This window comes from Lactobacillus sp. WILCCON 0059, from assembly GCF_057197985.1.
In genome coordinates this window covers 2,061,321-2,292,006 of sequence record NZ_JBUBHN010000001.1, presented here as the reverse complement: position 1 = coordinate 2,292,006, position 230,686 = coordinate 2,061,321, and the positions used below count along the sequence as shown (strand labels likewise).

Below are 230,686 nucleotides of genomic sequence, written 5' to 3'. Positions count from 1 at the left end.
AATTTGGCCGGCTGGGCGGCGGAGGACTTAACCAGTTGTACGATAGACTGGTATTCAGAGTCCTTGGCCAGTTTCTTGACTTCCATGGTTACGGCAGTTTCACCATTAAGTGAGCCGGACATCAGGTCATCGCCGACCGTTTTGTCAACTGGCACTGATTCACCAGTTAAGGATGACTGGTCAAAAGCAGAGCTGCCTTCGATGATAGTCCCATCAACTGGCACCTGCTGGCCCGGCTTGATCAAAACATGGTCGCCGATCTGCAGGTCGTCAACCTTTACTTCAACCACCTTGCCGTCAACCAATTTGCCAGCTACCCGCGGGTTCTTGTCCAAAAGGGCCCGCAGTTCACGGTCGGCTTGGCCGGTCGCGTAGTCTTCCAGGCTTTCGCCACCAGTAGACATGACCAGGATCATCCATTCAGCCCAGTAGTCCCGGGTAATCATCATGGAAATGACCGCGATCAGGGCCAGGACGTCGATGCCCCAGTGTCCTTCTTTCAAGTCATTAAACATTTCCTTGGCTAAGGAGAAGCTGACGTAGGCACCAGCAATGTCGAACAGAACTTCCGCGATTCCTGGAATGTGCAGGACATTGTCAGTGATCAGCCCAATCGCCCCGAGAACCAGGACGACAATGAATTTCCATTGGCGTTTCATGATTTATTCCTCCCATTAAAAGTAAGGAGTGTGAACACACACACTTTTTTATCTTAAAAGACAATATATCTTATTAGATATATTTTAACACAAATTGGATGTCTTACACTGGAAATGCTTATGATTGTATTGTTAATTTTCTGCTTCAAGCTTGAGGACCTGCTTTTTGTCAATCGTGACATAGTGGTCGTCAAAAGTATGGGCCAGGTAGTTGAAGGCCTTAAACCATTCCCGCCGGGTGATCATCCCTTGAAAGACTCCCTGGTCGTCGACGACAGGGAGGAAGTTGTTGTCAACCAGCAGGTGAAGCTGGGTCTCCATGTCTTTTTCCGTAAAGTTGACGGAAACGAAGTCGGTTTCCATGACGTCCTTGACCTTGTACTTGTTTAAGGCCTTGACAGAAATGCCATCCAGGTCCAGCATCTTGTCGGTGATCATGGCCAGGCTCAAAAGGCCGGTGATCTGGCCTTTCTTGTTCAAGACGGGAATTTTGGCGTACTTGACCTTGGTTAAGATCAAGAAGGCATGGTAAAGGGGATTGTCTTCTTCAACGATGGCAATCTTGCTGGCCGGAATCAAAAAGGAACCGGACTTTTCCGCGATAACGCGTTGAATAGCTGCTGAAATCATCAACCTAATTCCTTATATTTTTTCTATGCTAAAAAACGTTTTGACATAATTTAAGTATAAGACTATTTGGGAAAAGAAAAAAGAAAAAGGCCTGCTCGCGCAGGCCTAATTGGTTTTCATCTACTTTGGAGGAGTAAGAATGAATGAAATAAAAAAGTGGGAGTATTTGTAACGAGTTCTACCAGCTCGTTACATTGTTTATCATACAGGGTAATTCTCAATAAAGGGTTTGGAATTCCTTAACAAAGAGTAAAGAATTGCTTGCGGATCTATAAAGAACGAAAAAGGCCTGTCAAGGCAACAAAAAAGCTCACGCAACGCACGTGAGCCGAAAGGGATAGATATGAATCGACTATGGAGTCAGTCGATATTTTTCATTTACTTTGGAGGAGTATGAATGAAAAACAAAAAGTTGAGTGTAGTAACAAGCTCTCGCTTGTTACAGCTATTATATTATACTGGAAATGTGAACAAAGTATGACGTTTGGCAAAAAAGTTCAAAAAAAGCCAAAAAAATTGCTTCGCCCCTGGCCAGGCTTGTTAAGATAGAGGGGAATTTTCTTTTTTAGTGGAAAAACTTGCAGAAAAGAGGCTGAAAGGAGGGCCAATGGGTAAAAAAGACAGAAAAAGCGGAAAAAAACTAGTCAGCCGGAAGAAGCATCACTTCCGCCGGAAGCTGCGCCTGCTGATTTTTAACCTTATCCTGCTGGCTGGTCTGGCGGCCTGGGGCTACTACTGGGCCTACCCGACTTACAGCAAGTGGCAGATGAAGCAGGCCATGCTGGCGGCCCGACCCAAGGTGACCAAGGCTAAGGACGGGACCAGCACCAGTCCGGCCTGGCACAAGCTGAGGGCCTACCGAAAGGCGATTAGGGACAATTACAGCTTTGTCTACCAGGCCGCCTACCAGACCCCGAAAAGGACGACGGTGGGCCAGGACGTGGTCATTCCAGGTTTGATCTCGACGCGGAGTTATGACTACCAGACTAAAAAGATCAGCGCGACTAACGCCATGACTCCCCAGGGGATCGCCGTGGTCTACAAGTATCTGCTGATCACGGCCTATGACGGCCAGCACCGGCATGCCTCGGTCATTTATGTTTTGGACAAAAAGACGGGGAAGTTTTTGAAAACGGTCCGCTTGCCCGGCCGCCAGCACTTGGGCGGGATTGCCTACGACCCTAAAGGGATGCAGATCTGGCTGACCGGGTCAAAGGACGGGCAGTCGGCCTTGATGTCTTTTTCCTTGGCCAAATTGATTGAATACGTGGCCAGCGCCAAGACCAGCGATCAACTTGTTTATGACCATGAGATTCCGATCAACTCAATCGCCAAGGCTTCAGCTCTGACTTATTACGATGACCAGCTCTTTGTCGGCTACTTCAATGAAAATGGCCACGGCAAGGTTGCCAGCTACAAGCTTGCCCGGTCCGGCCAGTACAAAAACACCATCACCACCAGCGAGATTTCCAGCATCAACGAGTCCGTTTCCTGGTCTGACCCGGACGGGACGGCCAGCATGAACAAGCAGATCCAGGGCCTGGCCATCTACGGGGATAAGATCTTCCTCAGCCAGTCATATGGCCGCAAGGATTCCAAGCTCTACATCTTCCCGATCACGGCCGTGAACAACCTGGACGAGTCAAACGCCGAGCAGGTGGTCAGGATGCCGCCATACTTAGAGCAGATCACGGTCTACAAGGGCCAGCTGCTCTGCCTTTTTGAATCGGCATCCAGCAAGTACGCCCGCCAGGATATCACGGTCATGGACCGGACCTTGTCGGTCAATATCGACGCCCTGCTGGACAATAATTAACAGACAGCAAATACAAATAAAGGAGACAATATTATACATGGATAGTAAACTTGCCAAAAAAATCATCATCGACGTGCGGATTTCCGGCTGGTCCTGCTTGCTTCCGGCAAGCGGCCTGCTCTACCTCTACCAGGTCACCCACTACGCCAGCTTCTTGTGGGGCCTGGCCCTGGTCGTTTTGTACGCGGCTTACGTGCTGGCGACCGCCAAGCTGGACAAGTGGCATTCGCCAAGCTACGTCTTGCGGATGAGCTTGATTGCCATGTTCTTCGTTGGCTTTCTGCCTTCGATTCCGCTGTTGTTTTGCTACAGCCAGGAGCGCAAGGCCGGGCTTAAATAGCTTTTTGCAAAAAAATAACGGGAAAATGTTGCTTTTTGTATTTTTTAATACTTTAAGAAATGGTAAAATGTCAGAAGACTGTGAACGAAATATGAATAATGTGTTACAGTTTACTGTAATCACGTAAGTGAGTTGTGTTGTTTCATTCTGTTGGGATAGCAGACCTGGTGAAAAAGAAGAGGAGATGAGCTTGATGGAAAACAAGACACCAGCCAGCCGGGGGAAGATCATCCGGTCCTTTATTCTGCGAACCTTGCTTTACAGCCTCATTTTATTAGGCTTGGTTTATCTGTATGAATATTGTGGCTTGGGTTCAACCGGCTTTATTTACAATGAATTTTAGGAAAGTTGAGTGGAAATGGAAATGAGAAATATTGTCAAGACGATCGATGAGATCGCGCAAAGAGAACCAGACCGGGTAGTTTACGACTACCTGGGTCAAAAGAACACCTACGCTGACTTGCTCAAGCGGGCTAACGCCTGGGCCGCCTTGTTAAAGGAAAAGGCAGCGGCCAAGGTACCCGTCATGATTTGGGGCGGGCAGACTTTTGACATGCTGGCTTGCTTTTTAGGTTGTGTAAAGAGCGGGCACTGCTACGTGCCAATCGCTGACTATTCAAACGCTGAAAGAATCGACCTGGTCAGAGAAGTCTCTGCTTCCCCGGTCTTGATCGCCATCAGCGAATTGCCAGAAGTTGACTTGGGCGACTTGACCCTGCTGACGCCAGACGACGTTCCAGAAGAAGGGCAAGCTGACGAAGCAGACTACGTCAAGGGCGACGAAAACTTCTACATCATTTGTACTTCCGGGACGACCGGTAAGCCCAAGGGGGTTCAGATCAGCCACGACAACCTGGTCAGCTTCGTTGACTGGGAACTGAAGGACTTTGACCTGCCAGAGCATCCGCGCTTCTTGGCCCAGGCCCCTTACTCCTTTGACCTGTCAGTCATGAGCATCTACCCGGCCCTGTTGAGTGGCGGGGAACTGGTCGTTTTGCCGCACGAAGTGACGGAAAACTTTGCCCAGCTCTTCAAAGCCCTGCCGGAAACCGACGTAAACGTCTGGGTATCAACTCCGTCCTTTGCTCAAATGTGCTTCCTGGACCGGACTTTTGCTTCCAGCCACCACGCCGGCCTCAGCCACTTCCTCTTCTGCGGGGAAGAACTGCCCCGCAAGGAAGTTGAAATGCTCAAGAAGCGGTTCCCGGACAGCCGGATTTTTAACACCTACGGGCCAACTGAAGCCACCGTGGCGGTCACCCAAGTGGAGATCACCCCGGAAATTCTGGAAAAATACGACCGCCTGCCAATCGGCTACGTCAAGGAAGACACGGAAATCACTATTGACCTCAAACAGGGTGATGACGGCAAGAGCGGGGAAATGATCATTGCCGGTCCGTCAGTCTCCAAGGCCTACATCAACAACCCGGAAAAGACTGAAGAAGCCTTCTACCAGGAAAACGGCGTGCAGCACTACCGGACCGGGGACGTGGGCTACTTTGATGGGAACCTGCTCTTCTACAAGGGCCGGATCGGTTTCCAGATCAAGTTCAACGGCTACCGGATCGAACTGGAAGAAATCAACTTCTACATGAACCAGAACCCTTTGGTCCGCCACGCGGTTGCCGCCCCGATCTACAAGCCTGACCACACGATCAAGCAATTGGTGGCCGTGATCGAATTAAACGACGGGGTCAGCCGCAAGTACGATGAAGGGGAAATCACCAAGCAGATCAGAGACGGCCTGACCAAGGACGTAATGCCGTACATGATCCCGCAGCGCTACCTTTACCAAGAGGCCCTGCCGATCTCCCAGAACGGGAAGGTCGACATCAAGGCGGTCATCAAGGAGGTTAACCAGGCGTGATAAATCTGCAACCATATGAAAACCCGCAGTACTTTGTCTACCTGCTGGTCGCGCTTTTGCCTCTGATCATCGGCCTTTACTTCGGCAAGCGCTACAAGTGGTACGAAGCTCTGGTGTCTTTGGCTTTCATCTTCCTCATCTTCGACGCGGACAAGTGGCAGCAGGGGGTAACCTTGATCTGCTACATCGTCTACCAGTTCCTGGTGACTTTTGCCTACCAGCACTACAGGCAGAAGACGGGGAAGGCCAACAAGACCTGGGTCTTCTGCCTGGCCGTGATCCTGGCCATCCTGCCTTTGGCGGCGGTCAAAATCTGGCCGGTTGTTCCTCACAAGCAGGGGATTGACCTCGGCTTCTTAGGGATTTCCTATCTGACCTTTAAGACGGTCCAGGTGGTCATGGAGCTGCGCGACGGGACGATTAAGCAGGTGGATCCGGTAATGTACGCCCGCTTCCTCCTGTTCTTCCCGACCATCTCCAGCGGCCCGATCGACCGCTACCGCCGCTTCGTCAAGGACTATGACAAGGCGCCGAGCCGGGAAGACTACATCAAGGATCTGTCCTACGCGGTCAGATACCTCTTCCAGGGCTTCTTGTACAAGTTCCTTTTGGGCTGGTTCTTCGGGACCTACTGCCTGCCATACCTTGAGCAGCAGGCCATCCTAGCCGGGCGGATGCATCCCCTGCACCTGTCCTGGTGGCTCTTAGGGGTCATGTACTGCTACTCAATGTACCTGTTCTTTGACTTCGCGGGCTACTCCCTCTTCGCCGTGTCGATTTCCTACTTTATGGGCATCCACACGCCGATGAACTTCAACAAGCCTTTCGCGGCCCACAACATCAAGGAATTCTGGAACCGCTGGCACATGACTCTGTCCTTCTGGTTCAGAGACTTCATCTTCATGCGCTTCACCTTCTTCGCGATGAAGAAGCGCTTGATCAAGAACCGGAACCGGCTTTCCCAGGTGGCCTACCTGGTCAACTTCATGGTGATGGCGGTCTGGCATGGTCTGACCTGGTACTACATCGTCTACGGTCTTTACCACGCCCTGGCCATCATCATCAATGACATCTGGCTCCGCTTCAAGAAGAAGCACAAGCTGGTCAAGCACAACAAGTTCACTGAAGCAGTGGCGATTTTCGTGACCTTCCACGTGGTCTGCCTCAGCTTCTTGATCTTCTCAGGCTTTTTGAACAACCTGTGGTTCAATGTGCCGCTGGGCAAGTAATTTTTTAAAAAATCAACAGAAAACAAAACAGAAAAAGAAACAGATCTAGAGAAATAGATTGAAAAAGAAAGAGGAAAATCATGGATATTCAAAAGCAAATCGTTGACATTTTAGCTGAAGCAACTGGTGAAGACTTCTCAGACAACATGGACCAAGAACTCTACGAGAGCGGGATCATGGACTCCATGTCCACTGTGCAGATGCTCTTGACTCTGCAGGAAACCTTCGACATCACCGTTCCGGTTTCTGAATTCAACCGCGACGACTGGAACACCCCAAACAAGCTGGTTGAACAGGTGAAGAAACTGCAAGATGAAGAATAAGACAAAACTTTGGCTGATCTTTGGGCCAGTCATCTGCGCGGCACTCTTGCTGATCGGGATCTTCTCCCTGCCTTGGGAGCGGACCTTTTCAGCGGGCAGCCTCTTCCAGGCAGCCGCTTCGCAGACCACGACGGTCTTCAAGGGCAAGGCCATGCGGCAGAAGGCCTATAAGCAGGGCTACGTGCCTTTCTATGGGTCAAGTGAATTGTCGCGTTTTGACAACATGCACCCGACTGTCCTGGCCACCAAGTACAAGCGCTCCTACACGCCTTTCCTGCTTGGGGGAGCGGGCAGCCAGTCTCTGGCCCAGTACTTGGGGATGCAGGACGCGCCAAGCAAGAAAGCCGTGGTGATTATTTCGCCGCAGTGGTTTACTGCCCAGGGGCAGAACCCGGACGCCTTCGGTCTTTACTACTCGCCTCTGCACGCCAGCGACTTTATTTTGAACGCCAAGGACACGGAAGCTGACCGCTACGCGGCCCGCCGTCTGTTGCAGATGCCGAGCGTGAAGAGCGAGCACGTGATCAACCACGCCCTTTTGGAAATCGCGGCTGGGGTAGGGATCTCTAAGAATGAGCGCTACTACCTCCGCTGGCGGCGGCGGATGTATTCCAATGAAGACAGCTTTTTCACTTCCCTGCAATTGCGCGACCGCTTGCCAAAGATCGAGCAGCAGGGGAAGAAGTTGCCGGATACTTACTCTTACGCGGGCTTGAAGAAGGCCTCAGAGAAGGAAGCCAAGAAGAATACCAAGGGCAATCCTTTTGGCATCCGGACCGGTTTTTACAAAAAGCGCCTGAACGCCAAGCTGCTCAAGAAACTGAAGGGGAGCCAGAAGAAGTTCAACTATGTTGAATCTCCGGAATACTCCGACTTCGAGCTGCTTTTAAACCAGTTCGCCAAGGACAAGACCCAGGTCCTCTTCATTATTCCGCCGGTTAACGCCAAGTGGCAGAAGTACACTGGCTTGTCACAGAAGATGTACAACACGGCCACGACTAAGATCAAGCACCAGCTGATCAGTCAGGGCTTTGACAACATCTACGACCTGTCCAAGGACGGCAAGAAGAAGTACTTCATGGAAGACACCATCCACCTGGGCTGGAACGGCTGGCTGGCCGTTGACCAGGCTGTCAAGCCGTTTATGGAGCAGAAGTACACGGAACCTGAGTACGCGATCAACGACTACTACTTGACCCAGGCCTGGCGGAAAAAGAAAAAGCTGCCGACGGTGGCTTTAACTAACAAAGACGTCCTGGCAAAACTAAAAAAATAAGCTTTCGGGCTGAAAAGATTGTCCGAAAGCCAGTTTGAGTATATAATCTATCTTGTGTCAAATGCTTAGGCTGTTTTCTCCGGTAGCGAAAGCAGCCCTTAATATGTGGTTTGCTTTGGCACGCACTGTGTGAGCCTGATTCCAATGTTGGTGGAATTGGGCTTTTTTGTTTGCTATTCAAGCCAGTCGTAGCGGCTGAAGAACTGTTCCAGCTGGTAGTCGCTGCCGTTTTCGCTGTCCTTGAGCAGCTGGGCGATCCGTTTTTTACCCAGCTTTTTGACCAGCAGATTCTTGATGGCCTGGTTGATGATGGCGTCCTTGTCTGTCCCGCTTTCCTCCTGGTAGGATTCAAGCAGGATGGCCAGGTCGTCGTCCAGGTTGAATTTGACTTTAGTCATGTGGCTTACCTCCTCACTGCTTTTAGGCAAATTATAACATTCTTAAGCATTTTCCCGCCTTTTTGGCAAAGAAAATTGACCTGGATCAATTTTTGCTGAGAAAAAACTTGCTATACTTAAACTATCAAAAAATAAGTGAGTTCGATGGGGAGGTAACAAATATGGTTAAAATGACTTTTAGCCCGGAAGCTGGGGAATTTTTGCAAAAGAAGCGGGGAGACAAGACAGTCTTGCTCCTGGCCTTGAATGACGGGTCAAACAAGTACTCGCTGCAAGGCGGGACTTGCACGATCGGGGCCAACTTCCAGTTCGTCGCTTTGGACCAGGCTGACCCGGACTACCAAATCAAGATCGACAACGCTTTGGGTTTGGACCTGTACACGGGCCAGGCGGAAATGGGCTTCTTAGATGACAGCTTGAGCGTTGGCGAACAGTACGGGATGCTGTCCTTGAGCGACGGCAGCGGCCTGATCGACAGCGCGGTCGGCGTCAACGTTTACGTGCCAAGTGAACTTACCGCTGAACAGATTCAAAACGGCGCCAGCTGCTAAAGAACGTTAAAAAACATGACTTCGGAACTTGCCGGGGTCATGTTTTTTGATTTGGTCAGATTAATTTTTTCTAGGCAGGTTGGTGTCGTTTTCGGCTTCCTTGATGGCGATTTCGTTGGCGCGGAGAATTTTGATCCGCTTCTCCAAAGTTTCCCTGGTGTAGTCAATTACCAGTTTGGTGAAGGGGGCTTCGTTGCCGTTTTCCTGGTAGTCGCTTAAGGCTAGCATGTACTGCTCCCGGGAATTAGCGTCGGGCTGGATGTTGATTACCGGGTAGCCGCTCTCTGTCAAAGCAAAGTTCATCAAAAGGCGGGCGGTCCGGCCATTGCCATCTGAGAAGGGATGAATGCTGACAAATTTCCGGTGCAGGTCAGCCGCGTACTGGACGGGATGCTCTGCTTTTATCGCGGTTCGGGCCCAGTCGATCAGGTCAGCCATGGCTTTATCTTTTTCCAAAGTAGCTAGCCGGTTCAAGTCTCTGACTACGGCCTGGGTCAAGGGTTCCTTTTGCGTAGCCAAGTCGATCATGTAGTCGTAGGCTTGGCTCAAATTTACGGCTTCAAGGGTTTCGGTCAAAGATTTGCCATGGATGGTAATGCCGGCATTGATGATGGAGTCGGTCTCATACCTGGTAAGCGTGCTGCCTTCAAGAGCGTTTGAGGTCCAGACGTGTTCCAAGCGGATGTCTTGGTTCAGCAGGTCAACTTGTTCTTTGCTCAAGGGCCGGTATTTGGCCATGTCATTTTTTAAAGCTGTCAGCTCAGCCAGTTCTTTAGGAAAAAGTTCAGTCATGCTTGTCCCCTTCTGTTTTTACTGGAATTAAGTCATTCTACCATCATTTTAACCGAAATACGGGGTCATGTTTTTTGTTTTTGCTTGACAGAAGCTGGGAGAGGGATTATTATGACAACATGTCATATGACAAGTTGTCATATTTTTGCATAAGGAGACGGATAGATGACTGTTCTTGAATTAAAAGACGTCAAAAAGTACTACAAGATGCCGGGCGGGGGCCAGTACGAGGCCCTGCGCGGGGTCAATGCGAAATTTGACGCCGGGGAAATGGTCGCCATCGTCGGGGAATCAGGGTCAGGCAAGTCAACCTTGATGAACACGATCGGGGGCCTGGACTCTGACTTTGAAGGGGCCATTTTATACGAAGGGAAGAACCTGCGGGATTTTTCCCAGAAGGAAATGGTCAACTACCATAAGAAATCAATCGGTTTTATTTTTCAAAACTTTAACTTGATCCCTCACCTGGACTTGATCGACAACGTGTCAATCGCCATGACCCTGTCCAACGCGGATGAAAAAACGCGGCGCGACCGGGCAGAAGAACTTTTAACCCAGGTGGGCTTGAAGGATCACATGCACAAGAAGCCAGACCAACTGTCCGGCGGGCAGAAGCAGCGGGTGGCCATTGCCCGGGCTTTGGCCAATGACCCGGACGTGATCATCGCTGATGAACCGACTGGGGCGCTGGACGCGGACACGACTGACGTGATCTTAAACATGATCAGAGACATCGCGGCTTCGGGCAAGCTGGTCTTGATGGTGACCCACTCAGACAAGGTGGCCAGCCACTGCAGCCGGGTTCTGCGGATCGACCAGGGGCAGATCGTCAGTGACCAGGAGCAAAAGCCACTTGACCACCACCTGGAGCAGAGAACTGAAGTCAAGATCCAGCAGATGAGCCTCTTTAAGGCGATCTCTTTGGCTTTTAAGAACATGAAGGCCAAGTTCGGCCGCAACGCCCTGGTTTCAACCGGGATGGGGATTGGGATCATGTCCGTGATTCTCATGCTCAGCCTGGGCAAAGGGGTTACCTCTTACGTCAGCGGGCAGATGAACACCTACTCTAACCCTTTGGTGGCGGAAATCCAGAAGACTTCCAGCCAGAAGATGCGCCAGCAGGGGATGCAGGCCCAGCAGACAGGGGACAAGGCAGCTTTGGCCAAGCAGCAGCAAAATAATATGGCCTCTTTGTCCGGGACCAGCAGCGCTTCGGCTTTTAGCAAGAAGGATTTGAAGAAGCTGGAGAAGATTTCTCATGTCAAAAAGCTGCAGAAGGGCTACAGCGCGATTTCCTTGGGGACTAACCAGCTGAAATATGGCAAGAAGACGGCCAGCATGATCTACCTCAAGACGGTCAATGACGGGATCGCCAAGTCAGAGATCAAGAAGGGCCGCCTGCCTAAGGCTGGAAAGAACGAAGTCATGATCGACAGCGGCAGCGCCGACAACTTGAGCAAGAAGATTTTAGGCAAGAAGGTCAAGGCGACTTTGCAGATCGGGACCAAGACCATCACCAAGACGGTCAAGGTAGTCGGGATCTATGAAGCTTCCGGCTCCGGCCAGGTCAGCACCCTGCTTTTGCCTTACAGTGATCTGAAGAAGATTTTCAAAGACAATGGCTTGACCTTGAAGCCAAACGTGGTCTACTTGACGGCAACTGACAAGCAGTACACTTCTTCCATCAAGCAGGCAGCCAAGGACAAGGGCTTTGCCGGCTCAATGCAGGAGCAGATGACGGAAATGTTTGACAGCATCTTGAGCGTTTTGACTTATGTTCTGACGGCTATCGCGGCAGTTTCTTTGCTGGTTTCAGCTATCATGATTCTGGTTGTCTTGAACATCTCTGTAGTCGAACGGACCCAGGAAATCGGGGTCATGAAGGCCCTGGGTGCCCGGCGCAAGGACATCCGGCGGATCTTCTCCAGCGAAGCCTTTTTGCTGGGCCTGGCTTCCGGGATTGTCGGCATTGCTTTGACCTGGCTTTTGGCCCAAGGGATCAACAGCTTCACCCAGTCAGCCTTTAAGGCGGCCGTGGTCAGCTTGACTCCGCAATACGCCTTGACTGGTTTGATCATCAGCATCGTCATCAGCATGATCGCCGGGATCCTGCCAGCCAACCACGCTTCCAAGCTGGATCCCGTTGAAGCTTTGCGGAAGGAGTAAAAAATGCCCAGCCAGACTTTTTTCAACCTGCCTAAGGAAAAGCAGGACCGGATTATGGCAGCGGCCCGGGAGGAATTTTTCACCCACAGCTTCGATGAAGCTTCAATCAACCGCTTGATCAAGGCGGCGGGGATTCCCCGGGGGAGCTTTTACCAGTATTTTGACGACAAGGAAGACGTGTACTTTTACCTGGGTGACCAGATTCAGCGGAAAATGCTGGCGGAAAGCCACCAGCAGCTGAAGGATTATGATTATGACCCGATAAAAATGGCCCGGGAAGTCCTGCCTTTGTGGCTTAAGGAAATTTTTTACGGGGAAAACAAGATGTTTTTCTACCGGCGGATTGACTTGCTCTACCAGCAGCATCTGCCGCATCCGCAGGCAGGAAATCATCCTATGGACCCGCTTGACTGTCTCAGCGAGGAAGAACTGGAGAAGATGGCGGAAAAAGTCAATCTGCAGGACCAAGGGGATTTGAAGTTCCTCCTGCACGCCCTGCTTTTAACGATGATCAGCTGTATTACTGAAGGAGCAGCGGATTACAAGGCCGGCAGGAAGGTTGACTTAGACAAATTGAAGCAGCAGCTTGACCGCCGGATCAGCTATCTGGAAAATGGCTTTAAGAAGAAAGCAGATTAAAATAAGAGCAAGAACTAAGAACCGTGGATTTAATCCGCGGTTTTTCTTTTTTACCAGGAAATAACATTTTTTTGAAAAAGTTTTCTGGTAAAAATGACCTAAAAGCGAACTAAGAAGCAGCTTTTGCTGGTATAACCAAGATAAAATTAAACAAAAGCAAAAAGAAAGAAAAAACAAAAATGACAACGAAGCCGTGTGTTCACATAATAAACCGAATAAACTAGCCGATTTGACGAAAGGATAAAAAGAAGGTAAAGTATTATTTGTCTTGAAACGAGCCAAGTGCTTGAAGCAAGACAAAAAATAAATATCAAAAGCTTGTTGACAAGAATCAAACAAGCGAGTAAGATATAAAACGTTGCGTCACTTGACGCAAGTTGGTACTTTGAAAACTGAACAAAGTTTCGCAGTGTGCGGGTCAAACATTGTTTGATCCAAGCAAATAAGCGAAGTCAATTCGCAAGCAAATAATCTGGAGCAGATTAAAAAGAGCTCAATTTTCAAATTGAGAGTTTGATCCTGGCTCAGGACGAACGCTGGCGGCGTGCCTAATACATGCAAGTCGAGCGAGCTGAATTCAAAGATTCCTTCGGGATGATTTGTTGGACGCTAGCGGCGGATGGGTGAGTAACACGTGGGCAATCTGCCCTAAAGACTGGGATACCACTTGGAAACAGGTGCTAATACCGGATAACAACATGAATCGCATGATTCAAGTTTGAAAGGCGGCTTTTAGCTGTCACTTTAGGATGAGCCCGCGGCGCATTAGCTAGTTGGTGGGGTAAAGGCCTACCAAGGCAATGATGCGTAGCCGAGTTGAGAGACTGATCGGCCACATTGGGACTGAGACACGGCCCAAACTCCTACGGGAGGCAGCAGTAGGGAATCTTCCACAATGGACGCAAGTCTGATGGAGCAACGCCGCGTGAGTGAAGAAGGTTTTCGGATCGTAAAGCTCTGTTGTTGGTGAAGAAGGATAGAGGCAGTAACTGGTCTTTATTTGACGGTAATCAACCAGAAAGTCACGGCTAACTACGTGCCAGCAGCCGCGGTAATACGTAGGTGGCAAGCGTTGTCCGGATTTATTGGGCGTAAAGCGAGCGCAGGCGGAATGATAAGTCTGATGTGAAAGCCCACGGCTCAACCGTGGAACTGCATCGGAAACTGTCATTCTTGAGTGCAGAAGAGGAGAGTGGAACTCCATGTGTAGCGGTGGAATGCGTAGATATATGGAAGAACACCAGTGGCGAAGGCGGCTCTCTGGTCTGCAACTGACGCTGAGGCTCGAAAGCATGGGTAGCGAACAGGATTAGATACCCTGGTAGTCCATGCCGTAAACGATGAGCGCTAGGTGTTGGGGACTTTCCGGTTCTCAGTGCCGCAGCAAACGCATTAAGCGCTCCGCCTGGGGAGTACGACCGCAAGGTTGAAACTCAAAGGAATTGACGGGGGCCCGCACAAGCGGTGGAGCATGTGGTTTAATTCGAAGCAACGCGAAGAACCTTACCAGGTCTTGACATCCTGTGCAAAACTTAGAGATAAGTCTTTCCCTTCGGGGACGCAGAGACAGGTGGTGCATGGCTGTCGTCAGCTCGTGTCGTGAGATGTTGGGTTAAGTCCCGCAACGAGCGCAACCCTTGTCTTTAGTTGCCATCATTAAGTTGGGCACTCTAGAGAGACTGCCGGTGACAAACCGGAGGAAGGTGGGGATGACGTCAAGTCATCATGCCCCTTATGACCTGGGCTACACACGTGCTACAATGGGCAGTACAACGAGAAGCGAACCTGTGAAGGCAAGCGGATCTCTTAAAGCTGTTCTCAGTTCGGACTGCAGGCTGCAACTCGCCTGCACGAAGCTGGAATCGCTAGTAATCGCGGATCAGCACGCCGCGGTGAATACGTTCCCGGGCCTTGTACACACCGCCCGTCACACCATGGAAGTCTGCAATGCCCAAAGTCGGTGGGATAACCATTAGGAGTCAGCCGCCTAAGGCAGGGCAGATGACTGGGGTGAAGTCGTAACAAGGTAGCCGTAGGAGAACCTGCGGCTGGATCACCTCCTTTCTAAGGAAAACAGATGGATGGAGAGCAGAAATGCTAAGAGAAATCCATCAGTTACGGAAGCACACTGCAAAAGAAACTTTGTTCAGTTTTGAGAGTACCAACAATAAGAACTTGGGCCTGTAGCTCAGCTGGTTAGAGCGCACGCTTGATAAGCGTGAGGTCGATGGTTCAAGTCCATCCAGGCCCATTGAAATGCAAAGAAAAGTCTTTACATTTCGGCCAAGATGGAGTAACATCTTAAAAGTTGATATTTACGGGGGCATAGCTCAGCTGGGAGAGCACCTGCTTTGCAAGCAGGAGGTCATCGGTTCGATCCCGTTTGCCTCCATTGGCCGCAAGGCCAAGTTTGTACGTTGAAAACTGAATATCTTAATTCCAAGAAAAAACCGAGAATCATTGAGATCAATGAAAACATTGCAAAGCGACCGAGAGAGTTCGAAAGAACAAACTTGCAAGGTCAAGTGAAGAAGGGCGCACGGTGAATGCCTTGGCACTGGAAGCCGATGAAGGACGCGACTAACCGCGAAAGTCTTCGGGGAGCCGTAAGTAGGCTTTGATCCGGAGGTCTCCGAATGGGGGAACCCAGCATGTGCAGACATGCTATTCTTGTGTGAATACATAGCACAAGAAAGGAACACGCAGTGAACTGAAACATCTAAGTAGCTGCAGGAAGAGAAAGAAATATCGATTTCCCAAGTAGCGGCGAGCGAACAGGAAAGAGCCCAAACCGGCAGATTTATCTGCCGGGGTTGTAGGACTGAAACATGGCACTTCAGAGGATAGCAGAAGCGTTTGGGAAGACGCGCCAGAGAGGGTGAGAGCCCCGTAAGCGAAATCCAAAGAAGGCCTATCAGTATCCTGAGTAGGGCGGGACACGTGAAATCCCGTTTGAATCCGCGAGGACCATCTCGCAAGGCTAAATACTAACCAGTGACCGATAGTGAACCAGTACCGTGAGGGAAAGGTGAAAAGAACCCCGGGAGGGGAGTGAAAGAGAACCTGAAACCGTGTGCCTACAAGTAGTCAAAGCCCATTAACGGGTAATGGCGTGCCTTTTGTAGAATGAACCGGCGAGTTGCGTTAGTCAGCAAGGTTAAGTCAGAAAAGACGGAGCCGCAGCGAAAGCGAGTCTGAAGAGGGCGAGCAGTTGGCTGACGCAGACCCGAAACCAAGTGACCTACCCATGACCAGGTTGAAGGCGCGGTAAAACGCGCTGGAGGACCGAACCCACGTAAGTTGAAAATTGCGGGGATGAGTTGTGGGTAGCGGTGAAATTCCAAACGAACTTGGAGATAGCTGGTTCTCTCCGAAATAGCTTTAGGGCTAGCCTCGCAAAGAGGATGCTGGAGGTAGAGCTCTGTTTGGACTAGGGGCCCGTCAAGGGTTACTGAATTCAGATAAACTGCGAATTCCAGACATTTATGTGCGGGAGTCAGACTGCGAGTGATAAGATCCGTAGTCGAAAGGGAAACAGCCCAGATCACCAGTTAAGGTCCCAAAATTCATGCTAAGTGGAAAAGGATGTGGAGTTGCGCAGACAACTAGGACGTTGGCTCAGAAGCAGCCATCATTCAAAGAGTGCGTAATAGCTCACTAGTCGAGTGACGCCGCGCCGAAAATTTACCGGGGCTAAGCATGATACCGAAACTGTGGATGTGCGCAAGCACGTGGTAGGAGAGCGTTCTAGCGGCGGTGAAGCATGATCGAGAGGACATGTGGAGCTTCTAGAAGTGAGAATGCCGGTATGAGTAACGAAAGACAGGTGAGAATCCTGTCCGCCGCAAGACTAAGGTTTCCTGGGGCAGGCTCGTCCGCCCAGGGTAAGTCGGGACCTAAGGCGAGGCCGAGAGGCGTAGTCGATGGACAACAGGTTGAGATTCCTGTACTGCACCGAATCGTTATGAGCGATGGAGGGACGCAGGAGGCTAGCAGCGCGTGGTGCTGGATACCACGTTCAAGCGTCAAGTCTGAGAGCGAGTCAAATGCTTGCTCTCATAAGGACAAGGCGTGATGAGGAGCGAAATTAAAGTAGCGAAGGCTGCGACGTCACACTGCCGAGAAAAGCTTCTAGCCAGAGACGGTGCACCCGTACCGCAAACCGACACAGGTAGTCGAGGAGAGTATCCTCAGGTGAGCGAGAGAACTCTCGTTAAGGAACTCGGCAAAATGGCCCCGTAACTTCGGGAGAAGGGGCGCTGGTCGCAAGATCAGCCGCAGTGAAAAGGCCCAAGCAACTGTTTATCAAAAACACAGGCATCTGCAAAATCGTAAGATGAAGTATAGGTGCTGACACCTGCCCGGTGCTGGAAGGTTAAGAGGAGAGCTTAGCGCAAGCGAAGGTTTGAATTGAAGCCCCAGTAAACGGCGGCCGTAACTATAACGGTCCTAAGGTAGCGAAATTCCTTGTCGGGTAAGTTCCGACCTGCACGAAAGGTGTAATGATTTGGGCACTGTCTCAACGAGAGACTCGGTGAAATTATAATACCCGTGAAGATGCGGGTTACCCGCGACAGGACGGAAAGACCCCATGGAGCTTTACTGCAGTTTAATATTGGGTATCTGTCAAGCATGTACAGGATAGGTAGGAGCCGGAGAAGATAGGACGCCAGTCTTATCTGAGGCGCTGTTGGGATACTACCCTTGCTTGACGGATGCTCTAACTCAGGTCTGTAATCCAGGCCGAGGACAGTGTTTGACGGGCAGTTTGACTGGGGCGGTCGCCTCCTAAAGTGTAACGGAGGCGCCCAAAGGTTCCCTCAGAATGGTTGGAAATCATTCGCAGAGTGTAAAGGTAAAAGGGAGCTTGACTGCGAGAGAGACAACTCGAGCAGGTACGAAAGTAGGGCTTAGTGATCTGGTGGTACCGCATGGAAGGGCCATCACTCAACGGATAAAAGCTACCCTGGGGATAACAGGCTTATCTCCCCCAAGAGTTCACATCGACGGGGAGGTTTGGCACCTCGATGTCGGCTCGTCGCATCCTGGGGCTGAAGTCGGTCCCAAGGGTTGGGCTGTTCGCCCATTAAAGCGGCACGCGAGCTGGGTTCAGAACGTCGTGAGACAGTTCGGTCCCTATCCGTCGTGGGCGCAGGAAATTTGAGAGGAGCTGTCCTTAGTACGAGAGGACCGGGATGGACGCACCGCTGGTGTACCAGTTGTCTTGCCAAAGGCATCGCTGGGTAGCTATGTGCGGACGGGATAAGCGCTGAAAGCATCTAAGTGCGAAGCCCCCCTCAAGATGAGATTTCCCATTTCTTCAAGAAAGTAAGACACCTCAGAGACGATGAGGTAGATAGGCCGGGAGTGGAAGAAGCGTGAGCTTTGGAGCGGACCGGTACTAATCAGTCGAGGACTTGACCAAAAGAGCGAAGCAATGAAGGTTTTGACTAGGAAGAGATATTCAGTTTTGAGCGTGCAAGCTCAAAGAGAGTGCGGTGGCAATGGCAAGAAGGATACACCTGTTCCCATGCCGAACACAGCAGTTAAGCTTCTTAACGCCGAAAGTAGTTGGTGGGAAACTGCCTGCGAGGATAGGAAGCTGCCGCGCGAGACAAGAGTCAGACGGAAGTCTGGCTCTTTTTGTTTGAAAGTAGGCAGTTACCATGGGTAGTCAGCAGCTGTAAAAATATATAGTCAAAAATAGCAATTAAAGACTACTAATGCTTATTTGTAGTCTTTTCTATTCTAGGTCATGTTATCAATGTATTTGGACGAATTTCTGTGATATAATACGGTTAGACGCGAACGTAAGATCGTAAAAAGAAAGTCGTTTCTAAAAATGACCAGAAAAAAGAGAAGAATCCAAACTAAGACAGTCAGAGCTTATACCGTAAAGTTAAATGGTGACGAACTAAAAGAATTGGATGAGCTGTTCACTGCTTACGGCAAATGTAGAGACTTCCTTTATTCACAGTTGTGCGGCATCAACCACATGACTGATGTTGCTAACTGGTATGGCCCTCGAGATAAAATCCGCGAGCATGACGGTGAAATCAAGAAAGCCCGCAAAGCGGTCAAAGATTGGAAAATGGCCTATAAGAAGAATAAAGCTCAAGGATTGAAGTTTCCCGATTCAAGAACGGTCAGACTCTCAAAGCAAAAGCTTCTAAGCGAGCAATTTGGAATTCAAGGCCGGCATGTAACAGAAGCGGTTAAAGATGTGTGCATGAATCTCAACTCCATGTGGTCAAATCTTGGCTTGAAACTGAAAAGGATGGTTCAAGCTAACGATGCATTGTCTAATGCTGAGCGCCATTATCTCAATTACGTCTTCACTTCTCCGTATTACTGGCAGCTCATTCTACAGAGACGTGAGAATGAAGCACAGCCAAATGAAGAAATGAGCCAGTATCCTGCACTAAGAGTCGCTTTATCCGAGAAGCAGCTTCGGCACTGCTTTGGATATATCAGACGTCTCACCAGAAAACATAAACCCTACCCTCATTCAACAGCAGCACGATGCATGCTCTGTGACGAAATGATGTGGAGAGTTGTTGAAAAAGATGGCTCAAGCTACCTAGAAATCATGACGGCAAAATGCAGAAAGAAAAAGCAGTTTAAGCTGACAGGACCATACTGCTATGCCAATAAGAAGAAACGCGGCGATATCCAGCTCATTCTTGATCGAGACAAGAAGCGGCTGGAAGTTCATCGTGCTATTAAAGCTGTTGCTCATGAGATCCGCAAGCCACGGAAGAAACTGGGTATGGACAAAGGATTGGCAACACTCATTTCATGTAGCAGTGGTCAAGAATATGGAGCAGATTTCAGCAAGCTGGTAGGCGCTGAAGTTGAGCGGTGCAATGACCGCAATACAAATCGCAATGAATACATCCAGTCAGCCAAGGAATTAAGAGAAGAAAAGTCCGCTTTGCAGGAAAAGTTAGCCAAGGATTATTCAGCTAAGACAAAGAAACGTATCAGACACCGCATTGGAAGTCTTGAGCGCCAAATTGCTCGTCTTGAAGAACACCATCTTGGCAGCAAACTTTACCACCGCCAACATGAAAGAAAGCAACGCAACATGGAGCGGGTGATAAACACAAGCATTAGACAGATGCTTGTGGCAGAAGATCCAGATGTTCTTGTCAAGGAAGATCTGACTTTTGCTAAGGAAAAGTTGCCTAAAGCATCAAACCGCTATGAAGCAAAAGTGAGACGGAAGTTATCGTCATGGACTAAAGGAAGACTGGATAAGCGTATCGAATATTTATGTATTGGTCTGGGAATTCAAACCATTGACGTTAATCCAGCATATACGTCTCAGTTCTGTCCAAGATGTGGTGCGCATTTCAGTGAAAGAAAAGGTGCACATCATGAAACAGCCGTCTGCCCAAACTGTGGAGAAATGAACGCAAATACAGCAGCAGCGGTAAATATTTTGCAAAGAGCGGATGACAAAGAAATAACGAAATATATGCCATACAAGAATGTTAAGTTGATTCTTGAAGACCGTTACGCAAACAAACAGTTGGTGATGGCATAGTCTATCAATCAAAGCGTCACAAGCGTGGGTTCGTCCCTGCTTCAAGTCATGGACTGGGCGCTGCCCTAGAGCCTCGGCACTAGGGAAACTTAGGATATATTCCTGCCCGTTTTGTGAGACTGAGTCTTCGGGCTTTGTTAAGCAAAATATGGCGAACTCTTTGACTGTGCGTATGATAAAAGTATCAGAAGCTAAGGGAAACTTTAGTGGAGGTACATACAACTGAGCGCACAAGGCATTTCCCTGTGAAAAAGCCTAAAAAAATCCTCTAGCTTCAGCCAGAGGACAAGAATATGTTCATTAGTGTTCACTTGAATATTAATGGATATGTTTTTGAATTCGGCTTACTGACACTCATCATCGGTTTGGTAATGCTGGTTAACCCCACATTGGCAACTGAGACAGCTAACAGTGTTGAATAAATACATTTCTTTTGTTACTTTTTTAAACCGGGCGTAAGCACCCAATAGCAGAGTATATTAAAATCCCATCCTAGCAATGCTAAGATGGGATTAATCAGTTTATGGGACTTTACTTGCAGTGGAGCTGAACATTCTCAGCCCATGGTAAATAGGCTTCCAGACGTTGATTGTCTAATAACGACAGCTCATTGGGCAGCTTGTCTAGAAGATAGTTGATATATTTGAATTGATCCAAGCCATTTTGCTTGGCAGTTTCGAGTATGCTCATAATGATAGCCATGGACTTGGCGCCGGAACTGCTCTGTGAAAAGAGCCAGTTCTTGCGTCCCATGACGATCTCTTTGACTGCTCGTTCTGCTCTGTTGTTGGACAGTTCAAGGCGACCATCTTTTAGAACGTTCATGAACTTGTCCATGTGCTTTATGCAATACTGGAAGGCCGTCCCCAGCTTGCCGGAAGGCAACACGGAGATTGATTTCTTGGAGCACCAGTCGGAAAACTTCTCTAGCAGAGGCTTTAATTCAGACTGACGCTTCTCGTATCTCTCTTCAGCGGAAAGATCTTCCCAAGCGTGCTCCAGGCTAAACATTTGATTACAGTAGTGGATCCCTTGATTAGCCACTGAAGTTGCGTCTGATTCTCTAGCCTTGTCTTTAGGCAAGGAATCATGGAATTTGCGTCTTGCATGAGCCATACAGCCTACAAGAGTCACATCCTGTTGGCTTAATCGTAAATAGCCAGGATATTGATCACAATGAAGGTATCCGCTGAAGCCTGTGAGGAAATCCCACGCTTCGGCACCTTTTCGTGATCCATGGTGATACAGGACAATCGGCTTCTCGGCATGCTTGCCTGATAAGAAGGTCCAGACGTAGTCTTTAGCTCTTTCGCTGTCTAAGACTCGATATGGCGTCTCATCTGCGTGAATGACATCCAGCTTTAGCAGCTCTTTTCTCAAGAGCTCGTAAAGGCTGGAGAGGTAGTACTCGCAGACTTTGATATGCCAATTCGAAACCGTCTTGTGATCAAGCGGAAGGCCCATGCGCCGCAAGTCTTTCTCCTGTCGGTAGGCAGGAACCTTGAGAACATACTTCTGATAGATCGTATCAGCGATCAAAGAAGCTGAGCCAAGACTGTTGGTTAACGGTGCCTTGGGTACAGGAGCTTTGATAATCTTGTCAGCCGGTGCCTCATCACTGCAGTGCTGGCACTTGTAAGAGTGTTGGATGTGATCGATTCTCTTAACTTGGGCTGGAATGTACAGCAGCTCTTGTCTAGCACAGAAGCTGCCGATCTCTTTCAGTTCGTGCTGGCAGTCTGGACAGGTAAGATCATCCAAACGATGATGAACTTCCTCGCCCGGCAGAGAATCTAAGATATCTTTCTTTCTGCCGACTTGCTTGCGTCTCTTATAGGTAATAGTTTCGGTAACGCGAGGGTAAGTCCTCGTCATCTTGAGAGGCGTTGTCTTCCTCAAAAAGGCTCAGCTGATCTGGGTTGACAGCTCTCTTCTCGGAGGACTTGCCATAAAGCTTATTAGTCAAATAAGCAACTTGTTCAGTAAGAAGGGCAACCTGCTTGAGCAATTCTTCGTTATTTGCTTTGAGCGCTTCGATATTAGCTTTAAGCGTTTCAATTAAAGCTAAAGTTTCTTTTTCGGTCATGATCGCTGTCCCTCCTTGATTCATAATCATAAGAATACCAGAAAAGCTCGTGAAATCAATAGAATTCACGAGCTCTTGCGGTATTAATTTTAGGATCAATGGTAAAGCCTTGCATCAAGCGCATGACTTGTTCATCAGACAACTCTCGAACTTCGTCTTCATTGTTTGGCCAGGCCAGCTTCCCGTTCTCAAAGCGTTTATAGAGCAGCCAGAATCCCTGGCCGTCCCAATAAAGTGCTTTGAAGCGATCTCTTCGGCTGCCGCAGAAGAGAAAGACACTTCCAGAGAAGGGATCGAGATGGAAGCTCTTCTTAACTATGTAAGCAAGCGAATCGATTCCCCGGCGCATGTCGGTCTTACCGCAAACAATGAACACTCGACCTAATTCAGCCAGATTAATCATGGCTCAAGAACCTGCCCACGACTTCGAGCATAAGCTCGTTAGTGGCATCACTGTAAAATGACAGCTCAACTCCATTGGACTTCAGATTGAGAACGAGCCTGTTCTTTGGAAGCTTATTCCTAGGTCTGGGTTTGCCCTTCGGCAGCTCGAGCGGTACGATTGGATGTTCAGTCATAATATCGTGTTCCTCCGTATTCAATTGTTAAGAACAGTATATGACTATTGCCCGGGGGTTGATAGATACCGCGCTATTGGGTGCTTACAACCGGGCCAGGAATTGGTCCGGTTTTTGTTGTGAAAATAGCAAAGAAAAATTTGCTCATTCGTGATTTGAATTTGTATAATTAAAGTAGTTTTTGTGGGGGGAAGAGTAAATGGACAAATTAGCTAAGTGGTGCATTTGGCTGCGCCGCCGCTCCTTTTTCAGAGTGGCTCAGCGGACTTTTGCTGTTCTAATGCCGATCGCGACGGTCGGGGCCTTTTTCCAGGTTTTGCAGGACAGCGTTTTTGCGCCGGAAAGTTTTATCTACAATTTATTTGATTTTGACAAAATCATGAGCGACCGTTTCTGGGACATCGGGACCAGCCTGTCGCAGTCCGTGGTTGAAGTTATCTTCGGCCTTTTTTGCCTGTTCACGGTTTATTTCTCAGCATCTTTTACGGCCAAAATTTACCGTAAAGATGCCACGATGGCCGGGATCAGTGCGACAACTAGTCTCTTAGTCATGGTCTACCTCTTTCAGCTGGGCCTGACTGGGCGGATTTCCTTGCTCTCTGGGGGCTATTTAGGCTTCCAGTACGCCTTCTTTGCCCTCTTGCTGGGTTATGGGGTAGGGCAGGTCTTTCACTGGCTGGGAGCCGATTATGAGTCTGTCAACTATGAACACACCAAATTAGTTCAGGACCGGGCGATCAAGGCCTTGAAGCCGACTCTGGTCACTGTAATTGGCGGCGTCATTGTCGGTGGGATCCTCTATGCCGTCATCAGCAAGGTTAAGGCTAACTTCAGCTTGAGTGCCATGACTTCAACCGTTGAAAATTCCAACAACCTGCTTATGACCGTACCATCGACTGCTCTGGCCTCCTTCCTCAGCTGGCTGGGCATCGAAGAGCCGATTCTCCGCCTCAGCAATGTTGAAAATTCCGCCGCGGCAACCGCCAACTTGACTTATGTCATGCGGCGTGGCTCAATCTGGAAGATCCCGTACCCATATCTGGGCGGATCCTTGATCTCGACTTATGGGGTCATGGGCGGCTGCGGGGCCATTCTGGCTTTAGCCGTAGCCATCTTGATCTGGGGAAGACGCAAAGAACCGGAAACTGTAGCCAAGATGAACCTCTGGCCGCTTTTGTTCAGCTCTCCCCGGGGCTTTCTGGTCGGTTTGCCGGTAATCCTCAACCCGATCTACGTCATTCAACTGGTCTTCGTGCCAGTCGTAAACGTGCTGATCGCGGCTTTGGCAATTTCCTTGCACATCGTGCCAACGCCGGTTTACCCGATTTTGACCGGGACGCCGGGGCCCTTGGTGCCATTTTTTGCTACTAACGGCAACTGGCCAACCTTGATTTTCAGCATCTTCCTCTTCTGTCTGGACGTCGTCTTGATGATTCCAGCCGTTAAACTGGACAACCGGACCAAGGCCCTGCTGAAGGACTATGAAATGGAGGATGACCGTCATGTTTAAGAGCCGCAACTGGAAACTGATCGTCATTGCCTTGACGATCATCATTTTATTGGCCATTCCAGGCTATTCCTGGATGAAAAAGACCAACAAGGAACACGCTGAACGGCAAAGGTCCCAGCTGTCGCCTTTAATCATGGTTCCCGGCTCAAGTGCCACCGTCAACCGTTTCAACGAACTGGTTGACCTGCTTAACGAGAACACTCCTTACAAGCACAGCCTGCTCAAGGTCGAAATTAGTGAAGACGGGACCTTGACTTACTCTGGCTCAATTAAAAAAGGGGACAATGAACCCTTTATCGTGGTCGGCTTCCAAAACAACCATGACGGCTACAGCAACATCAAGAAGCAGGCCGGCTGGCTGGACGATGCCTTTTACGAGATTGCCAAGACTTACAAGTTTAACAACTTCAAGGCTTTTGGCCACTCAAACGGGGGCCTCATCTGGACCTACTGGCTGGAACACTACTATAGCGACTATTCAGACGAAATTACCATCAAGCGTTTGATGACCCTGGGCTCGCCATACAACTTCAGTGAAAAGAGTACCAAGTACAAGACGCAAATGCTGACGGACTTTATCAAGTACCGCAAGCGCCTGCCGAAAAATCTGATCGTCTACTCCCTGTCTGGCGGGGAAAACTACGAATCTGACGGGATCGTGCCGGAAAGCAGCGTGGAAGCCGGCAAGTACATCTTCCAAAACCAGGTCAAAGGCTACACCATGATGACCGTCACCGGGGCTGAAGCCCAGCACTCCAGCTTGCCGCAGAACAAGCAGGTGGTGAAGATGATCCAGCAGTACCTGCTCAAGCAGCAGACTAAGCCGGGCCCAAGCAACAGCCAAAACACCAAGCACAAGTCAACTAGTGCAAGTGACTAGGAGGCAGCCGCTTTTTGCCGTAAAATAGTAGCAAAGATGAAAGGAAACATGCATGAAGATTAAATTGATCGCGGTGGACCTGGACGGGACTCTGCTGACTTCCAGAAAGAAGGTCAGCCCTAAGACCCTGGCGACCTTGAAAAAGGCCCGGGAAAAGGGAATTTACGTGGTGCCCCTGTCCGGCCGGCCCCTGCCTGGCGTCTTGAAGGTCTTTGAACCCTTCAAGCTGGACCCGGCAGACAACTTTGCTATTTGCTACAACGGCGGCCTGGTCCAGCGGATGGACGGGGAAGTCTTGAGCGCCAGCCCCTTGACTGACGAAAACGTCAAGCACCTGCTTAGCTTGAAGCAAAAGGGGATTTTTGGCCCTTACTTCATGGACACGGAGGACTTTTACGTGGCGCCCGGCGCCAGCACCTTCATCGTTGGCTTTACCGCCCGGGCCCGGAACATGGGGGTCAAGCGGCTTGAACCTGGCAAGCACTACGAATTCATCAAGGGTGAGTTCGTTTCCCTGCCAAGCAAGATGAAGAAGTTCAAGGCCAGCTTCAGTCCAGAAATTGAGCGGGAGTTCGAAATCTCTGCTTCCGGCGGCCAGTGCCTGGAATTCAACACACCTGGTACCTCCAAGGGCAAGGCACTGACTAGCTTGCTGGACCTTTTGAACATCAAGCCGGAAGAAGCCATGATTTTTGGCGACAACAACAACGACCTCTCCGGTTTCCAGCTGCCTGGGGTCTTTAAGGTGGCCATGGGCAACGCGATCGACGAGATCAAGGCCGCGGCTGACTACGTCACGGCCAGCAACAACCAGGACGGTATCGCCTTGGCGGTGGAGAAGTTTGTAGACATGGGAGAATAAAAAATGGCAAAAGCAGTTATCGGAATCTCTGGTTCAGAAGTCACGATCCAGGCTGGTCCCTTCATGGGCGAGCCCCGGACCTATGTCAATGCCGCCTACGTGGACTCAGTCCTCAAGAACGGCGGGATTCCCCTGGTAATTCCATTTACCGCTGGCGGGAGCGAGATGGCCTTTCAGCAGCTGGATCTGGTTGACGGTTTGATTCTGTCCGGCGGCCATGACGTTGACCCTCACCTGTACGGTGAAGAAGTTGACCAAAAGAGCGGGGAAACCTGGCCGGACCGGGATGCCTTCGATATGGCCCTGTTAAAGCGGGCAGAAGAGACCGGCAAGCCAGTCCTGGGCATCTGCCGGGGCGCTCAGATCATCAACGTGGCCCACGGCGGCAGCATGTGGCAGGACCTGTCCTTGCGGCCAGGCTATACTTTAAAGCACATGCAGGCCACCCGGCCAGACGTGGGCACCCATGTGGTCAAGATCAAGAGCGGAACCACCCTGGAAAAAATCATGGGCGAAAGCAGCCTCATGACCAATTCCTTCCACCACCAGCTGATCAAGGAAGTGGCCCCGGACTTGACTGAATCAGCCAGCGCCAGCGACGGGGTGCCGGAAGCCTTGGAAAGCACTGACGGCAAAATCATCGCCGTTCAGTGGCACCCGGAAGAAATGCACGCTAACCCGGCCCCGGAAGCAGCCATCATGAACCGCCTCTTCAAGTACTTAATCGATAGGGCAGAAGAAGAGAAGAAGTAGCAGAAATAAACTCAAGCAGCGTTTTCGCTGCTTTTTCTTTTGCCTTTTTTAGAAAGAGACTAACAAAAATCTCATAAAGCTGTCATAATGTAAAAGGATCTGTCTTTTTCAGACAGAAATGGAATGTTACACGTGAAACGATGACGGTGAAGAAGATGAAAGACAAGCATTTGGGAATCCTGTTGGCAGTTATTGGTGCTTCCTTGTGGGGAACCTCGGGGACCGCGGCGGAAATGCTCTACCAAAACCCCAACATCAATACCTTCTGGCTGGTTGACGTCCGGTCCTGGCTGGCTGGGGCAAGCCTCTTGCTCATCTCCTTGGTTCACAAGGGGAAGGGGACTTTTGCCATTTTCAAAAATCCCCGCGACCTGGTTTACGCGGCCGTGTTCTCCATATTGGGCATTACCGGGGCCCAGTTCACCTACTTCTATACGGTGGCGGCCTCAAACGCGCCGACAGCCACCGTCCTGGTCTTCCTGGCCCCGGTCTTGATCATCTGCTTTATGGCGGCTAAGACCCGGCAAATGCCCCGGAGAATCGATTTGATCGCGGTCTTGCTGGCAGTGGTTGGGACGGTGATTTTGGTGACCAATGGCAATTTATCTCATTTGGCCGTTACCCCCAAGACCCTGGTCTGGGGCTTCTTCAGTGCCTTGACCCAGGCGCTAGCGATTGCCATGCCGGCCAAGCTTTTCAAAAAGTACGGGACCATCACCATTCTGGCCTGGGGGATGCTGCTGGGCGGGATTATCCTCAGCCCGTCTTTGGCCCTCATGCCGGCCAAGGGCGTTACGGTTAAGGAGTGGAGCCTGGTGATCTACATCGTGATTGCCGGTACGGTTTTCGCTTACTCGCTCTATTTGTCCAGCGTCATGTACATCTCAGCCGGCCTGGCCAGCATGCTGGAAGCCTTTGAACCACTAGTAGCGACGATTTTATCGGTTTCTCTTTTAGGCAGCGACTTCGGCATCATGAAGATGATTGGCGGGCTATTGATCATCTTGGCCACCTGCCTGCAGGTCGTGCCCAGTCCCTGCCGGGGCAAATTGCAAAGAAATCTTTAGAACTTTTTATGCATATTGCCGAAAAAGCCCGTCAGCTCAAGGGAAACTGTGTTAAAATCAAAGCAATGATTTGATCATTAACATGGGGGAAAAACAATTGAACAATGTATTAGACGCCAAAACCGGGGTCAAGGATACCCTGCCGACCGTGCTCGGCTACGTGGGGATCGGGACCGCTTTTGGCATTATCGCGCATACCAACGGCTTTAGTCCCTTGGAGACTTTTGTCATGTCCTTGCTGGTGTACACGGCTTCGGGCGAGTTCGCCCTGGTCAGCATGCTTCCAGCCGGCAGCAGCCTGTTTTCAATCTTCGCGGCCACCAATTTGATGAGTGCCCGGATGCTTTTGATGACCATGACTTTGGCACCGAAATTCAAGGACGAGAAACTGGTCAAAAATCTCTGGCTGGGCAGCCTGGTAACTGATGAAACTTTTGCTTTGGCAATCACCAAGCTCAACTACACTAAGGGTAAGCTGAATTACGAATGGCTGAACGCGGCCAATATCGTGGCTTATGCCGCCTGGTGCCTGTCCAGCCTATTTGGGGCTTTGATCGGCAGCGTGATCACCGATACCAAGGCCCTGGGCCTGGACTACGCGGTGGTCGCCATGTTCCTGGGGCTGCTCTATCTGCAGCTGATCACCGACCAGTCGGTCAAGATTGAGCTGCAGCTGGTCATGATCGGGGTAACGATGGTTCTGACCTACTTAGGTCTGATCTTCCTGCCGGCCAGCGTGGCCACGATTGTGGTGACGGTAGTCGGTTGTTTAGTGGGGATGGTGATCAAGCATGTCTTTTTCGAGTAAATTACTGATAACTTTTCTGGTCTGCGGGGGCGGGGTAACTCTCTTGCGAATCCTGCCTTTCTTGATTTTGAAAAAATTCTGCCTGCCCAAGTGGATGGTGGAATTCCTGCAGTTCGTGCCGATCGTCATCATGACCACCTTGTGGTTCGGCAGCCTTTTTACGGCCAGGCAGGGGCATTTGCCCAAGGTCGACTGGCAGTATCTGACCGCGACTCTGCCGACACTTGTCGTGGCCTATTTCACCAAGAGCTTGATGTGGATCGTGGTCACCGGGGTGGCCAGCGTGGCCCTTTTGCGGCTGATTTAAAATTTTTTGGACAAAAAGCTTGCATTTAGCTGAGAAAAGTATTAGATTATAAACAAGTTAAAAAACGAGTTGAAACACTGAAAAGAGCAGAGTAGCCCTGGACATAAGTCTCACAGAGAGCCGCGGTCAGCTGGGAAAGCGGCAGACGGGTCCAAGGCGAAAGTAGGCTCTGAGTGGTTGGCGCGACGTCTTTGCGAAGTGTCAAATGGGTTCGCCCTTTACAGCGACAACGTCTTGGCCGACGGGCCAGCACGGGGTAAGGCCGTTTTGGCGACAAAGCGGTGAAGCAAAGGTGGTAACACGCGCAAGCGTCCTTGTAGAAACAATCGTTTCTGCAAGGACTTTTTTTTACTCGTTTTTTAGCAACTCGAGATTAGCGCTGATCTCCGGATATCATTAGTGATTGCAAGGAGATTCATCATGAAAAAGTTAACTAGCAAACAGTATTTGATCATCGCCTCTTTGATTTTTGGCATGTTTTTCGGGGCCGGGAACCTGATCTTCCCGGTTCACCTGGGGCAAATGGCCGGCAAAAACTGGCTTCCCGCCGCCATCGGCTTCATCATTTCCGGGACCTTGATCCCCCTGGCCGCCTTATTGGCCCTGGCCGTTACCCGGGCTGATGGGATCTTCGGTTTAGCCCGGCCGCTGGGGAAAAAGTTCGCCCTGGCCTTTTTGATCTTGGTTCACCTGACCCTGGGGCCGCTCTTCGCGACTCCGCGGACGGCAACTGTGCCTTTCTCCATGTTTTCTGACCACTTCTCAAAGGGGATGCAGCCTTGGGCTCTTTTGATCTACTCAGCCATCTTCTTCGGCATCGTTTACTACTGCTCTTTGAGCGAAGGGAAGATCACCGACCGGGTTGGCAAAATCCTTAACCCAGCCTTCCTGGCCCTGCTTTTCATCATCTTTTTGATCGCCATCTTTAAGCCAATGGGGGCTGCCAGCAGCACCCAGGCAAGTGCCGACTACCTTACTGCTCCTTTGACCAACGGCTTCCTGCAGGGCTACAACACCTTGGACGCTTTAGCTGCTTTGGCTTTTGGGATTACGGTCGTTACGGCCATCAAGGGCTTCAAGCTCAAGGAAGGCAAGGAAACTTCCCTGGCCCTGGCCAAGACTGGTGCCATCGGCTTTGCTGGCATCGCCATCATCTACCTTATCTTGATTGCCCTGGGCGCCAGCAGCCTGCACTACTTCAAATTGTCTGAAAACGGCGGGATTGCTTTTGCCCAAATCGCCCGCCACTACCTGGGCACTTTCGGGGAAGCCCTCCTGGCTACTTTAGCCACCATCACCTGCATGTCCACGGCCATCGGCCTGGTAGTTGCCTTCGCCCAGGACTTCCATAAGCGTTTTCCAAAAATTTCCTACCGGACTTTCCTGACCTTCAACTGCCTGCTCTCATTTGCCATTGCCAATGTTGGCCTGACCACCATCATCGCCTGGTCAACTCCGGTTTTGATGTTCCTCTACCCGCTGGCCATCGCCTTGATTTTCTGCGGCTTGACCAGCAAGCTTTTCAACAATGATCCGGCAGTTTACAAGTTTGCGGTTTACTTCACCATCATCCCGGCCCTCTTTGACGGCTTGAACGCGGCCCCAAGCGTAATTTCCACTACTGCTTTTGCCAAGGCCGCCCTGGCCTTTGCCGGCCACTACCTGCCCTTCTTCTCACTCGGGCTGGGCTGGCTGACTTTTGGCATTGCCGGCTACCTGCTGGGCCTGGGTATCCACCTGTACAAAAGCAAGGCCAGCAGCCGGGCAGTCGAATTAGCCGACTAAAATAAAGTATTTCCTTGCAAAAAAACAACAGATAAAAATACAGCGTGAAAGCAAATTAAGCTTACACGCTGTTTCTTTTTGTTAATAATAAGCAGGCTTGTATGGACTGCCGCAGCTGCCCTTGCGGCCGTTTTTCTTAACCTGGTAAAGGTTGTGGTCGGCCAGGCGGATCATGCTCTTGATTTCATCGCTGTTGTGGGCGATCCCGTAGGTATAGCCGGCAGAGACGGTGATGTTCATGTAGAGGTCCAGGATCTGCACATGCTCCAGTTCGATCCGCAGCTGCCGGTCTTGCTCTTTAACCGTGTCAATATCGGTAAAGTCGCGCAGAATCAAGAATTCATCGCCCCCATACCGGTAGCAGTGGCCGATTCCGTAGATCTTGAGCAAAAGCTGGCTGAGTTTCTTCAAGACCTCGTCGCCATAGCGGTGGCCAAAATTGTCGTTGAACTTCTTGAAGTGGTCGACGTCCAGCATCATGACCAGGATCGGCTTGCCGGTAAGGTAGTTGAAGTCGCGGGCAAAATTGTGCCGGTTTTTCAAGCTGGTCAAGTCGTCTCTGGCGGCTTCATGTTCCAGCTGGTTGATCCGCTTGCTGGTGTTGGTCACGTCCGTAAAGAAGCCAAGCAGGCCGACGATCTGTCCCTTGTCATAAACAGGCGCTTTAAAGACCAGGATTTCCCTGACCCTTCCCCGGGCCAGGGTCTTGCCCAGTTCTCTGATTGGGACCCCGTCACGCAAAAGCTGCTCTTCGCTTTCCTGGAAGTTTTCCGGGTGGATGTTGAGGCCCAGCTCATTATCATTATGGCCGATTACTTCAGGCAAGGACAAGCCATAGTAGTTTAAAAAGTGCTGGTTGGCCCCCATGAAATTGCGCTCTTTGTCCTTCCAGAAAAGGCCGAGCTTGATCTGTTGGGTGATAGCGTCCCAAAGGTTGTCCGTCTTGATTTTTCCTTTGTCCTTGTCCAAAAAGACTGGATTACGGACTGGCTGCCCATCCATGGTTGAGAGGAAGGCCTTGGTCATGCCGTTTTCCGCCACCAACTGCAGGAGAATCCGGTAGTGGAAGTGTGGCCCCGTTAAGACGTAAGAAGAGCTGTCGCCGATTTCCGTGCAGCTTTTGACCGCGTCCCAGAAGCGAAGGCTATTGCTGTCTTGACCCAGCTCCAGTTCATTGACATAGTCTTTTTCCGTCCCATTGACCTTGGCCACCCAGTCCTGGGCGGGCGGGTTGAGATAGGCCAGGCGGACCTGGTTGCCATCAATCAAGTAGACGGCCACGGGAACGGAGCTGCCCAGGCCAGGCTTCTTATGGTCAAAGAAGCGGTAGGCTGGATCTAGCAAGTCGATTTGGTTTATCTCTTGATAGAAGGTCTGCTCCTCATGGCCTTGAGCTGAATATCCCTTTTGCCCGAGCAGCTTCAAGCTGTCCTTGAAAGGCGTGGCTGGGAAGAGGCAGTTGCCTTGGACCAAGACCGCGCCGATGGACTTGAGGAAGTCCAGCTGGAGCTTGTTTTCCACATTTTTAAAAATCGGCCGGATTCCCAGCTGCTTGCAGGCGCTGACCAGGTTGGACAGAACCGCGGCTTCCTTGGAGCGGACCGGGTTCAGCGAAAGCAGGTCAAACTTCATGAACTCAAAAGAGTAGTGGGTCAAAAAGTTCGTGGTCGGGTAGCTGCTGCTGGCGCAGTCAAAGGCACAGGCGTAGTGATTGTCTTCCAAAGCGGCTAAAAGCTGCTTGATCGTTTCCGGCTTGCAGGAGCTGGAAACGGCCAGGTCAAAGATCAGCTGGCTGTGGGGCAGCTGGTATTTCTGCATCAGCCGGTTGACTTCTTTAAGGAAAAGCTCGTTTTCCAGGTCATCGGTGGACAAATTGATCACGAGGGGGACGATCTGCAGATCTTGTTTCCGGCGACAGGCGTAGATTTTGCAGGCTTCTTCCAAAACATGCAGGTCCAGCAGGTGGGAGAGCTGGCTTTCTTCCAGCACCGGCAGAAAGTCTTCTGGATACATGATCCCGTAAACCGGATCCTTCCACCGGGCAAGGAGTTCAAAGGCCGCGATCTTGTGATTCATCAAGTTGATGACTGGCTGCACGTCAGAGTTGATCCAGCCCTTCTGCAGGGCTTCAGTAAAGTGGCCCAGGATGTAGTCGCGCTTATTTACTTTTTCCTGGACCTTGGCCGTGTAGTAGTTGCAGACCCGGTTTGAATTGCGGGAGGCAAACAGGGCAAAGCGGGCCTTGTCAACGGCGGCCAGGGCCAGCTCCTTGTCTTCATCTGCCAGGTAGATCCCGCAGTGAATAGTGGCCAGGTGGCCTTCAGAAAGTGCCTTGACCTTCAGATTCAGCTTGACCAGCTGGTTGTCAATCTGGCTGGAGTCAGTAATGATGACAAACTGGTCTTGGAAGTAGCGGGCCAGGTGGGCATCCGGGAATTCCTTTTTCAGCAGCGTGGCCAATTGGCAAAGGAAGGCGTCACCCTTGAGGTAGCCAAAGCGGTTGTTGTAGACGTGCATGTTGTTGACGTCCAGAATAACCACGGCTGCCTGGCCGCGGTCCTTGATGATCTCGCGCAGGTAATGGCCGCCGCTTTCGTTGAAGTTGGTCATATTGGCCAGGCCGGTCAGCCCGTCGATCAAGTCATGCTTTTTAGGAGCTTTGAGATAGGGATCCAGGCTGTCGATTAAGTCACTGCCGCCTGTCGTCAGATCAAAATAATGGACGACCAAGAGCTTTTGACCAGTTTTAGTTATTTGTGATTTGCAATAAGCTAAAAGCTGGTGATAATGACCGCCGATCGACAAGCGGTAGGTCATCTGTCCGCTGGCTTGCTGGCCCATTTTTCTAGAATAGGCCAGCAGCCGGTTCCGGTCATCCGGGTGGATCCGGTTGAAGCTGCGTTGGTTGAGATAGTCCAGCATTGATTCCCGGTCTGACTGGACCATCTGGCAGTAGCCATCTGATAAGAGAATGACTTTGTATTGCCCGCCAATCAGTTGGTAGATTAGGATGGGAAAAGGAGAGCGTTCGTAAGTTTCCCGCGCGTCTTCACTAAAATCGTACAAATTATCTGGCATATAGCAACCTTCCGTAAGCGTTCTTATATTACCTATTGATTATAATACAAAGATCTGAACAAAAGCAAAAAAGGCAGTCAAAAGACTGCCTTTTTTATGATTATGCAAATTGGTTAAAGAAATGAATTACTTGTCTTCACTGATTTCAAGAGCCCCGTCGACCATGTCAGCCTTCAGCTTCTTGACATCCAAGTGGTCCAGGTAGTAGTCGGTGACTTTGTCACGGATTTCCTGCTCGATGACTCTTCTCAGTGGCCGTGCGCCCATAGCTTCGTCGTAGCCTTGTTCAATCAAGTAGTCCTTGGCGCTTTCACTGACAGTCAAGCTGATGCCCTTCTTGGCCAGAGTCTTGTTTACGTCAGCCAGCATCAAGTTGACGATTTCCTTTAAGTCTTCCTTGGTCAGGTGGCTGAATTCGATGACCGCGTTGAAGCGGTTGAGGAATTCCGGTCTGAAGTAAGGAGCCAGCCGGTCCATCAGCTTTTCGTCCTTCTTAGCGTTGCCCATCAGCTTTTCATTGCCAAAGCCGGCGTTAGAGGTAGCGATAATGATGGTGTTCTTGAAGTTGACCGTATTGCCTTGCCCGTCAGTTAAGCGGCCGTCATCAAGCACTTGCAAGAGCAGAGTGATGACCTGCGGGTCAGCCTTTTCAATTTCGTCCAAAAGGATGATTGAGTAAGGGTTGCGGCGAACTTTTTCAGTCAAGGTGTTGGAGTTGTCATCGTAGCCCACGTAGCCGGCGGTGGTCCCGATCAGCTTGGAAACGGCCGTCCGGTCGGAGTATTCAGACATGTCCAGGCGGATGATGGCATCCTTAGAGCCAAACATGTCCAAGGCCAGCTGCTTGGCCAGTTCCGTCTTGCCGACCCCGGTCGGGCCGACGAAGAGGAAGGAGCCAATTGGCCGGTTGCCGTCGTCAAAGCCGGCCCGGTTGCGGCGGATAGCCTTGGCTACAGCTTCAACGGCTTCGTCCTGGCCGATGACCTTGCCCTTTAAGCGGCTGCTGAGCCCCTTCAGGCGTTCGATGTCGCTGGCGCCCATCTTGGAAACCGGAATCCCGGTCAAGCGTTCAACGGCAGCGGCCACGTCAGCTGGAGTAGCCACGGTCTTTCTTTCTTCGTGGTTTTCACTCAGCTGCTTTTCCAGCTTTTCAGCCTTGGTCTTGTGTTCCAAGGCGGCTTCGTAGTCTTCCTTTTCAGCGGCCTTTTCCTGGGCCTGCTTTTCTTCCTTGATCTGCTTTTCGATGGTCTTGGCATCGGTCACCGGGTGCTGGGCAGCCAGGTGAGCGGCGGTCATGTCCAAAAGGTCGATGGCCTTGTCAGGCAGGGACCGCTGCGGAATGTACTGGACTGAGTAGTCGATGGCGGCCTTCAAGACGTCGTCTGGCAGTTCCACATTGTGGTGCTTTTCATAGAGGGACCGGATCCCCATCAAGATCTTGAAGGTGTCAGCCGGACTTGGTGCGTTGACCGTTACTTCATTGAAACGGCGGGCCAAAGCGGCGTCCTTCATGATGGTGTTCCGGTATTCGTCTTGGGTGGTGGCCCCGATTACGGTGATTTCACCTCTGGACAAGGCCGGCTTCAAGATGTCGCTCATCCCCTTGGAGCCATTGCCGTCGCCCATGCCGCCGGCGCCGAGGATCTGGTGGATTTCGTCAAAGAAGAGGATGACATTGCCTCTGTCCTTGACCTCCTTGACCAGGTCCTGGATGTTCTGCTCAAAGGAGCCCCGGTACTGAGTCCCGGCTTCCAGGCTGGAGATGTCGATGGAAATAATTTCCTTGTTCTTGATTGCTTCTGGCACGTCCCCATGGACAATCGCCTGGGCTAAGCCTTCAACGACCGCGGTCTTGCCGACCCCGGCGTCCCCGACCAGAACTGGGTTGTTCTTGGTCCGGCGGGAGAGGATTTCCGCCGTTTCCTGGATTTCCTTGTTCCGGCCGATGACCGGGTCGAGCTTGCCTTCCCGGGCTTCAGCGGTCAAGTTCCGGCCTAATTTTTCCAAAATGCCGTTGGCCTTCTTTTGCTTGCCCTGGACATTCTTAGCTTGTCCTTGCCCTGGGAGTTGCCCGGTCTTTTGGTATTCAGCGAATTCTTCCGGAGTTACCTGCCGGCCGTTGATCAAGTAGCGGCGGTTTTCGGAATTGAAGCCGCCCATGCCGTTCATTAAGTCTCTAAAAAGATCATCCATATCGTTAAAGTTGTCGTAAGCCATGATTTTACCTCTTTCTGAGTAAAATAAGGTGCTGGTTTTAGGCTAACTAAAAAGCCCTTCTGCATCAATCGAAATCAACACAATAGGACTTGCTCAGCGGTTAAACCAACCTTCGTATTTAGTTTAGTCATCATCGTCATCGCTGAGATAATCATTCTCCAGCTCACGCAGAACCTGCCACATCGCCACGTGCTGGGCCCGGGCGATCGCGTCGAGATCGCGCAAGTTGATTGACGTCGCATTTGATTGCTGCTTGTTAAATGACTTGTGAAGGGTAGTGTAGCCATAGCCCGACTCTTTCGCCACCCGGTAAATGGTCAGGTGCTTGTCGTCGAGGTATCGAATAATATCGATCTTCATCGTTCTCACTTCCCTACGACAATTATTATACCACATCTGTGGTATAGCACAAGTGTGAAATAGTAAATTTTTTTAAAAAATCGCGAAAAAAAGACCAGCTCCTAAAAAAGCTGGTCAAAAAGCTGTCTTATTGGGCCACGCGGGCAGCATGCCGGTCTAAAATCATGTCCACCAGGGCGCTGGCGACATTCTCATTCTTAAGCATCGGGCCGTGGGACCAAGAGCCGATGAAGTTCTTGTAGCGGACCCCGTCTTCCTTTTCCTCATGGTTGTTGCCGTAGCCTTCAACCACCTTGGCGAAAGGCTTGAGCATTTCCCGGTCGTCCAGGAAGGTCTGGCCGGAGTGGTTTTCAAAGCCGATGGTCGGGCCCCATTCAGTTTCGTACTTGGTGTCGCCGATCATCCGCTTCTCCGGGTCAAATTCCGTGTGCAGGGGCAGGATCCCCAGGCCCTTGATCTTGGTTCCGGAAATGGTGTTGTAGTAGGTCCCCATCAGTTCGTAGCCCCCGCAGATGGCCAGCATGGGGTTGCCGGCCTGGATGTAGTCGTTTAGGGTTTCCTTGAAGCGTTGCAGGTCCTTGGCCACAATGCTTTGTTCATAGTCCTGGCCGCCGCCGAAGAAGACAAAGTCATAGTCAGCCGCGTTGAACTGGCTGCCCAGGGAAATGTTGTCGATTTGGGTCTGGTAGCCTTTTTTATGCAAAAAGTAGCGGAGGATCTTGACGTCACCAGAGTCCCCGTAGGTGTTCATCAAGTCTTCGTAGAGGTAGGCAATGCGAATCAAATTATCAGCCATAGTCAAATTCTTCCTTATCGTAATCAATTACACTGATTATAAACTAAAAGGGAGAAAAATAATAATCTAAAGACAGGTCCTTTTAGCTTGCATTTTTCACAAACTGGCTTAGACTTAAATGGTAAGCGTTTTCGCAAAAAGACGGCGAAAAAGCAGTAAGTAAAGCAAAAAATGATAAGTTTAAAAGGAAGAAAACATGAGCGAACAATACATTTTGGCAATCGACGAGGGGACGACCTCAACCAGGGCAATCATCTTCAACCATGCCGGCCAGCAGGTGGCCAGCGTGGCCCGGGAATTCACCCAGTACTTCCCCAAGCCCGGCTGGGTAGAGCACCAGGCTGAAGAAATCTGGAACGCGGTCCAGATCACGACTTCAACGGCCTTGATCAATTCAAGCATCCGGCCGGATCAGCTGGCGGCCATCGGGATCACCAACCAAAGAGAAACCACGGTGGTCTGGGACAAGGAGACTGGCCGGCCAATCTACCCGGCTATCGTCTGGCAGTCCCGGCAGACCAGCGAGATCGCGGAGAAGCTGGTTAAAGACGGCTATAGCGATATGATCCGGCAAAAGACGGGACTGGTGATCGACCCTTACTTTTCCGCCACGAAGATCCGCTGGATTTTAGACCATGTGGAAGGAGCCCAGGAGCGGGCAGAAAAAGGGGAGCTCCTTTTTGGCACGATCGACACCTGGCTGGTCTGGAAACTGACCCGGGGGCGGGTCCATGTAACTGACTGCACCAATGCCAGCCGGACCATGCTCTTTAACATTCATGACTTGACCTGGGACCAGGAGATCTTGGATTTGCTGAAGATTCCGCGGGTCATGCTGCCGGAAGTTAAATCAAATTCTGAAGTTTACGGGGAAACCGACCCTTACCAGTTCTTCGGGGGCAGAGTGCCGATTGCCGGGATGGCCGGGGACCAGCAGGCTGCCTTGTTTGGCCAATTGGCCCTCAAGCCGGGGATGGTCAAGAACACCTACGGGACCGGGTCCTTCATCGTGATGAACACGGGGGAGGAACCGATCGAATCCAAGAACAATTTGCTGACGACGATTGGCTACAAGCTGGGCGAGCAAGTAAACTATGCTTTGGAAGGGTCCGTCTTCGTGGCCGGGTCAGCCATTCAGTGGCTGAGAGATTCAGTCAAGCTGCTGAACTCAGCCCCAGAATCTGAGCAGGCAGCCCTGGAATCAAAAGATGCCAATGAAGTCTACGTGGTTCCTGCCTTTACCGGTTTGGGGGCACCATACTGGGACAGTGAAGCCCGGGGGGCGATTTTTGGCCTGACCAGAGGCAGTAGTGACAAGGACTTGATCAAGGCGACCCTGCAATCATTGGCCTACCAGACCAGGGATGTGGTCGATACCATGCAGAAGGACTCGGGGATTGAAATTCCAGTTCTCAGAGTCGACGGCGGGGCTTCAAACAACAACTACCTCCTCCAGTTCCAGGCTGACCTTTTAGGCAAGAAGATTGAGCGGGCAGCGGATTTGGAAACCACTGGCCTGGGGGCAGCCTTTTTGGCTGGTTTAGCCGTCGGCTACTGGGAAGATGTAAGCAGCTTGAAGGAGATTGCCAAGACCGGGGCCGCCTTTGAACCGAAGATGGAAGCAGAGGAAAGAGATCGGCTCTATGCGGGTTGGCAGCGGGCGGTTCTGGCCACCCGGGTCTTTGCCCACGGGAAAGATTTTTAGTTTTTGACAGGATGAAGGGATAAAAATGCCAAAGCGGATCGTAAAATTGGAAGCCGGCTACAACTGCCGGGATTTGGGCGGCTACAAGAGCCAGGACGGCCGGACTGTCAAGTGGGGCCGGCTCTACCGGTCGGGTTCCTTGAGCTACTTGACCAAGGCTGACCAAGCTGAACTGGCCCGGCGGAAGATTGTGGTGGACTGCGATCTGCGCTCCCGGCATGAGCAGGACAACTTCCCTGACAAGCTCTGGCCAGGGGCAAAACTGATCGACGCCCACTTTTACAGCGAGAGCGGGGATGAAGAGGAAGAAGCTGAGGCGGCCTGGGAGAAGTATTCCAGCAAGCTGCCCAAATTGTCCTACCTGGCCATGATCTACCAGCAGAATCTTGTCGCTCCCAGAACGGGCCTGGTGATGCGGGAGATTTTTAAGGAGATGCTGGCTCTGGAAGATGACGATGCCTTGCTCTACCACTGCTCCATGGGCAAGGACCGGACCGGGATGGTATCGGTGATCGTCTTGATGGCCTTAGGCCTGGATGACCGGGAGATCCTGCGGGACTACCTGCTCAGCCGGGAATACAGCCGAGACTGGGATGAGGCGGATGAAAATGACCGCTTGGGCAAGCAGATTGCCAAGATGAACCAGACCCAGGTCAGCCAGACGGCTTTTTACGGGATTACGGAAACGATCCGGCAGACCTGGGGCGGCTTTGACCGCTACTTTGCCAGCCTGGGCTTTGGCCAAGGAGACTTGGACCGGCTTAGGGACAAGTTTTTGGAATAGAATTTTTTACCGCTCCGCCTTTGGCTGGGGCGGTTTTTTTGCCAAAAAATTACGGGAAAACTAAAATGGAAGGGAGAAGAAATTTTCGCGTTTTTTGGAAAAGAGGGATGCAGGATGGAGATGCAAAGGGTGATTGAGCTGGACATGCCGGTCAACTTCCGTGACCTGGGCGGCTATCAAGGCTTGGACGGCCGCCGGGTCAAGTGGCGGAAGATCTACCGGTCGGCGGCTTTAAACGAGCTGTCGACCAAGGACCGGGTGATTCTGGCCAACCTGCACATTACGGTGGACTGCGACCTGCGGTCCAGCCGGGAGCAAAAAGGGTATCCGGACCAGACCTGGCCGGGGGTCCGTTTTGTGAATATTGGCCTTTACGCTGAAGGTGACCGCTTCAACCAGGCCCATCCTTTCTTGCGCTTTTTCCACCATCTGCCGGAATTTGACGACTACCTGCCCAAGATCTACCAGCAGGTTTTGTTGAATGAGCACTCAGAAGAGGGGATCAAGCGGGTCTTTGAGGAGCTGCTGAAATTGCCAAAGGACCAGGCCCTGGTCTACCACTGCGCGGCTGGGAAGGACCGGACGGGGATCATCAGTATTTTGATCTTGATGGCCCTGGGCGTGGACGACAAGACGATCGCGGAGGACTATTTGCTGACGGATGAGCTGTACGATTTTTCCATTGAGAAGCAGCATCCGACTAATGAGAAGCTGTCGCAGGTGATCGCGAAGATGAACGTGACCCGGGGTGAAGGACCGGCGGTTAAAGGAATCACGGAGACTATCCGGCAGGGCTGGGGCAGTTTTGACAAATTTTTTACCAGAAAACTGGGCTTCAAGCAGGCTGATCTGGAAAAGTTCCGGGAAATGTACTTAGAGGAGGGCGAAGAGGACTAATGAATTTGGAAATCTGGCAAGGAGATATCACGACTTTGAAGGTGGACGCGATCGTCAACGCGGCTAACCGGGAACTGCGGGGCGGTGGCGGCGTCGACGGGGCCATCCACCGGGCAGCGGGACAAAAATTGAATGAGGCCTGCCGGGCCCTGGGCAGCTGCGAGACGGGTGAGGCCAAGATCACGCCAGGCTTTAACCTGCCGGCCAAGTACATCATCCATACGGTAGGGCCGGTTTACTCGGGTTCGCATAGCGATCCTCTGCTTTTGGCGGCCTGCTACAGAAACAGCCTGCGGGTGGCCAAGGAAAACGGCCTGCACTCGGTCGCTTTTTCCGCGATTTCAACCGGGGTCTACGGCTATCCGCTGGACGCGGCCAGCAAGGTGGCCTTCGGTGAGGTCCGCAAGTGGCTGAGAGAACACAAGGATTACGAAATGCGGGTAATCATGGTGGCCTACGATGCCCGGACTTACGCCTTGTACCAGAAATTGCTGGGGTAGGAAAATGGAGATTTAGAATCAAGCAAAAAAGCTTCAGTAAAGCAATACTGAAGCTTTTTTCATTGCTATTCAAATTCATCTCGTTTGATCTCCCGGTAGATAGCCAGGACGAGGACAAAGACGGCGGAGATGATGGCCGGGTAGACCATGCTGCCGACCTGGACAGCCTTTTCCGCTGCTGCCTGGCTCATCTGATTTTCCACGGCGTATGAGATGACCCAACGGTTCATCAGAGTTGGCGTCAAGGCAAAGGAGATGGTGGAGATCAAGGAGGCCACCGTCATCACGTGCCGGGAGTAAGGCTCTCTGAAGAACTGGGACAAAACGCAGAAGGCTGGGGCGATCATCAAGAGGAAGATCCAGAGGATGATCATGGTGCCGGCAGTGGAGTTCATCATCTGCGAGCTGTTGGTGGCGTAGCGGTAAGTCCCCCATAAAGAGCCCCCGGTCAGCTGGTTGAAGAGGTTCAAAAAATAGGACCCTTGCTGGCCGAAAGTCCCCTGACTGGAGAGCATGTTCTGTACGACGGTCAAACTGTCGGTTGTCCCGGCGCTGGTGAAGTCAACGCTGACGATCTGCCGCATGTAGGCGGCCAGGAACATGATGGTTGAACCCAGAAGCTGCAGGGCCTTAATCATGCTCAGCTTGCGGGAGGCCTTGAGCTTGAATTCCAGACTGAGAACCCGGTTAGGGTGATGGGAGCGGCCGATCACGAAGATGCCGGCGATGGTCAAGACGATGATGATGGCCAGGCCGATCCACCACTTGGCCAGGATGCAGAAGATGGCCAGGCTGATCATGATGACCGTGACGTAAGGGCGGTCAGCGAAGATCTGCCAGAAGTTGAGCCGGACCTTCTGCTCGCTTCTTGAAGCCCCGTCAGTGTCCAGTCGGGGAACGGAATTAAAGCTTGTCTGCCGCGTCTGCTTTTGCGCGGTTTGTTCTTGTCTTTCTTGGTACTGTCTGCGCGACATTCTTGCCATGATAAAAAACTTCCTTTCGCAATCACAAGCCTAGCACAAGTTGGCCTGTAAAGGCTCTTTTTTCAGACGGTTTAACTTAAATTATAAGCTAATTACAGATCCTTTGGGCGAAAATAGTTTAGCAGCTTTATTGCATTTTGATGATATTTTTGTCTTTCTAATAGATAAAAGAATCTTTATTTTTCCGATGCTTCCCGCTTTTCCGGGGATATCTCCATCCTTTATAATTAAATATATATGTGATTTTACTATTTAAGAGCGAAAAGGGGAAAAAACATGAAAGCGAGAAGCGAGACCCGGATCAAGCAGATGGCGGCAGTTGCGGCTGCTGGTATTGGGGCAGTCAGCCTAGGGGCGGTAAACTTACCGCAGCCAGTCAGCGCGGCCACTAATGACGTGCAGGCTAGTTCCAGCCAGGATGACTTGAAGACGGCGCAAGAGAATGTTAAGACGGCTGAAGCAGAAAATACGCAGGCTCAACAGGCAGCAGACCAAGCGCAAAGCGCGGTTGCTGACCAGGAAAGTGCCGTCAATGAGGCGCAAAAGGCCAATGAAGCTGCCCAGGCAGATTTGACCGCGGCTCAAGACGTGCAAGCAGAAGCTGCTAAAACTGCAGAGGCAAACAAGGCCACTCAAGCTGCTGATCAAGCCAATTTAGACCAGGCAAAAGAAGCGCAAACTAAGGCAGGGCAAGCCCTCCAGGACGCGCGGAATAATTCAGCTGCTGCCAGCCAAGCGGCCAGCGAGCAGGCAAAAGAGGTCAGCCAAAAGGAAGAGGCAGCAAAGCAAGCTAAAGAACAGGCAGCTTCCGCCACTCAAGCTCAAGAATCGGCCAAAAGCCAGGCGGTGCAAAAGTCCGCGGTTAAAGACAAGGCTGCTGCTAATCTTAAAAACGCGCAAGACGGCTTAGCTAAGGCGACTGACCAAGCAAACTCAACAAATACTGCTGTAGCGAAGAACGAACAAGATTTGCAAAACGCGAGCGAAGAAGCAAGTACATCTCAAAAGGCCAATGATGATGCGGTAAAGGCCCAGGAAACGGCCAAGGCAGCAGAAGAAGAGGCCCAAAAAGCAGCTGATCAAGCTCAAACTGTCTACGATTCAGCCAAGGCCAATGCTGACCAAAAGACAGCCAACCAAGAAGCAGCTCAAAAGGCTTACGATGATGCCCAAACCGCCAAGACTGCGGCAGAGGCAGAGCAGACCGCGGCCGTCAATGACGAAGCCAAGGCCAAGTCTGCCGTAGACACTGAAGTGGCAACTGAAGTTTTATACAGTGGCGATGTTCTGGATTTAGAGAAGAAGGCCAAGACCGCGCAAGCAGCTTATAACTACCACAAGAATTTGACAGAAGAGCGGCAGAATACTTTTGAGAATACTTATCAAAAGGCTGTAACTGACGCGGAAGCCAATCTTCAAGCCACTAAGACGGCAGAAGGTGACGTCAACAAGATTGTTTTGCCAGACGGCTTTTTAGAGGCGGCTAAGGAATACTATGCTGCTGACGAAAACAGCAAGGCGGCAGCGGCCCAGAAGCTGTACGAAGTTGGGCAAAAGGGCCTGCCAGGCTTCACCTACAACAACCGCTATATTTCCGCGGCCGCTGATGAAGGCCGGAAGGTGGAATTTGTCGACGGTCAGGTGATGAACGCGGATGACGCTAAGGAACTGACTTTGTACGCGGCTTCCCTGATCAATCCGCTGCGCGAGGCCAATGGCCGCCAGGCTTACAAGGTCAGCCAGAATTCAGTGCAATATTCCAGTGACGTAGCAAAAGAATATGATGCCGACCACTGGCTGCTGGGGACTAGAGGCCACGACGTGCTGGCATTAAACAGAGTAGCAATGGACTACAGCAGCCGCGGCATCTATAGCAACAGCGAATCAGAGAATGCGACCAACGGTTTTGTCTGGCTGAATTACACGCAAGATGAAAAGACCAAGAATCTTGCTGAATACACGGCAGTCAGAAACGCAACTACAAATATGCAGGCCTACACTGGCACGATCAGTATGAACAAGCTTAAGCAGGCGATCTATGAGTCAATCTTGGGGTGCCTGGTTGACGACTCCGGGTCAAATTGGGGGCACATGAAGGCGTTCCTTTTTGCCAACCCAACCAGAACGGAATACTTGGGCGTGTCGATCGATCACTACCTGCAGATCCACTTTAACTCAGTCAGCTTCACTAATGACCATTCAACCGAATATGAAGTTCCGGCATTGGGGACAGGGGACCGGCAGAAGGTGATTGACGCAATAACTGATCTGTCTAAAAAAGAAGGCGCGCGGGATCAATACCAGTACATTTACCTGGAACCAGAAAAGAATTATCTAGCTACCGCGACTAGCAATCTAGAGACGGCTAATAGTAATCTGCAGGCGGCAAAAGATAAAGTGGCCGCGGCAGATAAAGCTGTAAAGAAGGCACAAGAAGCCTACGCTGCTGCCCAGGAAACGACGGCAGCTAAGACGGAGGCTTTGACCAAGGCGCAAGATCTGGCTACTAAGGCAGAGACTGCTTTGAACGCGGCCAAGGCAGAAACGGCAGCTGCACAAACGGCATTGACCAGCGCCCAGACCGCTTTGACGGAAAAGCAGGCAGCTTTAAAGGAAAAGACTGAAGCGGCAAGTACGGCAGAAGCAGCAGTAAAGAACACGGCAGAGGCTTTGCAGGCAGCAGAAAGCAAGGTAACGGATTTAACCGCCAAGCTGGAGGCTGCTAAGGCAGAGGCTGAAGAGAGCGCAAAGAATCTGCAAAGCGCGCAAGCTAGTGTTGCCGCGGCTGAAACGGCAGTCGGGGATGCAGAAAAAGCTGCAGCTGACGCAAATGCCGCGGTAGAAGATGCTACGGCAAAAGTGGCCACTGCTAATGCGGCCAGTCAGAAGGCTGAATCTGAATTGGCAACTGCTAAGCAAAAGCTGGCTGACCTGCAGGCAGCAAAGGTTCAAGCAGAGACTGCAGAAACTGCGGCTGCAGAGGCAAAGGCAAATGCTGATGCTCAAGTCAGTGAACTTGCTCTTAAGGCAGAAGAAAGTGCCAAGCTGTCAACTTCCACGGAAAAGGAAGACCAGGCAGTTGAAGACGCTAAGGCTAATGCGGCAAGCGCGCAAGCTGCTTTGACCGCGGCAGAAGCTGATTTGGCGGATAAGAAGGAAACGTTGACGAAAGCCAAGGCAAGAGTGGCCGCAACTCTGCACGCTTTGAACCTGGCAAAGGCCCGCCTGGCTGCTTTGGAAGCAACACAGCCGACGGAACCAACAACTCCAACGGAACCGACGACTCCAACGAAGCCAACGACCCCAACGGAGCCGACTAAGCCAACCGAACCGACGACTCCAACCGAACCAACTCAGCCGACGGAACCGACAACTCCGACAGAACCGACGACCCCAACAGAGCCGACAAAGCCGACTGAACCGACGAGTCCAACGGAGCCAAGCAAGCCGACAGAGCCAACGACTCCGACTGAGCCGACTGAACCGACGAAGCCAACGAGTCCAACGGAACCGACTAAGCCGACGGAACCAACAACTCCAACGGAACCGACTAAGCCAACAGAAGACCCGACTCAGCCAAGTACAGAACCGTCTACTGAGCCAACGACAGAACCGACTACCGAGCCGTCCGAAGAACCATCTACTGAACCAACTGATACTGAAGAACCAGCTGATACAGATGAAGATACCGACGACAGTGACGTTGTAACTGTAGTGAACGCGGATGAAGAGCCAGCAACTAAGTCTGCTGTTAAGACTCCAGCTCCTGTGACTAAGTCAGCTGCTAAGGTACCAGCTGCCCAACCTGTTGCTAAGTCTGCTTCTGCCGCAAAGACTCCAGCCGCGGCTGCAGCTCAGCTCCCGCAAACCGGTGAGAAGGAAGCTAAGCCTGGCATCTTGGCAGGTATCCTGTCTCTGCTGGCCGGAGTTTCTCTCTTTGGCCTTAGCTTTAAGAAAAGAAAGCAAGAAAAGTAAGTCCTGATTTCCTAAAAATCAGTCCATAAACAAAGAGCTCTAGAAGCGTTTAGCAACTTCTGGAGCTCTTTTTTCCCTTGTATTTTTGTTTTTGTACCGGGGGATGTATGACTGAAAAAATCTGCTTTTTCCGCTATGCTCATTTTGCGCATTCTTCTTAAGAGCAATGAAAGCGTATTATTATAAGAAGGAACTGTCTAAATCACTTTTAGCAAATGAACATTTCACAAGTTACATTTTTCATTAACTCCCTGTAAAAAATAGGCCAAAAAATTTTCCCTACGTCAAATTAAATTGCGAAATACTTCTAGCAACCGCTTACTTCAGCTTGAAAACTTTTGCATTTTAAGAATTTTGCCAAAAAATTGTTCAAATTTCAAAAAATAGACAGTCCTTGAAATTCTTTAAAAAACAACAAAAAGTTGTGTCATTTTTAACAAAATTCAAAAAAGCCGTTATATAATGCAAGTAGTTAAGCAAGATTTTTGTAAAAGTTTATTGTAAGGAGATTTGTAAGATGGCAGAACAAGAATACCGTATTGAATCAGACACGATCGGTGAAGTTAAGATTCCTAAGGAAGCTCTCTGGGGCCCGCAAACTGAAAGAAGCCGCAACAACTTCCCATCCGGCGAATTGATGCCATTGGCTATCATCCGTGCTTTCCTGCACTTGAAGAAGGCTGCTGCTGAATCAAACGTTGAAGTTGGCGATGAACCAGCTGAAAAGGGACAAGCAATCGAAGAAGCTATCGACCAATTGCTGGCTCTCAGCGACGAAGACTTGCGCAAGGACTTCCCACTTCACGTATTGCAAACTGGTTCAGGTACTCAAACCAACATGAACGTCAACGAAGTTGTTGCCAACCTGGCCAACAAGCTTCACCCAGGCTTGAACATCCTGCCAAACGATGACGTCAACCGTGGCCAAAGCTCAAACGACACTTACCCAACTGCAATGAACATCGTTGCCGTTGAAGCTGTCGACAAGCTGGAACCAGCTATTCAACACTTGATTGACGAACTTAAGGTAAAGCAAGACAAGTACTGGAAGACTGTCAAGGTTGGCCGCACCCACCTGCAAGACGCTACTCCTTTGACTTTCGGCCAAGAAGTTTCCGGCTACATCTCAGCCTTGAAGCATGACCTGGCCTACATCCAAGAATTGAAGCCAAGCCTTTACGAATTGGCTATCGGTGGTACTGCCGTAGGTACTGGCTTAAACGCAGCACCAGGCATGACTGAAGCAATCGCTGGCAAGCTGTCAGAAGTTTACGGCCACGAATTCAAGGTTGACACCAACAAGTTCTGGGGCCTGGCTCACCACTCAGCTTTGAGCGTAATGCACGGCGCCTTCAAGACTTTGGCCAACGACATGTTCAAGATTGCCCAAGACATCCGCTTCCTGGCTTCTGGCCCACGTGCCGGCTACGGTGAACTGAACATTCCTGCCAACGAACCGGGCTCATCAATCATGCCAGGCAAGGTTAACCCAACCCAAGCTGAAGCCGTAACCATGGCTGTAGCCCGCGTATTGGGCAACGACGTAACCATCAACTTCGCTGCCAGCCAAGGCAACTTCGAAATGAACGTCTTCAAGACTGTCATGATTGCTGCCTTCCTGGAATCAGCTGAAATCCTGGCCGGCACTATCACTGGCTTCGCTGACAAGATGATCCACGGTTTGACTGTCAACGAACAAAGAATGGACGACCTGCTGGAAAACTCCTTGATGACTGTTACTGCTCTGTCACCAAAGATCGGCTACCACGAAGCTGCCGTAATCGCGCAAACTGCTCAACGCGAAGGCACTACCTTGAAGGAAGCTGCCCTCAAGAGCGGCAAGGTGACCGAAGAACAATACGATGAATGGATGGACTACATGGCTATGACCAACATCGACCGGACTAAGCCAGAAGAATAGTCTTTTTCAAAAAGCGGGAGAAAAAATGTTAGCAAAAGTTAATTACAAAGGCTTCATCTGGCCTTTGATCATCGGGATTGGGCTCTTCCTGCTCACTCCTTTGCGTCCGGCAACCATCACCGTTGCCGGCTGGCACATGTTCGCCATCTTCCTTGCGACGATCATTGCCTGCATCACCAAGCCTCTGCCAATCGCCGGGGTATCTATCATCGCCTACGTCATCATCATTGGCCTGGGCCTGGTCCAAATGAAGCCAGCCCTGTCAGCCTTCGCTGACTCAACTCCATGGACCATCGCCATGGCCTACATGATTGCCCGGGGCTTTACCAAGACTGGCTTGGGCCGGCGGATCGCCTTGATCTTTGTCCGGGCCTTCGGTAAAAAGACTTTGGGTCTGGCTTACTCCTTGTCCATGATCGACCTGGTCGTTTCACCAGCCACCCCAAGTAACACTGCCCGGTCTGGTGGGATCGTCCTGCCAATCATTGAATCCTTGTCCGACACCTTCGGTTCCAAGGTTTCTGATGGTACGGAAGACAAGATCGGTTCTTACCTGGTCTTCAACGAATTCCACGCCAACACGATCTCATCCAGCCTCTTCATGACCGCCTCAGCTCCTAACGTGGCCGCGGTTGGTCTGGCAGCAGCTAACGGGGTCAAGATTTCCTGGTTCGGCTGGGTAGCAGCAGCTATCGTGCCAGCCTTGATCTCCTTCATCTTAGTGCCAATCATCATCTACAAGATGTACCCGCCTAAGATCAAGGAAACTCCTAACGCTAAGGAATGGGCTGACGGCCAATTGAAGGAAATGGGCGCCATGAAGGCCTCTGAAAAGGTTATGATGGCTGTCTTCATCCTGGCTCTTGTCTTGTGGATGCTGTCCAGCTTCATCGGCCTGGACGCTACCTGGGTAGCCTTCCTGGCAACCGCGCTTCTGCTGGTAACCGGGGTTTTGACTACCAAGGACATGCTGAGCGAAACTGGTGCCTGGAACGTTGTCGTTTGGTTCTCAATCCTGATCTTTATGGCCAACCAACTGAGCCTTAAGGGTGGCGTGATTCCGTGGCTGCAGGCTTCAATCAAGTCTGTTATCGGCGGTATGTCACCAGTTCTGGTCATGGCTATCCTGGTTCTGGTTTACTTCTACAGCCACTACCTCTTTGCCTCCGGCACGGCTCACGTTGTTGCCATGTACGCTCCGCTGCTCTTGATTGCCAAGAGTGCCGGCGTACCGGTAATGTTCGCGGCTATCATGCTGGGGATGACTGGGGCGATCTTCCAGTCAACCACCCACTACTCATGTGGGCCGGCAACCGCCCTCTTTGCCCCAGGCTATGTCAAGCAGACTGACTGGTGGAAGATGTGCTTCGTTTTGGGTCTCTTCTACCTGGTAGTCTACGGCGGCATCGGCGGCTTGTGGATGAAGCTGATCGGCCTGTGGTAAAAGTTTAAAAGCAAGTTTGAAAAGTACTTGTAAGTAAAGTAAAAGTTTGTAAGTGAAAAGGCAGCTCCAGAATGGAGCTGCCTTTTTCGTGCGGTTTAAAATATCGATGTTGCTATTTTTACTTGTTAAAATGCTTCTTGTTTACAGTTACTATGGAGATTACGGCAATAAAATTACTTGTTGAAAGTGAGCCTGGACTTGGTCATTGGCGCCAGCTTGTTGGAGTGGACGATCAGGCTCTTGTTCATGGTCTGCCACTTGCCTTGCGCGTAGTCAGCGTTCTTCTGGTTCTGTTCAGTCAAGTAGGCCGTCAGCTTGTCACCGGACAAAGTCTTGGCTGTCTTGTCGCTTTGGGCCAGGTTGGCCGCCAGCTGTTTAGTTACGGCCTTCTTGGTTGGATTAACGTCCTTGTAGATCAGGTCCGTCTTCTTGCCAGTTGCGCTGTCGATAAACTTCTTGTGCTTGTAAGCTTCAACCACCATGGCCGTGGTCTTGTAAGTCCAGTAGGCAGACTTGGTATTAGTCGGGTCTTGGTAGTCGCCATCAACCTTGTACTGGCTTGGCGTGTCGCTGATGTTGGTGTAGAAAGGCAGGTAGACGCTGGTCGCCGGGGAGGCCATGGCCAGCCACTGGATAGCAGCGTATTCCTTAGGTACATTGTTTCTGATCTGCAGGATATGGGATTCCACGTCAGTTGGCACGTTGATCGGCCGGTAACCGCCCTTCCACTTGCCGTAGCTGGAGTACTTGGTTCCCGTAAAGTGGGAGGAAAGTACCTGGCCAACCTTGCCTGGGCTGACCTTCTTGTCCGGCTTAAGGAAGAGGGTGTAGGACTTCTTGGTAATTGACTGCTTCTTGCTTGGGGTCAAGATTCTCTGCCCGTCCCACATTCTCGGCCGGTTGTAGACGGCATCGGTCTTGTCGTTGGTACCAAAAGCCTTGGCGTAGTTGACCGTGCCTTTTGCATAGCCGGCCAGCTTGATCTTCTTGTTCTTGGACCAGGCCTTGACCTTCTTGACCAGGTTGCTTGAAGCCATGTAGTTCTTAGAGTCCTTGAGGTTGAGCTTGCCAATCACCATTTGGTTAGGGATGACCGCGTACTTGTTGTCTGGAACTCTGACGGCTGCCCAGGTGTGGCCGGAGCCAATTTCCATGTACCAGATTTCATTCTTGTCGCTGAAGATGACCCCGTTGTTTTCGGCGCTGCCTTGCTTTTCAACGATCTGGCCCAGGCGCTGGACGCCTTCCTTAGCAGAGTGGATGTAAGGCAGGACCACGTCCAGCATGGAGGCTTCGGAGATCCCGTTCTTGACCAGTTTGTCAGCTTTCAGCCCCTTCTTGTTGGTCGTAGCTGATTCCGTAGCACTCATGGCCACGTTTTCGCTGTTGATCCCGCTCTCGCCAAAAATCCACTGGCCATTTTCCTGCTCGCCGTCTGGCGTGCTGGTATAGCGCAGGGCCGTCTTTGGCAGGCTGGTCTTGAAGCCGTTGTCTTCAGAAACATAAGTGGTCGGGCCATTGCTGGTTGCCTGGTGAACATAGAAGTGCTTGGACCAGGCGCCCACGTCTTCATTGCGGGCGACCAGGGTTGATCCGTCGGTCGTGGCCTTCTTGCCAACTACTACAGTCGTGCAGGCCTTGACAGGCGAGGCGGTAAAAGCAGCTGCCAGGCCCAGGGCACCAGCAGCCAAAATAAACTTACGCATGATATTTCCCCCTATCAAACATAATCCTATCAATCACACAGCAGCGCTTGTTAGCGCTTACCAAAAGAAATCATAAGCCTTTTGCCATTAAATTACAACCCTATACGAAAAGCTAAGCTGCTTTATTAAGAAGCAACTGGGCAGGAAATTATTAGAAAATGAGAAAGACTTTTACATGCAAAATAGGGGACAGCTAGATTATACCGGTTGAAAAAAGGACCGGCTCTTTTTCGGAGCTGGTCCTTTTGCCTGCTAAGCAGTGGAAATAATTAATTTTTTACCGGCTGCCTTCTTCTTGCAGCTGCAGGACCCGGTCAGCGATGCTTTCGCTGGTGACCAGGTGGGTGATGATGCCGGACTTGAGGGCGCCCAGGAGGGCTTCAGACTTGAAGCGGTCGTTGACCACGACGAAGCGGACGGGGGTCTTGACGATCTGCTGGTCGGAAATGCCGATGATCTTGTCAGTAATTGAGCTGAAGAAGTGGCCATCATGGTCGTATGGCCGGCCGAAGATCATGCCGGAAATGTTCTTTTGGTGGATGTTCTTAAAGAGGAGGCTTTCGTATTTTTCATGCAGGAAGCTTTCTTCTTCAAAAGCCTGCAAGGTGCCCAGGCTGGCCACCAGGAGGTCCATATTGTCATAGAGCTCATCCAGCTTCTCGTAAAAAGGCTCCTTCTTGATCAAGTTGACCAGATCGGGATTGGAGGAGTAAAGGGGAGCTGGCAGGGCGCGGAAGTGGCCCCCGCATTGGGCAGCAGCGACGCTTTCCAGCGGATTCTTGCGCCCGCTGCCCTGGAGGGGATAGCCAACCAGCTGGACGAAAGTCAGGTCATCATTTTTGACATCCGTAAAGGAGTTGATGATGTCGAGCATGGTCGTCCCCCAGGTGATGCCGACGTTTTTGCTGGACTGCATGTAGCTCTGGATCTGTTCAGCCGCGAAGCTGACGATCTTTTCGCTGTCCTGGTTCTTGGTCTCCAGCTTCTTTAAGATAAAGGCTTCCTTGAGGCCAAACTGTTGGCGAAAGGTCTTTTCCAGGCCGGGATTCCGCTTGGCTCCTTCCTTGATATTGATCTGGACGATGCCGGTCTTTTCCGCGTCGTTCAAAGCTTTGTCAATAAGGTAGCGGGACAGGTTGTACTTGGCGGAAATTTCGGCGATGTTGAGTTTGCTGATGTAGTAGTCGTGTGCGATGTTTGCAAGCTGGTCGTTGCTGAGCTGCATGATTTCCTCCCAATTTTAGACATTTCAAAGACTATTTAAATATTGTAAAGCAAAAGGTCACTTTTGTAAAATAAGTAAAAAGGTATCACTTTTTGAAAAAGACAAAAAGCTAAAAAAGAGCAAAAAAGAAGGGGGAATCAAGCGATTCCTCCTTCGTCATTGTCTGATTTTAGTACCAGTTGTGAGCCAGCCAGAATCTCTTGGCGTTGACCCATGAGCCGTAACGGCCGTATACGTAGCGGTCAGCAGTCCGTTCTTGATTTGCCTTGGACAGGTTGCCGCCCAGGTAGGAGATCAAGAGTTGGTAGCGGCCGTAACAGTTGCCGTTTCTGGCAGTGTAGGAACCGCCTGATTCCCGCATAGCGATCCAGTACTTGGCTGCCTTTTCAGCTGACTTCTTAGCAGCCTTCTTCTTTGCGGCAGCTTTCTTCTTGGCAGCGGCCTTTCTCTTAGCGGCGGCTTTCTTAGCAGCAGCCTTTTTAGCAGCAGCAGCTTTCTTGGCAGCCTTCTTAGCGGCAGCAGCGGCCTTCTTGGCAGCAGCTTCAGCAGCCTTCTTAGCCGCGTCGTCTTGCTGGTCAGTTGAGCTTTGGCTTGAAGCTGAACTTTGGTCAGAGGCTTGGCTTTGGTCAGCGCTGGCAGTTACAGCTGCGGTAGCAGACTTAGTGGTCTTCTTGGCAGCCTTCTTAGCTTTCTTAGTTGCCTTCTTCTTAGTAGTCTTCTTAGCAACCTTCTTGGTAGACTTCTTCTTTGAAGTCTTCTTGGTCTTCTTAACAGCCTTCTTCTTGCTCTTCTTAGTAGTCTTCTTGGCCTTCTTAGTGGTCTTCTTGGCCTTCTTAGTGGTCTTCTTTACCGTGTTAGTAGAAGTAGAAGTGCTTGAGCTGGTTGAGCTTGCTGAAGCAGCAGTAGCTGAGCTTTGATTGGCAGCGCTAGACTGGCTTGCGGCCTGGTCTTGGCTGGCTTGCTTGTCTTGACTAGTTGCAGTTGCTGACTGTTGGGTAGAATTTGCGTCATTGGTTGCCGCTGAAACGTTAGCGGCGGGAGCAACCACGAGGGCAGCTGCAAAAGCAGTTGCTGATAAAACTTTCTTGAAATTACGTTTGAACTTCATATGGTAGAAACTCCTCACTTGCTTCTCTTAAAAACTAAGTCTATGCTACTAAAGGAATATTACAGGAACGTTACAAAACGACCACAGCTCGTTAACAATCCGGTAAAATGAACAATTTTTTGGCAAAAATGTCATAAAAAAGCAGAAAAGAGGGCCAAAATTATCATTTTAAGCGCTTTAAATTAGTTGAACGAATAAGTAACATTAGTAACAATTGTCAAGAGAATGACATAAAGTGGAATTTACTTCAAACTATTATTTCAAAAATGGAATTAATTGTTAGGGCAAAATCCAGATATTTTGCATTAAAGCGGCTTTATTTCGGCTTTTTTGCTAGAATAGAGAAGTGTGAATACAAAATATCGCGGGAAAATCTGCCGCGGATTATAGGAGGAAACAATGGCTGTTAAGCGCTTTTACGAAACATTCCATCCAGATCACTACGATCTGTACATCGACGTTGACCGGGCAGCAAGATCTTTCTCAGGGACTTCCACCATCCATGGTGAAATCCAGGAAGAAACTGTCTTGGTCCACCAAAAGTACATGACCATCAGCAAGGTCACGGTTGACGGCAAGGAAGTGCCGTTCACCTTCGGCGACGACTTTGAAGGCATCAAGATCGAAGCCGGCAAGACCGGGGAAGCGGTCATTGCGATCGACTACTCAGCTCCATTGACTGACACCATGATGGGGATCTACCCGTCCTACTACCAAGTTGACGGCGTCAAGAAGGAACTGATCGGGACCCAGTTTGAAACTACTTTTGCCCGGGAAGCCTTCCCATGTGTCGACGAACCAGAAGCTAAGGCAACCTTCTCCCTGGCCCTTAAGTTCGACGAACACGAAGGCGAAACTGTTTTGGCCAACATGCCGGAAGACCGGGTAGAAAACGGCGTTCACTACTTTAAGGAAACTGTCCGCATGTCCAGCTACCTGGTTGCTTTTGCCTTTGGTGAAATGCGGTCATTGACCACCCACACCAAGAGCGGGGTTTTGATCGGGGTTTACTCAACTCAAGCCCACACTGAAAAGGAACTGACCTTCTCATTGGACATTGCCAAGCGGGCAATTGAATTTTACGAAGACTTTTACCAAACTCCATATCCGTTGCCGCAATCACTGCAGCTGGCCCTGCCTGACTTCTCAGCCGGCGCCATGGAAAACTGGGGTCTGGTAACCTACCGGGAAGCCTACCTGCTTTTGGACCCAGACAACACCACTTTGGAAATGAAGAAGCTGGTTGCGACTGTGGTGACCCACGAACTGGCCCACCAATGGTTCGGCGACCTGGTAACCATGGAATGGTGGGACAACCTCTGGCTGAACGAAAGTTTCGCCAACATGATGGAATACCTGTCAGTTGACCACCTGGAACCTAACTGGCACATCTGGGAAATGTTCCAGACTTCTGAAGCAGCGGCTGCCTTGACCCGGGATGCGACCGACGGGGTACAGTCAGTGCACGTGGAAGTCAACGACCCGGCTGAAATCGACGCGCTCTTTGACGGGGCGATCGTTTACGCCAAGGGTTCAAGAATGCTGGTCATGGTCCGGTCACTTTTGGGCGACGAAGCTTTGAGAAAGGGCCTTAAGCGCTACTTTGACGAGCACAAGTTTGGCAACGCGGCAGGTGACGACCTCTGGGATGCCTTGTCAACGGCTACTGACTTGAACATTGGGGAAATCATGCACACTTGGCTGGACCAGCCAGGCTACCCAGTGGTGAATGCTTTTGTTGAGGACGGCCACTTGAAGCTGACTCAGAAGCAATTCTTCATCGGCGAAGGCAAGGAGGTCGGCCGCAAGTGGGAAATTCCGCTTAACGCCAACTTCAAGGCACCAAAGATCATGTCCGATGTTGAACTTGACCTGGGCGACTACCAAGCTCTTCGTGCAGAAGCCGGTCACGCTCTGCGCTTGAACGTGGGCAACAACTCTCACTTCATCGTGAAGTACGACCAGACTTTGATGGACGACATCATGAAGGAAGCCAAGGACTTGGGCCCAGTTTCCCAATTGCAATTGCTGCAAGACCTGCGGCTTTTGGCAGAAGGCAAGCAGGCTTCATATGCTGACGTGGTACCAGTTCTGGAACTCTTCAAGAACTCAGAAAGCCACATTGTTAACGACGCCTTGTACACGACTGCTGCTAAGCTGCGGCAATTTGCCCCAGCCGGCAGCGAAGCTGACAAGAACCTGCGGGCTTTGTACAACGACTTGTCCAAGGACCAAGTTGCCCGTTTGGGCTGGCTGCCTAAGGCAGGGGAAAGCGATGAAGACATCCAGACCCGGCCATACGTTTTGTCCGCAAGTCTTTACGGCCGCAACGCTGATTCAGAAAAGCAAGCCCACGAAATCTACGTGGAATACGCTGATAAGCTGGCAGAATTGTCCGCAGACATCCGGGCTTACGTTTTGATCAACGAAGTTGAAAACTACGGGTCAAGCGAATTGACTGACAAGCTGATTGGTTTGTACCAAGCAACCAGCGACCCATCATTCAAGATGGACCTGGAAGCCGCAATCGTGAAGAGCAAGGACGAAGGCGAACTGAAGAAGATTGTTTCCTGGTTCGAAAATGCTGAAATCGTTAAGCCGCAGGACCTGCGCGGCTGGTTTAACGGCGTCTTGTCCAACCCGGCAGGTGAACAGCTGGCTTGGAACTGGATCAGAGACGAATGGGCATGGATGGAAAAGACGGTCGGCGGCGACATGGAATTCGCTACCTTCATCACTGTCATCTCCCGCGTCTTCAAGACTCAGGAACGTTACGACGAATACAACGCCTTCTTTACTGACAAGGAAAGCGACATGCTGCTGAACCGGGAAATCAAGATGGACCGGAAGGTCATCGCTACTCGGGTAGACTTGATTGCCAGTGAACAAGCTGACGTCAACGCCGCGGTTGCTGCTGCTTTGCAAAAGTAATTAAATAGAGCATAGAAAAACTGTTTCCGGTGAGAGCTGGAAACAGTTTTTGTATGTATTGTTTTGACAAACTTGTCTTTTTTTGTGTTATCCTGAAAGCGATAAATCTATTTTGGCAAAAAAGCTAGGGGTTTAGTTATGCCTAATAATAGGGGAAAACGCTGGACGGAAGAAGAGACAACGCTGGCGTATGCTTTATATTGTGAGATACCATTTGGTCAGATAACTGGCAGGAATCCAAAAGTTATTAAGCTTGCACAGCTGCTTGGAAGAACGCCAGGCTCAGTGGGGATGAAAATGTGTAATCTTGCCCGTTTTGACCCAGAGTTACAAAAAAGGAATGTTGGCGGTTTAAAAAACGGCAGCAAGATGGATGAGATTGTGTATAGGAAGTATGAATCAAATCTTGAAGAACTTGCTTATCAAGTCCAGTTGATCAAAGAAAGTCTTTCAACTGGGGAAATACACGAACCAAAGTACTACAATCAAGAACCAGTCAACATGCCAGAGGGAAGGGACAAAGTACGGGAAGTAAAGACCAGAGTTGGCCAGGATGCTTTTCGGAGAGTTGTTCTTAGCTCTTATCATAACAAGTGTTGCATAACCGGCATTAACAACTCAGAATTGCTTGTAGCCAGTCACATTAAACCATGGAGCGTAAGTGATGCCGCAACTGAGAAAACTAATCCCAGAAATGGCTTATGCTTAAATTCATTGCATGATAAGGCCTTTGACTGCGGACTGATTACTATTGACAAAGGACTTCATGTGATAATTTCTGATAATCTCGCAAAAACTGACATGGATAACAATACTCGCGAGTGGTTGAAGAGTTACGATCATCGTCAAATAGCTCTTCCAGAGAAATTTATTCCTTCAGTAGAATTTATCGAATACCACAACGACGTTATATTCCAAGGATAGCAAGTTGGACATGGAAAAAGACTACAGTTCTCGTAAAGGAGCTGTAGTCTTTTAGCTTCTATTTGAATGAAAGGTGTTTGTAATCAGGAGTAGATTTATTTTTGTATTGCTTAGCTAAGGCCTTAGTAGGATAGTAGTTTGCCCAAGTATAGACGTTGGTAAACACTAAAATATTAACCTTCTTGCCATTAATTTTCCGAGTGATGTGTCTAAATGATGGAAAATTTTCGCCAAGTCCATACCAGCCTGACAAGCATAAGTAAGTTCCGTTAGTATGGTTTTTGATGATAAGGCCACGTTTTGCCCACTCACCTGCGACCCAATGCTTAGATGCTTTTTCGATGGCTCTGTTCTCATTTTTTTGTTTCTTTGTGAGCTTATCACCATAGTGGTAGTTAGGGTAGCCTTTACGAGCATAAATGCGCATATTAGTACCCAAGCTACCAGAATAGGTATATTTGGTAAAGACAACTGGCTTTTTTCCATCACGGCCAACATCATAACTATACCATTTGCCTCGTAGGTTCTTAGGTACAACGATCTGTTTTCCTCGACCGTATTTTGCAGCAGAAACGGCTTGGTTATTGAAACTGATAACGGCAATCAGTCCTAGCATAGCGACTAAAATCGCTAATGCTTTTTGGAATTTCTTCATTCTCTTTTACCTCATAATTGCGTGAAAACTATGTTCACTGATTATGATACAACTATATGTTAGGAGAAAGAAGAGATTTTTTGATCATCTTGAACAATAATTCATTCATCACTGCGAGTGTACAACATGATCAATTCTGCGTAGTATTCTGGATTTTTGAGCACTTGTTTGGACCAAAACCGCAATACGGTCCATCCCATTTCTTTGAGCTTTGCATTGACTTCTTGGTCCCGTTTCATGTTGCGCTCAATTTTAGGAATCCAGTAGTCACGATTGCTCTTTATATGCTTTTTGTAGTTTTCCCAATCATAGCCATGCCAGAATTCGCCATCGATAAATACTGCGACTTTATATTTGGTAAGTGCAATGTCTGGCTTTCCCGGAAGATCTTTATAGTTCTTTCGATAATGAATGCCATTCTTCCAAAGAATTTTGCGAATAATAACTTCGTCCTTGCCTTCGGTAGAATGAACCTTTGACATTCGTTTGCTGGTCCTAGGGTTGGTCTTAAATTCATACGCCATAGGCTATACCTGCCCCATTCTTGAGAAACTAGTCAATCATATAAATGTTGCTAGTGCCAGGAAGTTTGATGTTTGGCACCCAGAGCTTCTTACCTTCAGGCCAATTCAATTCGGGATTGTCGCCATTTACTTGATAGAGCGTTAAGACAAACTTGTCGGTAAATGCATTTGTAGCAGCCCAGTCATTTGGTGACAGTAAGGCCCGCATGCCATAGGTAATGTTACGGTCTCGTCGTACCATAAGCATGCCTGTAGCAAGTGGAGTTTTGTGCATTTCAGATTGAATCATGCTCTTGTATCCAGCAAAATTGAAGTTGTCATCTTCAAATTTGTCTAAAATCTTGATAATCAGCTGAAGAGGAACTGCTTGAGGTGCTTCAGTTCCATCAAACTTTTCCACCATTTTGGAAATCTCATCAAAAGTATTGTTGTGAGGATTTGATGGGAAGTGGTTACTGTTACCTGGAAGAATGTTAAGCAAAGATTTGTCTAACACATTTTCACGTGTTGGATTTAATCCGTCAGGATAGCTGATAGTAATTTTTTCTCCTTTGCGGGCTTGCTCAACGATTGCGTTGTTTGTCTCATTGATTTCAGAGAACAGGTTGTACAGCTCATGAGTAATAAAGAGACTGATAAGCCCCTTATCGCGATCATACCCAAACATTCTGTTGTGTTGCCACATTGTGTCTGCTTGTGGGTGTTTGCTCGTGCGTGCGTAATAGAAAGTATGTAGCTGACTAAACGTTACGCCACGACCAAGATTGGTACCACCAACTACGAAATTACACCCGCGTTCATAGTCTTCACTTGTATCAGCGCTTGAACCGTTTAATTTAACAATATTGAATTCCTTCTTGCTCAAGATTTTTTGAACGAGCTGATAGATATCTTCAAAAGACTGCTTTGGATCTTTTACAGGAGCAAGCGTGTCATATTCCTTCTTCATCTCATCCTTTAGCTTAGGATCATCGGATGATTCAGAAAGCTCGTCAAGTACATTGCTGATTTCCCTTGCCGTTCTGTTGTGTTCTGACTGCAAGCGGCTTGTATGAATTAAGCAATTAGACACTTCATGACCTGTTAGGAAGAGTTGTGCCGTTACAACTAAATGTCGAATGACTACATCACGAGCTAAGTTTGAAGTAGATTCGCTGTTAATGAAGCGCACAAAATCTGGTGTTTTGTCTTTCGGAAAGAAGAAGTTGCCGCCAAGATAAGCATCTCCTGGTTCGAAGTAGTCTACGAAAAGGGGGTGCCAGCCGGAGATGCTTGATTGCAATAACAAGGATTGAGGAGTACCAGTCATTTGCAAGTAGATGCTACTTTGAGCTGTATCAATAATATCTTGGAGATATTTATTGATAGATGACACTTTGTCTTGGTTGACCTTGGTGTTCAAAGATGCTGCGTCTGCTTCATCGTCAATGATAAATAGCGGATTCCCTAAAAGCATGTTTGTATTTCTGAATCTATTTGCCCATGCTTTAAGAACTCGGTAATTCTTTTTAACAACAACTACTACGGGTTTATCACCGTGGTTCCTAAATTTTTGTTCTTCATTTTCGTTGCATACTACGAAATCCGTCAGGTCGTTCTTTGCACGGTCATAGGTTTGCTCTTGAAGAGTAGTATTGTCAGTAGTCAGAAACAGAAAGAAGGGAAATCCGAGGTCAACGGCTTCACACATTACGCCAAAAACATGTCCAGTCTTCCCAGATTGAATGTTGCCAAATAGGAGTCCCATTTGATGTGACGCATAGTCAAATTGTGACAGTCGTTTTTCTCCTACTTGCTTTGCGGTCTTTTCAATCGAATCAGCAAAGCCAGTCTTTCCTTCATTTTTGATTTTATCTATATAGTTATCTAAGTAGCCCATCAATTACTTCCTTAAGCTAATCACAAAAGTGGATCGTCCAAACATCTAACGGCTCTTCTATCCAGTGTTTCTTATCCAGGCGGTTATTTTCATTTCGTTTGAAGACTTTGCCAAGTCTTTTCTCATTGGTCTTGTGCAATTCGAGTGTCGTCATGTGAGATTGTTTGAGCATCTCCTCAGTTACCATACCAAGTCGATCTGGATCGTCATCTTTATTGTCAAAAGGCGTTAGTAATCCAGATGCAACTAAGCGACCTTTGATCCATCTCCCAAAGATACGGTCATTGCCGTATGCCGTCAACTGTTTGTTATTTTGAGCAGTGGTATGTGCTTCAAACATGTATCCATCATCAGTTACCAAGAAAAACGGCTTGTCCTTTGGGTAATCAGGTTCACGGGTAATATTTACGCTAACAGTAATTTGGGTTTCGAACCAGTTTCGTGGAGTAACTTTACCGTTCTTGCCTTTTCTGCCGTTTCCGTAGCACACATTGATATTTGAACTTGCGAAGTCTTTTCTATCCGTACTGAAGCGATTTGCATACTTTGGAGCCTTGATTGGGATGTGAAACGAAATATCGTTCTCTTTCTCGTTGAAGTGTTGAACTGATGATTCAGTTAATTCAGATACATCTTCGATATTAGTCAATAAGTCGTTTCTTTCGTGAACAGTCTTGATCTCATCAATTTTCTCTACAGTGATACAACATTTCTCTAGCAAATTGGCAATAAACTCAGATAGCTCTTGATTCTCTGCGATGTCTTCATTTGTTTTGGAGAGTTCATATTGACGTAAGGTACGGCCGGTTGGATTTAAGGCACCTAAGTTTGCAGATCCTAGAATACTGAGAAACGGTTTGCCATCTTTCCAGAAGATGTACAGCTTGCCGTGATATTCCATACTTCTGACAATGTATAAGTCACCAATTCCACTGGCTTGCCACTTTTTGTGAAGACGAATTATTTCATTGCGAATGCTGCTGGGCATTCCATCAACGGAATACATTCCGCAAATCAGCTTAACGTCTTTAATATTATATTTTTCTACAAGTTCATCGACTTTTTGGAGCCCTTTTACAGAAACATAACCTACTGCAATCTCAAGCTTATCAGATTGTGCAAGAGATTCTTCAAATTGTTCTGATATTACCTTCTTGCCACTCGGTATTATCAACGGACGAACATCAGTATACAAAATTGACATCATTTATACCTCATTTCTAAGAAATCGAAACTATATTCCTATTAGTTTCTTGTTTAATTAAATTCTATCAGCTAAAAAATAGTTTGTCAGAATTATGTGGTGCGCGTATTATTTGGCTGTATTACAGCGAAAATAGAGGTACGGTACATTATTATTGCCAGCTGCGTTCAAAAAAGGTAAAATGTTAGCATAGTCATATGCCAAAACGCATGTTTTGGTAGATATGATTTTTGTAGCAAGAAAACTGATTACTGAGGAGCTCAAATATGATTTTTAGGACTGCAGAACTTTTTGCTGGCCCAGGTGGCGGTGCATATGCTGCCAAGCAAAGCCATTTCGTAGACAAGAACGGCGTAGAATGGGGATTTACCCACGCTTGGGCTAATGAATATGATCCCGACACTGTTGAAACCTATAAGCTGAACATTCTTAATGATCCAGATGCAAAGACTGTCTACTGTGAAGATGTTCGCAAGTTTAATCTAGATGACGATGAGAAGCTTGGAAACATTGATGCTTTAATTTTCGGTTTTCCATGTAATGACTACTCAGTGGTGGGGAAGCATAAAGGTCTTGAAGGGACTTATGGTCCACTTTATAGCTATGGCGTACACGTTTTGAAGAGATATCAGCCTAAAGTTTTTGTGGCTGAAAACGTTGGTGGGCTGACTTCGGCAAACCAGGGTGAAGCCTTCATTCAAATTTTAAAGGCATTGCAAGAAGCTGGTTACACTCTGACACCAAACTTTTACAAGTTTGAACAGTATGGTGTTCCTCAGATGCGACACCGTATCATTATTGTTGGGATCAGAAACGATTTAGCAGAAAAGGGAATCAAGTTCCATGTCCCTGCACCGACTACGCCAAATCCATCTGACTACAAGACGGCGGGTGAAGCATTGACTAATCCACCAATTCCAGCTGATGCACCAAACAATGAAATGACACATCACAACAAACGTACTGTTGATATGCTTAATTATATCCCCGAAGGCGGCAATGCATGGTCGTTGTCTATTCCAGAAGAATTGCGTTTGCATGTTAAAGGGGCAAAACTCTCCAACATTTATAAGCGTTTGACCTTCAATAAACCGTCTTATACGGTAACTGGTTCTGGCGGTGGTGGCACTCATATGTATCACTGGAGTGAAAATCGCGCTCTAACAAATAGAGAGCGTGCGCGTTTACAGACTTTCCCAGATGATTATGTATTTGTTGGCGGGAAAGAAAGCGTTCGTCGCCAAATCGGTATGGCGATTCCGCCAGAGGGGATGAAGCATATTTTGATGGCCGTGCTTAAGACGTTTGCAGGCGTAGATTATCCGAGTGTTGAACCTACTGAACGCTTACAGCCTGATATTTTGTTTAACGTCAGCGGTAGCGAAGTTGCAAACTTGGTTAAGCATTAATTGAAAATAAAATGACTGTTTCTAGCATGAGCTGGAAACAGTTTTTGTATGTATTCAATCTGACTGCAATCGGTTACAATGTAAGTGTAAATACAATCTTCCATTCTTTGAGGTAAACACAATGAACAACGATTTTAAAGACATCATGCAAAACAGAAAGTCTATCCGACACTATGATTCTAGCGTTAAGATTTCCCGTGACGAATTGCTGGAAATCATTAATGAGTCCATCTCTGCCCCAAGTGCCTGCAACCTGCAGTCCTGGCACTTTGTTATCGTTGACACGCCAGAAGGCAAAGAAAAGCTTCACGATTTCTTGATGCCGTTCAACTACCAGCAGGTTGACACTGCTCCAGCCACGATCATGGTCTTCGGCAACACCAAGTCATATCTGAAGTACCGTGATTTGTGGAACGGCATGGTTGAAGCCAAGAAGGTCACCCCGGAAGCCCGTGACGCCGCGGTTAACACCTTCCTTCCGCTTTACGAGAAAGCTGACCGGCAGATGCTGGTGGCAGACGCAATGGTTGATGCCTCACTTGTCTCCATGCAACTGATGCTGGTTGCCCGTGAACATGGCTACGAAACCAATCCAATGGCTGGCTATGATGCAAGCAAGGCAGCCGCAGAATTTGGCCTGGACCCAGAACAATACATTCCAGTGATGGCCATCTCCATTGGTAAGCCAGATCCAAGTGAAGTCGTTCCAGATACTGTCCGTTATGATGTAAAAGACGTGACTGAATTCGCCTAAGTTGTTATTTTTGCCGCTGAGAAAGCGCTATAATATAGATGGTAAGAAATGGTCAGAGATGTGTGAGAAATAAGGTGAGCAAAATGAAGATGAAACATGCTAAGAGAATCGCCCTTTTGCTGGCTTTAGGCTACGCTGGTGGCCAGGCTTTGAAGCGGTCAGCCCCATTCTTGAAGGGCGTGCAAGCAGGGATCCTCATGGAGAAGGGCAAGAGAAAGCTCAAGGAGAGCGAACCTGTCCAAAAACTGAAGGAATTAGCTGATAAATAGAAAATAATGTACGCGTGGTTCTAGTTGGAACATATCTCCATTCTTATACTAGTGCCACGAGTATTTTGTGGAATGTAATTGAGGATTAGGAATATGAAAATGAAACTTAGTCGTATTCTGACGCTTATAGTAGCGTTAGTTTTATTAGGTAGTGCTGTTGAAACGGTGCCTAGTTCAGTACAGCCAGCTGAAGTTGCAGCGGCTCAAAAGAAGACTGCTAAGAAGAAAAAAAAGACAAAGAAATCTAGTTCAAAATCTAAGAAGAAGTCGATAAAGAAGGCAACTTCAAAGTCGAAGAAGAAGACAGTAAAGAAGACTACTTCAAAGCCAAAGAAGAAGTCGGTAAAGAAGGCAACTTCAAAGTCGAAGAAGAAGCCGGTAAAGAAGGCTACTTTAAAATCGAAGAAGCCGGTAAAGAAGACTACTTCAAAGTCAAAGAAGAAGCCGGTAAAGAAGACTACTTCAAAGTCAAAGAAGTCAGTAAAGAAGAGCACTTCAAAACCGAAGAAGACGGTTAAGAAACCAACATCAAAGTCAACGACAAATGCAAAGGTTAATCAACCGTCAACAAAGCCATCAACTAATCAACCTTCTACGAAGCCGTCGACAGATCAGCCAGCCAACAAGCCATCAACTGACCAACCTTCTACGAAGCCGTCGACGGATCAGCCAGCCAACAAGCCATCAACTGATCAACCTTCTACGAAGCCATCGACAGAACAACCAGCCAACAAGCCGTCAACTGACCAACCTTCTACGAAGCCGTCGACAGAACAACCAGCCGACAAGCCAGAACCTGTTAAAACAATGGCTGATTTATATACTCCTTTAGCCAAAGACTATGAAACAGACTTCGGTAAACAAGTTTCCAGTAGTGATTTGATAACTAATTTGTACTCTCTTCCAGAGGGAGTGACATTCAAATTTAGTAAAGAGCCCGATTATCAGAAGGCAGGATCATATACCACAGACATTATTGTTTATTACCCAGATGGTTCTAAGAACTCTACAAATTCAATTACTGTCACAGTTAAGCCTGCAACTGATGCTGATATTTACGAAGCAACAGTCAAAGATGGAGAATACTATGATGGAGATCCCTTTGACGCAAGAAATTATGTAACAAACATAGATAAGCTTCCTGAAGGAACAGAATTTTACGATGATTATCAAGGCGATGATCCTGATGATAAGAACACAAATCTGTTTTCTATCCGTGTTTGTTATCCAGATGGCTCAGTAGAAAATACTAAGCCTATTAAGATAAAATGGATTGTTGGAAAAGACACTTCTAAAGTTGAAGCTACTAGAGGACGGCTTTCACCCAATAGTGTATATCTGCTGTTGAAGGTTACAAATACTTCCGATAAAACGATGAACTTCAGAGCAAGTAGGGAAGTAGTTGACGGACATGGTAAAGATCTTTGTGGCGTATTTGGTGAAAGTGAAGGTCCAGTTGCGCCTAATCAAACTGTTGTATTTTGGAGCGTATTTTATGATCCAAAACCATACTACTATGATCATGTCAATTATAATGTTTATGCTTGTGGTACCGATCAAAAATCAGCGAATGATGATTTAAAGCTTGAACTGATTAAAAAAGATAGCGAGAACTTTGACATTAAAGCGACGAATATTGGCTCCAAGAAAATTTATTATCCAAAAGCCTATGCAATTATTCATAAAGATGGAAAAGTCACTAATGTAATTGATACTTTGGTGGAACCGGACGATGCTGATGGCTTACAACCAGGTGAATCAGTCACTAAGACTATTTATGCTCCGGGTTATAATGATGTAGAACTATCAAGTACCTCATCTTACAGTAAATAGTTTTCTAACAAGCATTACACGAATAACACACCAAAAAAAGGATCTAGCTTCCAAAGAGAAGATAGATCCTTTTTCATATGTAATTTACGTTTTAGTAAACGATCACAGGCATGTGAACCGTAACCGCGTTCCAAACGGACTTGATTTCACTAGGCCGGATGTTGACGCAGCCGTGTGACCCGCCTTCCAGGTAGGCCGTGCTTGACCAGTCGGTCCGCCATGACGCGTCGTGCAACCCGCAGCCGCTCAAAGTAAATGGCATCCAGTAGCTGACCTTGGAAGCGTAGTTCGACCCGTCGTCGTTCTGCCCCTTCAAAGTAGCGTCCTGTTGCTTGTACATGATGTACCAAACCCCAGTAGGCGTAGCGTTGTCGCCCTTGTTGGCCGTCCCCGTAACCACGTCAGATACAGTTACGACCACCTTGCCGTTGACAACCACCCACATGTCCTGGCTGGCGATTGATACAACCACATAGCTGTTGCCCAGCCCGTTGTTGCTCTTGCCATAGCCCAAACCTTGCGTGGTGTAGCCTTCGCCATAGATGTGGTTCTTCCCGTCAATGGTCTTCTTGCCGCTCTCATAAGCTGCCAGAACCGCCTTCTTAGCGCTGGCCGTCCAGATCCCCCAGCCGTAGCTCTGGTTGGTAACGGTGATGGTTGACCCGGCAGGAGTCTTGAACTTGTAGCTCTTGCCCAAAGTCTTGACTTCCTTGTCCATGGCGTTAAGCTTGCTCGTCAGCTTGCTGGTGTCGTCATAGTGAACAGCGCCGTTGTAGTAGCTGACTTGGGTCAAATAAGTCTTGGCCGCCAGGGTAAAAGTCTTCCCAGCTACAGAGTAGTCCACGCTGGCCGAGGTAATATCCTTCAGCTTGCTCTTGCCCTTCTTCAGAGCCGTGTTTTCGTAAGTGTAGCTCTTGTTGGTCGGCAGTTGGGTGTACTGCTTGTCAAAGTACTTCTGGACCTTTTCCTTGCTGATGGTGGTCAGCTTGCTGTCTCTGACAGCACTGATCTTACCATCCTTGTAGACCAGCTTGTTGACGGCCTTGGCCTGGATCTTCTTGACCGCTTGGTCAACCGTCAGCTTGCCTACCTTGACGCCATAAATGGTGACGTTGGCGTTGAAGTGCTTCTTGTTGTATGCCACCTGCTTCTTGTTCTCCGCCAGAACCGTTGCCTGGTGCTGCTGGTAGGCATTGTGTCCCCAAATGCCCGCGCAGGCTAAGGCGATAACCGCCACGCCCGCGATAATCAGGTATTTGCTGCCTTGAGTGTTTTTCTTCCGGTAGTCTTTGCGAGAAGTCATTAATAACTCCAATCTGTTCATTCAAAAGATTGTGTTCAGTATAACACGAATCGCTTAGCGATTAAAATGTACGGAGGAATTTTTTAATATGAATTTAAAATTTTGTCTCTGCGATATCATCCTCTGGCCGGTGGCCCTGAATCCGGACCAGCTGCCAGGCAAAAGGACTTTCCTGCTTCTTTAGCTGAACTGTCAAGACGCCTGCTTCAAAAACAAAAGCACATTCTTCCCGGCCGTCAATCCATTCAATCCGGTTTGGCTCTTCAGTCAAGCCAGTCACCTTGACCTCTGCAGGATAAGGGGCCTTTAAGAAAAGGTAGACTTGATATGGCGCGTGCCGGTTGGTCAAGACGAAAGCCTCTTCCGCATCAGCTGATAATTCGCTGGCTTGCCCTTCATTAACCGCGTGGCCAAACTTGTGCATCCAGCTGTTTAAGGCCTCTAAAGTAGTCTGGTCAGCTTCGTCTGCGGCATCCACGTCAATCACCAGTGCCTGGCCGTTCTTTCTTGCAGCTACCAGGGCGTCCACGACTTCATCTGCCTTGTAGTGTCTGCCGCTTTGCTCTGGCAGGTAGGCGATGGTGTACTTTTCGCAGGCTGCCTGTAATTCTTCCGGGCCGCTGACGGCGCGGGCACCGATGTCTCTTGCCCGGCGGACCAGAGCATCCGCGTTTACATTTTCCCCACTTGGGTTAAAATTTAAGATAATCGCAAAATCAGGGTTGATCATTGCTTGCTCCTCCTTATTGTTAAACACATGTTTTATTTTACTAAATTATTGTAAGGATGTAAAAAATGAAGATCATAATTTCCCCCGCTAAAAAAATGCAGACGGATGGCGGCTTTTTGCCGCAGACCAAACCCGTCTTTCTTGATCAAGCCCAGGAGCTTTGGTCCTATTTGAATTCTTTAAACCAAGCTGACTTGGAAAAAGTCTGGCGGGCCAATGCCAAAATCACTGAAGAAGCCCGGCAGATGCTGGCCGCTGACTTGAATCAAGGGCAAGTTCCAGCTCTGTTTGCCTACAGCGGCCTGCAGTACCAGTACCTGGCCGCTGATGTCTTAGACCAGGCCGGACTGGACTACCTGGACCAGCATCTGCGCGTTCTGTCCGGCCTTTACGGCAGCCTGCGGCCTTTTGACGGGATCGTGCCTTACCGCTTGGAAATGAAGAGCCCCCTGCCTAACTTCAAGTATAAGAGCCTTTATGAATTCTGGGGAGAAAAAGTCTACCAAGAGCTCTACCAAGATGATTCAGTCGTCCTCAATCTGGCTTCTAAGGAATACAGCCGCCTGTTGGCTCCCTATCTTAAAGATGGCGACCGCTTGCTTGAAGTTGTCTTTCAGGAAGAGAAAAACGGCAAATGGCGGACCCAGGCAACTCATGCCAAGATGGCCCGGGGCCGTCTGGTCCGCTGGCTGGCTGAAGGGGGCCGGGACCTGTCTGACCTGCCGGACTTCACGGGCTTTGGCTATGCCTTTGCCCCAGACCAAAGCGGGGAAGACCAGCTTGTTTTTCGTAAAAAGGCATGACGATTTTTCACAAAGTACGAAAAAAGAAAAATTTTTTACACTTTTAAAAGGCTAGGAAGCGCTTGCTGACCGGCCTTTTTTCTTTTGTGCAAGAATTCATAAAATTGACAACGCTTTCAAATGTGATTTAATAGAAACAGAGATTGAAACACAAAAAAGAAAACTGTAAGGTGAGCTAGAATGGAATATCATAAGTTAACTGCTGAAGACATTGAAAACTTGCGGCCAATGATTGCCGACCCAGAACGTTTTATTACTGAAGTAACTGAACACTGGGATCACGACCAATTCAAGACTGTCCGGGCCATGCCTGACCTGGTAATTCAACCGGTTACGGCTGAAGAAGTAGCCAGCGTCTTGAAGTACGCCAGCGACCACGAAATTGCCTTGACTCCACGGGGCAACTCAACTGGCTTGATGGGGGCCAACTTGACTGTGCATGGCGGGATCTCCCTGGACATGGTTAAGATGAACAAGGTCATTGACTATGACCCAGCCAACTTGACCATCACTGTTCAACCAGGCATCCGTCTGAACCAGCTGGAAGAATTTTTGGCAGACAAGCCATTTACCTACATGCCAGCACCAGCCATGCACTGGGCTACTGTAGCCGGCAACATCAGCACCAACGCCGGCGGCTTGAAGGCCATCAAGTACGGGGTAACCCGTGAACACATCCGGGAAGTCAAGGTTGCCTTGACTGACGGCAAGGTCTACAAGTTCGGCTCTAAGTCAGTCAAGTCCTCATCAGGCTACTCACTGAAGGACTTGATCATCGGCTCAGAAGGGACTTTGGGCGTCATCACTGAAGCTGTTCTGCGTCTTTACCCAAGACCAAAGCACGCTTTGAACGCCATCATTCCTTTCCCAACTTTGGACGATGCCATCGAATCAGTGCCAGCCATCCTGGCTTCCGGCGTTGTGCCAACCACTGTTGAATACATGGGCCGCAAGGTCTTGAACCTGTGGGAAAAGTACTACGACGCTACTTTCCCAATCAAGGAAGGCGACGGCTTCATCATCCTGGGCATCGACTCCTTCACGGCCAGCGACGCTGAAGCGCAACTGGCTCAAGCTTTGGAAGCGGTCAAGCCATTCCACGCTTTGAAGGAAACTGTCTTGAACGCTGAATCTGAAGAAGCCAAGACCATCTGGGACGCCCGGGAAAAGCTGCTTTTGGCCATCCAGAAGTCAACTCCAAAGATGGACGAAGTCGACGTTTCAGTGCCGATCAGCAAGATTCCGCTGGTTCTGCACCGGATCGAAGAACTGGAAAAAGAAGAAAACATGCGGATTCCTAACTTCGGCCACGCCGGTGACGGTAACCTGCACATCTACCTTTGCTCAGACGACATGACTGACGAAGAATTCGCCAAGAAGGGCGACACCGTTATCTCCGAACTCTACAAGACCGCCAAGTCAGTGGACGGCAACATGTCCGGTGAACACGGGGTCGGCTACGCCCGTCAGAACTACTACGAAGACTTCTATGGCAAGGATTACACCAACTTGCTCAGAAAGGTCAAGGCTCTGTTCGATCCTAAGGGTATCCTTAACCCAGACAAGATCTTCCCGTTAGACTAAAGCACGGCTCCCTCCGCGCGGCAACCTTTAAAAATCCGAATCAAAAACTAATCAAGAACTAATCAAGAACTAATCAACTAAGCAAATCAAGAATTAACCAAAAACCGAAAAGATCAAGTACCTAGCAATAAGTACATAAAAACAATAGCAAAACAACATTTTAATTTTTAAGCTTCACAAATTAATTATCACAGGGAAGGGCTGCTCCGGCAGCCCTTTTTTGTGCAAGAAAAATGACATCGCGTCACTTTTTATGTTGACACGATGTCACTTTGGTCTTATACTAGAAAACAGTTAAAGGTGACATGGTGTCACGGAGGTAAAAAATGGTCAAGGCAACTTTTGAGAATTTAAGCAAAGACAAGCAGGATCGGGTTACAGCCGCCCTGCTCAAAGAATTCAGCGCCCATACTTTGGCCAGCGCCCAGGTGGCGCGGATCGTCAAGGAAGCCGGCATTGCCCGGGGGGCCTTTTACAAGTACTTTGAGGATCTGATGGATGCTTACCAATACCTGTTCAAGCTGGCCATGCGGGACCTGCACACGGGTCTGACCGGCCGGATGGGGGCAGACGAGCTCTACCAGATGACCAAGGACTTTGTGACCAAGGCCACTGGCAGCCAGTACTATGACTTGATCCGCCTGCACTACGCGGCTAACGAGGCGCTTTTGCCAAGCAGCAGGCCCAAGCAAATGCCGGCTTGTGCCTGGGCTGCGATGGCCCTGTCGCATGAGGCGATCAAGGAAGCCTTGCTGGACCCGGATAACGCTGATTTTTACTTAGACCGGGAGCGCGAGGCTTTAGAGAAGCTCTTTAGCGGCCACGAATAGGGTAAAAGAGGATATAAGAAAGGAAGAAAGCAGAAAAAATGTTTTTAGCACTAAAAGAGATCAAGCATGAAAAGAAGCGGTACGGCTTGATCGTCTTCATGATTTTTCTGATCGCGTACATGATTTTGGCAACCTGGGGCCTGGCATACGGCCTGGCCCGGGAAAACACGGTGGCTTTGGAAAGCTGGCAGACCAAGAGCGTGGTCTTGAACAAGAACGCCAACCTGTCCATGAACAGCTCTATTTTGACCAAGGACGACTTGAAAAAGATCGACTTGACTGACAAGGAAGCCGTGGTCGGCGAATTGCAGGTAGTGGCCAAGAAGAAGGGACAAAGCGGGATCAACGCCCAGTACATGGGGGTCAAGAAGGGTGAGTTCATCTACAAGGACCAGGACTTGATCGCTGGCCGCCTGGCTAAGAGCAAGTACGAAGTTACAGCTGACAGCCGCTTTAAGGACAAGGGCTACAAGCTGGGCGACAAGGTGACCTTGAACGGGTCAGATCACAAGTACAAGATCGTCGGCTTCGTCAAGGATGCCAAGATCAATATTGAGCCGATCATGTATGGCTTTTTGCCGGCATGGAAAGAATTGAAGAACGTGGCACCGGGGATTGAAGCTTCCGGGATCATTTCCCAGCGGAAATTGTCCGTTAAGGGGAAGAATTTCAAGACTTACGGGGTTAAGGAATTTACGCAAAAACTGCCGGGCTACTCCGAACAGAACTTGACTTTTGAATTGATGATTGCTTTCATGTTCATCATTTCCCTGGTCATCGTAGCCGTCTTCTTGTACATTTTGACCATCCAGAAGCTGCCGAACTACGCGGTATTGCGGGCACAAGGCGTGCCGGCCAAGACTTTGATCTGGGCTACGGTCAGCCAGAGTCTGCTTTTGGTAACTAGCGCTTTGGTCTTGGCCCTTTTGGCAATCTGGGGCACGGCGGCCGCGATGCCGGCATCTGCTCCGATGGCCTTTACGCCAGAGATTTTTGTATTCGCGATCGGCGGGATGCTTTTGATGGGTCTATTGGGCGGATTAAACCCAGTCAGAACGATTTTGAAGATTGACCCGGTACAGGCAATTGGAGGATAAAATGGCAGCGATTGAAATCAAGAACGTGAAAAAAGTTTACGGGCAGGGGGATGCAGCGACGGTTGCCCTCAAGGGGGTCGACTTCAGCGCGGACACTGGCAACGTGGTTCTGTTGATGGGACCAAGCGGGGCCGGGAAGAGCACCCTGCTGACGATTATGGGCGCCTTGCAAAGTGCAACGAGCGGGCAGGTGAAAATCGACGGCCAGGATATCAGCCAGTTGAAGGAGAAGGACCGCAGCCGCCTGCGTTTGAACAAATTGGGCTTTGTTTTGCAGGCCTACAACCTGGTGCCTTACTTGACGGTTAAGGAACAGTTTCAGCTGGTAGACAAGGTGAAGAAGACCGGCAACTTGAGCCAGGAAGAATTAAAGGATCTTTTGGCTGACCTGGGGATTGAGGGCCTGGTCAAGAAGTATCCGGAAAACTTGTCAGGTGGGCAGAAGCAGCGGGTGGCAATCGCCCGGGCCATGTACGCCAACCCGAAGATTCTGCTGGCTGATGAGCCAACGGCATCACTGGACAGTGAACGGGTGGAAGAAGTCGGCCGCTTGTTTAAGAAGCTGGCCAAGGACCACGGGAAGGCGATCATTTTGGTCACCCACGACCCGCGGCTGGAAAAATATGCTGATCACATCTATGACATGATGGACGGGCAGCTGACGCAAAGAAAATAAGATCAAAAAGGCTCCGCTCAGGCGGGGCCTTTTTTGACCGGATACGAGGAAAAACGACCGGATTTGAATTTTTGGCAGAAAAAATCTGGAAAAAGAGTATGCTTAAATAAGAAAACGAGTAAGAAATGTGAGGTCGTTAGGGATGGAAAAATTATACGAAATCTACACAGACGCTGCCGAAGACAGTTTTGAAGTTGGTCGCCTCTTGTTTGAAGAAAACGACTGGCAGCTCTACTTGACTTTGGATGAGCTGGGCCGGGATGATTCGCTGCTCTTGATCAGAAAGTCAGCGGTCACGCGGCTGCTGGATCAATCGGATTATTTGGCAGAGATCCAGCGCCGGCGGAAGCTGCTGACGCAAAAAGGCCTGGCAGATCCTTTCAAGCTGGAAGACAAAGCTAGCATGATCAAGTCAGTTGAAAGCTTTATGGACTTATTGCCCGGGCAGGTTGTGTATTTTGGCCTGGAAGGCGAAGATTACCAGCAATGGGGATATATCGATGAAATTTCTGCCGGTCATGTTAATTTTGCGGCATATCCTTCTGGCAAATACCAGCCATTTGCAGGAAAAGTTGCTGTCAGTCAACTCCGGCGGTTAGCCGCTTTCTCCGGTGAATGGCTGCTGGACAATCCTAAGACGCGGGATACTGAAGGTACAACTGTAGATGATTTGCGTGAAGTTCATCTGAAAGAAGATCCAGCTTCATTCGCGGTTGGCCGGCTCTTGTGTGCTGATGACGACTTCAGCTTGTATTTGACTGTTGACGAAATTGGCCGGGATGACTCATTGCTGCTGGTTAAGAAGACGGCAGTTGACAGAGTAATTGATAAGTCATTGTATTTGCAAGATATCAGCCGCTGCCGGCGCCAGCTTAAGGAAAGAGGATTAGAAGATCCATTTGAAGTTCAAGGCAAAGCAGCAAACATCAAGCAAATGCTGGACTTCTGGCAATTAGCTGCCGGGCAAGTCGTATCCTTTGTTATGAAGGATGAGGAAGAAGCAGAATATGGCGTCTTGCAGAGCAAGGAAGGGGATGCCTTAAGCTTTGAGCAATACCCGTCTGGCAAGTACGAGACTTTTGCTGGCCAGATCAACCTGGCTGAAGTTGGCCGCTTGGAAGCCTTTGGCGGAGAATTGACTTTGGAAAATGGCAATTGTTAGCGGGAACATGTAGTAAATCTACCATCAAAATGATAAACTAGACAGTGATGATTGCGCTTACATATTTTAGTCTGAATATCATTTTGAGGTTGATTTATGTTTAGAATTTTTGATTTGCTAAAGAGCAGGGCCCGGCTGAGCAAGGTTCTGGCTCCGGTCCAGGGCAGGCTGTTCCCGCTCGAGGACGTCAACGATGAGATTTTTGCCAGCAAGGGACTGGGCGAGGGATTCGCGGTTCAGCCGTCCAGCGACTTGATCTACGCTCCCTTGAACGGCACGGTTACTTCCTTGTTTCCGACCAACCATGAGATCGGCATCCGGACCAAGGAAGGGCTGGATCTCTTGATCCACCTGGGCTTGAACACGGTAGAGCTGGGCGGGGGCGGCTGCGACATTTTAGTTGAAGCCGGCCAGGAAGTTAAAAAGGGGCAGCTATTGGCGACCATGAACCGCAAGCTGCTCCGCGGGCTTGGCTATGATGACACGGTGATCGTGACTTATACCAACGACCAGATCCTCAAAGGTGTCTCGGCACCGGTTTTCTTTAGGAAGATCAATGCCAAAAGAGCGGTCCAGACGATCAGCTACCATTAATTTAGATGAAAAAAGGCGTGAACGCTGCAGGGATGCGGGTTCACGCCTGTTTTGTTTAGTGCTTGTATCTGGTTATCTTACTGTTGGGTATAAGAAAAAGGTAATTGCTATCTAAATAAAAACTTAACTTGTAAACAAAAAGTGACTGAATTATAATTTTCATTGACTATTAATTGCTCAATATGGAGGAGGTTGATTGTGTATATTAGAGAGCGACTAAAGTCGCCGAAAGTGTATGTAGGGATAGCGATAGGCACGATAATTGTGCTTTTTCATTTTATTTCTGACTATTACGTAATTAAGCCACAACTAGATGGAAACGTTGCATTTTTTACACCGTATACACGGTGGATTGGCTATGATGTTGGTGCTATGACAACTTTTTATTATACTTTGTTGCCGTTGTTAGCCTGCTTGACAGCCAACCAGCTTTTCTATCAAGACCTAAAAAGTGGCTTTATCAAGCATGCGGTGAAGGAACAAGGGGTTGTAAAGTACAGCTTTTCCCACTTGGGGATCAGTTTCTTGGCAGGCTTTTTGACAGTATCTTTGCCACTGCTTTTGGATTTTGTCTTGTTTTACTGCACCTTGCCTAATATGAAGCCAGATCCTCTTCTGAATATGAGCGCGGGTGTTACGTCAGATTTAACCTATCTTGCTGGTTTGTACTATTCAAATCCCTTGCTGCACGTGGCTTTTTACCTATTCCTGGCAGGACTTGCCGGGGGCTTGGCCGGCTACCATCTCTTTGGCTGTGACGTGCTTTATTAGCAACTATTTTGCTGATGTAGCTGCTGCTCTCTTAGTCACATTGATCTTCAATGTTTTTTCCGTCGCGACAGATAAAGCTTTTCTTTCGCCAAACCTCTTTGTCATACCGGTTTGCCCGCTTTATATTCCTTCGTTGACGGCAGCCCTGTCAGAACTCCTCTTAGGGGCGCTTTTGTTCAGCTTAATCTATTTCTACGGGGTAAGACGCCATGCCTTTAGTTAACTATTTGCGGCAAAAGAGCGGGGCCTGGCTGGCGATAAAAAGCATCTCGTTTGTGATAATTTGGGTTTTGGTTTATACTGCTTTGTTTTTGATGCATAACAAGATCGTTGCCCCTGGCACGCCGGCCTTGAGCAATGTCCGCCTAACTGTTACCAACCTCCACAATCAGCTCTACTTCATCGCCCCTTTGCTGATAGTCAGCAGCCTGCTTTTCTTCAGCCGCCCTCAAAGCGTTGAATTTTTCTATTTAGCTTTAAGAAAACGGCTGCGCCAGTACTTGCTGATCTATACCCTTTTTGAAATGTTTTTGCTCATCATCAGTTTATTGATCGGCAGCTTGATTTCTGCTTTCGTGACGAAAGCACCAATAGCTCCGCAGGTTGATTCAGAAATAATCATATTGCTGGCCCACTTCTTGGGTGTCTTTGTCTTGATTCTCTCTTTAAACACTCTGGTCTTCTTGATCGATAAACTAAAGGCAGGGGCTGCAGTTGAAGTTTTGCTCTTACTGGATACCCTTTGCATAGCTAAGCTGGGCTGGTCCCTCTTCTTGGCTCACGGCTTGGTAAATCTGATCGATAATACATTCTTTGTGTTTGACCCGCTGATTTATCTGATTTATGGCTTTCTGCTTTATTGTTGTTTGGGTAGCCGGGCTTTTTACCAGATGGTTCAATATGCCTAACGATAATATCGATTTTTCTTTGGAGTAAAAAATGACGAAAATTATAGAAGTTGACCATGTCACCAAGCGCTTTAAAAACAAACTTGCCCTTGATGACGTTTCCTTCAGCATTGATGCTGGCAAAATCTATGGCTTCAGAGGCCCCAACGGGTCAGGCAAGTCCGTGACCTTCAAAACCATCCTCGGCTTTATCCTGCCAAACTCCGGGACTGTCAAAGTTTTGGGCAAAAAAATCCGCCAGGACGTCATCTTTGCCCCAGACACCGGCTTCGCGATTTCTGAATACGGCCTGTTAGAAGACAAAACCGGCCTGGAAAACCTTAACCTGCTCAAAGTCCTAAATGATGACCGAAGCAGCCGGGCGGAAGCAATCTTGCAGCGGGTAGGCCTGGATCCAGCCAATCCCTTGAAACTGAAAGAGTATTCTCTGGGCATGCGGCAGCGGCTTTTGATCGCCGCCGCCCTCCTAGGCGACAAGCAGATCCTCCTTTTCGATGAGCCAACCAATGCCCTCGATGAAGACGGGCAGGATTTTTTGGCCCGGCTCCTGCTGGAATTGAAGGACCAGGACAAGACCATCCTCGTCTCCAGTCACGACAAAGACTTCCTTAACCGGGTCGCCGACCACATCTTCGTCTACAGCGAAGGCAAGATTGTCAAAGAATTGGAGCAAAACCATGAAGCTGAAGCATAAAGGAATCTGGTTCTCTGCAATCTTGCTCTTGTGCCTGCTGGGCCTTTTTCTAAGCAAAAAGCATATCGACCAAGTCTATCGGAACTTGCAGGTCTCTCAAATTGAAGTCAGTCAGACTGCCTATAGCGAGATCAGCCAAAATCTGGCTGTCAAAAGCGGGCAGGGCAAGACTGAAGGCGATAGCTACCTGGCAACTATCTACGTCAAGGCCAAGACCGGGCAGAAGCTGTCCAGAAATGATTTCTACCTTTATCAAGGACTGAAAGAGGGAACGACCATGATCGACTCTTTAAAAATCAATGGGCAAGCAACTAGCCACCTGCGATCCGGCGTAAACAAGGTCCAGGTTAAAGCCTCGAAAAACGGCAATGAGCAATATCTCTACCTGCTCGTTAACCCGAAAAAAGGCAAGTACGTCAAATATCATTTCAATCTACAGAAATAGGAAATAGAAGCTAGAACGGCAAAACAGGCGTGAACGCTGCAATGGTGCACTTTCACGCCTGTTTTAATATGCTTTTTTACAAGTTCGGATCCATCTGGAAGCTGAGCGGGGAATCGCCCGTCTGCTGGGTAATCAAGCTGCTGATCAGCTTGTTGTAAATATCCGTCACCGTCTTGGCCATCTTGGCATTGGCCTCATCCGCGATCGCTGTGGCCTGGCTTGGGTCAGCATGCAGCTTCTGGTCGTATTCATACCGCAAGCGCAGGACCTTTTCCTTGGCTTCAGTCTGGGCATTAGCCAGTTCCTTGCCGTACTTGCCCCAGTCCCGGTCAACCAAGACTCCGGCCAACTTGAAGATCCAGTAGGCAGAGTTCGGGCTGTAGTCGACCTTGCCGTTGCCCCACATGTAAGGCACCTTGGTCCCCTGCGGGAAGAAGGGAATGTAGACGCTCTGCGCCGTAACCCCCATGGCCAGCCAGTGGTACATGTCCTCGCCCTTAAGCTGCAAGAGGTGGGATTCCTGGGTCGTTGCCACCCCAATCGGCCGGAAGGTCGCCTGGCCCTCGTTCTTTGGGTTGGTCAAGTCGTAATCCGTGTCGCTGTAGTGGCTGGCCAGCACCGCCTGGGCGTCCTGGATACTCAGCGGCCGGTCCGCCTTTTGAATAAATGGTAAGTCAAAAGATTGCGGCTCTTGCTTAACTGATGGGGTCAGCAGCTTCTGCCCGTACCAAACCCGCGGGGTGTTGTAGTGCAGGTCGCTCTCGCTTCTCGTGCCAAAAATCTCCCGCCAATTGAACTTGGCTTCCCGTGGCCAAAGCTGGTGGTCATAAACGAACTCCTGCAGACCGGCTGAATAAAGGAAGTTGGCTGGATCGTTAAAGTCGATCTCCTGAATTGACAGCTGGTTGGCCACTACCGTGTAGGAGTCATCCGGAATTCTCTGGGCAACCCAGTGGTGGCCTGACCCGATTTCCAAGTACCAGGCCTCGTCTCTGTCCGCAAACAGAATCCCGTTTGATTCAGCAGCCCCGTACTTTTCCACGATCTCGCCCAAGCGCTTGACCCCTTCTTGCGCCGTCTTGACGTAAGGCAAAACGATGGTTACCATGGCTTCTTCCAAAAGGCCCTTTTCGGTATCAAAGGGGTCGATGGCCAGAACCCGTTCGTTGGCATAAGCACTTTCCGTAGCACTCATCGCCACATGGAATTCATTGATTCCGTCTTCTTCAAAAAGCCCGTACTTTTTCGTCCATTCTGGCGTGGATGAATATGCAAAGGCTTCCTCCGGCAAGTCAATTGTGAACTTGTTATCATGTGACTTGAAAGTCTGGGCTCCTTCTTGCCGCTGGTGGAAGGCCAGGTGCTTAGGCCAGGCCGTCCGTGAGTCCTCGTTGCGGCCGATAATCACGCTGCCGTCAAGGCTGGCCTTTTTCCCGATCAAGATTGAAGTACAGGATGAACGTCCGTGTGTAGTCATAAATTGTCCTCTTTTCTCCATTTGCTTTTGTTTAAATTTTACCTTATTTTGCCTTCCCCGGCAGACAAGCCGCCTCATCTTCTTAACTTTTCCCTAAAAATACGCCTGCCCCTAAATATTGTGCTAATATATAAATTGGTACGAATAAACGTTTTTTATAGGCTGGGTAGTCTTGATTCATTAGCTTAGTCTAATAAAGTCCAGTGTAAAAACCGTTTTTTGTTAGGAATGAAGTATTAAAAGTGTTAGCAGAATATGATGAAATTAGGTGGAGTAAATGATGGCCAGAAGGAAAGAAATTAATCGCGAGCGAATATTGGACATCGCCTACAAGAAGGCCTTGACCAACGGGATCGAGAACCTGACCGCCCGCAGCATTGCCCAAACTGGCCACTTTTCAACCCAGCCGATCTATTTGGAATTCAAGAACATGGATGGCCTGCGCAAGGAAGTGCTTAAGCGCGTCTCCTACACCTTGCGCGATGAAATCCTGCAGAAGAAATTTATTGATGAGCCCTTATATGATGTCGACTTGTCCTATTTGCAGTTTGCCCGCGACCACCGGAACCTGTTCTCAACGATTTTCGTCAATGGTGAATTCGGCGATGACTTGATCCGCGACATCTTGATGGATTTGGGCCGCAGCAAGCTGCATGAGCAGTACCAGCGCGATTTTGACTCTGACTTGGAGAAGCGCGTGATTGCCCTCAACTGGATCATCACCAACGGCCTGGCTGTAATGCTGGTCGATGGCTTGATTGACTACGACCAGGACAACTTTGTCCGGATTATCAGGCGGCAGCTGGAGACCCTTTTTTGACCGCTAATCCATTAAAAAAATCCTTCTATCGATTGGCTCTTTCTATCCTTGTAATTTTTTCACAAAAAGCCTGCTGAAATCCCTTTAATTTGGGTATAATAAGGGGAGTAATGGAAAATCTGAAAGGTGGTTTTTATGAAAGTTTTAGCTCTTAACGGATCTAACGCTGACAAGTCTTACAACGAAATGCTGCTGAAGTTCATTGCCAAGCACTTCGCTGATAAGTATGATTTTGAATTCGCGACCGTGAAGGGGTTGCCGATGTTTAAGGAAGGCCAGGAAGACCCGGCCGACGTGGCCAAATTGAGTGAGCAAGTTGCCGCCGCTGACCTGGTTTTGATCGGGTCACCGGAACAACAGCACTCAGTAACCAGTGCTCTGAAGAGTGCCCTGGAATGGCTGTCAACCAACTCCCACCCGTTTAATGGCAAGCCGGTTGTTGTTGTGTCAACTTCACCGCTGGCCCAAGGGGCTGCCCGGTCACAGACCAAGCTGAAGACGATTTTGGCTTCCCCAGGCCTGCACCCAGTTGTCTTCAACGACGACGAATTCATGATGGGCGGGGCAGCTTCTGCCTTTGACGAAAATGGCGATTTGAAGATTTCCGGCACCGTTGACTTCCTGGAACACTTCTTTGACGAAGTCGACGCCTGGTACGCACAAATCACGAAGTAAGTGGGGGGATTGCCAAATGAAATTATTAGCTATTGTCGGAACTAATGCCGATTTTTCTTTCAACCGTCTGCTCTGCCAGTTCATCGCCAAGCGCTTTGGCGATAAGGCGGAAATCGAAGTCGCTGAAATTGGCGACCTGCCAGCCTTCTACAAGGAAGGGCAAGCTGACGCCAGAGTTTCTGCTTGGCGGGAAAAGGTTGACCAGGCTGACGGCTTGATCATCGCTACTCCAGAATACGACCACGGTATCCCAGCCGCTTTGAAGAGTGCTTTGGAATGGCTGGGCAGCCACGCTGGCAGCAAGGTCATGGCCTACAAGCCAGTTTGCGTTGTCGGCGTGTCCTTGGGCGGCCAAGGCGCTTCCCGCGCCCAGGAAGATGCTCGGGAAATCCTGCTGTCACCAGACATGACGGCCAACGTTTTGCCAGGCAACGAATTGCTGATCGGCCGGGCTTACAGCAGCTTTGACAAGGAAAGCGGCGACCTGGTTGACGAAGCTTCAATCGCCCAACTGGACAAGGTCATGGAAGCCTTCTTTGCTTTCGTAGAACAAGCTAAGAAGTAAGGACGAAAAAGCAAAAATCTAAAAACAAGGCGGTGGCTTGGCGCTTCCGCCTTGTTTTGGTTTAAAATTGTAGGGAGAAAGTGAAGGAGGAGAAAAAGATGGCAATGGAGCTTTTACCCTTGAAAACGGTCCGCAATCCGCGGGACCTTGGCGGCTATACCGGCTTTGCCGGCAGGAGGATCAAGGCCGGACTTTTGCTGCGGACCGGGATGGTCGCGGCGATCAGCGAGGAGGATGCTGACTATTTGCGGGCCCGCGGGGTCAAAACCATCATCGACCTCCGTTCTCCCCAAGAGTGCCGCAAGCGGCCGGACAAGCAGCTGGCCGGCATCCAGAACGTCAATATTCCCGTCAACAGCCGGGACCAGACCAAGGCAGCGGCCAGCCTGGCGGAATTAGCCAAGCAGTATAGCTTAGACCCCTTGGCGGGCTTCCGTCACATGGTGGAGAGCTACCGGCTGATGGTGACGGAAAAGCACGCCCAGGCGGCCTTTGGCCAAGTGCTGGCTTATCTTGCTGAAGCAGAAGGCGGGACCATCTACCACTGCTCAGAAGGCAAGGACAGGACGGGCCTGGCGACCGTCTTTTTGCTGACAGTCTTAGGGGTTGACCAGGAAACCATCCGCCAGGACTATCTTTTATCCGCTCCCTGCCTTAACGGCTACCGGGCCAAAAGGGACAAGGAAGCCCGGGAAAACGGGGAAAGCCTGGTTCAGCGGGCCAACCTCCGGTCACTGGGCACGGTGAACAATGAGTACTTAGACAGCGCCTTGATCACCATCAACCAGGAGTACGGCGGCATGGAAGCCTTTTTGACCCGGCAATTGGGCGTCAGCTCGGCCCTCCGGGACCAGCTCCGGGCCAAGTATCTAGAAGAGTAAGGATTTTTAAAAATGGAAATCATCAAATACATATCAACTGACCAAGTCATGGCCCAACACAGGGCCATGGGGACCCACATCAGCCTGCAGATCTACGGGGCAAGGGAAGACCCGGAAAAGATCCTGGACCAGACCAAGGCCTTGATCGACCACTTTGAAGACCTGCTGACGGTCAACCGCAAACCGGATGACCCCCGCTACGGCCTTTCAGAAGTCACCAGGGTCAATGATCAAGCAGGCAAGGAGCCTGTCCAGGTCTCCAGCAGCGTTTACGGCTTGATTAAGCTGGCCGTTGAGACCAGCCGGGAAAACTTCGGCTTTAACGCCTTGATTGGCCCGCTCGTCAAGCTCTGGTCCATCGGCTTTAAGGACGCCCGCGTGCCAAGTGACGCGGAAATCAAAGAGAAAATGAAGCTGATCGATCCTTGGCAAGTCGAATTAAACGACGATGACCACACGGTCTTTTTGAAGCAGGAAGGCATGGAGCTGGACTTGGGCGGGATCGCCAAGGGCTGGACGGCCGACCGGATCCGGGACCTCTGGCGGGCCTACGGGGTCGAAGCCGGCATCATCAACTTAGGCGGCAACGTCCTCTTCGTCAACCCTTGTCCAAAGCGGGCCAACGGGATGTGGACGGTAGGCGTCCAGGATCCATTGAAGCCGCGGGGAGAAAACATCACGGCCATGATGATCCCGGAATGCTCCGTGGTCACCAGCGGGACTTATGAGCGCTTCTTGGAAGTGGATGGCCACAAGTACCACCACTTGATCGACTCCCGGACCGGCTACCCGGTGGAAACCAACATTGCCGGGGTGACGACCTTCACCAAGAATTCCGTTGACGCGGAAATTGAGTGCAAGCGCTGCTTCTTTGCCGGTCAGCCAATTGCTGGCTGGGTCAACCGCCGCCGCTTAGGCGCCGTTTACGTTTATAACGATGAACGGGTAGAAAAAGTCGGCCTGGATTACTAAAAGAAAACGAAAAGCAGCCTCACCTTCTGGTGAAGCTGCTTTTTTTAGGCAGTAGTTCGGCTGACGCTGAAGAGAGTCTTGAAGACCCCGGTTGACAGACCTGGCGTGTCGTTGACGATGAAACTGAGCAGCTGGGAATCGCTGATCATCTGGCTCAGCTGACTGACGCCGACTGAGTTGAGGATGGACAGGACCACATACATGAAGAAGTAGGAGGCCACGAAAGAAACGATGGCCCCGGCGATGTGGTCCAAAGTGGCCGTGAAACCAGTCTTGGTCTCTTGATCTGGCAGCCAGGCCTTGAAGATCTTGGCGACCTGCTTGAGGATGAAGAAGAGGGCGAAGAAGGCCCCGAAGCGGCAGGCCTGCAAGACCATGCTGGAGTCCCCCGCCTGTCCTTGGACGAACTGGGTGTAGATCAGATTGCCGATTGGGTTTTGCAGCATAATGGCCAGCATGAAGACCAGACCGGCGAAGATCAGGTTGACGATCCGCTTGGAGAAACCTACGTGGTAGCCCTTGTAGGTCTGCCAGGCGATATAGAGAATGACGAAAATAACTAAGAGCATCTTTTTATCCTTTGTTTTTAGCTGTAATTTTCCAAGGATTATTTTTGACCTTCAAGCAAAAATAATCCATAATTGTTAAGATAGTTTGTGTAACATTTTTTTGCGCAAGATTGCTTTTTGCGTTACATTTAAGGGTGTGAAACACAGTTTCACAGGTGAAAGAATGAATCCTGAACTTTTTGCAGAAACATTGTCAAAATCTAATTTTAAGTTGTCTCCTGTCCAAGAGCAACAATTTAAAACATATTTTAAGGAATTGGTCCGGGTCAACGAACATGTCAACCTTACCCGGATCACGGACGAAGACGAGGTCTACCTCAAGCACTTCTACGACAGCGTGACCCCGCTTTTGCTCTGGCCAGAGGTCTTTAGCGAAGGGGCCAAGCTCTGCGATGTCGGGGCCGGGGCCGGCTTTCCGTCACTGCCGATCAAGATTCTCCGCCCGGACCTGGAAGTCACCATCGTTGACTCTTTAGGCAAGCGGCTGAACTTCTTGTCCGACTTGCTGGAGAAACTTGGCATCGAAGGCGTGAACTTGGTGCACGGCCGAGCCGAAGATGTAGGGCAGAACCCGGACTACCGGGAAAAGTTTGACCTGGTAACCGCCCGGGCCGTGGCCAGAATGAGCGTTTTAAGCGAATACTGCCTACCCCTGGCCAAAGTCGGCGGCAAGTTCCTGGCTTTAAAGGGCCCGCGGGCTGACGAAGAGCTGGAAGACGCCAAGAATGCCCTGAAGAAACTGGGCGGCGAAGCTGTCTTCAGCCGGGTCTTCACCTTGCCGGGCAGCGATGAAGAAAGGACCCTCGTCCTGATTGACAAGGTCAAGGCAACTCCGGGCAAGTACCCGCGCCAGGCAGGCACGCCGAACCGGAAACCCTTGTAGTTTTTTGGAGGTTCCCAAATGGCTTTTGGTTTTTTCCATCGAAATGAAATTCCCCAAAACAAGCAGGTCCAGGACCTGCCTTTAGCGGAAATCCATCCGAACCGCTACCAGCCAAGAAGGACTTTTAGCGACGATTCCATCCAGCAATTGGCCCAGACCTTGCAAGAAGAAGGGCTCTTGCAGCCGATCATTGTCCGCCAGGACCAGGGCGGCTACGAAATCATCGCCGGCGAGCGCCGCTTCCGGGCGGCTAAGAGCCTGGGCTGGGAAAAGATCCCGGCCATCGTGAACAATCTCGATGACCAGCAGACCGCTTCTTTGGCCTTGATTGAAAACCTGCAAAGGGAAAACCTGAACCCAATCGATGAGGCCCAGGCTTATGAGCAATTGATGGAGCTCAACGACTTGACCCAGACCCAGCTGGCCCAGGACATAGGCAAGTCCCAGTCTTACGTGGCCAATAAGCTCCGCCTGCTCAAGCTGGCCGAACCCGTGCAAGAACTTTTGGCCAAAGGCGACCTTAGCGCCCGCCACGGCCGGGCCATCTTGGGCTTAAGCGAGGAAGACCAGGTGAAATTGGCCAAGGAGGTCACCGAGCAGGGCCTCAGCGTGAAAGAGACGGAAGAGCGGGCGGTTAAGCTGGCCAATCCTAAGCCGGTTGTTAAAAAGAAGCCGGTGGTCCGCTATGATCGGGACATGCAGCTGCAGATCAACACGATCAAGCAGGCGGTCAAACTGGCCAAGGAATCCGGCGTGAAAGTCAAAATCACCGAGGCCAAGAGCCCGGATGAATACCAGATCACCATTGTGATGAAGAATCAGAGAAAGAAAAAGGAGGACTAGCATGGGCAGCGTCATTGCAGTCGCCAACCAGAAGGGCGGCGTTGGCAAAACCACGACGACCATCAATTTGGCCGCCTCCATTGCTAAGAGAGGCTACAAGGTATTGATTGTCGACATTGACCCGCAGGGCAATGCCACCTCAGGCTTGGGGATTGAGAAGTCAACCATCGAGTACGACATCTATAATGTCTTAATCGATGAAATCCCGATTGCCTCAGCCATCAAGCCGACCAGCAGCAAGAAGCTGGACATCGTGCCGGCCACGATCAATTTGGCCGGGGCCGAAACTGAGCTGATCAGCATGATGGCCCGGGAAACCCGCTTGAAGGGGGCCATTGAAGACTTGGGCGACAAGTATGACTTCGTCTTTATCGACTGTCCTCCTTCTTTGGGGCAATTGTCCATCAACGCCTTTACGGCCAGCCAGTCGATTTTGATTCCGGTCCAAAGCGAATACTACGCTATGGAAGGGCTGAGCCAGCTGCTCAACACCATCCGCTTAGTCCAGAAGCACTTCAACAAGGACCTGGGCGTGGAAGGGGTCCTTTTGACCATGCTGGATGCCCGGACCAACCTGGGGGCTGACGTGGTCCAGCAGGTCAAGGAATATTTCGGCGACCGGGTCTACAAGACGATCATCCCGCGCATTACCAAGCTGGCCGAAGCGCCAAGCTATGGGGAGGCAATCACGGAATACGCGCCAAGTTCGCGCGGGGCCAAGGTTTATGATGACTTAGCAAAAGAGGTGCTGAAGGCTCATGGCAAGAGACTCAAGAAATAAGAAACAGGAAAAGAAGAAGGGCGGCCTGGGCCGGGGCTTGGGGGCGCTTTTTGAAGAAGAGCCCCAGGTAAAGCCGGCCGAGGAAATCGAAGACCTGCCTCTGGCAGAAGTCCGGCCCAACCCTTACCAGCCGCGGAAGAACTTCGACGAAAAGAAGCTGGCCGAACTGGCCGAATCCATCAAGGAAAACGGGGTTCTGCAGCCGATCATCGTCCGCCGGTCAGTCGGCGGCTACGAAATCATCGCCGGTGAGCGCCGCTGCCGGGCTTCCGAATTAGCCGGCCAGGCTACCATCCCGGCCATCATCCGCCAGTTTGACGAAAGCCAGATGATGGAAGTGGCCATCCTGGAAAATCTGCAGCGGGAAGACCTGACTCCTTTGGAAGAAGCCCAGGCTTATGAAATGCTGCAAAAGAACCTGGGCCTGACCCAGGAAGAGGTTTCCAAGAAGATGGGCAAGTCCCGTCCTTACATCACCAACTACCTCCGCCTGCTTACCCTGCCGCAGAAGACCAAGGGCCTTTTGCAAAGAGGGGAATTGTCCATGGGCCAGGCCAGAACCCTCCTGGGCTTGAAGGACAAGGACAGAATCGATGAACTGGCCAAGCGGGTGGTCAAGGAAGGGATGCCGGTCCGCAAGGTTGAGGCGCTGGTGGCCAAGATGAACGAGCGCGGGCAGAAGCAGAAGAAAAAGAATGCCGGCAAGTCGGCCTTTGTCCGGGCCAGCGAAAGCCAATTGGCGGCCAAGTTCGGCTCGCCGGTAAGCATTACTGAAAACAAGACGGGGAAGGGGCACTTGTCAATTGACTTTGCTTCCCCGGATGAATTGAACCGGATTCTGGATTTGTTAGGTGTGAATCTCGATGACTAAAAATTTTACTTTTGACTTGGCGGACACGGTTGAAATGAAGAAGCCCCACGCTTGCCAGACCAACAACTGGGAGGTCCTGCGCCTGGGCGCCGACATCCGCCTCAAATGCATGGGCTGCGGGCATGTGGTCATGATGCCGCGGGCTGACTTCAACAAGAAGGTCAAGAAGCTCTTAGCCAAGAGCAATGATCCCGTCAACCTGAAGAGCGATTTTTACGTGCCAAAGGAAGACATCGCCCGGCCAAATTTCGGCTAGGCATTGACTAATCTGGCCAAAAGGCCAAGAATTAAACACGCAAGCAAGAAAAAACAAGAAAGAGGAATTACAAAATATGGCTTTAACTGCTGGTATCGTCGGTTTGCCAAACGTCGGCAAGTCAACTCTGTTTAACGCAATTACCAAGGCGGGCGCGGAAATGGCCAACTACCCATTCGCGACTATTGAACCAAACGTGGGGATGGTTGAAGTGCCGGACAAGCGCCTGGCCAGAATCCAGGAACTGATCCCGGCCAAGAAGGTCGTCCACACGACTTTTGAATTCACCGACATCGCCGGCTTGGTCAAGGGGGCTTCCAAGGGTGAAGGCCTGGGCAACAAGTTCCTGGAAAACATCCGCCAAACCGACGCCATCGTGCACGTGGTCCGGGCTTTTGACGATGAAAACATCACTTCCGTCTCCGGCAAGGTTGACCCGGAAGAAGACATCGACACCATCAACCTGGAACTGATCTACGCTGACCTGGACTCAGTTGACCGCCGGATCGGCAAGGTGCAGAAGATGGCCCAGCAAAAGGACAAGGAAGCCATGGCTGAATACAATGTCCTGCAAAAGATCAAGCCAGTTCTGGAAGCCGGCGACCCGGTCCGGTCCATCAAGTTCAATGACGACGAAGCCAAGATCGTCAAGGGCCTCTTCCTCTTGACTTCCAAGCCAGTCATTTACGTGGCCAACATCGCTGAAGAATCCATGGCTGATCCGGAAAGCGACAAGTACTACCAAATCGTCAAGGCCCACGCCGACAAGGAAGGCGCTGGCTGCCTGGGCATCTCCGCGGCCATCGAAGAAGAAATCGCCGGCCTGGACGATGAAGAAAAGGCAGAAATGCTGGCAGCTGAAGGGGTGGAAGAATCCGGTTTGGACCGTTTGATCCGGGCTGCCTACCACCTGCTGGGTCTTAGAACCTTCTTTACGGCCGGGGGCAAGGAAACCCGGGCCTGGACCTTCCACCAGGGCATGAAGGCGCCGCAAGTCGCCGGGGTCATCCACTCCGACTTTGAACGGGGCTTCATCCGGGCCGAAGTCGTTTCCTTCGAAGACCTGGACAAGTACGAAAGCATGCAGAAGATCAAGGAAGCTGGCAGAGTCCGCCTGGAAGGCAAGGACTACGAAGTCCAGGACGGCGACATCATCGAATTCAGATTTAACGTATAAGACAGGAGACAGAAGTGAGCGAAGAAAAGCAAGTTAAGAACGCTTCTCAAGCCAAGCTGCAAAAGCAGGGGCAGGCAGAAGCCAAGACGGAAAGCATCAAGCAGGAGAACCCGGAAGAACTCCGGGGGAAATTGTCCAACAAGAACAAGGACTACATCTACCGCTTGAAGAAGGAACTGGTTGCCGGGGGCTTGAGCGAAGGCGACGCTGACGGCAAGATCGACAGCCTTTTGCCGGAAATCTACGACGCCCAGATCAAGGGGCAGCCGGCCAACGTTTTGTTTGGCGCGGCGCCAAAGCTGAAGGCCAGCCAGATCCTGCACCCGGTCGTTAAGCCGGAAAAGGTGCCAGACAAGCTGGTTGCCCTGGACGGTGCCCTCTTCTACACGGCTATGCTGACGGTTTTGTTTGGGGTCTTGCAATTGTTCACGGACAACAGCAAGTCCACATCCTCTGGTTCCGGGATCGTGACCTTGATCGTGATGGGTCTGGCCATGGGCTGGTACTTCACCAAATACAACTCCTGGATGCAGCCTGACCCGAAGACCGGCAAGCCGGCCTGGGGCAAGGTGATCTGGGGCCTTCTGGGGTCACTTTTGATCATCATGCTGATCGTCTTTGTCCTCTCAATTCCGGCCTTGTCCGTCATCAACCCGGTTCTGCCAGGCTGGGCTGACATCCTGGTGGCCGCTGTTGCTTACGGGATCCGCTGGCTGCTTCGCCGCCACTACGGGATTGAAGGGACCTCTCTCAGCCCGGATAAGCTGACCATGAAGAAAAAGTAAATCAATAGCGTGCTTTTTATTCTCAATGGGTGTAAAATAAATAGCTGATAATTAAAGAACAAATAGATGCTGAGCATCTATTTGTTTTTGTTTGACGATTTTTTATAAAAAGCAATGAAAAAGGAGGTCATCAATGCTTAAGACTTTATTGAAGTCCGTCCGCCAGTACAAAAAAGAGACGCTCTTGTCTCCTTTGTGCGTTATTGGCGAGGTCTTCATTGAAATGTATATCCCGTATATCATGGGACTCTTGATTGACAACGGGATCAACAAGGGTGACATGGACTATGTGCGCAAGATGGGTTTGTTTACCATCCTGCTGACCCTGGTCTCCCTGGTTCTGGGGGCCAGTGCCAGCTACTTTTCAGCCCACGCGGCAGCCGGCTTTACCGCCAACCTCCGCCAGGACATGTTCTACCACATGCAGGACTTCTCATTTGAAAACATTGACAAGTTCTCCAGCGCCAGTCTGGTGACCCGGCTGACGACCGACACCAACAACATCCAGCAGGCTTACCAGATGAGCATCAGAATGGCCGTCCGGGCACCGTTTATGATGATCATTTCGCTTGTCATGGCAGCGACGATCAGCTGGAAATTGACCCTGGTCTTCCTTGTGGCCGTTCCTGTTTTGGCTTTTGCCATGATCTTGATCATCAAGAATGCCCGGCCGTACTTCCCGAGAATCTTCCGGGCTTATGATGAACTGAACCGGAAGGTCCGGGAAAACATCCGCGGGGTCCGGGAAGTCAAGACCTACGTCCATGAAGAAGAGCAGATTGAGAACTTTGAAAAGTCCACTAGCAAGATCTACAAGCTCTTCAGCCGGGCCATGTTCATCATGGCCTTCAACGGCCCGGTCATGACTTTAATGATCGATGCCGTCATGCTGGCCCTGTCCTGGTTTGGGGCAAAACTGATCGTGGGCCACGAACTGGCAACTGGCCAGCTGGTTTCCATGTTCTCTTACACCATGTCCATCTTGATGTCTTTGATGATCCTGTCCATGATCTTCACCCAGCTGATGATGGCCCAGTCAAGCGGGCACCGGGTAGCTGACGTTTTGACGGCTAAGCCGACCATCGTCAACCCGGCCAAGTCGCCTTTGACCAGCGTTACCAACGGGGAAATCGTTTTTGACCACGTTGACTTCAAGTACGACAAGGAAGACGCCCACTACGCCTTAAAGGACATCGACCTGCGGATCAAGTCCGGGGAAACCCTGGGGATCATCGGGGAAACCGGATCCTCCAAGTCAACCTTGATCTCCATGATTCCCCGTCTTTACGACGTGACCGGCGGGGCAGTCAGAGTCGGCGGCCACAACGTGCGCTCTTACGACCTCAAGACTTTGCGTGACAACGTGGCGGTCGTTTTGCAAAAGAACGTCCTTTTCTCCGGCACTATCAAGGACAACCTCAAGTGGGGCAATGAAAACGCCAGTGACGAGGAAATCGTCCAAGCAGCCAAGATTGCCCACGCTGACGGCTTTATCCGGGAAATGCCAGATGGCTACGACACCATGGTCGAACAAGGCGGCAACAACGTTTCCGGGGGGCAAAAGCAGCGGATCACCATTGCCCGGGCTCTTTTGAAGAAGCCAAAGATCTTGATCTTGGATGACTCTACCAGTGCCGTTGACACTAAGACCGAGCGGGAAATCCGGGAAGCCTTGAAGCGGGACCTGCCGGAAACGACCAAGATCATCATTTCCCAGCGGATCGTGTCCATCAAGGATGCTGACCGGATCGTGGTCATGAACTACGGGCAGATCGAAGACGTCGGAACTCACGATGAATTGATCAAGCGCAACGACTTGTACTCATCCATCGCCAAGTTCCAGGAAGAAAACAGCAAGTAGGTGATAATCGATGACTAAAAAACAAGCTCAGCAACCATCACAAATGCAGACCTTGAACCGCCTGCTGAAGTACGTCTACCGGGTTAGTCCGGCATCTTTGATCATTTCCCTGGTCTCCGTGATCATCAGCGCGGCAGCTTCTGTCGTCGGCTCCTTGTTCATTGAACAGGTTATCGACCGCTATATTACGCCCATGCTTAAGCAAAAGAGCCCGGACTTCGGCCCTCTGGCTCATGCAGTTTTGCTCATGGCCGGCATTTACGCCATCGGGCTGGTGGCCAACTACCTTTTCACCTTGCTGATGATGGTTTTGTCCCAGCAGGTGCAAAAGCAGATCAGAAATGAAATGTTTAGCCACATGCAGCGGCTGCCGATCGCCTTTTTCGACCAAAACGAATACGGCGACATCATGTCCCGCTACACCAACGACATCGACACCTTGATGCAGATGATTTCTCAAGCCCTGCCGATGTTCGCCAACTCGGTCTTTTCCGTGGTCTTTGTTTTGGCGGGGATGTTCTACCTCAGCTGGCAATTGACCCTGGTTTCTTTGGCAGTGGTCCTCCTGTCTTTGGGAGTTGTCCGCTACCTGACCAAGAAGTCCAGCTACTACTTTGACCAGCAGCAAAAGACTGTGGGGCTGGTCAACGGCTACAACGAAGAAATGCTCAACGGCTTAAAGGTCATCAAGGTCTTCTCCCATGAGCCAGAAGCCAAGGCGGACTTTGACAAATACAACGAACAGCTGCGGGTTGCCTCAGGCAAGGCCAACACCTATGCTACCATCTTGTTCCCGATCATGGGCAACATCGGCAACCTGCTCTACGTTTTGATTGCCTTGATCGGCGGGGCGGCTATCTTAGCCGGCAATATTCCGCTGACCTTGGGGGCACTGGCTTCCTTCATGCAGCTGTCCAAGGCCTTCATCATGCCAATCGCACAGATTTCCCAGCAGCTGAACGCTATCGTTTTAGCCATTGCCGGGGCCCGGCGGATTTTCCAGGTTCTGGATGAAAAAGTTGAAGTCGACGATGGCCAGGTCACTATTGAAGAAAAGCCAGGCGTCAAGAATGCCTGGCAGTGGAAGGTCCCAACTGAAAACGGCTTTAAGTACGTCCCAGTCAAGGGGCACATCGTCTTTGACCACGTCAACTTCGGCTACGTGCCAGGCAAGCAGATCCTGCATGACATCTCCCTTGATGCCAAGCCAGGCATGAAGGTGGCCTTGGTCGGGGAAACCGGGGCCGGGAAGACCACCATCTCCAGCATGATCAACCGCTTCTATGAAATCAATTCCGGCACGATCACTTACGACGGCATCGATATCATGGATATCAAAAAAGATGACCTCCGCAAGTCCGTCTCCATCGTTTTGCAGGAAACCCACATGTTTACCGGCAACGTTATGGAAAACATCCGCTTCGGCCGGCCTGACGCCTCGGATGACGACGTCTACCAGGCAGCCCGCCTGGCCCGGGCCGACGAATTCATTCATGACCTGGATGACGGCTATGAAACGGTCATTGACGGGGGCGGCGGCGACCTTTCCCAAGGGCAGCTGCAGCTGCTCTCCATTGCCCGGGCCATGATCGCTGACAAGCCGGTCATGATCCTGGACGAAGCCACCAGTTCCATCGACACCCGGACTGAGCGCCTGGTGCAAGCCGGGATGGACAACCTTTTGGCTGGCCGGACCAGCTTTGTTATCGCCCACCGTTTGTCCACCATCGTCAACTCCGACTTGATCATGGTGCTGGACCACGGCCGGGTCCTGGAAGCCGGCAACCACGACCAGCTTCTGGCCAAGCAGGGCTACTACTACGAGCTCTACACCGGCAAAAAAGAAATCCAATAAGGGCGAATCTTATTTTTTGCTAAAATCCAAGTTTGAGCGTACGTCAAAGTACGCTCTTTTTGGTATATTGGTTAAAATAAAGGTTACAATATAGGTTAGATAAGTTTGGAATAGAAGAGGTTTAGCAGATGAAAATTCTCGTTGTCGACGATGACCACGAAATCGTGGAACTCTTAAGCATTTATTTGAAGAATGAAGGCTATGAGCCAATTGCCGCATATAATGGCAAGGAAGCCCTGACCAAGCTCTCGACCACGCCGGATATTGCCTTGATGATTCTGGATGTGATGATGCCGAACATGTCAGGGATCGATGTGGTCAAGGAAGTCCGCAAAGATTCCGATATTCCGATCATCATCGTCAGCGCCAAGACCGGCGACATGGACAAGATCCAGGGGCTCATCACCGGGGCTGATGACTACGTGTCCAAGCCGTTCAATCCCCTGGAAGTAATGGCCCGGGTCCGGTCCCTTTTGCGCCGCAGCCAGAAGCAGGTCAAGGAAGAAGAACCTGACGTTCTGGAAGTTGGTCCCTTGATCATCAACAAGGACTCCCATGAGGTCAAGACGGTCGAAGGCAAGGAAATTCAGCTGACGGCCCTGGAATTCGGCATTCTCTACCTTTTGGCCAGCCACCCCAACCGGGTCTTCTCAGCTGATGAGATCTTCGAGCGGGTCTGGCAGCAAGAGTCCATCGTTAGCGCCAAGACGGTCATGGTTCATGTTTCCCACTTGCGGGACAAGATCCAGAAGGCCACCGATGGCGAGGAAGTCATCAAGACTGTATGGGGTGTAGGTTACAAGGTTGAAGCCTAAGCAAGATAAAAAAGAACAGCAAGTCGTCCAGGGCAAGCGGCCCCGGGTCAAGCTGACCGCGGCTGAAAAGAGCGAGCTTTTCGCGGAAGGCGTGGTGACAATCATCATCATGCTGCTCTTGAACATGTCCGTCATCATCCTTTACCATTTGGCGGTCCTGCAGGACAAGAGCTTGGTCAACGGCATCTATTTTTTGAAAAGAACAATGACGATCGGGCCAGGCTACCATATCTGGTCCTGGGAAAGAATCGGGATCATCATGATGGGAATCGCCGACGTCGTCGTCTTATACTGGCGCTTGATCCGCCGCTACCACCAGATGCAGTTGCGGCACATCATTTCTGAATTGCACTATATCGCCAACGGTCACTTTGACCACCGGATTTCCTTTAGCGTCAATACTGACATGCAGAAGGTGATCGACTCCATCAACTCCCTGGTTGACTCAACTGTGGGGGCGATCAATGAAGAAAAGGCGATCGAACAGTCAAAAGACGAATTGATCACCAATGTTTCCCACGACATCCGGACTCCTTTAACCAGCATCATCGGCTACCTGGGCCTGCTTAAGAACGGGGCAGTGACCAGCCAGGAGGACATGCTCAAGTACATCAATATCGCCTATGACAAGGCTGAGCAGATGAAGTCCCTGGCCAATGACCTTTTTGAGTACACCACCTTGAAGTCGACAAAGACCAAGCTGAACGTGACCCCAATCAATATCAAGGGCATGATGGAGCAGGTGGCGGCCGGCTTTGAACTGGAAGCTGAAAAGAAGGGCATTGCCTTTAACGTTAAAGCCCGGCCGGACGACTTGATCGTCAACGCCGACGTGGAAAAGCTGGTCCGGGTCTACAACAACTTGATCTCCAATGCCTTGAAGTACGCGGCTGGGGCCAGCCGGATCAACCTGGTGGCCAACCTGATCAACCATGAGCAGGTTGAGCTGCGGGTGGAGAACAACGGGGAACCGATTCCCAAGGATAAATTGAAGAAGATTTTTGACCGCTTCTACCGGGTGGAAAGCTCGCGCAACACCAAGACCGGCGGTACGGGCTTAGGCCTGTCCATCGTCCAGGGGGTCGTTGAATTGCACGGGGGAACGATCCGCTGTGAATCAAACAAGGATTGGACCAGTTTTATCATTCTCTTGCCCCGGGATCCCCAGGCCAATAACTTCGCTCATAGACCTGTGGTATAATTTGAACTGAATCTTAATTGACAGTGAGGAGTAAAAATGAGCATCTCATTAAACACCTGTATTTTAATCTTGAAAGAACACCACCTGCTCAAGTCCAGTGCCGTCCAGGACACTGTCCAGAGCCGGATGGAGGCTGTTTCTTATGACTCACGCGACGTCCAGAACAACAGCCTCTTCTTCTGCAAGGGGGCGGGCTTTCGGCCAACCTACCTGACCATGGCCAAGGAAAACGGGGCAATTGCCTACGTGGCTGAGCAGCCATACCCGGAAGGCACGGGGATGCATGCCTTGATCGTCCGCAACGTGTCCAAGGCGATGGCTCTTTTGTCAGCTGCCTTCTACCGCTTCCCGCAAGACGACCTCTTCCTGGTCGGCTTTACCGGGACCAAGGGCAAGACCACTTCCGCCTACTTCTTAAAGGGGATGCTGGACCAGCTCAACGGCGGCCGGACCGCTCTTTTGTCCTCAGTCAACAACATCCTCGGGCCAGCTCCGGAAGACACCTTTAAGTCCAGCTTGACCACGCCGGAATCACTGGACTTGTTCAGAGACATGCGGCGGGCAGTGGACAACGGCATGACCCACATGGTTATGGAAGTGTCATCCCAAGCCTACAAGAAGAGCCGGGTCTTTGGCCTGACTTACGACCTGGGCTTCTTCTTGAACATCAGCCCGGACCATATCGGGGTCAACGAGCACCCGGACTTTGAGGACTACCTTCACTGCAAGCTGCAGCTTTTGGTCAACTCCCGCAAGTGCATCATCAACGCGGAAACTGACCGCTTCGCCGATGTCTACGCGGCAGCAACGACCACGACCAACCCGGACAGCATCTACCTGTTTGCCCGGGACGGCTTTGAAAACCCGGATCTGAAGAAGCCGATCGACTTCCGCTACAAGTCTGTGGAAACTGACCTGGCTGAAACCAAGTTCACCTTGACCACAGCTTCAAGCAAGGCCCGCAAGCTGCCGATCTCTGGTGAATACACCCTGCAGATGATCGGGGACTTCAACGAAACCAACGCTACCGGTGCTATCATCGGGGCTGGTTTAGCCGGGATGAGCTACGAAGACTGCGCTAAAGGTATCCGGCACGTGACCATCCCAGGCCGGATGGAAACCGTCACTACCCAAAAGCACGGTTTGATCGTGGTGGACTATGCCCACAACAAGGCCTCCATGCTGGCTTTGATGCGCTTCATGCGCCGGGAATTCACCAACCCGCGGGTCATCGTCGTTGTCGGCGCGCCTGGGGACAAGGGGATTTCCCGCCGGCTGGGCTTCAGCGAAAGCTTGACGGCTGAAGCTGACAAGGCCTACCTAACTACGGACGACCCTGGCTTTGAAAGTGCCCAGGACATCTGTGAGGAAATCGATGCCGGGATCGACCACTCCAAGTGTGAAACGGTTATCGAACTGGACCGGGAAAAGGCCATCAAGGAAGCTATTTCCGAAGCTGGCCCAGACGACGTGGTCCTGCTCTGCGGCAAGGGGGCTGACGCCTTCCAGAAGGTCCGCGGGGTAGACACCCCATATGCCGGCGACATTGTTATCGCCCGGCAGGTGGTCCAGGAATTAGAAAAGTAAGGATTGATATTATTTGAAGCATTTCTTCAGCATTATCGGCGGGATGGGGACCATCGCGACCGAAAGCTATGTCCGCTTGATCAACCACCGGGTCAAGATCAGCAAGGACCAGGACTACTTGAACTACATCCTGGTCAACGATGCCCAGGTGCCAGACCGGACGGCCTACATCAAGGACCACAGCCAGCCGAATTTTTTCAATGCGCTTAAAGAAGATGTTTTAGGCCAGGCCAAGCTGGGGCCGGACTTCATGGTCATGCCCTGCAACACGGCCCACTACTTTTACGACGACCTGGCGGCCTTGACCGACATTCCCTTCCTGCACATGATGCGGATTGCCGTGCACAAGTATGCTGACCAGTACCCGGACAGCCCGAAGATCGGCTTGATCGCGACTGAAGGGTCAATTTACGACCACCTTTATGAAGACGAGATCCACCGGATCGGCCGGGAAGTCGAATTCGGCGGTCCCGAGATCCAGCCGATGGTGACGGAACTGATCTACCGGGACATCAAGGAGAAGGGGATCGTCGACAAGGAGCTCTACCATGAGATCCTCCGCAAGATGCACGACGACTATGGCTGCGACGTGATCCTGCTGGGCTGCACGGAACTTTCCTTAGCCCAGGAGCAGGCGCCGGACCACCCTTACCAGGTGATCGACCCCCAGTCGATCATCGCTGACGTGACGATCGAACTGGCTCTGGCGATCAGAAACGGGCAAGATCCCCGCCAGGCCTGCCAGAAATATCTATATGATTAAATAAAAGACCAGGAAGCCCTGGTCTTTTTTGCTTGGCTTTTTTGTGTTCAGTCAAAAACAGTCAAATTTTTAGAAAAAGCGCTCATTTTTGACGGAAAATGATTGCTTTTGACCGAGAAAGCCTTTACAATATATATCGAGGTGAGATAAAGATGCTGACGGAAGAACGGCAACAAATGATTGCCCATTATGTAGACGAACATCAGATTTGCCGCGTAACGGAACTTTGCCGCTTGACCTCGACATCTGAGTCGACGATCAGACGCGATCTGAGTGAAATGGAAGACCGGGGCCTGCTTAAACGGGTCCACGGCGGAGCACAGAGCCTGCAGGCCTTTGGCCAGGACGTGGCTCAGCAGATCCGCTTCAATCTGAACAAGGAAGACAAGCTGGCCATTGCCAGGCTGGCCGCCAAGAAGGTGCACCCGCACGACTATCTCTTTTTGGACGCGGGGACGACCATTTATGAAATGGTTCCCTTCTTAAAAGAGATCAGCGGCCTGCATGTGGTAACCAACGGGCTGGAAACAGCCCTGGCCCTGACTGACGCGGGAATTGACTGCTGCCTTTTAGGCGGGCACGTCAAGCGTCAGACCCACGCGGCCATTGGCGCGACCACTGTCTCCCGCCTGCAGGAACTGAACTTCAACGCGGCTTTCATCGGGGCCAACGCCTTGAGCCCGGCCGGCTTTTTGACCACGCCGGACACTGAGGAAGCTGCCGTGAAGAGGACAGCTATCCAGCAAAGTCAGCAGGCTTTCGTTTTAATCGACCGCAGCAAATTTAACGCGGTAACTTTTGCCGAATTCGCCAAGACCGACCAGGTGACCATTATCAGCCGTCTGGAAGCAGGTGACCGGGAGAAATTGCCAGTAAATATTCAACTTGAGGAGGCTGAATAATGATTTACACCGTGACTGTCAACCCAGCTTTGGACTATGTTCTGCAACTGCCAGAAGTCAAGGACGGGGAGACCAACCGGTCAAGCGACACCCAGTTCCTGGCTGGGGGCAAGGGGATCAACGTTTCCCAGATTCTTAACCAATTAGGCGTGGACAACACCGCCTGGGGCTTTGTCGGCGGCTTTACCGGCGAAGAACTGATCCGCCAATTGAACGTCAAGAAGATCAACAGCGACTTCGTAAGAATCAGCGACGACACCCGGGTGAACGTTAAGATCCACGCCCAGGTGGAAACTGAAATCAACGCGGCTGGTCCGAACATTACCGACCAGGAAGTCGCAGCCTTCAAGTCCCGCCTGGACGACCTGGAAGCAGGTGATGTCGTTGTTTTGAGCGGCAGCCTGGCACCAAGCCTGCCAACTGACTTCTACGAAAGCCTTTTGCCTTTGATTCGGGAAAAGGGAGCGGAATTCGTTGTTGACACGACTGGTGAAGCTTTGCTTCGGACTTTGAAGTTCAACCCATTGGTCATCAAGCCAAACCACCACGAACTGGCTGACCTCTTTGACACTAGCTTCTCATCAACTGCCGACATGCTGGAAGCAGCCAAGAAGCTGCAGAAGATGGGTGCCCAAAACGTCATGATCTCCATGGCTGGCGAAGGTGCTTACCTGGTAACTGCTGACCACGTCTACCACGCTAACGCGGCCAAGGGTACGGCGGTCAACTCCGTTGGTGCCGGGGACTCCATGATTGCCGGTTTCGTCGGCACTTGGTTTGAAAAGCACGACGCTGCTGAAGGCCTCCGGGTCGGCAGTGCCTGCGGCGGGGCTACGGCCTTCACTGAAGACATCGCGGTCAAGAGCCAAATCGACGCCGTTTTGCCGCAAATCAAGATCGACGTCGTTGAATAAAGGGAATAAAAAGTAACAGAGTATTTTTAGTAACTGAGGAAATAAAGATGCGGATTAAAGATATTTTGAGCCCAGAGTCCATGATTATGGACTTAAAGGCCACCACCAAGGACGACGCCATCAATGAAATGGCCGACTTGGAAGTAGCTACGGGCATCGTCAACAACAAGGAAAAGTTCGTTGAATCCATCTGGGCCCGGGAAAAGGAATCTACTACCGGGATCGGTGGCGGGATTGCCATGCCTCACGCCAGAAACGAATACATCAACAAGGCTCGGGTGCTTTTTGCCAAGAGCGAAAAGGGCGTGGACTTCGACTCATTAGACCAGCAGCCAGTCCACCTCTTCTTCATGATCACTGCCCCAGCTGGTGCTGACAACACCCACTTGCAAGCCCTGGCTAAGCTGAGCAGCCTTTTGATCAACCCTGACCTGGTTGAAAAGCTGAAGGCAGCCAAGACTCCTGACGAAGTTATCGACCTCTTCAGCCAGGCAGAAGCTGACAAGGACAAGGAAGACGCTGAACGTGAAGCCAAGCTGGCCGCTAAGAAGGAAGCAGAAGCCAAGAAGGCTGAAAGTGAAGACGAAAAGCCATTGATCGTTGGCGTTACTGCCTGCATCAACGGGATCGCCCACACTTACATGGCTGAAGAAGCCTTGATCAAGGCCGGTGAAAAGCGCGGCGTTGAAGTCCGGATTGAAACCAACGGTTCAGAAGGCGTTAAGCACGAACTGACTGCTGACGAAATCAAGCGGGCTAAGGGTGTTATCATTGCTTCCGACAAGCAGGTCAAGATGGCCCGCTTTGACGGCAAGGAACTGGTTAAGCACCCAGTTGTTGACGGGATCAATAAGCCGGACCAACTGGTTGACGACATCCTGTCCGGCAAGGGCAGCGTTTACCACGCTGAAGCCGGTGAAGCAAACGAAAGCACTTCAGCAAGCAACGGCGGCGTATGGTCAACCATCTACCGGCACTTGATGAGCGGGATTTCCCACATGCTTCCGTTCGTTATCGGCGGTGGTATCTTGATGGCCATCTCCTTCTTGGTTGAACAATACATGGGTGGTGCCAAGAGCCCGGCCTTCATCTTCTTGAACAGTGCTGGTAACCTGGCCTTCGCCTTCATGGTTCCAGTTCTGGCCGGCTACATCGCTGAATCAATCGGTGACCTGCCAGCCTTGATGCCAGGTTTCGTCGGTGGCTTCATGGCCTCAATCACCAACTCATCCTTGGGTGGTTCTTACGCTGTTAACGTTAACGCCAAGGCCGCTTCACCAGCCGGCTTTTTGGGCGGGATTGCCATCGGTTTCATCGCCGGTTACTTGATCCTGGGCCTCAAGAAGCTCTTCGCTAAGCTGCCAAAGAGCGTTGAAGGTATGAAGCCAATGCTTCTCTACCCAATCTTCGGCCTGCTCCTGGTTGCCTTGATTATGTACTACATCGTCAACCCAATTTTCGGTGCCTTGAACGCGGTTATTACCAACTTCTTGAACGGCATGGGCACTGGCAACCTGGTTCTCTTGACCACTGTCTTGGCCGGCATGATGAGTATCGACATGGGTGGTCCTTTCAACAAGGCCGCTTACGTCTTCGCTTCAGGTGCCTTCGCCAACGACCCGACTTCCAAGACTTCAGCTATCTTGATGGCTGCTGTTATGGTCGGTGGTATGGTAGCCCCATTCGCGACTGCGATCGCTACTACTTTCTTCAAGGACAAGTTTACTGAAGACGAACGCCGGGCCGGCGTTTCCAACTGGATCCTGGGCTTCTCCTTCATCACTGAAGGGGCCATCCCATTCGCCAGTGCTGACCCGCTGCACGTTATCGTTTCATCAATCATCGGCAGTGCTGTCGGTGGGGCCCTGGTAGGTCTGTGGCATGTCGGCGTGCCTGCACCTCACGGTGGTTTCTGGGTTATCGCTCTGTCAACCAACTGGCTTGGCTACCTGGGCGCCGTAGCTATCGGCTCAATCGTTGCTGCTTTGATCTTGGGCTTCTGGAAGAAACCAATTGACCAAAAGAACTAATTTTCTACTCTAAGTCAAGTGTTATCAACGATTTTAGGCAATTTTATTTTGAAATAAGGGCCTAATCGGGAAATGGCTCCTGGAGAATCAAGTCAAATATCTGATTTAGGGCATGGTAAATACAGCCACCTTCTGTAATTTCGAAAAAGAGGCTGTTATAATATCTATTGGATCAATTTTTATGACAAAAGTCTTTGGTTATGTTTGGCTACGTCATAGCTATACAATTGATCATTCTTAATTAAAGCGAAGATCGTCCGTAATAATTTATGGATCGATGCGATAGCGGCCTTCTTGTGACTTGCAGTCTCAGAAGACCGTTTTCGTTTTATTTTAGGTAAAAATCGCTTCTTTCGTGTAATAGTCAGTAGAGAGACTAAGCAAAGGAGCGATCTTATGGAACGAATGTGGACAAATTGGTACCTGGCCAGTGAAGAAGTTGAAAATGACGCCGTCGTGCAATCGGCCCAGGCAGCTGAGCAGCTGATCAATCCGGACTATGACCACACCCGGCAGCTGTCTGATCAGAATTTGGCTGGGGTGCGCGAGCTGAACGGCTTGCTGGTCAGCTATAACCAGCTGGGGGCGGACCAGGCAGCGACTTTGACGCAAGAGCAGTTGGTGAATGCGGAAAATCTATTAGCGGGCGCGGCGGGTGAGTGGCTAGTCGATCAGGCGGTCAAGTCCGTCGCGGCGGCAGTTTTTCATAATGTGATTCTGCCCTGCAAATATGATAGAAATCGGCCAGTTGGCGATAACCAAATTGATAATTTGGTGATTACCAGTACCGGCATTTATTGTATTGAAGTCAAGGTGCGCAAAATTGTGGGGAAGCTTTTCGACTTTAACCGGCTGGGCCGGGGCATTTATGATCAGATTAGCTACCACAAGGAGGCGCTGGCGCAAGTCCTGCAGCCAATAGGGATCAGTCCCAATTTTATTAAGACGATTGTGGTGGTGATCAACCGGCTGGGGAATGATGACTTCAAGCTGAAGAACCAGGAGGATCTGCAGCGGGCTGGTTCGCAGGTGGTCAAGCTGTCGGTCTTGAATCTGTTTTTGAGCAATGACGGGTTCGCCTCGCTGAATCAGCAGCAGATCCAGGCAATTGAGCAGGCGATTCAAAGCCAGCGCCTGCCTGATCGGCGGACCTATCCAGCCAATGTCCGTTTTAAGTTGACGCAGGCGCATCTGGATAAAGCCAGACAGATCAGCCAGGCTGTCAGGCTTGGAATTCCGCTTGCGCAGAACGTGACGTATCATGGGCGGTTAAATGATTATCCGCTCACAGGCTTGACCGGAAAGCAGCAGAATATGTTGTGGCTGATCGTGGGCCGGCTTTATGGTTTCGGGTGCGGCACGCTCCAGCTGACCCGAAGTGAGTTGCGGACTGGGGCTGGCTATGGTGGGCGTGATTTTTTGCGGCTTGATCAGCAGTTAAGCGAATTGGCTGAGTTCATGCAACAGAGCAAGCTTTTTCAAAAGGCTAAGTATGAAGACAAGAAATTGACGGTCAGCGTTAGCAAGAAGTACTCGTTCCTGTTTAACGGCTGCACGAAGGACTTCACCTGCTGGAATTATCAATTGCTGCGCCGAATCAGCCTAAACAACGCCAAGACTTTGTTCCGCAAGCTGCTGCAAGCTTCAGCAGCCGGCTGCTACCAGGTGTCCTTTGAGCAGATTCGGGAAATTCTGGCGGTGCCGGATAGCTATTCGAATTATGAGGTAATGAGGAATAAGATTAAGCCCGCTGTACTTCAACTGATACCATTTTTTGGCAATTTGAGCTACGAAGTGGTCAAGAGCGGCAAAGCGAATAAAATTGTTGGGATAACTTTCACTTTTGATAAGTTTTCGCCGGAGGAACTGTTGACCTTAAGAGAATGGCACAAATATTCAACCAATATTTCTGCTAATTCGCATTTATCTCTAACCGAGCAAGTGAAAGCTGAGGAAATTTTAGAAAAGAATTTCGGAGATTGTTTGAAGTAGGTGTTCTATTTTTTTAGGTTCATGTGGCTCAGTAAAAACTGGGGTTAAAATTATTGAAAAAGGCCGTGGCTCAGTAAAAAGCGGGGCTAAAATTATTGAAAAAGACCGTGGCTCAGTAAAAAGCGGGGCTAAAATTATTGAAAAAGACCGTGGCTCAGTAAAAAGCGGGGCTCAAATTATTGAAAAAGGCCGTGGTACAGTAAAAAGCGGGGCTAAAATTATTGAAAAAGGCCGTGGTTCAGTAAAAAGCGGGGCTAAAATTATTGGAAAAGGTCGTGGCCCAGTAAAAAGCGGGGCTAAAATTTTTGAAAAAGGCTGTGGCTCAGTAAAAAGCGGGGCTCGAAGCGATGAACTATCCCCGTTTTTACCGCAGCCACGTCCAAATTACACAAAACTATCCCCGTTTTTACCGCAGCCACGTCCAAATCCCGCAAAACTATCCCCATTTTTACCGTAGCCAGGGCCAAATTTCGCAAAACTATCCCCGTTTTTACCGTAGCCACATCCAAATTACACAAAACTATCCCCATTTTTACCGCAGCCACGTCCAAATCCTGCAAAACTATCCCCGTTTTTACCGTAGCCACGTCCAAATCCCGCAAACTCATCCCCGTTTTTACCGCAGCCACGTCCAAATCCCGCAAACTCATCCCCGTTTTTACCGTAGCCACGTCCAAATCCCGCAAACTCATCCCCGTTTTTACCGTAGCCACATCCAAATCCCGCAAACTCATCCCCGCTTTTACCGTAGCCACGTCCAAATCCCGCAAAACTATCCCCGTTTTTACCGTAGCCACGTCCAAATCCCGCAAAACTGTCCCCGTTTTTACCGTAGCCACGTCCAAATCCCGCAAAACTGTCCCCGCTTTTACCGTAGCCACGTCCAAATCTCGCAAAACTCATCCCCGTTTTTACCGTAGCCACAGCCAAACTCCCGCACCGCCCCCCGTGAGCCCCTAATTTTGCAAGGAGGGCGAAATTTTGGTATTCTATAACGTTAAAGATCTTTTAGCGAAAAAGCAGTTAGAAAGGAAGAAAAAATGATTAAATTGCTTGCAACCGACATGGATGGAACTTGGCTGACTTCCAAGAAAACCTACGACCTGGACAAGTTCGCGCAAATCATGGACCTGGCCAAGGAAAAGGGGGTCAAGTTCGTCATCGCCAGCGGCAACCAGTATGAAAACCTGGTGACCCGTTTCCCGAAAGAATACCTCAGCCAGCTCTATTTTGTGGCTGAAAACGGGGCTTATGTCCTCAAAGGCCGGGAAATCCTCAACATCGTGGACTTAAACAGCGATGAACTGGCTACGATCCGCCAGATCAAGGAAAAGTACGGCCAGGACCACCCGACTGTCTTGGCCGGGGTGAATAGCGCCTACACCTTGAAGAGTTATGGGGAAGAATTTTGCAACTACCTCCACCTTTTTTACCAGGAACTGAAAGTGGTGGATGACTACGAAAGCGTCAAGGACCGGATCTTCAAGTTTACTGTGGCGACCGAGGAAGGGGAGTCATCAGCCTTTGCCCAGCAGCTCAAGCGGGAATTCCCGAACTTGGACATGGTGGCCGGCAGCGACTCAGCCGTTGACATCAGCAAGCTGGGCATGAACAAGGCGGTGGGTCTCAAGCTTTTGGGCCAGCGCTACAATATCCCGGCTGACGAAATGGTCGCTTTCGGCGACGGGGGCAACGACGTGGCCATGCTGCAATATGTAGGCCAGAGCTACGCGACAGCTACTGCTTTGCCGGAAGCCAAGCGGGCGGCTAACGGGATCATCGGCTCAAGCGATGAAAGTGCCGTCCAGGACAAGATGCTGGACTTGCTGAAGAAGCAATAGAGAAACTAGAGGTAAGTAAATGAGTAAAGCTTTGCGGGTCGTGGACTTGAGCATGAAGTTCGACGACCAGGAGATTTTTAAAAAGCTTAATTTCAGCCTGGAGACCGGGTCCATGACGGCTCTGTTAGGCCCTAACGGGGCCGGGAAGACCACCCTGGTCAGGATACTGATGGGGATGCTGAGCCCGACCCATGGCTATTTTGAGCTGGCTGACGACGTGAAGGTGGGCTATGTGCCCCAGTTCCGCAATATCGACCCGGACTATCCCTTGTCGATCAAGTCTTTTATCGAGCTGAACACGCCTTTTTGGAAGAGCCAGAAGGTTAAGGACCAGGTCAACCATATTTTGCAGGAGACCCACTTAAAGGGCCTGGCGAATACCAGAATGGGGGAGGCTTCCGGCGGGCAGAAGCAGCGGGCCTACCTGGCCCAGGCTCTCTTGGACCAGCCAAACTTCATTATTTTGGATGAAGCCACGGCCAGCCTGGACCCCAAGGCCAAGGAAGAGTTGATGAACTTGATCGCCCACCTCAACCATGAGCACAAGATGACGGTCCTGTTCGTCACCCACGATATTCCTTTGGCCAAGCGCTATATGAAGGACTATCTTTACTTAAGCGACGGGACGGTCAGCCAGGGGAAGATGGAAGATTTTAAGGAGAGTTTCAACTGATGTTTGCCTACGAATTCATGCGCAATGCCTTTTGGGCGGCCACCTTCATCGCGATTACCTGCGGGGTGGTGGGCGTCTATGTCGTGGCCCGCAATTTCAGTTTCCTGGCCCACACCCTGTCGGAAATCGGCTTTGCCGGGGCGGCTTTTGCCGTTTTGATGGGATTGAAGCCTTTGACGGGGATGCTGATTTTTGCCCTCCTGGGCTCGATCGGGGTCGGGGAGTTGTCCATGCGGACTGAGCAGAAGGAGTCGTCGATTTCCGCGATTTCAGCCTTCTTTATCGGCCTGGGGATCCTCTTTTTGTCCCTGTCCAGCTCGGCCAGCAGCTATGCGACCAACATTTTGTTTGGGTCAATTATCGGGGTGTCCAGATCCAGCGTCTACCAGCTGGTTGGCCTGTCAGTGGTCGTCTTGCTGATCATTTTTGTCATCCAGAAGCCCCTGAATTATGATTCTTTTGACCATATCGGGGCAGCGGCCCACCACATCAACACCGGCTTTGTCGGGGTGGTCTTCCTGGTGGCTCTGGCCATGGCGGTTTCAATCGGATCCCAGGTGGTCGGGTCCATGCTGGTCTTTGTCCTTTTGACCATGCCATCCTCAACGGCCCGCTATTTGGGCAAGTCGATTCCCAGCATGTTGGCCTGGTCGGTCGGCCTGGCCCTTTTGGGGGTCTGGACCGGACTGTGCCTGGGCTACGTCACCAACTGGCCAGTGACCTTTTTCATTTCATTAATTGAGGTAACGGCTTATCTGCTGGTTTACTTCACCCACGCCAGAAAGAAGCGGGCATAAGCAAATATAGAATTTAAGGAGCTTTTTTGCTCCTTTTTCTTTTGGCTAAAATTGCTTTTTTATATGCTATACTTGCCTTGAGAGTATTTTTTGCCAGTTAAGCATACAGGCTTTTTATCAAAGAGGAGGATGTAAAAATGATCTACTGTGCTAAATGCGGCGCCAAAAACCAGGCCGATGCCACTTTCTGCGCCAAATGCGGGGCTAAATTAATTAAGCCAACTCAGCCAGCTCAGCCAGTCCAGCAGGTTCAACCAGTTCAACAGGTTCAGCAAGTCCAACCTGTTAAGCCAGCTAAAACAGTCAAAAAGCGGGCCGATCTCAAAAAGGCCAAGAAGTGGAAGAAACCAATCTTGATCACCGCGGCTGTTTTGTTGGTCCTCTTGGCCGGCTACAGCTTTGGCAAGGCCCACTATGCCAAGGACAAGCAAATCGACGAAATCGTGACCCGGATGAAGGACCCAAAGAAAGACCTGTCACCTTACGTTAAGACCGACGACAGCAGCTTTCAGCTGACCAAGGAGAGCGTGCAGCCTCTGCAGGAATACTACAAGGCCAACCAGACCAAGGCCAACAACCTGGGCAGCGAGTGGAAGAGGGAAGATGACTTTGACGATATCTTCAAGGACACCGTTTCCTTAGGCGAAGACGGCCACTACTTTTTCCTTTTCCCGAAATACAAGCTTATGGTTAAGACCTACTCGCCAACTGTTGTGACCAACCACGAGAATTCCGTGATCAAGATGAACGGGAAAAACGTGGGCAAGCTGACCGCGTCTGGTGACTACTACCAAAAGAAGCTGGATCCGGTAATCGCCGGCCGTTACACCTTCTCAGTTTCAGCCAACTTGAGCGGAAAGACCATTTCGCCTAGTCCGGTCAAGCTGGATTTGTTTAGCAATCACCAAGTCAGCTTGAACATCTTGACTGGTAGCTTCACGGTCAGCAGCGTGCCTAATGGGGAAGTCTACATCAATGACAAGAAGGTAGCCGACCTGGACGACAAGGGCCAGGCCAGCTTCAAGGACTATGAGATTACGTCAGGGATGAGCCTCTACGTGAAAAAGTCCGGCATCGGCCAGTCAGACACGATCCACGACTTTGACCAGTACGTGACGGCCCCAGCTGACCAGGAAAATGCCAACGACGATGACGACTATGACTTTAGCGATGACGACAGTCAAAGCAGCGACCAAATCAAGGCCGTCAACGGCAGCTGGGTCTTGACTCCATCCTGGCCAGGCCTGGCAAGCACCGAAGACGCTGAAGACCTCCTTCAGAAGATCTGGGACGACAATGACAGCGAAGATTGGGTCAACGGCAGCAGCAATACTGGCTACCTCAGCATCAAGAAGCTGCACGACAACTGGGATGACTCTGATTCAGTCTCTGAGTACAACGAAGTCGTCAGTGTCCTGTCCACCAGCCCGGCTGGCAGCGGCAAGACTTATGTCAACTACACGGTAACCCACAACCTCTCTTACACCGGCGACAAGGATGACACCAGCGTGACTGACACTTACCAAAACGGGATTATCAGCCAGGACAGCGACGGTGACTACGTTTTGGAAAAATTAGGCACTCCCAACGCTAAATAGCAAATTTTTTTAAATCTTTTTTCGCGATCAAGCAAGAGAACTTTGTTAACAAGCAAGTTTGTGAAAAAATATATAGAGCCCCGCAATGGCGGGGCTTTTTTGGATCCCTCTTTTAGCAAGCGGAAACATTGTGAAATAAATTCAAGCACGGACGTTGATATATCAAGGCTTTAAATCAATATTCACATGAATTTTTAAGCGCTTTCATGTACAATAATCTTTGTGGAAAATACTTATAGAAGGAGCTACATGAATGTGGGTTAAATTCATTTTTGCCTTGATCCCGATCGTCTGGCTGATCGTCTCTCTGACAGCCTTGAAGATGCCTGCGGCCAAGGCAGCCGTTATTTCTCTTATCCTGGCAATCATTCTGGCCATTACGGCCTTCCAGCTGCCAGTCGTTGATACTTTGACCGGGACTTTGGAAGGGATCCTGGGCGGCCTGTTCCCGATTGTCTACATCATCGTGGCCGCCATGTTCACCTCCAAGGTAACTTTTAAATCCGGCGCCATGCAAAAAATCCAGGACATGCTCTGTGGTCTGACGACCGACAAGCGGGTCCTGGTCCTCTTGATCGCCTGGGGCTTCGGGGGCTTCCTAGAAGCCATCGCCGGCTTCGGGACTGCTGTTGCCATCCCGGCCAGCATCTTGATGACCTTCGGGATCGACCCGATTGAAGCTTCCGTTATCTGCCTGGTGGCTAACACCACGCCAACTGCCTTCGGGGCGGTCGGCCTGCCAGTCATTACCTTGGCCCAGACTGCCGGCCTGGACGTGATGAACACGGCCTTCGTGGTTTCTCTGCAGCTGAGCGTCTTGATCCTGGTCATCCCTTACATCCTGGTCGGCCTGGTTGGCGGGGGCGCCAAGGCCATCAAGGGGGTAGGCTTCATTACCTTCATGTCCGGTCTGGCCTTTGCCTTGCCGCAGATCCTGGTTGCCAAGTACGTTGGGGCGGAACTGCCAGCCATCGCTGGTTCCATCATCTGCATCCTAGTCACGGCCTTTTTAGCCAAAAAGCACAAGGATGCTCCGGAATACGCGGCTTCAACTGAAAAAATCGCCAAGCACTCAGCTGGCGAACTGCTCCAGGCCTGCGCGCCATTCATTCTGGTTTTCGTCTTCGTTTTGGCCGCTTCCTCCCTGTTCCCAGCCGTTAACAGCCTGCTCAACTCCGCGACTGTCAAATTCCAGGTTTACACTGGCAAAAATGCTGGTCAGTTCAGCCTCAACTGGCTGTCTTCACCAGGGACTTTGATCTTGGTTGCCACCTTTATCGGGGCCTTGATCCAGGGCTTGAGCGTTAAGGAAACTTTTGGCATCCTCTGGGACCTGATTAAAGGAATCGGCAAGACGGCGGTAACTATTTCCGCTATCGTGGCCCTGGCTAAGGTCATGGGCTACGCCGGCATGACTAGCGCCATCGCGGTCGTTCTGGTCAAGATCATGGGTCCGGTTTACCCATTGATCGCGCCAATCATTGGTGCTTTAGGTACTTTCGTGACCGGGTCAGACACCAGTTCAAACATCCTTTTCGCCAAATTGCAAGCCTCAGCAGCCCAAAGCCTGGGCGTGAACCAGACTTGGGTCGTGGCCAACAACATGGTCGGGGCCACTGCCGGGAAGATGATTTCCCCGCAGTCCATCACGGTTGCGTCTACGGCTATCGGCCAGGAAGGCAGTGAAGGCACGATTTTGAAGCAGGCCTTCAAGTGGTGCGGGATCTACACCGCCATCATCTGCGTCTTCCTGTACGTGGTCGGCTTGGCCACGGGGCAATTGCACTTTTAATTTTTTAAGCTGATCCTAAAAAGTAAAAGATTGGCCCAAAAGTAAGCGATTAATGCTATGATAAATCTTGTAAGTAAACAGTAATTGATAGTAATTTTTAAATGATTGAGGAGATTTCCATGACACATTACATCAAGGGCTTCCCGCAAAGCGAAGCAGATGAAGACTTAAAATTCGTTAACGTCGATGAGCTTGAAGAAAGAGCCAAGGAAGTAATGCCGGAAGGGGCTTACTACTACGTGGCTTCAGGTTCAGAATACGAATGGACTTGGAGAAACAACACTACTGCCTTCAACCACTACCAAATCGTTCCCCGGGCCTTGACTGGGATGGACAACCCGTCAACTGAAACTGAATTTTTGGGCATGAAGCTGAAGACGCCGATCATGATCTCACCAATTGCTTGTCATGGGATCTCCCACGCTGATGCTGAAGTAGCGACCCAAAAGGGTGCTGCTTTGGCCGGGGCCATGTTCACTTCCAGCACTTACGGCAACAAGCCGGTTGAAGAAATCGCCGCTGCCGCGCCAGATGCTCCGCGGATGTTCCAGCTTTACCTGTCAAAGAACTGGGACTTCAACAAGATGGTCTTTGACGCCATCAACGCGGCCGGCTACAAGGCCATCCTTTTGACGGTTGACGCTTTGGTATCAGGCTACCGGGAAGCCAACCTGCGGACCAACTTTGCCTTCCCGGTACCGCTTGACTTCTTCACCCGTTTCCAAGGTGCCAAGGGTGAAGGGCAAACCGTTGCGCAAATGTACGCTTCCAGCGCCCAGAACATCGGCCCGGACGACATCAAGCGGATTAAGGAAATGTCCGGCTTGCCAGTTATCGTCAAGGGGGTCAACTGTGCTGAAGACGTTGAAGTTGCTTTGACTGCCGGCGCGGACGGCGTTTACGTGACTAACCACGGTGGCCGGGAAATCGATGGTGCTCCGGCAACTATCGACGTATTGCCAGAAGTCGTTGAAGCAGTCAACGGCCGCTGCCCGGTTATCTTCGACGGTGGCGTTCGCCGGGGTTCCCATGTCTTCAAGGCTTTGGCTTTGGGTGCTGACCTGGTCGGCATTGGCCGTCCTTACCTTTACGGCCTGGCTTTGGGTGGCCCGCACGGGGTTGCTTCAGTCATCAACGAATTGAACGATGAATTGAAGATCGACATGCAACTGACTGGCTGCAAGACGATTGAAGACGTTAAGCACGCCCGCTTGACTGACTTCCAGTACGCTGGCGACACCAAGCCATCCAGCACTGACCCGCGGGTGCGCAAGCCATACCCAGTTACCGCGGCTAACCAAATCAAGGCTGAACCAGACGCGGCTACTGGTGCTTCACACCACTAAGATTGAACATGTATCAAATTTAACAGCAAAAAACGAAGTTGCTCTCTTTGAGCAGCTTCGTTTTGCTTTCTATAATTTTTTGATCAAGTCAGTAAATTCGTCCAGTCTTTCTTCGAAGACCTTGAAGGCATCTTCCAGGTAGTCGGACTTGGTCATGTCGACGCCGGCCTTTTGCATGATGTTGATCGGGTAGTCGCTGGAGCCGGACTTGAGGAAGTCCAGGTACTTCTCCTTGTCTTCCTGGCTGCCGTAAGTAATCTTGTTAGCCAGGGCAGTCGCCGCGGCAAAGCCGGTCGCGTACTGGTAGACGTAGAAGTTGTAATAGAAGTGGGGGATCCGGGCCCATTCCAGGTCGATGTCGCTGCCCAGGCTGATCGCCGGGCCGTAGTACTGCTGGTTGAGCCGGTCGTAGAAGCCGCACAGGTAGTCAGCCGTCAAGGCTTCACCCGCCTGGTCGCTTTCGTGGATGAACTTCTCGAATTCCGCGAACTGGGTCTGCCGGTAGATCGTTCCCTTAAAGGAGCTCAAGTAGTAGTTGAGCAGGAAAGCCCGGGTCTTTGGATCCGTCACCCGGTCCAGGAAGTAGTTGGTCAGCAGGTTTTCATTGGTCGTTGAGGCGATTTCCGCGACAAAAATCGGATAGTCCCCGTACACGTATGGCTGGTTTTCCCGGGTGTACATGCTGTGGACGGAGTGGCCGGTTTCATGGACCAGGGTGTAGAGGGAATCCAGGTCTCCCTGCCAGTTCAAGAGCTCATAGGCGTCGGTGTCATAAGCCCCGCCGGAGTAGGCTCCGCTTTGCTTGTGCATGTTGGCTACGTAGTCGATGCAGCGGTTGTTGAAGAGGTAGTCGACGTGCTTGACATAGTCCTCACCCAGAACCTGCAGGGCCTCTCTTGCCTGGGCCTTGGCTTCATCGAAAGTATAGCTGAGGCTTGGCTTGCCCGTGATTGGCACGTACATGTCCCACATTTGCAGGTCGCCTTTAAGGTCCAGGATCTCTTCTCTTAAGTTGACATAGCGGTGCAGAAGGTCCAGGTGCTTGTGAACGCTGGTCAAAAGCTGGTTGTAGACTTCGACAGGGATGTTGTTTTCAGACAGAGCCGCGGCCAAGGCGTCCTGGTAGTGGTGGGTCTGGGCGTCAAAGTTGTGGGCCTTGACATTGCCGGCCAAGGTGGAGGCAAAAGTTGACGCAAACTGGCCATAGCCAGCGTAAAGGGCGTCAAAGGCATCCTCTCTGACTTCCCGGTTTTGGGACTGGATCAAGATGTCGTAGTTGGCTTCCGTCAGTTCCACTGCTTCCCCGTCTTCATCTTCAATGTAAGGGAATTGCAGGTCAGAGTTGGTCAAGACATTGAAGGTGTTGGCTGAAGCTGACAGGGCATCCCCGGCCGCCGATACCAGCTTCTCCTCTTCAGCTGGCAAAACGTGTTCTTCCTGCTTGACGATCTGTTCCAAGTAGTGCCGGTAGTTTTCCAGCCTTGGCTCTTCCTTGAAAAAGGCGTCCAGGGCCTCTTTCCCCAAGGCTAAAACAGCCGGCTGGATGAAGGCAACAGCGGCCTGGTATTCAGCAGCCAGGCTCTGGCCGCGGGAATTGAGGGCCAAGTTCTTTTGGTTGCTGGTGTCGACGTCGCTGGCCATGCTGGCATAGACGTAGATCTTGGACAAGCGGCGGTCAACGGCGAAAATCTGGGTCAAGCGGTCATAGAGGACAGACGCGCTTTCCGTGAAGCCGTCTTCCAGGTCCGGCAGGGCCTTGACTTCCTGCTTGACTGCCTTAAAGGCGGACTCCCAGTCCGCCTCAGTCTTGAAGACCCGGGTCAAGTCCCAGGTCTGCTCTTTGGGAACCTCGCTGCGATAAGGGATTTCCATACAAGTACCTCTTCTTTTTCACATTACTTTACGTTCTATTTTACGATACTTGATATTCTACTCTCAAAGCGGCTTTTTGCCAAAAAAATAAGATAGTCTAAATATTCCCCCGTCTGGTTTATTAAACGGCTTTTTAATGAGAAAATAAACAATAGCAAATTACTAAAGGGGTCAATCCATGGAAGAGCAACACAGTAGAAGACAACAGAAAATATTTCGCAATGTGACGCTCGTCCAGGCCGGCCTTTTGAAAAAATCCCGCCGCCCCGTGCCAACGATTATCGGTCTCTTAGTGACCTTTGTCGTTATGATCGCGGCGACTTGGGGGGCGCATGCCTACTTCTCCCTGCATTCAGCCCTGGTGAGCATGAACGGCAATAACGGCAATACCGCGACTAGCGCCCGGATCGCGGCCAAGAAGCCGATCTCGATTTTGGTTTTAGGGGTCGACCAGGGGCTGGAAGGGCGGCATGATCAAGGGAATTCAGACACCATCATCCTGGTGACCGTCAACCCGACGACCAAGAAGGCGACCATGACCTCGATTCCCCGGGACACCTTGACGGAGATTCTGGGTGAAACGAGCAGCCAGAGCTATTACATGTTCAAGGTCAATTCCGCCTATCAGTTTGGCGGCAGCAGCGGGTCAGTCAAGACGGTTTCGGCCATGCTCAACGTGCCGATCAACTATTATGTGGAAGTTAACATGAAGGCCTTGAAGAGCCTGGTCAACGCTTTAGGTGGGGTCGACGTCAACGTGCCTTTCAGCTTCAGCTATGACTGGTGTGACTTCCATAAGGGCAAGCAGCACCTGGACGGCCGCCACGCCATCGCTTATGCTCGGATGCGCTATGACGACCCCCGGGGGGACTACGGCCGGCAAATGCGCCAGCGGCAGATCATCCAGGCCGTGGTCAAGAAGGGCCTGTCCGTCAACGGTTTAGCCAACTACCAGAAGCTGCTCAAGGTTTTTGCCAAGTACGTCAAGACTAACTTGACTTTTGGCGACATGACCAGCCTGGCCATCAACTACAGAAGCGCGGCAAGCAACATCTCCAGCGGCTACATCCAGGGCCACGACGCGACGATTTCCGGGACCAGCTTCCAGATCGCGTCAACTGAAGAACTGCAGAAGTGGTCCAACAAGCTGAGAAAGAGCCTGGGGCTGCCGACGCAGACCTTGACCAACCAGGAAACCCGGCAGAACAGTCTGAACGAGACTTACAACGGGGTCGACTTCTCCAGCAATGAGACCATCACCAACTACACGATTTATGAAGCCAACTCAATTACGCCAAGAAGCAGTGATTCTTGGTAGGAAGTGGAAAAAAGACAGCAAATCATGCCTCTAGCTCAGCTAGGGGTATTTTTTTGCGCTTATGAGCCTTTTTTGCCCGATAATGACTTCTTGAAAAAAATAAGAGGGAAGGCACTAAACTAATAGGCAAAAGGAGGCAGGGAAAAATGGAAAACCTGATTGAAGAAGTTTTGAATTTGCAGCTGAAGAAGGCAAAGAAGGATAAAAATGGTGACGTCCGCCGCAGCTTGATTTGCTTTCACACCATTTATGGCAGCTTCTACGGCTTTTTTGACAACTTGTTCAAGTAAAAATGAAGTACGCGATCGAGGACTATGTGCCCTTTCTCTTGGCTGAAAAGAGCAGCTTTTTTGAAGACGCGGCGCCTAAAATGCAGCCTTGTCAAGTAACTAAGCCAGCAGCTTGGCAGACCTGGAGTGACCGCCACTGGACCTATATGTTGGCGCCTGGCGAGCTGCCGGCGCAGGGGTGGAAGATCCACTTGTCAGCCGGATACAAGGACGAAGGAGAGCTTTTAAGGGCAGCAGCTGACTATCTTTTTAAGCAAAAAATCAGCTTCAAGTTCACGGTCAGCCGGGGCGAATGGATCGTCAAAAACTCCAAAAACGCTGACCGGACTGAGTCGGGCAAGTTTATCACGGCTTATCCAAAGGATACGGAGCAGTTCAAGCAGGCCGCGGCTGACTTGGCGGCTTTAACGAGTGAGTATGATTTAGGGCCCTATATCCTGTCTGACAAGCGGTATAAAAGAAGCAATGTCTATTACCGCTATGGAGCCTTTAAGGAGCTCCGCGATGAGGCAGGCAACTATTGCATAAGGGACGAGCAAGGTCAGTTAGTGCCAGACCAGCGTCTGCCTTATTACCAGCAGCCAGATTTTGTGTCAGATCCTTTTCCAGCTGAAAAAAGGGCAGGCCGCGGCGATTTTTCCCGCTTGAGTCAGTACAATATTTCGTCAGCCTTGCTTTTTAGCAATGCCGGCGGGATTTACCTGGGGCAAAAATCCGGGCAGAAGTACTTGATCAAGGAAGGCCGGCAGGGAGCCGGGATCGACGCGAACCTGCGGGATGGCTTCAGCCGGATCAAGCATGAAGCAGAGCTCTTAAGGCAGCTGCAAGACTCCCCATATGTCATTAAGCTGCGGGATTCTTTCCAGGTTTGGATTCATTATTATCTGGTCGAGGACTATCTGCCAGCAGAAAACTTGGACCAGCTGATCAAGGAAAAGTATCCTTTCCAGCAAGATCATGGCCGCTATCTGAAAATGGTAAAAAAGCTGGCCAAGCAGCTGTTTGCGGCGGTAGAGGACATCCACCAGCGAGGGATAGCCATTGGTGACTTGCAGCCAGGCAATGTTCTTTTGGGCAAAAAGGGACCGGTATTGATTGATTTTGAACAGGCAGGGCCACTTGATCAGACTTATGAACCAGGCTTGTCCACGCCAGGTTTCAGCGACCTGCAGGCCAAAACCATGGGCCAGCAGGATTGGTTATCTTTATACAAAATGATTGAATACACCCTTTTGCCGGTCATCGACGTCAGTCATTTGGCCAAAAAGCCGGAAGTAAGCGAAGCAGTTAGGCAGGAAAATCTGGACCCGGCAGCGGGAGATTTTTTGCGGAAATTCAAAAGAGAGTGTTTTGAAAAAGCTGACCTAACTTTGCCAAAGTTGCCAGCGGTAGAGCAGAAGTCTCTGGACCAGTTGATTGCGGGCATCAAGAGAGGGATCGACGCGAATATCGATTGGACAAGTCAGCGTTTGATCAAGGGCGATATTGCCCAGTTTATTGAGCCGGCAGGGATGCTGAATATTGAAAATGGAGCGCTGGGCCTGGGCCTTGTCTTGTCCGCTTTGCCGGAAGACCGGGAGCCTTTTAAAAAGTGGTGCTTGAAAAATCAAAAGGCAATTTGCCAGGCAAGTGAAATGGATCATGGCCTCTTTACCGGCGCGGCCGGGATGGGGGCAGTCTTGTATTCAGAAGTTGACCAGGAATTAGGCAAAAAGCTGATCGATGGAATTGAAGTTGATCAGATGAAAGACTTGTCGCTAGAGAGCGGCCTGGCGGGGATAGGTCTGGCCAAATTGTCCCTGCAGCTGCTTGAACCAGATGAGGCTAGAAAGCAGGAGCTGGTAAAAATTGCCCAAGAGCTATTAGCTGGCTATGATGCTTGGGAGGAAGCTGGCTTGCTTACTGGAAAATTAGGGATGCTTCTTTATCTTGAAAAAGCTGGCAAGTACCTGGACCAGAATAACTTGCTAAAAGCTGCAGAAGAAAGGCTGAGTACTTTTTTAGAGCAGGAAGTCAGTCAAATAAAAGGCGGAACTTTTTTAAAAGGGGAAGTCAATGGCGAGGAAAGCTATCTGCCCTATCTTAATTCGGGTTCCTGTGGCTTGCTCCTGGTCCTGCTGGACTTCGCGAAAGACGGGGTCAAGGTTAAAGGCGACAGCAGGATGATCAAGGGCTTGATCGCGACTAACCGGGTCAAATTAGCCTACATGAATGGCCTCTTTGACGGCTTCGCGGGACTTATGCTGGGCGACATCGCGGCAGAAAGTCTGGGTTATGAGGGCTTTTTGGAAGAAAAACTGCAGCACTTGGCCAACTACTTGGTCTTTGATGAAGACAGGATTCTGCTTCCTGGAGTCTATGGCTTGAAAAATTCCCTGGACCTGGCCACCGGTGCCGTTGGACTTTTGGCCATCTTGCTGGGCGCCAGGGACCACAATTGGGGCAAGTGGCTGCCAGTCATTGGGAATGAAAGGTTCTTGTTTGCGGATTAGAAAAGAGGTGAAAGAAGATGCAAAACAGTAATCAGGATATTTTAGGCTTACAAGGCTTAGATCCAACGGTTAGCTTTATTAAGAGAAAGAGTCATAAGCGAGGTAGTACTTACAAGATTTCACTCATTTGCTGGAACAGAATTAAGGCAATTTTTGGTTAATATTAAGGCATAAAGGCGCAACTCAGTTGCGCTTTTTGTTGTATCATGAGGACTGAAAAGGGAACGAAGCGAAAACAGGATGGATAGATGATTTTATTGTATCTGCTTGATGCCGGCACCATGATGCTGGCGCCTATGATTGATATTGCCTGCTTTTTGCGGCTGCTTGACCAGCGGCTAGTTAGCCGCCGAGCTTGGACCATGTTTTTTGGCATCTGGCTCATTGGTGTGATTGACGGGATCACAATTGAGTCGGTTCCGTCCTATTTCATTGACCTGCAATTAAAAATCTTTGAGCTGACCCTCTTGGTTTTAACCCAGATCAAAGGCAAAAAGGTCAAGCAGGCAGTAAGCGCGGCCTTAATTATTGGTATTATTGGTTTGCTAGAAGACATCATAGTAAATATCATCAGCTGGTCTTTTCCGGAAACTCTTGCGGCCAGCTTGTGGATTGATCTTGGTCTCCTGCTGGCTGGCTTTTTGCTCGCTTGGCCGCTTTTGCCAAAAATCCGCAAATATATCAGCGACGTCCGCTATCAGACGAACTGCTTGTTTCTGCTGTCCTACCTGTATGTCTCGACAATTTTTGCCTACGTCGTCGGGATGCAGGTGAAGAAGATGTCGGTTGGCCTGGCGATCCTCTTGGGCATCTTGGCCGTTCAAGGCATCTATGCCGTGCTCAGCTTTAGTCTCAGTATCAAAAATCAGACCGCCCTTTTAAACGAAGCAGAAGAGCGGCACCTGCAAGCGCAGAACCGCCAGCTCTATGAGTCCAACCAGCAGCTGAAGAGCTACGCGGCTTCTTTGGAGCAGGATGAGGACCGCCTCCGCCGCTTCAAGCACGACTACCGCAATATTCTGAGCAGCCTCAAGCTGGCAGCGGCCCAAAACGACTCCCAGCAGCTTTTGGAGAAGCTGAATGAGTACTCAAGGGAAAACTTTGATGAGCATGCCTTGGCCAAGTTTCAAGATGTCAACCATATCCATGACGATTTGCTTAAAAGCATCGTGATTACCAAATTGTCGAAAATCTACGATCAAGGGATTCCCTACCGCTTCAGCTGCCAGAAGGACATCGACCACCTGCCTTTGGTCTCTGAAATGGAAAAAATGGACCTGGTCCGGGTCATCGGGATTTCTTTTGACAATGCTATTGAGGCCAGCAACGGCCTAAAAGGCGGCCGGATTGAAGCTATGTTCTACCAAGAAAACGGCGATTTCGAATTTGTCATCAAAAACAAGACCGCCGATATCCCATCTCCGCGGATTTTTGAGCCAGGCTACACGAGTAAGGACCAGCATGCCGGCCTGGGCTTAAGCAACGCCTTGGAGATCGTGAACAAGTATGCCGGGCAAATGATCGTTGATATAGATACGACAGGCAACACTTTTACATTTAGTCTGATGGTTCTGAAGGAGGGAGAAAAATAAAGTATCCAGTTTTTATCTGCGACGATGAGCCAGACCAGATCGATTTGGTCAAGGACTGCATCAAGCGGGCGCAGATTATTTTAAGCGATGAAGAAGAGCTGGACTTTGCTGTCGTCAAGGCGGCAGGCAGCTACGATGAGGCCCTGGATTTTTTGACCAAAAAGCCGCTCGCGTCCGGCATATATTTTTTGGATATTGAAATCGGCAAGAAGCTGGACGAGCAAAACGGCCTGGACTTGGGCGAGATCATCAAGAAGCAGGACCCCAAGGCCCAGCTGATTTTTGTGACCAGTCACCAGGACATGGCTTTCCTGACCTTCCAAAGACGGCTGGGGGCCAGCAATTTTATCGTCAAAAACGGCAACGTGGACGATTTGCGCCGGGATGTCACTTATTCCCTGGAGCAGGCGGTGGACGCGATCGCCAAGTACCGCTATATCCAGAAAAACACCTTCAGCTACAGATTCGGCCATGACGTCAGAAACATGAGCATGGGAGATGTGGTTTACGTGGAGACGACGTCGGTTCCCCACAAGCTTCGCCTGGTCAAGACGACCGGCTGGGCGGAATTCATCGGCAAGCTGAAGGAACTGCCAGAGAAGTACCCGGCCCTGGTGCAGGTCAGCGAATCCTGCGTCATCAACCCCGCCAACGTTAAAGAAGTGGATTTGAAGGAGAAAAAGCTGACCTTCATCACTGGCGACGTCCAATATTTTTCGGTAAGAAACAGCCGGAAGGTCCGCCAGCTTTTTCAAGAGAAATAGTGATAAGGAGCTGCTCAAAAATGGACACTGGCCAGACCAAAGTTGATGAGACTTTTTATAATGGAGACTTACAAGATGAACCCGAAGTTGATTTTTCCTATGGCAGAACTAAACTGCGGGTTTGGGAGGGATTTGTGGAAGACCTTTTTGAATATCCTAAAATTCCTAAGTCAGAATGGGGAAAAATGAGCCGTGACTATTTCTTTGAGCAAGGCCCTTGGGCAGAAGAGCCTGACTGCTACGTGGACGCGGAAGAGTATTACAATGACTTGCTGAATTATCGCAAGAAGAAATTCCGCTTTGACCAGTCCCGGCAGCTTTGTGACCGGCTCATTGAAATGTTTGCCCAAGCTGCCCAAAAGCATGACAAGGTAAAGATTGTGGTTGAATAAGAGGGTCCAGGGATTCTGGATCCCTCTTATTTTTTCCTTTTCAGCAATAATTTTCCTACTAACCAGGGGGCAAAATACGTTAAGATAGTTGATAGAATTAGGAGGGATTTTCGTGAAAAAACGCTACTATCCATACATCTATGGCGGAATCGCCGGCGTAATGACTTTCATCGCCATGTTCTACATCTGCCGGCACTCTTTCGCCTTGACCAATACCCAGTCCCTGGTCTGGGGCATCATCGGCGCCATCCTGGTCTTCGTGAGCTCGTCTTACACCGAATACGCCATTGCCGAAATCCAGCGGATCTCTGACAAGTACCACCTGGATGAGGAATTCCTCTCCGGCTTGACCAAGCTCAGTCCCAGCTACTTCCGGGTGGCTGACGACCACCTGCACTTGACCGCTCCGCGCTATCTTTGGCCGCGGATCCTCAAGACCTTGCAGAAGTACGACCGTGAGCGCAAGCAGGCGGAAGACTTCCACCTGTAAGAAAGGAAAAAATTTTGAGTTTACTGACCGTCAGCGGCTTGACCCAGGGCTTTGCGGAAAAGACCCTCTATGAAGACGCCAATTTTGTTTTAAACAAGGAAGACCACATGGGGGTCACCGGCCAAAATGGGGTCGGCAAGTCCACCTTGATCAAAATCCTGACCGGGGAAATCCTCCCCGATGAAGGGAGCGTCAAGTGGCAAAACAAGCTCTCCGTCGGCTACCTGGACCAGTACGCCAAACTGACGCCCGGCCTGACCATGCGGGACTTTTTAAAAACTGCCTTTGACCAGCTCTACCAAGATGAAGCCCGGTTGAACCAGCTCTACATCGACTACAGCGAAAGCGGCGATGAGGCCCTGTTGACCAAAGCAGGCCGTTTGCAGACCTACCTGGAAGAAAACAACTTCTACGACCTGGACACTGAAATCGACCGGGTGGCCAGTGGCTTGGGCCTGGCCGAACTGGGCTTTGACCGGGACGTCTCCAAGCTTTCCGGGGGCCAGCGGTCCAAGCTGATCCTGGCCAAGCTCCTCTTAGAGCAGCCCCAGGTCTTGGTCCTGGACGAACCAACCAACTACTTAGACGTCGGCCACATCGACTGGCTGGTCGACTACCTGAATGATTTTACCGGTGCTTTTATCGTCGTCAGCCACGACTATGACTTTTTGGGCCGGATCACCAACTGTATTATCGACATCGACTTCGGGACCATTACCCGCTATACCGGGACCTTAAAGCAGGCCATGCGGCAAAAGGAAGCCAACCGGCAGACCTACCTGAAGGCCTATGCCAACCAGCAGCGGCAGATTGCCAAGACTGAAGCCTATATCAGAAAAAACAAGGCCGGCACCCGGGCCAAAAGCGCCCGGTCCCGGCAAAAGCAGCTGGACAGGATGGAAATTTTGACGCCTCCGCAAAACGGCAAGAAGGCTAAATTTGACTTCCCATACGTTGAAACAGCCTCCAACTTGCTTTTGCAAACGCAGGACCTGGTGATCGGCTATGACCAGGCTTTGGTTAAGGAAGCCTTCAACTTCTCCGTAGGCAATGGGGAAAAGGTGGCCATCACCGGTTTTAACGGGATCGGCAAGACCACTTTGCTTAAGACCCTCTTGGGGCAGATTCCGCCTATCTACGGGGGCTTTGACCTGTCGGCCACGGCTAAGCTGGCCTACTTTAAGCAGGATTTGACTTGGCCCAACCAGAATATGACTCCTCTGCAGTACTTAGAGAGTGAATTTGACCAGAAGAAGCCCAAGGAACTCCGCCAGGCTTTAGCCCGGATGGGGCTGACGGCCCAGTTGGTCATGAGTCCTTTGAAGGAACTGTCCGGGGGCGAGCAGGAAAAGGTGAAGCTGGCTAAGATGCAGTTTGAGCCGGCCAACCTGCTTTTCCTTGACGAACCGACCAACCACCTGGACAATGAAACTAAGGACAGCCTGAGAAAGGCCATCGTCAACTTCCCAGGCGGGGTCATTGTCGTCAGTCACGAACGGGACTTCTTCAGAGGTGACTGGGTCGACAAGGTCGTCGATATTGAAGCCATGAATAATTGATTTAGCTGCCTTTAGGCAGGCTCGCGGTGAAAAAAATGAGCACAGACGCGTACATGAAAAGAGTCGTTCATACTTGTTTGAAGGCTGGCCGCCTCATGCTGGCCGGCGGTAGCGAAATGTACCGGGTGGAGGACACCATGCGCAGGATCGCCATCAACGCCGGCATCAAGGAGGTCAACGTTTTTGCCATGCCAACCGGCCTCTTCGTCAGCCTGGATGATGGGGAATGCAGCACGGTGACGGAACTGGAAACCGTGAAGAAGCGGGCCATCAACCTGGAACTGGTTGACCGGGTCAATGAGTTCTCCCGGGAATTCGCTGACAAGCGGATTGACCTGGAGGAGCTGGAAGAGAAGCTGAGAGAAGTCGAGGAGCAGACCCCGACCTTTCCTTTATGGCTGCAGGTCATCGGGGCCGGGATCTTGAGTGCCACCTTGATGGTCCTCTTTTTGGACGTCTATGACTGGGTCGACTTCCCGGTTGCCGGCCTGATCGGGGCCAGCGGCTATTTGATGGACTCCTGGCTTAAGGGCCACACCAAGGTCCGCTTTTTGGCCGAACTGATCGCGGCCATGGAGATGGGCCTGCTCACCATTATCATCAGCCGGATTTTCCCGGCCTGCAACGTGAACAATATTTTGATCGGGGCCTTGATGACTCTGGTGCCAGGGCTGGCCTTGACCAACGCCTTGAGAGACCTCTTCATGGGCGACTGGGTGTCAGGGATCGTGCGCATGTGTGAGGCGGCGATGACGGCGATTGCCCTGGGCGGCGGCGTCGGGATCATGATTAGATTTTTAGGAGCATAGTCATGCTGGGGATGCAGGTTAGTTTCAACATCTGGGACGTCTTGATCAACTTGGTCTTTTCATATATTGCCACGGTGGGCTTTGCCTTGACGGTGAATATTCCCCACCGGGTGATTCACTGGAGCGGGATCTGCGGCTGCGCGGGCTGGATGGTCTACTGGCTGGTGACGGAGGCCTCTGGCGGGCGGATGATTTCCAACACTCTGGGCGCTTTTGCCGTGGGCTTGGTCGCTGTTGTTTTGGCCAAGTGGAAAAAGTGTCCCGTCACCTTGTTCAGTGTCCCGGGCCTGGTGCCGCTGGTGCCGGGGGCGCCGGCTTACATGGTGGTCAGGCGGCTAATTGACGGCAAGTATATCGCTGCCCAGCAGATGATGATGCGGGTGGCTATCGTGACAGTGTCAATCGCTTTGGGCTTCTTGCTGTCGACCCTGTTTCAAGAAGCCTGGAACAAGTACATCAAGCGGCTCAAGCTGCGGGAGAAGCTGGGCAAGTAGCTTTACAAGGATTGGGAAAGAGCGTATAATCGAATATCGACGAGTCGAGGAAAACGCAAAGGTGCGTATTTTTGAGATAGAGGGCATCAGGCCTTTGGCCAGACGCGGGAAGCGTCGATGCTGACACACCCTTGATGTGAACGAGAAGGAGTCACATTTGCCGTTTGGCAAGTGCCTTGAGTAAGAAAGCCGCTAGAAGCAAGTACGCTTCTGGCGGCTTTTTTGTTGGTTTTGGGTAAAAAATGAAGTAGGATAGCAGCAGGGGAGGGATGCCTTATGGATTCAGAAAAAGAACAAAAGGAATCCCTGGACTACGCGTTTGCCAGGGACAAGTTGATCCGGCAGGGACTTTTGCCGGAGGACCCAATAGTTAAAGCAGATGATGCTTACTGGGAACAATTTAAATAGATGAGCAGACGAAAAATGGAGCAGGGCCAACCTTGCTCCATTTTGTTATTTGCTGTCATTTTACGCTATAACTGCTTTCCTCTTGTCCAATCGAGTCAGAAACAGTGACCTTCCAGCCTATCCCGCTCCGGCGGACAGTGACTTCCTTGTAGTAGGGGAGGTCGGCATCGCCCTTGTCTATCTTCTTGCCGGATTTGGCGAAGAGGGCCTGGTTCTTTTTAACTGTCCGCTTGGTTGAGAAGCTGCTGACATAAGTGGTCCCCATGCCGAAATGGCTGTCGGCCTTGACCTGGTTTAAATAGTAGATGTCGCTATAGCCGTGCTTGGGCAGGGTTTTGTTCAGAACTTCAGTTACCACGCCTTCTTGGGTTGACTTGTAGATCTCGTTGGCCGTAAACAAGACGGAGAAGAGGACAAAGAGCCAGATTGGCGAGGTCAGAATCAGCGTGATGATCTTGTGCTCATGGTAGAGCTGTTTAATTGCCTTCATTTTCTTCCTCCTAATAAAAAATACCCGACAACCATTTTCTACTTCAAATTATAGTCTCCTTATTAAAAAAATCAGCATATTCCAACAAAAAAGCACGTGAAAGATTCACGTGCTTAAAAATTATTCGTTAGACCCTTCCAGTGGCCCTTCTTGGGCGATCGCGTCGGCCTTGGTCGATTCGGTCGTGCCATGCGCGTGCTTTACCGGAGCGTACAAGCTGAAGCACTTCATCGGCTCGTCACCGGCATTGGTGACATTGTGCCAAGTGTTGTCTGGAATGAAGACAGCTTCACCAGCGTGAACAATCTTGTCCACGGTCAAGTTGTCTTTCTCCTTGCCCAGCTGCACCCGGCCAGTCCCACTGACCAGATAGATGAACTGGTCGTTGTCGTGGTGGATCTCCAGCCCGATGTCGCCGCCACCAGCAGGGATGCACATCAAGGTTACCTGGAAGTGGTCCCCCGTCCACAAAGTTTCACGATACTTCTCATTCTCTAAGGCCGCCTGCTTTAAGTCCAAAGCACATGGATCCGGTCCGTAGTCCTTGAAATCAAACATGACAATCACCTTTCTATAGATAAAAATATAATCGCTATCATTTGCTGACGACTTAAGTGTAACACTTTTCTCCACTTTGTTCAAAAAATAATGTCAAATATAGTTGACATTTTAGCTAAGATAGTTGATACTCAATGTAAAGTATATTTGACATCGGGACTTATGAAAGGAAAAATCATGACACTCTTCTTAATCTGTGCTTTGACTATCTGTTTAGCTGTCTACTTTGCCATTAAAGACCAGCAGAATCGCCAGCGGCTGGACGAACGCCAGCTTCTGCTCCGGGGGCGGGGCTACAAATACGCCTTCTGGACAGTGCTCGTCGCCAACATCCTTTACAGCCTGGCCTGCATCAATTTTGACCGGCCCCTGGCCACGCCTTTTGCATCCAGCCTGGCGACCATCATGCTGGGCGGCACGGTTCTGACTTGCTACTGCATCTTCCAGGATGCCTTCCCAGTTAAGGGCCGCTTGAGCCTGGCGGTTGCCTGGACCCTTATCTTCCTTTCCCAGCTCATGATCCAGATTGACGATCTGATGAGCGGCAGAATCGTCTACTTTAAGAATGGGGCGGCAACTGACGCGGCAGTTGGTCCGATGATCTTAGCTGCCTACCTGGCAATCGTGGGCAGTCTCTTGATCAAGGCCGTGATCGACCGCCGGGAGGAGGATTAGCCGTGAAAAATCTGCGCCTTAAAGCGGCCCGGGCAGAAAAAGACCTCTCCCAGCAGCAACTTGCCGATATCGTCGGGGTCTCCCGGCAGACCATAAGTGCTATTGAGAAAGGCAACTACAATCCGACCGTCAACCTTTGCATAGCTATCTGCCAGGCTCTTGGCAAAACCTTGAACGATCTCTTCTGGCCAGAATAGCTGGCTAATAATTCAGCTATAGCCGAAGTTTTTTTCACTGAGATCGCATGTGATTAGAGCTTCTTGAGGGTGGATATGGTAAAATAGCAGAGTAATAGAGAACTTGCCGCGCGGCAGGCTCTATTTCCCGGAGCGGCGGTGTTTTCCCCATGTTTTCGCCGCCCCGGAGGTTATAAATCAGTCGAGTGCTGGTGACAACCTACATTTCCTATTAATCCTAATGAGAACCGGCCCCCTGGCCGGCTCTTTTTTTCGCTTGCACCCGGGGACTTTTTTAGTTAATGTAGATACAGACATAAATGGACGGTGAGAGAAAAAATGCAGATCAACCTGAAAGACTTAACTAAAGCAATCGAAGAACAGACCTACCTGTCTGACATGGAGACCATCAAGTATTCCGAAGTCTCCCGGAGCAAAAAGAAGCTCAGAGAACACGCCTTGACCATGGTCCAGGAAGTGGCCACGGCCTTGAAGAAGGACCGCTTGATGCAGGTTCAGCTGGTTTTGGAAGGGAAGAACCCAATCACTTTTGCCCTGGAAACCAACATCATCAACCTGCCTTTGGCCAACTACAAGAAGCTGATCAACTTCTTTGACGAAGAAGAAGCCCAGCCAGTCAAGGTTTACTTTGAAACGGCCAGTGAATACCTGAACGCTTCCCACTTCAGAATCGACCTCTTCATGGATGGCGACGAATTAGTGGCTGACGTTGAAGGGGCAGCTGACCGCCTGGCTGACGCCATGAGCGAGAAGATCAAGCAGGTCAAGGAAGGCGAAGCAGCCGCCAAGGAAGCGGCCAAAGAAGCCAAGGCCGAGACTAAGGAAGAGGCATAATTATGTGGAGCTGGAACGTACTGGGGGTGGCCCTCTGGGTGGGAGCCATCGTTTACCTGGTCTTTATCGTGCAAAATATCCGGCGCCGGCGGCTGAAGATGATTATCCAGCGCCAGCACAAGTTTGAATGGGGCAACTCCCTGATCAGTCTGCTGGAAGTCGTCAGCTTCTGCCTTTTGGCCGGCTGGCTCTTGGCCATCAGCCTTTTTGACGACCCGAACTTGACGGATACTTCCCGGATTACTTCATCCGTGACCTACCAGCCCCTGGTCCTGCAGCCTAGCGCCAGCCAGAGCTACTATGTCAAGGTCAAGTCCACTAAGAACCGGGATTTGAACCAGCAGTACATTTTTTACGTTAAGGGTAAAAAGTACACCGTGCCCAGCCACCTGGCGACGGTATCTTATAGCAAGGACCCGATCAATGTAACGGCGGCGGCTCTGCCTTTCAGCCGTAAAGAGCTGAAAAAGGAAGATTCCCGCTACCAGCAGGCTTACGTGGCCATCTATACGGCCAAGTACAAGAATACCGCGGTTAACGGGATCGGCCTGCACGCTGGCCGCCAAGCCAAGCGCTTCTACCTGATCCGGGTCCCGGACAGTTCCTTTATTGACAAGGAAAGCAAGTAAGAATTGAAAACAAAGCAAAAATCGCCTTCTAAGTTAGAAGACGATTTTTTATTTTGGTTTGCTATTACTTTTTCTTAAATCTGACTATCCGGAGTCCTGTGCTTCGGCCTTTTTCTTCTTTGATGTAAGCCAGAAGACCGCCGTCGAGGAAGGCGAGCAGCAGGTTAGAGGTCGGGAAGTCCAGGACATTGCCGGACATGTAGCTGGCCCCCAGCAGTAGCGCGCTGGCGAGCAAGAGGCTGGTTAAATAGAAGGTCCGGCAGGCTTTTTCCTTCAGCCACGCAAAAGCCCCGTAAAGAATGATGGCAGGATAGGCGATTAGGTAAAGGAAGGCGCCAATGATCCCCAAGGAGTAGTACTGGGCCGTAAAGTCCCGCTCCAGGTTGAAGATGTTGGTCTGCCGCATATAACCGATCCCCAGCCACTTGTCCAAAGGATCGTTGTCGTACTTGACCACCTGCTTAAGCATGGCTTCTTCGACCTTGCGGTTGGCTAAACGGACGCTGGCCGGCTCTTTAAGCAAGTCGATCCAGAACTGCGGGTCGTACTTATATGGGTAGGACTTAGTGATGAAGCGTTTGTTTAAGGCGTACTTCTGGTAATATTTGGCCAAAAAGTCCTGCTCAAACTCCTTCAGCTTGTCCGGGTCATTCTTGTACTTGGCCAGGCCCGCCTTTAAGATCGCGTTTTCCTTGTCGATCTTGGAGTCGTGGCTGTTTGCCCAGTAGATCTCGTACTTGTAGCGCTGGACAGCCGGGGAGACCTGCCAGCAGACCCCGGTGATCCCGGCTAAGGCCAAGAGGGTGACCAGGCCGCCTTTTGAAAACTTGACGTTTTTTAAGAAAAGCAGATGGACCAGCCAGGCGATCAAGCTGACGGCCAGGGTCCCGGCTAAGCCGTAGAGAGCTACCTTGGTGCCGACTTCCAGCATGGCCAAAGTCTGGCTGAGGGCCAAAAGGGCGGTTTTCCAGGAGAAGCGCTCAAGCAGCAGGTAGAAGACGACCGGGGCCAGCATCAAGAGGATGGCGCTCAAGGTATTGGTAAAGTAGAAGAAACCCTTGGAGGCGCTGTGGGAGTAGCCGTAAAGCGGCCCCATGAACCAGGTGAAGATGTTGCCGGAGATCACCCCGGTTTCGTAGGACTTCAAAGAGACCACGAAGAGGTTGCTCAAGACGATGGTGCCGGTGAAGAGGCCGCTGACCCAGGCGAAGGCTTTTAACAAGAAGTCCTGGCTGATTTCCAAGTTTTTAGTCACCCAGATCAAGGCCAGGGGCAGGAGCATTCTGAAGAGGTAAAAAATCTCCCCGAAATTCGAGTAGCCATAGTCGTTCGGGCTGAGGCTCTTAAAGTTCTGCATGTGCCAGAGGTGGAAGATCCCGTAGAGGACTAAAATAGCCAGGTAGGCCCAGAGCCAGGCCGGGGGCAATTTCTTTTGCCCCCAGACAAGGAGGCCAACCAGGACGACTACTCCGGCGATCCGGATGATGGTCGGGATAGTGAAGGGCAGGATGGTGGCCAATTTCCCCCGGTAGAAGAAGTCCAAATCCAGGAAGGGCTGGAGGAGGATGAACCAGTAGAGCAGGCTTTTAGTTTTTTCTTTCATGTTGTCAACTCGCTTTCTCTACTATCTTAACAAAAAACTCCGCGGGATAACCGCGGAGTTCTCTTACTTGCTCTTCTTGGCCGGAGCCTTCTTTTCCTTTTTGTCCTTATCCTTGTCGTCAGCCTTCATGGTCGGGGCCACCTTTTCGATGGTAATGTTGTTGGTGGAGAGGGCCTTGGCCTTCTTGGCTGACCGGGCCGGCTTCATGTTCTTGAAGTTGACGACCAGCTTGTAGTTGAGGTCGCTGACGGCAGTAGCGTCAACGTCGTCAAAGGAAGTGATGGCCAGGAGGGCGGAGTTTTCATAGATCTTTTCCACCGTGCCTTGGAACTGCTTCTTCAGTTCTTCTTCTGACTTGGCGTTAACGACGGCACCTAATTCAACATCGGCTTTCTTCATGGCAATCTCCTTAATTCTCAAACGGTTAAAATTTCAACTAGGCTATGATATAGTATAGAGCGAAAAAATTCAAGTTAGGAGACTCTCTTTTTGGTTAAAAAAATTATCTTGATCGCCGGTCCCAGCGGGGCTGGCAAGACAACCATATCTGAATACCTGGCTGACCGCTACCAGATCCCCCGGGTGATTACCCACACCACCCGGCCAAGGCGGCCTGGGGAAAGCGAGTCAGCTTACTACTTTGAAGACGATGCCTCTTTTGCCAAGCTGCACTTTTTTGAACATGTCAAATACGGGGACTACCAGTACGGGTCCAGTAAAGAAGGGCTGGAAAGAGCCTGGGCAAAAAGCGACCTGGTCAGCTTGATCGTGGACATCGAGGGGGCCAGGTCCTACATAAAGGCCTTAGGTGACCAGGTTTACTTCCTTTATGTGACCTGCAGCCTGGATACTTTGGCTAAAAGAATGGCTGACAGAGGCGATTCAAGTGACCAGATCAAGAAGCGGCTGGCCGGCAGCGAACTTAACGAACTGCCGGCAGACCTGGAAAATCGCGCCCATGTCCTGGTCAACGACGACCTGGAAGCGACCTATGCCAGCTTGGCTTCCTTGGTCAAAAAGTTACAAGATTAAGCTTTTTCTCATAAACTGTAAAAAAGGCGTGACCTTTTTGAAACAGAATTGAAATATTTCTCCTGTAAGATGTTAAACATCAAGTTAAGAAAAGGAAGTAAATCATTTTGAAGTTCAAGAAGTCATTAGCCAAAGTTTTAGCAGCCGTATCCCTGGCCTTCGCCGGTTTCGCTGTAGTCAACACTGTAAATACTCAAAACAGCACCGTGCAAGCTGCTTCTAAGACCACCAAGCGCAACAAGGTCGTATCCCTGGCCAAGAAGGAAGTCGGCAAGAGCTACGTTTACGGGGCAACCGGTCCTAACTCCTTTGACTGCTCCGGCTTGACTAGTTACGTTTACAGCCATGCTATCGGCAAGTACATCACCCGGACCACCTACACCCAGGTTCGCCAAGGCAAGACGGTTGCCGTTTCAACTGCCAGCCTGCAAAAGGGCGACCTGCTCTTCTGGGGTTCCAAGAGCTCCCCATACCACGTAGGGATTTACATCGGCAACGGCCAATACGTTCACGCCGCTACTCCAAGCCAGGGCGTGCGTAAGCAATACCTGAGCTCCTACTTCTGGCCATCAACTGCCAAGCGGATCATCTAATTAGCAAACTTCAAAATGATCAAATCAGCGTCCTTGAGGCACCCGCCTCAGGGGCGTTTTTCTTTGCCTTTTTTCTGCTAGATTAAAAAGAAAAGTTGGACTTTTAAGGGAAGAATTTACGGAAAGCAAAGTCTGTCAGCCCTTACCTGCCTTAAGGAGGCGGGAGAAAATTAAATAGTTAAGAAGTTAAGCTAAGGGCTTGTAAATGAGAAATGAATTAAATAAAATAGGGGCAATTATTGAAACAAGTAAAGTGAAGTCCTAGAAAAGAAGGTATTCAAGATGAGAATTGCATGTTACGGCGTTAGGCCGCTTGAAAGAAGTTATTTTGAAAAACTGAACAAGTACGACTACGACTTGAAGCTCATTCCTGAATACTTGAACCGGGAAAATGTCACGCAAGCTGCTGACTGCGACGCTGTTCTGGTCCGGGGCAACTGCCTCTGTGACCGGACCAACCTGCAGCAGTTCAAGGACTACGGGATCTCCTGGGTCTTCACCCGGTCAGTCGGCGTGGACCACTTTGATTTGGAAGCTGCTAAAGACCTGGGGATCTCCGTTGCCCGTGTGCCAAACTATTCCCCATATGCGGTAGCCAACCTGGCCTTTACCCTGGGCTTGACCCTGTCAAGACACGTTGGTGAAGCTGCCCATCATGTCCATGAACAGGACTTTGGGATGCACCCGGACTACTTCGCTACGGAATTCAACCGTTTGAAGGTTGGCATCTACGGGGCCGGCAAGATCGGGGCGGTAGAAGGCAAGATGTGGCAGGCTCTGGGCGCTGAAGTTTATGCCTATGACCCATTCCCATCCGACTTTGCTAAGCAGTATTGCACTTTTGTCACAGAAGACGAACTGCTGGCAACTTGTGACATCGTTTCTGTTCACGTGCCATACTTCCCAGGCAAGAACGACAAGCTGATGAACGCCGAATTCGTCGCTAAGATGAAGGAAGGGGCGGTTTTGGTCAACACGGCCCGGGGCGAACTGGCTGATGAAGCCGCTATTGCCGCTGCTGTCTCCAGCAACCACCTGTCTGGCTACGGCGCTGACGTGGTTTCCAATGAAAAGAAGATCATGGGCCACAACTTCGCCTCTGAAAGCGACGTGCCGGACTCAGAAGTTCAGTCCTTGATGGACCTTTACCCGCGGGTGCTTTTGACTCCGCACATGGGCTCCTTTACTGAACCAGCCCTGGAAGACATGATCTCCTTGTCCTTTAACAATTTCCACAACATGGCCACTGAGGGGGCAGTTGATGCCCGCAATGAAGTCGTGGCCGCGCCTGAAAGCTCCTCAGCTGCTTCTGAGAAGCTGCGGGCTTAATAAATTAAGGTTCTGGCTCTTGGCCAGGGCCTTTTTTTACGGAAAAATTGCCGGATGTTAAAAAACTGCAAAGGCTTATTAAAGAAACTGCAAACGGTCTGTAAATTTCCTGTAACACTCATCGGCTATGATATAAGCATCGAGAAAAGAGAAAGAGAGTTACAACGTAATGAAGCAGTTTAAGCAGATCTTAGCAAAATTAACCTTAGCCCTGGCCCTGGTTGTTCCTGTCGCAATCCAAGCAAACAGCCACCAAGCCCAGGCAGCCAGTGTGACGACCAAGCGGAACAAGGTCGTCTCCTTGGCCAAGAAGCAAGTTGGCAAGCGCTACGTATACGGCGCTACCGGCCCTTACAGCTTTGACTGCTCAGGCTTGACCCAGTACGTTTTCAAGAAGGCGATCAAGAAGTCCATCAGCCGGACCACCTACACCCAGGTAAAGAAGGGCAAGACCATCAAGGTTTCAACTGCCAAGCTGAAGAAGGGCGACCTGCTCTTCTGGGGCTCCAAGTCATCTCCATACCACGTTGGGATTTACGTGGGCGGCGGCCAGTACGTGCACGCGGCTACTCCAAGCCAAGGGGTCCGCAAGCAGTACCTGAGCTCCTACTTCTGGCCATCAACGGCCAAGCGGGTCATCTAAATTACCATTACCTGCTAAAATTACGATAACAACGATAAAAAAGAAGGTCGGCGAGGCAAAAATCGCTGGCCTTTTTAAATTGGACTTAATTTTAACAGTCTAGTATTCTTTTTGTAACATTCCTGTAACATTGGTAACCTATTATAGAACTTGCGTAAAAAATCGGAATAGAAAAGGATATCAAAGTTTTGAAGTTCAAGAGTTTATTAGTCAAAGTTTTAATGGCCCTGGCCCTGGTTGCTCCTGTAGCAGCTACTGCCCAAGCTCCGGCAGCCCAGGCAGCCACTGTTAAGGCTGTCAACAAGCAAGTCGTGATCAACTACGTGGCCGGCTACAGCGTTAAGGCCTGGAAGAATTACAAGGTCAAGACCGGCGCGGCCAATGATACTGGCATCAGCTTCAAGCACGGGACCACTTTGACGGTAATCGGCGAAGTCAAGTACAAGAAGCAAACCTGGTACAAGATCGCTGACAACGAATGGGTTCTGGCTTCTTACACTTTGAGTCCTGAAGCCTGGGCAAAGAAGGCAGCTGCTGCCAAGAAGGCCGCTGCCAAGGCAGCTAAGAAGGCTGCGGCGGCTAAGAAGTTGTCCAAGAGCAAGAAGGCTAAGGAAAACAAGGTTGTTGCCTTGGCCAAGGCGCAAGTGGGCAAGCCTTACGTTTGGGGCGCAACTGGTCCTTACAGCTTTGACTGCTCCGGCTTGACCAGCTATGTTTACAGCCACGCTCTGGGCAAGTACATTACCCGGACCACTTACACCCAAGTGCACCAAGGCAAGACGGTTGCTGTTTCTACTGCAACTTTGAAGAAGGGGGACCTGCTTTTCTGGGGTTCCAAGTCTTCCCCATACCACGTCGGGATTTACGTGGGCGGCGGCAAGTTTGTTCACGCGGCTACTCCAAGCCAGGGCGTGATCAAGCAGAGCCTGAGCTACTACTTCTGGCCATCAACTGCCAAGCGCTTGATTTAATTGAGAAATATCCTTTATATGGGACGCCAGCTGGCGTCCTTTTTCTTTTGCCTGGCGATTAAAAAACAACTGTATTTTTTCTGTAACCTTTCTGTAACACAACTTGCTTAAACTAGAAAAAGCGAATTCAATTTAGGAGCGGAAAAAGAAAGATGAAACGGAAATTCAGTTTAGTGCTTTTGTTATTGGCAGCTTGGCTGGGCGGGGCGCAGCCGGCTTACGCGGCAAGTGACAGCCAGGACAGCAATATTACGATCGTGAAGAAGACCATGGTTGCTTACAATAAGGGCAACAAGGTCAACACTTGGAATACTTACGGGACCGGCAAGAAGAATGTTGGCCAGGTTAAGTCCGGCTACAAGTTTACGGCCACGGGTCAAGCCCAGTACAAGGGGCGGACCTGGTACCGGATCAAGAGCAACAAGTGGATTCTGGGCACCAACACGGTGTCTACTAGCAAGTACGCTTCAATCAAGGCAGCCGCGGCTAAGACGGCTAAGCAAAAGAAGGTAGTTGCATTGGCAAACGCGCAAGTCGGCAAGGCTTACGTCTGGGGGGCAACTGGCCCTTACAGTTTTGACTGCTCAGGCTTGACTATGTACGTGTACAAGAAGGCAACTGGCTTGTCATTGCCGCACTACTCAGTCAGCCAGCTCTACTACGGCAAGGCGGTATCAACCAAGAAGTTGGCTAAGGGTGACTTGCTCTTCTTTGGTTCCAAGTCAGCTCCAAGCCACGTCGGGATTTACGTGGGCGGGGGCAAGTTCGTCCACGCCTCCAGCCCGACGGTTGGGGTGATCAAGTCCAAGGTAAGCACGAACCGCTCCAGTGCTTTCTACCCATCCAGCGCGCGGAGAGTAATTTAAGCCGTGTTCTTATCTTGCTATTTTCCTTCAGTCTAAGTAGAATGAACTTGAGCCGGTGACGGCCAATTTTAAAATTATTTAAATCTTTTGATTAGTCGTCGATACGACGGCTTTTTTGATTGCCAGCAACTTTGCTTGCATTTTTCCACTAAACTGCGTAAAATAGGCAATAGAAAAAGGACGAGTGCGGGAACACCCATCCTTTCGTTGATTGAGCCGGTGACGGCCAATTTAAAAGTTTACACGTTTGAATTAGCCGTCGTTACGACGTTTTTTTGTTTGCCGGCAACTTTGCTTGCATTTTTCCGCTAAACTGCGTAAAATAGGCAATAGAAAAAGGACGAGTGCGGGAACACCCATCCTTTCATTGATCGAGCCGGTGACGGCCAATTTTCAATTTAGTTAAATTAAGAAATTAGTCGTCGTTACGACGGCTTTTTTGATTCTTACGCTTCTTGTTCTTCCGGCGCTTCTTCCGGTGAAACTTTCCACGCAGTCCTCGTAGGCTATCAATAAACTTGCAAGCTTTCGCTGACGCAAAAGCACCGGCTTCAAATAGACAGCCAAGGCCTAACAGAAACACGGTAAGCTCGTTTACGATTTCGATCGCATAAACCATTACCGGTGGCTCCTTTCCGTAATGATAGGAAGGAGCCGATGAAAAGATCAAGGGCATCACTCCCTCCGTAGAGGCCGCCACCGTTATGCTCAATCGGGAATATTATAGCACGTGTGTTTGGCAAAAGGCTAGTATTAACTAGCAACTTTGCTTGCTATTTTCTTCCAAACTGCGTAGAATGATTTTGTGCGGTAACACTCAGAATTGAGCCGGTGACGGCCAAGTAAAATATTATTTCAATTTCATTTAGCCGTCATTACGACGGTTTTTTTGTTCCACTAGGACAAGCTACAGCGATTATTCAACACTTGCATATTTCCAGCGGGGAGGGTGACAGCGCCTTCCCCGTTTTTGTAATCATTTTGTAATCATCAGGGGGCTTGCGGGCCAGGGGGGCAAGCGCTTATTATTAATATTAGGTATAAATTTTGCTTCCGCTGGAGGAAAAAATATGGGTAATGCAAGATGGATTAAATTCATGGGCGCGGCGGCGCTCTTTTTCGGGGGACTGGGCCTAGGCGGCCAGCCAGCTAACGCGCAAGTTAAGGGTCACCTTTCCAAGGTCCAGGTAGTCAAGAAGGCTCCGGTTTGGACCAACTACAAGAAGGGCAAGAAGACCCACAAGTACCTTAAGAAGGGTACGGTCAAGCAGGTCAAGGCCTCAGCTACTGACAAGAAGCACAAGGTCTGGCTGAAGGTTGGAAATAAAAAGTGGATTGCCAGCAAGTACACGGTTGTCTTGACGACGACCAAGCAGACTGCATCCAAGACTCCTTCCAACCCGGTCTTAAACACCAATCAATTGACGCAAGCTGCTTCTTCTCAAGCACCCGTTGGTTCATCTTGGCGGCAAAATGCCGTGGTAGCCTTAGCCAAGGCGCAAGTCGGCAAGGCTTATGTCTGGGGTGCGACTGGCCCGACCAGCTTTGACTGCTCCGGCTTAGTCCAATGGGTCTACAAGACCGCGATCGGGCAGACCGTTTCCCGGACTACCTATACCCAGGTTAATGAAGGCGTGGCTGTGCCGGTGTCAACGGCCAGCCTGCAGCCAGGCGACCTCCTCTTCTGGGGGGATGTGGCAGCGCCATATCACGTTGCAATTTACGTGGGCAATGGTCAATATGTTTCCGCCGCTGATGAGCAGCAAGGGGTCATCTTGGCAACCATCAGCAGTTACTTCTGGCCATCAACGGCCCGGCGGATTCTCTAGTTTCCGTGTTAAAATAGAGTTAGCGGTGTAAGGGAGGAAATGAGCATGAAGAAGTCTAATATGATCAAATTTTCTGCTGCAGCGCTGACTTTCTTAGGGATCTCAGCGACAGGGGTCAAGCCGGTCAAGCAGCCGGCCCAGGCCGCCAGCAAGCGGATCAAAGTTATCAGTAAGCAATACGTCACCGTCTGGACCAACTACCAGAAGGGACGGCATGTTGCGACTCATTTAAAGAAGGGCAGCAGCCACTTTGTCTACCAGACGGCAACTGACTCCATGGGCAATCTGTGGTACCGGATTGGCAAGAAGGAATGGGTCATGGCCAAGTACTTTAACCAGGTCAAGTCTGCCAAGAAGGCCGTGAAGGCAAAGAAGGTCAAGAAGACCAAGGCCAAAACCAAGAAAAAGACGGTCAAGAAGGCCCGCAGTGCTGCCAGTCTGGCAGCTTCTTGGTCTGCCCCGATGGGGTCTAAGGCCCGGGCTAAGGCGGTCGTAACCTTAGCCAAGCAGCAGGTTGGCAAGGCTTATGTCAAGGGTTCCAAGGGCCCGAATGCCTTTGACAATGCCAGTTTGGTTGCTTACGTCTACAAGCAGGCAGCTGGCGTCAACACAGGTTCTAGCACTAAGAGCCAGGTCAAGAAGGGGATCGCGGTAGATCCAAGTTCTGGCTTTGCGGAAGGGGACCTGCTCTTTTGGGGTTCCAAGAGCAAGCCATATAATGTAGCTATTTACGTGGGGGACGGGAAGTATGTTACCGCTGCTGGAGACCAGCAAGGGGTCGTACAAGCGAGCCTGTCCACCTACTTCTGGCCTAGTCGGGCAAGAAGAGTCCTATAGTAATAGGAAAGCCAGGCTCTAGAGATAGAGTCTGGCTTTTTACGTGGTCTAAATTTGGTAAGCGGAAAAACGAGCCCGGTCTTGGGGTGACAGGCGGGCAGAAACTTCGATTCCGTCAGCTTGGTAGTCTTCCTTTAATACCCGGGAGTACTGGTGCAGGTAGGCCAGGTCCTTGCCGGCTGTCAGCGGCAGGCGGAGGTCAGTGATCTGGTAATTGCTGAAAAGGCGGGTCGTGATCAGCTTGGCCAGGGCCTGGATTGAAGCTGGGTCAACCGCGCTGTAGAGAAGGTCATTTCCTTCAATCTGCGGGTAGTTCCGGTCAGTCAGGTCAGCCTTGTTGTAGGCGGTGATCATTGGCAGGTCCTTGACCCCGATTTCGTCTAAGACTTCCAGGGTAGTCTTGATCATCTGGTTCATGTTCGGGTCAGCGGCGTCAACGACATTGATCAAGAGGTCAGCGTCCTTGGCTTCCTGCAGGGTCGCTTTGAAGGAGTCGACCAGCTTGTGGGGGAGCTTGGAGACAAAGCCGACTGTGTCGGACAAGATAAAGGAGAAGCCGTCCAGGTCGATCCGGCGCACCGACGTGTCCAAGGTTGCAAAGAGCATGTCCTTGGCCATGACCTGCTTGTCTTCATTGCCAGCCCCGAAGGCCTTGAGCAGGCCATTCATGGTGGTGGACTTGCCGGCGTTGGTGTAGCCGACCAGGGCAACCTTAGGCAGGTGGCTTTGGTTGCGGCGGGCGGCCTTGATCTCTTCCTGGCCCGAGATTTCCTTTAATTCATGCTTGATAGCGGAGATCTGCTTGCCGATGGTTCTCCGGTTCATTTCCAGTTTGGATTCCCCGGCCCCGCGGTTGGCGAAGCCCCCGCCGGTGGAACCGCCGCTGCCGCGCTGCTGGTCAAGGCTGTTTTCAGAAGGGTGGAGGCGGGGCAGTTCATACTGCAGGCGCACCAATTGGACCTGCAGTTTGGCCTGCTTGGTCCGGGCCCGGGAAGAGAAAATTTCCAAGATTAGTTCGGTCCGGTCGATGACGCGGAGTTTGGTCATGTGCTCCAGGTTGCGGATTTGGACTGGGGTAAGTTCATCGTTGACGATGAGGACGGAGGCCCCGAGTCCCTGGGCCAGGTCTTTGATTTCCGTCACCTTGCCCTTGCCCAGGTAGCTGGAGGCGACGATGTTTTCCGCCTTCTGCTGGCTAGAGCCAACGACGGTGAAATTATTGGCCTCTGCTAAATTGGCCAGTTCGGTCATGGAGTAGTCAAAGTTGGGATCGTCAAGGTTGACTCCGGCCAAATAGGCCTTGACTGTATGATTTTGATTGTCGATCATCTATAGCTTCCTTTCTATATTGCAAGACTTAGAATTTGTCCATCTATTTACTATCTATTGTAAAGAAGCTGACGAGAAAAATCGCTGAATTTGCCTAAATTTAGGCAGAGACTGATCAACAAGATAAATGTTAAGAAAATTTGATTCATGGAAATAGATTGGAAACGGTTTAGACCTTTTTTGTGAATGAGATGTGATGTATAATAGGACAATATCATGGATTGTGCTTGGCTTAGTAGCGAAGCTTATCCTACAAGAATAATTAATTTCTTGAAAAGATAGAGATAAAAAATGGGTATGGAATGTAAGGAGAGTAAGAAAAGAGTATTATGACGGAACCTGATCAACAGCATGTTCATCATCATCACCACCATCATCACCATCACCGCCGCCGCAAGCGCCATATCGGCCGCTGGATCGCGGGGATTGTTGGAGTGCTGCTACTTGCAATATTATTAGTAGCTGGTTATGCTTATAAGAATGCTAGGGATGCAGCGACGACGATGTACACGCCGGTCTCGAAGAACACCAAGTCAAACAAGAACCGGTCTAGCTTAGACAAGATCTTGGATGCCAAGAAGCCAGTCAACCTCTTGATTTTGGGGACTGACACCGGGGCTGAAGGCCGGAGCGTGAAGAAATATCACGGTTTGACTGACCTGATGATGTTTATTACGGTCAACCCAAGCAAGAAACAGACGCGGGTAACCACGATTGCCCGGGACTCCAAGGTCAACCTGCCGGACTACCCGGAGGTTTCACCGATCAAGCTGAACAGCGCCTACTCTTTGGGCGGGGTCAGCGAGACGATCAAGACTTTGGACAAGTACTACAGCGTGCCAATTGATGGTTATGTGCTGGTCAACTGGGAAAGCACCATGAGGATCATCACTAAGATGGGTGGGGTGGATGTCATCTCTCCATTGACCTTTGACAATATGGGCTACTCCTTTAAGAAAGGGCAAGCATACCACATTTCCGGCAAGAAGGCCCTAGCCTTTGTCCAGCTCCGCCACGGTGACCCGCGGCAGGACTACGGCCGCCAGGAGCGTGAGCGTCTGGTGATGATGGCTGCAATTAAGAAGAGCGTGTCATATAAGACTATCTTGAACAGCTCATTCATGCAGTCATTGGGTGACAGCCTGCAGACTGACTTGAGTCTGAACGACATGATCAAGTTGGCCATGAATTACCAAGGCGCGACTGACAATGTTAAGTCAGACTACGCTCAAGGGACGAGCAGCAGCGTCAACAATCAAAGATTTGGCAACATGGAAGTTGAAATCATGTCGACTAAGGAAAGACAGCGGATTTCCAACAACATCCGGCAGACTTTAGGAATTAAGAATGTCAACGTTTATAAGGAGGACAACTAGTGAGCGCTGAACAACAGAATAATGAAGAAGTAACCATTGACCTGCGCAGGCTTTTCATCTTGATCAAGAAGCACATCGTCAGCATCTTGATTTGGATGATCGGCCTGGGCTTGATCGCTTATGGGGTTTCAGAATATGTTCTGGTGCCAAAGTACACAGCCAGCACTCAGCTCCTGGTCAATCGTAAGTCAACGGATGCTAATCAAGCTTATGCCAACCAACAAGCTGACGTTAATGCCGTTACCACTTACAAGGACATTATCACTAGTAACGTCATTTTAAAGGGTGCATCCAAGTACCTGGCTAACCCAGTAACCCTGGTTAAGAAGGCTACTCCAGCCAAGAAGGCCGTCTACAAGACCAATGATGATGGGACTAGAACCCTGGTTAAGAAGGCGGTTAAGGCTAAGCCAGCGGTTTACAAGCGGGAAAGCAAGAGCTACTCAGTCTCAGCTAGTGAATTGGCTAGTGCTGTTTCAGTAACCACTACGACTTCTTCTCAGGTCTTCACCTTGTCAGCTACGGCTGAAACTCCAGCCAAGGCACAAGCAATTGCCAATGCGGTTGCCAAGGAATTCAAAGAACAAATTCCAAAGATCATGGACGTTAACAACGTGACTATTGTTGCGGAAGCTTCTAAGGGGACTAAGTCATACCCAAAGGTAAAGATGATTACTGTGGTTGGCGTTTTGGCCGGTTTGGTAATCAGCTTGTTGATCATCATCATCAAGGACTTGTCAGACACGACTGTTCGGGAAGATTCATTCATGACTAACGAACTTGGCTTGACTAACTTGGGTGAGATTTCAAGCATCACGATGCCGAAGGACTGGACCTTTACGGCTAACACGGCTGAAAAGCGCGGCAGTTCAAGAAGACGGGTTTAGGAGGGTTAGCATGGCATTCGGTAGAAAGAAGCATTTAGACAACGAAACGATGAAGAACGGGGCCAAGCTGATTACCCTGGCTAACCCGCAAAGCGTTATTTCTGAACAGTTCAGAAATATCCGGACCAACATCAACTTCATGAACGTTGACAAGGAAGTAAAGACGATTGCCTTTACTTCAGCCATGGCCAGCGCCGGCAAGTCAACGGTCAGCGCTAATGTAGCCATTACCATGGCACAAGCTGGCAAGAAGACGATCTTGATCGACGCGGACTTGCGTCGGCCAACCTTGCACTCCACTTTCAATGTATCCAATAGCAACGGCTTGACGACTCTGTTGACTAGCCGGGCAAAGGAAATGGACGCAAACAGTGTGATTCGGGAAAGCGGCGTAGAGAACCTGTCAATTTTGACGGCAGGTCCGATCCCGCCGAACCCTTCAGAACTTCTGTCTTCCAAGCACATGTTGGATTTGATTGAAGACCTGAAGCAAGAATACGACATGGTTGTAATCGACTTAGCGCCAATTTTGGACGCGGCTGAAACCCAGCAACTGACCAGTTCTCTGGATGGGACGATCTTGGTTGTGCGGCAGGCTAAGTCACAGAAGTCAGCGGTTAAGCGGGCAGTTGAGTTGCTTAAGCTGACTAACTCACCAATCTTGGGTTATGTTATGAACGATGTTGATGCCGATGGGGATGCCGGCTATGGATATGGTTATGGATACGGTTATGGCTACGGTGAAGAAGAGGAGAAGAAGGGCCTCTTCGGCAGAAAGAAGTAGCTCATGCCGGTAGTTGATTTACACTGTCACATCTTGCCAGGAATCGACGATGGTTCGAAATCTTGGGAGGTTTCGCTCAATCTCGCTAGAGCCGCGGTTGCTGATGGCGTAACCCACGCCTTGTGTACTCCACACACATTGAATGGCCGCTACACCAACCATAAACAAGATGTGATCAAGTTGACGGAAGAGTTTCAAGACCGGATTGACCAAGCGGGTATTCCGCTGACGGTCTTTCCAGGACAAGAGGTCAGATTGTCAGGTGGCTTAACTGAAGCCCTTGATAATGATGACATCCTCTTTTGCGATGAAGATGGCCATTATATGCTCTTGGAATTGCCAAGCAATGAAGTGCCACATTACACCAAGAATATGGTGTACGAACTGACCAGAAGAGGAATTACGCCAATCATAGTTCACCCAGAACGGAATAAAGAAATTCTGGCAAATCCGCAGAAATTGCAGGAATTCTTGGAAATGGGAGCTTTGGTACAGATCACTGCCAGCTCATATACCGGCTTGTTTGGCAAAGAAATTGAAGACTGCAGCCGGGAGTTTATCAAGGCTGGACAATGCGCCTTCTTTGCCAGCGATGCTCATGACTTGCCAAGACGGCAATACCAATTGGGTGAGGCGCTAGACAAGTTGGCGAAAGAATTTGGTGAAGAAAAGAAGCAGAAGTACTTGGACAATGCGCAAGCGGTAATCAATGGCGATCCAGTTTACCTAAATTGGCAGCCATTGCCTAAGAAGCGGAAGAAATTCTTAGGACTGTTTTAAAGTAGAAATTTGGATGAAGGAGAGGAAAAAATGGATATGGGATATAGCAGTAGTCCAGCATATGTTAAGCAGTCCAAAGTCAAGGGCCGTCCTCTCTACCATGGGATCAAGCGTCTCTTTGACTTTCTGGCTTCTGCGGTTGCTTTGATTCTGTTGTCGCCGCTTTTTCTGTGGCTGGCGATCAAGATTCATGGCGAAGACGGCGGACCAGTCTTTTACTCACAGATCCGAATTGGCAAAGATGAGAAACCATTTCGGATTTACAAGTTTCGGTCCATGGTGGTCAATGCTGAGAAGCTGAAGAAGGATCTGTTGGAGCAAAATGAAGTCGAAGGGGCCATGTTTAAGATGCATGATGACCCGCGGATCACTAAGATTGGTAAGTTCATCAGAGCACATAGCTTGGATGAATTGCCTCAGCTTTGGAATGTGCTGATTGGGAATATGTCACTGGTTGGGCCCCGGCCGCCGCTGCCAAATGAGGTTGAACAGTATACTGACTATGACAAGCAGAGATTGCTGGTTAAGCCGGGATGCAGTGGACTTTGGCAAGCAACTAGCCGGAATGCGGCTGATTTTGCGGATATGGTGCAGCTCGACATTGAGTACATCAACCGGAGTGGCGTCTTCTTTGATCTGTGGATCATTTTCAAGACAATCGGTGTTATTTTCCATCCGAACGGGATGTATGAAGAGTAAGGAAAGGAGCTGTAAGATGACTGCTTTTTGGAAATTATCTCACTTTTTGTATGAGCATCATTTAAGAATTCTTGCCAGACTTTTCGAATTCTTTAATTACATAATAGGGAGTAATGCAATTTCTGCTAAGGCAAAAATAGGAAAGGGTACAAGTTTTTGCATAGAGGGGTAGGTTGCGTAGTCAATTCCAATGCCACAATTGGTGAAAATTATCAAATATTCCCAAATGTCATGATTCGGGATTCATACAAGGGAGGGGTAACCCAACGCACGGCCCCAAAAATAGGCAATAATGTATTTATTGGTACTGGTGCGATTCTCCTCGGCGAAATCAAAGTAGGAGATGGTGCAGTCATTGGTGCCAATGCTGTTGTGTTAAAAGATGTTAAGCCAGGAACAAGAGTTGTAGGCATTCCAGCAAAAGAAATATAACAACGCAAGTAATCAAAGTACATTTGATTTGTTAACTGATAGAAACGGAGATAATATATTAAGTCGTTGGTTGAGTCTCGTTCACCACTGCCTAACGAAGGAACATATTACTACGATAGCCAGTGGCTAGTATTCAAACTAGAATGTGCAAATTTTCGGCTGGAAACTGACCGAAGCGTAGTTGCTTTTTATAAAAAATAGTAAATACATTCATTGCAGTAGTATTTCCTCTGATCGTAGACTATATTTAGAGCGATTGGTGATATCTATCGTCCAATGAAATGTATTAAAGATGGGAATGAGTAAGTATGGCAATTTGTGTGTTACATATAGCTGAAGCTGCAGGTGGTGTTGAAAGATATCTTCATGGTTTGTTCAAGTACACTGAGCAAGATATTGAAAATATCTTGCTGTGTTCACAGAATTTTGATGAAGACAATTTTAAGCCATATGCGAAAAAGATAATTAAAATCAATATGGCGCATGATATTGCTCCTAAAAAAGATATTCAAGCTGTTGCTTCTATAAGAAGAGTTGTAAAGAAATTTCAGCCAGATATTGTTTACGCTCACTCAAGTAAAGCAGGGGCGTTAGCGAGATTGGCATGTTTATTTAGTAGTGTTCCAGTCATCTATAACCCCCATGGCTGGGCATTTAACATGCGACAATCTAAGAAGAAAAAAGAATTGTATCGAATAATTGAAAGGATACAATCACCTTTTACAAAAAAAATCATCTGTATATCTGAGGCCGAAAAAAGTTCAGCTCTGAATAATAAAATCTGTAATAAAAAGAAGCTTTGTGTCATTAATAACGGGATTGATTTTAGCGAATTTAATAAAGAAAAAATTACAAGAGAGAAATTAAATATTCCTAATTCGAGTTTTGTTGTTGGACAAGTTGGTCGGTTGACGGATCAGAAGTCTCCAGATATTTTTATCAAATCAGCTGCTTTAATTAAAAGGAAAATTCCAAACGCTTTTTTTGTATTAGTGGGCGATGGAGAATTAAGACCAAGGATGGAGAAGTTAATTAAGTCCGAGGGGTTAGAAAAGGACTTTTTAATAACTGGGTGGGTCGATAATTCTACTAGTTACTTAGATGTATTCGATGTTGCGACGCTGTTATCACGTTGGGAAGGTTTTGGATTGGTATTACCAGAATATATGTATAGCAAAATACCGATAGTAGCAACTGAAGTAGATGCGATACCATATATAATAAAAGATGGAGTCAACGGCTTATTAGTGAAACCGAATAACCCTGTAAATGTTGCAACTGCTATTGAACAGATATACTACGATTCAAAGTTAAAAAGTACTTTAGTAGAAAACGGAAGGATGATTGTAGAACAAAAATATGATGTTAGACGGGTTGCGAACGAAACAATCCAGATGTATGAAGAAATAAAGTGCTAGGCCTAATAATAGAATGGAACAATATGAGATGACTATTAAAGAGTTGCATAAAAAAACTTTACCAGAACATAAAAGAAAGTCTGTTAAAATTGATGTTGTCAGTTTCTATATATGGAGACCGATTTGTGATTTATTAACAATTTTATTTTTGAAGACGAAGACTACAGCAAACCAAGTTACTATTGTATCTTTTTACTCATGCTTAATTTCTCTAGCATGTTTTGCATTTATTTCTGGAATGAAAGGTGCATTACTAGGATACTTGTTCTTTTGGATTTGGAATATTGCAGATGGTATAGATGGAAATATTGCAAGATATACTGATTCAGTAAGTAGATCTGGTGATTTGTGGGATGCTGTTGCAGGTTATGCGGCAATGGCAGTATTTTTCATAGGTGCAGGGATCACAGCGGCTGGTGAAAATTCATTAGTAGTTTTGCCATTTACTGGTGCACAGTATGTTGAAATGGGATCCTTTGCGGCGTTATGCATGCTCTTTCCAAGATTGGCTACCCAAAAGAAAGAATCTGTATATGGAAAATCAAAAGTAACAGGTCTGAAAGATAAAGCTAATTTTGGTTTTGTTAAAAAGATAGGATTAAATTTAACATCTATCAACGGGTTAGCAGGTCTGCTTTTTTTGATTTCTATTTTGACAAGAACTTCTAATTTGTTTGTTGTTGTTTATACATTTATCATGTTTGCTTTCGGAATAGTGGCAATGCTATCTGTGATGCAGAATTTGGAAGGTTAGGATTGTAGTGAAATATATAGCTAGTGAGAAGTTTACTGATAGAACAGCCGGTTCAAAAGCAAGAGATGATGTAGAAAAAATCTTACTAGACAAGGGATTTATTAGATTAAGTGTTGATATCCCTAAAAGTAGTGATGGCTTTCTTTCCAAGGTTAGCAATAGTTATCGTGCAGGCATTAAATGGCAGCAAGCGGTTGAACAGCTTAAGGAAAATGATGAAATTGTTATTCAATTTCCATTAGTTAGCCACACTTTAAAATTACGAGCAGTTTTAAAGAAATTAAAAAGAAAACATGTCAAAATAATTTTTGTTGTTCATGATCTTGATATGTTTAGAATTTTAACACTAAAGAGAAAAATAAGGCTTTTCTTCGAAGAGCGTGGGGTATTTGATATTGTAGATAAAGCTATCGTACATAATGAAACTATGAAACAAAAAATGGTCGATATGGGAATTTCGACTAATAAATTGGTTTCGTTAGAGATTTTTGATTATTTGATTGAAAAAGACGAGTATCCTAAAAATATCAGCTATGGAGATACGTTAATTGTTGCAGGTGCACTACCTAAGCATAAAGTTGGATATCTCTATAAAGGGCCCAAAACACCACAGTATAATTTATACGGTGTCGGATATGAAGCTAATTTTCCAAATATGGATTATCATGGTTCATTTCCTCCTAGTGAACTCCCATTTGTTTTAAAGGGAAGCTATGGTCTTATTTGGGATGGTGATTCCTTAGATACTTGCTCCGGAACATATGGCGAGTATTTACGAATCAATAATCCACACAAGACATCATTGTATTTAGCATCGGGCATACCTGTTGTTATTTGGAAAGGAGCAGCTTTAGCAGATTTTGTCTTAAAAAACAACGTTGGGGTTGCCGTGGATTCACTTGTCAATATCAAGGAGATCTTAGATAATATCTCAGAGGAACAGTATGTTCAAATGAAAAAAAATGCAATTGATTTATCGAAAAAACTTCGGTCTGGATATTATACGATTCAAGCAATTAAAAAAGCAGAGGATTGATTAAAGGAGAGTAGCAATGCGAACTGCAGTAGTTTTTGCTGGTGGCGTTGGTAAAAGAATGCATTCGAAAGATGTTCCTAAACAATTTCTGAAATTGCATGACAAGCCAATAATTGTTCATACACTAGAATTGTTTCAAGATAGTCCAGAGATTGATGCTATTATCATTTCGTGTGTGGCAAATTATATTGGTTATATGGGAAAACTAGTAAAAAAATATAATCTCAACAAAGTCCAGCGCATTGTTCCAGGAGGGAAGACTGGTCAAGAGTCTATATATAATGGATTAAGGGCGGCTTCGGAAATTGGGAATGTTGATAAAGACATTGTCTTAATACATGATGGGGTCCGTCCACTGATCACTCAAAGAACAATAAAAGATAATATCGATAGCGTAAAAAAGAATGGATCAGCAATTACATGCGTTAAAGCGAAAGAAACAATATTGCTTGTAGATGAGAAAGAAGCTATTGAAAGTGTACCGAATCGTTCTCAAGCGCGTCTGGCTCGAGCACCGCAAAGCTTCTTCCTAAAAGATATTTTAGCGGCGCATGAAAAAGCAATCTCTGAAGATAAAAAAGACTTTATTGATAGTTGCTCAATGCTTACATATTATGGAAAAAAGCTTTTTCTTGTAGAAGGGCCACAAGAAAATATCAAGATCACCACACCAGATGATTTTTATACGATGCGTGCTTTATTAGATGCTAGAGAAAATGCTCAAATTTATGGATTGGAAGACTAGTTTTGATTAATAATGTTCTATTAAAAGATTTTGAATCCATTTTGGATAGTGAGGTTGATATATATACTTTTAAAAATAAAAGCATATTAATCACAGGTGCAACAGGTTTGATTGGCTCGCTATTAGTAAAATTTTTCATGTATGCCAATGAAAAAATGGATTTGAACCTAAGTATTTACGCACTTATACGTAACCAACAGAAAGCAGATAATATTTATCGCGAATACTTGAGTAATTCTCACCTTAAGTTTGTCAAAGCAAATTTAGGGAAAAACGAATTAACGTTAGAGGAAAATATAGATTACATTATTCATGCAGCGGCTGTAACACAATCAAAAATAATGATTGAAGATCCTGTTGGAACTATTAGAACTGCTGTAAATGGAACTGAAGAAGTATTACGATTTGCTGTAGAACATGGTACTAAATCTATCGTTTATGTTTCATCGATGGAAGTATATGGCCGAGTAGATAAAAAAGAAAAAATTGATGAAAAAGAATTAGGATATGTAGATCTTTCTTCTGTTAGGTCTTGCTATCCTGAAAGCAAGAGATTATGTGAGTTGTTGTGTACTTCTTTCAGCAGTGAATATGGTTTGAATATAAAGATTGCACGTTTGGCGCAAACTTTTGGTGCAGGTGTCCTGCCAAACGAAAATAGAGTTTTTGCTCAATTTGCTCGCAGTGTTATGAAGGGCGAAGACATTGTCTTACATACAGAAGGTAATTCTGAGGGAAACTATGTTTATACGGCAGACGCAATTAAGGCACTGATTTTGTTATTGCTAGAAGGTGAATCTGGTCAAGCTTATAATGTTTCTAATGTTGAAAACCACATGACGATTCGCCAAATGGCCGAAATGGTAATCGAAAAATTTGGTCAAAATGGAGAAAAAGTAGTAATTAATATCCCGAAGGAAAATATGGGATATGCGCCAGATACACATATGTGGCTTGATAACAAGAAACTATGTTCGTTAGGTTGGTCCCCAACAAAAAATATGGAGCAATCTTATATGAGTTTAATCAGTTGGATGGCATCTGTAGAAAAAGACAATGCTGATAGATAAAACGATATAGAACTTGATTATACTATATTTAAGGAATTCGTTCTATGAATAAATACAAAATAGATAGTGTGATTTTAGGAGCTTCTGAGTATATAATTGCTTTTTTGCTTATATATAATGCGAATTCCGAATGGTACTCTGAAGTCGACTTGCTCAACTTGCGCAAGTACGGAATCGCAATGGCTATTATCACTTTATTAATTGATATTATAATATTAGTAATTCAGAAAAAAAAGATATCCAAAAAAATTTCCGCAACTGCACTTGGGCTAGTTCTATATTTTATTTTTTATCTACTTTTTAGTCAGTATACGCAGCAATCGCCAATGATAATATCGGAAATGATGCTAGTGGTATTGTTTACGATATTTTTAGGACTGAGCAGTTATGAGAAAGTTCCGGGGGTTTTTAAAAAGTACAAAAATATAATGGTGCTGATTGCATTGATTACCGTGTTTTTTTGGGTATTCGGAACTCAGCTACATCTACTTGCACCGAATAAAGATGTATTGTCAACTTGGGGTGCTGATACAGGAAATTATAGATCTATTCCAAGTTATTATGGCTTATATTACGAACCACAATTAGTTAGAAATTCAGCAATATTTACTGAAGGGACTATGGCATCACTAAATTTTTCGGTTGCTTTATGTTTCTTAGAAATTGAAAAAAATACCAAATTATATAAAATACAAAAAAATATTTTGGTTATAGCAATTTTATCAACAATTTCTCTTACAGGATATATCTTTTTGGGTGCATATTACTTATATAGTTCTATTGGTAAGCATAAAAAGAATGATATCATTAAATATTTAGTAGTCGTTATCACTTTAGTGGGATTGGCAATATATGTTAATCATGCAATTGAATTAAAAGCACAAAATACATTATCTGTATCTGTTAGAAAAGACGACTATGTTGTTTGCTATAAAGCTTGGAAAGAGCATATTCTTTTTGGATCTGGTTTAGGAAATTCTACAGAAATAAGGAAGTATATGCAAGGATGGAGACTTGATAATAGAGGACTAAGTAATACTATCATGGTCATTTTAGCGGAAGGCGGATTATATGTAGCCACTATGTATCTTTTCCCCTGCATAAAAGGAATTATTTCAAGTAAAAGGAAGCATGATAGTATGAAAATTCTTTTTGGAATCTATTTTGTATATTTATTATTTACTACATATTTTCCATTTACATACCTAGTGCTCTTTGTGCTTGTTTGGATGGGATTAGGTGACTATCAAATGACTGATCATTCTAGGAATTTATCTAGTTATAGACAAACTAGTTCTATTTAGTTTATCTTAATATACTATGTGTTTAGGAGCAAAAGTATGAGCAAGTATTTAGTAGTTGGTGCAGGTCTTTTCGGTGCTGTCTTCGCGCGCGAAGCAGCCAAGCGGGGCCACGAAGTTACGGTGATCGAAAAGCGTGACCACATCGCCGGCAATATCTACACTAAGGAAATCGACGGCATCCAGGTTCACCAGTACGGGGCCCACATTTTCCACACTTCAAACAAGGAAGTCTGGGAATATGTCCAGCAGTTTGCGGAATTCAACCGCTACACCAACAGCCCGGTAGCCAACTACAAGGGCAAGATGTACAACCTGCCTTTCAACATGAACACCTTTACCCAAATGTGGGGCGTCCGGACGCCGCAAGAAGCCATGGACAAGATCAACGAGCAGCGGTCTGAAATGGCGGGCAAGACGCCGCAAAACCTGGAAGAACAGGCTATTTCTTTGATCGGCCGGGACATTTACGAAAAGCTGATCAAGGGCTACACGGAAAAGCAGTGGGGGAGAAAGGCAACTGAACTGCCGGCCTTCATCATCAAGCGGGTGCCAGTTCGTTTGATTTACGACAACAACTACTTCAACGACGACTATCAGGGGATTCCTAAGGGCGGCTACACCAAGCTGGTGGAAAATATGCTCAAGGATGACAAGATCAATGTTGAACTGGACACTGACTTTTTCGCCAAGAAGGACGAGTACCTGCAAAAGTTCGACAAGGTCGTCTACACTGGTCCGATCGATGAATTCTTTGACTATCGCTTGGGTGAACTGGAATACCGGTCTCTCCGTTTTGAAACTGAAGAAAAGAACATCGGCAACTACCAAGGCAACGCGGTGATCAACTACACCGACGCCGAAACGCCATACACCCGGGTGATTGAACACAAGCACTTTGAATTTGGCAAGGGTGACCCGGACAAGACCATCATTACCCGGGAATACCCAGCTGACTGGCACAAGGGTGACGAGCCTTACTACCCGGTCAACAACGACAGAAACAACGACTTGTACGCTCAGTACAAGGAAATGGCTGACAAGGAAGATGCCAAGGTTATCTTCGGCGGCCGCTTGGGCCAGTACAAGTACTACAACATGGACCAGGTCATCGCGGCTGCTTTGGAAGCTGTTAGTGAGGAATTCGGTAAGTAATCGTGCGTGTTGTTAAGAATTACCTTTACAATGTCGGCTACCAGGTTTTAGCCATCATCGTCCCGCTGATCACTTCCTACTATGTCAGCCGGGTGCTGAGCCCGGAAGGGGTTGGGGCTAACGCCTTTACCAACTCCATCATCCAGTACTTCATGCTGCTGGCCAACATCGGGATCGGCTACTACGGAAACCGGGAAATTGCCTACGTCAGAGACAACAAGCAAAAGATGGCGGCGACCTTCTGGGAAATCCAGATCGTTAAGACTGTGATGACGGTTGTTGCCTACCTGTCCTTTGTGGTCTTCATGGCCTTTTATTCCGGCAACAAGACCTACATGTGGGCCCAGTCAATTAACTTGATCGCGGTTGCCTTTGACATTTCCTGGCTCTACCAAGGGCTGGAAGATTTCAAACGAACGGTTTTACGTAACACCTTTGTGAAGATTGTCTCGATGATTGCTATCTTCATTTTCATCAAGAGTCCAAAAGATGTGGCTTTGTATATCGCCGTTCTGGCTTTGTCAACCCTACTTGGAAACTTGACTTTGTGGCCGCATGCCGTTAACAACTATGGTCATGTAGCCCGCGGCACAAAGCTGAACCCTTGGCGGCACTTTGTGCCAACGGTTACCATGTTCGTGCCGCAGATCGCTACCCAGCTATATGTCCAGCTGAACCGGACCATGCTGGGCTTGATGGTCAACGAAAAGGCATCTGGCTTTTACCAGTACTCCGACAACTTGGTCAAATTGATTCTGGCTTTTGTCACAGCGACTGGGACAGTCATGCTGCCGCACGTGGCCAATGCCTTTGCCCAGCACGACATGGAAAAGGTCCACAAGATGCTGTACAAGTCCTTTGACTTCGTATCGGCTCTGGCCTACCCGATGATGTTTGGGATTGCCGGGGTATCACTGACTTTGGCGCCGCTTTACTACAGCTCCAAGTACGCCCCGGTTGGCCCGGCCATGCTGATTGAATCAATCGTTATTTTGATGATCGGCTGGTCCAACGTGATCGGTACCCAGTACCTGCTGCCAGTCAACCGGGTCAAGGACTTTACGACTTCTGTAACGATTGGGGCCGTGGTCAACATTATCATGAACTTCCCACTGATCCACCTTTGGGGTCTGAATGGGGCCATGTGGTCAACGGTTTTGTCAGAAATCTCTGTTACGGCTTACCAGCTTTTCGTGGTCAGAAAGTCACTGGACATTAGAAAGATATTTGCGGGCAGCTGGAAATACCTGCTCTCAGGGATCGTGATGTTTGTCCCGGTCTTCTGGCTGAACACGCACATGAAGGCCAGCTGGCTGTGGATGCTGGTTGAAGTGGCCCTCGGGGTAGTCACGTATTCTCTTATGGTATTATTGCTTAGGGCACCCATCGTAAGTCAAGCGAAATATTTGTTAATGAAGATAAGAAGATAGGCATTTAACACTGCTAAATCCAATCTTGTTTCTATTAGGAACTTAGCTTACAATAGTTTTAGTAGAACGGCTCAGGTCCGTTTTCTTATTTACATCCCTTTTTAGTCACCAGTGCTTGCAAAACCTATGTAGCGCCCGGTGACTTTTTTGTTTTTTATGTTGTCTTGCGCTTGATCAAGCGCACTGGGATGGTTTGGGACGCATCATACACCTTTGATTTGTTGATCATAGAAAGCAGGTTACTGCAGCAAACATCGCAAATTGTATCGATATCTTGGCGGATGGTTGTGATGCCAAGTTCTTTTGATTTTGCTGATCCGTCAAAACCGACGATCGCAATCTGCTCTGGAACTTTGTAGCCGGCCATTAGGGCTTCTTGATAAAGAAAGGCAGCCAGGTTATCATTGATGCAGAAAATGCCAATTCGTTCATGTTGGCTTAACAACTCAGAAATTTTAGCAGTAAAATGTTCTCGCTCAGCTTCTAGATCGAATTCTTCGGAAGTAGCTGACATTTTGATCACATTTGGTTCGAGTCCCCGGCTTTGGCAAGTATCGCTAAAGCCGAGGATTCTTTTTTGATTTGTTGAGAAATGGTCACCGGCAGTAGTGATCATAATGGGATAAGTGCCGGTATCAATTAAGTGATTGGCTGCTAAAGCACCGCCTTGATAATTGTCACTAGCTACGCAAACGATTCCATCTTTAAGCTTTGGAAAACGGTCAATATAAACGGTTGGCAAATCGTAGTTAGGAAATTTATCTTTGGCTTCCAGACTAGAAATAATAATTAAACCACTTACCAGACCGTGTTGTAACTTTTCTACATATCTTTTTTCAGTGTCAGGATTTCTGTCAGAAGAGCAGACGATGGTCAAATAACCAGCTTTAAAGAGAATCCGTTCGCATGTTTCTACTAGTTGAGCATAGTAGGCGTTCATAATATCAGGAACGATAATCGCAATCATACTAAGGCTTCCCGTCTTCATCCCTAATGCCAGGGGATTTTGCTGATAGCCCATCTCTTTTGCTGCTTGCTTAATTTTTATTTCGGCTTCCTTGGAAAAGTGTCCTTTACCATTAAGAACCCGTGATACAGTTGATACGGCATAGCCAGTTTTTTTGGCAATGTCTTTAATTGAAATATTCATTTTGAGAAACCGCTTTACTTTTTAGTTAATTCTATTGTACAATACTCCTTGAAGAAATGGAAACGTTTGCCTAGTCCGTGATGTGCTAAAGATAAAAGACTTAAGCAAACAAGTTTTGAACAAAGGAGTAAGACAATGAAACTTGAAGATTTACATGTTCAACTCTATGCTGACGGTGCCGTGATCTCTGATATGGTCAAGGCTAAGGAAACTGGCTTGATCAAAGGCTTTACGACTAATCCGTCGTTGATGAAGAAGGCTGGTATCACCAATTATGTAGAATTTGCCCAAGAAGTTTTGGACAAGGTAACTGGCCTGCCGATCTCTTTTGAAGTGTTTGCTGATGACTTTCCAACGATGAAGAAAGAAGCCGAAAAGCTCAGCTCACTTGGTGACAACGTTTTCGTTAAGATTCCAATCACCAACACTAAGGGTGAAAGCTCAATCCCTCTTATTCATGAATTATCTGAAGAGGGGATTCAAGTAAATGTTACAGCAATCTTCACTGTTGAACAAGTTAAAGAGACCGTAAACGCGCTTAAGCCGGGCAGCGTCAACATCATCTCTGTCTTTGCCGGACGCTTGGCTGATATCGGTATTGACCCAGAACCAATCATGAAGGAATGCGCCGAAATCTGTCATTCAAACGGTGGTAAGAACCTGCTTCTCTGGGCAAGTTGCCGTGAGGTGTTCAACGTATTTGTTGCTGACCGTGATGGTTGCGACATTATTACTTGTACGCAGTCAACGATCGACAAGTTCCCGTTGATCGGTGAAAGCCCAGAACAAAGAAGCTTGGAAACGGTTCGCGGCTTTAACGCGGATGTTCAAAAGCTTGGCTTTTCAATTTTGTAAACTGTCGGAGGTTGAAAGATGTTCTTATCAGCACTATTAGTCGCTCTCCTGGCGATTATCTCTCAGTGGTGGTTCTTTGCTCCAGTAACCAGAACGATGACTTATCCACTGACGACGGGGCTTTTAGTCGGTATCTTTATGGGCCATCCAATGCTTGGTATGTTGGCAGGTGCACAAATTCAGCTGGTTTACTTGGGTTGGATCAATACCGGTGGTGTAATGCCATCAAACACGATGGTTGCTGGTATTTTCGGTACAGCTTTGACTATTCTGTCAGGGGCTAATCCGAAGTTGGCAGTTACTTTTGCGGTTCCTTTCTCACTGATCGGCTTGTTGATGGTCAATGCTTACGAAACGATTAACTCATTCTGGGTACACCGGGCCGATGCGGCATTGGAAAAGGGAAATGTAAAAGCAATTCGTTTCTGGAACTACGTTCCAAGCTTCTTTACAGCAGCTGTACTCTACGGGATTCCGGCATTTTGTATGGTCATGTTTGGTCAAGACTGGGCAAAGAGCTTGCTGAAGGCAATTCCTAAGGACTTGACGACCGCGCTTGAAGTTGTCGGTGCGATTATGCCAGCCATGGGTATTGCAATGCTGCTGAATTACCTGGGCAAGAAATCTTTGATGCCATACTTCTTTATTGGTTTCTTCCTTACGGCATACTTGAACTTGCAGACAATGGCCATTGCTATCTTTGCTGGTTTGCTGGCTTACTTGATCTTCCTTAACGACTCGAAGAAAGGGCAAGCTGTTGAAACTGCTGCTCCTAAGAAGAAGGTTCGCCGTCTTACTTTGGAAAACAGAACTGGGAAGGTAGCCGAAGTAACGCCGGCTGCTCCGCAGAATGCTGCTGATCTTAAGGCTGCAGAACCAACTATTGAATATAAGAACAAGCTGACTCACAAGGACTTAGTCAAGACTTGGCTTTGGGAACAAAGTGACGAGGTTTGCTACAACTACGAACGTATGCAGGCTTTAGGTTTGACCAACATGATGATCGAACCAATCCGTAAGCTGTATCCAAACGATGAAAAGCGTCAAGCTGAAGAACTGAAGAAATACATGGTCTTCTTCAACACTGAGCCACACATGATCGGGCCAGTTATCCACGGTGTCGCTCTGTCAATGGAAGAAGCCCGGGCTAATGGTGCCGCAATTAGTGCTGAGGACATTAACGGTGTTCGTACTGGTTTGATGGGACCAGCCGCAGGTATTGGTGACACGGTTCAACAAGGGATCTTGTTCCCAATCTTGGCAAGTATTGGTTGCTCAATGGCTTTGGAAAAGAATTACTTTGGGCCAATCTTCTTTACTGTAGTCTTCCTGGTTATCATCTATGCAATCGGCTACTGGCTCTTTATGTATGGCTACAAGACTGGCCGCAAGTCTGTCCTTGATATTTTGAAGACTGGTATCTTAGACAAGGTTACTAAGGCGTTTAGTATCGTTGGTTTGATGGTTGTCGGGACAATGGCCTCGACTAAAGTCGCCGTGAAGTGTCCAATCATATGGCATGTAGGGCAGAGTACTGTTAAGGTTCAAGCTTTGCTAAATCAACTGGCACCATGCTTGTTACCTTTAGGGATCACAATGCTGGTTTGGTACTTGCTTAGAAAGAAAGTCAACGCAACCTGGATTATTATTGGTATCTTCGTATTGGGCATTATCTGCTCTTACGCGGGAATCCTTGGTCTGGCTTCCTAAGAGGTGCACATATGGTAGAAATTATTTTGGCAAGTCATGGTGACTTTTGCCTTGGGCTGAAGCAGACGGCTGAAATGATTACAGGACCAGCTGAAAACTTGGCAGCATTGTCATTTCGCCCAGGTGAAGATCCAGAGCAATATCAGCAGGAACTTCAGAATTTAATCGAAAGCAAGCAAAAAAAAGGCGAGATTTTGCTCTTGATTGATCTAAAGGGTGGAACGCCTTACAATATGGCCATGATGACTAAGCAAAAGCTAGACTTTAAGGTTGTTGCTGGGGTAAATGTGCCAATGCTACTTTCAGTATTGACGGGGATGCCAGCAACGGCGGATGAAGCAGTGCAGATCGCACTGAATCAAGATAACTGGGGAATTGAGCTGGAAGAAATGCCCCAGACTAGACGCAGAAGATTGCTAAAGTGAAGGAAGGAGTCAGTATGGAAAACTTAGTATTGACCAGAATTGATGACCGGTTGATTCACGGTCAAGTTATGACTAAATGGCTTAAGGAAACTGGTGCTGAAGATATTTTGATCATCGATGACGCAACTGCTGCCAATGATTTCATGATCTCGGTGTTTGAACAAGCCGTTCCAGAAGACAAGGGGATTGGCGTCTTCAATAAGGAAGATGGCGTAAAATTTTTAAGCCAGCCTTTGGAAGAGCCAACCTTGATCTTGGTTAAAGGACCGGAAACTGTTGAATACCTGGTTGACCATGGCATCAAGATCGACAGTTTGGACCTGGGCGGTATGGCCGGCAAAGATGGCCGGAGCCCACTTTTCCAATTTATTTCGACCAGTCCGGAAGAAGACGAGTGCTTTAAGCGGCTGATTGACAAGGGCGTAGACGTTTACGTTCAAATCACACCTCAAAATGAAAAGCAGCCAATTCTTCCTTTGATTAACAAGAAAAACGAAGGATAGTATTACTCCTCAAGAACTTCGACAACAAAACGCGGATCTCTTCACAAAATGAAGGGGCCGCGTTTTTATGTATAGATTATTGTGTATTGAGTTAGGTCGCTGAAGTACAATAGCTATAGAACGTTTTATGAGGTTTCACATCGTTGGCTTTTTAATATAGTAACTTTGAAGGAGAAGATACGTGGGATATTACAGTAAGCTAATCTATTATTATAACAAGATACATAATGATAAAAAGAAACTCGATGATCTGGCACCAATTGATAATCTAGAAGCAGATAATGAGTACATAGAGCTTTTAGATGAAGTTTTAAAAAAGTGTGATAGATTGCACAATATTGCTCTAACAGGGCCGTATGGATCGGGAAAATCAAGCATTATAGCATCATATTTGAAGAGTCATCCTAGCGTTGAGAAGTTAAGTTTGAATATATCATTAGCGTCTTTTTGTTCGAAGCAAGATTCTGATGATGACGATACACATTTAACTGAGGAAGAGATTCAACGAGGAATTTTAAAGCAAATTTTTTACAAAGTTAAACCAAGTAAGATACCACTGAGTAGGTACCGAAAACTTCATAGCCCGTCTATTAGAAAGATTTTGTACGTTTTCATTGTTTTAGCTATTTCGCTTCTGATTGGAATGTATGTCTTTAATTATGAACTGTTGTCTAAAAATGGATCTCTTTTTGATCAAGCTTTAAAACGTATTCATGAATTTGGTACCCCAAATTATATTATTTGGATTATTACTGTTGCTATATTCCTAATGCTGTTATTTATTCTCGTTAATGTAGCTGAACATATATTATCACGACTATCTTTAAGCAAGATAAACATAGGTAAAGTGGCAGAAGTAGACCGACAAACTTCAGAGTCATTCTTTGATAAGAACATGGATGAGTTAGCCTACTTTTTTGAAACAACAAATTATCGTATTGTATTTTTTGAAGATTTAGATCGATGGGGGAACATTGATATCTTTTCGCATTTGCGAGAATTGAATTCGCTTCTAAATAGAGATGATGCAATTAAAGAGCCTTTAGTTTTCGTATATGCTCTTGGTGATGATATGTTTCGAAATGAGGAAGAGAGAACAAAATTTTTTGATTACATCATTCCTGTTATACCTATAATGAATGCTACCAATGCGGGTGAAATTTTGCTAGACAAGGTAAAGCACAGTAAGCTAGAGCCTCAGATCACACAAGATTTTATTTTTGATGTAAGTCCATATATTCCAAATATTAGGGTCTTGGTCAATATTTGGAATGAATTTGAGGTTTATGAGCCAATAATTATTAAAAAGCAAGGCCTGGATCTATATGAAGAAAAGCTACTTGCTCTCATTATTTTTAAAAATCTTTATCCTAAAGAGTTTGCAGAATTAGAACTTGAGCAGGGGATTGTCAAAGATGTGTTCAATGGAAAGGAGGCATATCTTCAAACAATTAAGAGAGACCTTAAAGAACAAATCCCTTCGTTAGAAAGTAAAATAGAAAGTATTGAGAATGAAGTATTGGAGAGTCATAGGGAGTTAATGACCGCCTTCTTGCTAGAAGCTGCAAATTATCAAGGCGTTACAACAAGCTTTTATCATGGGTATGGATATTCTCGGCCAGATTTTTATTCGAAGGATATACTAAGTGGAAAACAAACGCTAAGTGATTTAAAAGAAAAAGGAATTAATAAAATTGACTATATTTCTTTAGGCGGTAGTATAGAGCGTAGAATCGATTGCAATATAGATGAACTGTATAATAAGTATGAATCTAGAATAGAACTTGCAACTAGTGCAAAGGAATCTAAGGTAAAAGATCTCCAGTCACAGTTGCAAAATTTGAAGCGGAGAATGACCGAACTAGATTTGGTGACACTGGCAGAGCTTATAGAAAATTATCCATTGGATGACTATTTGCCAGATGAAGTAAAAGAAAATGATCTATTAGTCTTCTTACTACGACGAGGCTATATTGATGAGCAGTATGCTAGTTACATTAATTACTTTAAAGGTAACAGTATTTCTAGAGAAGATCAAAACTTTATCTTAGCAGTCAAAAATAGAAAGAAGCTGCCACAATCATATAAACTTACGAAGGTTGCAAATGTCGCAGATAGATTGAGAGTGATAGATTTCAGTCAGAAGGAAATTTATAATAATGACTTAATGGATTATATGTTACGTGAATATTCTAGCACTGATCAGAAGCTTGAAGCTTTTATTAAACTGCTGAAAGACGAAACAGAAGACAGTTGGTTATTTATCTCGAATTACTTAGCGTTGGAAACTGATCAAGCTAAGAAAAATAGATGCAAGTTTATTAGAATATTATCGCATGCTTGGCACAATATGTTTAACTATATTCAAGATAGAATAGACTTGTCACCTGATACGGTCGATTGCTATCTTGATCTGATTTTCAAGTTTGCAGATACATCCGATATCAAAGAAATGAATGCAAGCAAGTCGATTTCTAAATATCTGTCTTACACTGAAAATAGTCTTCAAAGGTTTAAGGATATTCCTGTGTCTCGTATGACTGAAATTTTAGATAATGCTCTTTCTGTAAAGTTTTCCAAGGAAAATTTATCAGATATTCCAAAAAGTATGATTAACCATATTACTGCTAAGAGATATTACAAGATTAACAAGAAGATGCTCGATGAGATTTTGGGAAGACTTAATCCAAACTTACAGAAAAGCTTCAATAAACATGCGTATACCAACCTCTTGAAACTTGATCGTGATGATAATCTCCAGATGCAGATCTTGGAATATATTTATGAGAAAGATAATCTTTCGATTTTCATGGATGAAGTAGTTCTTGCAGATGACAATATCTCTGAGAGCATAGAAGCAATTAGAGATTTGCTTGACCGCCTTAAAGAAAATGAAGACTATCAAGATAGACTGTTGCAACATGAAGAGTTTGTAGGGGCTAGTTTATCAGAATTCACCTTAGATGAACCGGATCAACATATCTGGAATCTGGTATTAAAGAATAGTAGAGTTAAAGCTACATGGTCGACAGTGGGTGAGTATTGGTCTTCCTTTAAATTTTCACCCGAGTTGCTCCAATTTATACAAAATAACTTCGATAGTATAATTGCTAGTGATAGACTTGTATGTACCCAAGATTTTGTAGATGATTTGTTTATTAATGCTACTTGGGATAATGATACATTTAGTAGCTTAGCTCCATGTTTCAAGGGATGGAAATTTAGCGGTACTATCTCAGATATTCCGGAGCAGAATTTAAGAGTATTAATTGACCAAGATTTCTTTAAGTTTACACAGGAATATTATGACCAAGTAAAATCTGTAAGTGATGAGTTAGCTACAGCTTATATTTTGAAACATCAGCTAGAAGCACTTGATAAGTTGGATATCTCAGATATCGATGGTCTGGCAATTAATCTATTGGCAAGTCCAACTATTTCTTCCGAGCTTATAAATAGAATTGTTGACAACAACTCACCACAAAAAATGGTAGATCAAGAAGTGGCAACGAATTTGGCTGATAAGATTTTTGATGTCAATAAACAGTGGTTCTTCGCCATTTTGGAAAACTTAAGTGATATTAAGAGAGTACCTTGGATGCAAAGAAATATAGATCTTTTAGATAGAGACGATTTTCGCCAATGCTTTTCAAAATTGCCTGGTACTTACCATGAATTTTATGAAAAGTATAATTCTTTGAAAGAGGTAAAATTAGATAACACTAAAGAAAATGTAGCATTGTCGGAACGCTTACGCAATGTAGGTTATATTACAAGTTCACGGATTAAGAATGATGGAAAATTAGCTGTCAAGCTAAAGAAGCTGCCATGACGATAATAAGGGATGCAGTCCAACAACGGACTGCATCCCTTTTTCGTATATAAAGATACTGGTCCCACATCTCACCCTGGCAATCCCGTTTTCTCCAGCCAGCTGACGAACTGTCTGGCGGCTTGCGGGCTGCCTTGCTTCAAGATGGCAACACCATAGTCGGGCACGATCTTGGTGGAAAGGGGCAGCTTCTTAAGGTCGAGGTCATTAGGGTCGGACACAAAGTTGGCCCAGATTCCCCAGCCAAGCCGGGCCTTAACCATGGCCCGCGCGGTCGCGATATTGTTGACATAGGCCAGGTCCAGAGAATGGTTGTTTCTGCAGATCTCTTTTTGCAGTTGGTCTTGCGTGGGCGGGCACCAGCGGTGGTCCAGGAAGATCAGCCTGTTCTTGCTCAGCTCTTCCAAAGAAACTGGCGGAGGACCAAGCTTGACTTCGCTAGGTACGATCAAGCAATAGTAGCCAATAAGCAGGCTGTGGTAAACCAAGTTGTCCATTCCCGCAATGATGTCTGGCATGGTGAAGATCACGTCACAATTTCCATGGGTCAAGTGGTCCTTCAGCTCCTGGTGGGCATAATTCTCCAGGAAAACGTTGATCTGGGGATGCTCTTGGCAAAAAGCCCTAACTAGTTCTGGCACCACAGTATGTTCATACGGCGTCCCGCTGTAGCCAATCGTCAGGTTCATCTTTTGCGTGTTTTGCACCTGCTGTACATGCTGCACGGCCTTGTTGTACTCGTTCAACCAGGGCTTGACCCGGTCGTAAAATTCTTGTCCCGCTGGTGTCAGACTGACAGCTTTGCGGCTGCGGTAAAACAATGTAACGCCCAGCTGCTTTTCAATCGAGGCAATCGCTTGAGAAACTGAAGACTGAGAGATGTTTAAGTTGACTGCCGTTTTGGAAAAGTTGAGCGTTTCTGCCAAATTGACGAAAGTTGTTAAGTGCTCCAGATACATTTTTTCTCCTCACTAATAAGTCATTCCGATTATCAATCACAATTATGATTATACCTTCAATAACCAAACTTGGTATACTAATCTTGAAAACGGTAACAGAGTTTTGAGGAGAAAAAGCATGACTTCATTAAAGGATGGAAAATATGCCGTAACCGCTCATGAACTGGAGGGGGCAACCATGCCACTGACAGTTGAAATTGCAGAAGGCAAGATTGCCAAGGTAAAGCCGGAAAGAGACTACAAGAGTGCTCTTGAAGAGGCAGTTTTTGCCAAAGGGGCCGCGCAAATCGTGGACAAGCAGAGCTTGGAAATTGATGCCATCACTGGTGCAACTATTTCAACTAACGGCTTGATTGAGGCTGTTTCAGAAGCCATTAAGGAAGCTGGTGGTGACCCAGCCGACTACGCTCAAGCTGAATTTACTCCAGCTGCTGAAATCAGCACGGAAGAAGCCACGGTCAGCCAAGCTGATGACTACGCTGACTGGCGCAAGGCACCGAGTCAGATTGACAAGGAAATTTCAGTTGAATACCTGATTGTCGGTGCAGGGATCGCTGGCTTGGCTAGTGCTGTTCAAGCCAGAGAAGAAGGGCTGGAAACCCTGGTTATTGAGAAGAATGGTTTCGTAGCTGGCAATGGTGGCGGCGTCGAAGGAATTTTTGGCATCAACACTAAGATGCAACAGGAAGCTGGTATCCATGCTGAAAAAGAAGACATCATCGCTAAGGAAATGGAACTGGGTCAATACCGGGCCAACGGTGCCTTCTGGGTTGACCTGGTCAACAACTCTGCAGATAATATCGAATGGCTCTTGAAGCAAGGCGTTCAACTAACCCATGTTGATGACTACCATGGTACTTGCATGTTCCCGACTTTCCACTGGTGGAAGGGGGGCTTTGCCTCTGAAGGCTACGTGCCATATATGAAGAAGCGCTGTGATGAACTGGGCGTCAGCTTTATGACCTCAACCAGTGCCATCAGCATCATCCAAGAGGTTGGCGTAGTCAAAGGTGTCTATGCCAAGTCACCAGATGGGATCGTCAAGATCAATGCTAAGGCAACTTTGCTCTGTACCGGCGGGGTGGGCCACTCAGCTGAACTGATCGAAAAGCAAGGCTGGTCAACTAAGAACCTGCACTACTGTTCAATGCCATCCAATACTGGTGATGGTTACAAGATGGCCATGGCTGCTGGGGCTAAAGACATGCTGGTTGAATCACCTGAATTCATGATGAACTACATCATGGCTTTGCCGCATGAAGGCGTGCACCTGTACATCGATCCAATCAATGGCTTCATGAGCCTGCCGTCTGGTGGCCCGACGGTTTTCGTTGATCAAGATGGCCGTCGTTTCGTCAACGAAAATGCCAAAAAGTACAACCTGCTTTACCAAAGAATGGCCATGCAGTCAGTCAAGAATGCCTATGAAGTCTTCAATCAGTATATTTATGACCGGATTACTGCTGGCATCCCTGATGCTGACAAGATCCTGGCTGAAGCTGTTGAAACTAACGAAGGTGACTCCTTGTACAAGGAGGACAGCATTGACGACTTGGCTAAGCACTTTGACCTGCCAAAGGATGTCTTGACCAAGACCTTGAACGACTACAACAAGTTTGCCCGCCAAGGCAAGGATGAAGAATTCGCCAAGGACAGTGACAATTTGATTCCAATGGAAAAAGGACCGTACTACATTGCCAGATTGGATCCATCTAACTTGATTGGCGTTGGCGGGATTGGCTCTAACCGGAAGTTTGAGGCTATTGATTCTGACTTTAACACGATCCCAGGCTTGTACGTGGCTGGCATGGATTCAACCATGCAGTACCGCAACGTCTACACCATCACCTTGGGTGGTTCGGCCTGCGCTCACAATGTCAACTCCGGCCGTCACGCGGCCATGAACGCCAAGGACTACATCGCCAGCCTTGGATAGAATAAACGCTGTTATTTAATTGCCGCCCCTTGAAACGTGCTCTCTTTAGTTTCAAGGGGGTATTTGTTGTGTGCGGAAATGGACAAGGTGATGGGCACTGGCAAAGTGCCTGGGGATATAGGTTTCTTCCTAATAAGGGATGCCGCAGTGTTTTTCATCCACCCGCTCCGCAATTTTTTCATTTTTGGACAAGCGCTTACAAATTGTCCGTTGATTTAATCCGCTTTCGGGCATATTATTGATGGTAGCCGCTGGTTGCTATTAACGATAGGCAATATATAATACAGGCTGGAGTAATTAAGGGTTCTCCTAAAACACAAAATATGATATGTTCTTTTCTGTCCGGCTTGGCGTGAGTACCGGACGGTCTGTTTGCACGTTGTAGTAGCTAGCGGTCATGGTTTAAAAATGAGACAACAGTTTTTGGCGACAATCAGCCTTAAGAAAGCGTGATCCGATGTCCTAAGATCTTAAGTCGCGCATTGCACTCGTGTTTAGGGCTCAAGTTGCTGAAACTGGCTTTAACCACGTCAGTGTAGTTCACTTGATGAAGAAGAGCGGTATTAGGAGGCAGACTTTTTACGATAACTTCCAAGATAAATACGATTTGCTCGGTTATACAATCCAGGCAATGATGAAAGCTGATGTCGAAAGCAACATCGACAGGCTGGATTGGGAGGAAATTATTGCGCAAGTCTTCTATAGTGCTGAGCTGAACAGGGATTTTTACAAAAGCGTGTATTCAAGTCAAAAAGAAATCGACGTGATTGGTGAGATTTCGCAGCATATCGCAGTGCTGCTACGAAAGATCATCAAAGAAGAAGGCATGACCGACAACCATAGGGCCAGCAACTTCGTGACGTTTTTCAGCATTGGCTTGACCTATACGATGATTGACAACCTCTTCAGCTATCACCCGCTCGACTACGATGTAATCGCTGACCGGGTTAATAGTGCCTTGCATTTTACACTCTCTAATCACACTAGTGAGAAATAAATGTTCTTTCCGCGCCCCCCTTGAAACGTGCTCTCTCTGTTTCAAGGGGGGTCTTTTTGTGTGCTATAATATGAAACTTGAGTACGCAAGTGGGCCAAAATAAAAAGCCCCCGCGAGCGGAGGCCGGGTTGCTACCTAAACAAGTGCTTAAGCAGTTTTTTCAGGTACTTCGGAGGTACCACGATTAAGATAATGAACCAAAGGTTCATAGGGGAAACACCCCCGTCCACACATCATAATTTTGAGATTGACGATCTCGACGTGCATCTTGATTGTAGCACATTTAAATAGTATAATGTGGGTACTAAGATAATGAACCGGAGTTCACATCTGATGTGCAAGAAATGGTACCAGCTGATTACTTGTACCGAACCGGTTGGAGCGCTTAATAGGCGCTCTTTTTTTATACCCAAAGACCCGCACCCAATCATGGATGCGGGCCTTCTTCATTTCAGCCACAATTCCTCGTATTCCTCGGCAATCGTGGGCCAGCTGTAGGCATGCGCGACCCGCCCCCGGGCCGCCTGGCCAAAGTCTTCAACCGCCTGCTGGCTGAAGCCTTCAACCTTCTCGATTAACCGCCGCAAACTTCCCGGCTCCTTATTCCAGTAAAGACCAGCTTTTCTGGCAACTTCCTGGTTGAAGCCAACGTCATAGAGCAGGTTTAGCTTGGTGCTGCTAAGGCTCTCCAGAAGGGACGGATTGGTTCCGCCAACTGAGTGCCCGTGCAGGTAGGCGTAGGCATTTTCCCGGATTTTTCTAAGCAAATCCTGGTCGTAAACCGTGCCCACGAACTTGATCCGCGGGTCTTGCTTGAAGTGCAATTTCTCTTCTAGTTTTGCCAAAAAACGCTCGTTAGCCGTGGTGATAATGGCCAAATCTTTCCGGCTCTTGCTGGCCATAAATTCCTTGATCATCGTCTCAAAATTATTCTCCGGCACGAACCTGCCCACAATCAAGTGGTACTGCCGGGCGCGCAATTTTTTCTCCTTCAGCCAGTTCTTAAAAATCTGGTTGCTATCGCCTAAGGGACTAGCCGCCAGCTGACTGCCGTAAGCGATAAAGGCGGTCTCTGGCCGGTACTTGCCGTAAGTTCTCAAAATATAGCGCTCAATTTCAATCGAGTCACAGATCACCTGGTCGCAGTTTTTCACCATCAATCTTTCCGACACTTGCCAGTACCTGCGAATTAGCCAGGGCCACTTGCCCCGCCGCCATTCATGCCCGTCCGGGTTGATGAAGACCTGCCCGCCTAAGCGGTGGATCTGCTTCACGTACTTCTTTATAAAAGGCCCGATCCGGCAGGCTAGGATGTAAAAAATCGGCCCCTCAATCTCATGCTGCTTGCAATAATCGATCCCATAGTCTAAGGCCGCCAGGTCATAATAGATCGCCTGCGCCGGACCCAGCTTTTCCGGTACCCGGATCTTATAGCAATTCGCGCCCCGGTACTTAAAGCGGATGCGGCTGCCTTCCATGGCGCCATCCCCGTTTTCCTTGCAGGCCACATGGTACTGGATCTTTTCATGATCCGCGTGCTGGTTGAGGAGCTGCTTGACGAAGGTCTCATAGCCGCCATAAGAGCCCAGGCCCTTAGAACCGATAATAAATACATGTCTCTCTTTCAGAAAAATCCCTCCTCACATCCCCGTTGGCTTAAAGAGCAGGCCAAGGGTTTTAAAAATCAACCGCAAATCCAGCCACAGAGACCGCTGGTTGATGTACTTGATATCTAATTGCACCATCTGGTCAAAATCACCCTCGTTCCGGCACTCCACCTGCCACAGGCCCGAGCATCCCGGCTTGACCAAGAGCCTTTGCCAGTCATATGCGCTGTACTGCCTGGCCTCTTCCGGCAGTGGCGGCCGGGGACCGATCAAGGCCATCTCGCCTTTAAGCACATTGACCAGCTGCGGCAGTTCATCCAAGCTATGCCGCCGCATCATCTTCCCGATTTTGGTCACTCTTGGGTCGTCTTTGATCTTAAACATGGCACCCGCAATCTCATTTTTCTCCAGTAAATCTTTTTTCAGTTGGTCCGCCCCCTCGATCATGGAGCGGAACTTCCAGATTTTAAAAGCCTGCCCGTCTTGACCCAGGCGGGTTTGCGAATATAAAACCGGCCCGCCGTCTTCTAATTTGATCTTTACCGCCAAATATAAAAGCAGGGGAGAGAAGAGGGCAAGGCCTAAGCTGCTCAAGCCCAAATCCAGCAAGCGGCTGGCCGTCCGGTAGACCAGCCGCCCCTTTACTTTCCGGTAGTCGATTTTTTCCATCAGTCATCACCTCGCTTAAACAATGCCCGCCAGTCCGCCGCCGTCAAGATGCTGCCGGCAAAGACCAGGCCGGCGAAAAAGATAGTCTGCCAGTTGACCAAATCCCGGCCGCCCGCCAGAACCGTAAAGAGAAAGGCCCAGGCCGCGTAGGTCACGTTCAAAGCCATCGCCTTGCTTGGCCCAACTTGCTTAATAGCCCTGTAGTAACAGAAGTAAGAGGCCGTAGCCATAGCGCTGGCGCCTAAGAGCAGCAGGCCCAGCTTCCCCGGCCCCTTGGCCATTAGCTCGCCCACAAAGTCTCCTGCCTGTAAGGCCGTAAGCAACAGCATCCCCGAAATTACGGCTGCCGTAGTCTGCCTAATCTGCAAGGCCTGCCCGGTCTTGATCCCGCCCTTAAAGCACTTGGCCAAAATCACTGCCTCCAAGCCCCAGCCGCCGGCGCACATAATAGCGCTGGCCAGGCCCAAGACTATATTGTCTTCAGTCACTTGCCCGCTAGTAGTCAAGCCATATACTCCGGCTAAACTCGCCAAAAGGCAGACCCAGCGGGAGAGGGGGAGCCTTTCTCCCAATAGCAGCTGGGCCAGGAGGGCTCCAACCGCTGGAAAAAGGGCGCAGGCTACGGCCCCTAAAGCTGGCCCCATGAATTTGACCGCTAAAACATAGCCCGTCATCCCGACCGGGCCGCCAACCGCCGCGGCTAACACAATCCAGCCGGCTCCTTTCTGCCAATTCTTCCAGGCAGACCTTTCCCCGGACGCTAATCTCTGCCCCCACAGCCAGAAGCAAGAGAGGCTGTCATGGAAAAAGGCGCAGACGAAAGGGGCTAAAAAGGCGGCCTCTAAATCCCGGCTGAAAACCGGCAGAGCTACCGCCCCGCCTAAGAGCAGGGTTTCGATGGCCCAAGTAATGCCAGCTAAAATTCCCGCTAACATGATCGCCTTCCTTCCTATTTAATAGGGATGCCCCAGCCGCTGGCAGCGGATGACCCGGCCCAGCTGGTAGAGGTAGCAATACAGGCGCCCGTCATGGCGGAAGTGAAAGCCAATCGCCTCGTTGCCCCGGCCCTTGATGGGCTTGATCCGGTCTAATTCGCTTTCTTTGGTAGCTAGAATTTTGGCGCATTTTTTCAAGATATAGGACCGGGAATCCTCTTGGTAGGACTTGTCGAACTGGCGCAAGTCTTCCAGGCTGTCGAATTCCTTGATATAGCCGGCCGGGAACCTGGCCAGCCGCATCTTGAGCAGGTCTAAGTTTTCGGCAAAAATTTCCTCCCAATACTTGCCGCTGGCCGCGTCCACCTTTTTCTCCATGATTTGAAAAAAGCACCGGGAAAAGTCTTCCCGCCAAAAGGCATGGCCCAGCATGTACCAGGAATTTTTCGCTGACTTGGTCACGCGGTCAATATAGCCCTCCCGGTCAGTCGCGATGCCCCATTCATCAGTTTCTCCTTGGCTGTACTGACCGGCATAGTAGCTGCCAGCTTTTTCCAGGCCCAGCCGAAAGGGATTGGCTAAAAAGTAGTTGTCTGCTGAGCAGATGAAGCTGTTTCTGATCACGCCCCGGGCCAGCCAGAGACTGGCCGCGCTGTTTTGCCGGGCATAGGCAGGATTGTCGATTAATTTCACTCCGTACTTGCCCTTTAAGTAAAAAAGCTGCTCCTTCTTGTAGCCGGTAACGATGTAGATGTCGTTAACTCCGGCCGCTTGCAGCTGGCGGATTTGCCGCTCAAGCAGGACTTCCCCTTTGACCTCGATCAGCCCCTTGGGCTTTTCATAAGACAGGGGAGCAAAACGGGCCCCGGTCCCGCCGGCCAAGATTACCGCGTTGTCGGCGCGCGTCATCAGGCCACCCCCTTTCTTTTTAAAGCTATTGCCGCATACTCCTTGGCATAGCGGTACTGCCGCCGGCCGTAAGGAGCCAGGGCCTGCTTAGGCTGGAAGGCCTCGCACCAGTTGGACCAGAGCAGGCCGCAGATGGCCATATAGCAGTAGATCTTGCTCTTGATATTTTCCGGGCACTTTTGGCCAAAATACAAATCTAGCAAGTGATCAAGTTCCGCTCTTTCATAGCCGGCGTAGATGGCAAACATGGCCAGGTCCACGTGCGGGTCCTGCATCCCCGCGTACTCCCAGTCGGTTAATTGCAGCTTGCTTTGTCCGCCTTCTTGGTAAAAAAGGCAGTTATCGGCCACCGGATCCAGGTGGGTCAGGCAGCTTTCCTTTGGCACTGTGTCTAAGTAGGGTTTTAAGCTAAAAATTTGCCTTTTAATTTCCCGGTAGTCTGGGAAAAGGGAGGGGCGCGGCCCCCTAATTTGTTCATAATGCTTGATCTGGGCAAAAAGGTCGAAGCTATGTGGAACTGCGATCTTGGCCTGGTGCAGGCGCTTGACTTTTTGCGTCCAGCGGACTAGGTCAGCTTCTTTTTTCGGGTTACAGGGCCGGGCCTGGGGTAAAAAGGGGCTGAGCTTATAGCCGGTTTCCGGGTCCAGGTACAGGGGGGAGTCGCAGAAATTGTAGGGGGCGATGGCCTGGTAGACCGCGGCTTCCCGGGTCCGGTCGATAATTTGCCGGCCAGGCCTGGGCTGGCGGAAGTGGTAGCTTTTTCCGCCATAATCCAGGCGGAAGGAGTGGTTGGTCATGCCCTTGTGTAAAGGCACGAAATTCAGTTCATCAGGGTCAGCTTGGAAAAAGACGGCAAGCGCCGTGACTGCCTGCTGACTTAAGTAGGACATGTGGTCACCTTCTTTTTCTAAAAAACTCGTGATATATCTTGTCCTAACAGCTTAGCATGGCTGATGGATAAGATAAAATGACATCTTTTAATCGCACTAAAAATTCTGCTTATGGTTAAAAGACTATTTGGGATAGATCTTGTAGTCGTGGTGGGGATAGCGGTCCTTAGCCGGGGGCAATTTTTCATAGTCCCCGTAGTATTCCCGCAAGATGGGAGCAGGATCAGCCGGAACGCGGAAGCTGGATCCGGCAAAAGGGGCGTACTTGCCCTCCCCGAAGTGTTTTTTCTCCAGCATGTGGACCCCGCCATCCGGCCAGGCGGGGACGCCGACCTTCTGCCGGCCCTCTTTCGTTTTGGCAAAAATGATCCGCTGGATTTTTTCATCAACGGCCTGGGCAAAGCCTTCACCCCAGATCCGGTCAACCGCCTTTTTGTAAATTTGGTGGGCACTTTTGGTCAAAAAGTTCTGCGGCCAGGTCGCCGCGTAGGCGTAGTAGGCCATGTTGACCAGCTTGCAGCGGCGGTAGAGCTGGCGGGCCACCGGGTAGGAAGAGCCGTTTTCGTCCAAGGGGTAGATGTCGGTGAAGATGCCGGCAGAAAACTGCTCGGCGGGCTTGGTGGAAACGAACTCGTAGTCCTGGTTGCTAAAGCGGGCCAGGCCATAGGGATAGCCCGGGCTGTTTTCCCGGGTCGCGATCCGGTAGGGAGCAGGAAGGTCTTTTTCGCAGTAAGCGATGAAGGCCTCGTAATCCCGCCGGGGCATCCAGATGTCGGTGTCATCGTCCCAGGGGATAAAGTCCTGGTGGCGGATGGCGCCTAAGAGGGTCCCGTAGGCCAGGTAGTAGGTCAGGTCCTGCTCTTGGCAAATCCGGTCAATTATCTGGAGATTGTCCAGTTCGACCGCTTGTATCTCGCTAATTGTGAGTTTTCGCATGTCTGTCTCCTTCAAAATTCGTTTTTTGCTTTGTAGTCAAATAATTTAGCAGGCCAAAATATGGCCCGTCAAGTCTGGAAAACTTAAGAAATTCTTTCCTCCTCGTGCAAAAAGTTGCTGGAAATTTCTGAAAAGAAGATTTTTTCCTATTAGGCGACAGCCGCAAAAAGGCGGGGGATTTTTTCACAAAGTCAGTAAAAAATAAGCACGGAATCCGGAAGAACGGGAAATGGTCTTGTACAATCCTGCACTTGTGTGCTAATTTATTGCTTACAAAATTTCACGCGAAGGAGATGACCAATGAAAACACGCGACCTGCGCAAGCTCATTAAACAGCAAGGAGGCTGGGACCTGGTCCGCCAGTACGCCGCGGCCGGCAACCTGCCCCTGGCGGCAGGGCAGCTGCTTCTGCTTGGAACGAAAGAAAAGGCCCTGGAGATCCTCCGCCTCAGCGCCCAGTACCGGGTCAAGGAGAAGCTGGCCAGGCGGTACCGGAAGGAGCTTGACCATTTGGTTAAGCTGCACAAAGATGCTGGGGAAAAAGAGAAGGATAAAAGTAAATCTGAAAATGACCAGCCCTATGTCTGGTTCTGCTGGCTGCAAGGCTTGGCCACGGCCCCGCAAGTCGTCAGAAACTGCTATAAATCAGCTTTGGCGGCTTACGCGGGAAAAGGGAAGCTGACCTTGATTACGGAAGACAACTACCAGGACTATGTGACTTTTCCGCGGGAAATCCAGGCGAAAATTAAGCGCGGAATTATAGATGGCGCGCATTTAGCCGATTTGATCCGGCTGGAGCTCTTGATCAATTACGGGGGCATCTGGACGGACGCGACCGTTTTTTACAGCGGGGATTTGCCGGATTTTCTGTTTAAAAACCGCCTCTTTGCCTACCAGATCGTCAAGCCGGGCAGGGACGGGCAAGCCATCCCCATGTCCAACTGGCTCTTGGTTGCCCCGAAAAGAAACAGGCTGCTTTTGATCACCCGGGACCTGCTCTATGCTTACTGGAGAAGGCATGACAAGTTGCTTGACTATTACATTTTCCACATCTTTTTCCAGCTGGCGGCTGAGGCCTGCCCGGAAGAATTTGCGGAGGTAATCCCTGTGGACAGCGGGGCCCCCCACCTGTTAGGCCAGCGCTTATTTGACCAGTATGAGCCGGATTTTTGGCAGGCGATTAAGGAGCAAACTAGTATCCACAAGCTGTCTTACAAGTTCCCGCCGGGGATGTTTTTGCAAAAGGGGACTTATTTTGCCCAAGTCGTGGCGAAAGGAGGCAAAAATGGCTAAAGAGAAGAAACTGGCGTTAGTGATCTGCTACTTCGGTCCTTTCCCGGCCTACGCGGATTTATTCTTCAGATCAGTTAAGGAGAATCCGGCGACTGACTTTATTTTGGCCACCGACCAGCTGGTCAAGAATCCCCCGGCCAATCTCAAGATCAAGTACCTGACTTTGGCGGATTTACGGGCAAAGTTTCAAAAGAAGCTGGGCTTTCAGATCCGGCTGCATGCGCCTTACAAAATCTGTGACTACCGGCCGGCCTTTGGCTGGCTCCTGTCCGACTGGCTCAAGGACTACCGCTATTGGGGCCACTGCGATTTGGACCAGGTCATGGGGGACTTGGAGAAATTTTTGCCGGAGAAATTACTGGAAAAATACGACAAGGTCTACCAGCATGGCCATCTGACGGTCTTTCGCAATACTTTGACCAACAACCTCCGCTTCGTGGCCAAGGGGGGTCAGAACTTTCGGCAGGTTTTCCAGACGGACCTGCCCTGCGTCTTTGACGAGGTGGAAGGAATCCAGAAAAAGTTTGCCAGACTGGGCGCCAAGTGCTGTTTAAAGCGGGACTTCGCTGATATCTATTCCTGGCGTGAGCAGATGAGGCGGACGACGTCATACTTGCGGGGGCGGGAGAAGAAAAAGCTGAACAGTGCCCGCCAGGTCTTCTTTTATGAAAAAGGCCGGGTCTACCGGGCCTACTACGCTGGCGGGAAAATGAACTATGAAGAGCTGGCCTACCTGCATTTTCCCAAAAGGCGGATGCGGCAGAATTTTTACCAAAGCGATTCCTACTTTATCGGCAAGGATGGCTTCTACGCTAAAGAACCGGGTTTTAACGTGACCATGGGGGAGATCAAGCGCTATAACGGCTTTAATCTAATTGGGGAAGCCCGGGTGAAGCTGGCTTATTGGACCTTCATCTGGAGTCGGCGCTACCACAAGTACGTCCTTAAGCGCTAGTATGGTAGTCCGCCTGCGCCGGCAGAACCTGGTCACCCTTTACTTAAGCGGGCAGATGGTCTGTTTTGCCTGCTTGAATCAAGTCTGTCCAATGCCTTTGGCCGACAGCCAGGATGAAATTTTGGCCGTTTTTTGCCTGATCGGGATCGCCTGGGCACTAATAAGTAAGCGGCTGGGCCAGGAAAAAGAGGGACTATTGTTAAAAATTTGCTTTGCCCTGATCCTTGTGGAAAGCCTGGGGTTAATCTCAAACGGGATGTCGGGGCTAATTGGCGGGACACCAGTCTTGGTCGATGCCTTTAAATTGGTCAAGCTGCCCCTGGTCCTCTTTTATGTCAGCTGTTGCTTGCGCCCCTGGGAAAAAAGGACGCTTGTGCGCAACCTGCTTTTGGCCAGTAAATGCTTTATTCTGCTGGCTTTTCTCGGCGGCATCGTCAATCTGGCGGTTGACGTTGGCTTTAGCTACGACCTCCGCTACGGGATCCGGTCCTATAAGTTCATCTATGAGAACCCGGCGGCCTTAAATGAGGTCCTGCTGGTCTCCTTAGTGCTGATTATGCTGGGGGAAGGAATTGGGGAAAAGAAGAAAAATGAGCGCGGACTTAGGCAGAGCAAGGCCTGGCTCCTTTTGTACCTGGCAACTGTAGTCATGACCTTGCGGGCCGGGGGAATCGGATCCAGCGGGATTTTGCTTCTGGGCCTGCATTTTGAGAAAAAAGGGGTCCGGCTAAGCTGGAAAAAAGGCGTCAGTGCGGCTTTTGTGGCTTTTTGCCTGGGCTATCCCCAGGTTAAGGAGTACTTCTTCAGCGAAACGGTCAGGTCGAAATTGCTTAGGCATTCCCTGATCGTCCTGCGGGACTATTTTCCTTTAGGCAGTGGCTTCGCGACTTACGGGTCAGACCAGGCCTTTAAGCACTACTCCCCCCTTTATGTCCGCTTTGGCTTCCACCACGACTACGCTTTGGCCCAGGAAACGGGCTTTGCCATGAACGACAACTTCTGGCCCATGCTTTTGGCCCAATTCGGCCTTTTTGGGGCCTTCCTATATGTGTACTGGCTAGTTGTCCAGCTGGGCTATTGTTTGAAAAAAGCTCCGCCGGGTCAGCCGCGGGCCGGGGCTCTGGGCCTCATTGCCTTTTTCCTGATCAGTTCGGCGGGCAACCCGATTTTTACCAGCGCCTCGGGAGTCTTTCTGGCAATAGCTTTGGGCTTGACCAGTGATTTTTTGCAAAAACAACAAGAAAGATAGAGGAAAAGAGAATAGAGAGAATAGAAAGAAGGTGACAGATGGAAAAAGTTGAGAAATCGCTGTCCCGCAATGCCCTGGCCAGCGGCCTGCAGACGGGGACCCGCCTAGTTTGCGCCCTGGTGACTTACCCCTATTTGGCCAGGATCTTGCGGGTTGACCAACTGGGTCAATATGACTTCGCGGCTACGGTTGTCAGCTGGGCGGCGCTAGTGGCGGGCCTGGGAATCTACGCCTATGGGGTTAGGGAAGGGGCAAAAAAGCGGGATGACCCGGAAGAGCTGTCCCGCTTTGCTTCGGAAGTCCTGGTCATCAACCTGGCCTCGACCTTACTGGCTTACTTGGGTCTGGCGGCCTGTCTGCTTTTTTCCAGCAAGCTAAGGGAATATGGACCGCTGATTTGGACCTTGAGTACTAGCATTATTTTTACCACCCTGGGCTGCGAGTGGCTCTATGCGGTTCACGAGGAATATGGCTACCTGGCCTTGCGCAATATCTGCTTTCAAATCTTGTCTTTGTTTTTGCTCTTGACATATGTCAAGGACGAGAGCGACCTTTTGCTATATGCTTGGACTACGGTCATTGCCAGCGCCGGGGCCAACTTGGTCAGCTTTATCAGATTGCGTAGGTACTGCAGCTGGTCTTTGACCTGGCGTTTTTCTTGGCAAAAGCACCTCCTGCCCATCTTCGTCTTATTCGCCAACGCTCTGGTCAACCTGCTTTATGTAAGCGCGGATGTAACCCAGCTGGGAGTGATGACCAGCGACTATTATGTGGGCCTTTACTCGGTGGCCAGCAAAGTCACGGCCCTGCTTAAGCAATTGTTAGGTGCCGTCATCGTTGTTACCGTGCCGCGTTTGGCTTGCTTATATGGGCAAAAGGGCGGAGGCCTTTTTCAAAAATTGGCCCGGCAGATCGCGGATTTGCTAGTGACGCTGGCCTTGCCGGCTGCTTGCGCCTTGTTTGCCTTAGGCGAGGAGGTTGTCATTTTAACCGCGGACTTAGATTTCGCGCCGGCCGCGGGGGCCATGAAACTTCTGGGCCTGGCCTTGGTCTTCTCTCTTTTGTCCTGGTTTTATATGGCGGCGGTTTTAGTTCCGGCCCGGCAGGAGAAGGCGGCTTTGCTTGCAATCAGTATCGCTTCTGTAGTCAATATTTGCTTGAACTTCCTGCTGATCCCGGCCTTTAAGGAGGCAGGGGCGGCTTTAGCAACCTTGCTTGCCGACCTGGTGACTTGCCTGGCTTGTTACTTTTTGGCGAAAAAGTCGGCCCGCCTCTTGCCCAGCGGAAAAAAGCTGGCCAGCAGCCTGCTCGGCTGCCTCTATGTTTACTTGGTTTGCCAAGCTGCTTTAGCTAAGGGCCTAGGGCCAGGAGCGACAGTCTTTTGGGCTGCCCTCTGGGCCATCCCCGGTTACTTTGTGATTTTATATCTGCTTGGCAACCGGGTCTTACTGGAGTTTAAGCGCGGAAGTAGACGGGAGTAAGAAAGGAGGAGTTTTTGTACAAATTAGACAAAGAAACTTGTGAAACGGTAGCGCTTACAATATAATGTGGATATTAGACTGAACTAGAAAAGGAAAAGTACAAATGAATGGATTTTTAGGAGAGTTCTTAGGAACGATGATTTTGATCGTGCTGGGTGTCGGCTGCGGGGCCGGGATCAGCTTGAATAAGGCTTACGCTAAGGGGCAGGGCTGGCTGTTCGTCACCCTGGCCTGGGGGATGGCGGTAACCTTCGGCGTTTACGTGGCTGGCCAATTTGGCTCACAAGGTCACCTCAACCCAGCGGTAACTATTGGCTTCGCGGCCTTTGGCTTCTTACCATGGAGCCAAGTTATGCCGTACTTGCTGGGGCAATTCCTGGGCGCCTTTGTCGGGGCAGCTCTGGTAATCCTGCACTACTACCCGCACTTCAAGGCGACCAAGGCTGACGAAGGCAACAGCGTGGGGATTTTCGCGACTGGCCCAGCCATCAACAATCCTGTTTTCAACTTCTTGAGTGAAACGATCGCGACTTTTGTCTTCATCTTCACCTTGCTCAACCTGGGCAACTTCACCCAAGGCTTGAAGCCATTAATTGTTGGTTTCTTAATCATGGTTGTTGGCCAGGCTTTGGGTTCAACGACTGGCTTTGCCTTGAACCCGGCCCGGGACTTCTCACCTCGTCTGGCTTACGCGATTTTGCCAGTGCCAAACAAGGGCGGGGCTAACTGGGCTTACGCCTGGGTTCCTGTCTTAGGGCCAATCGCCGGTGGTCTTTTAGCTAGCGGCCTGCAGGCATTGTTAAAGTAGAATTTTTAAGCCAAAAATTTACCCTTGAACTCCGGCGCGAGCTCAAGGGTATTTTTGCTTGGAAAAAATCGGTTATAATCTAAGGCAGAAAGGAGCCGCCATGACCGACTACTACACATCCGGTGAATTTGCCAAGCGGGCCCACGTGTCCGTCAGAACGATCCGCTACTATGACCAGCAGAACCTCCTCAAGCCTTCAGCCAGAAGCAAGGGCGGGGCCAGACGCTACAGCGACGCTGACTTCGCCAAGCTCCAGCAGATCCTCTTGTTAAAATACCTGGGCTTTTCCTTAGGGGAAATTCGCGGCTTGACCCTGGGAGCCAGCGACCGGCGCCGCCTCCTGGATTCTCTCCAAATTCAGCGGCGCCTGGTGGAAGAGCGGATTGAAGAAATGACCGCCGTTGAAGCCGCCATCGACTCAACCACCCAAACCTTGGAAGCTGGCAAGCCCGTTGACTGGAGCCGGATGTTGGAACTGCTCCACCGGTCAACCATGACCCAGAGCCTCAAGACCCAGTACCAGAACGCCACCAACATCTCTGCCCGGATCCGCCTGCACCGGGATTACTCCATGAACAAGGAGGGCTGGTTCCCCTGGCTTTTCCGCCAGCTGGACTTGACTCCTGGTTTAAAAATCTTAGAGATCGGCTGCGGGAATGGTGAACTCTGGGCTACCAGCCACGACCGCCTGCCAGAGGACTGCCAGGTTATTTTGACCGACATTTCAGAAGGGATGCTGGCCGATGCCAAAAAGGAAATCGGCGAAGACAGCCGCTTTTCCTATGACCGTTGTGATGCTGCCCACTTGCCCTTTGCCGACGAAGAGTTTGACCTGGTTGTCGCCAACCACATGCTTTTTTACTGCGACGACATCCCCCAGGTCCTTAAAGAAGTCCGCCGGGTTTTGAAAAAAGGGGGCCGCTTCTGCGCGTCAACTTACAGCAAGCGCCACATGCACGAAATCACTGACCTGGTCCAGGAGTTCAACTCCCAAATCGTCTTGTCTTCAGTCAACCTCTACGACCGCTTTGGCTTAGACAACGGCGGCGCCATCCTGGCCCCGTTTTTTGACCATGTGACCTGCCAGCGCTATGAGGATGCCATCGAATTGGGTGAAGCAGAACCCGTTATTTCTTATATCTTGTCCTGCCACGGCAACCAAAATGCCCTTCTCTTGGACCGCTACCAGGAATTCAAGCAATTTGTTGAAGACGAGGTCGCTGGAGGCTTCCACATCACTAAAGACGCCGGAGCATTTATCTGCCGCAAATAACTGCCAGTTTTTAAAAAACGGCAGTTATTTTATTTTTGCCTATTGAAGCTTACGTAACGTCATGTTTTATACTTTGAGTCAGTTAAGAGAAAAAATTGCTTAGTTTGAACTTGGAGGTTCATTTCATGAAAATTATCGTTACCGGCGGTGCCGGCTTTATCGGTTCCAACTTTGTCTTCTACATGATGAAGAAGCACCCAGACTACAAGATCATCTGCCTGGACAAGCTGACTTACGCGGGCAACCTGTCAACCCTGAAGGATGTCATGGACAAGCCAAACTTCCGCTTCGTCAAGCTGGACATCTGCGACCGCGAAGGCGTCTACAAGCTTTTTGAAGAAGAACACCCGGACGTTGTCGTTAACTTCGCCGCAGAAAGCCACGTTGACCGGTCAATCGAAAACCCGGAAATCTTCCTGCAAACCAACATCATCGGTACTTCTGTCTTGATGGACGCCTGCCGCAAGTACGGGATCAAGCGTTACCACCAAGTATCAACTGACGAAGTTTACGGCGACCTGCCGCTGGACCGGCCAGACCTCTTCTTCCACGAAGACACTCCGCTGCACACTTCCAGCCCATACTCATCATCAAAGGCCAGCGCTGACCTTTTGGTTGGGGCTTACGGCAGAACCTACGGCCTGCCTGTAACTATTTCCCGTTGCTCAAACAACTACGGCCCTTACCAATTCCCGGAAAAGCTGATCCCATTGATGATCCAAAGAGCCCTGGACGACAAGCCTTTGCCAGTTTACGGCGAAGGCCAAAACGTCCGCGACTGGCTTTACGTTGAAGACCACTGCAAGGCCATCGACCTTATTTTGGAAAAGGGGACGGTTGGTGAAGTCTACAACATCGGTGGTCACAACGAAATGCACAACATCGACATCGTTAAGCTGATCTGCGATTACTTGGGCAAGCCATACTCCTTGATCGAACACGTTACTGATCGTAAGGGCCACGACCAACGCTATGCCATCGACCCAACCAAGATTCACGAAGAACTGGGCTGGCTACCAGAAACCATGTTCAAGGACGGTATCAAGAAGACCATCCAATGGTACCTGGACAACAAGGAATGGTGGGAAAACATCATTTCCGGCGACTACCAAAACTACTACCAAGAAATGTATGGTAAAAAAGAAGTTTTAGACAAGGACTAAGGAATTAGAAAAATGAAGGGAATTATCTTAGCAGGTGGTTCAGGCACTCGTCTGTATCCATTAACCCTGGTTACCAGTAAGCAGCTTTTGCCTGTTTACGACAAGCCAATGATCTACTACCCGTTGTCAACTTTGATGCTGGCCGGGATCAAGGACATCTTGGTCATCTCCACGCCAGCTGACACTCCGCGCTTTAAGGAACTTTTGGGCGACGGGTCACAATTCGGCGTCAAGCTCTCTTACAAGGTTCAGCCAAGTCCAGACGGCCTGGCTCAAGCCTTTACTTTGGGCGAGGATTTCATCAACGGTGAGCCATGTGCCATGGTTTTGGGCGACAACATTTTTTACGGCAACGGCTTTACTGACCTTTTGGAAAAAGCTGCCCAAGATGCCGAAGCTGGCAAGGCAACCGTCTTTGGCTACTATGTCAACGATCCAGAACGCTTCGGCGTGGTCGACTTTGACGAAAACGGCAAGGCCATTTCCATCGAAGAAAAACCAGAACATCCAAAGAGCAATTACGCCGTTACGGGCCTTTACTTCTATCCAGCTGGCGTGAGTGAAAAAGCTGCCCAGGTTAAGCCAAGTGCCCGGGGTGAAGTGGAAATCACCACTTTAAACGAAATGTACCTGAACGCCGGCACCCTTGACGTCCAGCTGCTGGGCCGGGGCTACGCTTGGCTGGACACCGGGACCATGCAGAGCCTGGTTGATGCTTCCAACTTTGTCAAGATGGTGGAAGAGCGGACCGGCGTAAGCATCTCCGCCCCTGAAGAAATTGCCTACGTGCACGGCTGGATCGATAATGAAAAGCTTTTAGAAGCAGCCAAGCATTATGGCAAGAGCCCTTACGGCAAGCACTTAAAGGCTGTTGCTGAAGGCAAGCTCAAGTACTAATTTTTGGATTTTTTAAAAAAAGAAAGAAGATATCAAAATGGGTCAAATTAAAGTTGAAAAGAACGTCGGCGGCATCGAAGGCTTGGCAGTCATTACGCCAGCAGTTCACGGGGACGACCGCGGCTACTTCATGGAAACCTACAACGAAAATGATATGAAGGAAGCTGGCTTTGACATTAACTTTGTCCAAGACAACCAATCTTCATCAACTAAGGGCGTTTTGCGCGGCCTCCACTTCCAAAAGCACTTCCCACAATGCAAGCTGGTTCGCGCTGTTCGCGGTGACGTTTTTGACGTGGCCGTTGACCTGCGCAGCGACTCCAAGACCTACGGCAAGTGGTACGGGGTTGAACTGACCGCTGAAAACAAGAAGCAATTCTTGATTCCAGAAGGTTTTGCCCACGGCTTCCTGGTTTTGAGCGATGTAGCTGAATTCTGCTACAAGGTTAACGACTTCTGGCACCCAAACGATGAAGGCGGCATGGCTTGGAACGACCCTGAAATCGGGATTGAATGGCCACAAGTTGTTGGCGAATACCCAGGCTCAGCTGACGCCAGCGGCTACGCTTTGGAAGACGGCACTAAGCTGACTTTGTCCGACAAGGACCAAAAGTGGCAAGGGCTTAAGGACACTTTCAAGTTTTAATTGGGAGGAAAAAGCATGAAGGTTTTCGTAACTGGCGTCAACGGTCAACTGGGCCACGACGTGATGAACGAATTGGCTAAGCGCGGCTACGAAGGCGTAGGCAGCGACTTGGTTCCAGAATACAGCGGGATCGCTGACGGCTCAGCTGTTACTACTGCACCTTACGTTTCCCTGGACATTACTGATGCAGAAGGCGTAAAGAAGGCCATCAAGGAAGTAAATCCGGACGTGATCGTTCACTGCGCTGCCTGGACTGCGGTTGATCTGGCTGAAGATGACGACAAGGTTGAAGCTGTCCGCAAGGTTAACACTGAAGGTACCCAAAACATCGCCAACGTAGCCAAGGAATTAGACGTGCCAATGGTTTACATCTCCACTGACTACGTTTTCGATGGCCAGGGCACTACGCCATGGGACCCGGATTTCAAGGGCTACAAGCCAATGAACGTTTACGGGGAAACCAAGCTGGGCGGGGAACTTGCCGTATCTGAAACTTTGGACAAGTACTTCATTGTCCGCATCGCCTGGGTCTTCGGCTTGAACGGGAAGAACTTCATCAAGACCATGCTTAATGTGGGTAAGACTCATGATGAAGTCAAGGTGGTCAGCGACCAAATCGGTACGCCAACTTACACTTTGGACTTGGCCCGTCTTTTGGTCGACATGATCGAAACCGACAAGTATGGCTACTACCACGCAACCAACGCGGAATTGCCGGAAACTGCCAGCGGCTATGATGAAAACGGCACCAAGACCGGTTATATCAGCTGGTACGATTTCACCAAGGAAATCTACCGCCAGGCTGGCTACAAGACCAAGGTAACCCCGGTTACCACGGAAGAATACGGCCTCTCCAAGGCTGTACGGCCGTTCAACTCACGTTTGGACAAGAGCAAGCTGGAAAAGAACGGCTTCAAGCCGCTGCCAACTTGGCCAGACGCCGTGCACCGCTACTTGGAAGCCTTGAAGGCTGACGGCTTCTTTGACTAAGCAATTTTTGCAAGCACTGGACGATTGTCCGGTGCTTTTTTGCTAGAAAAAAAGTGCCGAATGACTGCTCAGCTAAGCAATCATTCAGCACTAATTCAAGCTGCTTAAAGTTTTTCGTATAATTCTTCTGCTAAAAGTCGGCCTTCAGTGGAGTAGCAGGCATAGGAGAAGCCACCCATGTAGTATTCGGTGAACAAGTCACTGGTTGACATTTCACCTACCGCGTAGAGGTCGCGGAAGTCAGAACCATCTGCTTTCTTTACTGCAAAGGTATCATGGTTGATCTTCACCCCGCCGATCGTGCCCCAGGAACCAGGCATTACGTAGAAGGCGTAGAGCTGCTTTTCATTCAAGGGTCTGATCTTGGATTGCGGCTTGCCGAATTCATCATTGCCATCTGCGGCAGCCTGCTTGTAGCTGGCAAAGGTCCGCTCAAGCTGCTTTTCGTCCAGGCTCAGCTTTTCAGCCAATTCAGCAACAGAAGCAGCCGTTACGTAAAGCTTGGCATTTTCATCCAGCTTATGGATTCCCTGGCGCAGAATTTCCGGCAGGTTTTCGTCATCGTAAAGCAAATAGTATCTGTCACTGCCGTGGCGGTACATTCTTGAGGTGACTTTCAAGCTGTCATAAGGTGCTTCATTGGTAAAGCGCTTGGCCTGACTGTCAATGATCATGCCGGTTGAATAGTCGGGAACGTTGTTCCAGGTAATGTATAATTGCGGGTTGAAGTCAAGATTACCATTTTTGTAAACATCGTTGTCGGAGAAGGCGGCCCCGATTTCTTGAAGCAGCTGGTAGCCGTCAGCAGTGTTTTCCCGGCTGGCCTGGTTGAAGACATGCACGCTGGCTACCGCAGGCGTGTTCTTTTTAAGCAGGTCTGGAGCATATGACGCGCCGCCAGTAGCCATAACGACGGAGCCAGCAGTAATCGTAAAGTCAGAGCCGTCTTTGCTTTCGACCTTGATGCCGGTTGCCTTGTCGCCATCTGTCAAAATTTGGGTAACCCGGCTGTTGAGGATGATCTTGCCACCATGCTTTTTGATGATGTCACTGAGAAGTTCATCGACTCTGGCCCCGTTGGCGAAATTGCCGTAAACGATCGGCCCTTGACCAATGAATGTTCCCTTGGTATTGGTCATGCTGACCAGTTGGTCAAAAGTCTTGCCGGATTCAGTCATCAGCTTCTTCATGAACTCTCTGTCGTGCGCCTTTTGGGCATCGGCGTTAACGTTGTCAACATAAGTCATGATGCTATCGATACTGTTGTCAATGCCTTGCTTTTTAGCGAGCTTGGAGTTTGCTAAGGCGTAAACGGCTCCCGCGTATCTTGAAGAGCCGCCAACTTGCTCGCCTTTGGCCACGACAACGACGTCCAGACCCTTAGTGGCAGCGAAGGCACCAGTCATTAAGCCACTTAAGCCGGCTCCGGCAATAACGACGTCGGCGGTTAAATCTTCATGGTTGATGGTCAGTGGACGGTGGTAGGCCTTGCTGGTCCAGGCAGCTAAGTTACCGCCGGCTTTTTCCACTGCATCCTCGCTGGCGGAAATAATTGCCTTTGAAGTGAGGGTAGCGCCGGAAACCGCGTCAACGTTCAAGGTCTGCTGGCTGACGATTTCCTTGGGAATCAGCTTTACGGCCTCATCGCCAACATTTGGCGTTTCATGGCTGGAGATAATTTTGAGATCGCCGATGCGGTGGTCAAAAACGTCAAGCTTAACGGCTAATTGCCCGCCGTGCCCGGATCCATAGCCGATATAGCTGCCTTCAGTTAAGGCGAGGCTGGTTGACTTTGCCTTGCCTTCGGCTTGTCTCAAGGCATCTTTCACTGCTGCTTTAACGCCTTTGGTGGTCAGGCTGGCGCCGGTTACACCGTCGATATCAGCGGATTGCTTGTCGATGATCTGCTTAGCGAGTTCTTCATCAGCGCTTTGGCCCACGTTTCTGCTTTCGTTTTTCAAGTCAAGGCTTGCCTTGGTTATCTCGCTTTCGTTGACGGTTAGTGAGACGCTTAGGTCGCCAATACCTTTGCCCTTGCCAGTGTAAGTGCCGGGGTTAAATTTGCTTTTTGTCATTGTTTTGTCTCCTATACTCTGTGTTCAATTTTTTCTCTACACATAAATCTTAATTTTTTCCCTTATCAGACAGAAGTATTAAAATGTTAGTAGCTAATAACCAGAAGTTGCAAGTAGGTAGCAAAAAATGAACGATCAACTGAAAACATTTATTGCGGTGGCTGACAACCAAAGCTTTAATAAGGCAGCCAATGAATTGTATCTTTCAGCCCCGGCAGTCATTAAGCAAGTTAACCATTTGGAAGATTCTATAAAAATAAAGTTGTTTGACCGTAATCATAATGGTGTTACGTTGACGGAAGCAGGCAAATCGTTCTATAAGGATGCCGTCAGGCTGTTATCGGCTTACGACCAGTCGATCGACCGTGCCAGAAACGCGACGGGAAAGAAGATGTCGATCAAGATCGGTGCTGGACCGCTCGCGACAGGAACAGCGACCACCAATTTGTGGGTTGAAGTTGGGAAAAGACTTCCCCAGCTTCGGTTTCAGTTCATCCCCTGTTCCTGCTCCTTGGGCAACTTTAATGAATTTTTGGCGGGAATCGGTAAAGACTTTGACTTGGTTTCTTCAGTTTATGATGAGAAGCTCTTAAGCGAGTACGATATCCAGGCTTTGCGGCTGGACATCACCCCGTTAAGACTGTCAGTCCCTGTCAATAACCCCCTGGCTAAAAAGGATGAGCTTACTTTAAGAGATTTGGATAACCAGAAGATTGCTCTGCCAGCCAAGGGGAAATTCCAGTGCTTTGACCAGGCCAGGGACTTCTTAAAGCAGAATCCGAAAATTGACCTGCAGGAGATTTCCGGCTTTGACATGAACGTACTGAATCAATGCGTTTCTAATGACTGGCTGCTTTGTTCCGCGGAGGACTGGCAAACCGCGCATCCCTTCTTGAAGGCAAAGAAGGTGGCTTGGAATTGTACCGTGCCTTTCGGCATCGTGTACAGCAAGAGGCCGTCGGCAACCGTGATTGAAGTAATCGATCTCTTAAAAGAAAGTAGCGTTTTTTAGCAAAAGGCTTCCTTAGACTAAGCAATTTTTTAAAGCACTGGATGTGAAATCCGGTGCTTTTTTGCATACTCATGGTAATCATCCAAGTGGCAGCAAATAGAGCGCGGCGTAGGACTAAACAAGCAAAATATGATATTATAGGTAATAAGGTAGATAGCGCCGTGCACACCATGTGTCAAGCGTGGTGCTGCAAAAAGATATAAACGCCCTCTTGGAATATGCTCTCAATTTCCAAGGGGGTTTTCGTTTGCCCAAAAATCGGCCAAAAATTTTTGTGGCAAGAACTTCTCCTAGAAAGGCGCTAGCGGTGGCTGGTTTACAAATAGTTTGCTGTGTAAGAATGCTGTAGTGACGGGAATCCTCTACCGAATACATGTTCCAAGAAAATCTGGCTTGGCAGGAATAGAATGGGGGCAGATGGTAGGAGGATAGGGACTATGGATTACACAGACATTCAGAACATAGAAGAAGTCGAGGCAAGTCGTCTCGATTTTAAAGAAAAAGTAGAGCTTGTCAAAGCTAAAAGCTGGCTGAAGACGGTCGTTGCTTTTGCCAATACGGATGGTGGACATATTGTTTTTGGCGTGACTGATGATCATAAATTTGTGGGACTGGAAAACCCGCAAGAGGCTTCGTCAAAGATCTCAGAAAAAATTGTCTCTATGGTATCGCCTAATCCGTTATTCACGCTTACACAAATTGGAGGTTTGCCAAAGGGGGTGGTTTGCATAGATCTTAAAGTAGAGGCGGGTCCGGATTATCCTTACCGCTACGTAAATAGCCAAAGCCGGCAAGCCTTTGTCAGAAGAGGCGACAGATCTGAGAAAGCTTCGGATGTAGAGCTTAATGCTTTGATTTTAAGAGGACAAAACAGGACCTATGACGCTTTACCAAGCTCTTATAAATTGTCTGACGTCAGTTTTACGCTCTTAGCGGCGACCTTTAAAAAGATGACCGGTGATGACTTTGACATGACAAAAGATCTTGAATCGATGGGGCTTGTCGATTCAAGTGGCAGGGTTACAAATGCCGGACTGCTAATGTGCGATCAAGGATATTTGCGGCAATCAGTGGTTGTTTGTACTAGGTGGAAGGGGGTAGAAAAAGGTTCGGTTGATGGGAAGTCAACAGCTGTAAAAATATATAGTCAAAAATAGCAATTAAAGACTACTAATGCTTATTTGTAGTCTTTTATATTCTAGGTCATGTTATCAATGTATTTGGACGATCTTCTGTGGTATAATACGGCTAGACGCGAACATAAGATCGTAAAAAGAAAGTCGTTTCCTAAAATGACCAGAAAAGTGAGAAGAACTCAAACTAAGACAGTTAGAGCCTACACCGTAAAGTTAAATGGTGACGAACTAAAAGAATTGGATGAGCTGTTCACTGCTTACGGCAAGTGCAAAGACTTCCTTTATTCACAGTTGTGCGGTATCAACCACATGATAGATGTTGCTAACTGGTATGGCCCTCGAGATAAAATCCGCGAGCATGACGGTGAAATCAAGAAAGCCCGCAAAGCGGTCAAAGACTGGAAAAAGGCCTACAAGGAGAACAAAGCTCAAGGATTGAAATCTCCCGATTCAAGAACCGTCAGACTCTCAAAGCAAAAGCTTCTGAGCGAGCAATTTGGAATTCAAGGCCGGCATGTAACAGAAGCGGTTAAAGACGTGTGCATGAATCTCAACTCCATGTGGTCAAATCTTGGCTTGAAACTGAAAAGGATGGTTCAAGCTAACGATGCATTGTCTAATGCTGAGCGCCAGTATCTCAATTATATCTTCACTTCTCCATATTACTGGCAACTCATTCTGCAGAGACGTGAGAATGAAGCACAGCCAAATGAAGAAATGAGCCAGTATCCTGCACTAAGAGCCGCTTTATCCGAGGAGCAGCTTCGTCACTGCTTTGGATATATCAGACGACTCACCAGAAAACATAAGCCCTACCCTCATTCAACCGCTGCACGATGCATGCTCTGTGACGAAATGATGTGGAGAGTTGTTGAAAAAGACGGCTCAAGCTACCTAGAAATCATGACGGCAAAATGCAGAAAGAAAAAGCAGTTTAAGCTGACAGGGCCATACTGCTATGCCAACAAGAAGAAACGTGGCGACATCCAGCTCATTCTTGATCGAGACAAGAAGCGGCTGGAAGTTCATCGTGCTATTAAAGCTGTTGCTCATGAGATCCGCAAGCCACGGAAGAAACTGGGTATGGACAAGGGATTGGCAACTCTCATCTCATGCAGCAGTGATCAAGAATATGGAGCAGATTTCAGCAAGCTGGTAGGTGCTGAAGTTGAGCGGATCGATAACCGCAATACAAATCGTAATGAGTACATACAGTCAGCTAAGGAATTAAGAGAAGAAAAGTCTGCTTTGCAAGAAAAGTTAGCCAAGGATTATTCAGCTAAGACAAAGAAACGTATCAAACACCGCATTGAAAGTCTTGAGCGCCAAATTGCTCGTCTTGAAGAACACCATCTTGGCAACAAGCTCTACCACCGCCAACACGAAAGAAAGCAACGCAATATGGAGCGGGTGATAAACACAAGCATTAGACAGATGCTTGTGGCAGAAGATCCAGATGTTCTTGTCAAGGAAGATCTGACTTTTGCTAAGGAAAAGTTGCCTAAAACGTCAAACCGCTATGAAGCAAAAGTGAGACGAAAGTTATCGTCATGGACTAAAGGAAGACTTGATAAACGTATCGGGTATTTATGTGGCAGTCTGGGAATTCAAACCATTGACGTTAATCCAGCATATACGTCTCAGTTCTGTCCAAGATGTGGTGCGCATTTCAGTGAAAGAAAAGGTGCACATCATGAAACAGCCGTCTGCCCAAACTGTGGAGAAATGAACGCAAATACAGCAGCAGCGGTAAATATTTTGCAAAGAGCGGATGACAAAGAAATAACGAAATATATGCCATACAAGAATGTTAAGTTGATTCTTGAAGACCGTTACGCAAACAAACAGTTGGTGATGGCATAGTCTATCAATCAAAGCGTCACAAGCGTGGGTTCGTCCCTGCTTCAAGTCATGGACTGGGCGCTGCCCTAGAGCCTCGGCACTAGGGAAACTTAGGATATATTCCTGCCCGTTTTGTGAGACTGAGTCTTCGGGCTTTGTTAAGCAAAATATGGCGAACTCTTTGACTGTGCGTATGATAAAAGTATCAGAAGCTAAGGGAAACTTTAGTGGAGGTACATACAACTGAGCGCACAAGGCATTTCCCTGTGAAAAAGCCTAAAAAAATCCTCTAGCTGAAGCTAGAGGACAAGAATATGTTCATTAGTGTTCACTTGAATATTAATGGATATGTTTTTGAATTCGGGATGCTCTGGATGATAAAGAGTATAGAGATGCGAGTTTAATAACGCTGCTGTCAAATGCTGAGGATTTCATCCGCACTAATTCTAAAAATAGGTGGACGATTAGGGGAATGGTAAGAGAAGAGAAAAGCGATTATCCATTCAAAGCAGTTAGAGAAGTTCTCGTGAACGCTTTAATCCACCGGAACTATCAGATTTTAGGAACTGAAATTCATGTGGATATCTTTGATGACCGCATGGAGATAATGTCCCCTGGTGGAATGATGAGCGGCAGTCGTATACAGAATATGAATAAAGAACATATTCCCTCAATGAGAAGAAATGAAAAGATTTCAGATATCTTTGGGCGGCTGGGTTTTATGGATCGTAGAGGTAGCGGTATTCAGCGCATACTGAATTCGTACAAGAACTATAGCAAAGAGCCGACTTTCTATTCTGATGAAAACATCTTCCTTGTTACTATGCCCAACAGAAGCTTTACGGGCACTAAGAGAGTACAAAAAATCCCGCCACAGTATACTGGAAAAGTCACGTTAGCGAACAAATCTAAGGGTCAAACGGTTGAGAAAAGTTCGCTAACGAAGAAAGTTGTCGGCCAAACCGATAAGAAATCCACGTTAGCGAACAAATCTAAGGGTCAAACGGTTGAGAAAAGTTCGCTAACGAAGAAAGTTGTCGGCCAAGCCGATGAGAAAACCATGTTAGCGAACAAATCTAAGGAGCAAATGGCTGAGAAAGGTTCGCTAACGAAGGAAGTTGGGCCACAAACCGATGAGAAAGTCACGTTAGCGAACAAATCTAAGGGCCAAACGGTTGAGAAAGGTTCGCTAACGAAGAAAGTTGTCGGCCGAACCGATGAGAAATCTACGTTAGCGAACAAATCTAAAGGGCAAATGGCTGAGAAAGGTTCGCTAACGAAGGAAGTTGTCGGCCAAGCCGATGAGAAATCCACGTTAGCGAACAAATCTAAGGGGCAAATGGCTGAGAAAGATTCGCTAACGAAGGAAGTTGTCGGCAAAATCGATGATAAAGTAGCGTTAGCGAATAAACTTGTCGGCCAAACCGTCGAGAAGAGTGCGTTAACGAATAAAGTTAGCGGCCAAACCGCCGAGAAAAGTACGTTAACGAATAAAGTTAGCGGCCAAACCGTCGAGAAAAGTGCGTTAGCGAATAAACTTGACGGCCAAACCGCCGAGAAGAGTGCGTTAGCGAATAAACTTGACGGCCAAACCGCCGAGAAGAGTGCGTTAGCGAATAAACTTGTCGGCCAAACCGTCGAAAAAAGTGCGTTAGCGAATAAACTTAGCGGTCAAATCGTTGAAAAAAGTGCGTTAGCGAATAAACTTGGAGCACAAAATATTGAAAAGAGCTTTTTAGAGTATGAGATAAAAGCAGAAGATTTACCGATCAGATTAGACCCGCCTGCAGTAGACAATATAATTGACGCAATTGAAAAAATTGGCAAGCAAAAGAATAGACAAGGTCCCTTTCAAGCTCGAACATTAGAGAAACTAGCTGATTTTTATATGAAATATAAATCAGATTATTCATTCAATAGAGACGCATTGGCCATCTTTTTTAATATTAGGCCTGATGCGGCAACAAGGATTATACGAAAATGTTGTGACCTTGGAATTATGAGACGGGAAAAGAGAGGCGTATACTTCTTTATAAATTTAGATTAGGTAGTAAGAGCTAAAGCTTGCTGCTTTAAGGGAAAGAAGGAGGCAGGAAGATGAAGCTGTATCAGCCTTTGGAGATTACAAAATACCAGCATGAGTATGACACAGATTTCTCCGTTGAAACGGAATATCTGTGGCGTTTAAACAATGTTTCAGCAGTTGTGACTCAGATGCATCCCTTGCTTGACTACAAAAAGGATGGCCGGCAGACCGCGCAGTACCAGCTCTTCTTCATCTACACGGCTGAGATGGTTAGGCTGTTCAACAAGTTTAACCGCAACTCTTGGGAGCTCGTTCAAGTAAGTCAAGATTTGCCCGAGGCAGCTGTCAGTCACTTTCTGGATGACCTCCTTCTTGACGAAATCATTAACACCAACAGTATAGAAGGCGTCGAAACCGATGTAGCCGAACTTAGCGCAATCATCAAAAGTATCGGTGATCATCCAGAAGAGCAGGGGAAGCGGCTTGGGTCAATGGTTCGCATGTACCGGGGTAGCTTTCCAAAAATCAATTGTTTGCAGGATTTCCGTGATATCTACGACGAACTTCTTAGAGGTGAAATTTCAGCAGACAAGCAGCCAAACGGCCAGCTTTTCCGGGATGAACTGCCCTATGGCACCATCGTAATTGGCTCAGCTACCAAAATTGTCCATGTTCCGCCGGCATCTGAACTTGCTATCTCTGAGGCCTTAAGCAGCTTGATCACCTTTATGAACAAAGCCGATCTGCCAGCAATTTTCAAAGCTCTTATAACTCACTTCTTCTTTGAGAACATGCATCCCTTCTTGGACGGCAATGGCCGGATGGGCCGGTATCTTTTGTCTGCCTATCTGTCTAATAAGTATGATCGTTTTACTGGCTTTTCTGTTTCTACGGCAATTCATGCTCAACTGCCTAGCTATTATCGTATTTTCCAAGAAGCTGATAGAGCAGAAAACAGGGCAGAGCTGACTTTCTTCGTTGAAGAAATGCTACGGATCTTAACTGCTGGACAAGAGAGTCTTAAAAAGTCTGCGCTGAAGTTGAGAGACCATGACATGACTGTTTTTTTAGAATAACTAAGTTGTCGGCAGTGCATCTGTTTGGCATGTACACGTAAAATGGGCATAATAAAATCATGATTACTAGCATAGCAGATAAAGAGACTGAGAAAGTCTTCAATCAAATTTTTTCAAAGCGTATTCCGAAAGAAATTCAAAGAAAAGCTTTGATGAAATTGATTATGATCGATGCGGCACAATCATTAAATGACTTGCTGATGCCACCTGCAAACAGGTTGGAAAAGTTGCAAGGAAATAGAGAAGGACAATACAGCATCCGAATTAATTCGCAATACCGGATTTGCTTCAATTTCGAAGACGGAGATGCTGAAAATGTCGAAATAGTGGACTATCACTAGAGCTTAGAGGTGACCGAAATGACTGAACATATCAAGACGCCTACAGTTGGTGAAATTCTCAATGAAGAATTCATGCAGCCGTTAGACCTTAGTGCTTACAAGCTGGCACAGTACATTAATGTTCCAACGTCTAGAATCCAGGATATCTTGCATGACAGACGGAAAATCACTGCTGACACTTCACTCAGATTAGCCAAGTTCTTCGGCGTGTCAGATGCTTACTTCCTTAATCTGCAGAGTGATATTGATCTGCGGGATGCAAAGAAGAAGCTTAGCCGTGACTTGTCAGCAATTAAGCCTTTTACAGAGGTACAGGCCAAAAATAAGGAATCTCTTAATTAATTTCTTGATCCAGATCAAGGCCTCGCGAATCCATCCAAGCTACAATAGCCTTATCTAAATAGATGAGGTGATCAAGATGAACGAAAAAGCAGATTTGAAAGACCGGCTGACGCCAATGCAGTATGCCGTGACCCAAAACGCGGCGACTGAACCGCCTTACACCGGTGAGTATGACGACTTTTTTGAAAAAGGAATCTACGTCGACGTAGTCAGCGGGGAAGCCCTCTTTTCCTCTTTGGACAAGTACGATTCCGGCTGTGGTTGGCCAGCCTTTACCAAGCCCCTCGCTAAACTTACCCAGCACCGGGACCAGTCCTTTGGCATGGAAAGAACCGAAGTCCGCAGCCGCCAGGCTGACTCCCACCTGGGCCACGTCTTCACTGACGGCCCTTTGGACAAGGGCGGTCTGCGCTACTGCATCAACTCTGCTGCCCTCAAGTTCATCCCTTACGACCAGCTGGAAGAAGCAGGTTACGGCGAATACCGGCAGCTTTTCGAATAAACGAAAAAACTGACGACTTCCTTGCTTTGGAAATCGCCAGTTTTCTTCTTTTCTAACCTAAAATTGCCTTGTCGCTGGCGAATTCCTCGCCGGACACGACTTCGAACTGGTGGAGCAATTTCTCCACTGTCAGTTTCTTCTTTTCTTCGCCCTTGATGTCCAAAACGACTTTGCCATCGTTCATCATAATCAAGCGGTTGCCGTGGGCAATGGCATCCCTCATGTTGTGAGTCACCATAATCGTGGTCAGTTTGCCTTCCTTGACGATCCGGTCGGTCGCGTTTAAGACCTTTTCCGCCGTCTTCGGGTCAAGCGCCGCCGTGTGTTCATCCAAGAGTAGAACCTTTGGCTTGACCAGAGTTGCCATCAGCAAGGTCAAAGCCTGTCTTTGCCCGCCGGACAAAAGGCCTACTTTAGCAGTCAACCGGTCTTCCAGGCCCAGGTTGAGCACCTTCAGCTTTTCCTTGTATTCTTCCCGTTCTTTAGCGGTAACTTCCCACTTAAGCCCTCTGCGCTTGCCCCGCCGGGCAGCTAAGGCCAAGTTTTCATCAATCTGCATGGTTGCCGCCGTCCCGGTCATTGGATCTTGGAAGACCCGGCCGATCAAAGGCGCCCGTTTAAAGTCCGGTAGGCCAGTTACGTCTTGGCCATCGATAACGATAGAGCCCGTGTCAACCGGCCAAACGCCCGCGATGGCGTTCAAGGTGGTTGACTTGCCGGCCCCGTTGCCCCCGATAACCGTCACGAAGTCGCCGTCTTCCAGCTTCAAGTTGACCCCGTTCAAGGCATGCTTTTCATTAATCGTCCCGGGGTTAAAAGTCTTGGTAATGTTGGTCAGTTCTAGCATTTTTAAGCCCCTTTTCTAGCATTCTTGCCCGCCTTGGCAAAGGAGTTCTTGGCCCGGCTTCTCAGGTATGGCACCGCCAAGAAGAGGGCAACGATGATAGCCGTGAACAGCTTCATCATGTTCGGGTTCATCTTCAGCCACAGAACCAAAGTGTAAACCACGTAGTAGATGATCGCCCCGACTACGACGAAAATCAAGTGGCCGGCAAAGTTGAGCTTCTTGCCCAAAATTGCTTCGCCTAAAACTTCACCGATGATGACAGCAGCCAGGCCGATAACGATTGACCCACGGCCGGCGTTGACGTCAGCAAAACCAGAGTACTGGGAGGACAGGGCACCGGCCACGGCAACTAAGCCGTTGGAGATGGCCAGACCTAAAACCTTCATCCGGTTGATGTTAATGCCTTGTGCCTTGCTCATTTCCGGATTGCAACCGGTCGCTCTAAGGGATGACCCAAGCTCAGTCCCGAAGAACCAGTACATCAAAGCGACCAAAGCGATGACGATCAAACCGCAGACCAAGATAGATTCGTTGACCGTCAAACCAGAGATAACCAGGCCAGGGGTCAAAGAGCTGATGGCCGTGTTGGCCTTGAAGTCCATGATGGCTAAGTTGATGGAGTAGAGGGCATACTGGGTCAAAATCCCGGCCAGGATTGCCGGAATCCCAAAGAGGGTGTGCAGCCAGCCCGTTACCGCGCCGGCCAATAGACCTGCTAAGAGGGCTACCAGAACCGTCAGCCAGGGGTTGACGCCCTTCATGATCAAGACGGCTGAGACTGCCCCGCCTGTAGCGAAGGTCCCGTCAACCGTCAAGTCCGCGATGTCCAAGATCCGGAAAGTAATGTAAACGCCCAGGGCCATAATGCCCCAGAAGAGCCCTTGCGCGACTGACGCTGGCAAACGGCCAGCCAAGTCGAGGAAGCTCAATGATGATAAGTATCCTGCCATAATGTCCTCCAGTCTCAAGCAGCTTTTTACAAAATGAAACTAAAAACTAGTTCTTGTAAGCCTTGTAGCCGGCTGGAACCTTGATGCCCAGCTTCTTGCAGATGGTTGGGTTGTATTCCTTAACTGGGTTCTTGTAGTATTGAACCGGCATTTGACCGACCTTCTTTTCGCCCTTGAGGATTTGCACGGCCATCTTGCCAGTTTGCTTGCCCAGGCCGTAGTAGTCGATAGACAGGGTGGCAACCCCGCACTTGCTCATGATCCCTTCTTCACCGGCGATGATCGGCACCTTGGCCTTCAGAGCCACGTTGTTGATGGTCTTTGCACAGGATGCGGCAGTGTTGTCGGTTGGGATGTAGATGACGTCGCTGGCACTAGCTGCCTGCTGGGTAACAGAGTTGACGTCGTTGGTGTCGGAAAAAGTGTACTTAGTGACCTTTAAGCCGTCCTTCTTGGCGTACTTGGCCACTTCATCAGCCTGGTATTTGGAGTTTGGCTCAGCTGAGCAGTAGAGGATGCCCAGCTTCTTAGCCTTAGGAACAAAGTCCTTGATCATTTTTTCCTGCTTGTCCAAAGGAGCAAGGTCGGAAGTCCCGGAAATGTTGCCGCCAACCGTACCGTTGAACTTCTTCAGGTTCAAGGCCACTTGGTAGTTGGTAACCGCCGTTCCCAAGATTGGAATTGACTTAGTAGCCGCGCTGGCTGCCTGCAGGGATGCCGTCGCGTTGGCCAAAATCAAGTCTTCATTTTCAGAAGCGAAGTTGTTGCAGATCGTGGTGGCCGTTGAGGAGTCACCTTGAGCGTTTTGCGTGTCGAACTTGACATGGCTCTTACCCAGTTCCTTGGTGACTTCATCCTTGAAGCCCTTAGTAGCCGCGTCCAAGGCTTCGTGCTGGACCAGCTGACAGATGCCGATCTTGTAGACCTTGGAAGAAGACTTGCTGGATGATGATGACGATGATGAGCTGCAGCCAGCTGCCGTGAGCGCCATGACGGCTGCGGCAGCGGCGACCATAATTCGCTTGACCTCTTTCATGATTTGTTCCTCCCATATCAGACAAAAAGTAATTTAATATTTCTGTAATCTTTATTTCATAGTCTTAATTTTAAAGGAACTTGGCTTATTGTCAATAGATTTTTCTTTTCAACTGCTAAAAAGATCTCTATTGATAAAACTGCTTATTTTTTGTCAGAGAAAAAGAAATACCGCTAAAGATATCTGCTTAGCGGTATTTCTGAATGATTGAGTTCTGAGGATAATTAGTGATAAAAAGCTATTGATAAGAGATTAGGGAGAATAATCGGATTTTAGTCCAGCATCTTCTTCTTGAGCATAAAACTCATTTCGATAACCAAGAGGACGCAGCAGATGCCGCCGAAGATAAAGCCAAACTGGGAGCTAGTGTTGTCAAAAATCTTCCCAAAAGCAGCATAGAAATAGGTCGACACGAAGTTGGCCACGGAACCGGCTGACAGGGCCAGGCCAGTCAAGCCAGCTGAGTTTTCCTTGGTGGAATTGCGGTTGACGGCGGCCATAACGTATGGCATAAAGAGGCCGAAGGCCAGGGCAACCATGCAGTCACCGGTGATAAAGGCACCCATCCCGTCGCCCAGGCCCATGATGAAGTTGCCGGCCCCAATCAAGGCGATAGCTAAAATCCCGGCATATTTCTTGGCCAGCTGCATGTACTTGCCAAAGAAAAGGCCAGCTACCAAGGAAATGATGGCAACGCCGGCTGTAACATTGGCGGCGTCAGTCGCGGTCCCGGAATGAGTTTCCACGACTGTTAGGCTGAATTCCAGGATTCCGGAACTATAGGCCATATTAAAGAGGAACATGGCCAGCATCCACCAGATGACATTCAAGTTGAGCTTGGTCTTACCTTTAGCTGGCATATCTGCTGGAGCTTGAACTTTTTGGTCTTTTGGCAGGTAGATCCAGGTCAGGAAGAAAATGATCAAACCGATCAAGTAGACACTAAAGCCGGTCCGCCAGCTGGTTTGGATGAAGAGGCCAACGATAAAGGTCATCAAGGTGTTGGCCAGGCCGGAAAAGGCACTTTGGAAGCCCATCAGCTTGTTTCTTTCCTGGTCGGTGTAGTAGTCGGCCAAAAGGCTGGTACCGATTGGCTGAACCAGGCCCACGCTGAAACCCAAGAAGAGGCGGGCAATCAAGATGACGGTGAAGCTGCTGACAAACATGGGCACGATCCCGCTGGCCACGAAGAGCAGGGCCCCGAACATAAGCAGGTTCTTTTTGCCAAATTTGCTGGTCAAAAGGCCAACCAAAACCAGGGCTAAAAGCTGGGTGGCGTTAGGCAGGGAGACGAAGGACTTGAGCATGACGTCTGAGATGCCTGGATAGCTGGCCTTTAAGCTCGGCAGGAAGACTGAGCCCAGGCCCACCCCAGTTAAAAGCAGGGTGGAAGACAGGATCGCGGTCTTGAACATCAAGCTGCCGGAATTGACTTGCTTTTTGCTCTTACTCATTGTGTTCTCCATGACCCTAGCCTTCTTTCTGCATAATCTGGTCGATCCAGGCGAAAAGATCATCTAAGTCATAGTCGCCGCTGTGCGGGATCCCCCATGGCAGGGCAAAGTCGACTTCCTTGTCCTGGTTGGCCAAGAGGGTGGCCAGGATTACCGGAATAGCAAAGGAAGTGTCCCGGTCGCTGGCTCCGTGCCGGATCCGCCAGTACTTTGGCGTGTCTGTCTTGCCGCTGAGCAGGTGGGTAATCGGGTTGACCGCGGCGATCAAATCTGCCGGCGCCAAAGTTGTGTCTACATGGCTGTGTTCTTGAGAGAACTGGGTAAAGTGCCGGGGCTGGCCGCCAATCTCACTGAAGAGGTCGGTTTCCGGACTTTGAGCATCCAAGTCATCAAAGGCAGGAACAGCCTTCATTCTGGTGATGAAGTGGAGGTACTTGTCCCAGTCAAGGCCGGTAACCTTGCCGTCTTCAACCGTCAAGTAGTCAGCTTCCGCTAATTCCGGCTTGTCAGCCAATGCCTTTTGGGCAGAAGCCTTCAAGTATTTGACGATTAAGTCACGGAAAGAGCCGCTGCCGTCTGGGTTTAGGGAAAGAAGGGTGCCAGTTTCCGGATCCTTCAGCTCTAAGGAGTTGAGGTAGGCAATGAACTGGTCTTTTAATTGCGGGGAGAGGGCCTTTTCTTCCTCAGTCAATTCACCGGAGATTGGGACAAAGTTCGGTTCCCCATCCTTGAAGCCGTCAATCTTGGTCCGGTGCCAGTCGTTGATCCCGCAGAATTCCCATTCATAAGCGGCGTCGGCGTGTTCCAAGTTGTGGATCGGGCAGTAGGCGGAAACGGCAAAGATATCGTCAGTCCCAGGTGCTGCTCCGATTTCTGCCAGATATTTGGCAAAAAAGCTGCTGTTGCCGCTAGCACCCGTCAAGGCACTGGTCGCCCCGCCGGCACTGGTCCCGTTGGTGATGATTCTTTGGGCGTTGCCTGGCAGGCGGCCAGAGTTGTACTTAACCCAGCGAACTGCTGCCTTCATGTCGACGATAAAGGCTGGTGCCTTGCCGCTTGCCAAAGTCCGCCCGCGCAGACCAGCTGAAATTACGACATAGCCGCGCTTTAAAGCAGCCACGATGGTTTTGGAGTTGGATGGAAAATTCTTGTTGCCCGGGTAGTCGCGGGGACCTGGCATATAGCCGCCAACCGTGTTGGGCATAAAGATCGGGGCGGTTTCTCTGCTGTAGGCAGCGCACTTTTCGCCTTTAGCGTAGGCGGCGGGAGCGAATACATTCACTTTCTGAATTGGATCTGCAGGCTTAGCCACGTAGTCCAATCCTTCCCAGCTGCAGTATGCAAAGCCGTCCTCTGTCTGCTTGACCGTGTATTTTTCCGGGTCAAAAAGTAATTTTTTGCTTGCTTCTGTCATGTTTTATCTTCCTCCTTCAGATTTCTTACTTAGAATTCTAGGAGGAGAAAACGCTTTTATCAATTCGCTTTAAGCTGGGACTTATTCCAAAAGGTAATCATTTACCCAGGACGATTTCAATGAAGCGGCGGATGTGTTTGGGCGGGCGCTGCTGGTCGTCTAAGAGATGAGGGTTTACCACTAGATTGAGGTAGAGGGGCAGATCTTCTTTAAGGGGGATGATGACCGTGTCCTTGGCCTGGTAGTATTCGGCCTGCTTTCTGGGCAAAATGGCGGTGCCAGCGTCAGCTTGGACCATGGAGACCAGGTTTTCAATCCGGTTGGCGGTAAAAACTACGTTAGGGTACTTGTTCAGATCCGTTTGGTCATGATTTTCATAATAGTTGGCAAACCACTGGCTAAGCAAGCGGTATTCCGGGCTGGTCATGGGTGTGGACAAGAGGGGTTCGTCTTCGAGTTCGGCTAGACTGATTTGATCTTGGCTGGCTAAAGGCGAAGCGGCTGGGCACATGGCGACCAGATCTTCTTTTAAAATGTTGCAGCTGGCGGGAGATTTTTTAGCCGGGGCGGTTTCTCTGACGAAGACCAGGTCGACCTTGTCCTGGTCAAAGCGGGTGTTGATCTCTTCCGCGGCCAGCTCCTGGACATTGCATCTAAGGCGCGGCATGGCAATCATGGCTTGTTTGATGAGGCGTAAGAGGCCGTACTCGATCATGACGGCAGTTGAGCCGATGTTGATCTCGATCTTTTCGTTGGCTTGATTTTCCTTGAGGGCAGTCAAGAGCCACTGGTTGGCGTCCAAGATTCCGTGCCCATAGCGGACGACCAGGAGGCCGGCTTCGGTTAGTTCAAAGTTCCGCCCCTTGCGCCGGACCAATTGGCAGCCCAGGTCCTTTTCCAGACTTTGGATGTGCTTGGTCAAAGTAGACTGGGAAATGTAGAGGGCGTCGGCCGCCTTTTGGTAATTTTTGACTTGAGAGAGGGTGATAAACTGTTGCAGGTATTCGATTCGCATCTCTGAGCTCCTTTCTTTTGACCTACTTTAGCAAAAAAAGGAAAAGATTCTTTTAAACTGCATGAAAAAAGCGCTCGTTTGAGCGCTTTTTTCAGGATTATTCAGTAAAGAACTTCTGCAGGCGGCTTGCCGCGTCCTTGACTTGGGCGAGCGGGCAGGCCAGGCTGATTCTGATGAACTTATTGCCGTTGCCCCCATAAACGGTGCCAGGGTTGACGATCAAGCCCGTCTTTTCCCGCAGCTGCTGGGCAAATTCAGCGCTGTCGTCAGTGACGGAGCTGACGTCGACCCAGACCAGGTAGGTTGAATTCTCAGAAGCCAGCTTGATCTGGGGTAGATTTTTCTTCAAAAAGTCAGCCAGGTAGTTCCGGTTCTTCAAAACATAATCTTTGAGCTGATGGACCCAGGCATTGCCCTTGGTGTAGGCCGCGATAGTTGCCGGGATAGCCAGGAGGTTGGGTTCAGCAACGTCGTATTTGTTGACGGCGCGGACGAAGCGCTCGCGCAAGATTGGGTCGGACACGATCGCCGTAGCGGCGTGCAGGCCGGCCAGGTTGAAGGTTTTGCTTGGCGAAACCAGGGTGATGGCGTTCTTGATCAGCTTTTCATCCAGGGAGAAAACCGGCGTGTAGTCATCGCCTTCTAGGACCAGGTCCCCGTGAATTTCGTCACTGATGACGATGACGCCGTGCTTTTGCGCCAAAAGCAGGATCTTTTCCAGCTCCTCCTTGCTCCAGACATGGCCAGTTGGGTTGTGGGGATTGCAGAGGATCATCATGGTGGTCAAAGGATCGGCCATTTTTTCCTCAAGGTCGGCCCAGTCAACGGCATAACGAAGCTTGTCCGGGTCATAAGTCATCTGGCTGGCCAGAACCTGCCGGCCGCTGTTGATGATTGAGTTGTAAAAAGTGTTGTAGATCGGCTCCAGCATTAAGACTTTGTCGCCGGTCTGGCTGAAATGGTTGACGCTGGCCGTAATTGCCGGGATCACCCCGGTCATGAAGGTCATCCAGCTGGTTGGGGCGCTGGATGCGTGCTCTTTTGCATACCAGGACTGGACGGCCTTGAAGTATTCTTCAGTTGGGTACTCGTAGCCAAAGACCCCGCTGTCCACCTTTTCGTGCATGGCTTCTATGATCTCCGGGGCGGTCTTGAAGTCCATGTCTGCAATCGTCATCGGCAGCTCGCCGTCTTTGACCTCCCACTTGATGGAGTTGCTGGCCTTGCGGTCAATCATCGTATCAAAATCGTAGTTCATTTTTTCTCCTATTCGTGTGCTGCTAAAAGCGGAATGTTGTCATTTTTTAAATAGTTCACATATTTTTGCGCCTGCTCAGCCAGGTCGCGGTCAGAAATTGATGATGCGCCGGCCGTCACGAAAGGCGTCAAATACTTGGTGCCGATTAAGTTGCTGGTTGCCTGGAAGGGCCGGAGCAGTTCGCTTACCGTGTAGTTGACGGAGCCGCTGTGCTGGTAGTTGTCAGCCGGAGCGCCAGGGGAAACGGCAAGCAAGAGTTCCTTCCCATGCAGCTTGGTCCCGGTTGATCCGTAAGCCCAGCCGTATTCTAAAACCAGGTCTTCCCACTTCTTCAAAAGAGGCGGGCAGCTGTACCAGTACATCGGAAACTGCAGGACGATCCGGTCGCTGGCTTCCATGGCGGCCTGCTCGGCTTGGACGTCGATCTCCCAGTCAGGGTAGAGCCGGTAGAGGTCGCGGACTTCAAAGCCCGCCTCGCTGGCAGCGGCGGCCAGGGCCCGGTTGACCTTGGAAGCGGTCAGATCCGGGTGAAAAAGAAAAATCGTTGTCTTCATAAGTTTGCCTCCTGTCTCTTGTTCAGCTTAGTGCAAGCCGGAAGAAAAAAGCAAGTTTTTTGACCCGGAATGCTATTCTTCGAGGACATACTACCATTTTTAGAAAGCATTTTTCCATTGGCCACCCGCCAGTTATGCTTAAAATGTAAGATATTTGCCCGTGGCTGCAGTACTATTCCAAAGAAGAATAGCGATGTATAACTTTTATCGATTAGTTATAAGAGGCAGATGGAATTATACTAGAGAAAAAGATTGTGACGAAAATTGAATGAGAGGAGATTTCCGGAAATGAAAGAAATCAGCAATGGCTACTATGACGGCGAGCGCCCCCTGTTTGGAACCCGGGACGCGGTGATCAAGGACGTGACTTTTGGCACGGGCGAATCGCCTTTGAAGGAAGGCCGCAACCTGGACTTAGACGGGGTGCTGTTTACCTGGAAGTACCCTCTCTGGTACGACAAGCATGTCAAAGTAAAAGACACGATTTTTGAAACCATGGCCCGGTCAGGGATCTGGTATACCGACGACATTACGATCACCGACAGCAGCATCCAGGCGCCAAAGCAGCTGCGCCGCTGCGACGGGGTAACTTTGGATCACGTGCATTTTTCCAATGCGGAAGAAACCCTGTGGACTTGTAAAAATGTCCGTTTGACCAATCTGACGGTCAACGGGGACTACTTTGGCATGAACAGCGAGAACATCTACATTGACCACCTGGATTTGATCGGCAACTACTGTTTTGACGGGGCAAAGAACGTGGAAGTCCACAATTCCCGCCTGGTTTCTAAAGATGCCTTCTGGAACTGCGATAACGTGACGATTTATGATTCCAGAATCAGCGGGGAGTACCTGGCCTGGAACACCAAGAACATCACCTTGATCAACTGCACGATCGAAAGCGACCAGGGCCTGTGCTACATCGACGGGCTAAAGATGCGGGACTGCCGGACCCGGCGGACCGACCTGGCCTTTGAATACTGCCAGAATATCGATGCCGAAATCACCGGCGACATCATGAGCATCAAGAACCCGGTCAGCGGGAAGATCAAGGTCGGTCACGTAGACGACATCATCCTGGACGACCCGGAGATCGACTTTGACCAGGTTGAAATCGAGACGGCTGATTAAGCGATTTTTTAAAGAAAGGACAAGGTCTTCATGAAGACAGCAGTATTTGCGGAAAAAGGAAAAATGGCTTTGGTTGACGCGCCTAAGCCCAAGCTGGAAAAAGACGATGACGTCATCATCAGAGTAATCCGGGCCTGTGTCTGCGGGTCAGACTTGTGGAACTACCGCGACGTCGACCACGTCGGCGCTGACTCCGCCAACTCGGGCCACGAGGCCATTGGGATCGTGGTGGAAACTGGTTCAGCCATCACCACGGTCAAGCCGGGCGACTTCGTGATCGCGCCGTTCACCCACGGCTGCGGCCAGTGCCCAGCCTGCCGGGCGGGCTTTGACGGGGCCTGCCAGGGGCACACGGACAACTTCAGCGGCGAAAACCAGGCTGAATACATCCGTTTCCAGCACGGGCAATGGGCCCTGGTGAAAATTCCGGGCAAGCCGGAAGACTACAGCGAAGGGATGCTCAAGTCCTTCCTGACTTTGGCTGACGTCATGGCCACTGGCTACCACGCTGCCAGAGTCGCCGGCGTCAAGGAAGGCGACACGGTCGTCGTTATGGGCGACGGGGCAGTTGGCCAATGCGCGATTATTGCCGCCAAGATGCTGGGGGCTAAGCGGATCATTTCCACCAGCCGCCACCCGGACCGGGCCGCTTTGGCCAAGGAATTCGGGGCAACTGACAATGTGGCCGTCCGCGGCGATGAAGCGGTCAAGGCCATCATGGCTTTGACCGGGGGCTTCGGGGCTGACGCAGTTCTGGAATGCGTCGGCACTGAACAGTCAACGGCAACCGCCATGGCTGTCGGCCGTCCAGGCTCAACTGTCGGCCGGGTCGGTCTGCCACACGTGCCTGCTCAGGATATGACCAGTCCGTTTTACAGAAATATCAGCGTGGCTGGTGGTCCGGCTTCGGTAACGACTTATGACAAGGAGGTCCTTCTTGATGCCGTCCTCAAGGGTGAAATCAACCCGGGCAAGGTCTTTACCGGCAGTTTCAGCCTGGATGAAATTGACCAGGCTTACTCAGCCATGGACAAGCGCGAGGTCATCAAGTCCTACGTCATCGTTGATTAATTAGTGTATTTTGCTGTAATCGGGGAATGACAATGAAACGTACTTTGATAATAATAGGGTTTGTTTTGGCGGCCGGAGGCGTTTTTGCTTTTTACCCTGGCCAGCAGACCAGCTCTCTTTCACCAGAGTCTGCTCTAAAGGTTTCGCAGGTCAAGAAATCGTATTCTGCCGCCCAAAAGGCCAAAAAAGTAGTTCCGGTCACGGCGATGAAGGCGTCCAGCTCGAAAAAAGCGGCTGAGCCTTTAAAGAAGACTTATCCTGCCAAGCTGGTTTTTAAAAAGATGGGATACTAGCATATGAAAAAACACCAATTTGCATCAGTCATTGATATGACCCCCGAAATTAGGACACTAATTTCGGGGGTTATTTTCATGACTAAATACACTAAAGAAATCAAACTTGCTATCTACCACGAATGGGTAGACGACCACAGAAGAGGCACCTACCTCAGCCGAAAATATGGGATGTAGCGTGGAAGAATCCAATATTTGGTAGACTTGATCCAAAAGCATGGCGAAGCCATTTTGGATCGCCCTCAACAGAAATATACTGCTGATTTCAAGCTCGCTGCCATTGATAGAATTCTGCTAGGCGGTGAAGCTCTTAGCCAGGTTTCCTTAGACTTAGGGCTTACGAATCAAGGAATTCTTGCAAATTGGCTTCGCTCTTTCAAAGAAAACGGGTATACTGTCATTACCAAGAAGAAAGGTAGACCACCCAAGAATGCCCAAAAGCAAGGACAAACAGCGGATCAAAGAATTGGAAGAGCAGGTAAAGAGGCTTACAGTCGAGCTTGCATACATAAAAAAATTGGAGGCCTTAATTCAAGAACGGAAGAGCCAAGAAAAGAAGAATTAGCTCATGCAATCAATGAATGATATGACCCCCGAAATTAGGACACTAATTTCGGGGGTTATTTTCATGACTAAATACACTAAAGAAATCAAACTCGCTATTTACCACGAATGGGTAGACGATCATAGAAGAGGCACCTACCTCAGCCGAAAATATGGGATGGAGCGCGGAGGAATCCAATATTTGGTAGACTTGATCCAAAAGCATGGCGAAGACATTTTGGATCGCCCACAACAGAAATATACTGCTGATTTCAAGCTTGCTGCCATTGATAGAGTTCTGCTAGGTGGTGAAGCTCTTAGGCAGGTTTCCTTAGACTTAGGGCTTACAAATACAGGAATTCTTGCAAATTGGCTTCGCTCTTTCAAAGAAAACGGGTATACTGTCATTACCAAGAAGAAAGGTAGACCACCCAAGAATGCCCAAAAGCAAGGACAAACAACGGATCAAAGAGCTGGAAGAGCAGGTAAAGAGGCTTACAGTCGAGCTTGCATACATAAAAAAATTGGAGGCCTTAATTCAAGAACGGAAGAGCCAAGAAAAGAAAAATTAGCTCGTGCAATCACTGAATTAAGGCAAGAATTGCGGCTTAGCGTTAAGTACATTATCGACGTTATCAATGCCAACCCTGGATTGCCTCATATCTCAAGAAGTAACTACTACTACCAAATCCATAAGCCTGATAAGGATTCTGGTAACCAGAAGCTGATGGATAGAATCAAAGAGATCTTTCTTGAACACAGCCGACGCTATGGGTACCGGCGAATCTACGGACAGCTTCGCCGGGAAGGCTATGAAATCAACCATAAGAAGGTGCAGAGGCTCATGCAAAAGATGGGCTTATTCGCCATCGCAATCCGCAAGAAACGTAAATACAGCAGCTATTACGGCGTTCAAGGCAAGATCAAGCCAGACTTAATCAAGCGCAATTTTTACGCAATTATTCCAGACAGACATTGGTTTACCGACGTGACTGAATTCCATCTTAAAGATCAAAAGCTCTACCTTTCTCCAATTATCGATGGTTGTACCCAAGAAATCATCTCCTACAACATTTCTAGGCACCCAGACCTTAAGCAAGTGATGACTATGCTAGATGACGCATTTGAGAAGCACCCGGCTCTTAACGGGCTTATTTTCCACTCAGACCGTGGCTGGCAATATCAGCACCAAGCATATCAAGCCGCTCTGGCTAACAGAGGGATCGATCAGAGTATGTCCAGGTTGGGTAATTCTCTTGATGACGGCTTAATGGAGGGCTTCTTCGGCATTCTTAAGCGGGAGATGTTCTACGGCCAAGAACATAAATACAAGGACTTAAATGAGCTTGAACAAGCTATTCACAAATACATCGATTACTACAACAACGTAAGAATCAAGACAGGACGAAAAAACATGACCCCGATTGAATATCGGAATCATGTTTTAACAACCTTAACGGCGTAATACTAAATTGTCCCAATTTTGGGGGTCACATCACACCATTATCGGTACTGCGATTTTTTATCTCGATAATTTTAACCTAACTAATCGTTCTTGCGTTTTTTGCCAGTGAATGCAAAAAGAAGAGTACTAAGCAAAGTCAGAATCATTGCTGCAAGATTGTAGTTAGACTTCTTTTCACCAGTTTGTGGCAAAGTAGTTTCATTACTCTTGCTAGTAGTGACATGTTTATGTTTACTTGGCGTACCACCATGACTAAGCTGCCGGGTAGCAGGCACGTTAGGAGTAGCCGGCTTCGAAGGCACCGTTGGAGTAGTAGGCTCGTTAGGTGTAGTTGGCTTTGAAGGCACCGTTGGAGTGGTAGGCTCGTTAGGTGTGGTTGGCTTCGAAGGCACCGTTGGAGTGGTAGGTTCGTTAGGTGTGGTTGGCTTCGAAGGTACCGTTGGAGTGGTAGGCTCATTCGGTACTACCGGCGTAGTCGGTACATCTGGCGTAGTTGGTGTAGTCGGCACATCCGGTTGAGTAGGTGTAGTCGGCTTATCTGGCGTAGTTGGAGTGGTCGGCACATCCGGCGTAGTAGGTGTAGTAGGCACGTCTGGTGTAGTCGGCGTAGTAGGCACATCCGGTTGAGTAGGTGTAGTCGGTACGTCTGGTGTAGTTGGCGTAGTTGGTACGTCCGGCGTGGTTGGCGTAGTAGGCACGTCTGGAGTAGTTGGTGTAGTCGGCTTATCTGGCGTAGTTGGTACTGCTGTGTAAGGAATGACAACTTGCAAGATAGCACCATCGGTGGTGGTGTCTGCTTCCTTAAGGAGTGCCTCAGCTTGAACGCTACCAACAGTTTCCGCACTGGTTGATGCTAAAGCGCTGACTGCGCCCATGAACTGTTCGTAAATCTTGCTTGCATCGATCTTATAGTTATCGATAGCTGGGTTGCTTACCGCGCTAAAGCCGCCGGAAACCGTCCAGTCGCCGTAAGTCTTTTCGCCAGTGACGTCGTTAGTGTAAACGTCTCTAGTTAAAGTGATAGCACTAGACTTGTAATCACCGCTGATCGAGTACCGGTCACCACCTTCATCAAAGGCCGCATTAAAGATTTCCACAGCAGTAGAATCGGCCCCGATCTTGTCCTCATCAACGTATTTAATTTGCTCGCTAAGAATTTTAGTTTCTTGTGAGACAGAGATGTTCTGCTTATAAGGAACAACAACTTGCAAGATAGCACCATCGGTGATGGCATCGGCTTCCTTAAGGATTGCATCAGTCGAAACACTGCCGACGCTGTCCGCACTAGTTGACGCTAAAGCGCTGGCTGCATCCATGAACTGCTCGTAGATTTTGCTTGAATCGATCTTATAGTTTGCAACGTCCGGGTTGCTTACCGCGCTAAAGCCGCCGGAAACCGTCCAGTCGCCGTAAGTCTTTTCGCCAGTGACGTCATTAGTGTAAACGTCTCTAGTTAAGGTAACCATGCCAGACTTGTAGTCACCACTGATAGAGTACTGGTCACCGTCCTTGCCAAAGGCAGCATTAAAGATTTCCACAGCGGAAGGATCAGTCCCGATCTTGTCCTCATCGACGTACTTGATCTGCTCAGTGAGAGTCTTAGTTTCCTGTGAGACTGAGATGTTTTGCTTATATGGAACAACAACTTGCAGAACAGAACCATCAGTGATGGCATCGGCTTCCTTAAGGATTGCATCAGTCGAAACACTGCCGACGCTGTCCGCACTAGTTGACGCTAAAGCGCTGGCTGCATCCATGAACTGCTCGTAGATTTTGCTTGAATCGATCTTATAGTTTGCAACGTCCGGGTTGCTTACCGCGCTAAAGCCGCCGGAAACCGTCCAGTCGCCGTAAGTCTTTTCGCCAGTGACGTCATTAGTGTAAACGTCTCTAGTTAAGGTAACCATGCCAGACTTGTAGTCACCGCTGATAGAGTACTGGTCACCGTCCTTGCCAAAGGCAGCATTAAAGATTTCCACAGCGGAAGGATCAGTCCCGATCTTGTCTTCATCAACGTACTTGATCTGCTCAGTGAGAGTCTTAGTTTCCTGGGAAACCGAGATGTTCTGCTTATATGGAATGACAACTTGCAAGATAGCACCGTCAGTGATGGTGTCTGCTTCCTTAAGGAGTGCCTCAGCTTGAACGCTACCAACAGTTTCCGCACTGGTTGATGCTAAAGCGCTGACTGCGCCCATGAACTGCTCGTAAATCTTGCTTGCATCGATCTTATAGTTATCGATAGCTGGGTTGTTTACCGCACTAAAGCCGCCGGAAACCGTCCAGTCGCCGTAAGTCTTTTCGCCAGTGACGTCATTAGTGTAAACGTCTCTAGTTAAGGTAACCATGCCAGACTTGTAATCACCGCTGATAGAGTACTGGTCACCACCTTCATCAAAAGCCGCATTAAAGATTTCCACAGCAGAAGAATCTGCCCCGATCTTGTCCTCATCAACGTATTTGATTTGCTCGCTGAGAGTTTTAGTTTCTTGAGAAATTGAGATGTTCTGCTTATATGGAACAACAACTTGCAGGATAGCACCGTCAGTGATGGCATCGGCTTCCTTAAGGATTGCATTAGCCGAAACACTGCCAACAGTTTCCGCACTGATTGATGCTAAAGCGCTGGCTGCGCCAATGAATTGTTCGTAGATTTTGCTTGAATCGATCTTATAGTTTGCAACGTCCGGGTTGCTTACCGCGCTAAAGCCGCCGGAAACCGTCCAGTCGCCGTAAGTCTTTTTACCAGTGACGTCATTAGTATAAACGTCTCTAGTCAAAGTGACAGCACTAGACTTGTAGTCGCCGCTGATAGAGTACTGGTCACCATTGTTGCCAAAAGCCGCATTAAAGATTTCCACAGCAGAAGAATCGGCCCCGATCTTGTCCTCATCGACGTACTTGATCTGTTCACTGAGAGTTTTAGTTTCTTGAGAAATTGAGATGTTCTGCTTATATGGAACAACAACTTGCAGAACAGAACCATCAGTGATGGCATCGGCTTCCTTAAGGATTGCATCAGTCGAAACACTGCCGACGCTGTCCGCACTAGTTGACGCTAAAGCGCTGGCCACGCCCATGAACTGCTCGTAGATCTTGCTTGCATCGATCTTATAGTTATCGATAGCTGGGTTGCTTACCGCGCTAAAGCCGCTGGAAATAGTCCAGTCACCATAGCTTTTTACACCGGTCGCTTCCTCAGTGATCACATCTCTAGTCAAGGTAACCATGCCAGACTTATAGTCGCTGCTGATCGAGTATTGATCACCATTGTTGCCAAAAGCCACGGCAAAAATTTCCTCAGCAGTAGAATCTGCCCCAATCTTGTCTTCATCGACGTACTTGATCTGCTCAGTGATCGTCTTGCTTTCTCTGGTCGTGATCGTGCTGCCGCTGCCGAAGCCGCCAGCATCCCCGTTTCTGTTTAGCGGAACGTTATACGTCCCGGCGCGGCCGTCCTCAAAGTGCATGCTAGTTCCGCTCCCGGCAGAAGGCAGGGTATCTAGTTGGAAAAAGTAAGCCTTGCCCGCGTACTGGGTCAAATCAGTCTGGTCGTAAGTAAAACCATTCTCCTCAGTAGGGATGCTTGAATCATAGCCATTGCTTGTTGTTCTGGTTTGCTTTTTAATCAAGTCTCTTAAATAGTCTTGCAGGTCCGTGACAGTTGGCGTAGAAGTGATGATACTGTAGACGGTCGTGTCCCCGGTAATATTTTTTCCATCGATATAATGAGCTTGAATATCTTCCGGAAGCTCGCTTAACTTCTGGTCTTCGCCAATTCTGACGGTTTGCCCCGCGCTATTAGTGTAGCTGACTAAATCGTCAGGCACTGCAAAAACTTTAAGCGTCGAGTAAAGCGGGATCTGCATCTTGTCAAAATATGATCTGAAGTCCGCGTTTTCCAAACTGGTCTTAGGGTAGTTGAAGTAGTATCCCCACTGGTAGACAGTGTTGTTGGCAACCGCGCTGTCGATAAACTGCTTCACATCGCCGTCGCTGTTGGCCTTCAGCAAGTCCAATTCATGCTCAAGCGAAATATCAGTGGAGTCGCCATCGCTCGCGCCGGGATTATATCTCATTTCATCGGTCAGAGATCTTTCTTCCATGGAAAAACCGTAGAGGATCTCATCGCTTTGGACAAAATCCTTGGCCGGCGTAATCTTGGCGTACAGAACCGGGCCGCTAGTTGTTGAAGAAACTGCTGTGCCGTCGCTAGTAGTAATCACCGGCGTTAAACTGCTGTCTTTTCCTTCGTCACTTAAGCTGGGATTGATTGCCCGGTTGGCTTGGACAGGAATGTAAAAATCCGCGCTAGTAGCGTTGGTGTTTTCAGCCCGGCTTAAAGTGAGGGTGCCGTCACCGTTATTAATTAAGTTCCAAACCGGCTTGCTCTGTTCAAGCAGGGTGGTAGTGCCCGCGTTATAGGAAATGACAAAATCCTTGCTGCTGTTTCTTAAGCCGCCCGCGTTGTCAAAAGAAATCGTAAGCGGGGTGGTATTCTCCGCTAAGCCAGAAATGTTGAAGCGCAGATAGATGTTTTGATTGCCTGGCGTCAAATTCTCAGGCTTGTCCGGGGAACTTTCGATTTTGCCAGCAGGATTAGCGCCTTTGGCATTTTCCGCGCTGTCGTAGACAGTAATATCGTAGTTGACATTGCTTTGCTTACTTTCCTGGGCTTCAGTGTTATTTTGGGAAGTGCTTACCTCGTTTTCCGGGATGCTGCTTTCAGCGGCTGCCGCGCTTTCTTTTGCTGGTTCAGCAGTCTCCTTGTCTGCTGTTTCTGCTGAAGCAGTTTGACTGCTTGTTACATCTGCTTGCTTTTGCTCAGCAGCAGTAGCAGTCTCTTCCCTAGTAGATTCGCTGCTTGTATTTTCTGCAGTTGCCGTGTCTGTGACGGTAGATTCGTTACTAGTACTCTCTTCATTTGTAGCCTCTTCCGCGGCAGCAGTAGCAGTCTCACTGCTAGTATTCTCTGCAGCTGCAGTACTAGAGCTTGTATCTGCCGCGCCGGTGTCACTCGCACTGCTGCTTTGCTGCACGACAGTTTCAGTCGCTTGATCGTCAGCCGCGTGCACCAGTTGCCCGTTACTTACGAAAAAGCTGGTTCCTAACGCAACTGCCGCCAGGCCAAGCGATAATTTACGAAAGCCAAACTTTTCTTTCCCATTTAATTTGGCGTTGAAGTAGGGATCGTGTTTATGGCTCATGATTATCAGTCCTCTATGATTTTATACTAAAACAACTATATATTTATGTAAAAATTTTTATGTATCATTGAAAAACGATACATGCTTAGAAAATTACACTCAATTGGCTATAAGAAAAGGACTTCCTCTACTTATAATCTAAACGAACAATATTAAAGTAAGTCCTTATAAATAATTTTAGCAAAAATTCGCTATAATGGACGATCAAATACGAAAAAGCGATGAATATTACAAAAAATGCCTTGTAAGCATCAGACTTTTGTCTAAATCTTGCAAGGCATTTTCATTTTTATTGAATTTTAAAGGCTAAAGTTTCGTATGGCCGCAGGCTCAATTCAGCTGGCAGCTGGCTGAGCTCTCTTTGATAGTTGTCCAAAAGAACCTGCCCGCTCTCCCGCAGGTCGCTTGGCACGGACACAATGGTTTCTTTTCCGTAGAAGTTGTTGAAGACGACTAACTTATCTCCGTCCAGTTCTCTGACGTAAGCAAAAACTTGCTGGTCATCCGGCAGAATTTCCCGGAAGCCGCCGGCGGAAATCACGTCCTCCTGCTTTCTCAATGCAATCAGCTTCTGGTAAAAGGCAAAAACTTCTCCCTCAGCCAGTTCCTTTTCGACATTGATTTCGTCTTGGTGGGTCGGCATAAGCCATGGCTTAACCTGGCTGAAACCGGCGTACTTGCTGGCGTCCCAGTGCATCGGCACCCGGGAGTTGTCTCTGGACTTGGCCTTGATGATTGCAAAAGCCTCATCTTCGCTCATGCCCTTGTCCAGCAATTCTTGGTAGGCGTTCTTGCATTCCACGTCCACGTACTCGTCCATTGACTGGTAGTCCGGGTCAACCATCCCCAGTTCTTCACCTTGGTAGATGAATGGCGTCCCCCGCAAAAAGTGAGTCGTCGCCGCCAGCATTTCCGCTGATTTTTCCCGGTAGTGGACCGGGTCGCCAAAGCGGTTCAAGGCCCAAGGCTGGTCGTGGTTGTTCCAGAAGACCGCGTTCCAGCCGCCGCCTTCCGTCATCCCTGTCTGCCAGGAGCTGAGCAGGCCCTTCAGCTTCATGAAGTCAAAAGGCATCTTGGTCCACTTTTCCCCGTTCTTATAGTCGACCTTCAAGTGGTGGAAGGTGAAGACCATGGACAGTTCCTTTTCCTTAGGATTGGTGTAGCGGACACTATTAGGGATGGTGGTTGAAGACATTTCCCCAACAGTGATTGAGTCCTCATCTTGGCCAAAAGTCGTCCGGTTCAGTTCCTTCAAGTAGTCGTGAACCACCGGCGTGTCGGTGTAGAGGGTCTTTTCTTCAGTTGGGTCTGTGGAGTCAACCAGGTCCTCACTCTTGCCCGTCACGTTGATGACGTCGAAGCGGAAGCCCCGGACGCCCTTGCCCCGCCAGAAGTTGACCACGTCTTCCAGTTCCTTTCTGACTTCCGGGTTGTGCCAGTCCAGATCTGCCTGGGTTGGGTCATAGAGGTGGAGGTAGTAGAGGTCAGTGTCGCCGAACTTGGACCAGGCCGGGCCGCCAAACTTGGATTGCCAGTTGTTTGGCAGGCTACCGTCAGGCTTGCCAGGCCGCAGGTAGAAGAACTTCTGGTATTTTTCATCCCCGGCTAAAGCCTTCTTGAACCATTCATGTTCAGTTGAGCAGTGGTTTAAAACCATGTCCAGCATGACGCCCACGCCGATGTCCGCCAGTTTGGCCTGCAGCTCTTCAAAGTCAGCCATGGTGCCAAAAAGGGGATCGATCTCCCTATAGTTGGCGATGTCATAGCCATTGTCGTTTTGCGGGGAAACATAGAAGGGGTTGAACCAGATCATGTCCACATTCAGCTTCTTGATGTAGTCGATCTTCTCGATAATGCCCCGAAGATCCCCGATTCCGTCGCCGTTAGCGTCGTAGAAGGACTTTGGGTAGATCTGGTAGATGACTTTTTGACCTAAATTTTGCATATTTTTCTCCTATATTTTGCTGCGGCGAGCAAAGTCAATAAATCTGAAACGATTGGGATTGTGGTAAGAGGCGGTCAGCTGGAAGAGGGAGGTGTCCTCTAAGTAGACCATGCTCTTAACTAAAACGGCTTTTCGGTCGGAGTCCAGCTCCAGCATCTTGGCTAATTCCTCACTCACGGTCTGCACGCTGACGTCTTTAACCGCGTAGGAAATCTTGAGCCCCAGGTCGTTTTCAAAGTAGTCATATAAGGAATGTTCCGCCACGGATGGGCTGATTTCCTTGACGTATTTGGTGGAGATGTAGTCCACGTCCAAAACGTCCGGCTCACCGTCAATGATTCTGAGCCGCTTGACCTTGATAAAAGGCTCCGTGTTGTCGCAGCTGAAGTCGTCGGGAACTTCTTTTACTTCCTTGATTTCCAAAAGCTTGGTCTCAGCTTTTAGCCCCAGGGATTGGTTCAGCTCGTTAAAAGTCGTGATCCTGGAAATCGGAAAGCTCAAGCGGGAAAAGTCGAGGACGATCGAGCCCTTGCCCTTGATCTTCTGGATTAATCCCAGGCTGGTTAAGTCTTCCAGGGATTTTCTGACCGTGTTCCGGGATGCCCCGTAGAGGTTGGCCAGTTCGTTTTCGCTGGGCAAAAAGCTCTTGGGCGGGTAGATCCCGTGCCGGATCTTGCCGGCCAGGTCTTGGGTAATCATGTCTTGCTTGGCAGTCATGTCAGTTGCCTCCAAATTCTTTTATGCCTCCATTATAGCCGGGCAGGCAGATTTTTTCAACATGTATGGACAAGATAAATTAGAAACAGAAACCGGAAACAATGCTGATGGAAAAAGATTTTAGAAAAGTTGTTGACAACTTGTATGCACAAGTGTAAGATGGAGACAGTTAAGAGAAAGCGGTTACCCGCTAAGTTTTTGGAGAATGAATATGGCAAAGAAAGATTACAGCGGCCTGGCGAAGACGATCATCGCCAATGTAGGCGGCAAGGAGAACATCAACAGCTTGATCCACTGCATCACGCGCCTGCGTTTCTACCTCAAGGATGAAAGCAAGGCCAACGATGAAGTATTAAAGGAAACTGACGGCGTTATCGACGTAATGCACGCTTCCGGCCAGTACCAAGTGGTTATCGGCAACGCGGTTACCCAGGTCTACGACGCCGTGATGGCGGAACTGGGCGGCCTGCCGGAAAGCGGCGAAGCAGCCGAAACTAAGGAAGATGACGGCAAGAACCCGGTTTCCAGAGCTTTTGGCAACTTGATCGGCTTCATCACTGGCTCCATGAGCCCGGTGGTTGGCGTTATCGCTGCTTCCGGTATCATCAAGGGGATCCTGGCCCTGTTGACTTTGCCGCAATTAGGGGCACTTTTGAACGTGAAGAGCACGGCTTACATCACGGTTAGTGCCATGGCGGACTCAGCCTTCTACTTCCTGCCAATCCTGGTTGGCTTCGCCGCTGCTAAAAAGTTGAACGGCGACCCGATCGTGGCCGCGGTAATCGGCGGGGTCCTGACTTACCCGCAACTGGTTACCTGGGGCGGACAGTACAAGACCATGTTCAGTATTGGTGGCTTCAACTTCCAATTCTTGAACTACACTTACTCAATCTTCCCAATGATCCTGGCCGCTTGGCTGGCCAAGAAACTGGAAGACTGGCTGAAGGACCACCTGCCGGACTACCTGCAGATGATCTTCACGCCATTGATCACCATCTTGCTGGTTTCAGCAGTGACCTTGATGGTTACCGGTCCGGTGATTCAAGGCGTAGCCAACGGGATCGCGGACTTGATCAACTGGGTTGTTTCAGCATCTGGTTGGATCGGCGGCCTCTTGATCGGTGCCTTCTACCAAGTTCTGGTTATCTTCGGTCTGCACTGGGGTGTTGTACCGCTGGTTGCCCAGCAGATTGCCCAAAGTGGCCAGAGCTCACTGAACGCAATTATTTCTACTACCATGGTTTCCCAAGGTGCAGCAGTTTTGGCTGTAGCCTTGAAGACCAAGAAGAAGGGGACCAAGACTTTGGGTATCTCCGCGGCTGTTTCAGCCTTCTGCGGGGTTACGGAACCAGCTATCTACGGGATCAACCTCCGCTTTAAGAAGGTCTTCATCTCAGGTTTGATCGGGTCAGCAGTCGGTGGTTTGATTACTGGCTTGATGCACGGGACCATGTACGGCTTTACTGGTTCTTTGATCGGTTTCTCATCCTTCTTCAACCCGAAGAATCCAAGCGACTTGACCAGTTTTTATGCCTTCCTTCTGTCCAGCGCGGCAGCTTTGGTAATTTCCTTCATCGTGGCCTGGGTTTGGGGCTACAATGATGAAATGGTTGCCGGCAAGAAAGTTGAAAAGAAGCAGCGGCCAGGCAGTGAAGCTAAGCCAAAGAGCGAAACTTTGACTGCTCCGGTAGCTGGTAAGGTGATTGCCTTGTCAAGCGTTAACGACCCAGTTTTTTCAACTGGTGCCATGGGCGAAGGCTTCGCGGTAGTGCCAACTGAGGGCGTGGTTAAGGCTCCGGTTGACGGTGAAGTAGCAGCCTTGTTTGAAACTGGCCACGCGATTGGCTTGAAGACTACGGCCGGCGCGGAAGTGCTGATCCACATCGGGATCGACACGGTTATGCTTAAGGGCAAGGGCTTTAACGTCAAGGTTGCACAAGGTGACCTGGTTAAGGCCGGGCAGACTCTGATCGAGTTTGACCTGGACGGCATCAAGGAAGCCGGCTACGACCCAACGGTCATGACGGTAGTCACTGACAAGCACGGCGTGGACGTTAAGCTGCCAAGCGTTGAATAATTTGCAGAGAAAAAAGACGTCATCCCTCGATTTGGGGATGGCGCCTTTTGCGCTTATTTAGCTTTCTTCTTCGCTGCAGATAGCGATGACCCGCATCTTGTAGCCAAAGGTGTGGTCTTCGGTAACCTTTTCGCCGGTGTGGTCAGTGATGACCGCGTCGATGTGGCCGCCTTCAGCAACAAACTTGTCGATTTGCTCCTTGACTTGGGCAAAAGTGCCTTCAAATTGCTTGGTAAATTGCATGTCAGTCTCCTCCTCTTTCGTAGTTTACTTAATTTTACCTCTAAAAAAAGGAAAAATGCTTGCTGCTTATAAATTAATATGGAAAATCTTCTGGCCAGTTTTTGCTTAAAAGGTCCAAGAGAGGGGTGACCATCTTCTTTTGGTCCTTGCGGTAGACGGCGTAGAAGTCAAGCCGGTTCTTCGGGTCAGCAATTCTGACCGGAACCCGGTTGCCAAGTTCTGGGGAGTCAGGGTTGGACAGGTTGGACCGGAAGACGGGCAGCTGGGAGTATTTGGTTAATTCGGTGAGGGAATCCACATCATCCTGGTAGATGAAGTGAGGATGAGGGATGGCCTTTTCCTTGATCTGCTTCCAAGGGCCGATATCCTGCAAGACGATAAAGCTGACCCCGGCAAGCTCCTGGAAGGTAACTGAGCCCTTCTTGGCTAAGTCGCTGTCCTTGTCGCACATGAGAAAAAGCTGCTCATAACCGATATAGCGGGACTCACAAAGGTCGGTCTGGTATTCACGGCTGCTGAAAACCATCTGGTAGCGGTAGCTTTCAACTGCCGGCAGAAGCTCGTTTTCTTCAAGCAGCTTCTGGTCCAGCTCAACTTTGACCGGTAGCTTGTTTTCGATCCGCTCACTGAGCAGCAAGGGGCCAGGGGCGTCTGAACCGACTAGGAAACGGGTTTGGCCTTTAGCGAAGTTCTGGACTTTTTCCAGCATGCTGCTCTCCATGGCGAGCAAACGGGCGGCTTCTTTAGCGGCGAGTTGGCCAGTGGTGTTCAGAGTGATTTTGTTGTTGCCGGATCGGTTGAAAAGGGCGACGTCCATCTCTTGTTCCAGCTTCTGCATCCCCCGCGTCACCGTCGGCTGGGTCAAGTGCAGCTCTTCAGCTGCCCCGCTGAGGGTCCCGCTTTCGGCAAAGGCAACTAATTCTTCAAGTAGTCGTGGATCGATCATTATTTTTACCTCACTATGTTCTAGACGTATACTAGCATAAAAAAGCGACAATTTTCAATTTAGAACCCCCGAATCATCTTTAGGGCAGAATTGACAAGTATTTTTATCGCCGCAATGTAATTGCTGGCCAGCGGCATGTAGTAGAATATTGTACAGAAAGAATAGAAAGTGACTGAAAAAATGTCGAAAAAATCACTGATCATCCGGCTCTTGGTGATCCTGGCCGGCTTCATCATCCTTCTGTATCCGGTCATAAGTGACTATGTAAATACGCAAAACAGCGGCAATGCGGTCAACAGCTACGCCGGTTCCGTAAGAAAGGCGACCAAAAAGCAGCGCCAGCAGCTTTTTAAAAAGGCTAGAGCCTATAACGAGGCCTTGGCCAAAGATCCAGAAACTTTTTATCACCCAAACCTGGTCCCGGGCTACTCAAGTCAGCTTAAAGTAGCGGACACGGACGTGATGGCTATCGTTGACATTCCTAAAATCAGAGTCCATCTGCCGATCTACCACGGGACAGCAAACAGCGTCTTGGGTGACGGGATCGGTCACTTGAAGGGGACCAGCCTGCCGATCGGGGGCAAGTCGACCCACTCGGTACTGGTGGGCCACCGGGGTCTGCCGAGCGCGACCTTGTTCACTGACCTGGATGCCATGAAGAAGGGGGACTACTTTACGGTCACCACTTTAGGCAAAAAGATCACCTACAAGGTTGACGCCATCCATGTCGTTAAGCCTAACAACGTCAAGTATTTGCAGATCGTCAAAGGCAAGGACTACTGCACCCTGCTCACTTGCACGCCTTACGGGATCAACACCGAGCGGCTCTTGGTCAGAGGGGGCAGAGTAAAGAACCTGCCGGAGGATAAGAAGGGCAAGTTAGGCTTCTTCATTTCCCCGAAGAAGCTGATCTATTACGGCGCTATGGCCTTGCTCGGTCTTTTGGTCGTAGTCTGGCTGATCGCCTTGCTCCGGCGGAGCAGATAAAGAGAATAAGTTTTTTAGCAGTCCTGTTGCCGAGCAGCAGGGCTGTTTTTGTTTATACTTTCTTATACTTTTTAGGCAAAATATAACTTTTATTTTTTGTGTAGACATATAGAAATGAATCATACAATGTTCATAGGTGGAAAAAGCAGGTTAAAAACGTGCATGACTAGAAAATAAGCTGGATAATTTTATCTATTCCTAGGATAAAAGTTTAATTCTAATTTTCTTCATTTTCTTCATTTTTTAGCTTAACATCCTTCAATAATTGAGTATAATTAAGGGCAAGCAATAAAAATAATTTTGATCTCGATATAGGGAAAGGAACCGTATTATGAAGAACAACCGTTTAATGAAGAACCTTGGTAAAGCTACTGTTGCCGCTGCACTGCTTGCTACTGGCGTAAGCCCAGTTCTGGCCGCAACTGAAAACAAGACTGAAGTTAAGAGCAACAAGACTGCTGCTGAATCTTCATCAAAGAAGACCAGCTCAGTAAGCTCATCAACTTCATCAAAGAAGACCAGCTCATCTGAATCATCAAAGGCTTCAAGCTCATCAGAAGCTTCATCATCAAGCAAGAAGGCAGCAAAGAAGTCAACTAAGAAGGCCGCCAAGAAGGCCGCTAAGAAGTCAACTAAGAAGGCCGCCAAGAAGGCAGCTAAGAAGTCAACTAAGAAGACCACCAAGAAGGCTGCAAAGAAGGTAGCTAAGAAGACTACCAAGAAGGCAGCTAAGACTGCTAAGAAGACTACCAAGAAGGCAGCTAAGGACACTAAGAAGGCCGCTAAGACTACCAAGAAGTCAACTAAGAAGGCTGCAAAGGACACTAAGAAGGCCGCTAAGACTGCTAAGAAGTCAACCAAGAAGGCCGCTAAGAAGACTAGCGCAAAGTCAACTTCAGCATCTTCAACTAGCTCAGCTAAGTAATTAATTTGAGCAAAACTAAAGGCTCTGTCATCAATCACGATGGCAGAGCCTTTTTTTAGTCCTTATTTACTTCCGGGAAAACGTACTTTTCCATATCAGCCAGGCAATCAGCAATTGGCCGCTTGGTTGGCTTGAAGTTGATGATCACGTGGTTTAAGCCTTCCTCGCGCTGCTTGCGCCAGAACTGTCCCAGGCTCTTTGCTCCCCCGCGCAGGTAGATCTTGTTGAAGAGCTGGCATGGGGCATCCGGGTCATCCAAAAGTTCAACGAAGTTCTGGTAGCCGAAGGGATGCCAGTTGCCGTCCTCATTCAAGTCGTTCAGCTTCTTAACCACCGATGCCGTCTCATCTTCGCCAACCCCATGCCAGATCCAGACGTCTGGCTCATTGGCCAGCCAGGATAATTCCTGCCGGCAGCGGCCGATCGCGACCATTGGCATCTGGTAGCCCTCTTCAAGCTGGGGCACGACGCTCAAAGACCCGGTCAGCTTACTGTAGTAGTTGCCACTGAAGTGCAGGCGGTTGGGGTGAGTCAGGGACTTTTTGGCCAAATCCCAGCCTTCTCTGAAGATCTCGCTGCGCTCGTTCCAGTCCCGGCCAAAAGCTTTAAATTCATTTTTCCGGTCCCCGCTGACTAAACCCAACAAGAAACGGTGGTCACTGAGCCGGTCGATTGACACGGCCGCCTGGGCCACGTGAATCGGATTCCGCTCAGGCAAAATAAAGCCGGCAGACCCCAATACGATCTTGTCCGTGGTCATGGCCAGAGCCCCCAGAGTCGTGAATGGATCAAGTCCCTGGCCAACGTCGCCAAAGTATGGGTCATAAAAAGGAACGTCTCTGATCCACAAGGCGTCAAAGCCGGCTTTTTCCGCTGCCTTGGCGCAGTCAAAAAGGTCGCTGACATCTGGAATCTGGCTGTCCGGGTAGCCCTTAAAAGGCGCCATTAAGCCGAAAGTCAATTTACCCGGCTGAAAGACCTGCTTAAAGCCCGGGTGGTTGGCAAACTGCTTGGGATAGACAACCTTCTTGGCATCGCTGCCTGCTCCTTGAAAAAGGGGACTGTCGTCTTGACCCAAAATTTGCAGATTGGGAATGTTCAGCTTGTTTTCTTGTTCTTCAGCCATTTTTTCTGCCTCCGTTAATTAAGGATAAAACTGATATAAACCAAGGCGCCATAGCGCTGGTTGACAGAATACTTCATGTCGCAGAAGACGCGCAGGGTCCGGGCGTCCGCCGTCAAAATCTGGCAGTCGTCCCTAAAACGCTCTTCATCAGCTGCCGATTCAACAAAGTCGGTAAACTCCTCCTTGATCCTGTCTCTGTCGCTTGGTGAAACCAAGTTGAGCAGGGACTGGCCATAGTAGTCATAAAAGTCAGCCGACAGTTCGCAGCCAAACAATTCCAGCAGACTCTTGTTGACGTAGATGACCTCTTTGGTATCCATCTGCATGACCAAAAGGGGAGTCGGGTCGCCGGCCGCCAAGGCTCTCAGACCCAGGCCCAACTGGTTGCGGTGCTTCTTCTCCGACAGGCTGGACTTGTAGCTGGCAAAATTGTTCTTGCCGGCAATTTTTACTTCGTATAAGGCAGCGTCGGCGAACTTCAAGGCCTCTTCATAGTCCTTGGCCTGGCCTGGGAACTCGCTGTAGCCGATGGAGACGGAGAAAGGAATTTCCTCCCCGTTGCTTTCTACTTCCTGCTTTAAAACAGACAGGCCCTTGATAGCTTCCTGGTTGTCACACATCTTGCCAGGAAGTGCCACGACGAATTCATCCCCGCCGTTTCTGCCAATGATGGCATTGGGCCCAAAGCACTTTTTCAAATTCTTGGTCAGCTGGACTAAAACCGCGTCCCCGGTTTGGTGGCCAAAGACATCGTTGATTGACTTGAAATCGTCAATGTCCAGCATGATCACCGTGGTCTCTGGCTGCTTTTTAGCAGACAGGCTCGACAGCTTCCAGTCAAAGCCCTGTCGGTTGTAGGCTTGAGTCAAAGGATCTAGCGTGGCTTCTCTTTCCAGGATCCGCCCGCTGATCCGCCGGTTGATCACCCAGAGCATGAGACCCGCGATGGCAAAGTCGATGAGTATGAGGTAGCCCATGAACCAGTTCCACTTAGTGTAGCGCCAGCCAGTTGCCGGAGCGATTCTCAAGAGCCAGTGGCTGTTGTCGGCAGTGGTGAAGCTGTAGCTGATCGGCTCGTGGAGATTGCCTTGCTGCATGACCTGCTTGTAGCTGGTATTTAAGGGAGAAACTTGCTTTTCCAATTCATAGCTGTAGCCGGCTGATTTAAGGTTGGCTGCGGTGGAGGAGAAGGTCTGAGGAATCTTCATCACTACGATGGCAAAGCCCCAGAACTGCTTTTTGCCGTTTTTCTTGATAAAAATCGGCGTCCGCATGACCACGCCTTTCCCGCCCTGTTTAAGGGAGATCGGCCCCTGGGTCACGGTGACCTGGTGGGCAATCCCGTAGCGGCAAAGAGGGCCGCGGATCGGGTCGGTTAAAAGGTTGATCTTGCCTGCTTCGTTTCCTTTTAAAGGATAGATCTCGGTGACTTTTCCCTTAGGCGCCAGCTGTAGGTTGCTGGCTGCTTCATTTTCTTCTAAAAGGTCCTTGGCCACGGTGGAGAAATTCTGGACTTTGCCATTGCTGGCTAAAACCAGTTCCTTTAGAGTTGTTGACAGGGTCAAGGCATTCTTGATCTCACCCTTCAAGGTCCGGGAGAAACCGGCCGCCAGGGCCTGGGCCTGGTCGCGCTCGGCAGCTTTCTGCTGCTCCTGGACGTAGCTGAGCAAGCTGAGATTGAAGACGGCCAGCAAAATCAAAGTGGCCGCGATGAGCAAGTAGTCGTTTTGATTTGCTTTCCTAAGCTGTTTAAACATTGCTGAATTGCACCTTGCTTTTACTATAATATATTTTTGGTTTAGTTATAATGTCACTGGCTGTGGATTTGTTCAAATTGCTAACGAATAATCCTATTGTTCAGTATACTATAGCGGAGAGTGTTATTACAAATTGTTAAAATATTATAAAACTGAGAAAGCAATTAGGAAAAAGTTGTTCGCCTTTTGAAAAAAGGTGCATAAAAAATGTTTAAATTCACGAAAACTCTTGTCAAAGACTATTTTACATCATACAATAGGCTATGCAAGAGTAAGCGGTTGCTTTTAATAAACTCTTGAGTTTTTCACTTGGAGATAAATTCATAGCTGTTTTTGTTTACACTTTTTAATATGGCTATTCTCTAATGGGCGTTTCAATTGGGAAACGTCTTTTTTGCGTTGGTAGAGGCTAATTTTTTAATAATTAGGCCGGGGGTAAAGAGAAAGTTGCCGGCTGAGTGCTATAATAGGTTAGATCAGCGGCGGCCGATTGTCTGCCGCGAATAGGAATCAACAAACTAAGTGAGGTAATAATATGGCAAAAATCGGTGTTTTGGGAGCAGGTACTTGGGGCATGGCACTGGCCCGGATGCTCAGCAACTCTGGTCATGAAGTGACCGTCTGGTCAGCCCTGCCGCAAGAAGTCGACGAACTCTCAAGAACTCGTCGCCAGAAGAACCTGCCAGGTATGGTTATTCCTGACGAAATTAAATTTACCAAGGAAATCGCAGAAGCCTGCCAAGACAAGGACATCATCCTTTTCGCCGTACCATCAGTCTTCGTCCGCTCAACTGCCAAGACTGCTGCCCCGTTTATTCCAGATGGGCAGATCATCGTTGACGTGGCTAAGGGGATCGAACCGGACACTCTCTTGACTTTGACTGAAGTCATCGCTGACGAAGTAAACAAGGATGGCAAGCATGGCAATGTCCACTACGTTGCCCTGTCTGGCCCGACCCACGCTGAAGAAGTGGCAAAGGACCTGCCAACCACCATCGTCTCCGCCTGTGAAGACCAAGACGTGGCCGAAAAGGTCCAGGACGTCTTCATGAACAAGAACATGCGGGTTTACACCAACTCTGACCGCCTGGGCGTTGAGCTCTGCGGGGCCTTGAAGAACGTGATTGCTTTGGCCAGCGGGATCTGCTCGGGACTTGGCTACGGGGACAACATGCGGGCCGCTTTGATCATCCGCGGGATGGCGGAAATCAAGCGCCTGGGCCTCAAGATGGGCGGCAAGGAAGACTCCTTTGACGGTCTGGCCGGCATGGGTGACTTGATCGTTACCGCCACCAGCAAGGAAAGCCGGAACAACAATGCCGGCTACTTGATCGGCAAGGGCAAGAGCGCTGAAGAAGCCAAGAAGGAAGTCGGCATGGTCGTTGAAGGGATCAATGCCATTCCAGCTGCCTTGGAACTGGCTGAGAAGTACGACGTGGAAATGCCAATCGTCTTTGCCGTTGATGCCGTAGTCAACCACGGTGCCGACGCCCGGGAAACCGTTGACGCCTTGATGATGCGGGAAAAGAAGTCAGAAATGACCAAGTAAAGAGATTTATGAAGAAGTTTGCGCCAAGCAGACTTCTTTTTATTTTTTCTTTTCTAAAAAAAGGTAAATCGCTCTCATAAACATTTCATTTTGTCATAACTTATGCTATGCTTATGACAGGTGGTGACTTTGGATGGATAAGAACACGATTGGCAAGTATTTGAGAGACCTGCGCCGCCAGCGGGGAATGAGCCAGCGGGAGCTGGCCGTGGCCTTGGGAGTAAGCAAGCAGACGGTTTCCAACTGGGAGGTTGGCCGCAAGGTACCGCGGATGAAGGCTGTTGAGAAGATAGCGAATGTTTTTGGCGTGTCCAGAAGCAGTATTTTGGCCGGTCTGCCGGTGGAAGTACTGGAGCAGGAAGGGCTGATTGATCGTAAGGTGGTCGACTTGACCGACCGGGATGTGCGCCTCACTTATCAAGGCCGGCAAGTGCCGCGGGAATACATTGACATTATTGAGAAGCTGATGCGCTGCGATATCGCCGAGCGCGATGCTCAGTAAGGCGGGAAGTCCCCGCCTTTTTCTTTTGCCCCTGCAAAGCGTAAGCCTTTTCATGAAAAGGTAGTATAATGAAAGGGTGATATTCGAAAAATAAGGGGGATAGAACGATGAAGGAGAAAAATTGGCTGACCTGGCTGACAGTCTTAGCCCTGGTCGTGGGCTTTGCCGCCATGGGGGCCAGCGTCTGGCTGAGCGCGCAAGCTGCCAAGCAGACCCAGAGAAACAGCAAGCTGGCCGGCCAGCTCTACCAGGCCAGCCGGACTAAGAGCAGTGAGGCATCAAGTCTTAAAAAGCGGCTGGACAAATTGGAGAGCGATAATTCCAGTTTGAAAAAGAAGAATTCCAGCCTGGCCAAGGAGAACGGGGCACTAAAAGAGGCCAACCAGGACCTGCCAGCAGCCAGCGCGGCGGCGGGATTAAATGTCTGGGAGACGGCAGAAAAAGGCAGCCAGCTCCAGCTGGAAATCGACAATCAGACCGGGCAGGCAGTGAGTGACCTGTTGGTTTTGGCGCTAGCGGCCAGCGGCCGGGTTACTTTAAGCAGCTTGCCCAGCTATTTCCCAGTTGGCGGAGCTAAGCCCAGCTATTTTTACCGGAAGAAGGTGGCGGTGGGCGAAACTGAGGGGACTTTGACTGGTGCATCTGCCGGCTCTGACTTGGTCTGCCTGTTTCAAGATGCCAGCGGCGTCTATTGGTTCAAGGGGAACCGGGGACAGGTGGAAAAAATCGGCGCCCAGGCCCACTTCAAGAAATTGCTCCGCCAGATCAGCTTGAACAAGCTGGAAGAGAGTCCGCTGCCGGTTAAGAAGACGGAAAAGAAGAAAAAGAAGACGGCTAAGAAGGCTGAAAAGCAGTCTGGCAAGAAGAAAACTGAATAAAAAAGAGGGGCCCCAACTTAGTTGGGACTCCTCTTTGAATAGATGTGTAAAAGGGGTGGCATATGGCGCTTCGATGCATTTATGAATAGAAAGGAATCGGTAAAAATGCGAAAGATGTTAGAAATGTTAGAAATGAATCGCCTAATATGCCAACATGTTGTACCAAAAGTGTACAAATAAGATAAAAGAGTATGTGTGTAAAAATGCAATAAGAAAAGAGTATGATATAAAACCTTCACAGGAAAAGGTAGGTTCATCTCTCTTGCCTTTTCCTATTGCCAATATTACACAGGCCCTTGCAAAAATTCAAGAAATATGCCTTAGCGAAGTGCCCGCCGGTAGCCGGCCCTTTTGGCTTCTGTTTCGGTGCGGAAATAGACCGCGTTGGCTGAATTCATGTGGTAGCCAGCCTGGCCTGGAACGTGGTAGATCTTGGACCGGCGGTTGCCGACGATCCGGCCAGTAGTAGAAGTTTTGATCTTCTTTTTGGAAGAAGTGGATTTTTTGACAACCGTCTTTTTAGCAGTTGTCTTTTTCGCCGCGCCGGTAACCACGCTGGTACCATTTGAATAGTTGAGCTTGACGCCGTCCTGGACGTTGAAGATGTAGATGTGGAAGCGGACAGCGTTAGAGCCAGTGGACTGGGCTTCCATTTCAACCCCGCGGGCCAGGAGCTCCCGGCCGCGGAAGATCGGCTTGACCCGGTAACGGATGTAGTGGCGGCTAGAGGATTTAAGGTAGCTGGCCACCCGGTTTTCATACTTGAGCATGCCCGGGTCGTTTAATTGCCGGGTGCCGGTGATCAGGTTCTTGGGGTTGTTGTTTTGCCCGGTCAGCTGGTAGCCGATCAAGTGGCTGCGGTTATAGAGCCAGCCGCCGGCGATCTTCTTGTTGTGCCAGGCGGTTGGGTTCCAGTAAAGGGGTTCTCTGGCCTTGGTCGGCATGAGCCGCTTGTTCAGCAGGGCATCGGCTTCCCCGGCCCGGTTTAAAGAGTCCAAGTTGTGGTAGCTTTGCCAGGCGCCTTTTTTGGTCGACAGGGCCTTTTTGGAAAAAGTTGGCCGGTTCCGGTTGACGGTGATGACTTTCTTGCCCCGGTAGTTTTGCCCAGCCAGGCTGCTGGCTTTTGCGGGGCTGGCCACAAGGAAGCTGGCTGAGGCCAGCAGGAGGGCCGTTAATTTTTGCATTGCTTTCTTCACGGGAAATTCCTCTTCTTTACAAAATCACTTTAGTGTTAGAACAAACAACTTTGACATTCTAACATGATTGGATAGAGAAAGAATAGGAAGAAACACATCAAGACCACACTTCGTTCTTTGACCAAGATGTGAAAATACTCTTCAAAAAAGATAAAAAAATTGTCGTCAGCATCCATTTGATTCAAGTTTAACTATAATGAAGATAATGATTTTTATCTCAAAAGAATAGGATACTGGTGAAAATATTGAAAAATGACAAGGATATAAATACCAGAGTCGGCAAGCGAAAGAAGAATGGCAAAATCAAGCGCATCTTCTGGAGCGTTCTGGGCGTTCTCCTGGTAGGGATCGGTTGTTTTGCCTACTACGAGTACCATACGGTGAAGAACGCGGCAGATTCAGCTTACAAGTCCGGCGGGATCAGCAGTGCTGAAAATGGGAGCAAGAATTCCGTTATCAGCAGCTCCAAGCCGATCGCGATCCTCTTGATGGGGACAGACACCGGGGCCTTGGGCAGAACCTACAAGGGGCGGACTGACTCCATCATGGTCGCGGTCATCAACCCCAAGACCAAGAAGACGACTTTGGTCAGCTTTGAAAGAGACCAACAGGTCAATCTGCCTGACTATCCGGACAAGTCGCCTTCCAAGTTGAATGCGGCCTATGCTTACGGCAATGCCAAGGAATTGGCCAAGGTCTTGAAGAAGTACTACAATATTCCAATCAATGCCTACGTTCTGATCAATATGGGCGGGCTTAAGACCATTGTCAACAAGGTCGGCGGGATCGATATTGCTCCGGTGCTGTCTTTCAGCTATGAAGGCTACACCTTTACCAAGGGCAAAACGACCCACATGAACGGGGCCAAGGCTTTGGCATACTCACGTATGCGCTATGACGACCCGCAAGGTGACTACGGTCGGCAAAAGCGGCAGCGGCAAGTTTTGTCTGCCCTTTTGAAGAAGGCGGAAAGCGCGACGACCTTGCTGAACTCCAGCTTTATCTCATCATTGTCCAAGCAGGTGCAGACTGACTTGACCTTCAGCGATATGACCGCTTTGGCCAAAAACTATGTTTCCGCCACGAAGAACTTGAAGACCGACTACACCCACGGGACGGGCTACATGCAGGATGGCGTTTCTTACCAGAAGATTTCTGTTTCAGAGCGGCAGAGAATCAGTAACTTGATCAGAAAGGCCCTAGGCCTAAAGACTAAGCAGGTGAAGACTGATTCAATCGACACTTCAACCAGCTCAAGCAGCACGACCACTTCAAGCAGCTCAGCCGGCACAACCGGCTCCGCCCCTGGCAACAATGCTGGTCCAGGCACAAATGCTGGCAGCAATTACAATGTCGGCGCTGGCACGCAGGGCGGCTCAAATGGGCCAGGCCAAAATACTGGCGCGGGTTATTAAAACAAGAAACAAAGGAGTCAAACGGTCCAGTTTGACTCCTTTTTGCGTTCCCTCTTTATTTACCCGGGCTAAATACCTGAAAGGTCTGGTAAAATTAAAGTGTTAGACAATAATTTTCTGAATTTTTAAAGAAAAACAGAAGAAAGTGATTTAATTGGTGCAGACACCGCGTTTTTATATATAATGAAACTATTGCATCAATTCTAAAGATTGGACATATGGTGAAAAGCTGTGAATGAGAAAAAGATAAATTCAAGAACAGAACAGCGCAAGAAGCGCAACAAGTTTTGGCGGATCTTCTGGTCTGTCATTGGGGTAATCGTAATTGGCCTGGCTGGCTTTGCCTGGTATGAATACAGCTCAGTCAAGAACGCGGCCAACACTGCTTACAGATCCGGCGGGATCAGCAGTGCCGAAAACGGGAGCAAGAACGATGTCATCAGCAACAAGAAGCCGCTGGCAGTCCTCTTGATGGGGACTGACACCGGGGCCTTGGGCAGAACCTACAAGGGCCGGACCGACTCCATCATGGTCGCGGTCCTCAACCCCAAGACCAAGAAGACTACCTTGGTCAGCTTTGAACGCGACATCCAAGTCAACCTGCCAGATTATCCGGAATACTCACCGTCTAAGCTGAACGCGGCTTACGCTTATGGCAATGCCGGTGAATTGGCCAAGGTGCTGAAGAAGTACTTCAACATCCCAATCAATGCCTACGTTCTGGTCAACATGGGCGGGCTTAAGACCATCGTCAACAAGGTTGGCGGGGTCGATATCTCACCAGTCTTGAGCTTCAGCTATGAAGGCTATACCTTCACCAAGGGCCAGAAGACCCATATGGACGGGGCCAAGGCTCTGGCATACAGCCGGATGCGTTATGACGACCCAGAAGGCGACTACGGCCGCCAGAAGCGGCAGCGGCAAGTGCTGCAGGCTCTGGTCAAGAAGGCGGAATCCGCCCAAACCTTGCTGAATACGAGTTTTGTTTCATCATTGTCCAAGCAGGTTCAAACCGACTTGACTTTCAGTGATTTGACTTCCCTGGCCAGCTCATACCTGCCAGCCACGAAGAATGTCGTAACTGACTACACTCACGGGACTGGCTTTATGGAAGACGGTGTCTCATACCAGAAGGTATCTACGGCTGAGCGTCAGAGAATCAGCAATTTGATCAGAAAGGCCATGGGCCTTAAAACCAAGACGGTTCAGTAATCGAGAATAATTTAGAAAATGCTGGGTGCAAACATCCAGCATTTTTTGCTTATAGCGGCGATCTACGATTGGTGATGCACAATCCAGGTCAAAAATGTTATACTTGAATACAATGCGGTTAATAGTGTCTTTAACTGATACGCTTAAACTGAATGATTCTTATAAGCAAAGTAGAACCGCTGAAATATTTTAGTTGTTAAGTTGTACGGGTAATAAATGAGTAAAGAAGCAAAATCGTCCAATTACGAGACCGACTTGGGCGCCTACAAGTATATAAAGAGATTCTTGGACATTGTCGGCAGCTTGCTGGCACTGATAGTTTTCTCGCCGATTTTCTTGCTTCTGTCCCTAATCATCAAGGGCCAGGATGGCGGATCAGCTTTTTTTGCCCAAGAAAGAATTGGCAAGGGCGGCAAGCCCTTTAAGATGTACAAGTTCCGTTCCATGAAAATGGACGCGGAGAAGATCTTGAAAAGCGACCCTGACTTGTATGCCAAATATGTAGCAAACGACTACAAGCTGCTGGCTGAAGAGGATCCAAGAATCACACCAATCGGCCGCTGGATGCGGCGGACGTCAGTTGATGAGCTGCCGCAATTCGTCAATATTCTCAAAGGTGACATGAGCATCATTGGACCACGTCCAGTGGTGGAGAAAGAGCTGGAAGAATATGGTGACCGCAAGGCCAAGTTTCTTTCAGTCAGGCCAGGTGCCATGGGCCTTTGGCAGGCAACGGGCCGCAGCAATATCAGCTATCCGGAGCGCTGCGATGTTGAACTGGAATATATTGACAACATCTCTTTTGCCTATGATGTGAAGATCTTCTTCCAGACGATTTTTAGCATTTTCAAAAAAGAAGGGGCTTATTAGTGAAGGTTAAAGTATTAGTCGCGGCCCACAAGCAGTTTCCAATGCCGGCCGATTCTGTCTACATGCCGGTTTTGGTTGGCGCGGTCAAGAACTACAAGCCTGGAATCGATTACCAGCGCGATGACGAAGGAGACAACATTTCAGCCAAGAATCCTTATTATAACGAGCTGACCGGGATTTACTGGGCTTGGAAGAACTTAAAAGACGTTGACGCGGTGGGTCTGGTTCACTATCGCCGCTATTTTTACGTGAAGAAGCCTTTTACCTTGGAAAATGTCGCGAACGAAGCCGACTATGCCAAGCTGCTTGAAAAATATGACGTAATTGTCCCGACCAAGCGGAAATACTATATCGAAAGCAACTACGAACACTATGTTCACGCCCACCCGGCAGAACCTCTGGACAAGACCAGAGAGATTCTGGCCAAGGACTATCCTGACTATCTGCCAGCTTTTGACATGATGATGAAGCGTCGCAGCGCCCACATGTTTAACATGTTCGTCATGAAGAAGGAGCAGTTTGCCGACTACTGTCAATTCATCTTCAGCGTTTTGAGCAAGCTGGAGGGGCAAATCGATATTTCCGGCTATTCCGTCCAAGACCAGAGAGTCTATGGTTATATCTCAGAGCGGTTGATGGATGTCTGGCTTTACACGACCAAGCAGAACTATACTGAAATGACTTGGGGCCAGCTGGGCGGAGAAAAGAAGATCAAGAAGGGGATCAACCTCATCAAGCGCAAGCTTGGCGTTGGCAAGAAGCAAACCCACTTTTAGGAGAGAAGAACAGGAGAGAAAATTATGGCTGATTATTTAGTAGTCGGTGCAGGTCTTTTTGGCGCTGTGTTTGCCCGCGAAGCTGCCAAACGCGGCCACAAGGTGACGGTAATTGAAAAGCGTGACCACATTGCCGGCAATATCTACACCAAGGAAATCGACGGCATCCAGGTTCACCAGTACGGGGCCCACATTTTCCACACCTCCAACAAGGAAGTCTGGAACTATGTCCAGCAGTTCGCGGAATTCAACCGCTACACCAACAGCCCAGTAGCCAACTACAAGGGCAAGATGTACAACCTGCCTTTCAACATGAACACCTTCAACCAGATGTGGGGCGTCCGGACGCCGCAAGAAGCCATGGACAAGATCAACGAGCAGCGGGCGGAAATGGCGGGCAAGACCCCGCAGAACCTGGAAGAGCAGGCAATCTCGCTGATCGGCCGCGACATTTACGAAAAACTGATCAAGGGCTACACGGAAAAGCAGTGGGGCAGAAAGGCAACTGAACTGCCGGCCTTCATCATTAAGCGCCTGCCGGTCCGTCTGATCTACGACAACAACTACTTCAACGATGACTACCAGGGCATCCCTAAGGGCGGCTACACCAAGCTGGTGGAAAACCTGCTCAAGGATGACAAGATCACGGTCAAGCTAAACACTGACTTCTTCGATAAGAAGGACGAATACCTGCAAAAGTTTGACAAGGTCGTCTACACTGGCCCGATCGACGAATTCTTTGACTACCGCTTGGGTGAACTGGAATACCGGTCTCTCCGCTTTGAAACTGAAGAAAAGAACGTGGGCAACTACCAAGGCAACGCCGTTAGCAACTACACCGATGCTGAAACGCCTTATACCCGGGTAATTGAACACAAGCACTTCGAATTTGGCAAGGGTGACCCGGACAAGACCATCATCACCCGGGAATATCCGGCTGACTGGCACCAAGGCGATGAGCCTTACTACCCGGTCAACAACGAACGGAACAACTCCCTGTATGCCCAGTACAAGGAACTGGCTGACAAGGAAGACGCCAAGGTGATCTTCGGCGGGCGTCTGGGCCAGTACAAGTACTACAACATGGACCAGGTCATTGCCGCTGCCCTGGAAGCCGTCGAGAAGGAATTTTAAGCATGAGCAAATTAGGAACCAAGGACGGTTTCGCTGCCCAGAAGAATGCTTTTGCAGGCAGCGACCACGTAGTTTACGTTGAAGGCGAAGATTTGAAAAAGCTGAAGCAAACCCTGCTTGGGATGCTCCAGGACTTCATGGCCGTCTGCGCCAAGTATGACCTCAACTATACGCTCAGTGGGGGCTCAGTCTTGGGCACGATCAGACACCAGGGCTTTATCCCTTGGGACGACGACATCGACATCAACATGCCCAGAAAAGACTTCAACAAGCTCAAGGAAGTTTTTGACAAAGAGTTAGGGGAAGGCTACAAGCTGCTTGCCCCTGAACTGACCCCAGGCTATGGGGCAGCTGCCAGCCGCTTCATCAAGAAGGGGACGGTTTACCGCACCTTTAACGACGTGGCTGAGCCCAAGGAAAACTGCGGGATCTGCATTGACATTTTTGTCCTGGAAAACACCCCGGACAATGCCTTGGCCCGTAAGCTTAGGGGCTACTGGAGCCTGGCTGTAGGCTATTTGCTCAGCTGCCGGAAGGTTTACGACTACCTGCCAAAGCTCTTGGCAATCCAGGACACGCCGGAAGTCAGAGCGGCTTTTGGCAAAAAATACAAGGTCGGCCGCTTCTTTAAGTTCATCCCGCTGGATACGGCAACGCGCTGGACTTACAAGGTTTACTCCGGCTGCAAAAATGACAACTCCAAGTACGTGACGATTCCAAGCGGCCGCAAGCACTATTTCGGGGAAATGGATACCCGGGAGAATATGTGCCAGGCTACGGAAGGAACTTTTGAGGGGATCAAGGTCAAGCTTCCAGCCGGAATCGAAAGCTACATGAACCGGCTGTATGGGCCAGACTACATGACGCCGCCGCCGGTCGACAAGCGGGAAAAGCACCCGCTCTTTGAATTTGATCTGGGGGAAAACAATGAGTGACAGGC

Annotated in this window: 208 protein-coding genes, 2 tRNA genes, 3 rRNA genes and 2 pseudogenes (2 of these 215 only partly in view); 156 read left to right on the top strand and 59 right to left on the bottom strand. The window is 49.3% G+C overall.

Going from position 1 to position 230,686, the window contains the following annotated elements; all coding sequences use genetic code 11:
• Positions 1-659, bottom strand: partial view of a heavy metal translocating P-type ATPase gene (locus ACYVUT_RS10760; RefSeq protein WP_439775191.1) — the start only. It extends 1,156 nt beyond the left edge of the window; the window shows 659 of its 1,815 coding nt (coding positions 1-659); the start codon lies at positions 657-659; its stop codon lies off the left edge, out of view.
• Between the two features lie 132 nt (positions 660-791).
• Positions 792-1,289, bottom strand: coding sequence for a cyclic-di-AMP-binding protein CbpB (cbpB, locus tag ACYVUT_RS10755; protein ID WP_439775190.1), 498 nt, complete (start codon positions 1,287-1,289; stop codon positions 792-794).
• A 607-nt stretch (positions 1,290-1,896) separates the two neighbouring features.
• Here cbpB and ACYVUT_RS10750 point away from each other — a divergent pair.
• The 7 genes from ACYVUT_RS10750 (at position 1,897) to dltD (ending at position 8,140) form a co-directional block, all read left to right on the top strand.
• Positions 1,897-3,105, top strand: a complete 1,209-nt coding sequence (locus ACYVUT_RS10750) for a YncE family protein (protein ID WP_484500858.1) — start codon at positions 1,897-1,899, stop codon at positions 3,103-3,105.
• Between the two features lie 37 nt (positions 3,106-3,142).
• Complete coding sequence (locus tag ACYVUT_RS10745; RefSeq protein WP_439775188.1) at positions 3,143-3,445, top strand: hypothetical protein; 303 nt, start codon at positions 3,143-3,145, stop codon at positions 3,443-3,445.
• Positions 3,446-3,638: 193 nt separating this feature from the next.
• A complete protein-coding gene (locus tag ACYVUT_RS10740; RefSeq protein ID WP_439775187.1) occupies positions 3,639-3,788 on the top strand; it encodes a teichoic acid D-Ala incorporation-associated protein DltX in 150 nt (49 codons plus the stop codon).
• Between the two features lie 21 nt (positions 3,789-3,809).
• On the top strand, positions 3,810-5,312 hold the full coding sequence (gene dltA / locus ACYVUT_RS10735) for a D-alanine--poly(phosphoribitol) ligase subunit DltA (RefSeq protein WP_484502056.1): 1,503 nt from the start codon (positions 3,810-3,812) through the stop codon (positions 5,310-5,312).
• Entirely contained in the window at positions 5,309-6,541 is a 1,233-nt protein-coding gene (gene dltB / locus ACYVUT_RS10730; RefSeq protein ID WP_484500857.1) for a D-alanyl-lipoteichoic acid biosynthesis protein DltB, read from the top strand. Before dltA ends, dltB begins: the two co-directional genes overlap by 4 nt.
• An 80-nt stretch (positions 6,542-6,621) precedes the next feature.
• Positions 6,622-6,864: a D-alanine--poly(phosphoribitol) ligase subunit DltC gene (gene dltC, locus ACYVUT_RS10725; protein ID WP_035162154.1), complete on the top strand. Its 243-nt coding sequence runs from the start codon at positions 6,622-6,624 to the stop codon at positions 6,862-6,864.
• Positions 6,854-8,140 carry a D-alanyl-lipoteichoic acid biosynthesis protein DltD gene (gene dltD, locus ACYVUT_RS10720; protein WP_439775185.1) on the top strand — a complete coding sequence of 429 codons (1,287 nt, stop codon included), beginning with the start codon at positions 6,854-6,856 and terminating at the stop codon, positions 8,138-8,140. Before dltC ends, dltD begins: the two co-directional genes overlap by 11 nt.
• A 173-nt stretch (positions 8,141-8,313) precedes the next feature.
• On the opposite strand, the gene ACYVUT_RS10715 is transcribed toward dltD, so the two are convergent.
• Positions 8,314-8,538: a hypothetical protein gene (locus ACYVUT_RS10715; protein ID WP_484500856.1), complete on the bottom strand. Its 225-nt coding sequence runs from the start codon at positions 8,536-8,538 to the stop codon at positions 8,314-8,316.
• Between the two features lie 161 nt (positions 8,539-8,699).
• Between ACYVUT_RS10715 and ACYVUT_RS10710 the strand changes: the two genes are divergently transcribed.
• Positions 8,700-9,089, top strand: coding sequence for an iron-sulfur cluster biosynthesis family protein (locus ACYVUT_RS10710; protein WP_439775183.1), 390 nt, complete (start codon positions 8,700-8,702; stop codon positions 9,087-9,089).
• Positions 9,090-9,149: 60 nt separating this feature from the next.
• On the opposite strand, the gene ACYVUT_RS10705 is transcribed toward ACYVUT_RS10710, so the two are convergent.
• Positions 9,150-9,881 (bottom strand): Fic family protein, encoded by a 732-nt coding sequence (locus tag ACYVUT_RS10705; protein WP_484500855.1) that lies wholly within the window; start codon positions 9,879-9,881, stop codon positions 9,150-9,152.
• Between the two features lie 165 nt (positions 9,882-10,046).
• Between ACYVUT_RS10705 and ACYVUT_RS10700 the strand changes: the two genes are divergently transcribed.
• The 8 genes from ACYVUT_RS10700 to ACYVUT_RS10665 all read left to right on the top strand — a co-directional run bounded on the left by ACYVUT_RS10700 (position 10,047) and on the right by ACYVUT_RS10665 (position 20,235).
• Positions 10,047-12,047, top strand: coding sequence for an ABC transporter ATP-binding protein/permease (locus ACYVUT_RS10700; RefSeq protein WP_484502025.1), 2,001 nt, complete (start codon positions 10,047-10,049; stop codon positions 12,045-12,047).
• A 3-nt stretch (positions 12,048-12,050) separates the two neighbouring features.
• Complete coding sequence (locus tag ACYVUT_RS10695; RefSeq protein WP_484500853.1) at positions 12,051-12,686, top strand: TetR/AcrR family transcriptional regulator; 636 nt, start codon at positions 12,051-12,053, stop codon at positions 12,684-12,686.
• Between the two features lie 501 nt (positions 12,687-13,187).
• Positions 13,188-14,750 (top strand): 16S ribosomal RNA (locus ACYVUT_RS10690).
• 113 nt (positions 14,751-14,863) lie between these two features.
• Positions 14,864-14,937, top strand: a tRNA-Ile gene (locus ACYVUT_RS10685).
• Positions 14,938-15,005: 68 nt separating this feature from the next.
• Positions 15,006-15,078 (top strand) — tRNA-Ala (locus tag ACYVUT_RS10680).
• A 127-nt stretch (positions 15,079-15,205) separates the two neighbouring features.
• A 23S ribosomal RNA gene (locus tag ACYVUT_RS10675) occupies positions 15,206-18,111 on the top strand.
• 69 nt (positions 18,112-18,180) lie between these two features.
• Positions 18,181-18,297 (top strand): 5S ribosomal RNA (gene rrf / locus ACYVUT_RS10670).
• The 16S, 23S and 5S rRNA genes sit together here with 2 tRNA genes alongside, the layout of an rRNA operon.
• A 231-nt stretch (positions 18,298-18,528) precedes the next feature.
• On the top strand, positions 18,529-20,235 hold the full coding sequence (locus tag ACYVUT_RS10665; protein ID WP_484500852.1) for an RNA-guided endonuclease TnpB family protein: 1,707 nt from the start codon (positions 18,529-18,531) through the stop codon (positions 20,233-20,235).
• 531 nt (positions 20,236-20,766) lie between these two features.
• On the opposite strand, the gene ACYVUT_RS10660 is transcribed toward ACYVUT_RS10665, so the two are convergent.
• Genes ACYVUT_RS10660 through ACYVUT_RS10645 form a run of 4 tightly spaced genes read right to left on the bottom strand, consistent with a single transcriptional unit; the run spans position 20,767 to position 22,899 of the window.
• Positions 20,767-22,110 (bottom strand): IS66-like element short variant transposase, encoded by a 1,344-nt coding sequence (locus ACYVUT_RS10660; RefSeq protein ID WP_484499780.1) that lies wholly within the window; start codon positions 22,108-22,110, stop codon positions 20,767-20,769.
• Positions 22,067-22,321 (bottom strand): transposase domain-containing protein, encoded by a 255-nt coding sequence (locus ACYVUT_RS10655; RefSeq protein ID WP_484499045.1) that lies wholly within the window; start codon positions 22,319-22,321, stop codon positions 22,067-22,069. Before ACYVUT_RS10655 ends, ACYVUT_RS10660 begins: the two co-directional genes overlap by 44 nt.
• 55 nt (positions 22,322-22,376) lie before the next feature.
• Complete coding sequence (gene tnpB / locus ACYVUT_RS10650) at positions 22,377-22,724, bottom strand: IS66 family insertion sequence element accessory protein TnpB (RefSeq protein ID WP_484499044.1); 348 nt, start codon at positions 22,722-22,724, stop codon at positions 22,377-22,379.
• On the bottom strand, positions 22,717-22,899 hold the full coding sequence (locus tag ACYVUT_RS10645; RefSeq protein ID WP_484499779.1) for a hypothetical protein: 183 nt from the start codon (positions 22,897-22,899) through the stop codon (positions 22,717-22,719). The genes tnpB and ACYVUT_RS10645 overlap by 8 nt, the downstream gene beginning before the upstream one ends.
• Positions 22,900-23,098: 199 nt before the next feature.
• Here ACYVUT_RS10645 and ACYVUT_RS10640 point away from each other — a divergent pair, with 199 nt between their 5' ends.
• The 8 genes from ACYVUT_RS10640 (at position 23,099) to brnQ (ending at position 30,871) form a co-directional block, all read left to right on the top strand.
• Complete coding sequence (locus ACYVUT_RS10640; protein ID WP_484502024.1) at positions 23,099-24,409, top strand: PTS sugar transporter subunit IIC; 1,311 nt, start codon at positions 23,099-23,101, stop codon at positions 24,407-24,409.
• Positions 24,402-25,289: an alpha/beta hydrolase gene (locus ACYVUT_RS10635; protein WP_439775048.1), complete on the top strand. Its 888-nt coding sequence runs from the start codon at positions 24,402-24,404 to the stop codon at positions 25,287-25,289. The genes ACYVUT_RS10640 and ACYVUT_RS10635 overlap by 8 nt, the downstream gene beginning before the upstream one ends.
• A gap of 52 nt (positions 25,290-25,341) precedes the next feature.
• Positions 25,342-26,151, top strand: coding sequence for a Cof-type HAD-IIB family hydrolase (locus tag ACYVUT_RS10630; RefSeq protein ID WP_484502023.1), 810 nt, complete (start codon positions 25,342-25,344; stop codon positions 26,149-26,151).
• Positions 26,152-26,154: 3 nt separating this feature from the next.
• Positions 26,155-26,904, top strand: coding sequence for a gamma-glutamyl-gamma-aminobutyrate hydrolase family protein (locus ACYVUT_RS10625; RefSeq protein WP_484502022.1), 750 nt, complete (start codon positions 26,155-26,157; stop codon positions 26,902-26,904).
• A gap of 155 nt (positions 26,905-27,059) precedes the next feature.
• Positions 27,060-27,971 (top strand): DMT family transporter, encoded by a 912-nt coding sequence (locus ACYVUT_RS10620; RefSeq protein ID WP_484500848.1) that lies wholly within the window; start codon positions 27,060-27,062, stop codon positions 27,969-27,971.
• Between the two features lie 97 nt (positions 27,972-28,068).
• Positions 28,069-28,779 carry an AzlC family ABC transporter permease gene (locus ACYVUT_RS10615; RefSeq protein ID WP_484500847.1) on the top strand — a complete coding sequence of 237 codons (711 nt, stop codon included), beginning with the start codon at positions 28,069-28,071 and terminating at the stop codon, positions 28,777-28,779.
• Complete coding sequence (locus ACYVUT_RS10610) at positions 28,763-29,086, top strand: AzlD domain-containing protein (protein WP_439775052.1); 324 nt, start codon at positions 28,763-28,765, stop codon at positions 29,084-29,086. The genes ACYVUT_RS10615 and ACYVUT_RS10610 overlap by 17 nt, the downstream gene beginning before the upstream one ends.
• Before the next feature lie 420 nt (positions 29,087-29,506).
• Entirely contained in the window at positions 29,507-30,871 is a 1,365-nt protein-coding gene (gene brnQ / locus ACYVUT_RS10605) for a branched-chain amino acid transport system II carrier protein (RefSeq protein ID WP_484500846.1), read from the top strand.
• A gap of 81 nt (positions 30,872-30,952) precedes the next feature.
• Here the strand turns inward: brnQ and ACYVUT_RS10600 are convergent, their stop codons facing one another.
• The 4 genes from ACYVUT_RS10600 to ACYVUT_RS10585 all read right to left on the bottom strand — a co-directional run bounded on the left by ACYVUT_RS10600 (position 30,953) and on the right by ACYVUT_RS10585 (position 37,322).
• Positions 30,953-33,949: a diguanylate cyclase domain-containing protein gene (locus ACYVUT_RS10600; protein WP_484500845.1), complete on the bottom strand. Its 2,997-nt coding sequence runs from the start codon at positions 33,947-33,949 to the stop codon at positions 30,953-30,955.
• Positions 33,950-34,075: 126 nt separating this feature from the next.
• Positions 34,076-36,166, bottom strand: coding sequence for an ATP-dependent Clp protease ATP-binding subunit (locus ACYVUT_RS10595; RefSeq protein ID WP_439776282.1), 2,091 nt, complete (start codon positions 36,164-36,166; stop codon positions 34,076-34,078).
• 123 nt (positions 36,167-36,289) lie between these two features.
• Entirely contained in the window at positions 36,290-36,526 is a 237-nt protein-coding gene (locus ACYVUT_RS10590; protein WP_270449283.1) for a transcriptional regulator, read from the bottom strand.
• A gap of 127 nt (positions 36,527-36,653) precedes the next feature.
• The gene (locus ACYVUT_RS10585; protein WP_484500844.1) at positions 36,654-37,322 is read right to left on the bottom strand and encodes a type 1 glutamine amidotransferase; all 669 of its coding nucleotides are present in this window, start codon (positions 37,320-37,322) and stop codon (positions 36,654-36,656) included.
• Positions 37,323-37,518: 196 nt separating this feature from the next.
• Here ACYVUT_RS10585 and glpK point away from each other — a divergent pair, with 196 nt between their 5' ends.
• The 4 genes from glpK (at position 37,519) to ACYVUT_RS10565 (ending at position 41,208) form a co-directional block, all read left to right on the top strand.
• Positions 37,519-39,027: a glycerol kinase GlpK gene (gene glpK, locus ACYVUT_RS10580; protein WP_484500843.1), complete on the top strand. Its 1,509-nt coding sequence runs from the start codon at positions 37,519-37,521 to the stop codon at positions 39,025-39,027.
• Between the two features lie 25 nt (positions 39,028-39,052).
• Complete coding sequence (locus tag ACYVUT_RS10575) at positions 39,053-39,811, top strand: tyrosine-protein phosphatase (RefSeq protein ID WP_439775902.1); 759 nt, start codon at positions 39,053-39,055, stop codon at positions 39,809-39,811.
• A gap of 114 nt (positions 39,812-39,925) precedes the next feature.
• Positions 39,926-40,708 (top strand): tyrosine-protein phosphatase, encoded by a 783-nt coding sequence (locus tag ACYVUT_RS10570; RefSeq protein ID WP_484500842.1) that lies wholly within the window; start codon positions 39,926-39,928, stop codon positions 40,706-40,708.
• A complete protein-coding gene (locus ACYVUT_RS10565; RefSeq protein ID WP_484500841.1) occupies positions 40,708-41,208 on the top strand; it encodes an O-acetyl-ADP-ribose deacetylase in 501 nt (166 codons plus the stop codon). The genes ACYVUT_RS10570 and ACYVUT_RS10565 overlap by 1 nt, the downstream gene beginning before the upstream one ends.
• A gap of 65 nt (positions 41,209-41,273) precedes the next feature.
• On the opposite strand, the gene ACYVUT_RS10560 is transcribed toward ACYVUT_RS10565, so the two are convergent.
• The gene (locus ACYVUT_RS10560) at positions 41,274-42,191 is read right to left on the bottom strand and encodes a cytochrome C5 (RefSeq protein ID WP_484500840.1); all 918 of its coding nucleotides are present in this window, start codon (positions 42,189-42,191) and stop codon (positions 41,274-41,276) included.
• Between the two features lie 276 nt (positions 42,192-42,467).
• Here ACYVUT_RS10560 and ACYVUT_RS10555 point away from each other — a divergent pair, with 276 nt between their 5' ends.
• The 3 genes from ACYVUT_RS10555 (at position 42,468) to ACYVUT_RS10545 (ending at position 49,531) form a co-directional block, all read left to right on the top strand.
• Positions 42,468-46,166 (top strand): LPXTG cell wall anchor domain-containing protein, encoded by a 3,699-nt coding sequence (locus ACYVUT_RS10555; protein WP_484502021.1) that lies wholly within the window; start codon positions 42,468-42,470, stop codon positions 46,164-46,166.
• A 517-nt stretch (positions 46,167-46,683) separates the two neighbouring features.
• A complete protein-coding gene (locus ACYVUT_RS10550) occupies positions 46,684-48,087 on the top strand; it encodes a class II fumarate hydratase (RefSeq protein ID WP_439774988.1) in 1,404 nt (467 codons plus the stop codon).
• A gap of 25 nt (positions 48,088-48,112) precedes the next feature.
• Positions 48,113-49,531, top strand: a complete 1,419-nt coding sequence (locus ACYVUT_RS10545; RefSeq protein ID WP_439774987.1) for a DASS family sodium-coupled anion symporter — start codon at positions 48,113-48,115, stop codon at positions 49,529-49,531.
• A gap of 173 nt (positions 49,532-49,704) precedes the next feature.
• On the opposite strand, the gene ACYVUT_RS10540 is transcribed toward ACYVUT_RS10545, so the two are convergent.
• The 3 genes from ACYVUT_RS10540 to ACYVUT_RS10530 all read right to left on the bottom strand — a co-directional run bounded on the left by ACYVUT_RS10540 (position 49,705) and on the right by ACYVUT_RS10530 (position 53,570).
• On the bottom strand, positions 49,705-51,237 hold the full coding sequence (locus ACYVUT_RS10540) for a C69 family dipeptidase (protein WP_484502020.1): 1,533 nt from the start codon (positions 51,235-51,237) through the stop codon (positions 49,705-49,707).
• A 277-nt stretch (positions 51,238-51,514) separates the two neighbouring features.
• Positions 51,515-52,462 carry a sugar-binding transcriptional regulator gene (locus ACYVUT_RS10535; RefSeq protein ID WP_484500837.1) on the bottom strand — a complete coding sequence of 316 codons (948 nt, stop codon included), beginning with the start codon at positions 52,460-52,462 and terminating at the stop codon, positions 51,515-51,517.
• Positions 52,463-52,631: 169 nt separating this feature from the next.
• A complete protein-coding gene (locus tag ACYVUT_RS10530) occupies positions 52,632-53,570 on the bottom strand; it encodes an aggregation-promoting factor C-terminal-like domain-containing protein (RefSeq protein WP_484500836.1) in 939 nt (312 codons plus the stop codon).
• A 399-nt stretch (positions 53,571-53,969) separates the two neighbouring features.
• On the opposite strand from ACYVUT_RS10530, the gene ACYVUT_RS10525 reads away from it, so the two are divergent.
• Positions 53,970-56,501, top strand: a complete 2,532-nt coding sequence (locus ACYVUT_RS10525; protein WP_484502019.1) for a M1 family metallopeptidase — start codon at positions 53,970-53,972, stop codon at positions 56,499-56,501.
• A gap of 138 nt (positions 56,502-56,639) precedes the next feature.
• The gene (locus tag ACYVUT_RS10520; protein WP_484500834.1) at positions 56,640-57,425 is read left to right on the top strand and encodes an HNH endonuclease; all 786 of its coding nucleotides are present in this window, start codon (positions 56,640-56,642) and stop codon (positions 57,423-57,425) included.
• A 58-nt stretch (positions 57,426-57,483) separates the two neighbouring features.
• On the opposite strand, the gene ACYVUT_RS10515 is transcribed toward ACYVUT_RS10520, so the two are convergent.
• The 4 genes from ACYVUT_RS10515 to ACYVUT_RS10500 form a co-directional block, all read right to left on the bottom strand.
• Complete coding sequence (locus ACYVUT_RS10515) at positions 57,484-58,080, bottom strand: hypothetical protein (protein ID WP_484500833.1); 597 nt, start codon at positions 58,078-58,080, stop codon at positions 57,484-57,486.
• A gap of 101 nt (positions 58,081-58,181) precedes the next feature.
• Positions 58,182-58,604: a very short patch repair endonuclease gene (locus ACYVUT_RS10510; RefSeq protein WP_484500832.1), complete on the bottom strand. Its 423-nt coding sequence runs from the start codon at positions 58,602-58,604 to the stop codon at positions 58,182-58,184.
• Positions 58,605-58,632: 28 nt separating this feature from the next.
• Positions 58,633-60,483 carry a Z1 domain-containing protein gene (locus tag ACYVUT_RS10505; protein WP_484500831.1) on the bottom strand — a complete coding sequence of 617 codons (1,851 nt, stop codon included), beginning with the start codon at positions 60,481-60,483 and terminating at the stop codon, positions 58,633-58,635.
• A 16-nt stretch (positions 60,484-60,499) separates the two neighbouring features.
• A complete protein-coding gene (locus tag ACYVUT_RS10500; RefSeq protein ID WP_484502018.1) occupies positions 60,500-61,690 on the bottom strand; it encodes a restriction endonuclease PLD domain-containing protein in 1,191 nt (396 codons plus the stop codon).
• A gap of 263 nt (positions 61,691-61,953) precedes the next feature.
• On the opposite strand from ACYVUT_RS10500, the gene ACYVUT_RS10495 reads away from it, so the two are divergent.
• The 3 genes from ACYVUT_RS10495 (at position 61,954) to ACYVUT_RS10485 (ending at position 64,119) form a co-directional block, all read left to right on the top strand.
• A complete protein-coding gene (locus ACYVUT_RS10495) occupies positions 61,954-63,096 on the top strand; it encodes a DNA cytosine methyltransferase (RefSeq protein ID WP_484500829.1) in 1,143 nt (380 codons plus the stop codon).
• Between the two features lie 121 nt (positions 63,097-63,217).
• Positions 63,218-63,850, top strand: a complete 633-nt coding sequence (locus tag ACYVUT_RS10490; RefSeq protein ID WP_439774983.1) for a nitroreductase family protein — start codon at positions 63,218-63,220, stop codon at positions 63,848-63,850.
• A gap of 83 nt (positions 63,851-63,933) precedes the next feature.
• On the top strand, positions 63,934-64,119 hold the full coding sequence (locus ACYVUT_RS10485) for a hypothetical protein (RefSeq protein WP_003613252.1): 186 nt from the start codon (positions 63,934-63,936) through the stop codon (positions 64,117-64,119).
• 203 nt (positions 64,120-64,322) lie between these two features.
• Here ACYVUT_RS10485 and ACYVUT_RS10480 read toward each other — a convergent pair whose 3' ends face one another.
• Positions 64,323-64,613 carry a hypothetical protein gene (locus ACYVUT_RS10480; RefSeq protein WP_484502017.1) on the bottom strand — a complete coding sequence of 97 codons (291 nt, stop codon included), beginning with the start codon at positions 64,611-64,613 and terminating at the stop codon, positions 64,323-64,325.
• A 313-nt stretch (positions 64,614-64,926) separates the two neighbouring features.
• Between ACYVUT_RS10480 and ACYVUT_RS10475 the strand changes: the two genes are divergently transcribed.
• Positions 64,927-65,952, top strand: a complete 1,026-nt coding sequence (locus ACYVUT_RS10475; protein ID WP_484502016.1) for a Rib/alpha-like domain-containing protein — start codon at positions 64,927-64,929, stop codon at positions 65,950-65,952.
• Positions 65,953-66,043: 91 nt separating this feature from the next.
• Here the strand turns inward: ACYVUT_RS10475 and ACYVUT_RS10470 are convergent, their stop codons facing one another.
• Positions 66,044-67,255: a L,D-transpeptidase family protein gene (locus ACYVUT_RS10470; protein WP_484502015.1), complete on the bottom strand. Its 1,212-nt coding sequence runs from the start codon at positions 67,253-67,255 to the stop codon at positions 66,044-66,046.
• A 94-nt stretch (positions 67,256-67,349) separates the two neighbouring features.
• A complete protein-coding gene (locus ACYVUT_RS10465; protein ID WP_484502014.1) occupies positions 67,350-67,985 on the bottom strand; it encodes a hypothetical protein in 636 nt (211 codons plus the stop codon).
• Positions 67,986-68,050: 65 nt separating this feature from the next.
• Between ACYVUT_RS10465 and yaaA the strand changes: the two genes are divergently transcribed.
• The 11 genes from yaaA to ACYVUT_RS10410 all read left to right on the top strand — a co-directional run bounded on the left by yaaA (position 68,051) and on the right by ACYVUT_RS10410 (position 77,549).
• Complete coding sequence (gene yaaA / locus ACYVUT_RS10460) at positions 68,051-68,788, top strand: peroxide stress protein YaaA (protein ID WP_484502013.1); 738 nt, start codon at positions 68,051-68,053, stop codon at positions 68,786-68,788.
• A 180-nt stretch (positions 68,789-68,968) separates the two neighbouring features.
• Positions 68,969-70,372 carry an FAD-binding oxidoreductase gene (locus ACYVUT_RS10455; protein ID WP_484502012.1) on the top strand — a complete coding sequence of 468 codons (1,404 nt, stop codon included), beginning with the start codon at positions 68,969-68,971 and terminating at the stop codon, positions 70,370-70,372.
• 326 nt (positions 70,373-70,698) lie between these two features.
• A complete protein-coding gene (locus ACYVUT_RS10450; protein WP_484500822.1) occupies positions 70,699-71,202 on the top strand; it encodes a TetR/AcrR family transcriptional regulator in 504 nt (167 codons plus the stop codon).
• 38 nt (positions 71,203-71,240) lie between these two features.
• Positions 71,241-72,299 (top strand): FtsX-like permease family protein, encoded by a 1,059-nt coding sequence (locus ACYVUT_RS10445; RefSeq protein ID WP_484502011.1) that lies wholly within the window; start codon positions 71,241-71,243, stop codon positions 72,297-72,299.
• A gap of 1 nt (position 72,300) precedes the next feature.
• A complete protein-coding gene (locus ACYVUT_RS10440; RefSeq protein ID WP_484502010.1) occupies positions 72,301-72,975 on the top strand; it encodes an ABC transporter ATP-binding protein in 675 nt (224 codons plus the stop codon).
• A gap of 142 nt (positions 72,976-73,117) precedes the next feature.
• On the top strand, positions 73,118-74,137 hold the full coding sequence (locus ACYVUT_RS10435) for a hypothetical protein (protein ID WP_484502009.1): 1,020 nt from the start codon (positions 73,118-73,120) through the stop codon (positions 74,135-74,137).
• 96 nt (positions 74,138-74,233) lie between these two features.
• Complete coding sequence (locus tag ACYVUT_RS10430; RefSeq protein ID WP_439775608.1) at positions 74,234-74,731, top strand: PTS sugar transporter subunit IIA; 498 nt, start codon at positions 74,234-74,236, stop codon at positions 74,729-74,731.
• 198 nt (positions 74,732-74,929) lie between these two features.
• Positions 74,930-75,502, top strand: a complete 573-nt coding sequence (locus tag ACYVUT_RS10425; protein WP_484502008.1) for a hypothetical protein — start codon at positions 74,930-74,932, stop codon at positions 75,500-75,502.
• Positions 75,503-75,711: 209 nt separating this feature from the next.
• Positions 75,712-76,410, top strand: coding sequence for a hypothetical protein (locus ACYVUT_RS10420; protein WP_484500817.1), 699 nt, complete (start codon positions 75,712-75,714; stop codon positions 76,408-76,410).
• Positions 76,411-76,441: 31 nt separating this feature from the next.
• The gene (locus tag ACYVUT_RS10415) at positions 76,442-77,104 is read left to right on the top strand and encodes an ABC transporter ATP-binding protein (protein WP_484502007.1); all 663 of its coding nucleotides are present in this window, start codon (positions 76,442-76,444) and stop codon (positions 77,102-77,104) included.
• Positions 77,088-77,549 carry a hypothetical protein gene (locus tag ACYVUT_RS10410; protein ID WP_484500815.1) on the top strand — a complete coding sequence of 154 codons (462 nt, stop codon included), beginning with the start codon at positions 77,088-77,090 and terminating at the stop codon, positions 77,547-77,549. Before ACYVUT_RS10415 ends, ACYVUT_RS10410 begins: the two co-directional genes overlap by 17 nt.
• 76 nt (positions 77,550-77,625) lie before the next feature.
• Here the strand turns inward: ACYVUT_RS10410 and ACYVUT_RS10405 are convergent, their stop codons facing one another.
• Positions 77,626-79,026 carry a C69 family dipeptidase gene (locus ACYVUT_RS10405; protein WP_439775607.1) on the bottom strand — a complete coding sequence of 467 codons (1,401 nt, stop codon included), beginning with the start codon at positions 79,024-79,026 and terminating at the stop codon, positions 77,626-77,628.
• 277 nt (positions 79,027-79,303) lie between these two features.
• On the opposite strand from ACYVUT_RS10405, the gene ACYVUT_RS10400 reads away from it, so the two are divergent.
• The 5 genes from ACYVUT_RS10400 (at position 79,304) to ACYVUT_RS10380 (ending at position 82,939) form a co-directional block, all read left to right on the top strand.
• Positions 79,304-79,846: a TetR/AcrR family transcriptional regulator gene (locus tag ACYVUT_RS10400; RefSeq protein WP_439775606.1), complete on the top strand. Its 543-nt coding sequence runs from the start codon at positions 79,304-79,306 to the stop codon at positions 79,844-79,846.
• Positions 79,847-79,981: 135 nt separating this feature from the next.
• A complete protein-coding gene (locus ACYVUT_RS10395) occupies positions 79,982-80,521 on the top strand; it encodes an NAD(P)H-dependent oxidoreductase (protein ID WP_439775605.1) in 540 nt (179 codons plus the stop codon).
• Between the two features lie 16 nt (positions 80,522-80,537).
• On the top strand, positions 80,538-81,086 hold the full coding sequence (locus ACYVUT_RS10390; protein WP_439775604.1) for an NADPH-dependent FMN reductase: 549 nt from the start codon (positions 80,538-80,540) through the stop codon (positions 81,084-81,086).
• Positions 81,087-81,184: 98 nt separating this feature from the next.
• A complete protein-coding gene (locus ACYVUT_RS10385; protein WP_439775603.1) occupies positions 81,185-81,967 on the top strand; it encodes a tyrosine-protein phosphatase in 783 nt (260 codons plus the stop codon).
• A gap of 12 nt (positions 81,968-81,979) precedes the next feature.
• Positions 81,980-82,939, top strand: a complete 960-nt coding sequence (locus tag ACYVUT_RS10380; RefSeq protein ID WP_439775602.1) for an FAD:protein FMN transferase — start codon at positions 81,980-81,982, stop codon at positions 82,937-82,939.
• Positions 82,940-82,983: 44 nt separating this feature from the next.
• Here the strand turns inward: ACYVUT_RS10380 and ACYVUT_RS10375 are convergent, their stop codons facing one another.
• Entirely contained in the window at positions 82,984-83,508 is a 525-nt protein-coding gene (locus ACYVUT_RS10375) for a CvpA family protein (protein WP_439775601.1), read from the bottom strand.
• A 163-nt stretch (positions 83,509-83,671) separates the two neighbouring features.
• Here ACYVUT_RS10375 and rsmG point away from each other — a divergent pair, with 163 nt between their 5' ends.
• From rsmG to ACYVUT_RS10295, 16 genes are all read left to right on the top strand, one after another.
• The gene (gene rsmG / locus ACYVUT_RS10370) at positions 83,672-84,391 is read left to right on the top strand and encodes a 16S rRNA (guanine(527)-N(7))-methyltransferase RsmG (protein WP_439775600.1); all 720 of its coding nucleotides are present in this window, start codon (positions 83,672-83,674) and stop codon (positions 84,389-84,391) included.
• Positions 84,392-84,409: 18 nt separating this feature from the next.
• Complete coding sequence (gene noc / locus ACYVUT_RS10365) at positions 84,410-85,234, top strand: nucleoid occlusion protein (protein WP_484500813.1); 825 nt, start codon at positions 84,410-84,412, stop codon at positions 85,232-85,234.
• A gap of 1 nt (position 85,235) precedes the next feature.
• Positions 85,236-86,015 carry a ParA family protein gene (locus tag ACYVUT_RS10360; RefSeq protein ID WP_003621113.1) on the top strand — a complete coding sequence of 260 codons (780 nt, stop codon included), beginning with the start codon at positions 85,236-85,238 and terminating at the stop codon, positions 86,013-86,015.
• Positions 85,993-86,886 (top strand): ParB/RepB/Spo0J family partition protein, encoded by an 894-nt coding sequence (locus tag ACYVUT_RS10355; protein WP_003624700.1) that lies wholly within the window; start codon positions 85,993-85,995, stop codon positions 86,884-86,886. Before ACYVUT_RS10360 ends, ACYVUT_RS10355 begins: the two co-directional genes overlap by 23 nt.
• Positions 86,879-87,142 carry a DUF951 domain-containing protein gene (locus ACYVUT_RS10350; RefSeq protein WP_484500811.1) on the top strand — a complete coding sequence of 88 codons (264 nt, stop codon included), beginning with the start codon at positions 86,879-86,881 and terminating at the stop codon, positions 87,140-87,142. The genes ACYVUT_RS10355 and ACYVUT_RS10350 overlap by 8 nt, the downstream gene beginning before the upstream one ends.
• Positions 87,143-87,218: 76 nt before the next feature.
• Entirely contained in the window at positions 87,219-88,319 is a 1,101-nt protein-coding gene (gene ychF / locus ACYVUT_RS10345; protein ID WP_439775596.1) for a redox-regulated ATPase YchF, read from the top strand.
• A 14-nt stretch (positions 88,320-88,333) separates the two neighbouring features.
• The gene (locus tag ACYVUT_RS10340; RefSeq protein WP_439775595.1) at positions 88,334-89,104 is read left to right on the top strand and encodes a DUF1129 domain-containing protein; all 771 of its coding nucleotides are present in this window, start codon (positions 88,334-88,336) and stop codon (positions 89,102-89,104) included.
• A 133-nt stretch (positions 89,105-89,237) separates the two neighbouring features.
• Positions 89,238-90,965, top strand: a complete 1,728-nt coding sequence (locus tag ACYVUT_RS10335; protein ID WP_484500810.1) for an ABC transporter ATP-binding protein — start codon at positions 89,238-89,240, stop codon at positions 90,963-90,965.
• Positions 90,966-90,975: 10 nt separating this feature from the next.
• Positions 90,976-92,820 carry an ABC transporter ATP-binding protein gene (locus ACYVUT_RS10330; RefSeq protein WP_484500809.1) on the top strand — a complete coding sequence of 615 codons (1,845 nt, stop codon included), beginning with the start codon at positions 90,976-90,978 and terminating at the stop codon, positions 92,818-92,820.
• A gap of 128 nt (positions 92,821-92,948) precedes the next feature.
• Positions 92,949-93,635 carry a response regulator transcription factor CroR gene (gene croR, locus ACYVUT_RS10325; protein ID WP_201330739.1) on the top strand — a complete coding sequence of 229 codons (687 nt, stop codon included), beginning with the start codon at positions 92,949-92,951 and terminating at the stop codon, positions 93,633-93,635.
• Complete coding sequence (locus tag ACYVUT_RS10320; protein ID WP_439775592.1) at positions 93,625-94,836, top strand: sensor histidine kinase; 1,212 nt, start codon at positions 93,625-93,627, stop codon at positions 94,834-94,836. The genes croR and ACYVUT_RS10320 overlap by 11 nt, the downstream gene beginning before the upstream one ends.
• Before the next feature lie 36 nt (positions 94,837-94,872).
• Positions 94,873-96,423 carry a UDP-N-acetylmuramoyl-L-alanyl-D-glutamate--2,6-diaminopimelate ligase gene (locus ACYVUT_RS10315; protein ID WP_484500808.1) on the top strand — a complete coding sequence of 517 codons (1,551 nt, stop codon included), beginning with the start codon at positions 94,873-94,875 and terminating at the stop codon, positions 96,421-96,423.
• A 13-nt stretch (positions 96,424-96,436) separates the two neighbouring features.
• The gene (locus ACYVUT_RS10310) at positions 96,437-97,186 is read left to right on the top strand and encodes an aspartate/glutamate racemase family protein (protein WP_439775590.1); all 750 of its coding nucleotides are present in this window, start codon (positions 96,437-96,439) and stop codon (positions 97,184-97,186) included.
• 152 nt (positions 97,187-97,338) lie between these two features.
• A complete protein-coding gene (locus tag ACYVUT_RS10305; protein ID WP_439775589.1) occupies positions 97,339-98,088 on the top strand; it encodes a DeoR/GlpR family DNA-binding transcription regulator in 750 nt (249 codons plus the stop codon).
• Positions 98,088-99,002 carry a 1-phosphofructokinase gene (gene pfkB, locus ACYVUT_RS10300; protein WP_439775588.1) on the top strand — a complete coding sequence of 305 codons (915 nt, stop codon included), beginning with the start codon at positions 98,088-98,090 and terminating at the stop codon, positions 99,000-99,002. Before ACYVUT_RS10305 ends, pfkB begins: the two co-directional genes overlap by 1 nt.
• 47 nt (positions 99,003-99,049) lie before the next feature.
• Entirely contained in the window at positions 99,050-101,032 is a 1,983-nt protein-coding gene (locus ACYVUT_RS10295; RefSeq protein ID WP_439775587.1) for a PTS fructose transporter subunit IIABC, read from the top strand.
• A 179-nt stretch (positions 101,033-101,211) separates the two neighbouring features.
• Here ACYVUT_RS10295 and ACYVUT_RS10290 read toward each other — a convergent pair.
• Positions 101,212-101,361: pseudogene (locus ACYVUT_RS10290) on the bottom strand (IS110 family transposase); the annotation flags it as partial.
• A 67-nt stretch (positions 101,362-101,428) separates the two neighbouring features.
• Between ACYVUT_RS10290 and ACYVUT_RS10285 the strand changes: the two are divergent.
• Entirely contained in the window at positions 101,429-103,024 is a 1,596-nt protein-coding gene (locus ACYVUT_RS10285; RefSeq protein ID WP_484502006.1) for an NERD domain-containing protein, read from the top strand.
• Between the two features lie 296 nt (positions 103,025-103,320).
• On the opposite strand, the gene ACYVUT_RS10280 is transcribed toward ACYVUT_RS10285, so the two are convergent.
• Complete coding sequence (locus ACYVUT_RS10280; RefSeq protein WP_484502005.1) at positions 103,321-103,905, bottom strand: hypothetical protein; 585 nt, start codon at positions 103,903-103,905, stop codon at positions 103,321-103,323.
• Between the two features lie 159 nt (positions 103,906-104,064).
• Between ACYVUT_RS10280 and ACYVUT_RS10275 the strand changes: the two genes are divergently transcribed.
• The 6 genes from ACYVUT_RS10275 (at position 104,065) to ACYVUT_RS10250 (ending at position 111,071) form a co-directional block, all read left to right on the top strand.
• Positions 104,065-104,865 carry an HAD family hydrolase gene (locus ACYVUT_RS10275; RefSeq protein ID WP_484502004.1) on the top strand — a complete coding sequence of 267 codons (801 nt, stop codon included), beginning with the start codon at positions 104,065-104,067 and terminating at the stop codon, positions 104,863-104,865.
• 19 nt (positions 104,866-104,884) lie between these two features.
• On the top strand, positions 104,885-105,538 hold the full coding sequence (locus ACYVUT_RS10270; RefSeq protein WP_484502003.1) for a metal ABC transporter ATP-binding protein: 654 nt from the start codon (positions 104,885-104,887) through the stop codon (positions 105,536-105,538).
• Positions 105,538-106,335 (top strand): metal ABC transporter permease, encoded by a 798-nt coding sequence (locus tag ACYVUT_RS10265; protein ID WP_439774922.1) that lies wholly within the window; start codon positions 105,538-105,540, stop codon positions 106,333-106,335. The genes ACYVUT_RS10270 and ACYVUT_RS10265 overlap by 1 nt, the downstream gene beginning before the upstream one ends.
• A 137-nt stretch (positions 106,336-106,472) precedes the next feature.
• Entirely contained in the window at positions 106,473-107,933 is a 1,461-nt protein-coding gene (locus ACYVUT_RS10260) for a zinc-ribbon domain-containing protein (protein ID WP_484502002.1), read from the top strand.
• Positions 107,934-108,186: 253 nt separating this feature from the next.
• On the top strand, positions 108,187-109,725 hold the full coding sequence (locus ACYVUT_RS10255; RefSeq protein WP_439774924.1) for an L-lactate permease: 1,539 nt from the start codon (positions 108,187-108,189) through the stop codon (positions 109,723-109,725).
• 119 nt (positions 109,726-109,844) lie between these two features.
• A complete protein-coding gene (locus tag ACYVUT_RS10250) occupies positions 109,845-111,071 on the top strand; it encodes a lactate oxidase (protein ID WP_439774925.1) in 1,227 nt (408 codons plus the stop codon).
• A 69-nt stretch (positions 111,072-111,140) separates the two neighbouring features.
• On the opposite strand, the gene pepF is transcribed toward ACYVUT_RS10250, so the two are convergent.
• On the bottom strand, positions 111,141-112,943 hold the full coding sequence (gene pepF / locus ACYVUT_RS10245) for an oligoendopeptidase F (RefSeq protein WP_484502001.1): 1,803 nt from the start codon (positions 112,941-112,943) through the stop codon (positions 111,141-111,143).
• 178 nt (positions 112,944-113,121) lie between these two features.
• Here pepF and ACYVUT_RS10240 point away from each other — a divergent pair, with 178 nt between their 5' ends.
• The 11 genes from ACYVUT_RS10240 (at position 113,122) to ACYVUT_RS10190 (ending at position 123,551) form a co-directional block, all read left to right on the top strand.
• The gene (locus ACYVUT_RS10240) at positions 113,122-114,261 is read left to right on the top strand and encodes an LCP family glycopolymer transferase (RefSeq protein ID WP_484502000.1); all 1,140 of its coding nucleotides are present in this window, start codon (positions 113,122-113,124) and stop codon (positions 114,259-114,261) included.
• Between the two features lie 146 nt (positions 114,262-114,407).
• Positions 114,408-114,551: a hypothetical protein gene (locus ACYVUT_RS10235; RefSeq protein WP_201330044.1), complete on the top strand. Its 144-nt coding sequence runs from the start codon at positions 114,408-114,410 to the stop codon at positions 114,549-114,551.
• Between the two features lie 2 nt (positions 114,552-114,553).
• A complete protein-coding gene (gene lanKC / locus ACYVUT_RS10230) occupies positions 114,554-117,043 on the top strand; it encodes a class III lanthionine synthetase LanKC (RefSeq protein WP_484500798.1) in 2,490 nt (829 codons plus the stop codon).
• Positions 117,044-117,291: 248 nt separating this feature from the next.
• On the top strand, positions 117,292-118,635 hold the full coding sequence (locus tag ACYVUT_RS10225; RefSeq protein ID WP_484498871.1) for a sensor histidine kinase: 1,344 nt from the start codon (positions 117,292-117,294) through the stop codon (positions 118,633-118,635).
• Positions 118,632-119,399 (top strand): response regulator, encoded by a 768-nt coding sequence (locus tag ACYVUT_RS10220; protein ID WP_484500909.1) that lies wholly within the window; start codon positions 118,632-118,634, stop codon positions 119,397-119,399. The genes ACYVUT_RS10225 and ACYVUT_RS10220 overlap by 4 nt, the downstream gene beginning before the upstream one ends.
• Positions 119,400-119,419: 20 nt before the next feature.
• Positions 119,420-119,791 carry a hypothetical protein gene (locus ACYVUT_RS10215; protein ID WP_439774930.1) on the top strand — a complete coding sequence of 124 codons (372 nt, stop codon included), beginning with the start codon at positions 119,420-119,422 and terminating at the stop codon, positions 119,789-119,791.
• A gap of 112 nt (positions 119,792-119,903) precedes the next feature.
• Positions 119,904-120,281 carry a hypothetical protein gene (locus ACYVUT_RS10210; protein WP_296227260.1) on the top strand — a complete coding sequence of 126 codons (378 nt, stop codon included), beginning with the start codon at positions 119,904-119,906 and terminating at the stop codon, positions 120,279-120,281.
• A 14-nt stretch (positions 120,282-120,295) separates the two neighbouring features.
• Positions 120,296-121,840: an ABC-F family ATP-binding cassette domain-containing protein gene (locus ACYVUT_RS10205; protein ID WP_439774931.1), complete on the top strand. Its 1,545-nt coding sequence runs from the start codon at positions 120,296-120,298 to the stop codon at positions 121,838-121,840.
• A gap of 53 nt (positions 121,841-121,893) precedes the next feature.
• On the top strand, positions 121,894-122,649 hold the full coding sequence (locus ACYVUT_RS10200) for a threonine/serine exporter family protein (protein WP_484500908.1): 756 nt from the start codon (positions 121,894-121,896) through the stop codon (positions 122,647-122,649).
• 2 nt (positions 122,650-122,651) lie between these two features.
• Positions 122,652-123,143 carry a threonine/serine exporter family protein gene (locus tag ACYVUT_RS10195; protein ID WP_439774932.1) on the top strand — a complete coding sequence of 164 codons (492 nt, stop codon included), beginning with the start codon at positions 122,652-122,654 and terminating at the stop codon, positions 123,141-123,143.
• A 276-nt stretch (positions 123,144-123,419) separates the two neighbouring features.
• Positions 123,420-123,551, top strand: coding sequence for a prevent-host-death family antitoxin (locus ACYVUT_RS10190; protein WP_484498874.1), 132 nt, complete (start codon positions 123,420-123,422; stop codon positions 123,549-123,551).
• 55 nt (positions 123,552-123,606) lie between these two features.
• Here the strand turns inward: ACYVUT_RS10190 and ACYVUT_RS10185 are convergent, their stop codons facing one another.
• On the bottom strand, positions 123,607-124,041 hold the full coding sequence (locus ACYVUT_RS10185; RefSeq protein ID WP_484498875.1) for a hypothetical protein: 435 nt from the start codon (positions 124,039-124,041) through the stop codon (positions 123,607-123,609).
• A 120-nt stretch (positions 124,042-124,161) separates the two neighbouring features.
• Entirely contained in the window at positions 124,162-124,599 is a 438-nt protein-coding gene (locus ACYVUT_RS10180) for a cupin domain-containing protein (RefSeq protein WP_439774935.1), read from the bottom strand.
• Between the two features lie 177 nt (positions 124,600-124,776).
• Here ACYVUT_RS10180 and ACYVUT_RS10175 point away from each other — a divergent pair, with 177 nt between their 5' ends.
• The 4 genes from ACYVUT_RS10175 to ACYVUT_RS10160 all read left to right on the top strand — a co-directional run bounded on the left by ACYVUT_RS10175 (position 124,777) and on the right by ACYVUT_RS10160 (position 126,934).
• Positions 124,777-125,274, top strand: coding sequence for a hypothetical protein (locus ACYVUT_RS10175; RefSeq protein ID WP_439774936.1), 498 nt, complete (start codon positions 124,777-124,779; stop codon positions 125,272-125,274).
• Between the two features lie 2 nt (positions 125,275-125,276).
• Positions 125,277-125,471, top strand: a complete 195-nt coding sequence (locus ACYVUT_RS10170) for a helix-turn-helix transcriptional regulator (RefSeq protein ID WP_439774937.1) — start codon at positions 125,277-125,279, stop codon at positions 125,469-125,471.
• 318 nt (positions 125,472-125,789) lie between these two features.
• Positions 125,790-126,305, top strand: coding sequence for a hypothetical protein (locus ACYVUT_RS10165; RefSeq protein WP_484500797.1), 516 nt, complete (start codon positions 125,790-125,792; stop codon positions 126,303-126,305).
• A 2-nt stretch (positions 126,306-126,307) separates the two neighbouring features.
• The gene (locus ACYVUT_RS10160) at positions 126,308-126,934 is read left to right on the top strand and encodes an LVIS_2131 family protein (protein WP_484500796.1); all 627 of its coding nucleotides are present in this window, start codon (positions 126,308-126,310) and stop codon (positions 126,932-126,934) included.
• A gap of 64 nt (positions 126,935-126,998) precedes the next feature.
• On the opposite strand, the gene ACYVUT_RS10155 is transcribed toward ACYVUT_RS10160, so the two are convergent.
• Complete coding sequence (locus ACYVUT_RS10155; protein ID WP_484501999.1) at positions 126,999-128,537, bottom strand: O-antigen ligase family protein; 1,539 nt, start codon at positions 128,535-128,537, stop codon at positions 126,999-127,001.
• 63 nt (positions 128,538-128,600) lie between these two features.
• Positions 128,601-128,936: a hypothetical protein gene (locus tag ACYVUT_RS10150; protein ID WP_439774941.1), complete on the bottom strand. Its 336-nt coding sequence runs from the start codon at positions 128,934-128,936 to the stop codon at positions 128,601-128,603.
• A gap of 90 nt (positions 128,937-129,026) precedes the next feature.
• Between ACYVUT_RS10150 and ACYVUT_RS10145 the strand changes: the two genes are divergently transcribed.
• The 6 genes from ACYVUT_RS10145 (at position 129,027) to ACYVUT_RS10120 (ending at position 133,971) form a co-directional block, all read left to right on the top strand.
• On the top strand, positions 129,027-129,569 hold the full coding sequence (locus tag ACYVUT_RS10145) for a guanylate kinase (RefSeq protein WP_484501998.1): 543 nt from the start codon (positions 129,027-129,029) through the stop codon (positions 129,567-129,569).
• Positions 129,570-129,676: 107 nt separating this feature from the next.
• The gene (locus ACYVUT_RS10140; protein ID WP_439774943.1) at positions 129,677-130,162 is read left to right on the top strand and encodes a C40 family peptidase; all 486 of its coding nucleotides are present in this window, start codon (positions 129,677-129,679) and stop codon (positions 130,160-130,162) included.
• A 282-nt stretch (positions 130,163-130,444) separates the two neighbouring features.
• Positions 130,445-131,491 (top strand): 2-hydroxyacid dehydrogenase, encoded by a 1,047-nt coding sequence (locus tag ACYVUT_RS10135; protein WP_484500793.1) that lies wholly within the window; start codon positions 130,445-130,447, stop codon positions 131,489-131,491.
• A gap of 169 nt (positions 131,492-131,660) precedes the next feature.
• Positions 131,661-132,134 carry a C40 family peptidase gene (locus ACYVUT_RS10130; RefSeq protein WP_484500792.1) on the top strand — a complete coding sequence of 158 codons (474 nt, stop codon included), beginning with the start codon at positions 131,661-131,663 and terminating at the stop codon, positions 132,132-132,134.
• Between the two features lie 188 nt (positions 132,135-132,322).
• Positions 132,323-133,105 carry a C40 family peptidase gene (locus ACYVUT_RS10125; protein ID WP_484501997.1) on the top strand — a complete coding sequence of 261 codons (783 nt, stop codon included), beginning with the start codon at positions 132,323-132,325 and terminating at the stop codon, positions 133,103-133,105.
• Between the two features lie 152 nt (positions 133,106-133,257).
• A complete protein-coding gene (locus ACYVUT_RS10120) occupies positions 133,258-133,971 on the top strand; it encodes a C40 family peptidase (RefSeq protein ID WP_439774947.1) in 714 nt (237 codons plus the stop codon).
• Positions 133,972-134,386: 415 nt separating this feature from the next.
• On the opposite strand, the gene ACYVUT_RS10115 is transcribed toward ACYVUT_RS10120, so the two are convergent.
• Positions 134,387-134,590 (bottom strand): hypothetical protein, encoded by a 204-nt coding sequence (locus tag ACYVUT_RS10115; RefSeq protein ID WP_439774948.1) that lies wholly within the window; start codon positions 134,588-134,590, stop codon positions 134,387-134,389.
• Between the two features lie 451 nt (positions 134,591-135,041).
• Here ACYVUT_RS10115 and ACYVUT_RS10110 point away from each other — a divergent pair, with 451 nt between their 5' ends.
• Both ACYVUT_RS10110 and ACYVUT_RS10105 read left to right on the top strand, forming a co-directional pair.
• On the top strand, positions 135,042-135,800 hold the full coding sequence (locus ACYVUT_RS10110; protein WP_439774949.1) for a C40 family peptidase: 759 nt from the start codon (positions 135,042-135,044) through the stop codon (positions 135,798-135,800).
• A 45-nt stretch (positions 135,801-135,845) separates the two neighbouring features.
• Positions 135,846-136,637: a C40 family peptidase gene (locus tag ACYVUT_RS10105; protein ID WP_484500788.1), complete on the top strand. Its 792-nt coding sequence runs from the start codon at positions 135,846-135,848 to the stop codon at positions 136,635-136,637.
• 48 nt (positions 136,638-136,685) lie between these two features.
• Here ACYVUT_RS10105 and hflX read toward each other — a convergent pair whose 3' ends face one another.
• A complete protein-coding gene (gene hflX, locus ACYVUT_RS10100; protein ID WP_484501996.1) occupies positions 136,686-137,966 on the bottom strand; it encodes a GTPase HflX in 1,281 nt (426 codons plus the stop codon).
• 329 nt (positions 137,967-138,295) lie between these two features.
• On the opposite strand from hflX, the gene ACYVUT_RS10095 reads away from it, so the two are divergent.
• From ACYVUT_RS10095 to ACYVUT_RS10030, 14 genes are all read left to right on the top strand, one after another.
• The gene (locus ACYVUT_RS10095) at positions 138,296-139,342 is read left to right on the top strand and encodes an LCP family protein (protein ID WP_484500786.1); all 1,047 of its coding nucleotides are present in this window, start codon (positions 138,296-138,298) and stop codon (positions 139,340-139,342) included.
• On the top strand, positions 139,342-140,229 hold the full coding sequence (locus ACYVUT_RS10090) for a YveK family protein (protein ID WP_484500785.1): 888 nt from the start codon (positions 139,342-139,344) through the stop codon (positions 140,227-140,229). The genes ACYVUT_RS10095 and ACYVUT_RS10090 overlap by 1 nt, the downstream gene beginning before the upstream one ends.
• Before the next feature lie 10 nt (positions 140,230-140,239).
• Entirely contained in the window at positions 140,240-141,013 is a 774-nt protein-coding gene (locus tag ACYVUT_RS10085) for a CpsD/CapB family tyrosine-protein kinase (RefSeq protein WP_484500784.1), read from the top strand.
• A 3-nt stretch (positions 141,014-141,016) separates the two neighbouring features.
• A complete protein-coding gene (locus ACYVUT_RS10080; RefSeq protein WP_484498884.1) occupies positions 141,017-141,793 on the top strand; it encodes a tyrosine-protein phosphatase in 777 nt (258 codons plus the stop codon).
• A gap of 30 nt (positions 141,794-141,823) precedes the next feature.
• A complete protein-coding gene (locus tag ACYVUT_RS10075) occupies positions 141,824-142,492 on the top strand; it encodes a sugar transferase (RefSeq protein WP_484501995.1) in 669 nt (222 codons plus the stop codon).
• A 156-nt stretch (positions 142,493-142,648) separates the two neighbouring features.
• Positions 142,649-142,924 (top strand): serine O-acetyltransferase, encoded by a 276-nt coding sequence (locus ACYVUT_RS10070; RefSeq protein ID WP_484501994.1) that lies wholly within the window; start codon positions 142,649-142,651, stop codon positions 142,922-142,924.
• 308 nt (positions 142,925-143,232) lie between these two features.
• A complete protein-coding gene (locus ACYVUT_RS10065; RefSeq protein ID WP_484501993.1) occupies positions 143,233-144,342 on the top strand; it encodes a glycosyltransferase family 4 protein in 1,110 nt (369 codons plus the stop codon).
• A 28-nt stretch (positions 144,343-144,370) separates the two neighbouring features.
• The gene (locus ACYVUT_RS10060) at positions 144,371-145,096 is read left to right on the top strand and encodes a CDP-alcohol phosphatidyltransferase family protein (RefSeq protein ID WP_484501992.1); all 726 of its coding nucleotides are present in this window, start codon (positions 144,371-144,373) and stop codon (positions 145,094-145,096) included.
• Between the two features lie 7 nt (positions 145,097-145,103).
• A complete protein-coding gene (locus tag ACYVUT_RS10055) occupies positions 145,104-146,132 on the top strand; it encodes a glycosyltransferase (RefSeq protein ID WP_484501991.1) in 1,029 nt (342 codons plus the stop codon).
• 16 nt (positions 146,133-146,148) lie between these two features.
• On the top strand, positions 146,149-146,877 hold the full coding sequence (locus ACYVUT_RS10050; RefSeq protein ID WP_484501990.1) for an IspD/TarI family cytidylyltransferase: 729 nt from the start codon (positions 146,149-146,151) through the stop codon (positions 146,875-146,877).
• Between the two features lie 2 nt (positions 146,878-146,879).
• Positions 146,880-147,947 carry an NAD-dependent epimerase/dehydratase family protein gene (locus tag ACYVUT_RS10045; protein ID WP_484501989.1) on the top strand — a complete coding sequence of 356 codons (1,068 nt, stop codon included), beginning with the start codon at positions 146,880-146,882 and terminating at the stop codon, positions 147,945-147,947.
• 44 nt (positions 147,948-147,991) lie between these two features.
• Complete coding sequence (locus tag ACYVUT_RS10040) at positions 147,992-149,251, top strand: hypothetical protein (protein WP_484501988.1); 1,260 nt, start codon at positions 147,992-147,994, stop codon at positions 149,249-149,251.
• A gap of 36 nt (positions 149,252-149,287) precedes the next feature.
• Entirely contained in the window at positions 149,288-150,403 is a 1,116-nt protein-coding gene (glf, locus tag ACYVUT_RS10035) for a UDP-galactopyranose mutase (RefSeq protein ID WP_484501987.1), read from the top strand.
• A 2-nt stretch (positions 150,404-150,405) separates the two neighbouring features.
• Entirely contained in the window at positions 150,406-151,833 is a 1,428-nt protein-coding gene (locus ACYVUT_RS10030) for a flippase (RefSeq protein WP_484501986.1), read from the top strand.
• Positions 151,834-151,987: 154 nt separating this feature from the next.
• Here the strand turns inward: ACYVUT_RS10030 and ACYVUT_RS10025 are convergent, their stop codons facing one another.
• Positions 151,988-152,983, bottom strand: a complete 996-nt coding sequence (locus ACYVUT_RS10025; protein ID WP_484501985.1) for a LacI family DNA-binding transcriptional regulator — start codon at positions 152,981-152,983, stop codon at positions 151,988-151,990.
• A gap of 135 nt (positions 152,984-153,118) precedes the next feature.
• Here ACYVUT_RS10025 and ACYVUT_RS10020 point away from each other — a divergent pair, with 135 nt between their 5' ends.
• The 5 genes from ACYVUT_RS10020 to ACYVUT_RS10000 all read left to right on the top strand — a co-directional run bounded on the left by ACYVUT_RS10020 (position 153,119) and on the right by ACYVUT_RS10000 (position 160,308).
• Positions 153,119-153,838, top strand: coding sequence for a transaldolase (locus ACYVUT_RS10020; RefSeq protein ID WP_484501984.1), 720 nt, complete (start codon positions 153,119-153,121; stop codon positions 153,836-153,838).
• Positions 153,839-153,856: 18 nt separating this feature from the next.
• On the top strand, positions 153,857-155,548 hold the full coding sequence (locus tag ACYVUT_RS10015; RefSeq protein WP_484501983.1) for a PTS system mannose/fructose/sorbose family transporter subunit IID: 1,692 nt from the start codon (positions 153,857-153,859) through the stop codon (positions 155,546-155,548).
• 11 nt (positions 155,549-155,559) lie between these two features.
• A complete protein-coding gene (locus ACYVUT_RS10010; RefSeq protein ID WP_484501982.1) occupies positions 155,560-155,973 on the top strand; it encodes a PTS sugar transporter subunit IIA in 414 nt (137 codons plus the stop codon).
• Positions 155,974-155,987: 14 nt separating this feature from the next.
• A complete protein-coding gene (locus tag ACYVUT_RS10005; protein WP_009557509.1) occupies positions 155,988-156,476 on the top strand; it encodes a PTS sugar transporter subunit IIB in 489 nt (162 codons plus the stop codon).
• Between the two features lie 181 nt (positions 156,477-156,657).
• Positions 156,658-160,308 carry a YobI family P-loop NTPase gene (locus ACYVUT_RS10000; RefSeq protein ID WP_484501981.1) on the top strand — a complete coding sequence of 1,217 codons (3,651 nt, stop codon included), beginning with the start codon at positions 156,658-156,660 and terminating at the stop codon, positions 160,306-160,308.
• Positions 160,309-160,379: 71 nt separating this feature from the next.
• Here the strand turns inward: ACYVUT_RS10000 and ACYVUT_RS09995 are convergent, their stop codons facing one another.
• Positions 160,380-161,267 (bottom strand): LysR family transcriptional regulator, encoded by an 888-nt coding sequence (locus ACYVUT_RS09995; protein WP_484501980.1) that lies wholly within the window; start codon positions 161,265-161,267, stop codon positions 160,380-160,382.
• A gap of 118 nt (positions 161,268-161,385) precedes the next feature.
• Between ACYVUT_RS09995 and ACYVUT_RS09990 the strand changes: the two genes are divergently transcribed.
• Positions 161,386-163,203 (top strand): FAD-dependent oxidoreductase, encoded by a 1,818-nt coding sequence (locus tag ACYVUT_RS09990; RefSeq protein ID WP_484501979.1) that lies wholly within the window; start codon positions 161,386-161,388, stop codon positions 163,201-163,203.
• A 547-nt stretch (positions 163,204-163,750) separates the two neighbouring features.
• Positions 163,751-164,200 (top strand): TetR/AcrR family transcriptional regulator C-terminal domain-containing protein, encoded by a 450-nt coding sequence (locus ACYVUT_RS09985; protein WP_484501978.1) that lies wholly within the window; start codon positions 163,751-163,753, stop codon positions 164,198-164,200.
• 446 nt (positions 164,201-164,646) lie between these two features.
• Here ACYVUT_RS09985 and cps2T read toward each other — a convergent pair whose 3' ends face one another.
• The 6 genes from cps2T to ACYVUT_RS09955 all read right to left on the bottom strand — a co-directional run bounded on the left by cps2T (position 164,647) and on the right by ACYVUT_RS09955 (position 170,146).
• On the bottom strand, positions 164,647-165,807 hold the full coding sequence (cps2T, locus tag ACYVUT_RS09980) for a beta 1-4 rhamnosyltransferase Cps2T (RefSeq protein WP_484502055.1): 1,161 nt from the start codon (positions 165,805-165,807) through the stop codon (positions 164,647-164,649).
• A gap of 33 nt (positions 165,808-165,840) precedes the next feature.
• Positions 165,841-166,476, bottom strand: coding sequence for a sugar transferase (locus ACYVUT_RS09975; protein WP_439775953.1), 636 nt, complete (start codon positions 166,474-166,476; stop codon positions 165,841-165,843).
• The gene (locus tag ACYVUT_RS09970; RefSeq protein WP_484501977.1) at positions 166,476-167,411 is read right to left on the bottom strand and encodes an EamA family transporter; all 936 of its coding nucleotides are present in this window, start codon (positions 167,409-167,411) and stop codon (positions 166,476-166,478) included. Before ACYVUT_RS09970 ends, ACYVUT_RS09975 begins: the two co-directional genes overlap by 1 nt.
• An 18-nt stretch (positions 167,412-167,429) precedes the next feature.
• Complete coding sequence (locus ACYVUT_RS09965; protein WP_484501976.1) at positions 167,430-168,320, bottom strand: NTP transferase domain-containing protein; 891 nt, start codon at positions 168,318-168,320, stop codon at positions 167,430-167,432.
• Positions 168,320-169,210 (bottom strand): phosphotransferase, encoded by an 891-nt coding sequence (locus ACYVUT_RS09960; RefSeq protein WP_484501975.1) that lies wholly within the window; start codon positions 169,208-169,210, stop codon positions 168,320-168,322. The genes ACYVUT_RS09965 and ACYVUT_RS09960 overlap by 1 nt, the downstream gene beginning before the upstream one ends.
• A 123-nt stretch (positions 169,211-169,333) precedes the next feature.
• Positions 169,334-170,146 carry a LicD family protein gene (locus ACYVUT_RS09955; RefSeq protein ID WP_484501974.1) on the bottom strand — a complete coding sequence of 271 codons (813 nt, stop codon included), beginning with the start codon at positions 170,144-170,146 and terminating at the stop codon, positions 169,334-169,336.
• A 300-nt stretch (positions 170,147-170,446) separates the two neighbouring features.
• Here ACYVUT_RS09955 and ACYVUT_RS09950 point away from each other — a divergent pair, with 300 nt between their 5' ends.
• The 10 genes from ACYVUT_RS09950 (at position 170,447) to rfbD (ending at position 180,901) form a co-directional block, all read left to right on the top strand.
• Positions 170,447-171,439, top strand: a complete 993-nt coding sequence (locus tag ACYVUT_RS09950) for a capsular polysaccharide synthesis protein (protein ID WP_484500759.1) — start codon at positions 170,447-170,449, stop codon at positions 171,437-171,439.
• Positions 171,432-172,394 (top strand): DUF6625 family protein, encoded by a 963-nt coding sequence (locus ACYVUT_RS09945; protein WP_484500758.1) that lies wholly within the window; start codon positions 171,432-171,434, stop codon positions 172,392-172,394. The genes ACYVUT_RS09950 and ACYVUT_RS09945 overlap by 8 nt, the downstream gene beginning before the upstream one ends.
• A 1-nt stretch (position 172,395) precedes the next feature.
• Positions 172,396-173,643 carry a polymerase gene (locus ACYVUT_RS09940; RefSeq protein ID WP_439777103.1) on the top strand — a complete coding sequence of 416 codons (1,248 nt, stop codon included), beginning with the start codon at positions 172,396-172,398 and terminating at the stop codon, positions 173,641-173,643.
• Between the two features lie 38 nt (positions 173,644-173,681).
• Complete coding sequence (locus tag ACYVUT_RS09935; protein ID WP_484501973.1) at positions 173,682-175,124, top strand: oligosaccharide flippase family protein; 1,443 nt, start codon at positions 173,682-173,684, stop codon at positions 175,122-175,124.
• A 103-nt stretch (positions 175,125-175,227) separates the two neighbouring features.
• Complete coding sequence (locus ACYVUT_RS09930; RefSeq protein ID WP_484501972.1) at positions 175,228-175,932, top strand: MIP/aquaporin family protein; 705 nt, start codon at positions 175,228-175,230, stop codon at positions 175,930-175,932.
• 100 nt (positions 175,933-176,032) lie between these two features.
• Positions 176,033-177,205, top strand: a complete 1,173-nt coding sequence (locus ACYVUT_RS09925) for a MerR family transcriptional regulator (RefSeq protein ID WP_439777105.1) — start codon at positions 176,033-176,035, stop codon at positions 177,203-177,205.
• Positions 177,206-177,330: 125 nt separating this feature from the next.
• Entirely contained in the window at positions 177,331-178,368 is a 1,038-nt protein-coding gene (rfbB, locus tag ACYVUT_RS09920) for a dTDP-glucose 4,6-dehydratase (RefSeq protein WP_484500756.1), read from the top strand.
• Positions 178,369-178,380: 12 nt separating this feature from the next.
• A complete protein-coding gene (gene rfbA, locus ACYVUT_RS09915) occupies positions 178,381-179,265 on the top strand; it encodes a glucose-1-phosphate thymidylyltransferase RfbA (RefSeq protein ID WP_484501971.1) in 885 nt (294 codons plus the stop codon).
• A gap of 37 nt (positions 179,266-179,302) precedes the next feature.
• A complete protein-coding gene (gene rfbC, locus ACYVUT_RS09910; RefSeq protein WP_439775937.1) occupies positions 179,303-179,911 on the top strand; it encodes a dTDP-4-dehydrorhamnose 3,5-epimerase in 609 nt (202 codons plus the stop codon).
• A gap of 15 nt (positions 179,912-179,926) precedes the next feature.
• The gene (gene rfbD / locus ACYVUT_RS09905) at positions 179,927-180,901 is read left to right on the top strand and encodes a dTDP-4-dehydrorhamnose reductase (protein WP_439775936.1); all 975 of its coding nucleotides are present in this window, start codon (positions 179,927-179,929) and stop codon (positions 180,899-180,901) included.
• Between the two features lie 104 nt (positions 180,902-181,005).
• On the opposite strand, the gene ACYVUT_RS09900 is transcribed toward rfbD, so the two are convergent.
• Positions 181,006-182,976 carry an FAD-dependent oxidoreductase gene (locus ACYVUT_RS09900; protein WP_439775935.1) on the bottom strand — a complete coding sequence of 657 codons (1,971 nt, stop codon included), beginning with the start codon at positions 182,974-182,976 and terminating at the stop codon, positions 181,006-181,008.
• 127 nt (positions 182,977-183,103) lie between these two features.
• On the opposite strand from ACYVUT_RS09900, the gene ACYVUT_RS09895 reads away from it, so the two are divergent.
• From ACYVUT_RS09895 to msrB, 8 genes are all read left to right on the top strand, one after another.
• The gene (locus ACYVUT_RS09895) at positions 183,104-183,988 is read left to right on the top strand and encodes a LysR family transcriptional regulator (RefSeq protein WP_484498904.1); all 885 of its coding nucleotides are present in this window, start codon (positions 183,104-183,106) and stop codon (positions 183,986-183,988) included.
• Positions 183,989-184,425: 437 nt separating this feature from the next.
• Positions 184,426-185,145: an AlbA family DNA-binding domain-containing protein gene (locus tag ACYVUT_RS09890; protein ID WP_484498905.1), complete on the top strand. Its 720-nt coding sequence runs from the start codon at positions 184,426-184,428 to the stop codon at positions 185,143-185,145.
• A 135-nt stretch (positions 185,146-185,280) separates the two neighbouring features.
• Complete coding sequence (locus ACYVUT_RS09885; protein WP_484499363.1) at positions 185,281-186,987, top strand: RNA-guided endonuclease TnpB family protein; 1,707 nt, start codon at positions 185,281-185,283, stop codon at positions 186,985-186,987.
• Between the two features lie 451 nt (positions 186,988-187,438).
• Positions 187,439-189,013, top strand: coding sequence for an ATP-binding protein (locus ACYVUT_RS09880; RefSeq protein WP_484501970.1), 1,575 nt, complete (start codon positions 187,439-187,441; stop codon positions 189,011-189,013).
• 50 nt (positions 189,014-189,063) lie between these two features.
• Positions 189,064-190,068: a Fic family protein gene (locus tag ACYVUT_RS09875; protein WP_484501969.1), complete on the top strand. Its 1,005-nt coding sequence runs from the start codon at positions 189,064-189,066 to the stop codon at positions 190,066-190,068.
• A gap of 59 nt (positions 190,069-190,127) precedes the next feature.
• Positions 190,128-190,409: a type II toxin-antitoxin system RelE/ParE family toxin gene (locus tag ACYVUT_RS09870; RefSeq protein WP_439774867.1), complete on the top strand. Its 282-nt coding sequence runs from the start codon at positions 190,128-190,130 to the stop codon at positions 190,407-190,409.
• Between the two features lie 18 nt (positions 190,410-190,427).
• A complete protein-coding gene (locus ACYVUT_RS09865; RefSeq protein WP_484501968.1) occupies positions 190,428-190,751 on the top strand; it encodes a HigA family addiction module antitoxin in 324 nt (107 codons plus the stop codon).
• A gap of 76 nt (positions 190,752-190,827) precedes the next feature.
• Entirely contained in the window at positions 190,828-191,253 is a 426-nt protein-coding gene (gene msrB / locus ACYVUT_RS09860) for a peptide-methionine (R)-S-oxide reductase MsrB (protein WP_439774865.1), read from the top strand.
• A gap of 52 nt (positions 191,254-191,305) precedes the next feature.
• Here the strand turns inward: msrB and ACYVUT_RS09855 are convergent, their stop codons facing one another.
• The 8 genes from ACYVUT_RS09855 to ACYVUT_RS09820 form a co-directional block, all read right to left on the bottom strand.
• The gene (locus ACYVUT_RS09855; protein WP_484498906.1) at positions 191,306-192,100 is read right to left on the bottom strand and encodes an ABC transporter ATP-binding protein; all 795 of its coding nucleotides are present in this window, start codon (positions 192,098-192,100) and stop codon (positions 191,306-191,308) included.
• A gap of 2 nt (positions 192,101-192,102) precedes the next feature.
• Entirely contained in the window at positions 192,103-193,050 is a 948-nt protein-coding gene (locus tag ACYVUT_RS09850) for an ABC transporter permease (protein ID WP_439774863.1), read from the bottom strand.
• A 46-nt stretch (positions 193,051-193,096) separates the two neighbouring features.
• Positions 193,097-194,086 (bottom strand): ABC transporter substrate-binding protein, encoded by a 990-nt coding sequence (locus tag ACYVUT_RS09845; RefSeq protein WP_439774862.1) that lies wholly within the window; start codon positions 194,084-194,086, stop codon positions 193,097-193,099.
• A gap of 272 nt (positions 194,087-194,358) precedes the next feature.
• Positions 194,359-195,540: an MFS transporter gene (locus tag ACYVUT_RS09840; protein WP_439774861.1), complete on the bottom strand. Its 1,182-nt coding sequence runs from the start codon at positions 195,538-195,540 to the stop codon at positions 194,359-194,361.
• Positions 195,541-195,556: 16 nt separating this feature from the next.
• Positions 195,557-196,954: a subtype B tannase gene (locus tag ACYVUT_RS09835; protein WP_484498907.1), complete on the bottom strand. Its 1,398-nt coding sequence runs from the start codon at positions 196,952-196,954 to the stop codon at positions 195,557-195,559.
• 97 nt (positions 196,955-197,051) lie between these two features.
• On the bottom strand, positions 197,052-197,969 hold the full coding sequence (locus tag ACYVUT_RS09830; protein ID WP_439774859.1) for a LysR substrate-binding domain-containing protein: 918 nt from the start codon (positions 197,967-197,969) through the stop codon (positions 197,052-197,054).
• Between the two features lie 97 nt (positions 197,970-198,066).
• Positions 198,067-199,227 carry a MalY/PatB family protein gene (locus ACYVUT_RS09825; protein WP_484500754.1) on the bottom strand — a complete coding sequence of 387 codons (1,161 nt, stop codon included), beginning with the start codon at positions 199,225-199,227 and terminating at the stop codon, positions 198,067-198,069.
• A gap of 8 nt (positions 199,228-199,235) precedes the next feature.
• Positions 199,236-199,781 carry an NAD(P)H-dependent oxidoreductase gene (locus tag ACYVUT_RS09820; protein ID WP_484498908.1) on the bottom strand — a complete coding sequence of 182 codons (546 nt, stop codon included), beginning with the start codon at positions 199,779-199,781 and terminating at the stop codon, positions 199,236-199,238.
• A gap of 288 nt (positions 199,782-200,069) precedes the next feature.
• Here ACYVUT_RS09820 and ACYVUT_RS09815 point away from each other — a divergent pair, with 288 nt between their 5' ends.
• The 5 genes and pseudogenes from ACYVUT_RS09815 (at position 200,070) to ACYVUT_RS09795 (ending at position 204,284) form a co-directional block, all read left to right on the top strand.
• Positions 200,070-200,912 carry a DUF3737 family protein gene (locus ACYVUT_RS09815; protein ID WP_439775692.1) on the top strand — a complete coding sequence of 281 codons (843 nt, stop codon included), beginning with the start codon at positions 200,070-200,072 and terminating at the stop codon, positions 200,910-200,912.
• A 30-nt stretch (positions 200,913-200,942) separates the two neighbouring features.
• A complete protein-coding gene (locus ACYVUT_RS09810; protein ID WP_439775691.1) occupies positions 200,943-201,983 on the top strand; it encodes a zinc-binding dehydrogenase in 1,041 nt (346 codons plus the stop codon).
• 32 nt (positions 201,984-202,015) lie between these two features.
• Positions 202,016-202,276, top strand: coding sequence for a hypothetical protein (locus ACYVUT_RS09805; protein WP_439775690.1), 261 nt, complete (start codon positions 202,016-202,018; stop codon positions 202,274-202,276).
• Between the two features lie 78 nt (positions 202,277-202,354).
• A pseudogene (locus tag ACYVUT_RS09800) lies at positions 202,355-202,858 on the top strand (transposase); the annotation flags it as partial.
• Between the two features lie 46 nt (positions 202,859-202,904).
• Positions 202,905-204,284 (top strand): IS3 family transposase, encoded by a 1,380-nt coding sequence (locus ACYVUT_RS09795; RefSeq protein ID WP_484499678.1) that lies wholly within the window; start codon positions 202,905-202,907, stop codon positions 204,282-204,284.
• A gap of 80 nt (positions 204,285-204,364) precedes the next feature.
• Here ACYVUT_RS09795 and ACYVUT_RS09790 read toward each other — a convergent pair whose 3' ends face one another.
• The 3 genes from ACYVUT_RS09790 to treR form a co-directional block, all read right to left on the bottom strand.
• Positions 204,365-209,491, bottom strand: coding sequence for a mucin-binding protein (locus ACYVUT_RS09790; RefSeq protein ID WP_484501967.1), 5,127 nt, complete (start codon positions 209,489-209,491; stop codon positions 204,365-204,367).
• A 289-nt stretch (positions 209,492-209,780) separates the two neighbouring features.
• Positions 209,781-211,436: an alpha,alpha-phosphotrehalase gene (gene treC, locus ACYVUT_RS09785; RefSeq protein ID WP_484501966.1), complete on the bottom strand. Its 1,656-nt coding sequence runs from the start codon at positions 211,434-211,436 to the stop codon at positions 209,781-209,783.
• Positions 211,437-211,445: 9 nt separating this feature from the next.
• Complete coding sequence (gene treR, locus ACYVUT_RS09780) at positions 211,446-212,153, bottom strand: trehalose operon repressor (protein WP_484501965.1); 708 nt, start codon at positions 212,151-212,153, stop codon at positions 211,446-211,448.
• Between the two features lie 211 nt (positions 212,154-212,364).
• Between treR and ACYVUT_RS09775 the strand changes: the two genes are divergently transcribed.
• On the top strand, positions 212,365-214,230 hold the full coding sequence (locus tag ACYVUT_RS09775; protein WP_484501964.1) for a beta-glucoside-specific PTS transporter subunit IIABC: 1,866 nt from the start codon (positions 212,365-212,367) through the stop codon (positions 214,228-214,230).
• 57 nt (positions 214,231-214,287) lie between these two features.
• Here ACYVUT_RS09775 and ACYVUT_RS09770 read toward each other — a convergent pair whose 3' ends face one another.
• Entirely contained in the window at positions 214,288-214,473 is a 186-nt protein-coding gene (locus ACYVUT_RS09770; protein WP_002879841.1) for a hypothetical protein, read from the bottom strand.
• A 73-nt stretch (positions 214,474-214,546) separates the two neighbouring features.
• The gene (locus tag ACYVUT_RS09765) at positions 214,547-215,419 is read right to left on the bottom strand and encodes a LysR family transcriptional regulator (RefSeq protein WP_484501963.1); all 873 of its coding nucleotides are present in this window, start codon (positions 215,417-215,419) and stop codon (positions 214,547-214,549) included.
• 180 nt (positions 215,420-215,599) lie between these two features.
• Here ACYVUT_RS09765 and ACYVUT_RS09760 point away from each other — a divergent pair, with 180 nt between their 5' ends.
• Together ACYVUT_RS09760 and ACYVUT_RS09755 are read left to right on the top strand one after the other, a co-directional pair.
• Entirely contained in the window at positions 215,600-216,406 is an 807-nt protein-coding gene (locus tag ACYVUT_RS09760; protein WP_484501962.1) for a class C sortase, read from the top strand.
• Positions 216,407-216,737: 331 nt separating this feature from the next.
• Positions 216,738-217,331, top strand: a complete 594-nt coding sequence (locus ACYVUT_RS09755) for a hypothetical protein (RefSeq protein WP_484501961.1) — start codon at positions 216,738-216,740, stop codon at positions 217,329-217,331.
• Between the two features lie 55 nt (positions 217,332-217,386).
• On the opposite strand, the gene ACYVUT_RS09750 is transcribed toward ACYVUT_RS09755, so the two are convergent.
• Positions 217,387-218,457: an LLM class flavin-dependent oxidoreductase gene (locus tag ACYVUT_RS09750; RefSeq protein ID WP_439774737.1), complete on the bottom strand. Its 1,071-nt coding sequence runs from the start codon at positions 218,455-218,457 to the stop codon at positions 217,387-217,389.
• A 14-nt stretch (positions 218,458-218,471) separates the two neighbouring features.
• Positions 218,472-220,214: a diguanylate cyclase domain-containing protein gene (locus ACYVUT_RS09745; protein ID WP_484501960.1), complete on the bottom strand. Its 1,743-nt coding sequence runs from the start codon at positions 220,212-220,214 to the stop codon at positions 218,472-218,474.
• Between the two features lie 535 nt (positions 220,215-220,749).
• On the opposite strand from ACYVUT_RS09745, the gene ACYVUT_RS09740 reads away from it, so the two are divergent.
• The 3 genes from ACYVUT_RS09740 (at position 220,750) to ACYVUT_RS09730 (ending at position 223,143) form a co-directional block, all read left to right on the top strand.
• Complete coding sequence (locus ACYVUT_RS09740) at positions 220,750-221,763, top strand: NAD(P)H-dependent glycerol-3-phosphate dehydrogenase (RefSeq protein WP_439774735.1); 1,014 nt, start codon at positions 220,750-220,752, stop codon at positions 221,761-221,763.
• A 133-nt stretch (positions 221,764-221,896) separates the two neighbouring features.
• Entirely contained in the window at positions 221,897-222,265 is a 369-nt protein-coding gene (locus ACYVUT_RS09735) for a helix-turn-helix domain-containing protein (RefSeq protein WP_439774734.1), read from the top strand.
• A 107-nt stretch (positions 222,266-222,372) separates the two neighbouring features.
• Complete coding sequence (locus ACYVUT_RS09730) at positions 222,373-223,143, top strand: hypothetical protein (RefSeq protein ID WP_484501959.1); 771 nt, start codon at positions 222,373-222,375, stop codon at positions 223,141-223,143.
• Positions 223,144-223,463: 320 nt separating this feature from the next.
• Here the strand turns inward: ACYVUT_RS09730 and ACYVUT_RS09725 are convergent, their stop codons facing one another.
• Positions 223,464-224,339: a DNA/RNA non-specific endonuclease gene (locus ACYVUT_RS09725; RefSeq protein WP_484501958.1), complete on the bottom strand. Its 876-nt coding sequence runs from the start codon at positions 224,337-224,339 to the stop codon at positions 223,464-223,466.
• A 236-nt stretch (positions 224,340-224,575) separates the two neighbouring features.
• On the opposite strand from ACYVUT_RS09725, the gene ACYVUT_RS09720 reads away from it, so the two are divergent.
• The 7 genes from ACYVUT_RS09720 to ACYVUT_RS09690 form a co-directional block, all read left to right on the top strand.
• Positions 224,576-225,754 (top strand): LCP family protein, encoded by a 1,179-nt coding sequence (locus ACYVUT_RS09720; protein ID WP_484501957.1) that lies wholly within the window; start codon positions 224,576-224,578, stop codon positions 225,752-225,754.
• A gap of 231 nt (positions 225,755-225,985) precedes the next feature.
• Positions 225,986-226,966, top strand: coding sequence for an LCP family protein (locus ACYVUT_RS09715; RefSeq protein WP_484501956.1), 981 nt, complete (start codon positions 225,986-225,988; stop codon positions 226,964-226,966).
• A 273-nt stretch (positions 226,967-227,239) separates the two neighbouring features.
• Positions 227,240-227,836, top strand: coding sequence for a sugar transferase (locus ACYVUT_RS09710; protein WP_439775488.1), 597 nt, complete (start codon positions 227,240-227,242; stop codon positions 227,834-227,836).
• Positions 227,836-228,612 (top strand): DUF4422 domain-containing protein, encoded by a 777-nt coding sequence (locus tag ACYVUT_RS09705; protein ID WP_484501955.1) that lies wholly within the window; start codon positions 227,836-227,838, stop codon positions 228,610-228,612. The genes ACYVUT_RS09710 and ACYVUT_RS09705 overlap by 1 nt, the downstream gene beginning before the upstream one ends.
• Before the next feature lie 24 nt (positions 228,613-228,636).
• The gene (gene glf / locus ACYVUT_RS09700; protein WP_484501954.1) at positions 228,637-229,746 is read left to right on the top strand and encodes a UDP-galactopyranose mutase; all 1,110 of its coding nucleotides are present in this window, start codon (positions 228,637-228,639) and stop codon (positions 229,744-229,746) included.
• A gap of 2 nt (positions 229,747-229,748) precedes the next feature.
• Positions 229,749-230,681, top strand: coding sequence for a LicD family protein (locus ACYVUT_RS09695; RefSeq protein ID WP_484501953.1), 933 nt, complete (start codon positions 229,749-229,751; stop codon positions 230,679-230,681).
• A protein-coding gene (locus ACYVUT_RS09690; RefSeq protein ID WP_484501952.1) for a glycosyltransferase crosses the window boundary here: on the top strand, positions 230,674-230,686 show its 5' end (the start). It continues 1,118 nt past the right edge of the window; the window shows 13 of its 1,131 coding nt (coding positions 1-13); the start codon lies at positions 230,674-230,676; its stop codon lies off the right edge, out of view. Before ACYVUT_RS09695 ends, ACYVUT_RS09690 begins: the two co-directional genes overlap by 8 nt.

Excerpts from the sequence above, each read along its gene's own strand:
- cbpB (WP_439775190.1), bottom strand. The coding sequence starts at position 1,289 with ATGATTTCAGCAGCTATTCAACGCGTTATCGCGGAAAAGTCCGGTTCC.
- ACYVUT_RS10750 (WP_484500858.1), top strand. The coding sequence starts at position 1,897 with ATGGGTAAAAAAGACAGAAAAAGCGGAAAAAAACTAGTCAGCCGGAAG.
- ACYVUT_RS10745 (WP_439775188.1), top strand. The coding sequence starts at position 3,143 with ATGGATAGTAAACTTGCCAAAAAAATCATCATCGACGTGCGGATTTCC.
- ACYVUT_RS10740 (WP_439775187.1), top strand. The coding sequence starts at position 3,639 with ATGGAAAACAAGACACCAGCCAGCCGGGGGAAGATCATCCGGTCCTTT.
- dltA (WP_484502056.1), top strand. The coding sequence starts at position 3,810 with ATGAGAAATATTGTCAAGACGATCGATGAGATCGCGCAAAGAGAACCA.
- dltC (WP_035162154.1), top strand. The coding sequence starts at position 6,622 with ATGGATATTCAAAAGCAAATCGTTGACATTTTAGCTGAAGCAACTGGT.
- dltD (WP_439775185.1), top strand. The coding sequence starts at position 6,854 with ATGAAGAATAAGACAAAACTTTGGCTGATCTTTGGGCCAGTCATCTGC.
- ACYVUT_RS10715 (WP_484500856.1), bottom strand. The coding sequence starts at position 8,538 with ATGACTAAAGTCAAATTCAACCTGGACGACGACCTGGCCATCCTGCTT.
- ACYVUT_RS10710 (WP_439775183.1), top strand. The coding sequence starts at position 8,700 with ATGGTTAAAATGACTTTTAGCCCGGAAGCTGGGGAATTTTTGCAAAAG.
- ACYVUT_RS10705 (WP_484500855.1), bottom strand. The coding sequence starts at position 9,881 with ATGACTGAACTTTTTCCTAAAGAACTGGCTGAGCTGACAGCTTTAAAA.
- ACYVUT_RS10700 (WP_484502025.1), top strand. The coding sequence starts at position 10,047 with ATGACTGTTCTTGAATTAAAAGACGTCAAAAAGTACTACAAGATGCCG.
- ACYVUT_RS10695 (WP_484500853.1), top strand. The coding sequence starts at position 12,051 with ATGCCCAGCCAGACTTTTTTCAACCTGCCTAAGGAAAAGCAGGACCGG.
- ACYVUT_RS10665 (WP_484500852.1), top strand. The coding sequence starts at position 18,529 with ATGACCAGAAAAAAGAGAAGAATCCAAACTAAGACAGTCAGAGCTTAT.
- ACYVUT_RS10660 (WP_484499780.1), bottom strand. The coding sequence starts at position 22,110 with ATGACGAGGACTTACCCTCGCGTTACCGAAACTATTACCTATAAGAGA.
- ACYVUT_RS10655 (WP_484499045.1), bottom strand. The coding sequence starts at position 22,321 with ATGACCGAAAAAGAAACTTTAGCTTTAATTGAAACGCTTAAAGCTAAT.
- tnpB (WP_484499044.1), bottom strand. The coding sequence starts at position 22,724 with ATGATTAATCTGGCTGAATTAGGTCGAGTGTTCATTGTTTGCGGTAAG.
- ACYVUT_RS10645 (WP_484499779.1), bottom strand. The coding sequence starts at position 22,899 with ATGACTGAACATCCAATCGTACCGCTCGAGCTGCCGAAGGGCAAACCC.
- ACYVUT_RS10640 (WP_484502024.1), top strand. The coding sequence starts at position 23,099 with ATGGACAAATTAGCTAAGTGGTGCATTTGGCTGCGCCGCCGCTCCTTT.
- ACYVUT_RS10635 (WP_439775048.1), top strand. The coding sequence starts at position 24,402 with ATGTTTAAGAGCCGCAACTGGAAACTGATCGTCATTGCCTTGACGATC.
- ACYVUT_RS10630 (WP_484502023.1), top strand. The coding sequence starts at position 25,342 with ATGAAGATTAAATTGATCGCGGTGGACCTGGACGGGACTCTGCTGACT.
- ACYVUT_RS10625 (WP_484502022.1), top strand. The coding sequence starts at position 26,155 with ATGGCAAAAGCAGTTATCGGAATCTCTGGTTCAGAAGTCACGATCCAG.
- ACYVUT_RS10620 (WP_484500848.1), top strand. The coding sequence starts at position 27,060 with ATGAAAGACAAGCATTTGGGAATCCTGTTGGCAGTTATTGGTGCTTCC.
- ACYVUT_RS10610 (WP_439775052.1), top strand. The coding sequence starts at position 28,763 with ATGTCTTTTTCGAGTAAATTACTGATAACTTTTCTGGTCTGCGGGGGC.
- brnQ (WP_484500846.1), top strand. The coding sequence starts at position 29,507 with ATGAAAAAGTTAACTAGCAAACAGTATTTGATCATCGCCTCTTTGATT.
- ACYVUT_RS10600 (WP_484500845.1), bottom strand. The coding sequence starts at position 33,949 with ATGCCAGATAATTTGTACGATTTTAGTGAAGACGCGCGGGAAACTTAC.
- ACYVUT_RS10595 (WP_439776282.1), bottom strand. The coding sequence starts at position 36,166 with ATGGCTTACGACAACTTTAACGATATGGATGATCTTTTTAGAGACTTA.
- ACYVUT_RS10590 (WP_270449283.1), bottom strand. The coding sequence starts at position 36,526 with ATGAAGATCGATATTATTCGATACCTCGACGACAAGCACCTGACCATT.
- ACYVUT_RS10585 (WP_484500844.1), bottom strand. The coding sequence starts at position 37,322 with ATGGCTGATAATTTGATTCGCATTGCCTACCTCTACGAAGACTTGATG.
- glpK (WP_484500843.1), top strand. The coding sequence starts at position 37,519 with ATGAGCGAACAATACATTTTGGCAATCGACGAGGGGACGACCTCAACC.
- ACYVUT_RS10575 (WP_439775902.1), top strand. The coding sequence starts at position 39,053 with ATGCCAAAGCGGATCGTAAAATTGGAAGCCGGCTACAACTGCCGGGAT.
- ACYVUT_RS10570 (WP_484500842.1), top strand. The coding sequence starts at position 39,926 with ATGGAGATGCAAAGGGTGATTGAGCTGGACATGCCGGTCAACTTCCGT.
- ACYVUT_RS10565 (WP_484500841.1), top strand. The coding sequence starts at position 40,708 with ATGAATTTGGAAATCTGGCAAGGAGATATCACGACTTTGAAGGTGGAC.
- ACYVUT_RS10560 (WP_484500840.1), bottom strand. The coding sequence starts at position 42,191 with ATGGCAAGAATGTCGCGCAGACAGTACCAAGAAAGACAAGAACAAACC.
- ACYVUT_RS10555 (WP_484502021.1), top strand. The coding sequence starts at position 42,468 with ATGAAAGCGAGAAGCGAGACCCGGATCAAGCAGATGGCGGCAGTTGCG.
- ACYVUT_RS10550 (WP_439774988.1), top strand. The coding sequence starts at position 46,684 with ATGGCAGAACAAGAATACCGTATTGAATCAGACACGATCGGTGAAGTT.
- ACYVUT_RS10545 (WP_439774987.1), top strand. The coding sequence starts at position 48,113 with ATGTTAGCAAAAGTTAATTACAAAGGCTTCATCTGGCCTTTGATCATC.
- ACYVUT_RS10540 (WP_484502020.1), bottom strand. The coding sequence starts at position 51,237 with ATGCGTAAGTTTATTTTGGCTGCTGGTGCCCTGGGCCTGGCAGCTGCT.
- ACYVUT_RS10535 (WP_484500837.1), bottom strand. The coding sequence starts at position 52,462 with ATGCAGCTCAGCAACGACCAGCTTGCAAACATCGCACACGACTACTAC.
- ACYVUT_RS10530 (WP_484500836.1), bottom strand. The coding sequence starts at position 53,570 with ATGAAGTTCAAACGTAATTTCAAGAAAGTTTTATCAGCAACTGCTTTT.
- ACYVUT_RS10525 (WP_484502019.1), top strand. The coding sequence starts at position 53,970 with ATGGCTGTTAAGCGCTTTTACGAAACATTCCATCCAGATCACTACGAT.
- ACYVUT_RS10520 (WP_484500834.1), top strand. The coding sequence starts at position 56,640 with ATGCCTAATAATAGGGGAAAACGCTGGACGGAAGAAGAGACAACGCTG.
- ACYVUT_RS10515 (WP_484500833.1), bottom strand. The coding sequence starts at position 58,080 with ATGAAGAAATTCCAAAAAGCATTAGCGATTTTAGTCGCTATGCTAGGA.
- ACYVUT_RS10510 (WP_484500832.1), bottom strand. The coding sequence starts at position 58,604 with ATGGCGTATGAATTTAAGACCAACCCTAGGACCAGCAAACGAATGTCA.
- ACYVUT_RS10505 (WP_484500831.1), bottom strand. The coding sequence starts at position 60,483 with ATGGGCTACTTAGATAACTATATAGATAAAATCAAAAATGAAGGAAAG.
- ACYVUT_RS10500 (WP_484502018.1), bottom strand. The coding sequence starts at position 61,690 with ATGATGTCAATTTTGTATACTGATGTTCGTCCGTTGATAATACCGAGT.
- ACYVUT_RS10495 (WP_484500829.1), top strand. The coding sequence starts at position 61,954 with ATGATTTTTAGGACTGCAGAACTTTTTGCTGGCCCAGGTGGCGGTGCA.
- ACYVUT_RS10490 (WP_439774983.1), top strand. The coding sequence starts at position 63,218 with ATGAACAACGATTTTAAAGACATCATGCAAAACAGAAAGTCTATCCGA.
- ACYVUT_RS10485 (WP_003613252.1), top strand. The coding sequence starts at position 63,934 with ATGAAGATGAAACATGCTAAGAGAATCGCCCTTTTGCTGGCTTTAGGC.
- ACYVUT_RS10475 (WP_484502016.1), top strand. The coding sequence starts at position 64,927 with ATGGCTGATTTATATACTCCTTTAGCCAAAGACTATGAAACAGACTTC.
- ACYVUT_RS10470 (WP_484502015.1), bottom strand. The coding sequence starts at position 67,255 with ATGACTTCTCGCAAAGACTACCGGAAGAAAAACACTCAAGGCAGCAAA.
- ACYVUT_RS10465 (WP_484502014.1), bottom strand. The coding sequence starts at position 67,985 with ATGATCAACCCTGATTTTGCGATTATCTTAAATTTTAACCCAAGTGGG.
- yaaA (WP_484502013.1), top strand. The coding sequence starts at position 68,051 with ATGAAGATCATAATTTCCCCCGCTAAAAAAATGCAGACGGATGGCGGC.
- ACYVUT_RS10455 (WP_484502012.1), top strand. The coding sequence starts at position 68,969 with ATGGAATATCATAAGTTAACTGCTGAAGACATTGAAAACTTGCGGCCA.
- ACYVUT_RS10450 (WP_484500822.1), top strand. The coding sequence starts at position 70,699 with ATGGTCAAGGCAACTTTTGAGAATTTAAGCAAAGACAAGCAGGATCGG.
- ACYVUT_RS10445 (WP_484502011.1), top strand. The coding sequence starts at position 71,241 with ATGTTTTTAGCACTAAAAGAGATCAAGCATGAAAAGAAGCGGTACGGC.
- ACYVUT_RS10440 (WP_484502010.1), top strand. The coding sequence starts at position 72,301 with ATGGCAGCGATTGAAATCAAGAACGTGAAAAAAGTTTACGGGCAGGGG.
- ACYVUT_RS10435 (WP_484502009.1), top strand. The coding sequence starts at position 73,118 with ATGGAAAAATTATACGAAATCTACACAGACGCTGCCGAAGACAGTTTT.
- ACYVUT_RS10430 (WP_439775608.1), top strand. The coding sequence starts at position 74,234 with ATGTTTAGAATTTTTGATTTGCTAAAGAGCAGGGCCCGGCTGAGCAAG.
- ACYVUT_RS10420 (WP_484500817.1), top strand. The coding sequence starts at position 75,712 with ATGCCTTTAGTTAACTATTTGCGGCAAAAGAGCGGGGCCTGGCTGGCG.
- ACYVUT_RS10415 (WP_484502007.1), top strand. The coding sequence starts at position 76,442 with ATGACGAAAATTATAGAAGTTGACCATGTCACCAAGCGCTTTAAAAAC.
- ACYVUT_RS10410 (WP_484500815.1), top strand. The coding sequence starts at position 77,088 with ATGAAGCTGAAGCATAAAGGAATCTGGTTCTCTGCAATCTTGCTCTTG.
- ACYVUT_RS10405 (WP_439775607.1), bottom strand. The coding sequence starts at position 79,026 with ATGACTACACACGGACGTTCATCCTGTACTTCAATCTTGATCGGGAAA.
- ACYVUT_RS10400 (WP_439775606.1), top strand. The coding sequence starts at position 79,304 with ATGATGGCCAGAAGGAAAGAAATTAATCGCGAGCGAATATTGGACATC.
- ACYVUT_RS10395 (WP_439775605.1), top strand. The coding sequence starts at position 79,982 with ATGAAAGTTTTAGCTCTTAACGGATCTAACGCTGACAAGTCTTACAAC.
- ACYVUT_RS10390 (WP_439775604.1), top strand. The coding sequence starts at position 80,538 with ATGAAATTATTAGCTATTGTCGGAACTAATGCCGATTTTTCTTTCAAC.
- ACYVUT_RS10385 (WP_439775603.1), top strand. The coding sequence starts at position 81,185 with ATGGCAATGGAGCTTTTACCCTTGAAAACGGTCCGCAATCCGCGGGAC.
- ACYVUT_RS10380 (WP_439775602.1), top strand. The coding sequence starts at position 81,980 with ATGGAAATCATCAAATACATATCAACTGACCAAGTCATGGCCCAACAC.
- ACYVUT_RS10375 (WP_439775601.1), bottom strand. The coding sequence starts at position 83,508 with ATGCTCTTAGTTATTTTCGTCATTCTCTATATCGCCTGGCAGACCTAC.
- rsmG (WP_439775600.1), top strand. The coding sequence starts at position 83,672 with ATGAATCCTGAACTTTTTGCAGAAACATTGTCAAAATCTAATTTTAAG.
- noc (WP_484500813.1), top strand. The coding sequence starts at position 84,410 with ATGGCTTTTGGTTTTTTCCATCGAAATGAAATTCCCCAAAACAAGCAG.
- ACYVUT_RS10360 (WP_003621113.1), top strand. The coding sequence starts at position 85,236 with ATGGGCAGCGTCATTGCAGTCGCCAACCAGAAGGGCGGCGTTGGCAAA.
- ACYVUT_RS10355 (WP_003624700.1), top strand. The coding sequence starts at position 85,993 with ATGGCAAGAGACTCAAGAAATAAGAAACAGGAAAAGAAGAAGGGCGGC.
- ACYVUT_RS10350 (WP_484500811.1), top strand. The coding sequence starts at position 86,879 with ATGACTAAAAATTTTACTTTTGACTTGGCGGACACGGTTGAAATGAAG.
- ychF (WP_439775596.1), top strand. The coding sequence starts at position 87,219 with ATGGCTTTAACTGCTGGTATCGTCGGTTTGCCAAACGTCGGCAAGTCA.
- ACYVUT_RS10335 (WP_484500810.1), top strand. The coding sequence starts at position 89,238 with ATGCTTAAGACTTTATTGAAGTCCGTCCGCCAGTACAAAAAAGAGACG.
- ACYVUT_RS10330 (WP_484500809.1), top strand. The coding sequence starts at position 90,976 with ATGACTAAAAAACAAGCTCAGCAACCATCACAAATGCAGACCTTGAAC.
- croR (WP_201330739.1), top strand. The coding sequence starts at position 92,949 with ATGAAAATTCTCGTTGTCGACGATGACCACGAAATCGTGGAACTCTTA.
- ACYVUT_RS10315 (WP_484500808.1), top strand. The coding sequence starts at position 94,873 with ATGAGCATCTCATTAAACACCTGTATTTTAATCTTGAAAGAACACCAC.
- ACYVUT_RS10305 (WP_439775589.1), top strand. The coding sequence starts at position 97,339 with ATGCTGACGGAAGAACGGCAACAAATGATTGCCCATTATGTAGACGAA.
- pfkB (WP_439775588.1), top strand. The coding sequence starts at position 98,088 with ATGATTTACACCGTGACTGTCAACCCAGCTTTGGACTATGTTCTGCAA.
- ACYVUT_RS10295 (WP_439775587.1), top strand. The coding sequence starts at position 99,050 with ATGCGGATTAAAGATATTTTGAGCCCAGAGTCCATGATTATGGACTTA.
- ACYVUT_RS10285 (WP_484502006.1), top strand. The coding sequence starts at position 101,429 with ATGGAACGAATGTGGACAAATTGGTACCTGGCCAGTGAAGAAGTTGAA.
- ACYVUT_RS10275 (WP_484502004.1), top strand. The coding sequence starts at position 104,065 with ATGATTAAATTGCTTGCAACCGACATGGATGGAACTTGGCTGACTTCC.
- ACYVUT_RS10270 (WP_484502003.1), top strand. The coding sequence starts at position 104,885 with ATGAGTAAAGCTTTGCGGGTCGTGGACTTGAGCATGAAGTTCGACGAC.
- ACYVUT_RS10265 (WP_439774922.1), top strand. The coding sequence starts at position 105,538 with ATGTTTGCCTACGAATTCATGCGCAATGCCTTTTGGGCGGCCACCTTC.
- ACYVUT_RS10260 (WP_484502002.1), top strand. The coding sequence starts at position 106,473 with ATGATCTACTGTGCTAAATGCGGCGCCAAAAACCAGGCCGATGCCACT.
- ACYVUT_RS10255 (WP_439774924.1), top strand. The coding sequence starts at position 108,187 with ATGTGGGTTAAATTCATTTTTGCCTTGATCCCGATCGTCTGGCTGATC.
- ACYVUT_RS10250 (WP_439774925.1), top strand. The coding sequence starts at position 109,845 with ATGACACATTACATCAAGGGCTTCCCGCAAAGCGAAGCAGATGAAGAC.
- pepF (WP_484502001.1), bottom strand. The coding sequence starts at position 112,943 with ATGGAAATCCCTTATCGCAGCGAGGTTCCCAAAGAGCAGACCTGGGAC.
- ACYVUT_RS10240 (WP_484502000.1), top strand. The coding sequence starts at position 113,122 with ATGGAAGAGCAACACAGTAGAAGACAACAGAAAATATTTCGCAATGTG.
- ACYVUT_RS10235 (WP_201330044.1), top strand. The coding sequence starts at position 114,408 with ATGGAAAACCTGATTGAAGAAGTTTTGAATTTGCAGCTGAAGAAGGCA.
- lanKC (WP_484500798.1), top strand. The coding sequence starts at position 114,554 with ATGAAGTACGCGATCGAGGACTATGTGCCCTTTCTCTTGGCTGAAAAG.
- ACYVUT_RS10225 (WP_484498871.1), top strand. The coding sequence starts at position 117,292 with ATGATTTTATTGTATCTGCTTGATGCCGGCACCATGATGCTGGCGCCT.
- ACYVUT_RS10215 (WP_439774930.1), top strand. The coding sequence starts at position 119,420 with ATGGACACTGGCCAGACCAAAGTTGATGAGACTTTTTATAATGGAGAC.
- ACYVUT_RS10200 (WP_484500908.1), top strand. The coding sequence starts at position 121,894 with ATGAAAAGAGTCGTTCATACTTGTTTGAAGGCTGGCCGCCTCATGCTG.
- ACYVUT_RS10195 (WP_439774932.1), top strand. The coding sequence starts at position 122,652 with ATGCTGGGGATGCAGGTTAGTTTCAACATCTGGGACGTCTTGATCAAC.
- ACYVUT_RS10190 (WP_484498874.1), top strand. The coding sequence starts at position 123,420 with ATGGATTCAGAAAAAGAACAAAAGGAATCCCTGGACTACGCGTTTGCC.
- ACYVUT_RS10185 (WP_484498875.1), bottom strand. The coding sequence starts at position 124,041 with ATGAAGGCAATTAAACAGCTCTACCATGAGCACAAGATCATCACGCTG.
- ACYVUT_RS10180 (WP_439774935.1), bottom strand. The coding sequence starts at position 124,599 with ATGTTTGATTTCAAGGACTACGGACCGGATCCATGTGCTTTGGACTTA.
- ACYVUT_RS10175 (WP_439774936.1), top strand. The coding sequence starts at position 124,777 with ATGACACTCTTCTTAATCTGTGCTTTGACTATCTGTTTAGCTGTCTAC.
- ACYVUT_RS10165 (WP_484500797.1), top strand. The coding sequence starts at position 125,790 with ATGCAGATCAACCTGAAAGACTTAACTAAAGCAATCGAAGAACAGACC.
- ACYVUT_RS10160 (WP_484500796.1), top strand. The coding sequence starts at position 126,308 with ATGTGGAGCTGGAACGTACTGGGGGTGGCCCTCTGGGTGGGAGCCATC.
- ACYVUT_RS10155 (WP_484501999.1), bottom strand. The coding sequence starts at position 128,537 with ATGAAAGAAAAAACTAAAAGCCTGCTCTACTGGTTCATCCTCCTCCAG.
- ACYVUT_RS10150 (WP_439774941.1), bottom strand. The coding sequence starts at position 128,936 with ATGAAGAAAGCCGATGTTGAATTAGGTGCCGTCGTTAACGCCAAGTCA.
- ACYVUT_RS10135 (WP_484500793.1), top strand. The coding sequence starts at position 130,445 with ATGAGAATTGCATGTTACGGCGTTAGGCCGCTTGAAAGAAGTTATTTT.
- ACYVUT_RS10130 (WP_484500792.1), top strand. The coding sequence starts at position 131,661 with ATGAAGCAGTTTAAGCAGATCTTAGCAAAATTAACCTTAGCCCTGGCC.
- ACYVUT_RS10120 (WP_439774947.1), top strand. The coding sequence starts at position 133,258 with ATGAAACGGAAATTCAGTTTAGTGCTTTTGTTATTGGCAGCTTGGCTG.
- ACYVUT_RS10115 (WP_439774948.1), bottom strand. The coding sequence starts at position 134,590 with ATGGTTTATGCGATCGAAATCGTAAACGAGCTTACCGTGTTTCTGTTA.
- ACYVUT_RS10110 (WP_439774949.1), top strand. The coding sequence starts at position 135,042 with ATGGGTAATGCAAGATGGATTAAATTCATGGGCGCGGCGGCGCTCTTT.
- ACYVUT_RS10105 (WP_484500788.1), top strand. The coding sequence starts at position 135,846 with ATGAAGAAGTCTAATATGATCAAATTTTCTGCTGCAGCGCTGACTTTC.
- hflX (WP_484501996.1), bottom strand. The coding sequence starts at position 137,966 with ATGATCGACAATCAAAATCATACAGTCAAGGCCTATTTGGCCGGAGTC.
- ACYVUT_RS10095 (WP_484500786.1), top strand. The coding sequence starts at position 138,296 with ATGACGGAACCTGATCAACAGCATGTTCATCATCATCACCACCATCAT.
- ACYVUT_RS10085 (WP_484500784.1), top strand. The coding sequence starts at position 140,240 with ATGGCATTCGGTAGAAAGAAGCATTTAGACAACGAAACGATGAAGAAC.
- ACYVUT_RS10080 (WP_484498884.1), top strand. The coding sequence starts at position 141,017 with ATGCCGGTAGTTGATTTACACTGTCACATCTTGCCAGGAATCGACGAT.
- ACYVUT_RS10075 (WP_484501995.1), top strand. The coding sequence starts at position 141,824 with ATGGATATGGGATATAGCAGTAGTCCAGCATATGTTAAGCAGTCCAAA.
- ACYVUT_RS10065 (WP_484501993.1), top strand. The coding sequence starts at position 143,233 with ATGGCAATTTGTGTGTTACATATAGCTGAAGCTGCAGGTGGTGTTGAA.
- ACYVUT_RS10060 (WP_484501992.1), top strand. The coding sequence starts at position 144,371 with ATGACTATTAAAGAGTTGCATAAAAAAACTTTACCAGAACATAAAAGA.
- ACYVUT_RS10050 (WP_484501990.1), top strand. The coding sequence starts at position 146,149 with ATGCGAACTGCAGTAGTTTTTGCTGGTGGCGTTGGTAAAAGAATGCAT.
- ACYVUT_RS10040 (WP_484501988.1), top strand. The coding sequence starts at position 147,992 with ATGAATAAATACAAAATAGATAGTGTGATTTTAGGAGCTTCTGAGTAT.
- glf (WP_484501987.1), top strand. The coding sequence starts at position 149,288 with ATGAGCAAGTATTTAGTAGTTGGTGCAGGTCTTTTCGGTGCTGTCTTC.
- ACYVUT_RS10025 (WP_484501985.1), bottom strand. The coding sequence starts at position 152,983 with ATGAATATTTCAATTAAAGACATTGCCAAAAAAACTGGCTATGCCGTA.
- ACYVUT_RS10020 (WP_484501984.1), top strand. The coding sequence starts at position 153,119 with ATGAAACTTGAAGATTTACATGTTCAACTCTATGCTGACGGTGCCGTG.
- ACYVUT_RS10015 (WP_484501983.1), top strand. The coding sequence starts at position 153,857 with ATGTTCTTATCAGCACTATTAGTCGCTCTCCTGGCGATTATCTCTCAG.
- ACYVUT_RS10010 (WP_484501982.1), top strand. The coding sequence starts at position 155,560 with ATGGTAGAAATTATTTTGGCAAGTCATGGTGACTTTTGCCTTGGGCTG.
- ACYVUT_RS10005 (WP_009557509.1), top strand. The coding sequence starts at position 155,988 with ATGGAAAACTTAGTATTGACCAGAATTGATGACCGGTTGATTCACGGT.
- ACYVUT_RS09995 (WP_484501980.1), bottom strand. The coding sequence starts at position 161,267 with ATGTATCTGGAGCACTTAACAACTTTCGTCAATTTGGCAGAAACGCTC.
- ACYVUT_RS09990 (WP_484501979.1), top strand. The coding sequence starts at position 161,386 with ATGACTTCATTAAAGGATGGAAAATATGCCGTAACCGCTCATGAACTG.
- ACYVUT_RS09985 (WP_484501978.1), top strand. The coding sequence starts at position 163,751 with ATGAAGAAGAGCGGTATTAGGAGGCAGACTTTTTACGATAACTTCCAA.
- ACYVUT_RS09975 (WP_439775953.1), bottom strand. The coding sequence starts at position 166,476 with ATGGAAAAAATCGACTACCGGAAAGTAAAGGGGCGGCTGGTCTACCGG.
- ACYVUT_RS09970 (WP_484501977.1), bottom strand. The coding sequence starts at position 167,411 with ATGTTAGCGGGAATTTTAGCTGGCATTACTTGGGCCATCGAAACCCTG.
- ACYVUT_RS09965 (WP_484501976.1), bottom strand. The coding sequence starts at position 168,320 with ATGACGCGCGCCGACAACGCGGTAATCTTGGCCGGCGGGACCGGGGCC.
- ACYVUT_RS09960 (WP_484501975.1), bottom strand. The coding sequence starts at position 169,210 with ATGTCCTACTTAAGTCAGCAGGCAGTCACGGCGCTTGCCGTCTTTTTC.
- ACYVUT_RS09955 (WP_484501974.1), bottom strand. The coding sequence starts at position 170,146 with ATGCGAAAACTCACAATTAGCGAGATACAAGCGGTCGAACTGGACAAT.
- ACYVUT_RS09950 (WP_484500759.1), top strand. The coding sequence starts at position 170,447 with ATGAAAACACGCGACCTGCGCAAGCTCATTAAACAGCAAGGAGGCTGG.
- ACYVUT_RS09945 (WP_484500758.1), top strand. The coding sequence starts at position 171,432 with ATGGCTAAAGAGAAGAAACTGGCGTTAGTGATCTGCTACTTCGGTCCT.
- ACYVUT_RS09940 (WP_439777103.1), top strand. The coding sequence starts at position 172,396 with ATGGTAGTCCGCCTGCGCCGGCAGAACCTGGTCACCCTTTACTTAAGC.
- ACYVUT_RS09935 (WP_484501973.1), top strand. The coding sequence starts at position 173,682 with ATGGAAAAAGTTGAGAAATCGCTGTCCCGCAATGCCCTGGCCAGCGGC.
- ACYVUT_RS09930 (WP_484501972.1), top strand. The coding sequence starts at position 175,228 with ATGAATGGATTTTTAGGAGAGTTCTTAGGAACGATGATTTTGATCGTG.
- ACYVUT_RS09925 (WP_439777105.1), top strand. The coding sequence starts at position 176,033 with ATGACCGACTACTACACATCCGGTGAATTTGCCAAGCGGGCCCACGTG.
- rfbB (WP_484500756.1), top strand. The coding sequence starts at position 177,331 with ATGAAAATTATCGTTACCGGCGGTGCCGGCTTTATCGGTTCCAACTTT.
- rfbA (WP_484501971.1), top strand. The coding sequence starts at position 178,381 with ATGAAGGGAATTATCTTAGCAGGTGGTTCAGGCACTCGTCTGTATCCA.
- rfbC (WP_439775937.1), top strand. The coding sequence starts at position 179,303 with ATGGGTCAAATTAAAGTTGAAAAGAACGTCGGCGGCATCGAAGGCTTG.
- rfbD (WP_439775936.1), top strand. The coding sequence starts at position 179,927 with ATGAAGGTTTTCGTAACTGGCGTCAACGGTCAACTGGGCCACGACGTG.
- ACYVUT_RS09900 (WP_439775935.1), bottom strand. The coding sequence starts at position 182,976 with ATGACAAAAAGCAAATTTAACCCCGGCACTTACACTGGCAAGGGCAAA.
- ACYVUT_RS09895 (WP_484498904.1), top strand. The coding sequence starts at position 183,104 with ATGAACGATCAACTGAAAACATTTATTGCGGTGGCTGACAACCAAAGC.
- ACYVUT_RS09890 (WP_484498905.1), top strand. The coding sequence starts at position 184,426 with ATGGATTACACAGACATTCAGAACATAGAAGAAGTCGAGGCAAGTCGT.
- ACYVUT_RS09885 (WP_484499363.1), top strand. The coding sequence starts at position 185,281 with ATGACCAGAAAAGTGAGAAGAACTCAAACTAAGACAGTTAGAGCCTAC.
- ACYVUT_RS09880 (WP_484501970.1), top strand. The coding sequence starts at position 187,439 with ATGGTAAGAGAAGAGAAAAGCGATTATCCATTCAAAGCAGTTAGAGAA.
- ACYVUT_RS09875 (WP_484501969.1), top strand. The coding sequence starts at position 189,064 with ATGAAGCTGTATCAGCCTTTGGAGATTACAAAATACCAGCATGAGTAT.
- ACYVUT_RS09870 (WP_439774867.1), top strand. The coding sequence starts at position 190,128 with ATGATTACTAGCATAGCAGATAAAGAGACTGAGAAAGTCTTCAATCAA.
- ACYVUT_RS09865 (WP_484501968.1), top strand. The coding sequence starts at position 190,428 with ATGACTGAACATATCAAGACGCCTACAGTTGGTGAAATTCTCAATGAA.
- msrB (WP_439774865.1), top strand. The coding sequence starts at position 190,828 with ATGAACGAAAAAGCAGATTTGAAAGACCGGCTGACGCCAATGCAGTAT.
- ACYVUT_RS09855 (WP_484498906.1), bottom strand. The coding sequence starts at position 192,100 with ATGCTAGAACTGACCAACATTACCAAGACTTTTAACCCCGGGACGATT.
- ACYVUT_RS09850 (WP_439774863.1), bottom strand. The coding sequence starts at position 193,050 with ATGGCAGGATACTTATCATCATTGAGCTTCCTCGACTTGGCTGGCCGT.
- ACYVUT_RS09845 (WP_439774862.1), bottom strand. The coding sequence starts at position 194,086 with ATGAAAGAGGTCAAGCGAATTATGGTCGCCGCTGCCGCAGCCGTCATG.
- ACYVUT_RS09840 (WP_439774861.1), bottom strand. The coding sequence starts at position 195,540 with ATGAGTAAGAGCAAAAAGCAAGTCAATTCCGGCAGCTTGATGTTCAAG.
- ACYVUT_RS09835 (WP_484498907.1), bottom strand. The coding sequence starts at position 196,954 with ATGACAGAAGCAAGCAAAAAATTACTTTTTGACCCGGAAAAATACACG.
- ACYVUT_RS09830 (WP_439774859.1), bottom strand. The coding sequence starts at position 197,969 with ATGCGAATCGAATACCTGCAACAGTTTATCACCCTCTCTCAAGTCAAA.
- ACYVUT_RS09825 (WP_484500754.1), bottom strand. The coding sequence starts at position 199,227 with ATGAACTACGATTTTGATACGATGATTGACCGCAAGGCCAGCAACTCC.
- ACYVUT_RS09820 (WP_484498908.1), bottom strand. The coding sequence starts at position 199,781 with ATGAAGACAACGATTTTTCTTTTTCACCCGGATCTGACCGCTTCCAAG.
- ACYVUT_RS09815 (WP_439775692.1), top strand. The coding sequence starts at position 200,070 with ATGAAAGAAATCAGCAATGGCTACTATGACGGCGAGCGCCCCCTGTTT.
- ACYVUT_RS09810 (WP_439775691.1), top strand. The coding sequence starts at position 200,943 with ATGAAGACAGCAGTATTTGCGGAAAAAGGAAAAATGGCTTTGGTTGAC.
- ACYVUT_RS09805 (WP_439775690.1), top strand. The coding sequence starts at position 202,016 with ATGAAACGTACTTTGATAATAATAGGGTTTGTTTTGGCGGCCGGAGGC.
- ACYVUT_RS09795 (WP_484499678.1), top strand. The coding sequence starts at position 202,905 with ATGACTAAATACACTAAAGAAATCAAACTCGCTATTTACCACGAATGG.
- ACYVUT_RS09790 (WP_484501967.1), bottom strand. The coding sequence starts at position 209,491 with ATGAGCCATAAACACGATCCCTACTTCAACGCCAAATTAAATGGGAAA.
- treC (WP_484501966.1), bottom strand. The coding sequence starts at position 211,436 with ATGCAAAATTTAGGTCAAAAAGTCATCTACCAGATCTACCCAAAGTCC.
- treR (WP_484501965.1), bottom strand. The coding sequence starts at position 212,153 with ATGACTGCCAAGCAAGACATGATTACCCAAGACCTGGCCGGCAAGATC.
- ACYVUT_RS09775 (WP_484501964.1), top strand. The coding sequence starts at position 212,365 with ATGGCAAAGAAAGATTACAGCGGCCTGGCGAAGACGATCATCGCCAAT.
- ACYVUT_RS09770 (WP_002879841.1), bottom strand. The coding sequence starts at position 214,473 with ATGCAATTTACCAAGCAATTTGAAGGCACTTTTGCCCAAGTCAAGGAG.
- ACYVUT_RS09765 (WP_484501963.1), bottom strand. The coding sequence starts at position 215,419 with ATGATCGATCCACGACTACTTGAAGAATTAGTTGCCTTTGCCGAAAGC.
- ACYVUT_RS09760 (WP_484501962.1), top strand. The coding sequence starts at position 215,600 with ATGTCGAAAAAATCACTGATCATCCGGCTCTTGGTGATCCTGGCCGGC.
- ACYVUT_RS09755 (WP_484501961.1), top strand. The coding sequence starts at position 216,738 with ATGAAGAACAACCGTTTAATGAAGAACCTTGGTAAAGCTACTGTTGCC.
- ACYVUT_RS09750 (WP_439774737.1), bottom strand. The coding sequence starts at position 218,457 with ATGGCTGAAGAACAAGAAAACAAGCTGAACATTCCCAATCTGCAAATT.
- ACYVUT_RS09745 (WP_484501960.1), bottom strand. The coding sequence starts at position 220,214 with ATGTTTAAACAGCTTAGGAAAGCAAATCAAAACGACTACTTGCTCATC.
- ACYVUT_RS09740 (WP_439774735.1), top strand. The coding sequence starts at position 220,750 with ATGGCAAAAATCGGTGTTTTGGGAGCAGGTACTTGGGGCATGGCACTG.
- ACYVUT_RS09735 (WP_439774734.1), top strand. The coding sequence starts at position 221,897 with ATGGATAAGAACACGATTGGCAAGTATTTGAGAGACCTGCGCCGCCAG.
- ACYVUT_RS09730 (WP_484501959.1), top strand. The coding sequence starts at position 222,373 with ATGAAGGAGAAAAATTGGCTGACCTGGCTGACAGTCTTAGCCCTGGTC.
- glf (WP_484501954.1), top strand. The coding sequence starts at position 228,637 with ATGGCTGATTATTTAGTAGTCGGTGCAGGTCTTTTTGGCGCTGTGTTT.
- ACYVUT_RS09695 (WP_484501953.1), top strand. The coding sequence starts at position 229,749 with ATGAGCAAATTAGGAACCAAGGACGGTTTCGCTGCCCAGAAGAATGCT.